Source organism: Billgrantia sp. C5P2 (genome assembly GCF_051062895.2).
On record NZ_CM128542.1, the window covers coordinates 3,692,385 to 3,911,762 of the forward strand.

The 219,378-nt window shown below is 63.7% G+C and carries 232 protein-coding genes (1 of these 232 cut by a window edge); 111 read left to right on the forward strand and 121 right to left on the reverse strand.

Going from position 1 to position 219,378, the window contains the following annotated elements:
- A protein-coding gene (locus ACRWQA_RS17005; RefSeq protein WP_434230728.1) for an FMN-dependent NADH-azoreductase crosses the window boundary here: on the forward strand, nt 1-225 show its 3' portion. 414 nt of this gene lie to the left of the window's left edge; the window shows 225 of its 639 coding nt (coding positions 415-639); its start codon lies beyond the left edge, outside the window; it ends in the stop codon at nt 223-225.
- Nucleotides 226-394: 169 nt separating this feature from the next.
- Nucleotides 395-706, forward strand: coding sequence for a cupin domain-containing protein (locus ACRWQA_RS17010; RefSeq protein WP_263582743.1), 312 nt, complete (start codon nt 395-397; stop codon nt 704-706).
- A gap of 66 nt (nt 707-772) precedes the next feature.
- On the opposite strand, the gene ACRWQA_RS17015 is transcribed toward ACRWQA_RS17010, so the two are convergent.
- Together ACRWQA_RS17015 and ACRWQA_RS17020 are read right to left on the reverse strand one after the other, a co-directional pair.
- Nucleotides 773-1,414 (reverse strand): nitroreductase family protein, encoded by a 642-nt coding sequence (locus tag ACRWQA_RS17015; protein WP_434230731.1) that lies wholly within the window; start codon nt 1,412-1,414, stop codon nt 773-775.
- A gap of 15 nt (nt 1,415-1,429) precedes the next feature.
- The gene (locus tag ACRWQA_RS17020) at nt 1,430-2,368 is read right to left on the reverse strand and encodes an EamA/RhaT family transporter (RefSeq protein ID WP_434230733.1); all 939 of its coding nucleotides are present in this window, start codon (nt 2,366-2,368) and stop codon (nt 1,430-1,432) included.
- Between the two features lie 70 nt (nt 2,369-2,438).
- Here ACRWQA_RS17020 and ACRWQA_RS17025 point away from each other — a divergent pair, with 70 nt between their 5' ends.
- Nucleotides 2,439-2,930, forward strand: a complete 492-nt coding sequence (locus ACRWQA_RS17025; protein ID WP_263582740.1) for a MarR family winged helix-turn-helix transcriptional regulator — start codon at nt 2,439-2,441, stop codon at nt 2,928-2,930.
- Nucleotides 2,931-2,944: 14 nt separating this feature from the next.
- On the opposite strand, the gene ogt is transcribed toward ACRWQA_RS17025, so the two are convergent.
- On the reverse strand, nt 2,945-3,472 hold the full coding sequence (ogt, locus tag ACRWQA_RS17030; RefSeq protein WP_263582739.1) for a methylated-DNA--[protein]-cysteine S-methyltransferase: 528 nt from the start codon (nt 3,470-3,472) through the stop codon (nt 2,945-2,947).
- Nucleotides 3,456-4,955: an AlkA N-terminal domain-containing protein gene (locus ACRWQA_RS17035; RefSeq protein WP_434230737.1), complete on the reverse strand. Its 1,500-nt coding sequence runs from the start codon at nt 4,953-4,955 to the stop codon at nt 3,456-3,458. Before ACRWQA_RS17035 ends, ogt begins: the two co-directional genes overlap by 17 nt.
- Nucleotides 4,956-5,112: 157 nt before the next feature.
- Here ACRWQA_RS17035 and ACRWQA_RS17040 point away from each other — a divergent pair, with 157 nt between their 5' ends.
- From ACRWQA_RS17040 to ACRWQA_RS17050, 3 genes are read left to right on the forward strand one after another with little or no spacing between them, the layout of a single operon-like run.
- Nucleotides 5,113-5,577: a GNAT family N-acetyltransferase gene (locus ACRWQA_RS17040; protein ID WP_434230739.1), complete on the forward strand. Its 465-nt coding sequence runs from the start codon at nt 5,113-5,115 to the stop codon at nt 5,575-5,577.
- Nucleotides 5,578-5,589: 12 nt separating this feature from the next.
- On the forward strand, nt 5,590-6,201 hold the full coding sequence (locus tag ACRWQA_RS17045) for an FMN-binding negative transcriptional regulator (RefSeq protein WP_434230741.1): 612 nt from the start codon (nt 5,590-5,592) through the stop codon (nt 6,199-6,201).
- Complete coding sequence (locus ACRWQA_RS17050) at nt 6,198-6,938, forward strand: GNAT family N-acetyltransferase (protein ID WP_434230744.1); 741 nt, start codon at nt 6,198-6,200, stop codon at nt 6,936-6,938. The genes ACRWQA_RS17045 and ACRWQA_RS17050 overlap by 4 nt, the downstream gene beginning before the upstream one ends.
- Before the next feature lie 4 nt (nt 6,939-6,942).
- On the opposite strand, the gene pdxR is transcribed toward ACRWQA_RS17050, so the two are convergent.
- From pdxR to ACRWQA_RS17070, 4 genes are read right to left on the reverse strand one after another with little or no spacing between them, the layout of a single operon-like run.
- Complete coding sequence (gene pdxR, locus ACRWQA_RS17055) at nt 6,943-8,475, reverse strand: MocR-like pyridoxine biosynthesis transcription factor PdxR (protein ID WP_434230746.1); 1,533 nt, start codon at nt 8,473-8,475, stop codon at nt 6,943-6,945.
- Nucleotides 8,459-9,469: a GGDEF domain-containing protein gene (locus tag ACRWQA_RS17060; RefSeq protein ID WP_434230748.1), complete on the reverse strand. Its 1,011-nt coding sequence runs from the start codon at nt 9,467-9,469 to the stop codon at nt 8,459-8,461. Before ACRWQA_RS17060 ends, pdxR begins: the two co-directional genes overlap by 17 nt.
- A 56-nt stretch (nt 9,470-9,525) precedes the next feature.
- A complete protein-coding gene (locus ACRWQA_RS17065; RefSeq protein ID WP_434230751.1) occupies nt 9,526-10,035 on the reverse strand; it encodes an SRPBCC family protein in 510 nt (169 codons plus the stop codon).
- A 21-nt stretch (nt 10,036-10,056) separates the two neighbouring features.
- Nucleotides 10,057-10,680, reverse strand: coding sequence for a LolA family protein (locus ACRWQA_RS17070; RefSeq protein ID WP_263582731.1), 624 nt, complete (start codon nt 10,678-10,680; stop codon nt 10,057-10,059).
- Nucleotides 10,681-10,774: 94 nt separating this feature from the next.
- Here ACRWQA_RS17070 and nfo point away from each other — a divergent pair, with 94 nt between their 5' ends.
- A complete protein-coding gene (gene nfo, locus ACRWQA_RS17075; protein WP_263582730.1) occupies nt 10,775-11,623 on the forward strand; it encodes a deoxyribonuclease IV in 849 nt (282 codons plus the stop codon).
- Between the two features lie 16 nt (nt 11,624-11,639).
- Here nfo and ACRWQA_RS17080 read toward each other — a convergent pair whose 3' ends face one another.
- From ACRWQA_RS17080 to ACRWQA_RS17105, 6 genes are all read right to left on the reverse strand, one after another.
- A complete protein-coding gene (locus tag ACRWQA_RS17080; RefSeq protein WP_263582729.1) occupies nt 11,640-12,188 on the reverse strand; it encodes an NADPH-dependent FMN reductase in 549 nt (182 codons plus the stop codon).
- Between the two features lie 99 nt (nt 12,189-12,287).
- Nucleotides 12,288-12,911 (reverse strand): response regulator transcription factor, encoded by a 624-nt coding sequence (locus ACRWQA_RS17085; protein ID WP_263582728.1) that lies wholly within the window; start codon nt 12,909-12,911, stop codon nt 12,288-12,290.
- Nucleotides 12,820-14,310 carry a cache domain-containing protein gene (locus tag ACRWQA_RS17090; RefSeq protein WP_263582727.1) on the reverse strand — a complete coding sequence of 497 codons (1,491 nt, stop codon included), beginning with the start codon at nt 14,308-14,310 and terminating at the stop codon, nt 12,820-12,822. The genes ACRWQA_RS17085 and ACRWQA_RS17090 overlap by 92 nt, the downstream gene beginning before the upstream one ends.
- A gap of 125 nt (nt 14,311-14,435) precedes the next feature.
- Nucleotides 14,436-15,761: a TRAP transporter large permease gene (locus tag ACRWQA_RS17095; RefSeq protein WP_263582726.1), complete on the reverse strand. Its 1,326-nt coding sequence runs from the start codon at nt 15,759-15,761 to the stop codon at nt 14,436-14,438.
- Nucleotides 15,762-15,764: 3 nt separating this feature from the next.
- The gene (locus tag ACRWQA_RS17100; protein WP_434230757.1) at nt 15,765-16,289 is read right to left on the reverse strand and encodes a TRAP transporter small permease subunit; all 525 of its coding nucleotides are present in this window, start codon (nt 16,287-16,289) and stop codon (nt 15,765-15,767) included.
- Between the two features lie 122 nt (nt 16,290-16,411).
- Nucleotides 16,412-17,521, reverse strand: coding sequence for a TRAP transporter substrate-binding protein (locus ACRWQA_RS17105; protein ID WP_263582724.1), 1,110 nt, complete (start codon nt 17,519-17,521; stop codon nt 16,412-16,414).
- 615 nt (nt 17,522-18,136) lie between these two features.
- Between ACRWQA_RS17105 and ACRWQA_RS17110 the strand changes: the two genes are divergently transcribed.
- A complete protein-coding gene (locus tag ACRWQA_RS17110; protein ID WP_434232085.1) occupies nt 18,137-18,292 on the forward strand; it encodes a hypothetical protein in 156 nt (51 codons plus the stop codon).
- Nucleotides 18,293-18,295: 3 nt separating this feature from the next.
- Here ACRWQA_RS17110 and ACRWQA_RS17115 read toward each other — a convergent pair whose 3' ends face one another.
- Both ACRWQA_RS17115 and ACRWQA_RS17120 read right to left on the reverse strand, forming a co-directional pair.
- Nucleotides 18,296-22,633, reverse strand: coding sequence for a DEAD/DEAH box helicase (locus tag ACRWQA_RS17115; RefSeq protein ID WP_434232086.1), 4,338 nt, complete (start codon nt 22,631-22,633; stop codon nt 18,296-18,298).
- An 80-nt stretch (nt 22,634-22,713) separates the two neighbouring features.
- Entirely contained in the window at nt 22,714-23,622 is a 909-nt protein-coding gene (locus ACRWQA_RS17120; protein WP_434232088.1) for a LysR family transcriptional regulator, read from the reverse strand.
- Nucleotides 23,623-23,728: 106 nt separating this feature from the next.
- On the opposite strand from ACRWQA_RS17120, the gene trpB reads away from it, so the two are divergent.
- Both trpB and trpA read left to right on the forward strand, forming a co-directional pair.
- On the forward strand, nt 23,729-24,934 hold the full coding sequence (gene trpB / locus ACRWQA_RS17125) for a tryptophan synthase subunit beta (RefSeq protein ID WP_434232091.1): 1,206 nt from the start codon (nt 23,729-23,731) through the stop codon (nt 24,932-24,934).
- A 20-nt stretch (nt 24,935-24,954) separates the two neighbouring features.
- On the forward strand, nt 24,955-25,776 hold the full coding sequence (gene trpA, locus ACRWQA_RS17130) for a tryptophan synthase subunit alpha (protein ID WP_434232094.1): 822 nt from the start codon (nt 24,955-24,957) through the stop codon (nt 25,774-25,776).
- A 98-nt stretch (nt 25,777-25,874) separates the two neighbouring features.
- Here trpA and ACRWQA_RS17135 read toward each other — a convergent pair whose 3' ends face one another.
- The 3 genes from ACRWQA_RS17135 to ACRWQA_RS17145 all read right to left on the reverse strand — a co-directional run bounded on the left by ACRWQA_RS17135 (nt 25,875) and on the right by ACRWQA_RS17145 (nt 28,219).
- Nucleotides 25,875-26,513: a LysE family translocator gene (locus ACRWQA_RS17135; protein WP_263582718.1), complete on the reverse strand. Its 639-nt coding sequence runs from the start codon at nt 26,511-26,513 to the stop codon at nt 25,875-25,877.
- A 51-nt stretch (nt 26,514-26,564) separates the two neighbouring features.
- A complete protein-coding gene (locus ACRWQA_RS17140) occupies nt 26,565-27,191 on the reverse strand; it encodes a LysE family translocator (protein WP_434232096.1) in 627 nt (208 codons plus the stop codon).
- 131 nt (nt 27,192-27,322) lie between these two features.
- Entirely contained in the window at nt 27,323-28,219 is an 897-nt protein-coding gene (locus ACRWQA_RS17145) for a LysR substrate-binding domain-containing protein (RefSeq protein WP_434232099.1), read from the reverse strand.
- 160 nt (nt 28,220-28,379) lie between these two features.
- On the opposite strand from ACRWQA_RS17145, the gene ACRWQA_RS17150 reads away from it, so the two are divergent.
- The 4 genes from ACRWQA_RS17150 to ACRWQA_RS17165 all read left to right on the forward strand — a co-directional run bounded on the left by ACRWQA_RS17150 (nt 28,380) and on the right by ACRWQA_RS17165 (nt 32,241).
- Nucleotides 28,380-29,075 carry an FMN-dependent NADH-azoreductase gene (locus ACRWQA_RS17150; protein WP_434232102.1) on the forward strand — a complete coding sequence of 232 codons (696 nt, stop codon included), beginning with the start codon at nt 28,380-28,382 and terminating at the stop codon, nt 29,073-29,075.
- 132 nt (nt 29,076-29,207) lie between these two features.
- Nucleotides 29,208-30,161, forward strand: a complete 954-nt coding sequence (locus tag ACRWQA_RS17155) for a LysR family transcriptional regulator (protein WP_263582714.1) — start codon at nt 29,208-29,210, stop codon at nt 30,159-30,161.
- Between the two features lie 215 nt (nt 30,162-30,376).
- Nucleotides 30,377-30,955, forward strand: a complete 579-nt coding sequence (locus tag ACRWQA_RS17160) for an NADPH-dependent FMN reductase (RefSeq protein ID WP_263582713.1) — start codon at nt 30,377-30,379, stop codon at nt 30,953-30,955.
- Nucleotides 30,956-31,002: 47 nt separating this feature from the next.
- On the forward strand, nt 31,003-32,241 hold the full coding sequence (locus tag ACRWQA_RS17165; RefSeq protein WP_434232106.1) for an MFS transporter: 1,239 nt from the start codon (nt 31,003-31,005) through the stop codon (nt 32,239-32,241).
- A gap of 74 nt (nt 32,242-32,315) precedes the next feature.
- Here the strand turns inward: ACRWQA_RS17165 and ACRWQA_RS17170 are convergent, their stop codons facing one another.
- Nucleotides 32,316-33,056: an SDR family NAD(P)-dependent oxidoreductase gene (locus ACRWQA_RS17170; protein ID WP_434232109.1), complete on the reverse strand. Its 741-nt coding sequence runs from the start codon at nt 33,054-33,056 to the stop codon at nt 32,316-32,318.
- 114 nt (nt 33,057-33,170) lie between these two features.
- Between ACRWQA_RS17170 and ACRWQA_RS17175 the strand changes: the two genes are divergently transcribed.
- Nucleotides 33,171-33,788: a TetR/AcrR family transcriptional regulator gene (locus ACRWQA_RS17175; protein WP_434232112.1), complete on the forward strand. Its 618-nt coding sequence runs from the start codon at nt 33,171-33,173 to the stop codon at nt 33,786-33,788.
- 17 nt (nt 33,789-33,805) lie between these two features.
- Here ACRWQA_RS17175 and ACRWQA_RS17180 read toward each other — a convergent pair whose 3' ends face one another.
- Complete coding sequence (locus ACRWQA_RS17180) at nt 33,806-34,735, reverse strand: LysR family transcriptional regulator (RefSeq protein ID WP_263582709.1); 930 nt, start codon at nt 34,733-34,735, stop codon at nt 33,806-33,808.
- Between the two features lie 100 nt (nt 34,736-34,835).
- Between ACRWQA_RS17180 and ACRWQA_RS17185 the strand changes: the two genes are divergently transcribed.
- Together ACRWQA_RS17185 and ACRWQA_RS17190 are read left to right on the forward strand one after the other, a co-directional pair.
- Nucleotides 34,836-35,867, forward strand: coding sequence for an aldo/keto reductase (locus ACRWQA_RS17185; protein ID WP_434232114.1), 1,032 nt, complete (start codon nt 34,836-34,838; stop codon nt 35,865-35,867).
- A gap of 111 nt (nt 35,868-35,978) precedes the next feature.
- The gene (locus ACRWQA_RS17190) at nt 35,979-36,536 is read left to right on the forward strand and encodes a putative glycolipid-binding domain-containing protein (protein ID WP_434232117.1); all 558 of its coding nucleotides are present in this window, start codon (nt 35,979-35,981) and stop codon (nt 36,534-36,536) included.
- On the opposite strand, the gene ACRWQA_RS17195 is transcribed toward ACRWQA_RS17190, so the two are convergent.
- The gene (locus ACRWQA_RS17195) at nt 36,533-38,119 is read right to left on the reverse strand and encodes an MFS transporter (protein WP_434232120.1); all 1,587 of its coding nucleotides are present in this window, start codon (nt 38,117-38,119) and stop codon (nt 36,533-36,535) included. The two genes, ACRWQA_RS17190 and ACRWQA_RS17195, sit on opposite strands and share 4 nt — an antisense overlap.
- Nucleotides 38,120-38,227: 108 nt before the next feature.
- Between ACRWQA_RS17195 and ACRWQA_RS17200 the strand changes: the two genes are divergently transcribed.
- Complete coding sequence (locus tag ACRWQA_RS17200) at nt 38,228-39,019, forward strand: helix-turn-helix transcriptional regulator (RefSeq protein ID WP_263582705.1); 792 nt, start codon at nt 38,228-38,230, stop codon at nt 39,017-39,019.
- Between the two features lie 6 nt (nt 39,020-39,025).
- Here ACRWQA_RS17200 and ACRWQA_RS17205 read toward each other — a convergent pair whose 3' ends face one another.
- On the reverse strand, nt 39,026-39,400 hold the full coding sequence (locus ACRWQA_RS17205; RefSeq protein WP_434232022.1) for a LysR substrate-binding domain-containing protein: 375 nt from the start codon (nt 39,398-39,400) through the stop codon (nt 39,026-39,028).
- On the reverse strand, nt 39,330-39,950 hold the full coding sequence (locus ACRWQA_RS17210) for a LysR family transcriptional regulator (protein ID WP_446326202.1): 621 nt from the start codon (nt 39,948-39,950) through the stop codon (nt 39,330-39,332). The genes ACRWQA_RS17205 and ACRWQA_RS17210 overlap by 71 nt, the downstream gene beginning before the upstream one ends.
- A gap of 13 nt (nt 39,951-39,963) precedes the next feature.
- Here ACRWQA_RS17210 and ACRWQA_RS17215 point away from each other — a divergent pair, with 13 nt between their 5' ends.
- Together ACRWQA_RS17215 and ACRWQA_RS17220 are read left to right on the forward strand one after the other, a co-directional pair.
- The gene (locus tag ACRWQA_RS17215) at nt 39,964-40,968 is read left to right on the forward strand and encodes an MBL fold metallo-hydrolase (RefSeq protein ID WP_446326203.1); all 1,005 of its coding nucleotides are present in this window, start codon (nt 39,964-39,966) and stop codon (nt 40,966-40,968) included.
- On the forward strand, nt 40,965-41,984 hold the full coding sequence (locus ACRWQA_RS17220) for an alpha/beta hydrolase (protein WP_263582702.1): 1,020 nt from the start codon (nt 40,965-40,967) through the stop codon (nt 41,982-41,984). The genes ACRWQA_RS17215 and ACRWQA_RS17220 overlap by 4 nt, the downstream gene beginning before the upstream one ends.
- 47 nt (nt 41,985-42,031) lie before the next feature.
- Here the strand turns inward: ACRWQA_RS17220 and ACRWQA_RS17225 are convergent, their stop codons facing one another.
- Complete coding sequence (locus tag ACRWQA_RS17225) at nt 42,032-42,958, reverse strand: DMT family transporter (protein WP_434232030.1); 927 nt, start codon at nt 42,956-42,958, stop codon at nt 42,032-42,034.
- Nucleotides 42,959-43,142: 184 nt separating this feature from the next.
- Between ACRWQA_RS17225 and ACRWQA_RS17230 the strand changes: the two genes are divergently transcribed.
- The gene (locus ACRWQA_RS17230) at nt 43,143-44,042 is read left to right on the forward strand and encodes a helix-turn-helix domain-containing protein (protein ID WP_263582700.1); all 900 of its coding nucleotides are present in this window, start codon (nt 43,143-43,145) and stop codon (nt 44,040-44,042) included.
- A 124-nt stretch (nt 44,043-44,166) separates the two neighbouring features.
- On the opposite strand, the gene ACRWQA_RS17235 is transcribed toward ACRWQA_RS17230, so the two are convergent.
- Nucleotides 44,167-44,562: a VOC family protein gene (locus ACRWQA_RS17235; protein ID WP_434232033.1), complete on the reverse strand. Its 396-nt coding sequence runs from the start codon at nt 44,560-44,562 to the stop codon at nt 44,167-44,169.
- A 30-nt stretch (nt 44,563-44,592) separates the two neighbouring features.
- The gene (locus ACRWQA_RS17240) at nt 44,593-45,852 is read right to left on the reverse strand and encodes an MFS transporter (protein WP_434232036.1); all 1,260 of its coding nucleotides are present in this window, start codon (nt 45,850-45,852) and stop codon (nt 44,593-44,595) included.
- Here ACRWQA_RS17240 and ACRWQA_RS17245 point away from each other — a divergent pair.
- Entirely contained in the window at nt 45,815-46,363 is a 549-nt protein-coding gene (locus ACRWQA_RS17245; protein WP_434232039.1) for an Lrp/AsnC family transcriptional regulator, read from the forward strand. The genes ACRWQA_RS17240 and ACRWQA_RS17245 overlap by 38 nt on opposite strands.
- A gap of 53 nt (nt 46,364-46,416) precedes the next feature.
- Here ACRWQA_RS17245 and ada read toward each other — a convergent pair whose 3' ends face one another.
- The gene (gene ada / locus ACRWQA_RS17250) at nt 46,417-47,526 is read right to left on the reverse strand and encodes a bifunctional DNA-binding transcriptional regulator/O6-methylguanine-DNA methyltransferase Ada (protein WP_434232042.1); all 1,110 of its coding nucleotides are present in this window, start codon (nt 47,524-47,526) and stop codon (nt 46,417-46,419) included.
- Between the two features lie 251 nt (nt 47,527-47,777).
- Here ada and ACRWQA_RS17255 point away from each other — a divergent pair, with 251 nt between their 5' ends.
- On the forward strand, nt 47,778-48,548 hold the full coding sequence (locus ACRWQA_RS17255; RefSeq protein ID WP_434232044.1) for an SDR family oxidoreductase: 771 nt from the start codon (nt 47,778-47,780) through the stop codon (nt 48,546-48,548).
- Nucleotides 48,549-48,581: 33 nt separating this feature from the next.
- Here ACRWQA_RS17255 and ACRWQA_RS17260 read toward each other — a convergent pair whose 3' ends face one another.
- Entirely contained in the window at nt 48,582-49,307 is a 726-nt protein-coding gene (locus ACRWQA_RS17260) for an ArsR/SmtB family transcription factor (RefSeq protein WP_434232047.1), read from the reverse strand.
- 88 nt (nt 49,308-49,395) lie between these two features.
- Between ACRWQA_RS17260 and ACRWQA_RS17265 the strand changes: the two genes are divergently transcribed.
- Nucleotides 49,396-50,019 (forward strand): antibiotic biosynthesis monooxygenase family protein, encoded by a 624-nt coding sequence (locus tag ACRWQA_RS17265; protein WP_434232049.1) that lies wholly within the window; start codon nt 49,396-49,398, stop codon nt 50,017-50,019.
- 33 nt (nt 50,020-50,052) lie between these two features.
- On the opposite strand, the gene ACRWQA_RS17270 is transcribed toward ACRWQA_RS17265, so the two are convergent.
- Entirely contained in the window at nt 50,053-50,925 is an 873-nt protein-coding gene (locus ACRWQA_RS17270) for a DMT family transporter (RefSeq protein WP_434232053.1), read from the reverse strand.
- Nucleotides 50,926-51,035: 110 nt separating this feature from the next.
- On the opposite strand from ACRWQA_RS17270, the gene ACRWQA_RS17275 reads away from it, so the two are divergent.
- On the forward strand, nt 51,036-51,230 hold the full coding sequence (locus ACRWQA_RS17275; protein WP_434232056.1) for a hypothetical protein: 195 nt from the start codon (nt 51,036-51,038) through the stop codon (nt 51,228-51,230).
- A 103-nt stretch (nt 51,231-51,333) separates the two neighbouring features.
- Here ACRWQA_RS17275 and ACRWQA_RS17280 read toward each other — a convergent pair whose 3' ends face one another.
- Together ACRWQA_RS17280 and ACRWQA_RS17285 are read right to left on the reverse strand one after the other, a co-directional pair.
- Nucleotides 51,334-51,792 (reverse strand): cupin domain-containing protein, encoded by a 459-nt coding sequence (locus ACRWQA_RS17280; RefSeq protein WP_434232059.1) that lies wholly within the window; start codon nt 51,790-51,792, stop codon nt 51,334-51,336.
- A 101-nt stretch (nt 51,793-51,893) separates the two neighbouring features.
- Complete coding sequence (locus tag ACRWQA_RS17285) at nt 51,894-52,616, reverse strand: glutathione S-transferase family protein (RefSeq protein ID WP_434232061.1); 723 nt, start codon at nt 52,614-52,616, stop codon at nt 51,894-51,896.
- A 113-nt stretch (nt 52,617-52,729) separates the two neighbouring features.
- On the opposite strand from ACRWQA_RS17285, the gene ACRWQA_RS17290 reads away from it, so the two are divergent.
- The 4 genes from ACRWQA_RS17290 to sigJ all read left to right on the forward strand — a co-directional run bounded on the left by ACRWQA_RS17290 (nt 52,730) and on the right by sigJ (nt 55,889).
- The gene (locus ACRWQA_RS17290; RefSeq protein WP_434232064.1) at nt 52,730-53,683 is read left to right on the forward strand and encodes a helix-turn-helix transcriptional regulator; all 954 of its coding nucleotides are present in this window, start codon (nt 52,730-52,732) and stop codon (nt 53,681-53,683) included.
- Between the two features lie 75 nt (nt 53,684-53,758).
- Nucleotides 53,759-54,196: a VOC family protein gene (locus tag ACRWQA_RS17295; RefSeq protein ID WP_263582686.1), complete on the forward strand. Its 438-nt coding sequence runs from the start codon at nt 53,759-53,761 to the stop codon at nt 54,194-54,196.
- A 488-nt stretch (nt 54,197-54,684) separates the two neighbouring features.
- Nucleotides 54,685-55,017: a putative quinol monooxygenase gene (locus ACRWQA_RS17300; protein WP_434232066.1), complete on the forward strand. Its 333-nt coding sequence runs from the start codon at nt 54,685-54,687 to the stop codon at nt 55,015-55,017.
- Nucleotides 55,017-55,889, forward strand: a complete 873-nt coding sequence (gene sigJ, locus ACRWQA_RS17305; RefSeq protein WP_434232069.1) for an RNA polymerase sigma factor SigJ — start codon at nt 55,017-55,019, stop codon at nt 55,887-55,889. Before ACRWQA_RS17300 ends, sigJ begins: the two co-directional genes overlap by 1 nt.
- On the opposite strand, the gene gcvA is transcribed toward sigJ, so the two are convergent.
- Nucleotides 55,884-56,804 carry a transcriptional regulator GcvA gene (gene gcvA / locus ACRWQA_RS17310; protein WP_434232072.1) on the reverse strand — a complete coding sequence of 307 codons (921 nt, stop codon included), beginning with the start codon at nt 56,802-56,804 and terminating at the stop codon, nt 55,884-55,886. The two genes, sigJ and gcvA, sit on opposite strands and share 6 nt — an antisense overlap.
- Before the next feature lie 130 nt (nt 56,805-56,934).
- On the opposite strand from gcvA, the gene ACRWQA_RS17315 reads away from it, so the two are divergent.
- The gene (locus ACRWQA_RS17315) at nt 56,935-57,654 is read left to right on the forward strand and encodes an FMN-dependent NADH-azoreductase (protein WP_434232075.1); all 720 of its coding nucleotides are present in this window, start codon (nt 56,935-56,937) and stop codon (nt 57,652-57,654) included.
- 59 nt (nt 57,655-57,713) lie between these two features.
- On the opposite strand, the gene arsH is transcribed toward ACRWQA_RS17315, so the two are convergent.
- The 3 genes from arsH to ACRWQA_RS17330 are packed head-to-tail and all read right to left on the reverse strand — an operon-like array spanning nt 57,714 to nt 60,092.
- Nucleotides 57,714-58,460 carry an arsenical resistance protein ArsH gene (gene arsH / locus ACRWQA_RS17320; RefSeq protein WP_434232077.1) on the reverse strand — a complete coding sequence of 249 codons (747 nt, stop codon included), beginning with the start codon at nt 58,458-58,460 and terminating at the stop codon, nt 57,714-57,716.
- The gene (locus tag ACRWQA_RS17325) at nt 58,457-59,617 is read right to left on the reverse strand and encodes an MFS transporter (RefSeq protein ID WP_434232079.1); all 1,161 of its coding nucleotides are present in this window, start codon (nt 59,615-59,617) and stop codon (nt 58,457-58,459) included. Before ACRWQA_RS17325 ends, arsH begins: the two co-directional genes overlap by 4 nt.
- A gap of 52 nt (nt 59,618-59,669) precedes the next feature.
- Nucleotides 59,670-60,092, reverse strand: a complete 423-nt coding sequence (locus tag ACRWQA_RS17330) for a PadR family transcriptional regulator (protein WP_446326204.1) — start codon at nt 60,090-60,092, stop codon at nt 59,670-59,672.
- A gap of 121 nt (nt 60,093-60,213) precedes the next feature.
- On the opposite strand from ACRWQA_RS17330, the gene ACRWQA_RS17335 reads away from it, so the two are divergent.
- Nucleotides 60,214-60,945 carry a DUF899 domain-containing protein gene (locus ACRWQA_RS17335; protein WP_434231966.1) on the forward strand — a complete coding sequence of 244 codons (732 nt, stop codon included), beginning with the start codon at nt 60,214-60,216 and terminating at the stop codon, nt 60,943-60,945.
- Between the two features lie 76 nt (nt 60,946-61,021).
- Nucleotides 61,022-61,753 (forward strand): DUF899 domain-containing protein, encoded by a 732-nt coding sequence (locus tag ACRWQA_RS17340; RefSeq protein WP_434231969.1) that lies wholly within the window; start codon nt 61,022-61,024, stop codon nt 61,751-61,753.
- A gap of 20 nt (nt 61,754-61,773) precedes the next feature.
- On the opposite strand, the gene ACRWQA_RS17345 is transcribed toward ACRWQA_RS17340, so the two are convergent.
- Nucleotides 61,774-62,649, reverse strand: coding sequence for a helix-turn-helix transcriptional regulator (locus ACRWQA_RS17345; RefSeq protein WP_434231972.1), 876 nt, complete (start codon nt 62,647-62,649; stop codon nt 61,774-61,776).
- A gap of 165 nt (nt 62,650-62,814) precedes the next feature.
- Here ACRWQA_RS17345 and ACRWQA_RS17350 point away from each other — a divergent pair, with 165 nt between their 5' ends.
- Nucleotides 62,815-64,113 carry an NAD(P)/FAD-dependent oxidoreductase gene (locus tag ACRWQA_RS17350; RefSeq protein WP_434231975.1) on the forward strand — a complete coding sequence of 433 codons (1,299 nt, stop codon included), beginning with the start codon at nt 62,815-62,817 and terminating at the stop codon, nt 64,111-64,113.
- Nucleotides 64,114-64,194: 81 nt separating this feature from the next.
- The gene (locus ACRWQA_RS17355; RefSeq protein WP_434231977.1) at nt 64,195-64,653 is read left to right on the forward strand and encodes a carboxymuconolactone decarboxylase family protein; all 459 of its coding nucleotides are present in this window, start codon (nt 64,195-64,197) and stop codon (nt 64,651-64,653) included.
- Nucleotides 64,654-64,660: 7 nt separating this feature from the next.
- Here ACRWQA_RS17355 and ACRWQA_RS17360 read toward each other — a convergent pair whose 3' ends face one another.
- Nucleotides 64,661-65,500, reverse strand: a complete 840-nt coding sequence (locus ACRWQA_RS17360; protein ID WP_434231980.1) for a PhzF family phenazine biosynthesis protein — start codon at nt 65,498-65,500, stop codon at nt 64,661-64,663.
- Between the two features lie 158 nt (nt 65,501-65,658).
- Between ACRWQA_RS17360 and ACRWQA_RS17365 the strand changes: the two genes are divergently transcribed.
- Nucleotides 65,659-67,260: an SLC13 family permease gene (locus tag ACRWQA_RS17365; protein WP_446326285.1), complete on the forward strand. Its 1,602-nt coding sequence runs from the start codon at nt 65,659-65,661 to the stop codon at nt 67,258-67,260.
- An 86-nt stretch (nt 67,261-67,346) separates the two neighbouring features.
- Here the strand turns inward: ACRWQA_RS17365 and ACRWQA_RS17370 are convergent, their stop codons facing one another.
- The 3 genes from ACRWQA_RS17370 to ACRWQA_RS17380 form a co-directional block, all read right to left on the reverse strand.
- On the reverse strand, nt 67,347-68,078 hold the full coding sequence (locus tag ACRWQA_RS17370) for a carbonic anhydrase (protein WP_263582661.1): 732 nt from the start codon (nt 68,076-68,078) through the stop codon (nt 67,347-67,349).
- A 65-nt stretch (nt 68,079-68,143) separates the two neighbouring features.
- Nucleotides 68,144-69,403 (reverse strand): sensor histidine kinase, encoded by a 1,260-nt coding sequence (locus ACRWQA_RS17375; protein ID WP_434231985.1) that lies wholly within the window; start codon nt 69,401-69,403, stop codon nt 68,144-68,146.
- Nucleotides 69,393-70,076 (reverse strand): response regulator transcription factor, encoded by a 684-nt coding sequence (locus ACRWQA_RS17380; RefSeq protein WP_434231988.1) that lies wholly within the window; start codon nt 70,074-70,076, stop codon nt 69,393-69,395. Before ACRWQA_RS17380 ends, ACRWQA_RS17375 begins: the two co-directional genes overlap by 11 nt.
- 268 nt (nt 70,077-70,344) lie before the next feature.
- On the opposite strand from ACRWQA_RS17380, the gene ACRWQA_RS17385 reads away from it, so the two are divergent.
- The gene (locus ACRWQA_RS17385) at nt 70,345-70,695 is read left to right on the forward strand and encodes a VOC family protein (RefSeq protein WP_434231990.1); all 351 of its coding nucleotides are present in this window, start codon (nt 70,345-70,347) and stop codon (nt 70,693-70,695) included.
- Nucleotides 70,696-70,779: 84 nt separating this feature from the next.
- On the opposite strand, the gene ACRWQA_RS17390 is transcribed toward ACRWQA_RS17385, so the two are convergent.
- Nucleotides 70,780-71,586, reverse strand: coding sequence for a helix-turn-helix transcriptional regulator (locus ACRWQA_RS17390; RefSeq protein ID WP_434231993.1), 807 nt, complete (start codon nt 71,584-71,586; stop codon nt 70,780-70,782).
- A gap of 232 nt (nt 71,587-71,818) precedes the next feature.
- Between ACRWQA_RS17390 and ACRWQA_RS17395 the strand changes: the two genes are divergently transcribed.
- Together ACRWQA_RS17395 and ACRWQA_RS17400 are read left to right on the forward strand one after the other, a co-directional pair.
- Entirely contained in the window at nt 71,819-73,195 is a 1,377-nt protein-coding gene (locus tag ACRWQA_RS17395) for an APC family permease (protein WP_263582656.1), read from the forward strand.
- A gap of 11 nt (nt 73,196-73,206) precedes the next feature.
- The gene (locus ACRWQA_RS17400; RefSeq protein WP_434231997.1) at nt 73,207-74,094 is read left to right on the forward strand and encodes a carbon-nitrogen hydrolase family protein; all 888 of its coding nucleotides are present in this window, start codon (nt 73,207-73,209) and stop codon (nt 74,092-74,094) included.
- Nucleotides 74,095-74,210: 116 nt separating this feature from the next.
- Here the strand turns inward: ACRWQA_RS17400 and ACRWQA_RS17405 are convergent, their stop codons facing one another.
- Nucleotides 74,211-74,480: an EF-hand domain-containing protein gene (locus ACRWQA_RS17405; RefSeq protein WP_434232000.1), complete on the reverse strand. Its 270-nt coding sequence runs from the start codon at nt 74,478-74,480 to the stop codon at nt 74,211-74,213.
- A gap of 186 nt (nt 74,481-74,666) precedes the next feature.
- On the opposite strand from ACRWQA_RS17405, the gene ACRWQA_RS17410 reads away from it, so the two are divergent.
- Nucleotides 74,667-75,581, forward strand: a complete 915-nt coding sequence (locus ACRWQA_RS17410) for a LysR family transcriptional regulator (protein ID WP_434232001.1) — start codon at nt 74,667-74,669, stop codon at nt 75,579-75,581.
- Nucleotides 75,582-75,617: 36 nt separating this feature from the next.
- Here the strand turns inward: ACRWQA_RS17410 and ACRWQA_RS17415 are convergent, their stop codons facing one another.
- Nucleotides 75,618-76,235 carry a TetR/AcrR family transcriptional regulator gene (locus tag ACRWQA_RS17415; RefSeq protein ID WP_263582652.1) on the reverse strand — a complete coding sequence of 206 codons (618 nt, stop codon included), beginning with the start codon at nt 76,233-76,235 and terminating at the stop codon, nt 75,618-75,620.
- Nucleotides 76,236-76,374: 139 nt separating this feature from the next.
- On the opposite strand from ACRWQA_RS17415, the gene ACRWQA_RS17420 reads away from it, so the two are divergent.
- The 8 genes from ACRWQA_RS17420 to ACRWQA_RS17455 all read left to right on the forward strand — a co-directional run bounded on the left by ACRWQA_RS17420 (nt 76,375) and on the right by ACRWQA_RS17455 (nt 80,833).
- Nucleotides 76,375-76,776, forward strand: coding sequence for a RidA family protein (locus ACRWQA_RS17420; RefSeq protein WP_434232004.1), 402 nt, complete (start codon nt 76,375-76,377; stop codon nt 76,774-76,776).
- 165 nt (nt 76,777-76,941) lie between these two features.
- Nucleotides 76,942-77,268: an antibiotic biosynthesis monooxygenase family protein gene (locus ACRWQA_RS17425; RefSeq protein ID WP_263582650.1), complete on the forward strand. Its 327-nt coding sequence runs from the start codon at nt 76,942-76,944 to the stop codon at nt 77,266-77,268.
- A gap of 85 nt (nt 77,269-77,353) precedes the next feature.
- Nucleotides 77,354-77,623 carry a hypothetical protein gene (locus tag ACRWQA_RS17430; RefSeq protein WP_434232006.1) on the forward strand — a complete coding sequence of 90 codons (270 nt, stop codon included), beginning with the start codon at nt 77,354-77,356 and terminating at the stop codon, nt 77,621-77,623.
- A 65-nt stretch (nt 77,624-77,688) separates the two neighbouring features.
- Nucleotides 77,689-78,216 (forward strand): YdeI/OmpD-associated family protein, encoded by a 528-nt coding sequence (locus ACRWQA_RS17435; protein WP_434232009.1) that lies wholly within the window; start codon nt 77,689-77,691, stop codon nt 78,214-78,216.
- Nucleotide 78,217: 1 nt separating this feature from the next.
- On the forward strand, nt 78,218-78,640 hold the full coding sequence (locus tag ACRWQA_RS17440) for an MAPEG family protein (RefSeq protein ID WP_263582647.1): 423 nt from the start codon (nt 78,218-78,220) through the stop codon (nt 78,638-78,640).
- 156 nt (nt 78,641-78,796) lie between these two features.
- On the forward strand, nt 78,797-79,813 hold the full coding sequence (locus ACRWQA_RS17445; protein ID WP_263582646.1) for a T6SS phospholipase effector Tle1-like catalytic domain-containing protein: 1,017 nt from the start codon (nt 78,797-78,799) through the stop codon (nt 79,811-79,813).
- Nucleotides 79,814-79,958: 145 nt separating this feature from the next.
- A complete protein-coding gene (locus ACRWQA_RS17450; RefSeq protein ID WP_434232016.1) occupies nt 79,959-80,258 on the forward strand; it encodes a TIR domain-containing protein in 300 nt (99 codons plus the stop codon).
- A gap of 356 nt (nt 80,259-80,614) precedes the next feature.
- The gene (locus ACRWQA_RS17455) at nt 80,615-80,833 is read left to right on the forward strand and encodes a hypothetical protein (RefSeq protein WP_263582644.1); all 219 of its coding nucleotides are present in this window, start codon (nt 80,615-80,617) and stop codon (nt 80,831-80,833) included.
- Nucleotides 80,834-81,226: 393 nt separating this feature from the next.
- Here ACRWQA_RS17455 and ACRWQA_RS17460 read toward each other — a convergent pair whose 3' ends face one another.
- Both ACRWQA_RS17460 and ACRWQA_RS17465 read right to left on the reverse strand, forming a co-directional pair.
- Complete coding sequence (locus ACRWQA_RS17460; protein WP_446326205.1) at nt 81,227-82,369, reverse strand: GGDEF domain-containing protein; 1,143 nt, start codon at nt 82,367-82,369, stop codon at nt 81,227-81,229.
- Between the two features lie 511 nt (nt 82,370-82,880).
- Nucleotides 82,881-83,621 carry a dienelactone hydrolase family protein gene (locus ACRWQA_RS17465; protein ID WP_263582642.1) on the reverse strand — a complete coding sequence of 247 codons (741 nt, stop codon included), beginning with the start codon at nt 83,619-83,621 and terminating at the stop codon, nt 82,881-82,883.
- Nucleotides 83,622-83,804: 183 nt separating this feature from the next.
- Between ACRWQA_RS17465 and ACRWQA_RS17470 the strand changes: the two genes are divergently transcribed.
- Both ACRWQA_RS17470 and ACRWQA_RS17475 read left to right on the forward strand, forming a co-directional pair.
- On the forward strand, nt 83,805-84,317 hold the full coding sequence (locus tag ACRWQA_RS17470) for an OsmC family protein (protein ID WP_263582641.1): 513 nt from the start codon (nt 83,805-83,807) through the stop codon (nt 84,315-84,317).
- Between the two features lie 96 nt (nt 84,318-84,413).
- Nucleotides 84,414-85,082 (forward strand): dihydrofolate reductase family protein, encoded by a 669-nt coding sequence (locus ACRWQA_RS17475; RefSeq protein WP_434232129.1) that lies wholly within the window; start codon nt 84,414-84,416, stop codon nt 85,080-85,082.
- On the opposite strand, the gene ACRWQA_RS17480 is transcribed toward ACRWQA_RS17475, so the two are convergent.
- Nucleotides 85,079-86,458, reverse strand: coding sequence for an aminotransferase-like domain-containing protein (locus tag ACRWQA_RS17480; protein WP_434232130.1), 1,380 nt, complete (start codon nt 86,456-86,458; stop codon nt 85,079-85,081). The two genes, ACRWQA_RS17475 and ACRWQA_RS17480, sit on opposite strands and share 4 nt — an antisense overlap.
- 157 nt (nt 86,459-86,615) lie before the next feature.
- On the opposite strand from ACRWQA_RS17480, the gene ACRWQA_RS17485 reads away from it, so the two are divergent.
- The 5 genes from ACRWQA_RS17485 (at nt 86,616) to ACRWQA_RS17505 (ending at nt 91,517) form a co-directional block, all read left to right on the forward strand.
- Nucleotides 86,616-86,849: a hypothetical protein gene (locus tag ACRWQA_RS17485; protein WP_446326206.1), complete on the forward strand. Its 234-nt coding sequence runs from the start codon at nt 86,616-86,618 to the stop codon at nt 86,847-86,849.
- A gap of 2 nt (nt 86,850-86,851) precedes the next feature.
- On the forward strand, nt 86,852-88,204 hold the full coding sequence (locus tag ACRWQA_RS17490) for a tripartite tricarboxylate transporter permease (protein ID WP_434232134.1): 1,353 nt from the start codon (nt 86,852-86,854) through the stop codon (nt 88,202-88,204).
- 51 nt (nt 88,205-88,255) lie between these two features.
- On the forward strand, nt 88,256-89,515 hold the full coding sequence (locus tag ACRWQA_RS17495; protein ID WP_434232135.1) for a hydroxymethylglutaryl-CoA reductase, degradative: 1,260 nt from the start codon (nt 88,256-88,258) through the stop codon (nt 89,513-89,515).
- Nucleotides 89,516-89,639: 124 nt separating this feature from the next.
- Nucleotides 89,640-90,383: a carbon-nitrogen hydrolase family protein gene (locus ACRWQA_RS17500; RefSeq protein WP_434232138.1), complete on the forward strand. Its 744-nt coding sequence runs from the start codon at nt 89,640-89,642 to the stop codon at nt 90,381-90,383.
- A 72-nt stretch (nt 90,384-90,455) separates the two neighbouring features.
- On the forward strand, nt 90,456-91,517 hold the full coding sequence (locus tag ACRWQA_RS17505) for a calcium/sodium antiporter (RefSeq protein WP_263582634.1): 1,062 nt from the start codon (nt 90,456-90,458) through the stop codon (nt 91,515-91,517).
- A 35-nt stretch (nt 91,518-91,552) separates the two neighbouring features.
- Here ACRWQA_RS17505 and ACRWQA_RS17510 read toward each other — a convergent pair whose 3' ends face one another.
- Entirely contained in the window at nt 91,553-92,197 is a 645-nt protein-coding gene (locus ACRWQA_RS17510) for an MBL fold metallo-hydrolase (protein ID WP_263582633.1), read from the reverse strand.
- Between the two features lie 133 nt (nt 92,198-92,330).
- Here ACRWQA_RS17510 and ACRWQA_RS17515 point away from each other — a divergent pair, with 133 nt between their 5' ends.
- The 6 genes from ACRWQA_RS17515 (at nt 92,331) to ACRWQA_RS17540 (ending at nt 96,031) form a co-directional block, all read left to right on the forward strand.
- A complete protein-coding gene (locus ACRWQA_RS17515; RefSeq protein WP_434232140.1) occupies nt 92,331-92,948 on the forward strand; it encodes an NAD(P)H-dependent oxidoreductase in 618 nt (205 codons plus the stop codon).
- 54 nt (nt 92,949-93,002) lie between these two features.
- Nucleotides 93,003-93,209 (forward strand): ParD-like family protein, encoded by a 207-nt coding sequence (locus tag ACRWQA_RS17520; RefSeq protein WP_434232142.1) that lies wholly within the window; start codon nt 93,003-93,005, stop codon nt 93,207-93,209.
- Nucleotides 93,202-93,984 (forward strand): type I methionyl aminopeptidase, encoded by a 783-nt coding sequence (gene map / locus ACRWQA_RS17525; RefSeq protein ID WP_434232144.1) that lies wholly within the window; start codon nt 93,202-93,204, stop codon nt 93,982-93,984. Before ACRWQA_RS17520 ends, map begins: the two co-directional genes overlap by 8 nt.
- 12 nt (nt 93,985-93,996) lie before the next feature.
- Complete coding sequence (locus ACRWQA_RS17530; RefSeq protein ID WP_434232147.1) at nt 93,997-94,956, forward strand: arsenic resistance protein; 960 nt, start codon at nt 93,997-93,999, stop codon at nt 94,954-94,956.
- Nucleotides 94,957-95,088: 132 nt separating this feature from the next.
- Nucleotides 95,089-95,703, forward strand: coding sequence for a cell wall hydrolase (locus tag ACRWQA_RS17535; protein WP_434232150.1), 615 nt, complete (start codon nt 95,089-95,091; stop codon nt 95,701-95,703).
- 130 nt (nt 95,704-95,833) lie between these two features.
- Nucleotides 95,834-96,031, forward strand: a complete 198-nt coding sequence (locus ACRWQA_RS17540; RefSeq protein ID WP_434232153.1) for a hypothetical protein — start codon at nt 95,834-95,836, stop codon at nt 96,029-96,031.
- A 40-nt stretch (nt 96,032-96,071) separates the two neighbouring features.
- On the opposite strand, the gene ACRWQA_RS17545 is transcribed toward ACRWQA_RS17540, so the two are convergent.
- On the reverse strand, nt 96,072-96,986 hold the full coding sequence (locus ACRWQA_RS17545; protein WP_434232155.1) for a LysR substrate-binding domain-containing protein: 915 nt from the start codon (nt 96,984-96,986) through the stop codon (nt 96,072-96,074).
- Between the two features lie 160 nt (nt 96,987-97,146).
- Here ACRWQA_RS17545 and ACRWQA_RS17550 point away from each other — a divergent pair, with 160 nt between their 5' ends.
- A complete protein-coding gene (locus ACRWQA_RS17550; protein ID WP_434232157.1) occupies nt 97,147-97,470 on the forward strand; it encodes a hypothetical protein in 324 nt (107 codons plus the stop codon).
- Between the two features lie 92 nt (nt 97,471-97,562).
- The gene (locus ACRWQA_RS17555) at nt 97,563-98,282 is read left to right on the forward strand and encodes an SDR family oxidoreductase (RefSeq protein ID WP_434232159.1); all 720 of its coding nucleotides are present in this window, start codon (nt 97,563-97,565) and stop codon (nt 98,280-98,282) included.
- A gap of 22 nt (nt 98,283-98,304) precedes the next feature.
- On the opposite strand, the gene ACRWQA_RS17560 is transcribed toward ACRWQA_RS17555, so the two are convergent.
- Nucleotides 98,305-99,204: an arylamine N-acetyltransferase family protein gene (locus ACRWQA_RS17560; RefSeq protein ID WP_434232160.1), complete on the reverse strand. Its 900-nt coding sequence runs from the start codon at nt 99,202-99,204 to the stop codon at nt 98,305-98,307.
- Between the two features lie 175 nt (nt 99,205-99,379).
- On the opposite strand from ACRWQA_RS17560, the gene ACRWQA_RS17565 reads away from it, so the two are divergent.
- From ACRWQA_RS17565 to ACRWQA_RS17590, 6 genes are read left to right on the forward strand one after another with little or no spacing between them, the layout of a single operon-like run.
- The gene (locus ACRWQA_RS17565; protein WP_434232163.1) at nt 99,380-99,751 is read left to right on the forward strand and encodes an ArsR/SmtB family transcription factor; all 372 of its coding nucleotides are present in this window, start codon (nt 99,380-99,382) and stop codon (nt 99,749-99,751) included.
- Nucleotides 99,738-100,289, forward strand: a complete 552-nt coding sequence (locus ACRWQA_RS17570) for an SRPBCC family protein (RefSeq protein ID WP_434232165.1) — start codon at nt 99,738-99,740, stop codon at nt 100,287-100,289. Before ACRWQA_RS17565 ends, ACRWQA_RS17570 begins: the two co-directional genes overlap by 14 nt.
- A complete protein-coding gene (locus tag ACRWQA_RS17575) occupies nt 100,262-100,657 on the forward strand; it encodes a VOC family protein (protein ID WP_434232168.1) in 396 nt (131 codons plus the stop codon). The genes ACRWQA_RS17570 and ACRWQA_RS17575 overlap by 28 nt, the downstream gene beginning before the upstream one ends.
- A gap of 11 nt (nt 100,658-100,668) precedes the next feature.
- Nucleotides 100,669-101,130 (forward strand): SRPBCC family protein, encoded by a 462-nt coding sequence (locus ACRWQA_RS17580; protein WP_434232170.1) that lies wholly within the window; start codon nt 100,669-100,671, stop codon nt 101,128-101,130.
- A gap of 33 nt (nt 101,131-101,163) precedes the next feature.
- Entirely contained in the window at nt 101,164-101,874 is a 711-nt protein-coding gene (locus tag ACRWQA_RS17585) for a DUF899 domain-containing protein (RefSeq protein WP_434232173.1), read from the forward strand.
- A 42-nt stretch (nt 101,875-101,916) separates the two neighbouring features.
- Nucleotides 101,917-102,612: an aspartate/glutamate racemase family protein gene (locus ACRWQA_RS17590; protein WP_434232176.1), complete on the forward strand. Its 696-nt coding sequence runs from the start codon at nt 101,917-101,919 to the stop codon at nt 102,610-102,612.
- 199 nt (nt 102,613-102,811) lie between these two features.
- Here the strand turns inward: ACRWQA_RS17590 and ACRWQA_RS17595 are convergent, their stop codons facing one another.
- Together ACRWQA_RS17595 and ACRWQA_RS17600 are read right to left on the reverse strand one after the other, a co-directional pair.
- A complete protein-coding gene (locus tag ACRWQA_RS17595; protein WP_263582617.1) occupies nt 102,812-103,015 on the reverse strand; it encodes a putative motility protein in 204 nt (67 codons plus the stop codon).
- Nucleotides 103,016-103,125: 110 nt separating this feature from the next.
- Nucleotides 103,126-104,304 (reverse strand): MFS transporter, encoded by a 1,179-nt coding sequence (locus ACRWQA_RS17600; protein WP_263582616.1) that lies wholly within the window; start codon nt 104,302-104,304, stop codon nt 103,126-103,128.
- Nucleotides 104,305-104,446: 142 nt separating this feature from the next.
- On the opposite strand from ACRWQA_RS17600, the gene ACRWQA_RS17605 reads away from it, so the two are divergent.
- Entirely contained in the window at nt 104,447-105,475 is a 1,029-nt protein-coding gene (locus ACRWQA_RS17605) for an AraC family transcriptional regulator (RefSeq protein WP_434230615.1), read from the forward strand.
- Entirely contained in the window at nt 105,441-105,974 is a 534-nt protein-coding gene (locus tag ACRWQA_RS17610; RefSeq protein ID WP_434230618.1) for a GrpB family protein, read from the forward strand. Before ACRWQA_RS17605 ends, ACRWQA_RS17610 begins: the two co-directional genes overlap by 35 nt.
- Here the strand turns inward: ACRWQA_RS17610 and ACRWQA_RS17615 are convergent.
- The 8 genes from ACRWQA_RS17615 to ACRWQA_RS17650 all read right to left on the reverse strand — a co-directional run bounded on the left by ACRWQA_RS17615 (nt 105,968) and on the right by ACRWQA_RS17650 (nt 114,592).
- Nucleotides 105,968-106,405, reverse strand: a complete 438-nt coding sequence (locus ACRWQA_RS17615; protein ID WP_434230620.1) for an META domain-containing protein — start codon at nt 106,403-106,405, stop codon at nt 105,968-105,970. The two genes, ACRWQA_RS17610 and ACRWQA_RS17615, sit on opposite strands and share 7 nt — an antisense overlap.
- A 95-nt stretch (nt 106,406-106,500) precedes the next feature.
- A complete protein-coding gene (locus tag ACRWQA_RS17620; RefSeq protein WP_434230623.1) occupies nt 106,501-107,688 on the reverse strand; it encodes a M20 family metallopeptidase in 1,188 nt (395 codons plus the stop codon).
- The gene (locus ACRWQA_RS17625) at nt 107,673-109,094 is read right to left on the reverse strand and encodes a M20 family metallopeptidase (RefSeq protein ID WP_434230624.1); all 1,422 of its coding nucleotides are present in this window, start codon (nt 109,092-109,094) and stop codon (nt 107,673-107,675) included. The genes ACRWQA_RS17620 and ACRWQA_RS17625 overlap by 16 nt, the downstream gene beginning before the upstream one ends.
- A 35-nt stretch (nt 109,095-109,129) precedes the next feature.
- On the reverse strand, nt 109,130-110,134 hold the full coding sequence (locus tag ACRWQA_RS17630; protein ID WP_434230626.1) for an ABC transporter ATP-binding protein: 1,005 nt from the start codon (nt 110,132-110,134) through the stop codon (nt 109,130-109,132).
- On the reverse strand, nt 110,131-111,138 hold the full coding sequence (locus ACRWQA_RS17635) for an ABC transporter ATP-binding protein (protein WP_434230628.1): 1,008 nt from the start codon (nt 111,136-111,138) through the stop codon (nt 110,131-110,133). The genes ACRWQA_RS17630 and ACRWQA_RS17635 overlap by 4 nt, the downstream gene beginning before the upstream one ends.
- A gap of 37 nt (nt 111,139-111,175) precedes the next feature.
- Nucleotides 111,176-112,075, reverse strand: coding sequence for an ABC transporter permease (locus tag ACRWQA_RS17640; RefSeq protein ID WP_263582608.1), 900 nt, complete (start codon nt 112,073-112,075; stop codon nt 111,176-111,178).
- Nucleotides 112,076-112,085: 10 nt separating this feature from the next.
- Nucleotides 112,086-113,003, reverse strand: a complete 918-nt coding sequence (locus ACRWQA_RS17645) for an ABC transporter permease (protein WP_434230631.1) — start codon at nt 113,001-113,003, stop codon at nt 112,086-112,088.
- 68 nt (nt 113,004-113,071) lie between these two features.
- A complete protein-coding gene (locus tag ACRWQA_RS17650) occupies nt 113,072-114,592 on the reverse strand; it encodes an ABC transporter substrate-binding protein (RefSeq protein ID WP_434230634.1) in 1,521 nt (506 codons plus the stop codon).
- Between the two features lie 203 nt (nt 114,593-114,795).
- Here ACRWQA_RS17650 and ACRWQA_RS17655 point away from each other — a divergent pair, with 203 nt between their 5' ends.
- Entirely contained in the window at nt 114,796-115,737 is a 942-nt protein-coding gene (locus tag ACRWQA_RS17655) for a LysR family transcriptional regulator (RefSeq protein WP_434230637.1), read from the forward strand.
- A 1-nt stretch (nt 115,738) separates the two neighbouring features.
- On the opposite strand, the gene ACRWQA_RS17660 is transcribed toward ACRWQA_RS17655, so the two are convergent.
- Nucleotides 115,739-116,059 (reverse strand): DUF1330 domain-containing protein, encoded by a 321-nt coding sequence (locus tag ACRWQA_RS17660; RefSeq protein ID WP_434230640.1) that lies wholly within the window; start codon nt 116,057-116,059, stop codon nt 115,739-115,741.
- A 109-nt stretch (nt 116,060-116,168) separates the two neighbouring features.
- Here ACRWQA_RS17660 and ACRWQA_RS17665 point away from each other — a divergent pair, with 109 nt between their 5' ends.
- Nucleotides 116,169-116,984, forward strand: a complete 816-nt coding sequence (locus ACRWQA_RS17665) for a helix-turn-helix domain-containing protein (RefSeq protein ID WP_434230642.1) — start codon at nt 116,169-116,171, stop codon at nt 116,982-116,984.
- On the opposite strand, the gene ACRWQA_RS17670 is transcribed toward ACRWQA_RS17665, so the two are convergent.
- Genes ACRWQA_RS17670 through ACRWQA_RS17680 form a run of 3 tightly spaced genes read right to left on the reverse strand, consistent with a single transcriptional unit; the run spans nt 116,981 to nt 120,096 of the window.
- On the reverse strand, nt 116,981-117,988 hold the full coding sequence (locus tag ACRWQA_RS17670; RefSeq protein WP_434230644.1) for a zinc-dependent alcohol dehydrogenase family protein: 1,008 nt from the start codon (nt 117,986-117,988) through the stop codon (nt 116,981-116,983). The genes ACRWQA_RS17665 and ACRWQA_RS17670 overlap by 4 nt on opposite strands.
- 55 nt (nt 117,989-118,043) lie before the next feature.
- A complete protein-coding gene (locus ACRWQA_RS17675; RefSeq protein WP_434230646.1) occupies nt 118,044-118,847 on the reverse strand; it encodes an aminoglycoside adenylyltransferase family protein in 804 nt (267 codons plus the stop codon).
- 49 nt (nt 118,848-118,896) lie between these two features.
- Nucleotides 118,897-120,096 carry an MFS transporter gene (locus ACRWQA_RS17680; protein ID WP_434230648.1) on the reverse strand — a complete coding sequence of 400 codons (1,200 nt, stop codon included), beginning with the start codon at nt 120,094-120,096 and terminating at the stop codon, nt 118,897-118,899.
- A gap of 94 nt (nt 120,097-120,190) precedes the next feature.
- Here ACRWQA_RS17680 and ACRWQA_RS17685 point away from each other — a divergent pair, with 94 nt between their 5' ends.
- Nucleotides 120,191-121,072 (forward strand): AraC family transcriptional regulator, encoded by an 882-nt coding sequence (locus ACRWQA_RS17685; protein ID WP_434230650.1) that lies wholly within the window; start codon nt 120,191-120,193, stop codon nt 121,070-121,072.
- On the opposite strand, the gene ACRWQA_RS17690 is transcribed toward ACRWQA_RS17685, so the two are convergent.
- The 4 genes from ACRWQA_RS17690 to ACRWQA_RS17705 all read right to left on the reverse strand — a co-directional run bounded on the left by ACRWQA_RS17690 (nt 121,026) and on the right by ACRWQA_RS17705 (nt 125,798).
- The gene (locus ACRWQA_RS17690) at nt 121,026-121,880 is read right to left on the reverse strand and encodes a LysR family transcriptional regulator (RefSeq protein ID WP_434230652.1); all 855 of its coding nucleotides are present in this window, start codon (nt 121,878-121,880) and stop codon (nt 121,026-121,028) included. The genes ACRWQA_RS17685 and ACRWQA_RS17690 overlap by 47 nt on opposite strands.
- 39 nt (nt 121,881-121,919) lie before the next feature.
- The gene (locus ACRWQA_RS17695; protein WP_434230654.1) at nt 121,920-122,960 is read right to left on the reverse strand and encodes a zinc-dependent alcohol dehydrogenase family protein; all 1,041 of its coding nucleotides are present in this window, start codon (nt 122,958-122,960) and stop codon (nt 121,920-121,922) included.
- A gap of 190 nt (nt 122,961-123,150) precedes the next feature.
- Nucleotides 123,151-124,194 (reverse strand): LLM class flavin-dependent oxidoreductase, encoded by a 1,044-nt coding sequence (locus tag ACRWQA_RS17700; protein ID WP_446326207.1) that lies wholly within the window; start codon nt 124,192-124,194, stop codon nt 123,151-123,153.
- 23 nt (nt 124,195-124,217) lie between these two features.
- Nucleotides 124,218-125,798, reverse strand: coding sequence for a BCCT family transporter (locus ACRWQA_RS17705; protein WP_434230656.1), 1,581 nt, complete (start codon nt 125,796-125,798; stop codon nt 124,218-124,220).
- Between the two features lie 352 nt (nt 125,799-126,150).
- Between ACRWQA_RS17705 and ACRWQA_RS17710 the strand changes: the two genes are divergently transcribed.
- Genes ACRWQA_RS17710 through ACRWQA_RS17740 form a run of 7 tightly spaced genes read left to right on the forward strand, consistent with a single transcriptional unit; the run spans nt 126,151 to nt 131,365 of the window.
- Nucleotides 126,151-126,753 carry an amino acid synthesis family protein gene (locus ACRWQA_RS17710; protein ID WP_434230658.1) on the forward strand — a complete coding sequence of 201 codons (603 nt, stop codon included), beginning with the start codon at nt 126,151-126,153 and terminating at the stop codon, nt 126,751-126,753.
- A 16-nt stretch (nt 126,754-126,769) separates the two neighbouring features.
- Entirely contained in the window at nt 126,770-127,600 is an 831-nt protein-coding gene (locus ACRWQA_RS17715; protein WP_263582593.1) for an alpha/beta fold hydrolase, read from the forward strand.
- Nucleotides 127,597-129,075 (forward strand): aldehyde dehydrogenase, encoded by a 1,479-nt coding sequence (locus ACRWQA_RS17720; protein WP_434230660.1) that lies wholly within the window; start codon nt 127,597-127,599, stop codon nt 129,073-129,075. Before ACRWQA_RS17715 ends, ACRWQA_RS17720 begins: the two co-directional genes overlap by 4 nt.
- A gap of 14 nt (nt 129,076-129,089) precedes the next feature.
- Nucleotides 129,090-129,596, forward strand: coding sequence for a flavin reductase family protein (locus ACRWQA_RS17725; protein ID WP_263582591.1), 507 nt, complete (start codon nt 129,090-129,092; stop codon nt 129,594-129,596).
- A 23-nt stretch (nt 129,597-129,619) separates the two neighbouring features.
- Entirely contained in the window at nt 129,620-130,012 is a 393-nt protein-coding gene (pcaC, locus tag ACRWQA_RS17730; RefSeq protein WP_263582590.1) for a 4-carboxymuconolactone decarboxylase, read from the forward strand.
- 48 nt (nt 130,013-130,060) lie between these two features.
- Nucleotides 130,061-130,798, forward strand: a complete 738-nt coding sequence (locus ACRWQA_RS17735; protein WP_263582589.1) for a GntR family transcriptional regulator — start codon at nt 130,061-130,063, stop codon at nt 130,796-130,798.
- A 9-nt stretch (nt 130,799-130,807) separates the two neighbouring features.
- Entirely contained in the window at nt 130,808-131,365 is a 558-nt protein-coding gene (locus ACRWQA_RS17740) for an NUDIX hydrolase (protein WP_434230663.1), read from the forward strand.
- On the opposite strand, the gene ribBA is transcribed toward ACRWQA_RS17740, so the two are convergent.
- The gene (gene ribBA, locus ACRWQA_RS17745; protein ID WP_434230665.1) at nt 131,355-132,476 is read right to left on the reverse strand and encodes a bifunctional 3,4-dihydroxy-2-butanone-4-phosphate synthase/GTP cyclohydrolase II; all 1,122 of its coding nucleotides are present in this window, start codon (nt 132,474-132,476) and stop codon (nt 131,355-131,357) included. The two genes, ACRWQA_RS17740 and ribBA, sit on opposite strands and share 11 nt — an antisense overlap.
- 119 nt (nt 132,477-132,595) lie before the next feature.
- On the opposite strand from ribBA, the gene ACRWQA_RS17750 reads away from it, so the two are divergent.
- Both ACRWQA_RS17750 and ACRWQA_RS17755 read left to right on the forward strand, forming a co-directional pair.
- Complete coding sequence (locus tag ACRWQA_RS17750) at nt 132,596-132,886, forward strand: DUF1330 domain-containing protein (RefSeq protein WP_263582586.1); 291 nt, start codon at nt 132,596-132,598, stop codon at nt 132,884-132,886.
- 148 nt (nt 132,887-133,034) lie between these two features.
- Nucleotides 133,035-133,784: an NAD(P)H-dependent oxidoreductase gene (locus ACRWQA_RS17755; RefSeq protein WP_434230668.1), complete on the forward strand. Its 750-nt coding sequence runs from the start codon at nt 133,035-133,037 to the stop codon at nt 133,782-133,784.
- A gap of 16 nt (nt 133,785-133,800) precedes the next feature.
- Here ACRWQA_RS17755 and ACRWQA_RS17760 read toward each other — a convergent pair whose 3' ends face one another.
- Together ACRWQA_RS17760 and ACRWQA_RS17765 are read right to left on the reverse strand one after the other, a co-directional pair.
- Entirely contained in the window at nt 133,801-135,276 is a 1,476-nt protein-coding gene (locus tag ACRWQA_RS17760; RefSeq protein WP_434230670.1) for a sensor histidine kinase, read from the reverse strand.
- Complete coding sequence (locus ACRWQA_RS17765; RefSeq protein WP_263582583.1) at nt 135,273-136,022, reverse strand: response regulator transcription factor; 750 nt, start codon at nt 136,020-136,022, stop codon at nt 135,273-135,275. The genes ACRWQA_RS17760 and ACRWQA_RS17765 overlap by 4 nt, the downstream gene beginning before the upstream one ends.
- Before the next feature lie 192 nt (nt 136,023-136,214).
- On the opposite strand from ACRWQA_RS17765, the gene ACRWQA_RS17770 reads away from it, so the two are divergent.
- The 3 genes from ACRWQA_RS17770 (at nt 136,215) to ACRWQA_RS17780 (ending at nt 138,259) form a co-directional block, all read left to right on the forward strand.
- Nucleotides 136,215-136,523: a hypothetical protein gene (locus tag ACRWQA_RS17770; RefSeq protein ID WP_263582582.1), complete on the forward strand. Its 309-nt coding sequence runs from the start codon at nt 136,215-136,217 to the stop codon at nt 136,521-136,523.
- A gap of 109 nt (nt 136,524-136,632) precedes the next feature.
- Nucleotides 136,633-137,496 (forward strand): cytochrome b/b6 domain-containing protein, encoded by an 864-nt coding sequence (locus ACRWQA_RS17775; RefSeq protein WP_434230687.1) that lies wholly within the window; start codon nt 136,633-136,635, stop codon nt 137,494-137,496.
- Complete coding sequence (locus ACRWQA_RS17780) at nt 137,480-138,259, forward strand: molybdopterin-binding protein (protein ID WP_434230672.1); 780 nt, start codon at nt 137,480-137,482, stop codon at nt 138,257-138,259. The genes ACRWQA_RS17775 and ACRWQA_RS17780 overlap by 17 nt, the downstream gene beginning before the upstream one ends.
- 62 nt (nt 138,260-138,321) lie before the next feature.
- Here the strand turns inward: ACRWQA_RS17780 and putA are convergent, their stop codons facing one another.
- The 7 genes from putA to ACRWQA_RS17815 all read right to left on the reverse strand — a co-directional run bounded on the left by putA (nt 138,322) and on the right by ACRWQA_RS17815 (nt 151,613).
- A complete protein-coding gene (putA, locus tag ACRWQA_RS17785) occupies nt 138,322-141,987 on the reverse strand; it encodes a bifunctional proline dehydrogenase/L-glutamate gamma-semialdehyde dehydrogenase PutA (RefSeq protein WP_434230674.1) in 3,666 nt (1,221 codons plus the stop codon).
- Between the two features lie 421 nt (nt 141,988-142,408).
- Nucleotides 142,409-143,005, reverse strand: coding sequence for a gamma subclass chorismate mutase AroQ (aroQ, locus tag ACRWQA_RS17790; protein ID WP_434230676.1), 597 nt, complete (start codon nt 143,003-143,005; stop codon nt 142,409-142,411).
- Nucleotides 143,006-143,122: 117 nt separating this feature from the next.
- A complete protein-coding gene (locus ACRWQA_RS17795; RefSeq protein ID WP_263582578.1) occupies nt 143,123-144,025 on the reverse strand; it encodes a PA4780 family RIO1-like protein kinase in 903 nt (300 codons plus the stop codon).
- 17 nt (nt 144,026-144,042) lie between these two features.
- Nucleotides 144,043-145,443, reverse strand: a complete 1,401-nt coding sequence (gene dbpA, locus ACRWQA_RS17800; RefSeq protein ID WP_434230678.1) for an ATP-dependent RNA helicase DbpA — start codon at nt 145,441-145,443, stop codon at nt 144,043-144,045.
- A 247-nt stretch (nt 145,444-145,690) separates the two neighbouring features.
- Nucleotides 145,691-147,169 carry an efflux transporter outer membrane subunit gene (locus ACRWQA_RS17805; protein WP_263582576.1) on the reverse strand — a complete coding sequence of 493 codons (1,479 nt, stop codon included), beginning with the start codon at nt 147,167-147,169 and terminating at the stop codon, nt 145,691-145,693.
- Nucleotides 147,162-150,338 carry an efflux RND transporter permease subunit gene (locus tag ACRWQA_RS17810; protein WP_446326208.1) on the reverse strand — a complete coding sequence of 1,059 codons (3,177 nt, stop codon included), beginning with the start codon at nt 150,336-150,338 and terminating at the stop codon, nt 147,162-147,164. The genes ACRWQA_RS17805 and ACRWQA_RS17810 overlap by 8 nt, the downstream gene beginning before the upstream one ends.
- A 105-nt stretch (nt 150,339-150,443) precedes the next feature.
- Nucleotides 150,444-151,613 carry an efflux RND transporter periplasmic adaptor subunit gene (locus ACRWQA_RS17815; protein WP_412031215.1) on the reverse strand — a complete coding sequence of 390 codons (1,170 nt, stop codon included), beginning with the start codon at nt 151,611-151,613 and terminating at the stop codon, nt 150,444-150,446.
- A gap of 342 nt (nt 151,614-151,955) precedes the next feature.
- Here ACRWQA_RS17815 and ACRWQA_RS17820 point away from each other — a divergent pair, with 342 nt between their 5' ends.
- On the forward strand, nt 151,956-152,933 hold the full coding sequence (locus ACRWQA_RS17820) for a LysR family transcriptional regulator (RefSeq protein ID WP_446326209.1): 978 nt from the start codon (nt 151,956-151,958) through the stop codon (nt 152,931-152,933).
- A 34-nt stretch (nt 152,934-152,967) separates the two neighbouring features.
- Here ACRWQA_RS17820 and ACRWQA_RS17825 read toward each other — a convergent pair whose 3' ends face one another.
- Both ACRWQA_RS17825 and ACRWQA_RS17830 read right to left on the reverse strand, forming a co-directional pair.
- Nucleotides 152,968-153,384, reverse strand: a complete 417-nt coding sequence (locus tag ACRWQA_RS17825) for a RidA family protein (RefSeq protein ID WP_263582572.1) — start codon at nt 153,382-153,384, stop codon at nt 152,968-152,970.
- A gap of 35 nt (nt 153,385-153,419) precedes the next feature.
- On the reverse strand, nt 153,420-155,312 hold the full coding sequence (locus ACRWQA_RS17830) for an ABC transporter ATP-binding protein (RefSeq protein ID WP_434228061.1): 1,893 nt from the start codon (nt 155,310-155,312) through the stop codon (nt 153,420-153,422).
- 313 nt (nt 155,313-155,625) lie between these two features.
- Here ACRWQA_RS17830 and soxR point away from each other — a divergent pair, with 313 nt between their 5' ends.
- Nucleotides 155,626-156,075, forward strand: a complete 450-nt coding sequence (gene soxR / locus ACRWQA_RS17835; RefSeq protein WP_263582570.1) for a redox-sensitive transcriptional activator SoxR — start codon at nt 155,626-155,628, stop codon at nt 156,073-156,075.
- A gap of 111 nt (nt 156,076-156,186) precedes the next feature.
- A complete protein-coding gene (locus ACRWQA_RS17840) occupies nt 156,187-156,798 on the forward strand; it encodes a glutathione S-transferase family protein (protein ID WP_434228060.1) in 612 nt (203 codons plus the stop codon).
- Between the two features lie 29 nt (nt 156,799-156,827).
- Here the strand turns inward: ACRWQA_RS17840 and ACRWQA_RS17845 are convergent, their stop codons facing one another.
- The gene (locus ACRWQA_RS17845; RefSeq protein WP_263582568.1) at nt 156,828-157,049 is read right to left on the reverse strand and encodes a hypothetical protein; all 222 of its coding nucleotides are present in this window, start codon (nt 157,047-157,049) and stop codon (nt 156,828-156,830) included.
- A 97-nt stretch (nt 157,050-157,146) separates the two neighbouring features.
- Nucleotides 157,147-158,349, reverse strand: a complete 1,203-nt coding sequence (locus tag ACRWQA_RS17850; protein ID WP_263582567.1) for a M24 family metallopeptidase — start codon at nt 158,347-158,349, stop codon at nt 157,147-157,149.
- A gap of 147 nt (nt 158,350-158,496) precedes the next feature.
- Here ACRWQA_RS17850 and ACRWQA_RS17855 point away from each other — a divergent pair, with 147 nt between their 5' ends.
- Nucleotides 158,497-159,219, forward strand: a complete 723-nt coding sequence (locus tag ACRWQA_RS17855; protein WP_263582566.1) for a YebC/PmpR family DNA-binding transcriptional regulator — start codon at nt 158,497-158,499, stop codon at nt 159,217-159,219.
- A gap of 67 nt (nt 159,220-159,286) precedes the next feature.
- Here the strand turns inward: ACRWQA_RS17855 and ACRWQA_RS17860 are convergent, their stop codons facing one another.
- From ACRWQA_RS17860 to ACRWQA_RS17885, 6 genes are all read right to left on the reverse strand, one after another.
- On the reverse strand, nt 159,287-160,459 hold the full coding sequence (locus tag ACRWQA_RS17860) for a DUF3618 domain-containing protein (RefSeq protein WP_434228057.1): 1,173 nt from the start codon (nt 160,457-160,459) through the stop codon (nt 159,287-159,289).
- On the reverse strand, nt 160,456-160,893 hold the full coding sequence (locus tag ACRWQA_RS17865; protein WP_263582564.1) for a phage holin family protein: 438 nt from the start codon (nt 160,891-160,893) through the stop codon (nt 160,456-160,458). The genes ACRWQA_RS17860 and ACRWQA_RS17865 overlap by 4 nt, the downstream gene beginning before the upstream one ends.
- Nucleotides 160,894-160,956: 63 nt before the next feature.
- The gene (locus ACRWQA_RS17870; protein WP_263582563.1) at nt 160,957-161,436 is read right to left on the reverse strand and encodes a hypothetical protein; all 480 of its coding nucleotides are present in this window, start codon (nt 161,434-161,436) and stop codon (nt 160,957-160,959) included.
- 245 nt (nt 161,437-161,681) lie between these two features.
- Nucleotides 161,682-162,434 carry a creatininase family protein gene (locus ACRWQA_RS17875; RefSeq protein ID WP_434228055.1) on the reverse strand — a complete coding sequence of 251 codons (753 nt, stop codon included), beginning with the start codon at nt 162,432-162,434 and terminating at the stop codon, nt 161,682-161,684.
- 15 nt (nt 162,435-162,449) lie between these two features.
- Entirely contained in the window at nt 162,450-162,647 is a 198-nt protein-coding gene (locus ACRWQA_RS17880) for a tautomerase family protein (RefSeq protein WP_263582561.1), read from the reverse strand.
- 94 nt (nt 162,648-162,741) lie between these two features.
- On the reverse strand, nt 162,742-164,052 hold the full coding sequence (locus ACRWQA_RS17885) for a putative bifunctional diguanylate cyclase/phosphodiesterase (RefSeq protein WP_434228053.1): 1,311 nt from the start codon (nt 164,050-164,052) through the stop codon (nt 162,742-162,744).
- A gap of 354 nt (nt 164,053-164,406) precedes the next feature.
- Here ACRWQA_RS17885 and ACRWQA_RS17890 point away from each other — a divergent pair, with 354 nt between their 5' ends.
- Complete coding sequence (locus tag ACRWQA_RS17890) at nt 164,407-164,595, forward strand: DUF3008 family protein (RefSeq protein WP_159549396.1); 189 nt, start codon at nt 164,407-164,409, stop codon at nt 164,593-164,595.
- Between the two features lie 99 nt (nt 164,596-164,694).
- Nucleotides 164,695-166,164 (forward strand): dihydrolipoyl dehydrogenase, encoded by a 1,470-nt coding sequence (locus ACRWQA_RS17895; RefSeq protein WP_434228051.1) that lies wholly within the window; start codon nt 164,695-164,697, stop codon nt 166,162-166,164.
- Nucleotides 166,165-166,168: 4 nt separating this feature from the next.
- Here the strand turns inward: ACRWQA_RS17895 and ACRWQA_RS17900 are convergent, their stop codons facing one another.
- Nucleotides 166,169-169,453: an AsmA family protein gene (locus tag ACRWQA_RS17900; RefSeq protein WP_434228049.1), complete on the reverse strand. Its 3,285-nt coding sequence runs from the start codon at nt 169,451-169,453 to the stop codon at nt 166,169-166,171.
- A 276-nt stretch (nt 169,454-169,729) separates the two neighbouring features.
- Between ACRWQA_RS17900 and ACRWQA_RS17905 the strand changes: the two genes are divergently transcribed.
- The 6 genes from ACRWQA_RS17905 (at nt 169,730) to ACRWQA_RS17930 (ending at nt 175,023) form a co-directional block, all read left to right on the forward strand.
- Complete coding sequence (locus tag ACRWQA_RS17905) at nt 169,730-170,041, forward strand: hypothetical protein (RefSeq protein ID WP_263582556.1); 312 nt, start codon at nt 169,730-169,732, stop codon at nt 170,039-170,041.
- 38 nt (nt 170,042-170,079) lie between these two features.
- Entirely contained in the window at nt 170,080-171,078 is a 999-nt protein-coding gene (locus ACRWQA_RS17910; RefSeq protein ID WP_434228047.1) for an NADP-dependent oxidoreductase, read from the forward strand.
- 259 nt (nt 171,079-171,337) lie between these two features.
- Nucleotides 171,338-171,649 (forward strand): hypothetical protein, encoded by a 312-nt coding sequence (locus ACRWQA_RS17915; RefSeq protein WP_263582554.1) that lies wholly within the window; start codon nt 171,338-171,340, stop codon nt 171,647-171,649.
- Between the two features lie 468 nt (nt 171,650-172,117).
- Nucleotides 172,118-172,930: an AraC family transcriptional regulator gene (locus ACRWQA_RS17920; protein WP_263582553.1), complete on the forward strand. Its 813-nt coding sequence runs from the start codon at nt 172,118-172,120 to the stop codon at nt 172,928-172,930.
- Nucleotides 172,931-173,005: 75 nt separating this feature from the next.
- Entirely contained in the window at nt 173,006-173,614 is a 609-nt protein-coding gene (locus ACRWQA_RS17925; RefSeq protein ID WP_263582552.1) for a LysE family translocator, read from the forward strand.
- A 92-nt stretch (nt 173,615-173,706) separates the two neighbouring features.
- The gene (locus ACRWQA_RS17930; protein WP_434228044.1) at nt 173,707-175,023 is read left to right on the forward strand and encodes a glycerophosphodiester phosphodiesterase family protein; all 1,317 of its coding nucleotides are present in this window, start codon (nt 173,707-173,709) and stop codon (nt 175,021-175,023) included.
- Nucleotides 175,024-175,080: 57 nt separating this feature from the next.
- Here the strand turns inward: ACRWQA_RS17930 and ACRWQA_RS17935 are convergent, their stop codons facing one another.
- Nucleotides 175,081-175,473 (reverse strand): nuclear transport factor 2 family protein, encoded by a 393-nt coding sequence (locus ACRWQA_RS17935; RefSeq protein ID WP_263582550.1) that lies wholly within the window; start codon nt 175,471-175,473, stop codon nt 175,081-175,083.
- Nucleotides 175,474-175,633: 160 nt separating this feature from the next.
- The gene (locus ACRWQA_RS17940) at nt 175,634-176,032 is read right to left on the reverse strand and encodes an HIT family protein (protein ID WP_263582549.1); all 399 of its coding nucleotides are present in this window, start codon (nt 176,030-176,032) and stop codon (nt 175,634-175,636) included.
- A 694-nt stretch (nt 176,033-176,726) separates the two neighbouring features.
- On the opposite strand from ACRWQA_RS17940, the gene ACRWQA_RS17945 reads away from it, so the two are divergent.
- From ACRWQA_RS17945 to ACRWQA_RS17955, 3 genes are all read left to right on the forward strand, one after another.
- Nucleotides 176,727-177,623 carry a diguanylate cyclase gene (locus ACRWQA_RS17945; protein WP_434228042.1) on the forward strand — a complete coding sequence of 299 codons (897 nt, stop codon included), beginning with the start codon at nt 176,727-176,729 and terminating at the stop codon, nt 177,621-177,623.
- A 294-nt stretch (nt 177,624-177,917) separates the two neighbouring features.
- Entirely contained in the window at nt 177,918-178,292 is a 375-nt protein-coding gene (locus tag ACRWQA_RS17950; protein WP_263582547.1) for a septal ring lytic transglycosylase RlpA family protein, read from the forward strand.
- 153 nt (nt 178,293-178,445) lie between these two features.
- Complete coding sequence (locus ACRWQA_RS17955; protein ID WP_263582546.1) at nt 178,446-178,685, forward strand: hypothetical protein; 240 nt, start codon at nt 178,446-178,448, stop codon at nt 178,683-178,685.
- Nucleotides 178,686-178,995: 310 nt separating this feature from the next.
- Here ACRWQA_RS17955 and ACRWQA_RS17960 read toward each other — a convergent pair whose 3' ends face one another.
- From ACRWQA_RS17960 to ACRWQA_RS17970, 3 genes are read right to left on the reverse strand one after another with little or no spacing between them, the layout of a single operon-like run.
- Nucleotides 178,996-179,745, reverse strand: coding sequence for a DUF72 domain-containing protein (locus ACRWQA_RS17960; RefSeq protein ID WP_263582545.1), 750 nt, complete (start codon nt 179,743-179,745; stop codon nt 178,996-178,998).
- A gap of 38 nt (nt 179,746-179,783) precedes the next feature.
- Nucleotides 179,784-180,269 carry a nucleoside deaminase gene (locus ACRWQA_RS17965; RefSeq protein WP_263582544.1) on the reverse strand — a complete coding sequence of 162 codons (486 nt, stop codon included), beginning with the start codon at nt 180,267-180,269 and terminating at the stop codon, nt 179,784-179,786.
- On the reverse strand, nt 180,263-181,267 hold the full coding sequence (locus tag ACRWQA_RS17970) for an AraC family transcriptional regulator (RefSeq protein ID WP_263582543.1): 1,005 nt from the start codon (nt 181,265-181,267) through the stop codon (nt 180,263-180,265). Before ACRWQA_RS17970 ends, ACRWQA_RS17965 begins: the two co-directional genes overlap by 7 nt.
- A 158-nt stretch (nt 181,268-181,425) precedes the next feature.
- Here ACRWQA_RS17970 and ACRWQA_RS17975 point away from each other — a divergent pair, with 158 nt between their 5' ends.
- On the forward strand, nt 181,426-182,763 hold the full coding sequence (locus ACRWQA_RS17975) for a tetratricopeptide repeat protein (RefSeq protein WP_434228039.1): 1,338 nt from the start codon (nt 181,426-181,428) through the stop codon (nt 182,761-182,763).
- A 60-nt stretch (nt 182,764-182,823) separates the two neighbouring features.
- On the opposite strand, the gene ACRWQA_RS17980 is transcribed toward ACRWQA_RS17975, so the two are convergent.
- From ACRWQA_RS17980 to ACRWQA_RS18015, 8 genes are all read right to left on the reverse strand, one after another.
- Nucleotides 182,824-183,357 carry a histidine phosphatase family protein gene (locus ACRWQA_RS17980; RefSeq protein WP_263582541.1) on the reverse strand — a complete coding sequence of 178 codons (534 nt, stop codon included), beginning with the start codon at nt 183,355-183,357 and terminating at the stop codon, nt 182,824-182,826.
- The gene (locus ACRWQA_RS17985) at nt 183,344-184,384 is read right to left on the reverse strand and encodes an MBL fold metallo-hydrolase (RefSeq protein WP_434228037.1); all 1,041 of its coding nucleotides are present in this window, start codon (nt 184,382-184,384) and stop codon (nt 183,344-183,346) included. Before ACRWQA_RS17985 ends, ACRWQA_RS17980 begins: the two co-directional genes overlap by 14 nt.
- On the reverse strand, nt 184,381-185,427 hold the full coding sequence (locus tag ACRWQA_RS17990; RefSeq protein WP_434228035.1) for an ABC transporter ATP-binding protein: 1,047 nt from the start codon (nt 185,425-185,427) through the stop codon (nt 184,381-184,383). The genes ACRWQA_RS17985 and ACRWQA_RS17990 overlap by 4 nt, the downstream gene beginning before the upstream one ends.
- A complete protein-coding gene (locus tag ACRWQA_RS17995) occupies nt 185,415-187,115 on the reverse strand; it encodes an ABC transporter permease (protein WP_434228033.1) in 1,701 nt (566 codons plus the stop codon). Before ACRWQA_RS17995 ends, ACRWQA_RS17990 begins: the two co-directional genes overlap by 13 nt.
- 2 nt (nt 187,116-187,117) lie before the next feature.
- Nucleotides 187,118-188,101 (reverse strand): ABC transporter substrate-binding protein, encoded by a 984-nt coding sequence (locus ACRWQA_RS18000; protein ID WP_434228031.1) that lies wholly within the window; start codon nt 188,099-188,101, stop codon nt 187,118-187,120.
- Nucleotides 188,102-188,184: 83 nt separating this feature from the next.
- Complete coding sequence (locus ACRWQA_RS18005; protein ID WP_434228029.1) at nt 188,185-188,526, reverse strand: zinc ribbon domain-containing protein YjdM; 342 nt, start codon at nt 188,524-188,526, stop codon at nt 188,185-188,187.
- A gap of 165 nt (nt 188,527-188,691) precedes the next feature.
- Complete coding sequence (yghU, locus tag ACRWQA_RS18010) at nt 188,692-189,555, reverse strand: glutathione-dependent disulfide-bond oxidoreductase (RefSeq protein ID WP_434228027.1); 864 nt, start codon at nt 189,553-189,555, stop codon at nt 188,692-188,694.
- 225 nt (nt 189,556-189,780) lie between these two features.
- Nucleotides 189,781-191,760, reverse strand: a complete 1,980-nt coding sequence (locus ACRWQA_RS18015; protein WP_434228069.1) for a sigma-54-dependent Fis family transcriptional regulator — start codon at nt 191,758-191,760, stop codon at nt 189,781-189,783.
- A gap of 357 nt (nt 191,761-192,117) precedes the next feature.
- On the opposite strand from ACRWQA_RS18015, the gene ACRWQA_RS18020 reads away from it, so the two are divergent.
- A complete protein-coding gene (locus ACRWQA_RS18020) occupies nt 192,118-193,914 on the forward strand; it encodes an NAD(P)/FAD-dependent oxidoreductase (RefSeq protein ID WP_434228025.1) in 1,797 nt (598 codons plus the stop codon).
- Between the two features lie 64 nt (nt 193,915-193,978).
- Nucleotides 193,979-195,049 (forward strand): 2,3-butanediol dehydrogenase, encoded by a 1,071-nt coding sequence (locus ACRWQA_RS18025; protein ID WP_434228023.1) that lies wholly within the window; start codon nt 193,979-193,981, stop codon nt 195,047-195,049.
- Between the two features lie 70 nt (nt 195,050-195,119).
- Here ACRWQA_RS18025 and ACRWQA_RS18030 read toward each other — a convergent pair whose 3' ends face one another.
- The 3 genes from ACRWQA_RS18030 to ACRWQA_RS18040 form a co-directional block, all read right to left on the reverse strand.
- Nucleotides 195,120-195,758: a LysE family translocator gene (locus ACRWQA_RS18030; RefSeq protein ID WP_263582530.1), complete on the reverse strand. Its 639-nt coding sequence runs from the start codon at nt 195,756-195,758 to the stop codon at nt 195,120-195,122.
- Nucleotides 195,759-195,828: 70 nt separating this feature from the next.
- Nucleotides 195,829-196,269: a hypothetical protein gene (locus ACRWQA_RS18035; RefSeq protein ID WP_434228021.1), complete on the reverse strand. Its 441-nt coding sequence runs from the start codon at nt 196,267-196,269 to the stop codon at nt 195,829-195,831.
- A 19-nt stretch (nt 196,270-196,288) separates the two neighbouring features.
- Nucleotides 196,289-196,930, reverse strand: coding sequence for a Vat family streptogramin A O-acetyltransferase (locus ACRWQA_RS18040; protein WP_412031191.1), 642 nt, complete (start codon nt 196,928-196,930; stop codon nt 196,289-196,291).
- A 99-nt stretch (nt 196,931-197,029) separates the two neighbouring features.
- On the opposite strand from ACRWQA_RS18040, the gene ACRWQA_RS18045 reads away from it, so the two are divergent.
- Nucleotides 197,030-197,782 carry a VIT1/CCC1 transporter family protein gene (locus ACRWQA_RS18045; protein WP_434228020.1) on the forward strand — a complete coding sequence of 251 codons (753 nt, stop codon included), beginning with the start codon at nt 197,030-197,032 and terminating at the stop codon, nt 197,780-197,782.
- Between the two features lie 41 nt (nt 197,783-197,823).
- On the opposite strand, the gene ACRWQA_RS18050 is transcribed toward ACRWQA_RS18045, so the two are convergent.
- From ACRWQA_RS18050 to ACRWQA_RS18060, 3 genes are read right to left on the reverse strand one after another with little or no spacing between them, the layout of a single operon-like run.
- Complete coding sequence (locus ACRWQA_RS18050) at nt 197,824-198,342, reverse strand: GDYXXLXY domain-containing protein (protein ID WP_434228019.1); 519 nt, start codon at nt 198,340-198,342, stop codon at nt 197,824-197,826.
- Nucleotides 198,343-198,356: 14 nt separating this feature from the next.
- Complete coding sequence (locus ACRWQA_RS18055) at nt 198,357-199,433, reverse strand: DUF4401 domain-containing protein (RefSeq protein ID WP_434228017.1); 1,077 nt, start codon at nt 199,431-199,433, stop codon at nt 198,357-198,359.
- Nucleotides 199,430-200,374, reverse strand: a complete 945-nt coding sequence (locus ACRWQA_RS18060; RefSeq protein ID WP_263582524.1) for a LysR family transcriptional regulator — start codon at nt 200,372-200,374, stop codon at nt 199,430-199,432. Before ACRWQA_RS18060 ends, ACRWQA_RS18055 begins: the two co-directional genes overlap by 4 nt.
- A 117-nt stretch (nt 200,375-200,491) precedes the next feature.
- Between ACRWQA_RS18060 and ACRWQA_RS18065 the strand changes: the two genes are divergently transcribed.
- Nucleotides 200,492-201,388, forward strand: coding sequence for an MBL fold metallo-hydrolase (locus tag ACRWQA_RS18065; RefSeq protein WP_434228015.1), 897 nt, complete (start codon nt 200,492-200,494; stop codon nt 201,386-201,388).
- Between the two features lie 5 nt (nt 201,389-201,393).
- Nucleotides 201,394-202,074, forward strand: coding sequence for a DsbA family protein (locus ACRWQA_RS18070; RefSeq protein ID WP_434228013.1), 681 nt, complete (start codon nt 201,394-201,396; stop codon nt 202,072-202,074).
- Here ACRWQA_RS18070 and ACRWQA_RS18075 read toward each other — a convergent pair.
- The 4 genes from ACRWQA_RS18075 to ACRWQA_RS18090 are packed head-to-tail and all read right to left on the reverse strand — an operon-like array spanning nt 202,069 to nt 205,313.
- Nucleotides 202,069-203,052 (reverse strand): DUF2157 domain-containing protein, encoded by a 984-nt coding sequence (locus tag ACRWQA_RS18075; protein WP_434228011.1) that lies wholly within the window; start codon nt 203,050-203,052, stop codon nt 202,069-202,071. The genes ACRWQA_RS18070 and ACRWQA_RS18075 overlap by 6 nt on opposite strands.
- Nucleotides 203,053-203,105: 53 nt before the next feature.
- Nucleotides 203,106-203,591, reverse strand: coding sequence for a 2-thiouracil desulfurase family protein (locus ACRWQA_RS18080; protein WP_434228009.1), 486 nt, complete (start codon nt 203,589-203,591; stop codon nt 203,106-203,108).
- 24 nt (nt 203,592-203,615) lie between these two features.
- The gene (locus ACRWQA_RS18085) at nt 203,616-204,389 is read right to left on the reverse strand and encodes an RsiV family protein (protein WP_434228008.1); all 774 of its coding nucleotides are present in this window, start codon (nt 204,387-204,389) and stop codon (nt 203,616-203,618) included.
- Nucleotides 204,390-204,449: 60 nt separating this feature from the next.
- Complete coding sequence (locus ACRWQA_RS18090) at nt 204,450-205,313, reverse strand: helix-turn-helix domain-containing protein (RefSeq protein WP_434228006.1); 864 nt, start codon at nt 205,311-205,313, stop codon at nt 204,450-204,452.
- A 205-nt stretch (nt 205,314-205,518) separates the two neighbouring features.
- Here ACRWQA_RS18090 and ACRWQA_RS18095 point away from each other — a divergent pair, with 205 nt between their 5' ends.
- Nucleotides 205,519-206,562: an aldo/keto reductase gene (locus tag ACRWQA_RS18095; protein WP_263582512.1), complete on the forward strand. Its 1,044-nt coding sequence runs from the start codon at nt 205,519-205,521 to the stop codon at nt 206,560-206,562.
- Nucleotides 206,563-206,807: 245 nt separating this feature from the next.
- Nucleotides 206,808-207,191, forward strand: coding sequence for a hypothetical protein (locus tag ACRWQA_RS18100; RefSeq protein WP_263582511.1), 384 nt, complete (start codon nt 206,808-206,810; stop codon nt 207,189-207,191).
- A 114-nt stretch (nt 207,192-207,305) separates the two neighbouring features.
- Here ACRWQA_RS18100 and ACRWQA_RS18105 read toward each other — a convergent pair whose 3' ends face one another.
- Nucleotides 207,306-209,033, reverse strand: coding sequence for a mechanosensitive ion channel family protein (locus ACRWQA_RS18105; protein WP_434228003.1), 1,728 nt, complete (start codon nt 209,031-209,033; stop codon nt 207,306-207,308).
- Between the two features lie 224 nt (nt 209,034-209,257).
- On the reverse strand, nt 209,258-209,869 hold the full coding sequence (locus tag ACRWQA_RS18110) for an NAD(P)-dependent oxidoreductase (protein ID WP_263582509.1): 612 nt from the start codon (nt 209,867-209,869) through the stop codon (nt 209,258-209,260).
- 149 nt (nt 209,870-210,018) lie between these two features.
- Between ACRWQA_RS18110 and ACRWQA_RS18115 the strand changes: the two genes are divergently transcribed.
- Entirely contained in the window at nt 210,019-210,396 is a 378-nt protein-coding gene (locus ACRWQA_RS18115; RefSeq protein WP_263582508.1) for a winged helix-turn-helix transcriptional regulator, read from the forward strand.
- A 106-nt stretch (nt 210,397-210,502) separates the two neighbouring features.
- Nucleotides 210,503-211,093: an NADPH-dependent FMN reductase gene (locus ACRWQA_RS18120; protein ID WP_434228001.1), complete on the forward strand. Its 591-nt coding sequence runs from the start codon at nt 210,503-210,505 to the stop codon at nt 211,091-211,093.
- A 47-nt stretch (nt 211,094-211,140) separates the two neighbouring features.
- On the opposite strand, the gene ACRWQA_RS18125 is transcribed toward ACRWQA_RS18120, so the two are convergent.
- The 4 genes from ACRWQA_RS18125 to ACRWQA_RS18140 all read right to left on the reverse strand — a co-directional run bounded on the left by ACRWQA_RS18125 (nt 211,141) and on the right by ACRWQA_RS18140 (nt 215,124).
- Nucleotides 211,141-212,457, reverse strand: coding sequence for a TRAP transporter large permease (locus ACRWQA_RS18125; RefSeq protein ID WP_434228000.1), 1,317 nt, complete (start codon nt 212,455-212,457; stop codon nt 211,141-211,143).
- Between the two features lies 1 nt (nt 212,458).
- The gene (locus tag ACRWQA_RS18130; protein ID WP_263582505.1) at nt 212,459-212,995 is read right to left on the reverse strand and encodes a TRAP transporter small permease subunit; all 537 of its coding nucleotides are present in this window, start codon (nt 212,993-212,995) and stop codon (nt 212,459-212,461) included.
- Nucleotides 212,996-213,056: 61 nt separating this feature from the next.
- Nucleotides 213,057-214,118, reverse strand: a complete 1,062-nt coding sequence (dctP, locus tag ACRWQA_RS18135) for a TRAP transporter substrate-binding protein DctP (RefSeq protein WP_263582504.1) — start codon at nt 214,116-214,118, stop codon at nt 213,057-213,059.
- Between the two features lie 91 nt (nt 214,119-214,209).
- Nucleotides 214,210-215,124, reverse strand: a complete 915-nt coding sequence (locus ACRWQA_RS18140; RefSeq protein ID WP_434227997.1) for a dihydrodipicolinate synthase family protein — start codon at nt 215,122-215,124, stop codon at nt 214,210-214,212.
- A gap of 108 nt (nt 215,125-215,232) precedes the next feature.
- On the opposite strand from ACRWQA_RS18140, the gene ACRWQA_RS18145 reads away from it, so the two are divergent.
- Nucleotides 215,233-215,874, forward strand: a complete 642-nt coding sequence (locus ACRWQA_RS18145) for a GntR family transcriptional regulator (protein ID WP_263582502.1) — start codon at nt 215,233-215,235, stop codon at nt 215,872-215,874.
- Between the two features lie 95 nt (nt 215,875-215,969).
- On the opposite strand, the gene ACRWQA_RS18150 is transcribed toward ACRWQA_RS18145, so the two are convergent.
- The 3 genes from ACRWQA_RS18150 to ACRWQA_RS18160 form a co-directional block, all read right to left on the reverse strand.
- Entirely contained in the window at nt 215,970-217,181 is a 1,212-nt protein-coding gene (locus ACRWQA_RS18150) for a DNA glycosylase AlkZ-like family protein (protein ID WP_263582501.1), read from the reverse strand.
- 49 nt (nt 217,182-217,230) lie between these two features.
- Nucleotides 217,231-218,121 (reverse strand): GTP cyclohydrolase FolE2, encoded by an 891-nt coding sequence (gene folE2, locus ACRWQA_RS18155; protein ID WP_434227994.1) that lies wholly within the window; start codon nt 218,119-218,121, stop codon nt 217,231-217,233.
- A gap of 103 nt (nt 218,122-218,224) precedes the next feature.
- On the reverse strand, nt 218,225-219,277 hold the full coding sequence (locus ACRWQA_RS18160; RefSeq protein ID WP_434227992.1) for a CobW family GTP-binding protein: 1,053 nt from the start codon (nt 219,275-219,277) through the stop codon (nt 218,225-218,227).
- Nucleotides 219,278-219,378 lie beyond the last annotated feature (101 nt).

Genomic DNA, 219,378 nt, shown 5'->3' on the forward strand with positions numbered 1-219,378 from the left:
ATCGTCGTTTATGCCAGAGGCTTGAGCTATGCAAGCGACTCCTTTACCCCATCGCGAGAGTTCGACCATCAGAAAGGATATTTCGAGGCGTGGCTTAAGTTCATTGGCGTAACCGATGTACAGTCGATAATCGTGGAAAAGACACTTTTCGGCAGCGAAGTTGATAGTGAAGCTCGGCAACAAGCCTGCCAGCAGGCTTCGCAACTTGCGAGAAGTCTCGGGTAGCCTCTCCCAGCAGCTTCTCCTGACTCATCATGAAGCGGCATGAAATGATGTAGCACAATGGTCACTGCGTTAAGCATAATGCCTCCTTCACCGAACGAGCAGGTTGTCTCGGCTTTTGCTCGAGACCTGGGGACTTGCTCAGGAGATAACACCAGAAGGATAACCGAGCATGGAAATCACCCGTAGCCGGGACTTCACCGCGGAGCGTGCCTGGGGAGCCAAGGACATTGCCAAGATGAACGGCATTACCACCCGCCTGCATTGGACAGACCGGCCCTACCGCTGGCACGTCAACGATGGCGAGGAGGTCTTCGTGGTGCTCGATGGCCAGGTGGAGATGCGTTATCGCAACGAGGGCATCGAGCACTCACGACTGCTCGAGGTGGGCGACATCTTCTTTGCCTCGACAGGTACCGAACATGTCGCCTGTCCTGTAGGCGAAGCCAGGGTGCTGGTTATCGAGAAGGAAGGCAGCGTCTAGGCACCATCCAAAAACTGCCTGCACTCGCCGACTTTCTGGACGGCGCCTGGAAGACCAGCGGGGCCATCAGGCCCCGTCCCATTCCACCAAGAAGCGCTCCCTGGGCCAACGCACCTTGGCTTGGCCAGCCAGGCGATCCTGCTCGGTATCACGATAACCAAGCGCCAGCAGCACTACGCTACGCAGCCCCTGCGCCTCAAGGCCCAACAGTGCATCCAATGCCGGCGGGTCGAAACCTTCCATCGGCGAGGCGTCGACACGCTGTGCAGCCGCGGCGGTCAAGGCCGTGCCCAGGGCGATATAGGCCTGTCGCGCCGCCCATTGGTGGCGCACTTCCGGCGAGGCAAGGCCGGCAACGGCCGCGTGGAGCGACTGCCGATACCCTTCCAACTCCATGGGGTCGAGACCGCGCGCCGCCGCGGTCAGTGCGATCAGCTCATCCACGTGTCGCCCATCCATCTCGTCCCAGGTGGCGAAGATCAGCAGGTGAGAGCATTCGCTGACCTGGGGCTGGTCACACGCAGCGTGCCGGATCCGCTCGCGCAGCACTGGGTCTTCCGCCACCAGTACACTGTATGGCTGGAGACCGTAGGACGACGGCGCCAGCCGTGCGGCCTCGAGAATGTTATCTAGCGTGTCTTGGGGCACTTTCCTGCCATTCATTCGTTTGGCGGCATAGCGCCAATGCAGGGCTTCCATGGGGGTCATGCAACTCTCCTGTGGTCAGGCTTCCGCCGTGGCAGGCGGTGGCGTTTCGCGGCGCACGGCGCCACGGTGGAACAGGACCGCACCGAGGACCACCAGTGCCCCCGCCAGGCCCAGGTAGGGCGGTACCGTCTCGCCCAGCAGCGAGACTGCAATCAACGTGCCGACCAACGCCGCCACCATGCCGATCTGGCTGAGGTAGACGGGGCCGGCGATTTTCTGCAGCACGAAGTAGAAGACGTAGAGCACCGTGAAGACGGCCACTTCGGCGAGCAGCAGCCGAAGCACCCCTGTCGAGCCGAGCAACTGCGCCAATTGCTGCGCCTCGAATGCCAGCACGAAGGGGGCAAGCGCCAGCGCGCCACCCAGCAGCATCAGCGCAGCGAGGTAGACCGGCCCTGCCTCGCCGGGCCAGCGCAGGGTGCGATAGATATTACCCAGCGCGATGATCAGCGGGATCGTCAATACCAACGCGACCCAGCCCTGTGCGCCTTGCATGCCGCCCGCCTTGGCCCACGCCAGCAACACCCCACCTGCCAGCCCCAGCAGCACGCCGAGCAGCCGTAGCGCATTGACGCGCTCCATGCCCATTCCCACTGCTATCACCCAGGTCACCAGAATCGGGAAGGCAAAGCTGAGCGAGACGAACCCGGCCCCCACGTGACGCACCGCCAGGAAGCCCAGCGCATTGGGCAGGGCAAACAGTGCGCCCGAAACCAGCGCGTACTCGACGATGCGCCTGTCGAGCCGCATCGGCTGTCGCTGCTGGGTTGCCAGCGCCAGGAGCAGCACGCCAGCGCCGGTCACCGCCACCATGAGGAAGCTCAGGCGAGGCGCACCGGCTCCGTCGGCGATTTTGGCCACGACCAGAGACAAGGCCAGCAGGCTGCCGACGAGTAGCAGGCAAGCCAGGGCATACCAGCCGGTGCGGTTGCGTGGCTTGGTTGAGTTGGTCATGATCGGCTCCTGTTCAGTACAGCAAAAGATTCTCGACACAAAGTATCTTGATGGAAAGATAAACGCGCCTATGAATCGTGTCAAGCAAGCCATTGCCCAATGGCAACGGGAAATGCCCGAACTCGACCTGCTGCCGATGGAAGTGGTGGGATACATGAAGACGACCCAACTGCTCACCCAGGAGCGACTACAGGCTTTCTTCAAGGAGTACGGCCTGCAGTTGGGAGAGTTCGACGTTCTGGCCACGCTGCGCCGCTCGGGAGCTCCCTACCGCCTGGGGCCGACGCAGCTGTTCGAGACACTGATGGTCTCGTCGGGAGGCATGACCAGTCGGCTGGATCGCCTGGAGAAAGCGGGCCTGATCGTGCGCTCGCCGAATCCCGAGGATCGGCGCGGCACGCTGGTATCGCTGACCGAGGAAGGCTTGGCCCTGATGAATCGAGTCGTGCCTCGCCACGTGGCGAACGAGGCCCGAATGCTTTCCGCTCTCAGCCGCGAGGAACAGCAGGCATTGGGTGAGCTCTTGAGCAAGCTGCTGGAAGGGTTGGTCGACGAGACCTGAGCTGGCACGGGCCGCTACGCGAGCGTGAACAAGTCGCTCTGCAGCTGGCGCCGCTCGTGCTCCACCAGCCAGCGCTTGCGCGGCAGCCCACCGCCATAGCCGGTCAGGGTGCCGTTGGCACCGATCACCCGATGGCACGGTACCACGATGGCCACCGGGTTGGCGCCGTTGGCCAGGCCAACGGCGCGGCTGGCACCGGGGCGTCCGATATTTGCGGCCAGCTCACCGTAGCTGATCGTGGTACCGGCCGGAATCAGGCGCAGCGCTTGCCACACCAGGCGTTGGAACTCAGTACCACCGGTCGCCACAGGCACTGTATCGAGATGGGAAGAGTCACCGTCGAAATATGCCTCCAGCGCCTGGCGTATGGCGTCGGGCGCCGAGCCCTCGACGAGCTCGTAGTGGCGATAGTGACGCCCCAGCAGGCGGTGCAGCCGTTCGTCGTGGCTGTCGAATTCCAGCGCTCGCAGTGCGCCTTGGTCATCGCCAACCAGTCGCAGCTCGCCCACGGGGGACGGCAATCGATCAAGCCAGAGTCGCATTGCACTTCTCCTGTTGCGGTTTTGCTGCCGTCGTGGTGGCCGCATCGGCATGCCACAGGTGCATCACGGCATAGGCACGCCAGGGCCGCCAGGCCTCGGCCCGTGCAAGCAGCTCGCGCGGCGTTGGGCGCCGGCCCTGCTCTGCCAGTACCCGTTGCAGCGCCACGTCCGATGGCAGAAAGGCATCGCTCTCCTGCAGCCCACGCATGGCGATGTAGTGTGCCGTCCACTCGCCGATGCCTGGCAGGGCACAGAGGTGGGCCACAGTGTCATCGAGATCCTGGCGCCGATCGAACAGCCTTGGGCGCTCGCGGTAGGCAGTCGCCAACGCTACCAGGGCCGCGGCCCGTGCGCTGGGCATGCCGAGTGCCTTGATCTCATCGAAAGTGAAGCGCTCGGGAGCGGGGAATAGTCGCTCCAGGCCGATTCCAGCCTGACCCTCCACGCGTTCACCCAGACGCTCGACCAGCCGCCCAGCCAGCCGTGTGGCCGCATCGACGCTGACCTGCTGGCCGAGGATCGCCCGTACGGCGACCTCGAAAGGGTCCCATCCGCCCGGCACGCGCAGCCCGGGGCGACGCTCTACCAGTGGCGCCAGCGCCGGGTCGCGACCGAGCCCATGGCGTATCGCCTCGGGATCGGCCTGCAAATCGAACAGCCGACGCAGCCGTGCAATCACGCTCGGCAGTGCCGAAAGCTCGGGCAGCCGGATCGAGGCGTGCAGTGCATTGTCGGCGGAAACATCCTTCACACTTACGCTGCCGGCCGTTTCGCCGATGCGGAAAACCCGGTGATAGCCCTCTCCATCGATGCGTTCAAGCCCCGGGATGGTCCGCCGAGCCAGGAAGGCCAGTATCGCCGGCCAGTCGTAGGGCGGCCGGTACGGCAGCCGCAGCGTCAACGCCGCTGCCCGGGAAAGGTCGGCTCGGCGACCGCGGAGGGTGCCTGGCGCACGGCCATAGAGATGCAGGAACACTTCGTTGAAGCGGCGCACGCTGCGAAAACCGCTGGCCAGCGCCACATCGGCGAGAGGCAGTTCAGTCTCGTGCAGCAATTGCTTGGCCAGAAGCACGCGCCGGGTTTGGGCCACGGCCAGCGGGGCGGCTCCGACATGGCGCTGGAACAGCCGCCGCAGCTGGCGTGCGCCCACGCCCAGACGATCGCACAGCGTTTCCAACCCGCCTTCGTCCAGCGCGCCCTCGTCGATCAAGCGCAGCGCCCGCTTCACCGTGGTCGAGGTACCGGCCCAGGCAGGGGAGTCCGGCGCGCTTTCCGGGCGACAGCGCAGGCACGGTCGGAAACCCGCCTCCTGCGCTGCCGCCGCGGAAGAAACGAAGCGACAATTATCGAGCTTCGGCGCAGGCGCCGGGCAGATCGGGCGACAGTAGATGCCGGTGCTGGTCACACAGGTGAAGAAGCGTCCGTCGTAACGAGCATCGCGCGCCAGCAGCGCCTGGTAGCAAATATCGGTCGAGAGGTTCATGGCTCCATTCTAGCTTGGGCAAAGCCGATGTCTGGCGGTTTTCGGACCTGAACGTCAACGCCAAGTGGCTCTGTTGAAATCAATCCAACTGGCCCTTAGCAAGGAGCCAGTAAGGCTTCACACTCGGTAAGACCCATGTGAACGCGAGGACTTACCGATGCCCGTACGCCATGCCTCCCTGGACGACCTCGGCCCGCTCAGCGAACTGCTCGACGGCTACAGGCAGTTCTACCGCCAGGCACCCGACCTCGAAGGCGCCCGGCGCTTCCTGCAGGCACGCCTGGAAGGCGGTGACTCGCACATTCTGGTGCATGAAGGACCGGGAGGAGAATTACAGGGCTTCGTTCAGCTCTATCCCCTGCTCTCCACCGTGCGCCTGGCGCCGCTGTGGCTGCTCAACGATCTGTTCGTCTCGCCCGAAGCGCGCCGCGGCGGCGTCGGCTGCGCCTTGATGCAGGCCGCCAGGGAACTGGCCGCAAGCCATGGCGTTGGCCATCTCAAGCTCGCCACCGAAATGAACAACCGCAACGCCCAGGCGCTCTACGAATCGCTCGGCTGGCAGCGCGACACCACCTTCTATTACTACGGCCTGCTGTTCGACACGCAAGCGAGCCAGGACTGACCCGGAGGCACCATGTACGTACCCCCCTCGATGCAACTCGAGCGCGCTCGGGCCTGGGACTTGATAGAACGGCACGGCTTCGCCGTCCTGGTCGGCGCCGACCTGCAGGCCACCCACCTGCCCCTGTTGCTGGAGCGCAGCGAAGGCGAGCAGGGCATGCTCTACGGCCACTTCGCCCGTGCCAACCCGCACTGGCGAACACTCGATGGCAGCCGGGCGCTGGCGATCTTCAGCGGCCCCCACGCCTATATCTCACCGACCTGGTACGCCAGCCAGCCCGCCGTGCCCACCTGGAACTACCTGGCCGTGCACGCCACGGGCACCCTCGAATTGCTGGGGACAGCGGCCACGCGGGAACTGCTCGACCGCAGCCTGGCGCACTTTGAGCCCGCCCTGCTCGACTCACTGCCCCGTGAGCCAGGCTACCTGGAGAAGATGCAGGCCGGCGTGGTCGGCTTTCGCCTGCCCATCGAGACGCTGGCGGGCAAGGCCAAGCTAGGCCGCCAGCGCTCTGAGGCTGACCAGGCCGGCGTCGAGGCAGCCCTGGCCGAGAGCCGCGACCCGCAGGCGCGCCAGTTGTGGCGCTACATGCAACAACTGACCTATGAGGAGAGCACTTCATGACCCTGACCGATGTGAGCCATAACGCCTTTGGCCAACCGGTCGGCGCCGCCCTGCCCGACTGGCAGCCGGCCCGCCGACCGGATCGAATACCGCTGCAGGGCCGCAGGGTTCGCCTTGAGCCGCTAACACCTGAGCGTCACGCCGCTTCGCTGTATGCCGCTTTGCTGGCGCCCGGCGAAGGTACGCACGATGCCCCCGCAGCGCGCTGGACCTACTCCGGCGGTATGCCGTTCGCCGATACCGAACAGTATCGCGCCTGGCTGAAGGCTAGGTCGGAAAGCGACGATCCGCTGTTCTACGCCATCGTCGCGGCGGCTGACGAGCGGGCACTGGGGCTGGCCAGCTACCTCAACATCGTTCCCGAACACGGCAGCATCGAGGTCGGGCATATTCACTTTACTCCAGCGCTGCGGCGCACGCCGGCGGCCACCGAGGCCATGCTGCTGCTGATGCGCCATGCCTTCGAACTGGGTTACCGACGCTACGAGTGGAAGTGCAATGCGCTCAACGCCGCCTCGCGGCGTGCCGCCGAGCGCCTGGGCTTTCGCTTCGAGGGAATCTTCCGTCAGCACCGGGTGGAGAATGGGCATAGTCGCGACACCGCCTGGTTCTCCCTGCTGGACAGCGAATGGCCCGCCGCCGAGGCACGCCTGGAGCGCTGGCTTGCGCCGGAAAACTTCGATGGAGAGGGCAGACAGCTAAGCTCACTGTCGGCGCTGACGCAGACGTGCCGCTGAACGACTAGGCGTCTGCCAATTCACACCACGCCTGAGCCAGCCAGTGCCCTGCCCTTTCGATCTCGGCTTCGACGGTACCGGCATAGCCCAGTACCAGGCCGGGGTGGCCGGGGGCGTTGAGATAGTAGCTCGACAATGGGGACAGCAAGATCCCCTGCCCCGCAGCCCGCTCGAGCAGGATGCGTTCGTGCTCGGGCTCGTCGAGCCAGGCGACCAGGTGCATGCCGGCCTGCCCTTCGGATAGCCGCAGGCCACGCGCCACCGCCGGCGCCAGCGATTCACGCAGCAGAGCCTGACGCCGGCGATAGCAGTCACGCATCCGGCGGATATGGCGCGAGAAATGACCACGGACAATGAACTCCGCCACGGCGGCCTGCACGGCGTACTGGCCTTCGCGATGGAGCCGGGCATTGGCACGGCGGAACGGCGCCACCAACGGCTCGGGCAACACCAAATAACCCAGCCGCATGCCGGGGTACATCACCTTGCTGAAGGTGCCTACATAGATCACCCGCGAGTCATCCACCAGCCCCTGAAGGGCGGCAACGGGCCGCTGGCCATAGCGAAACTCGCTGTCATAGTCGTCTTCCACGATCCAGGCACCGTACCGTTCGGCGGCTTCGAGCAGCGCCAGTCGCCTGGCCAGGCTCATGGTTGTGCCACTGGGATACTGATGCGAAGGCGTGACGTAGATCAGCCGCGGTTGACGGGAGTCGGACATGTCTTCGATGCACATGCCCTCGCCATCCACCGGCACCGGCGTCATATCAAGCCCGGCCGCCATGAAGCAGGCCTGGGCACCGTGGTAGCCCGGCTCCTCGATCCATACCTCGTCGCCGCTGTCGCTCAGTAGCCGCACGATCAGTTCGAAGCCCTGCTGGGCACCCTGAACAATGAGGATCTGCTCGGGGCGGCAGCGCACCGAGCGGGAGAGCTGCAGATAATCGGCCAGCGCCTCGCGCAGTGCCGGCACTCCCCCCTGAGCCTGATAGTCGAGCCAGTCCAACGGCATCCGTTGCAACTGGCGGTGCAACAGCCGCTGCCACTGGGCGTGAGGAAAGCGATCCAGTGCGGGCACGCCTGGAACGAAAGCGGGATGGCGTTCTTGCGGGGAATGACAGAAGGCGAGCAGTGCCGTACCGCGTGAGGAGAGCAGCGATTCGGCAGGCAAAGACGGCTGTGCGGCTGCAACGTTCGCCGTAACCGACTGCGCCTGCTGGAACGCCAAGTCGGCAACGAAGGTACCCGCGCCATGGCGGGTGGTGAGGAAGCCCTCGGCCAACAGCTGGTCGAAGGCGGCCAGCAGCGTGTTGCGCCCCAGGCCCAGCTCTCGAGCCAACTGGCGAGTGGATGGCAGGCGCTGGCCACTGCCAAGTCGCTCCGTCTGAATCCACTCGCGCAGGGTGTGGTAGAGACGCATGGTCAATGGCTGATTCGACGGCTCACCCAGTACCAGGCCCAGCGCATCGGCCAGCCAGTCGGCTCTCTCCAGAAGAGGCGTTGCCCGGGACGACACGCCTTCAGCGATCCGGTTCATCCGCCACGACCCGATTGCGACCGGCTCGCTTGCCTTCATAGAGGTTCTGGTCGGCACGATGCAGAATGGCCTCCACCGTCTCCTCGGTTCCCTGGAAAGCCGACACACCACAGGTAATCGACGCGCCGAAGCGGTGGCCCTGCTCCGACTCGAACTCCTGCTTCTCTACCAGTTGGCGCACCTTCTCCGCCACGCCGACGGCTTCCTCGAGACTGGTTTCGGGCAGTAGAAGAGCAAACTCCTCCCCGCCGAGCCGCGCCGGGATATCGTTCGTACGCAAGTTGCTGCGCAGCAACTTGCCCACGCTCACCAGCGCCTGGTCACCGGCAGGATGGCCATGGGTATCATTGATCCGCTTGAAGTGATCGAAGTCGAACAGCACCACCGACGTCGACCTGCCGTAACGACGGTAACGGGCCAGCTCCTGCACTAGCCGCTGCATGAAATAGCGCCGATTGAACAACGCCGTGAGCTCGTCGGTGCGCGACAATTGGCGCAGGCGCAGTTCCAGCCGCTTCTGCTCGGTGATGTCGCGCACGGTGCCGATCAGGATCTGCTCGTCGCCCTCAGGCATGTAATCGGCCAGTTCGTGCACCCAGCGGATCTCACCGTCGGGCCGCACGATGCGATGCTCCACGTCATGGCTGCCACTTTCCTGTGCGCGCCACATGCTGGCCTCGACGCTCTCCAGGTCCTCCGGATGGACCATGGCCTTGAAGGCCCGAATGCTGGGGGTAAAGGTCTTGGGATCGACGCCGAAGATGTCATAGATCGCCTCGGACCAGAACAGCTCGTTGGCCTGGAGGCTGGCTTTCCAGTAGCCCAACCGGGCGATGTGCTGAATGCGCTGCAGGGTACGGTCGAGGCGTGCGATCTCCTTGCGTGCCTCCTCGAGCTCACGTCGGCCCCGCTGGCAGGGGGAATCGGGAGAGTCGCAGCTACGCGCTCCCGAGGACTGGCGTTGATTGTCGATATTGTTATGCGAGCCCGTCATGGTATCTCTGCGACGATTTCGAGACATGCTGACAGAATACCGTTTGGTTCAAAGGACTACCAACGTTGCTTGAACGGTTCTCGGGCCGGGGCACGCCCACAGGGCGCTGGAACGCACCTCAAGTGATTCGCCAGTCCCGTGGCGCCAGCCCGCATCATGGCCCGGTGATTCCACAGCACCAGCGGACGAGCCATGCGTGAGAGCAGACTCAGCCAGGGCCGCACCGTTCGCACCTGCCAGATATAGCGAACCCGTGTGCCCGATTTTTCTCCGTATAGCTGCCACCTGCCCACACCGGCCACGTCACCATTTGCCACCCCCTCGATCAAGCAGGGTTCGTCAACACGGGTAATGCAGATGTCGAAACACAGGCGATAGCCAAGCCGGCTCTTCCAGATGAAACGCTGGGTACGCCCAATGCCCTGGTCGTCGCCGGCCTCGAGCGGCTGCACATCGACCAGCCCAGGCCACCAACCGGGCCAGTGCAACGAATCGCTCAGGGCGTCGAAGACCGCCTCGACCGGAGCCTTGAAGTGCCAGGTGGTATCGAAATCGAAGCTTGCCATGGGCGCGACCCACCATGAACGTCAGGGCGAGAAATGATCGGGCGGGAAGGCCGGATCTAGCTCGACGTCTTCCAGGTGCACGCTTTCCAGGCGCTCGCCGCGCCGGTCGTAGCTGATCACCCTGAGCGGGAACAGCGTCTCCTCGTCGAGCCAAAGATCGTAGCGCGCCACCTCGTGCACCGTTCGACCGGGCTCGGACTCCACCACCACATGCTGGACAGAATGCCCATCGAGCGTGGCTGGCCCGAGCAGGCGTGCGCTGCCGTGTTGCTGCAACTGCTGCACATTGCGCAGCAGCGTGCCCACGTCCGACTGGTCCACGCGATGCCCGCGTGAGCTGCGTACCATGCGGTTGGTGGGGCGCAGGGAGAGGCCCGGCCGACTGCCGGGGCCGCCGAACGGCCACAGCTGCACCTTGCCCGTATCGGGGCGGTAGATCAGCACCGCCCCGCGGTAGGGCGTTTCCATGTCCATGCGCACGTAGCCCGGCTGCTGATAGCTGTAGCGAATGACCTCCTCTCCCCCGCTGCCCTGGCTTCGCAGCGTCAGGCGATAGCCTTGCAGCGCATCGATGCGAGCCAGCGCCGCTGCGATCGGGTCCTCCTCGATGGAGGCGCTCATCGCCACCAGTACGAGTAGCAACATGTGGCATTTCCTCGTAGTCCTGCCTTTGAGATTAGCAGGGCCATGGCGGGTACATGCTATCGTATTGGCGTTGCTCAACCCACGGAGAGGCCAGATGAAATACCTCGGAGCCCATGTCAGTGCCGCCGGCGGGCCCGACCAGGCCGTACTGCGCGCCGTCGAGATCGGCGCAGACGCCTTTGCCCTGTTCACCAAGAATCAGCGCCAGTGGCAGGCCAAGCCCCTCGACGATGCCACCATCGAGGCCTTCCGCGCCGCCTGCCGGGAGCACGGCTTCGGTCCCGGGCAGATCCTTCCCCATGACAGCTATTTGATCAACCTCGGCCACCCGGACAACGCAGGGCTCGAGAAGTCGCGCGCCGCCTTCCTCGACGAGATGCAGCGCTGCGAGCAGCTCGGCCTGACCCTGCTCAACTTCCACCCCGGCAGCCATCTCAAGAAGATCAGCGAGAGCGAGTGCCTTACCCGCATCGCCGACTCGATCAACCACGCCCTGTCCAAGACCCGTGGCGTTACCGCTGTGATCGAGAACACCGCCGGTCAGGGCACCAACCTGGGTTGGCGCTTCGAGCACCTGGCCGAGATCATCGAACAGGTCGACGACAAGTCGCGCGTCGGCGTCTGCATCGACACCTGCCACGCCTTCGCTGCCGGCTACGACCTGCGTACCCCCGAGGCCTGTACCGCCACGCTCGACGAGTTCGACAAGATAGTGGGTTTCGGGTACCTGCGCGGCATGCACCTCAACGATGCCAAGAGCGCATACGCCAGCCGCGTCGACCGCCACCACAGCCTGGGCCGGGGCAACATCGGGCTCGATGCCTTTACCACCCTGATGCGCGACTCGCGCATCGACGAGATTCCCCTGGTGCTGGAAACCATCGAGCCCGAGATCTGGGCCGAGGAGATCGCCTGGCTGCGCGCCCAGGCCGCGGGGGACTGAACGTACCGCTCGCCGCTCAATCCAGCATCACCGCCTGGGCATAGTCCCGTGCGTCACGGCCTTGGCGCAGGGTCTCGGCCCACCAGGCGAGCCGCGCCAGCAGGGTCTGCATGCCACGCTCGTAGCGCTGGGCCTGCTTCGGCTGGCCATGCTCATCGAACTGCTCCCAGACGCTGGGGAACATCACGCCGTCGCGAATGCCCACCGCATGCAGTTCGGCGAATACATGACGCAGGTGCTCCACCGCTCGCAGCCCGCCCGAAGCGCCACCGTAGGAGACGAAGGCCACGGGCTTGGCCTGCCACTCCGCCTTGTAGCTATCGATCAATGCCTTGAGCGCCGCGGGGTAGGAGTGGTTGTACTCAGGCGTGACCACGACGAAGGCATCCGCTTCGTCGAGGCGTCCGGCGAATGCCGAGTCGGCCTCGGCGGCGGGATCGACCACAATCGGCGCGAACGCCTCCCGGCGCTGGATCTGCTCCAGAACCCAACGACCCACGGTATCGCAGAGCCGCCCTTCTCTCACACTGCCGTAGATCACGGCCACCTTGATCGCATCGCTCATCGCTATTTCTCCTTGCGGGGTGAAGATGCGATGAACGATACGCCCTCAAGAAAGGTTGAGGTCAAAGATCGACGTGCCAATGACTTCGATAGGATCTGGCTATTCCAGCTCGACCAGCCCATGTCGCATCGCGTAGCGAAACAGGCCCGCCAGGGAGTTGGTATTGAGCTTGCGATAGATATTGCTGCGATGCGACTCCACCGTTCGGGCACTGATCGCCAGCGCTTCGCCAATGTCGCGGCTGCTCATGCCTTCGAACATCAGCTTCAAGATGTCGGTTTCGCGCTGGGTCAATCGCCCCTCCTTCTCCTCGAGCAGGACCCGCGAGACGCCAGAGCCGAAATGGTTGCGACCGCTCGCCACCTCGCGCAGCGCGAAGACCATCTCCTCCGCTGAGGCATCCTTGAGTACGTAGCCAGCGGCACCGCAGGCCACCGCACGGCGAATGTACTCCTCGTTGTCGTGCATGGTCAGTACCAGCACACGGATGGCCGGACAGCTCTCCTGCAATACCTTGCAGGCTTCCAGGCCGGAAATGCCAGGCATGGTGATGTCCGTGACCACGACGTCCGGCTGCAACTCGTGCGCGAGTGCCAGCAACTCTTGCCCTGAACTGGCCACCCCGACCAGGTCAATGCCCTGCTGCGCCTCCAGCCGGTACTTCAGCCCTTCCAGCACCAGCGGATGGTCGTCCGCCAAAAGTACGCGTATAGACCTTCCCATCGATTCTCTCCCGACTTGTCATGCTGGAGGCCCGCTGAAACGGCACCTTGAGCCTGATGCGCACACCCTTGCCGGGCGCCGCCTCGATCGTCAGGCGCCCACCCAGCAGGTCGACGCGGTCCTGAATGTTGCGCAACCCCATGCCGGTACCGTCCTGCTCCTGGCGACGCTCGGGACGCCAGACGAAGCCTTGGCCGTCATCCGCAATTTCCAGGTAGACCCAACCCCGGCGGCGCTGCACCTTTACCTTGACCCGACGAGCCATGCCGGCGTGCTTCTCGATGTTGTGCAGGCTCTCCTGGGTGATGCGATACAGGGCCGTAGCCAGCACCGGCTGACACTGCCGGCTGTCGACGTTCGACTCGAAATGTATCTGGACGGGCTTACGCTCCGCCAAACCCGAGCAGAGGCTTTCGAGGGCCGCTACCAGCCCCAGGTCGTCGAGCACGCTCGGGCGCAGGTCGCAGGCCAGCCGCCTGAGATCCTGAATGCCCGTTTCCAGGATGCGGTCGGTAGCCGCCAAGGCGGCGGAAGCGTCGACGTGGTCTCCCCGGCCCAGAGCGTCATCGACACGCTCCAGCTTGAAGCGCGCCGAGACCAGGAGTTGGTTGATACCATCATGCAGTTCGCGCGAGATCCGGCGGCGCTCCTTTTCCAGGAAGCCGAAGGTCTTCTGGGCCATTTTGACCAGCTTGCGATTCGCCACCCGCGCTTCGCTCAAATTGACCGCGAGGCCGATCACGGCGATGACGAGCAGGCAGGAGACGGTGAAGAACGCCATCAGCAGGATGGTCTTGCGCGCGTTCCCCACCATATGCTGCTCCATCTGACCGACGACCTGCTCGATGTCGTCCAGATAGAGGCCGGTGCCAACCATCCAGCCCCAGTCATCCAGCCCGATGGAGTAGCCCAGCTTGAGCACCGACTCCCCGCCGGAGGGCTTGTCCCAGCGGTATTCGGTATAGCCGCCCCCCGCTTGCGCTTGCCGGACGAGCTGCTGAATTAGCAATTTCCCGTCCTCATCGCGGAAGTTCCACAAATCCTGCCCGACGACGTGCTCCAAACGAGGATGGACGATATTCAGTCCTTCGTAGTCATAGACGAAGAAGTAGCCATCGGAGCCATATTCCATACGATGGAAAGCATCCGCGACGCGGCGTTGAGCCACGTCTTTGGGTAAGGAAGGGTCTTCGTATATATCACGGATCGCCGTATAGGCTAGCTCCATGTAGTTCTTCAGTTCCGCCTTCTTGGCTTGCAGCAATCCGTCCTTGAGGATTTCCGACTGCACCCCACTCAACCGCGCACTCTGATGGATAGCAAAGAACGTCACACCGGCGATGAGAACCAACAGAGGAAGCAAGGTAAGCAGTGTCAGTTTGGTTCTGAACGTGAACACTGGCGTATACCTGTTTACTTATTATTGTTGAGCCACAGTTATTGTCGAGCCACGAGCCCCGCCAACCTCACAAGCACGAGAGTTGGCAGGGCCTGATTTCAAACTCAGGTAGTGCTATTTGCGACTCACCATCCTACCATCGCCGGCAACCACAGCACCACATCGGGGAAGACGATGATCAGGGCCAGGGCAAGGAGTTGGATCAGCACGAAGGGAATGGCCCCCTTGTAGATATCGGCCGTGGTGATGCCCGGCGGCGCCACGCCCTTCATGAACAGCAGCGACCAGCCGAAGGGCGGCGTGAGGAACGAAGTCTGAAGGTTCATGGCGATCAGGATGGCGACCCAGACCATGGACATGTCGCCCTGGCTTGCCAGGAAGGGCAGGAACAGCGGCACGGCAATGTAGGAGATCTGAATCCACTCGAGGAAGAAGCCCAGGAAGAAGATCAGCAGCAGCATGAAGATCAACGTGCCGTACATGCCGCCCGGCACCCACTCGAACATCGCTTCGATCAGGAACTCGCCGTCCAGGCCTCTGAAGGCCAAGGCAAACACCTGCGAGGCGATCAGTACGAAAAAGATCATGCAGCTGATGCGCAGGGAGGTCTTCACGGTCTCGGAGAGTACCGGAAGCGACAGGCGGCCGGAAACGATTGTCAGCAGCAATGCGCCCACGGCCCCCACCGATGCCGCCTCCGTGGGAGCGGCCACCCCGCCGATAATCGAGCCGAGCACGGCGAAGATCAGCAACAGCGGTGGCACCACGACCTTGACGAAGTCCTTGCCCAGCTCTTTCTTGCTGACGGCGGCACGCTCCTGCTCGTCGATGGCGGGCACGTCGGCGGAGAAGAAGAAGGCCAGAACCAGCAGATAGGCCAGATACATCCCGGCCAGCAGCAGCCCCGGCACCAGGGCCGCGGCGAACAGGCTGCCCACCGAGAGGTTCATGATATCGGCCAGCACCAGCAGCACCAGGCTGGGCGGGATGATCTGCCCCAGGGTGCCGGCAGCACAGATGGTGCCGCACGCCACCGTCTTCTTGTAGCCGCGGCGCACCAGGGTGGGCAACGCCATCAGGGTCAGTGTGACGATGGCTGCCCCGACGATGCCCGTCGCCGCTCCCAGCAGCACGCCCACGATGATCACCGCCAGGGCCATGCCGCCCGGCAGGCCGCCACAAAGGTGGCCGATCACGTCGAGCATGCGCTCGGCGATCTTCGAGCGCTCCAGCATCACGCCCATGAATACGAACAGCGGTATGGCCAGCAGGGTGTAGTTGGAAACGACACCGTAGATCCGCGAAGGCAGCAGCTCGAACAGCCAGCCATCGAAGCCGATGAAGCCGAACACGAAACCGACGAAAGCCACCACGAAGCCGACCGGGATACCGGTCATAACCAGCACGAAGAAGGCCACGATCATGGCCAACGCGTAATATTCCAAAGGCATGACTCAGGCACTCCGAGCGTAGTGTTGAGCGAGACGCCTGCCGTTCTCCAGCGCCTGGCGAATCGACTCGGTCGCCACGAAGACGAAGCCGACCACGACCAACGACTTGGGAATCCAGCGCCAGGGAAGACCGGAAGAGTTCGGTGAGCGCTCGCCTCGAATGAGGGAGGTCTCGGCGAAGGGCAGGCTGTAGTGGATGATGAGCAGTGCGCAAGGCAACGCTACCAGGAGTGCGGTGACGAGGTTCAACCACATCATGCCGACAGGACTGAAGCGGCTCGACAGGATGTCCACGCGAACATGGTCGTCGAATTTCATGGCATAGGCGATGCCCATCATCGCCATCACCGACAGCAGGTACCACTCCAGTTCCTGGGCCCATACCGCACCCAGGCCGAGGGCATAGCGACTCAGCATATTGCCGAAGATCAGCGCGACCATGATGACCATGGCCACGCAACCGATGAAACCGGCAAGGCCGGTGATACGCCCTAGCAGGCGCTCGAGCGAGGTACAGAAACGCAGCATGCAAACTCCCTCCTCCGGGCTGGCCCCCGGTGGACGTCTGAAGCGAGGTAGAAGTGGCCTTTGCAAGGCAGGTCAGTAAAGCCCCTCGGCTACGGGAGCCGGAGCCGAGGGTCGGGCCGCAATCAGATCATGCCCTGGCCATAACGACTGATGGTGTTGGCGAAGACGCTCTCGCTGTTGGCCTGCCAGCCGTCATGCTTCTTCTTGAACGCCCAGAAGCTGTCGTTGATTCTCTTGACCAGCGGGTCCTTGTCGGCCTCGGTCGCGAGAATGTCGCGGGTAGCCTCGAACAGGGCCCGGATGACGTCGTCGGGCAGGGTCTCGAACGCCACGCCGTGGTTGTTGACCAGATCATCCAGGGCGTCGCCGTTCTGCGCTTCGATCCAGGTGTGGGAAGTGATGTTGCAGGCCGCGGCCGCGTTGTGAAGCACCGCCTGGAGATCGCTGGGCAAGGAGTCGTAGGCGTCCTTGTTGACGATGACTTCGGTGGTGGTGGAAGGCTCGTGCCAGCCCGAGGAGTAGTAGTGCTTGGCCGCGTTGTGCAGGCCCAGCGCGCGGTCGAGGTAGGGTCCCACCCACTCCGCCGCGTCGATGGCACCACGCTCCAGCGCGGAGAAGATTTCGCCGCCGGGCAGCAGGCGGGCATTGGCGCCGATGGCGTTGTAGACGTCCCCGGCCAGCCCCGGCATGCGGATGTTGAGCCCGCGGAAGTCCTCGACGCTGGTGACGGGTTCACGGAACCAGCCCACCGGTTGCGCGCCGGTACAGCCCACGGCGAGCGGGATCAGGTTGTAGGGCTCGTAGGTCTCCTTCCACAGTTCGTAGCCGCCACCGTGTGCCAGCCAGGCATTGAAGCCCTGGAAAGTCATGCCGAAAGGCACGGTCGTGAAGTACTGCGCGGCAAACGATTCGCCGGCCCAGTAGTAGGAGCAAGCATGATTCAACTGCACCTGCTGGCCCCGCGACACGGCATCGAAGCCATCGAAGGCCGGAATGAGTTCGCCGGCGCCGTAGACACGGATCTTGATGCGCCCACCGGACATGTCTTCGACCCGCTTGGCGAAATCCGTGGCGGAGCCCGGACCCGACTGGAAGAACGGAAAGCCCGAAGGCCAACTGGTGGTCATGCGCCAGTTGAAAGTTTCCTGGGCCTTGACGATGCTCGGCGCCATCACGGTACCCACCGCAGCAGCACCACCGTACTTGAGGAAATTACGCCTGTTGACGCTCATGGAAATGTCTTCTCCCGGCGAGCCCGATAATATTGAACGCACTATCAAGCCAGCCCTTGTTTATTTTAATGATGGAATCGTGAGCTGGTCAGAGAACTGACCCGGGGAGAATAAACCGAGGACAAAAGAAATAAATCCGGAGGGTTACGCAAATTTAAATACTGTTATTACTTAGTCATTGCTACGAACAGGGCATCCGTAAAACTACGCAAGAGCAGCCTGGGTATTAGCCAGAAGTATATACTTGGAAATATATTTCACTAAATACGATAAAAAAGCAATATCGCATACGGTGCCAGTACTGCTATTGGCTATAGGTGGCATGGAACAGCCAGGCTACACAGCACCCGTCCCTCTCTCCCGTAACGGAGCTACGCTAGCCAGCCTTCCAGCAGCCCTGGAGCGACTCGACAGCGGGCCATTGGCAAGGTCGTGGTACGCGCCTAGGAGGCTGGCGGCCGGCTTATAGCGAAGCGTTAAAACTTAATCGCCAGTCATGAGTCAAAACATTTGTCGGCCAGCGAGAAAACTGCCACCCTCAGTTTGTCGGCACACTCTCGTAGGGACAGTGAACGTCCCGAGGGTCGCCCCATCCACCCACAGGAGGACATGCACATGGGTTTCATCGAGACACTGACCGTGGGCGTGGCCGCAGTGGCATTGCTGGCCCTGACTCACACCATGGCCAAGCAGCGGCGTCCCATCCGCAAGGAAGCGCGTATCGAGGAGCATGAGCGCAAGCCTGACCGGAATCGCATGCGGCGCGACTGATCGTCAGCGCATCGTGAGCGCAGCCCCTGGCACCTCGGGTGCCGGGGGTTTTTCGTGCCCCGGCCCCCGCCGCAACTGTTGCTGCACCTGCCACTTCTCCTTGGCGGGTAGCGTCTCGAGTAAGTGCACCTCGCCGTTCTGCAGCACCGCCTCCGGCACGCCGTCGCGATAGAGCAGGCGATTGCCCGAGACGGCCGGCAACCGCGTGCCGGGCGTGAGAATGCCCATCAGGTTGAGCGGGTCGGCGGCGGCCACCACGACTCGCGTGGCATCCGGTTCGCGCCGCCGCATGGCCTTGAGCCCTCCCACCGCCTCGGCCAGGGCGAACTGCTCACCGGCAAACTGCTGCACGAAGCGCCCGCCGCGGATCTCGCCGCGCGCCTCCAGGCGACGATAGACATACAAGAGTTCGCGCCACGGCGGCAGCGCCGGCTCCCGCTCGATCACACGGCGGAACACCACGCCGTAGCGCTCCAGCAGCACCCAGGCGATATGCTCCAGGCTATCCATGTCGGTCGTGATGCGCCGCTTCCCGGCGGGCGGCTCACGCTCGGGAGCCGGCAGCCACGACCAGCGCCCGGCGGCATCCACACCCGGCGCATGACGCCGCCGCCGGCGTCCACTCGCTGCAATCGGCGGACGCTTGCTGGCCGGGGCGATCAGTGCACGCAAACCGGTGAAGCTGTCGGAAGTCACCAGGCCCCAGGAAGCCAGCTCGCCCAGCGCCTCTTCGACCTGAGTACGCAACATGCGCGTGGGGCCGAGCAGGTCGGCGAAGAACATTGCACCGCCGCCCTGCAAGGCCTCCAGCACCCGGCGCGCGCCGCCGGAGAGCGGCAGAGTATCGAGTTCAGGGGCCGGCGCGGCCTCGCGCCAGTCGGGCAACGCCTGGCGATCGATCAGGGCAACTGGAGTGTTGCGCAGCGGCCCGGGGCGCTGGCGCTCATCGCCCTCGGCGACTCGGGGCGGCAGCAGGCGCAGCCAGATGAAGCGTCCGCTGGCGAGCAGCTGGTCGAGCATGTGCGGGGTGAAATCGGCCACCCGCGCCGGCAGCACGTCGCTCTCCCAGGCACCCGCAGCGACGGGGAATCCCTCTAGACGCTCTACCGCCCCTGCCAGCGCCTCGGGACCTTCCGGCCGTTCGGTCAGACCGTGCCAGTCGAGCAGGAAACGCAGGTAGTGCTGGATACTCACCGGCTCGATCTCGGCGCGGCGGCGGTCGATGGCATAGCGATGCATGCGCGCCAGCAGGCGCCGTTCGCACCAGGCCACCTCGCTGCTCCCCAGGAAAGCGCCCTGCAACACGAAGCCCTCGACCTCGAGGCGTGCCAGCGCCGCCATGGTGCGCTCGAGGGGGATGCCCAGCGATGCGCCCAGGCTTGCCGCCGTTACCGGCCCCAGCGTTTCCAGGCGCGAGCGCAGCAGCTCGATCAGCGCCTCGTCGGGCGTTTGCGGCGCCTCGCCCACCGCCGCGATGGGCGGATCGAACACGGCCTCGGGATGGATCGCCAGCAGCTCGCCCAGGCGCTCCGCCGCCAGCCATAGCGGCTCGCCGCCAAGCGGAGTGACCAGGGTGGCACGCCACGACTCGGCGAGCGACTCGAACCAGGGCCGCCAATCAGCGTCGGTCTCGCTTGCGGCAATGAAGCCGCTCATGACCAGGGCATCGTGCAGCTCGTCGGCATCGCGCGGCGCGGGCCAGGCCTCCTCGCGCACGCGTGCGACCACCTCGGGGGCGTAGCGCGCCGAGGCGGCAGCATCGGCCACATCCATCGCGTCGCCGGTGCGCACGCTGAGCGTGCGCCGCTCCTCCTGGGCGCCATCGTCGAGGAAAGCATAGGGCCGCGCGTTGACCACCTCCTCCGACAGTGGCGAAGGCACGGCCAAGTCGCGCCCGCTGACGCTTATCTCACCGGCCTCCAGTCGCACCAGCAAGCGCTCCAGCGCGTCGATGTCCATGGCGGCGGTCAGGCAGTCATGCAGGGTCTGGTTGACCAACGGATGGTCGGGTAACTCGCGCGCGCCAGCCAGGTTCTCGGCACAGGCGAGCTGGTCGGGAAAAACCACCGAGAGCAGGTCCTCGGAGTCCTGGCGCTGTAGCTGCGGTGGGCGCCGCTTGCCGTTGCGGGTGCGCGGCACGGCAAGCCCCACCGAAGCGTTCCAGCGCCAGCGCAGGCCGAACATCGGCGCATCGAGCAGCGCCTGGATCAGCACCTCGCGCACCGTCCTGCTGTTGAGGTAGCTCCATACCTCGTCGAGCGGGAAGCTGTGGGTCGGCCCCAGCGACAGCACGATGGAGTCCTCCAGTGCCGCCGCCTGCAGCTCGAAGTTGAACTTGCGACAGAAGCGCTTGCGCAGTGCCAGGCCCCAGGCGCGGTTGAGCTTGGAGCCGAACGGCGCATGCAGCACCAGGTGCATGTCGCCGGCCTCGTCGAAGAAACGCTCCAGCACCAGGTGACGCTGAGAGGGGATCACGCCGAGTGCCGCACGCGCCACGGCGAGGTAACGCACCAACTGCTCGGACGCGGCGGGCGAGAGCCCATACTCGGCTTCCAGCCACTGCTGGGCATCGCTCTCGTCGCCCTCGGCCAATTGCCGGTCGACGCCTTCGCGCAGGCGCGACACCGCCTCGGAGAGCTCCGCGGTGCGCGCCGGGGCCTCGCCGAACCAGAACGGAATGCTCGGCGGCGCACCGCGGGCGTCCTCGACATAGAGTTTGCCGGTGGCGAGCTTCAAGATGCGATAGGCCTGGTTGCCGAGCTGGAAGATGTCGCCCGGCATGCTCTCGAAGGCGAAATCCTCGTTGACGGTGCCGACGCGGATCTCCTCGGGCTGCAGGATCACGTCGTAGTCGAAGTGGTCGGGAATCGCCCCGCCGTTGGTCAGGGCAACGAGCCGCGCGTTGCGCCGCGGACGCAGGCGACCGTTGACCTGGTCGCGATGCAGGTAGGCGCCGCGCCGCCCGCGCCGGGTGGTATAGCCGTCGGCGAGCATCTGCACCACCGCGTCGAAGCCTTCCTGCGTCAGCGCCCAGTAGGGCCAGGCTTGACGGATGCGTTCGAACAGTTCCGCCTCGCCGGTCTCCCCCGCCCCGGCGACCTCGGCGACGATCTGCTGGGCCAGCACGTCGAGCGGCCCTTCGGGGATGTGCAGCCGGTCGAGTTCGCCGGCCTGTACCGCGCCCATCAGTGCCGTGCTCTCCACCAGGTCGTCGCGGGTCAGTGGGAACAGCCGCCCCTTGGGCACGCGCCCCACGCCATGGCCGGAGCGCCCTACCCGCTGCAGGAAGGCCGACATCGAGCGCGGCGAGCCGAGCTGGCAGACCAGATCCACCTCGCCGATATCGATGCCCAGTTCCAGCGAAGCGGTGGCCACCAGCGCGCGCAGCTCGCCCTGCTTCAGGCGCTGCTCGGCATTCAGCCGATGCTCGCGGGCCAGACTGCCGTGATGAGAGGTCACCCACTCCTCGCCCAAGCGGTCGGCCAGGTGCCTGGCCACCCGCTCGCAGACGCGCCGGGTATTGGCGAAGATCAGCGTGGTGCGATGCTCGCGCACCAGCGTCGCCAGGCGGTCGTAGACCTCTTCCCACACCTCGTTGGCCATGATCGCGGTAAGCGGCGAGCCGGATACTTCGATGGCCAGGTCGCGCTCGCGCACGTGGCCAGTGTCGATGATAGTGCAGTCGGCGCCGCCAGTGAGAAATGCCGCCACCGCCTCGACCGGCTTCTGCGTGGCCGAGAGCCCGATGCGCTGCGGCGGCTGCGAGGTCAGCCCCGCCAGACGCTCCAGCGACAGCGCCAGGTGCGAGCCGCGCTTGGTGCCGGCTACCGCATGGATCTCGTCGACGATCACCGAGCGTACGGTCGACAGCATGCGCCGCCCCGACTCGGAAGTAAGCAGCACGTAGAGCGATTCCGGCGTGGTCACCACAATGTGCGGCGGGCGCTTGCGCATGCGCTCGCGCTCCGACGAGGTGGTATCCCCGGTACGCACCCAGGCGCGAATCTCCGGCGCCTCCCGGCCATCTGTCGAGAGCGCCTCGCCAATACCGGCGATGGGCAGCTGCAGGTTGCGCTGGATGTCGTTGGACAGCGCCCGCAGCGGCGAAACGTAGAGCACCACGGTCTCGTCGGGCAGCTCATTCTCGAGCCCGTGGCGCACCAGGGCATCGATAGCGGCGAGAAACGCCGCCAGCGTCTTGCCCGAACCGGTGGGTGCGGCGATCAGCACATGGCCGCCCGCGCCGATGGCCGGCCAGGCGCGCGCCTGCACCTCGGTGGGCACACCGAGATCGCGTTCAAACCACTGGCTGACGGCGGGGTGAAAGACATCGAGCGGCATGGGCGCTCCGGGATATCGCTTTCCTACAACGTAATCGAGGGTTGGGCGAAACGCGACGCCCTTCCCCGGGAAGAAGGCAATTACTGCGGCGAGAGCATGTCGTTCAATTCACGCTTGAGCCACTCGATGAGCCGAATGCTGCTCCGCTGATTGCCGCTGGGTGAAAGCCACAGGCATAGCCGAGCGGGTGTCTCGACGAATCCCCACGGTGCCACGAGGCGTCCCTTACGCAGGTCGTCCTCGACCAGCAGCCGGGGCGCTATCGCCACGCCCAATCCCGCTACCGCCGCTTCTATCAGATAATAGAGATGATCGAAGCCCTGCCCCTCGGCCAGCGCCCGGTCGAGGCGTGCCGGGTCGAGCGCCTGTGCGTGTGCCCACTGCGGCCAGGCCTGCGGCCGCGAGGCGGTATGCAGCAGCTTGGCGTTGAACAGCGTTGCCGGCTGCGCCGGATCGAATTGAGTGGCCAACTGCGGGCTCGCTACCGCGCAGATGTGCTCTGCGGCAAGCTCATGCACCTCTACCTCAGTGGGCCACGGCGGTGCGGAAAAAATCAGCGTCGCGCTAATCTCATCCTGCCCAGGCGTGAACTCACCCTCGCCCGATACGACATGCAGCTTGAGTTCGGGCAGCTCACCATGAAGATGATCGAGCCGGGGAATGAGCCAGCGCGCCAGGAGGCTGCCCGAACAGGCGAGGATGAACGGCGTCCCCTCGACGTCACGCTTCAACTGCGCACAGCTCTCGCGCAGGCGGACGAATGCCTCGCCAACGCCGCGCTGTAGCCGCTCCCCGTGACTCGTGAGCTCCAGGCCTCGACCCGCCTTCTCAAACAGCGCTACGCCGAAGTGTTCTTCCAGGCTACGCAGCTGACGGCTGACCGCACCGTGAGTCACGCTGAGCTCGTGGGCAGCAGCCGTGACGCTACCCAGCCGCGCGGTAGCCTCGAAAGCGCGCAGCGCGCTGAGGGAAGGCATGGAATTAAGCATTGATCTGTGATCCAGGCTCACATGTAGCGGCCATCTTATCGATTTTTAGCCGCCTCTGTCTGCGCTAGCTTCGTTGAATGTTCTCCCATGACCTTCGAGGCAACCCATGAACGAATACTCGATGCAGCCTGACGCCAATGGCTTGTTCGGCCGCTTCGGCGGTCGCTTCGTGCCAGAGACGTTGATGCCGCTGATTGCCGAGCTTCAGGCCGAATACGATGCGGCCCGGCAGGATACCGAGTTCCAGCACCAGCTCGCCTACTTCCAGCGCGACTACGTTGGCCGGCCCAGCCCGCTCTACTTTGCCGAGCGTCTTACCGAGCACTTCGGCGGCGCAAGGATCTATCTCAAGCGCGAAGAGCTCAACCATACCGGCGCGCACAAGATCAACAATTGCATCGGCCAGATCCTGCTCGCCAAGCGCATGGGCAAGACACGCATCATTGCCGAAACGGGCGCCGGCATGCATGGCGTCGCCACCGCCACCGTAGCGGCGCGTTTCGGCATGCCCTGCGTCATCTACATGGGCTCGACCGATATCGAACGCCAGCAGCCAAACGTGTTTCGGATGAAGCTGCTCGGCGCCGAGGTCATTCCGGTGACGACGGGTACCGGCACGCTCAAGGACGCGATGAACGAGGCGCTGCGCGACTGGGTCACCAATGTCGATGACACCTTCTACATCATCGGCACCGTGGCCGGGCCGCACCCCTACCCCGCCATGGTGCGTGACTTCCAGGCGGTGATCGGGCGCGAGACCCGCGCGCAGATCCTCGAGAAGGAGGGGCGTCTACCCGACTCCCTCATCGCCTGCATCGGTGGCGGCTCGAACGCCATGGGGTTGTTCCATCCCTTTCTCGACGACGAGACGGTCGAGATGATCGGGGTCGAGGCCGGCGGCAAGGGTGTCGAGACCGGCATGCACGCGGCGAGCCTCACCGGCGGCGTGCCAGGCGTACTGCACGGCAACCGCACCTACCTGCTGCAGGATGGGGACGGCCAGATCATCGACGCCCACTCGATATCCGCCGGGCTCGATTACCCTGGCATCGGCCCGGAGCATGCCTGGCTGCATGAACGGGGACGCATCGACTACGTCTCGATCACCGACGACGAAGCGCTCGAGGCGTTCCAGAGCTGCTGCCGTCAGGAGGGAATCATTCCAGCGCTCGAATCGGCCCACGCCCTGGCCGAGGTCGCCAAGCGAGCACCGACACTGCCCCGCGACCACATCATGGTGGTCAACCTGAGCGGGCGAGGCGACAAGGACATGATGAGCGTAGCCCACCATCTCGGCGAGAAATTCCAATGAACGCCGCCAAGGAGAGCCCCATGAACGATGCCACTCGCCTCGACCAGTGCTTTGCCGCGCTCAAGGCGGAGGAAAGGCCGGCCCTGGTGACCTACGTCACCGCCGGCGACCCCGACTTCGAGACCTCGCTGGAAATCCTGAAGGGGCTACCTGCAGCAGGCGCCGATGTGATCGAGCTCGGCATGCCATTCAGCGACCCCATGGCCGACGGACCCACGATCCAGAAGGCAGCGCTACGCGCCCTCGAGGGCGGACAAATCATGCCCCGGACGCTCGAGATGGTGCACGCCTTCCGCCAGCAGGATACACAAACGCCGCTGGTGCTGATGGGCTATTACAACCCCATACACCGCTACGGTGTGGCGCGATTCCTGGAGGATGCGGCCCGTGCCGGTGTCGATGGCTTGATCGTGGTCGACCTGCCACCCGAGCATGACGACGAGCTGTGCCTGCCAGCCAAGGAGCACGGCATTGCCTTCATTCGCCTCGCCACCCCGACCACCGACGCCAAGCGGCTCCCACGGGTCTTGGAGAATGCCTCGGGCTTCCTCTATTGCGTCTCGGTGAACGGCATCACGGGCGGCAGCGCCCCGGCGCTACAGGACGTAGAGCTTATGGTGGGCCGGCTGCGCGAGCATAGCCGCCTGCCGATTGCGGTCGGCTTCGGCATTCGCACTGCCGCACAGGCGCAAGCGATTGGCCGATTCAGCGATGCCGTTGTGGTCGGCTCGGCGCTGGTGGAAGGCATCGAGGACGCCGAGACACGGCGCGGCGCCGTCGAGGCAGTTCATGGCCTGGTTCGTGAGCTGGCCGCAGGCGTGCGTCGAGCGGGCAAGACCTAGAGCAGGCCCTAACGCAGAGCATGACCGAGTAGAGCACAGCGCACCGAGGCCAGGCCGGACACCTAAGCGAGCCGCGGCGGCAATGGACTACCCAGCCCCTAGACGCCGTGGCGCGGCTCCGCAGCCAGCTTGGCCGCCATGCCGGCCAGCACGCCGCCCATGACGTAGCGCTGCACGGCCAGCCAGGTCGGGCGCTGCTGGAACCAGGTGGCGATACCCGCCGCCGACAGGGCAATCGCCAGGTTGACCGTGAAGCTCACCCCGATCTGGGTGAAGCCCAGCACCAGGCTCTGGAGAAAGACGGGGCCATGCTCGGGAGAGACGAACTGTGGGAAGATCGCCAGGTAGAACACGGCGATCTTGGGGTTCAGCAGGTTGGTCAGGAACCCCATCAGGAACAGCTTGCGAGGCCGGTCCGCAGGGAGTGAGCGCGCCTCGAAGGGCGAGCGCGCGCCTGGCCTGACGGCCTGCCAGGCCAGGAAGAGCAGGTACAGCGCGCCAAGCCACTTGAGGATCTCGTAGGCCAGCGGTATGGCCAGGAACAGAGCGGTCAGGCCGACGGCCGCCGCCAGCATGTGCACCAGGAAGCCGGCCAGCACGCCGAATAGCGAGATCACGCCCGCGGTCCGCCCCTGGCAGATCGAGCGCGAGATCAGGTAGATCATGTTCGGCCCCGGCGTCAGCACCACGATCAGGGCGGCCATGGCGAAAAGCAGCAGATCGGTCAGCGGTATCACGACGTTCTCCCTCCCCCTGTCGGACGAATGGCATTCAGCACCGGAGATTCCTCAGGCCGGCCGTCTGGCCATTAGCGCCCATACCCCCGCGGCCGAAAGCAGCGAGCCGCCCATCAGATGGAAGCCGCGCTGGGCACGTGGCGTGGAGAGCAAGCGGCGTGCGGTGGCGGCAAAAAGCGCGTAGCAGCTGGCGTTCAGCGTGGCCAGCGTGACGAAGGTGGCGGCCAGCACCCACAGCTGCGGCGTCAACGGAAGCTGCGGGTCGAGGAACTGTGGCAGGAAGGCCACGAAGAACACGATGCCCTTCGGATTGAGCGCTGTGACCAGGTAGGTATTACCGAAAAGCTTCCAGCGCGACACGGACTCCGTCGAGGTAAGCACGACACTGGTGCTCGCCCCGGCACGCAGCAGCTTGATACCCAGGTAGAGCAGGTAGAGTCCACCGACCCACTTGACCGCGGTGAACCAGAACGCCGAGGTGGCCAGCAGAGCACCGAGGCCCAGCAGCGACATCGCCAGGGCCGTGGAATCCCCCAGGGCGACGGCGGCCACCAGCGGCACGTTGGCACGTCGCCGAGAGGCCAGCGAGTAGCTCATCACGGTGAGGATCGTCGGCCCAGGAATTGCCAGCATCACGGCGGAAGCGGCGACGAAGGCCAGCCAGAGCTCGATATTCATCTGCGTGGTCTCTCCATTGGCGGGGGCCGGATCGACGTCACGTGAACTGTCATGCCGGCACATTGCACAAGATGCCCCGTCCTGCCCTACCCGGCAAGTACGAGAATGCGAACTGGCTCCACGGAGGACATTCAGCCCATAGCGCCCTGATGGGCAAAGGCCGCCCGCAGCCACTCGGCCACCCGCTCCAGGGCAACGTGGCCGGCGAAGCGTCCATGCCTAACCAGTTGATAGCGAAGCCCCGGCAGCCGCGGGCCGAAGGGCACCTGCAGAATGCCGCGCTCGAGTTCCGCCTTCACCAGGGTAAGACTCAGCAGCGCCACGCCCTGGCCGGCGATGGCGGCCTGGATCGCATGGCTCTCCTCGGAGAAGGTCAGGCTCGCGCCCAGGTCGGCAGTGGTGCCGCCCGCCGCTTGGCACCAATGATGCCACGAGGGCAACCCCAGCGACGGGCTGTACCAGTCGAAGACGATATGCCGAACGCTCTTCAGGTCCTCATACACGGCCAGCCCCAGCCGCGGGCTGGCGACCAGGGCGAAGGTATCGCTGGCCAGCACCTCGGCCTCGTGCTCCGGGTAGGGCCCCATGCCGTAGCGAATCGCCAGCGACGCACCGCGTGACAGATCCAGGGGAGCTTCGCTGGCGTGAATGCGCAAGTCGATATCGGGGTGCCGGGCATGGAAATCGGCCAGCCGCGGCAACAACCACTGGCTGGCGAAGGCCGGCGTGCAGGAGAGCGTGACGCTGCCGCCGTTGCCCTGCTCACGCAGCGCTTCCAACGCCTCTGCGAAGGCGTCGAAACCACGGCGCAGTACGGGAAACAGATGCTCCGCTGCTGCCGTCGGCACCACCTGGCGGATGCGCCGCTCGAATAGCGCCACGCCCAGCAACGCTTCCAACTCGCGCACCTGGTGGCTGATGGCCGCCGGTGTCACGGCCAGCTCCTCGGCGGCCTGCTTGAAGCTGCGGTGGCGCGCTGCCGCCTCGAAGGCGCGCAGTTGCGATAGTGGCAGCGTGCGTCGATTCACTGGCGTCTCCTCGTTGAGCACTCAGCCATGGCCAAGCCCATCATAGACAAGTTCAGGTATTCCATTTCACAAAAAATGGTCGTTTGTCAGCCACTCATCCTGGGTTGATTCTGACTATCACGCATCAACCAAGTTGAATTCTACTTGTCAGGAGATACCCATGACCACGCTACTTCACATCGATGCCAGCGCCCGCCCCGGCCGTTCCGGGATCGATCCCCACGGCTCCCACTCCCGTCGCCTCAGCGCTCGTTTCGTCGAGCAATGGCAAAAGGCCCGTCCCGGCGATCGCATTCTCTATCGCGACGTGGGTCAGCACCCGCCTCACCCCGTCAGCGGCGAGTGGATCCATGCCGCCTTCACCAAGCCGGAGGCGCGCGAGCCCTGGATGCACGACGTCCTGGCCGAGAGTGACGCGCTGGTCGACGAACTGCTGGAGGCCGATGTGATCGTTGCCGGCGTGCCGATGTACAACTTCGGTGTCCCGGCAGGCTTCAAGGCCTATATCGATAACATCGTGCGGGTCGGACGCACCTTCGGCTTCGATCGCTCGCGCCAAGGGCTGCCTTACTGGCCGATGCTGACCGAGATGCACAAGCGCCTGGTGGTGCTGGGCTCTCGCGGTGATTACGGCTACGCGCCAGGCGAACGCATGGCCCATACCAACCACGTCGAGCCGCATATCCGCACCGTATTCGGCTACCTGGGTGTCGAGGACGTACACGGCATCGCGGTGGAGTACGACGAGTTCGGCGACGAACGTCTGCAGGCCTCGCTGGCCCAGGCCGAGCAGGACATCGACGCGCTGGTCATGGCATGGGCGAAGAATCTCGAGGAGGATCTGGTCGACGCCTGATAGCCGACAGGCCACGCGCTGCGTGGCCTGTAACTCGTCCCGAATGGATCAAGCACTGGACATGGGCGGCCGACGTTGAGCATATACAAGAGAGCGCTATCAATTCGTAGGGAATGATCGGAGGAATCGAACATGCTGGACGGCCTGACGCTCGATCAGATGCGCGTCTTCGTCACCGTCGCCGAGACCGGCAGCTTCCGCGCGGCGGCGATGCGGCTGTCGCGGGTGCAGTCAGCGATCAGCCATGCGATTGGCAATCTCGAAGCGCAGCTTGAAGTGGAGCTCTTCGACCGTTCCGGTCACAGGCCGCGGCTCACCCCCTCCGGGGCGTCACTTCTGGCGGATGTCAGGGCGCTGCTGATCAAGGTCGACGCGGTGCGCGCGCGGGCGCGGGGGCTGGGCCAGGGCGTGGAACTGGAGATCACCGTGGCACTCGACCCACAGTTCCCGTTGCCGGTCCTGGGGCGCGCCCTCAACGCGCTTTGCGAAACCTATCCCACGGTCACCTTCCGTATTCTCTCGACGCCGCTTGGGGCATCGTTTGAAGCGTTGCTGGAAGGTGAATGCGATCTGGCGATCAGCGGAATCGACTTGATCAATCCGGCGATCGAATTGGAAGCGCTGACGACAGTCAGGCGTGCCGCCGTTGTCGCGCGAGGCCATCCGCTCGCGCAGGCGGTCGACGCACCACTCAGCACGACAACGCTCGCCGATCACATCCAGGTGGTTGGCGAAGATCCGTCTGCGCTCACAGGCAAACGCGACTATGGCGTGGTATCTCCGTCGCGCTGGCGGGTGGCGGACAACCTTACGAAGAAGACGCTGATCCTGTCGGGAGTCGGCTGGGGCAGCCTCCCGCTCTGGATGATCGAGCGCGAGCTGCACGAGGGTGATCTCGTTCGGCTTCCGGTCGCAGCCTTCTCCGAGGCCGGAGAATCAACGACGCAGACCTACCTTGCTCGTCGCATCGACCGGCCTCTCGGCCCGGCGGGCGCCGCCTTCCGCAAGGCGCTGCTGGACGCCCTACCGGGCTGCTCGTTGGAGATCGATGCAATAGCTGCGGCCCAGGATCAGTTGATCGACTGACTGCAATAGTCCAATCCGATAGATCAAGATGATCCATCTTTTGTCAGTCCCGTGAATCACAAAGCTGTGGCATAAAACTCCTACGGAAGCACCGCGCAGCTGAGCGCACAGACTCCTTCATCCCGACATCGACCACACGTCCCCCGCCAGAGCTTCGCTTCGGCGGGAACGACACGCCATTGCCCAGCGGCAGGACCAACAAAGGAGAAAAGACCATGAGTGATACGCCCATCCGCCTCGCGATCATCGTCGGCAGCAATCGTGAAGGCCGCTTCGCGCCAATGATCGGCAAGTGGTTCCTGAATCAGGTGAATGACCGGCAGGAGTTCGAGGTCGATTACATCGACCTGGCCGACCTCAACCTCCCTGCGATCCTTCCCGCAGAGCTGGATAACGACCTCAAGGCATACACCGCGCGGCTCGACGCGGCCGACGCCTTCGTGATGGTCGTGCCGGAATACAACCACAGCTATCCGGCTTCGCTGAAGCAGGCGATCGACCTCGGCTACGAAGAGTGGCGGGCCAAGCCGGTCGGCTTCGTAGCCTATGGCGGTTTCGCGGCCGGTGTGCGCGCGGTCGAGCACTTGCGCGGCGTCATGCCCGAGCTTCATGCCGTCACCCTACGCGACACGGTCAGCTTTCAGAACCCGTGGGACCAGTTCGACGAGGACGGCCAGCCACGCAATCCGACCGGCTGTGCCGCAGCGGCGAACACGATGCTGCATCAACTCGAATGGTGGGCCAAGGCGCTGCGCACCGCGCGCAACGCCGTGCCCTACACGGTCTCGGCATAAGCAAGGTGGGGAGAAAGTCACAGCACGAACACACGGAGCGCACGACGATGCCCGCAACGCAATACTCCCAATCGAACTCGCCGCGGGAGGCGGGGTGGAGCACGGTCTTCATCATCGCCGGCGCAGGCGTGGTCTCCGCCTTTCAGGTTGGCAAGGCGCCGATGGCGCTCGGCACCGTCCAGCTCGATCTCGGCCTCAGTCTCGTCGTCGTCTCGTGGCTCATATCGGCCTTCGCGATCGTCGGGGCCATTGTCGGGGCGCCGGTGGGATTGGCGGCCGACCGGATCGACACCAAGCGCATGGTGGTGGGCGGGCTGGTGCTTCAGGCGCTCGGCGCAGGGCTCGGCGGCGTTTCGACCGGCGTCGAACTGCTGATGCTCTCTCGTGTCATCGAGGGGCTGGGCTTCATGGCGGTTTTCGTGGCCGGACCCACGATGATCTTCGCCATCGTCGCCAGGAGGATGCAGGATCGCGCTATCGCGGTCTGGGCCACGGTCATGCCGGTAGGGATGACCGTGGTGATGCTCGCCGCGCCACTCCTGACCCTGCTCGAATGGCGTGGCTTCTGGCTGCTCAACTCGGCGATCCTGTTCGCCTATGCTGTCTTCTTCGTCTTCGCCATCCCGTCGCAGAAGGTGGCGACTGCCAACGTCCAGCGCATCGGCTCGCAACTGAAGCAGGCGCTCGTCGCACCTGGGCCATGGGCGCTCGCCACGATCTTCGCCGCCTTCTCGGCTGCCTTCTTCGTGGTGTTCGGCTTCCTGCCCTCACTGCTCACGGAACGGTTCGATCTCGGCCCTGAACTGGCCAGCACGGTCTCAGCCATCGCCATCGCAGCAAGTGGTATTGGCAATCTCGCCGCCGGCTTCCTGCTCGCTTCGGGCCGCCAACCACTTCATGTGCTGGCGGCGGGCTTTCTCGTGATGACGTTGTTCGGTTTCGGCGTGCTGGCTGCCGATCTTTCCTGGATCGTGATCGCCGTCTTTGCGGTGCTGTTCGCTTTCATGTCCGGCCTGATCCCGGTCGTCCTGATGGATAGCGTGCCCCGCTTCGCGCCGCGCCCTGAGCTTGTGGGAGCGACGCTGGGCCTCGCCATGCAGGGCAACAATATCGGGATGCTGGTCGGCCCGGCCGCCGGGGGCGCGCTGGCCGCAAGTCTCGGCTGGACGAGCGTGGCGGTCGCCATGGCGCTCGTCTCGATCGCCGCCGTCCTGCTGGCGCGCTCGACCTTCACGAAGAGGACAACATCCGAGCGCCAACCCGCAGGGGAAGGTGTTCAGCCATGACCGAGCAAGCGCAGGCTGCGCAATCCCCATGGCGCGAAGGCTGGCGCTTGCGACGATCGCCAACGTGGCCAAATTCAGATATTGGCACCGCCGTCGATGGTGAACTCGGCACCTGTCACCGAACGCCCTTCCGGCCCCGCCAGCCAGGCCACCAGGCCGGCCACATCGTCGGCCTTGTTGTAGCGGGGGATGGCCATGAGCCCGCGCTGGGCGTCAGAGAGTTCGCTGTCGGCGGGGTTCATGTCGGTGTCGGTGGAGCCCGGATGCACGATGTTGACGTTGATGCCGCGGGCACCGAGGTCCCGCGCCAGCCCCTTGGTCAGCCCCACCAGGCCCGCCTTGCTCATGGCATACAGGCTGATGCCGGGCCAGGGCACCCGAATGGCAAGGTTGCTGCCGATAGTAATGATGCGCCCGCCCTCCGGCATATGCCCCACCGCCGCCATGGCGGCCACTACCGGCGCCCGCAGATTGATCGCGATGGTGCGGTCCAACTCTTCAAGCGTCGCCTCCTCGATCGTCCCGGACAGGAAGATGCCCGCATTGTTGACCAGGATATCGAGCCCGCCCAGCTCGGCTACCGTCCGTTCGACGGCGGCCTCGAGCGCTGAGGCGTCACGATTGTCGGCACGAATCGCCACTGCCCGCCCACCCGCCGACACGATCTCGTCCACCACCGACTGCGCCTGGGCCTCGCCGTTGACGTAGGTCACCGCCACGCTTGCCCCTTCCGCCGCCAGGCGCCGGGCAATGGCGGCCCCTATTCCACGGCTGCCACCGCTGACCATTGCTGCCTTTCCGCTGAGTCGCTGCATGTCTCGCCTCCATTCAGGTGATTTGTGTAGTGATCGATACATAAATAACATGGCTAGACATGCGCATCGCTGTCAAGATATTTTGTAGTTATCGATACAAAAAAGGAGCAAGACATGCCCCCGCGTGGCAGACCCCGCGGCTTCGACAGGGAAGAGGCGCTACGCCGTGCCATGGAAGTGTTCTGGGCCCAGGGCTACGACAGCGCCTCGCTTGCCGACCTGACCCGGGCCATGGGCATCAACGCCCCCAGCCTCTATGCCACCTTCGGCAGCAAGGAGGCACTGTTCCAGGAGGCGGTAAAGCTCTACGTACACACGGAAGGCAGCGGTATCTGGGAGGCGGTGGAAACGGCACCTTCGGCGCGTGCCGCCATCGAACATGTGCTGCGGACCACGGCCGAGGCGTTCACTCGCGGTGCGACTCCACGGGGCTGCATGATCGTGCTTGCCGCCCCACAGATGCAGGGCGCCAATGATCAAGTCTGCGATGCCTTGAAGGCGCACCGCCAGGCAAACGGCTGCCTGCTGGAGAGCCGCCTGAAGCGTGCCGTCGAGGAAGGCGAACTGCCTGCATCGACCAACTGCCGGGCAATTGCCAATTATTACGTCACCCTGCAGCACGGCATGTCGATCCAGGCCCGTGACGGCGCCTCGCGGGAAACACTGCTCTCCATTGCCGATTGCGCCATGGCAAGCTGGGATGCGCTCACCAGCGTTTCACACGAAGCCTAGCACCTGGAGCGGCCTGGCTAGCTCCTGACAGCAGTCGCATGGCGCTCCCAGGGCGGCGCCGGCTCCCACCGTTCGACGAGAAAGTCGATGAAGGCCCGCACCCTGGGGGGCACCAGGCGCCGCTGCGGCATGATCGCGTGAATGCCCGTCTCGGGCGGCGCATGGTCCGGCAGAATCCGCAGCAGCCGGCCGGCCCGCAGGTCATCGCATACATGCCAGGTGGAGTGCTGCACGATGCCCAGCCCCGCTACCGCGGCATCCCGCAGGAGTTCGCCCTGGCTGCTGCGGATGCGTCCGCCCACCTTGACGCTCACATTCTCGCCGCTGGCATCACGTAGTCGCCAGATGCCGGATTCCCCCTCGCCGTCGGTCAGCAGCAGGCATTCGTGTCGGGTCAACTCCTCGGGTGTACGCGGAGTGCCGTGGCGTTTCAGATAATCGGGAGAAGCGCACAGCACGCGGCGATTCGCGGCCAGCCGGCGCGCCACCAGGCTGGAATCGGCCAGCGAACCGATGCGAATGGCCAGGTCGAACCCGGAGCCCACGATGTCCCGGCGTTGATCGGACAGATCGAGGTCAAGTCGCAGTTTGGGATGGCGACTCAGGAAATCGGGCAACAACGGCGATACATAGAGGCGGCCAAAGGTGGGAGGCAAGGTCAGGCGCAAGGTCCCGGCGACCTCGTGCGTCGACCGGTGCAGCCCACCCATTAGCGCCTCGAGGTCCTCCACCGCTTCCCGGCCTTGTTCAGCAAGGCTGCGGCCCTCCGCCGTCGGTCTTAGTTGCCGTGTGGTGCGCTGCAGGAGTCGCACGCCGAGCTCCCGCTCGAGGCGCTGCAAGCGCTGGCTGGCGACTGCCGCGGAGAGATCCAGGCTGCGTGCCGCTTCGCTGATAGACCCCAGGTCGAGAATGCGCAGGAACAGGGAAAGATCGTCGATTCGACTCATTTTAAATTCTTTGTTGAAAGTCTTTGCCCTTTTAGCCGGATTATCTTGAAAGCACAACGTTCTATGCTCCGCCTACATTCCAACTGACAGGAGCTGAACCATGGAATATCGCTTTCTCGGCCAATCCGGCTTCAAGGTATCGTCACTCGGGCTGGGCGCGGGCACCTTCGGCGGCAAAGGCCCACTGTTCAGCGCCTGGGGCAACACCGACGTCAAGGAGGCGGCCCGACTCATCGACATCTGCCTCGACGCCGGGGTCAATCTGTTCGATACCGCCGACGTCTACTCCGATGGCGCTTCCGAGTCGATTCTCGGGGCCGCCATCAAGGGCAGGCGCGATCGCGTCGTTCTTTCCACCAAGCTGACGCTGCGCATGGGCGACGAGCCGAATGATGTCGGCGCCTCTCGCCACCATCTGCTCAAGGCGACGGACCAGGCGCTGAAGCGGCTCGATACCGACCATATCGATATCCTGCAGTTGCATCACTTCGACGCCATGACGCCGGTGGAGAGTGTGATGGCAACGCTGGACGAACTGGTCCGCGCCGGCAAGGTGCGCTATCTCGGCGTCTCGAACTTCTCCGGCTGGCAGATCATGAAATCCCAGGCGGTGGCCGAACGCTACGGCTATTCCCGCTTCGTCGCCAACCAGGCCTACTACTCACTGGTCGGACGGGACTACGAGTGGGAGCTGATGCCGCTGGGACAAGATCAGGGCCTGGGGGCGATCGTCTGGAGTCCGCTCGGCTGGGGGCGCTTGACCGGCAAGATTCGACGCGGTCACCCGCTTCCCGGTCATAGCCGACTGCATGAAACCGCCGGCTTCGCACCGCCGGTGGACGACGAACGCCTGTACCGGATCGTCGATGCGCTCGATGGCATCGCCGAGGAAACGGGCAGGTCGATTCCCCAGATTGCCCTCAACTGGTTACTCCGACGACCCACCGTATCCAGCGTGTTGATCGGCGCACGCAACGAGACCCAGCTGCGAGACAACCTGGGGGCTACCGGATGGCAACTCGACGAGGAGCAGACAAGGAGGCTCGATGAAGCCAGCCGCGTGACACCGCCCTATCCCTACTACCCTTACTGGAATGGCCAGTTCGCCGAGCGCAACCCCCCTCTCGTATGAGCGCCGCTCGGCCCTGGCCACCGAGGCTGGAGGATGCGGCTGCAGCGATACGACTGCAGGCCGGGACCGAGGCCCGTGCGATCCGTTGGGAGGCAAGGAGGAGGCACCGTCATGTCAGCGCTATCGATAACCCGCAAGTGGCGGCGGCTGGATGAGCCGGGCCTGGAGGTCCTGCACATGCAGCCCGACACCGACGGCATCCTGGTTCTCTCCTCGGTCGTGCACGCGGGTGCTGAGGCATTCGGCTTGTCCTACCTCTGGCAACTCGACCGCGACTGGCGTACCCACCGCCTGGAGTTGCACCTCGCAAGCCCGACGGTCGAGACCCTGCTGGTCGAGCGAGGGGACGATGGCTGGAGAGTGAACGGTCAACCACGCCCAGACCTCGCCGAGTGTGATGAAATCGACCTGTCGGCGACACCGTTCTGCAACACACTGGCCATGCGCCGGCTCCAGGGTTCCGGCGAGTGGACCACGCTCTACGTGGACCTGCCCTCCCTTCAATTGTTGCCGTCCCGTCAGCGCTATACGGCTCTTGGCAAGAACCGTTGGCGATACACCGACCTGGGCATCGCCAAGGGCTTCGAGGCCGACCTGAATGTCGACGACGATCTTCTCGTCGTCGACTATGAGGGTCTGTTCGAGACCTTGAATGGGACTCAGACCTAGCAGAGCGAGCAGGACTCGCCTTTCTCGTCCGGTTGCTCCTGAGCTTCTCCACCGATAGCGCCTACATGGCGCAGGCTGACGATGGAGATCACCGCCAGTACCAGGATGGCAATACCACCCACGGTGGCGGTCACGTTCAGCCCCGCGGTGAAGGCCTGCTGGGCCTCCAACAACAGGCCTGCAGGAAGGCTTTCGCCAGCCGAAACGGTGGCCCACAGGCTCTCCTCCACGACGCCCGCCACCTCGGCGGCTTCGCCATCGGCCATCGTCGCGCTGACCTGCGCGCGATAGACGAAGGTTGCCAGGCTACCCAGCAGCGCCACGCCCAGCGCAACGCCAAGCTCCTGCACCATCTCCGACATGGCCGAGGCCGAGCCTGCCTTCTCCGCCGGTGCCGCGCCCACGACCAGGTCGGTGCCCAGGGCAGCGATGGTACCCAGGCCGAGATAGACCAGCGAGAACCCGGCTATCGCCATACCCACTCCGCTGGAATTCACTTCGACGCTGGCCAGCAGCCAGTAGCCAAGCGTCGAAAGTGCCAAGGCGGCGCCCACCACGTAACCGGGACGAATACGCCGGGCAATCAGCGGCGCCAGAATGCCTGCCAGCACCATCATCAGCGCCGGCGGCCCCATCCACAGCCCGGCCGCCAGCGGTGTGAGTCCCGCCACCAGCTGCAGGTATTGGGTCACCAGCAACATCACGCCAGAGACGCCGACCAAGCCCACCAGCAGCACCACCAGCGCGGCACTGAACGTACGGCTGCCGAACAGCCGCATATCGAGCAATGGATCGGCCAAGCGCTTTTGACGACGCACGAAGGCAAGCGCCATCAACGCACCCAGCGCCAACGCCAGCAACGGAACGGGTTCGAGCCCCAGCTTGGCCAGTTCCTTCACGCCATAGACCGCCGGCAGCACGGCTGCCAGCGAGAGCGCTACGCTGGCGAGATCCAGCGGGCCACTGCGAGATGCGCGATACTCGGGCAGCAATAGCGGCACCGCAATCAGCAGCACGGCCACCACGGGTACCGCCACCAGAAAGGCCGAGCCCCACCAGAAGCGCTCCAGCAGCACACCGCCCACTACCGGCCCCAGCGCCATGCCCAGGGCGAACATGGTGGCCCATACGCCGATGGCCAGGGCGCGCTGGCGCACATCCCCGAACATGTTGCTGATCAGTGCCAGGGTCGATGGCATCAGCGTGGCGCCGGCCACCCCCAGTACAGCGCGGGCCGCGATCAGCATGGCGGCACTGGTCGAATAGGCGGCGATCACCGACGTGACGCCGAAGGCCACGGCGCCGATCATCAAGAGCCGGCGACGGCCGATGCGGTCGCCCAAGGTTCCCATGGTGATCAGAAAGCCCGCGATCATGAAGCCGTAGGCATCCATGATCCACAGCGCCTGCGTACTGCTCGGCTGCAGATCCGCCGCCAGGGCGGGCAGCGCCAGATAGAGAATGGTGACATCGAGGCCGAGCAGTGCCGTAGGCAGTGCCAATACCGCCAGGCCGGCCCACTCCTTGATACCCGCCTGCTGCCGGGTGAGCCGCGAGCCTGACGCTTCATTGAGGGAAACCATGCCATGCCTCCTGTTCCATAGGGTTGGCATGGTAGTCTTGGCCTATCTCGATAGGGTTACAATATAGCCAGTTATCCTATTACCAGCAGTACTATCTGGGACAAAGCCATGGCCGGACGCAGCCTCGACAGAACCCGCAGCGAACTCACCGACTTCCTGGTCCATCATCGCAACAAGCTGACGCCGGTCGACGTCGGCTTGCCTTCCACCGGCCGCCGGCGTACCCCGGGGCTGCGGCGCGAGGAGGTGGCCACCCTCGCCGGCGTGGGGCTGACCTGGTACACCTGGTTCGAGCAGGGACGCGACATCAACGTCTCGGAGAGCTTCCTACTGAGCGTTTCCAAGGCCCTCAAGCTCGACGACGCTGAATGCTGCCACCTATTCCTGCTCGCCCATCGCCGTCCGCCGCCGGTGGAGGCCTACCAGTGGCAGGAAATTCCGCCCCTGGTACAAACGCTGATGGACGACATGCCGAGGCCCGCCTATGTGATGAACTTGCGCTGGGACGTCATCGCCTGGAATACCGTGGCCGATGGTCTGTTCGGCTTCAGCGACAGGGAGACCGGCGAGCGCAACATGATGCGTCTGTTGTTCGCCGATCCTGCGCTGCGCAGGAAGCTGCCCGACTGGCGCCAGGACGCCCCTCGCCTTCTCGCCCAGTTCCGCTGCGACCTGGCGGCCGCCTCTGAGGACCCGGCAATGGGCGAGTTGATCGAAGCGCTCGCCAAGCTGTCGCCGGATTTTCGCCGCTGGTGGGAGCAACCCAATCATGAAACCTACCGCTACGGCATCGGCACGCTTCTCGACACCGACTCAACCCCGAGGGAGTACGAACACGCCACGCTGCTGGTGGACGAGCATCGGCATCTCAGGATGGTGGTGTACTTCAACTGTCACTGACTGCCTTCATGACGACATCCTGCCCAAGATGTCTTCAATTTCAGCCCTCAGCCACTGCGACGCAGGATGGTTGTCCTCCTGAACCGTCCACACCAGGGAAACGTCGGGCAATGTGAGCGTCATCGGTACCGGGACCACATGCAGGCCGAATGCCTTGCCGTAGCGTCTAGCCATCCGGGTTGGCAACGTGGCAATCAGCGGCGCATTCGCGACCATGCCCAGCACGCCGAGAAATTCCGTCGAAGTCGCGACCACGTTGAGCTCGTCACCTATCGCATCGAGTGCCGATTCGAGACAGCCGTGCAAACTCTCACTGAGACTGACCAAGGCATGTGGCAGGTTCAGGTAATCTTTCAAGGGAATCGACCCTTCGAAGGCCATCTGGTCGGGATGGAAAACGCAACTCAGCGATTGCTCGCAACTGCTGGCGATAACGTCTCGCCTGGCTGTCAAAACAACCGATTGCCAAGTCCAGAATTCGATCGTCCAGCATGCGGTAGACCTCGCGCTGCTGCACCGGACGGCCATGGAGCTTCACCCCTGGGGCCCGCTGACGCAATCGCGAAGCGAGCTCCGGCATCAGCAGCAGCTCCACCTCGCTTGAGAACCCCATTCGGAAGATGCGTTGGTCGGTCGTTGGGTCGAACTCCGACTTGGCATGAATGACCGACTGCATCATACCGAGCGCCTGCGCCACCGGCTCGGCCAGCGTTAGAGCGCGCACAGTCGGTTGCATGACCGTACCTACACGTACGAACAGTTCGTCCTGAAACAACGTCCTCAACAGCGACAGATTGTGGCTCATGGCTGGCTGACGAATCTTCAGCCTCTCTGCCGCCCGGGTCACGCTTCGCTCGCGCATCATCGCGTCAAAGGCAATCAGGAGGTTCAGGTCGAAACTTCGCAGATCGAAATGGTCGATTGACTGCATTCTTTGAATCGATTTGGTTAATGACAAGCCAAGAAGTACGCTGACTTCCGCCACCAGTCAACCGGAAAAAACCATGACGACCCAGGAGACCTTTCTCGTCGGCGATGCGCGAATCATCAAGGTGCCTGAGTTGGCTCTTGATACAGTCGATGCTACCCAGCTCTTCCCCGAGGGCGATATAGGGGCGCTGAACAGCGATGCCACTCATTGGGGCGAACAAAGCTTCGATTTCGAGCGCGGCCTGCTTCGGCAAAGCATCCATGCCTGGGCGGTCCAGACCCCGACTCACACCGTGCTGATCGATACCGCTACCGGAAACGACAAGCAGCGCCCGACAGCACCCTTGTTTCACCAACTTGAAGAGCCCTTCCTGGAGCGCTTGCAGGCGGTCGGCATATCGCCTGAAGCCGTGGACTTCGTCCTGCTCACCCATCTTCACGCCGACCATGTCGGCTGGAACACGAGACTACAGGGTGGGCACTGGGTACCGACCTTTCCCAATGCACGCTACATCTTTTCCGAACATGAGTATGCCTACAATCTGGCGCTTTTCCGTGAGCGGGAGGTAGTGGCATCGATCCAGCAGCAGGCAGGAATGGGCACACCGCGCCACGAGCCGCTCGACGGTGTCTTCGAAGATAGCGTCATGCCCATCGTGGAGGCCGGTCTGGATCAGCGTATCGTGATCGACAATAGCGTGATCGAGGGCTTCTGCTTCCATTCCACACCTGGCCACAGCATCGATCACGCCTCCATCTCCTTGACCTCCCGAGGTGAGACCGCCTTGTTCTGGGGTGACATCATGCATCACCCACTCCAGTTTCGGCGCCCCGAGATCAATTCCATCTACTGCGAATTTCCACAGGCAGCGCAACGGTCCCGTCACAAGGCCATGCAATTGGCTTCCGAACTCGATGCACAGGTCTTTACCACTCACTTCGGCGACAGCTCCGTCGGCAGAGTCAGCCGACATGCCCACGGCTTCGATTGGCAATTCATTCAAGGAGTCCGGCCATGAACGCCAACGCTTCGACTGACGCATTGCTTCACGACACGTACCTGATCGACAGTGACACCGTAGGCATACGTTTGCAGCTACGTCGCAGACGCCGATCCGACATGGGCCGCGCCAATTCGAGCAATACGCTGATGCTGATGCACGGTGCCACTTTCCCCAGCGAGAGCCTGTTTGACGTTTCTGTGGATGGCGCATCGTTCATGGACGTGCTGGCCACGGCCGGGTTCGACGTATGGGCGGTGGATGCACGCGGCTATGGTGGTTCGACCCGCCCGGCCGAAATGGCGGCTCCACCCGATACCGCACCACCGCTGACGTCGGCACGGGTCGCAGCACGCGACCTCGCCTCAGCGGTCGAGCATGTTCTCGCTGAGAATGATGTCGAGCGTCTCAGCATCGTCGCCATGTCCTGGGGCGGTTCGGTCGCCGGCATCTATGCCGAACGGCATGGCAGCCACATCGAAAAGCTGGTGCTGGTGGCACCGCTGTGGCTGTCGAATCACCCACTGCGCATCGATGCAGGACAGCCGCTGGCAGCGTGGCGTCTGATACATGTCGACGCCTTTCGCGAGGCGTGGCTAACAGGCGTACCAAGCGACCGGCACGAGGCCGTGCTGCCACCGGGCTGGTTCGAACAGTGGTCGGCTGTCACCAAGGCCACCGATCCGGATGCTGTCGAGCCAGGCGCCATGCGGGCACCGGGTGGAGCCATCCAGGATGTCCGCGAGCATTGGCTCGCCAACCGCCCGCTCTATGACCCGAGCGCGATCACCGCACCGGTACTGCTCGTTCACGCCGAGTGGGACCAGGACGTACGGATCGACATGATCCAGGACCTGTTCAAGCGCCTCGATAGCGCCGCCTACCGGCGCTGGGTCGAGATCGGCGAGGGCACCCACATGATCCTGATGGAGCCGAGCCGCTGGCAGGCCTTCGATGCCATTATTGCCTTCTTGAAGGAAACCCTTCATCCACTCAGGGAATCATCCGGGAGCACCGCTGGGGCAGTCGGTTAGCTCTGGGCAAAGCACTATTTCGCTGCTCCTCGCCTCGCCGAGGAGCCTCATGGCGTACGAGCACACTGCGCTGCCGCGACTCTCGCCTCTTTCTCCGCTGGCTTGGAGCGCGACTTGTAGAACATCACGCCATTCCCGGCCAGGATCGTAATCAGTCCTACCAAGGCGTGCGGCGTCCACTGATAGCCTTCCACCAGAGTGGAGATACCCAGGGCCACCAGGGGAAACAGCAGGGTCGCATAGGCCGCCGGGCCGGGGCCGATCCGGCCCACCAAGGCGAAATAGACACCGAAGCCGATCACCGAACCAAAGATGGCAAGATAGAGTAAGGCAGCCATATAGGTGAGTGAGGTGTCCACCACGAAAGGCGTACCGCTGATCACGACTAGCGCCAGCATGATCAGGGCTCCATAGCCCATGGCGTAGGCGTTGGTGGAAAGCAGGTCCAGACCGCGCCGCTGATGGCGCAAGCTGAGCATATTGCCAAGGGAGAAACCATAGGTTCCCACCAGCGCACAGCCCAAGCCGAACAGCACGCTGGCATCCAGTCCACCATGGTAGATGTCCGGCCAGAATAGGCAGACCATCCCGGCCAGACCCAAAGAGGTCGCCAGCAGCAGACGCGGCGTGATCGTTTGGCGAAAGAAGAGCACGCCATTGACGGCGTTGAATAGCACTGCCATGGAGAACACCACCGCAATCAGGCCACTGGTGATATAGGCGGAGGCGGTATAGAAGAAATAGAAGTTGAGGCAGAACACACACAGGCCCTGCAAAGCGCAGAACAGATGATCGCTCACACCTAGTCGATGCAGCCGACCGCTGACCGAAAGCCACAGCAGCAGCACGCCGGCGGCCAGGGCGAAGCGATAGAAGACGGAGAGCATCACTGGCACCTCGCCGACTTGCAGGGCAATGGCGATCCAAGTGGTGCCCCAGATCAGCACGGTGGTCGCATAAAGCAACAGGTTCATGATTGCACTCCTCGGTATTCAAGCGACCAAGTGTGCGTCTCTCAGCGGTCTCCGGCATTCAGCTTCTTGCGCCGGGCATTTGATTCTTGCGCTTTTTCGCGATCCTGCCGGTCTTCGCTTGGCCCGCTCCAGGCGGCCAGCTACTATCGAGCCAAGCGGTCAGCGGCCAAGGGAGAAAGGGGCCATGCAGTACCATGTCTTCGAGCGCCTGGGGCAACACCATGCCCAATTGAAGCGCTCCGCCCAACTCGACGACGGCATCGGCCTGGCCCAGTGGAGCAATGACGACGACTATATAGCTCTCGACAAGCCGACCCACCACACCTTGAGCCTCTACGTGGCCGATGGCTACGAGTCCTATCGCAAAACCCCCGTTGGTTGGCGCAACGGCGGCGCCCCCGATCGATTCTGTCTGATGCCCCGCCAGCACGAATCCACTTGGGATCTCCGTGGCCCTCTTGAGTTCGTCCATCTCTATTTCACCGACAAGCACCTGGCGGGGCTGGCCGAACGGGTCTGGGATATGGACGCCTCCAGCCTGCTGTTGGATGAGAAGACCTTCGCCGATGACCCGCTGATTGCGAGCCTGTATCGTCAGTGGCTGCTTGCCCTCGACTGGCAGGAGCGGGCCGACCGCCTGGCTCTGGACAGCGCCGTCACCCTGCTACTCGTACATCTGCTCAGGTCCTACAGCCAGCGCCAACGAGCTCTTCCGTGCCCCCGCGGAGGGCTGGCACCCTACCGCCTGCGGCAGGTGCTCGACTATATCGAGGCCCATCTGGACCAGCCGCTGCCCCTCACCGAGCTGGCCGCCCAAGTCCAGCTCAGCGAGTATCACTTCGCTCGCATGTTCAAGCAGAGCCAGGGACTGTCACCCCACCAGTACGTGCTCCAACGCAGACTGGTGCAGGCCGAGACACTGCTACACGACACAACGTTACCGCTGACCGAGATCGCCCTGGCTTGCGGCTTCAGCTCCTCGAGCCACCTGGCCAGTCGCTTTCGTCAGGCCAAGGGCATCGCCCCGTCGCGACTGAGGGAGTCGACATCTACCCAGGCTCCGGAGCCCCCGGCAGACATATAGACCGTCCAAAAGCGACAATCCTCCCGTTTGGCTCAGCCGTGCGGCGTTCGTTCTTTGGCATAGAGTACGGACATCTGCGCAAGCGAAAGGCTCCAGCGCGAGGGTAATCACCGCTGTCACTGAGTCACTCAGCCTCTCTCGGATAAACAACAAACGCCAATTTATTGCCGTCGCAATCACGAACATAGGCTGCATAGAAACCTTCGCCGTATTGAGGCCGGTAGCCTGGAGCCCCTTCGTCACTGCCTCCATTGTCGATGGCTATTTCGTATAACTTGTCGACCTGCTCAGGGGCAGCGAACTGAAACGCTGTCATGGTGCCATTGCCGACATTGGCTTCCTGACCATCGAAGGGATAACCGACAAAGAACCTGGGAAAGTCGAGATCGGTTTCTTTCCCATAGGAAGCACACGAATCATCTTTCCAGCAGACATCCCAGCCCATTTCGTCGAAAAGAGGGCCATAGAATTTCAGAGCTTTCTCCAGATTTTTCGTTCCTACCATGGTGTAAGCAATCATATTGCAGAGCCTCCTAGGTCACCGATTGAGCTACTCCAGCGCTGCCTGTTTCCTGCGCCGCTGCCCCAGCGCCCAGCCCAAGGCCGGCAGTACGAGCATCGCCGACGCCCAGGCGCAGGCGGCAAATCCATAGTGCGTAAAGATCGGCCGGTAGAGCAGTGCGCCGGCGAAAACGCACAGGTAGGTAATGGCGCTATAGAGCCCCATGATGGCACCGCGCTGCGTCGGGTCCAGCTCGGCCAACTGGCGCATGAGCAGGTTCAGGCCAATGTGGTTGCCCACGCCCCAGCCCAGGCAGAGCGCCAGCAGTACCAGAGGCAGCGCCGCGGTCGCCATCATTCCCAAATACACGAGCATCAAGCCGGCAAAGGTCACACAGGCGGCGGCGCTCGCACCATGCCGGTCGACCAGCCGGCCCAGCGGTGCGGCAACGCCGAAGCCCAGGCCATAGACGGCGATCGTCAGTCCCGCAAAGGAAGCGGGAAGCTGCAAAACCTCGCCCAGATGCGGGCCCAGATAAGTGTACAGACCATAGAACGCGGTCATGAAGGCACCAACGTTCAACAGCACTGCATGGATACCGGGGATACGCAATGCTATCAGCGCGGAACTCGGCTTTTCCCCGCCCGTCCTTGTACCCCAATCGCTGCAGCGGGAAACACCTAGCGCCAATCCTGCTGCAACCATTGCCAGCACCACAAAAACAGCGCGCCAATGCAGCAAGTCGGCCAAGAGCGCTGCAAAACCGACCCCAACCACCAGGCTCAACGTCCACCCGATCAGTACGAAGCTCAGGGTTTCACTCTCGCGTCCCTTCGCGGCCACTTGGGCAGTAAGGGTATAGATCGCCGGCAGCGCCATGCCCGCCGCCAGGCCGGCAAGCGCTTGGGCGGCAACCAGCAACCACAGCGCGGGAGAGAGCGCCGCGAGGCCCAGCGACACGCACAGCACCAATAGCGCCCGCACCAGTGCGCGCTCGGAACCGATGCGATCGGCCATCGGAGCCAAAAGTAGCGCACTACCTGCCGTGGCCAAGCCATAGAAGGCCGCGGCCGTCATCACATCGGCAGCGCTTCGCCCCGGGAGCGATGCCGCCACCGCAGCAGCAATGGGGCTCAGCGCCAGCGAATTGGCACCGATCACGGCAATGGCAGCAGTCAACAGGAGAAGATGACGAGTAATCACGGCTCGCTCCAAATGCAGTTCGACACTAACATTGAAGAAAGGAATGTCATTCGGAGCAATTGCGATAATGCCGAACTCAGAAAAAACAGAAACCGTTCGGGACAAGGGCCAGGAGGCACGCCCCCTGGATGCCTTCGACCGAAAAATATTAGGCGAGCTGGCCGTGGATGCCGGGCTCAGCTATGCCGAGCTGGGTAATCGCGCCGGGCTCTCGGCACCGGCCGTGCATGAACGGGTGAAACGGCTGCGTGCCTCGGGGCGTATACGTGGCACGGTGGCGATGCTGGACGGCCCTGCCACCGGCAAGCCCTTCCTCGCCTTCGTGCATGTCGATTCCACCGGTTGGGGCAAGACCCAGGAACTGCTGGCACTCTCGGCGCTGCCCGAAGTCGAGGAGATCCACTCCGTGGCCGGCGACACCTGCATGCTGCTCAAGGTGCGCTGCGCCAGCAGCCGCGCCTTGGAAGGACTGCTCGCCCGGCTCTATGCCCTGCCGAGCGTCAAGGCCACGCGCAGCTATGTAGTGCTGTCGACCTTTCTCGAGCGCACCTCGCAAGCGGGAATCACCGAAGCCCTGGAAGAAACGATGAACCCGCTCGATACCGCTACAGAATAAAGCGCTTGAAGATACGATCGATAAGGGTCCCGTCCATGATGGCCTCAGTTCTTTCATTCTTGTTCCCTCTCCAGCATTGGGGCATCAGCCCGCTTCGCCTCACGCTCGAGCAAGGCGCGCTTTCGCTCCACGCCCCAACGGTAACCCGAGAGCGCCCCGTCGCTACGCACAACCCGGTGGCAGGGGATGGCAAGCGCAACAGGGTTGGAGGCGCAGGCCCTGGCTACGGCGCGCACCGACTTGGGAGAACCGATCCGCTGCGCCAACTCCGCATAGCTGATCGTGGTGCCCACGGAAATCTCGGTCAGCGCCTGCCAGACCCGCTGCTGGAAGGCAGTGCCGCGAATGTCCAGCGGCAGCGACAGCCCGACGCCAGGCGCTTCGACGAAGCCCACCACTTGGGCCACCCAGGCATCGAAATCCTTCCCTCCGGGAATAAGAGTGGCATTGGCGAAACGATCCTGGAACTCCTGCAGCAGCTGCTCCGGATCGCTGCCCAGGGAAATGGCACAAATGCCCTTCTCGCTGCTCGCCACCAGTATGGTGCCCAATGAACACTCCCCCAGAGCGAAGCGGATCTCCATGTCTTTCCCTCCCGAACGGTAACGCTTGGGCGTCATGCCGAGCATGCGGTCGGTACCGGCATAGAAGCGTCCGCTGGAGTTGAAGCCCGCCTCATAGATCGCCTCGGTGACCGTTTCCCGCTGCGCCAGCGCCTGGCGAGCACGTTCCGCCCGGCAGGCGACCGCATACGCTTTTGGCGTCAGCCCCATGACCGACTTGAAGACACGATGAAAATGGAAGCGGCTCAGCCCGGCGACTTGTGCCAATTCGTCGAGTGAAGGGAGCTCGTCGGATGTTTCGATGAGACGGCAGGCCCTGGCGACGCTTTGGGCATGTCGCTGGGCCAACGGTAGCTCCTTGGGGCGGCAGCGCTGGCACGGCCGGTAGCCGGCCCGCTCGGCCGTGGCCGCATCGGCATGGAACTCGGCGTTCTCGCGGCGCGGCCGACGCGATGGGCACGTCGGGCGGCAATAGACCCCGGTGGTACGCACCGCATAGACGAAGGCGTCTTCCGCCGCGGCGTCGCGGGCCAGTACCGCTGCCCACTTCGCTTCATCGGAATCGAAGGTGGCAAGTGAATGGGTGGATGTCTCGTTCATGGCGGGCCTCCGCTGTGGGTTGGGCGTTCTCCGTGAATTCAGGATGAGTCCCGAGCCCGCCTGACACACTCCGTCCCTTGCTTTCAAAGTAAGCCCGTCTCTTCACAGCATTTCGCAACATTCGCAGCATAGCATCATCGAACCGCCATATTTTTGACGGCAAGAAGCGGAGTGAGGGCTTGCCCCGAGGCCGGCAAGGTAAGCATGGGATCGCCAGTAACCCATACCTACCATCCATGGAGAATACCGCTATGAACCGACTTGCCGGAAAGATCGCCATCGTCACCGGGGCCAGCTCAGGAATCGGTCATGCCGCCGCCCGGTTGTTCGCCAGCGAAGGCGCCAGCGTGATCGTGAGCGCACGCCGCCAGGACAAGCTCGACGCTCTGGTCGAAACCATCGCTCGCGACGGCGGCAGCGCCGTTGCCGTGGCCGGGGACGTATGCGACGCGCACTTGGCCCAGCGCCTTGTCGCTACCGCCCTGGAGCGCTTCGGAGGGCTCGATATTGCCTTCAACAACGCTGGCATAGTCGGGCCGATGGGGCCGCTTCAGGACATGAAGCCGAGTGATTGGCACGACGTAATGCATACCAACCTGAACGGCGCCTTTCTGGGTGCCAAGTACCAGATCCCGGCGCTGCTGCAGCGAGGCGGCGGAAGCCTGCTGTTCACTTCGAGCTTCGTCGGCCATACCGTCGGCATGCCCGGCATGGCGGCCTACGGCGCCAGCAAGGCCGGCATCCTGGGCCTGATGAAGTGCCTGGCTGCGGAGCTGGGGCCCAACGGCATTCGGGTCAACGCGCTGCTGCCGGGAGGCACCGACACGCCAGCCAGCATCACCAACGCCCCCGACGCCGGGCCGGAAGTCCTGGCGTTCGTCGAGAACCTGCACGCGCTCAAGCGCATGGCTACGCCAGAAGAGATCGCCCGAGCGGCGCTCTATCTGGCTTGCGACGATGCCAGCTTCGTCACCGGCACGGCGATGCTGGCCGATGGCGGGGTCTCCATCTGCCGAACCTGATTGCCAGGGAATGGCGCCCCGGTAAGCACTTACTTACCGGGCAGCGCCAATCACCTCCTCAACTGCGGTATTGAGGGGTACAAGTACGAGTCCGAACTCACGCACCAGTGCTAGATGACCCTGCTCGCTGATACTCACCACCCGCGAGTGCTTCTGCCGGCTGATCCAGCCGAGTTCCAGCAGGCGCTCGGCCAGGGCGGCGCCCAGCGCCCCGCCGAGATGGTCGCGCCGCTCGCTCCAGTCGAGGCAAGTATAGGCGAAACGCCGGCGGCGCTTGCGCAGGGAAGCGATATCGATGCCGAAGTTCGAGAACCAGTCCTCGCCCCGCTCCGTCACGTCCATGGCTTCGCCATCTGCCACCAAGAACTCCCTATCGAGCAGTACCGCCGTCATCCGCGTGCCCAGTTCACCCGCCAGGTGGTCGTAGCAGAATCGCGCAGCTCCTAGGGCACCGGCCGGCCGCCTGCACGGCGATACCACCTTTATCGGTTTGGCCACCACCATCAGCGCCTCGACGGCATGCGCCACCTCGGCGGTCGCCAGCCGGTAGTACTTGTGCCGCCCTTGTGCTGTCGATTCGATCAGTCCGTCGCGCTGGAGCCGCTTGAGATGCTCCGTCGCTGTGCCCGGCTGCACACCACAGCCGTAGGCAAGCTCCTTGGCGGTCAATGCTCGTCCCTCCATCAGCAGCGCCAACATGCCCATCCGGGTCGGCTCGCCAATGGTACGGGCGAGGCGTGGCAGGTCCGGCTCATCCATAGTTAGCTCCACACCTAACGGTTTATGTCTGACAAGCATAGGCCAACGGAACACAATTGAGCGACCAAACAACGGCCCGGAACCACCCATGACTACGCCAGACAATCCACCGACGGCCGTCACACAGCACGGCCCTTACCCACTACGTACTGCCCGTCGCCTGCTCCTTGCCGTACGCAACTACTACGCCAATCGACAGCGCGATGCCCTGCTGCGCGACTGCGATCCTCGCATGCTCAGGGACATCGGCTTGCGCTGGGAACGCGGCAAGCTGGTGCCGATCAACCCGGAACGTTTCGCCTCCAAGAATGAAGCCGTTGTAGCTTCCAGATGCCTCAAACTGTCTGAATCAGGAGTTCATATGATCGCCGTTATCTTCGAAGTCATCCCCAAATCCGGCCGCCGCGACCAATACCTCGATATCGCCGCCAGCCTGCGTCCGTTGCTCGATGAGATCGACGGATTCATTTCCATCGAACGCTTCGAGAGCCTGACCCAGCCGGGCAAGGTGCTCTCGCTCTCCTTCTGGCGCGACGAGCAGGCCGTCGCCCAGTGGCGCCAGCTAGAGCGCCACCGCAGCGCCCAGACCCAAGGTCGTGAAATAGTGTTCGACGACTACCGCCTCCGCGTGGCCGGGGTAATGCGCGACTATGGCATGCACAAACGCGAACAGGCGCCTGCCGACAGCCGCGAGCGCCACGATGCTCCGTGAATGCTCGCGGCCAACAGGCGCCACTTTTTCTCCCTATTGCCGAGATGCCGTTACCGGCTGACGGAATACCAGAGCCAGGCCCAGCAGGATAAGCGCCATCCCCACCAGGCTGAGCATGGGCAAGGCATTGCCGAGGAACAGGTAGTCCATCACGGCAGTGGCCGCCGGCACCAGATAGAACAGGCTGGTGACGTTGACCAGATTACCGGCCTGAATCAATCGATAAAGCAGCAACTGCGCCACCACTGAAATGACCAAAGCCAGCCAGAGCAACGGCACCAGGAATTCCCAGCTCGGCTCGAAAGTCACCGGCTGGAACGCGGCGAAAGGCAGGCACAGCAGCAGGCTGGCCACGTACTGCAGCGGCAGGACCTCGGCGGGAGATTGTCGGAGACGCTTCTGCATGATGGCACCTACCGTCATGCAGCCAAGCGCACCCAGTGCGAAGCCCACCCCTGCCAGGGAAAAGCGCACCAGGACGACGCTCTGATATACCACCAGTACCAACCCCATCAGCGCCACGCAGAGCCCCGCCATTCTCATCGGCGCAAAGCGTCGCTCCAGCAGCATCAGGGTGAGGATCGGCTGTATTCCCAGCAGGGTAGCCAACACCCCGGGCGTGATGCCTTGCTCCATGGCCAGAAAATAGCAGATCGAGTAGGCACCTATCAGCAGCAGGCCGGTGCCGGCGACGCGCAGGCGTGTGCCAGGCACGGGCAGCCAGCGTCGTCGGTAAAGCCCGATGGCCATCAGTACGGCCAGCGCCAGGCCAAAGCGCAGCAGCAGAAATGCAAAGGCTGGGGCATGGTCCAGCCCCCATTTGGTGAAAATGGCGCCACTGCCCCACAGCAGCACGAAGAGCGCCGTGGACGCATGAGCGGCCCAGGCAACGGAAGGAGTTGTCATGATGACTTTCACCTGTCTAAAGACACACAGGCCTCAGCCGGCACTGGAACCAATGCCGAACGATGGAAAGCTGAGGAGCTTGGTGGGCTCGAGGTCAGCCCAGAGTGCACATGGGCGGCGGTGAAACGCCGGCCATGTCGAGCCCCGCTGGCGGCGAAACGCCGAGCGGCGGAGCGACAGGTGGAACGGGAGGTGGCGATGCCGCACGCACCACCGCCATGGCCAGAACGGTCATCGGTGCGGAAAGCGAAGTGCGTATCGGCAAGGTCATGTCAGAGCAGTCTCATTGCGGTTGCCAGACCTGACGAACATAGCACGACGAACGCAAAGGTCAATTCTGCCACGAATCGAATAGCGCCCCGGTAAGCCCTTACTTACCGGGAAGCTTTGAATATTAGAGCCACGCGGCTACCGGGGTACATGCTCGATGGCATCGTGATCGACCAGGTTCCATTCGCCACTGTTGCGATACAGCCGCTTGCCCTGTCGCGGGTAGTCGCAAACGTCCTGGGCCAGCCGCTGCCCGACCACCAGGCATACCAGTGGCTCGTCGCCGTCGTTATACATCTCGTGGGCTACGCCGTTGATGGGGCAGCCGATGAAGTCGCCGGGGCCGATCGGCTGTTTCCGCTCGCCCAGGGTGGCCACGCCATGTCCCGACAACACGTAGATGGCCTCCTCTTCATAAAGATGGAAGTGGTACTCGGTCGAGAAATGACCGGGTGGTACGCTGATGTGGTGGATCCCGAGCTGGGTCATGCCCACGGCATCCCCCAGCGACTTGTCGATGCGCACGGCCTCGGCGTTGAGGAGGTGCACCTTCCTCACGCCCTCGAGGGCTTCGATATCCAGTGCCGATAGGTACATGCCGGTTCTCCTTGGTGTCGAGTCGCCGCCAGGGCATCGCCTGATCATAGCGTGCCCGGCGGCACTCGACTGCCTTGGCTCTAGCCAGCCAGTGGCAATACTCAGACAGAGAGTGCTTCGGCGGCCAGGCGCGGTTCGAGCTCTTTCAGGGTGACATGCCCCTTGAAGTGCCCCTGCCCCTTCGGCTGCTCGCCGCGCTCAATGGCCTCGGCGAACTGCACGGCCGGGTCACTCCTGAGTCTTGCCAGGTGCCGGGCCAGGTTCGGGTATTCCTGTTTCAGGTCGAATAGCCGATGGTATTCGGCCCAGCGGGCGATACCGACAAAGTAGGCATCCGCCATGCTGCGCGCATCGCCCAGCAGCCACTCGCGCTCGGCCAGCAAGCCGTTGAGGTAGGCGCAGCCCTCGGCGACCTCCTCACGTCCCAACCGGCGCAGCAGCGTCTGCTCCACGCCGCTCATCCCCTGGGTGTCGTACAGCGTCCAAAGTGGACCGAAGGCGGCGAAGAAATCAGTATTGAGATAGGCCAGCATCTGGTTGAGGCGATCGAACTCCCGGCTGCCCTGCACGAAGCCCAGCGGCGCTTCGAGGTCGCGAGCCGCCAGATGCTGCAGAATCGCCTGGCTCTCGCTGAGAGCTTCGCCGTCTTCGAGCAGCAGCGCCGGAGTCTTGAACAGAGGATTGACCTTGGCATAAAGCGCATCCCAGGGTTGCTCCAGCATCTCGATGCGGCACAGGCGATAGGGCTGGCCCAGCCACTCGAGCGCTACGATAGAGCCGAACGAGCAGCCTTGCGGTACGCCATAGAAGAGAACGGGTTCCATTGTCTTGCTCCTTGCTGAGTGAACAAAGCCAGCGCCCTCTGCGCCTGGCCATGTCAGCAAGGTAATGGCTAAATAGGACAGATTACGCCCTATTTACGACGAGGAAATTCAGCGTGGCCAGTCCCACCATTCGCGTGCTGACACTCCTCGAGCTGCTGCAGGCCCACCGGCACATGAGCGGCCGGGAGCTGGCCGAGCGATTGGACGTCGACCGCCGTACGCTGCGGCGCTACATCCAGGCCTTGGAAGATCTCGGCATCCCCGTCACCACCGAGCGGGGGCGGCATGGTGGCTACCGCCTGATGCCGGGCTTCAAGCTGCCTCCGTTGATGTTCAACAGCGAAGAGGCGCTGGCCGTCTCACTGGGGCTGCTCGCCGCCCAGGGGCTGGGCATCGCTGAAACGGCTCCGGCGCTGGACACCGCGCGCGCCAAGCTGGAGCGGGTCATGCCCGCCAGGTTGAAGCAACAGGCGCAGGCGCTAAGCGAGAGCGCGCGGCTGGAATTGCCCTCGGCCAGGGCGCCGGGCGACGAGCGCCTGCTGCTATTGTTCGCCACCGCCACCCAGGCACGCCAGCGGGTCCGGCTCGACTACCGGGACGACCGCAACCAAGCCACCCGGCGCGTGCTCAACCCCTACGGCCTGGTCTTCCGCGGCGGGCGCTGGTACGTCAGCGGCTGGTGCCATCTGCGTCGCGACCTGCGCAGCTTCCGCTTGGACCGTATCGCCGAGGCCACACCGCTCGAGGCCAGCTTCGACAGACCGGACGACTTCGATCCGGCCGAGCATCTGGCCCGCAGCATCGCCAGCCTGCCCCGCGCCACCGCCGTCAGCGTGCGCTTGCACACCGACCTTACCCATGCCGTTGAAGAGCTGGGGCGCAATATCGGCGTGTTCACCCCCGACGAAAGCGGGGTGATGCTGCATGCCCGTACCGACAGCCTGAGCTGGTTCGCTCGCCAGCTCGCCCATCAGCCCTACGACTTCGAAATCCTCGCCCCATCCGAGCTTTGCGACGCTCTTGCCCAGCAGGCCGCGCGCCTCCAGCGGTTGGCAGAAAGAAAATGAGCGATCGAGTCGAAATCGACTACGGTGAATCGATGAAGGGAAGTAGCACCTACAACAACCCCTGGAGACCCACCCATGCAGCTTTCCACCTACCTGATGTTCAACGATAACTGCCGCGAAGCCTTCGAGTTCTACCAGCGCTGCTTCGACGCCAAGCTCGAGGCCATGGCAACTTACGGCGAAATGCCCGCCAGCGAAGGGATGGAAATTCCTCCGGAAGCCCGCAACCTGGTCATGCACGCCCGGCTGCGTATCGGTGACCAGTTGCTGATGGCATCGGACAACTCCCCCTGCAGCCCTGCACCCTACGAAGGCATCAAGGGTGCGAGCATTGCGATCGGCGTCGACTCGATAGAAGAGGCCGAACGCCTCTTCAATGCGCTGGCCGACAACGGCACCGTGCAGATGCCGCTCGAGGAGACCTTCTGGGCGCATCGCTTCGGCATGTTGGTGGACCGTTTCGGCGTTGCCTGGATGATCAACTACGAGAAGGAAGAGCAGGCCGCCGCCTAAGGCTTTGCCCTTAAGTCGGAGCACCAACTCCCCCTAGCCGCTCAGTGAACCGGTCGAAAGCGCAGACTTTACTACCGAGCGGCTCCCTTCCCGGTGCATATATTCGGCTGTCCATCTCTCCTTCACCAGCAAACGCCTTTGGCAGCAATAAACGGAGTGTGGCCTCTCACCGGGAGCGAGAAAGTGGCAGAAAGACAGCGCTTTCAGAAGGAGGAAGCATGATTCTGTACAGACTCGCGTCATGGCTGAAGCGAGGCCGCCGAGGCATTGCCAGCTATCGGGACCATGCCGAATTGAGAGAGTGCGACGCGCGAATACTGCGCGATATCGGGCTATATCGTGAGCGTGGCCGCCTCAGGCCTCTCCATCCGCAGCCGCAGGAAACGATGGATTAGTCTGCCCTGTCACAAGTCCCACTCCTGAATCGTCATCACAGTGACGGCCGCAGGCCTTCATCGATTTTCCCCCCAACGATCCAGGAGCCACACATGAGCCAGAGCACACTTTTCATCACCCACAAGGCACTGCCCGGCAAGCGCGACGAAGTACGGCATGCCTGGGAAACTTACCTGGCTCCCAGTATCGAGTCGCGTCAGGTCCACGACGCCTACTTCTACTGCTACGATGACAGCGACCCCGATACGATCCGCGTCTTCCAGCGCTATGCCGACGGCGCGGATCCGCAGGCATTCATGCAGGGGCCGGCCTACGACGCCTATATCGCCGCGGTGTCGCCCTTGCTTGCCCACCCGCCCGTGATCCATGCCGCCACGGTGGCCTGGGCCAAGAGCATGGCGGCTCCGGTAACCGAGACAGCCTGATGTCTTCTGCCGACTTGCTTCGCTTCGAAGAGGCTCGCCCCATGCTGTTGGGGCTGGCCTATCGCATCCTCGGTTCGCGCGCCGACGCCGAGGATGCGGTACAGGACACCTTTCTCAAGTGGCAGGCAGCGGATCATGAGGCTATCGATACGCCTCACGCCTGGCTGACCACAGCCTGCACGCGACGCTGCCTCGATCTGCTGGGCAACGCCCACCGGGCTCGGGTCGAGTACGTCGGCGCCTGGCTGCCCGAGCCCATCCCGACCACCGTCGTCTCCGATGCGGAACGCAGCATGCAGCTGGCAGACTCGCTCTCCACCGCCTTCCTGCTGCTGCTGGAACGCCTGTCGCCCAAGGAGCGAGCGGCCTATCTGCTGCACGAGATCTTCGACACGTCCTACGCAGAGATCGCCGCCATGCTCGAGCTCAAGGAGCCGGCCTGCCGCAAGCTGGTGTCCCGGGCACGAAGCAACCTCCAAACCGCCGAGGAACGGCACACCCCACCGCGGGAACGCCAGCAGGCTCTGCTGGAAGCGTTCAGGCTCGCCATCACCGAAGGCGCCACGGCACGGCTCGCGAACCTGCTCTCGGCCGAGGTTCGCCTGAGTGCCGACGGCGGCGGCAAGGTGCCCACCCTGCTCGAGCCGCTGCACGGCAAGTCGACTGTACTCGACTTCCTGGCCAGCCGGTTGAGCCAGTACTGGGCCAACTATGAATGGCGTGAAGCCGATATCAACGGGGGCTGCGGCTTCGTGATGCGCAGAGAGGGAGATGTCGTCGCGACGGTGACCTTCGGCTACGACCGCTCAGGGCAGGCGAGCGACATCTTCATCGTGCGCAACCCCGACAAGCTGGCGCGGCTGTCGTCATGACTGGCGCTCGACGATAGCGCGGCAGGCGTTCTCTCTGGACGGTGAGTCCAACAACCCCATGATCCACTCGCGCACGGCGGCGATGGCCGGCTCCTCGAGCCTCTCAGGCGGGTAGACGAGCTGGAAGGGAGCGGCCTTAACCTCGGGACCGAATGGCTGTACCAGGCGCCCTTGGCGCAGCTCCTCCTCGATCAGGTACCGGCTCATCAGGGCTATGCCCTGGCCGTCCAGTGCGGCGGTGATGCCATGAGTCTCGTCGGAGAACATCAGCCCGGCGCTGACGTCGAGCCCCGGGACCTGGACCTGGCGCTGCCAAGCCGCCCAGTCCAACGGCGCGGGCGAAGAGAAGTGGAGCAGCGTGTGATGCACCAGTTCGGCCGGTTCACGCAGTTTCAGCATGGGGCTGCAGACGGGCACGAAGACATTGTCGAACAGCTTCTCCGCGGCCAGCCCGGGCCAGGGGCCCTCGCCATAGCGAATCGCCATGTCGGCAACGACCCCGTCCAGAGCAACCGCTTGGTGGGAAACCTGAATGCTCAGGTCGATCTGCGGGTGGGCATCGCGCAGCAGGCAGACCCAGGGTAGCAGCCAGCGTGCGGCAACGGCCGGTGTGGTGGAAAGCGTTACCGCCTGTCGCGCCGGCGGACGGCGCAGCTTGGCCACCGTCTCGGCGATGGCATCGAAGGAGCCGCTCAGCACGGTGAGCAGCGACTGGCCCTGGGCCGTCAGCACCAGCTGCCGCGGCCGCCGCACGAACAGGGCCACCCCCAGGCTCTCCTCGAGCTGGCGTATCTGATGGCTGATCGCCGTCGGCGTGACCGAAAGCTCCTCGGCGGCGCGCTTGGCGCTGAGGTGACGCGCCGCCGCCTCGAAGGCGCGCAGGGCAGAGAGAGAAGGCAATCGACGCGGCGTCATGGCTGAGTTTTATTTTCCAATAGCGAAAAAGAATTGTCGTTTGTCGTCCATCAATGCTTGGCACAAGCTACCAAACACAGCTGAAACAGATTCACTCAAAAGATCCTACACCCAACAAAGGAGAAATCCCATGACACGTCTACTTCACCTCGATGCCAGCCCGCGCCCCGGCCGCGCCGGCACCCACAACCACGGCTCGCATACCCGCCGACTGACCCACCACTTCGTTTCCCGCTGGCGCACTCTGGAGCCGGATGCCGAGATCGTCTATCGCGATATCGGCTCGTCCTCGCCACAGCTGACCAGCGTCGAATGGATCGAAGCCGCCTTCACTCCCATCGAGCAGCAAACCGAACCGATGAGAGAACTGCTCACCGAGAGCGATGCGCTGGTCGACGAGGTCAAACGAGCCGACATCCTGGTGCTCGGCGTGCCCATGTACAACTTCGGGCCACCGGCCGCATTCAAGGCCTGGATCGACAATATCATCCGCATAAATCGCACCGTCGACTTCGATCCACAGTACGGCGCCCACCCGCACCTGCCTCTGGAGGGCTATGAACCGTTGCTGGCCGACCGGTCGCGCCACGCGGTGCTGCTCTCCTCCCGCGGCGGTTTCGACTTCGACCCAGGGCGCCCCCTGGCCGCGCTCAACCACCTGGAACCAAGCGTGCGCACCGCGCTGCAGTTCATCGGCATCGCTGGCTTTCACAGCATCGCCATCGAGCACCAGGAGGAAGGCGGCGAGGCGTTGGCGGCCTCGACCCAAAGCGCCCTGGAGCGCATCGATCGGCTGGTCGAGCAATTGCATCATGAGTTTGCCACGCCTCGCCTGACGCAGCCGGCGTGACGACTGCTCTCAGACGACCGAACACTGGGGCGCCTGGCGCCCCATTATGCATGTCACCGCTATGAGGCCTGGCTCACCGCTGCCTTGTCCGTTACCGGGTCGGCCTTGGCGCCGGCCGCTTCGCGGCGCTCCGAGTAGCGGTCCACCAGCGTCTCACTATGGGGACGCAGCAGCAGGGTGAAGCGCACCAGCTCTTCCATCACGTCGACGATGCGGTCGTAGAGCGGCGAGGGCCGCATACGGCCGGCTTCGTCGAACTCCTGGTAGGCCTTGGGCACGCTGGATTGGTTGGGGATGGTGAACATGCGCATCCAGCGCCCCAGCAGGCGCAGGGTGTTCACCGCGTTGAACGACTGCGAGCCACCGCTGACCTGCATTACCGCCAGGGTACGCCCCTGGGTGGGGCGTACCGCCCCCATGCTCAGCGGCAAGTGGTCGATCTGTGTCTTCATCACGCCGGTGATCTGACCATGGCGCTCGGGGCTGCACCACACCTGCCCCTCCGACCAGATGGCCAGCTCGCGAAGTTCGCGCACGGCGGGATGGTCGTCGCCGGCCACCTGGTCCGGCAGCGGCAGGTCGGAAGGATCGAAGATTCGCGTCTCGGCACCGAAGTGACGCAGCAATCGTGCCGCCTCCTCCACTGCCAGGCGCGAGAAGGAGCGCTCGCGCAGCGAACCGTAGAGCAGCAGAATGCGAGGCGGATGCCCCAGCGGGTCGGGCAGGCCCTGGCCGGGCCTTTGTCGGGCGAAACGCTCGTCGAGGGCCGGCAAATAGTCGGGGTCGGACAACGTGCGAAGCCTCATGTCGCCTCCTTCATGGCGTGGGTTTGCAAAACGAGCAGCGCCACCAGGGCGGCAAGCCCCAGGGCAGAGGAGAACAGCAGCGCCTGGGTGCCGAAGCGCTCGATCAGCAGGGCGAAGGCCAGCGGCGCCAGCGCCTGGCCGAAACGTGCCGGCACCATCAGCACGCCCTGGCGCAGGCCATAACCTTGGGGGCCGAAGATGGCCAGCGGCAGCGTACCCTTGGCAATGGTGAGAATGCCGTTGCCGGCGCCGTGCAGCAGCACGAACACGAACGCCAACGGTGCCCCAAGCGTCATCACGCCGAGCGCCCCGAGCGGATGCGCCACCACCGCCAGCTTTGCCGAGAGCAGCGGATGAAAACGCTGCAGCAGCGAGAACTCGAGCAGGCGCGCCGCCACCTGCGCCGGCCCCACCATCGCCGCGGCGGCAATGGCACCAGCAGGCGACAGGCCTGCGATCTGCAGCAACCATGGCAGGTGCGCCGCCATGCCGGTACTGACGAACCAGGTCACGGCGAAGACGAAGGCCAGCAGCGCCATGGGCAGCCAGGTCGTCTCCCCTTCGGCCGCTGACGCCTCGGCACGGGGAGCGGGCGGCTGGATGCCGAAAGGAATCAGCAGGCGGTTGAGCGGCAGGCCCAGCATCAGGTGCACCGCCGCCCAGGTAAAGCAGGCGTTCTGCCAGCCGAATTCAGCATTGAGCCAGCCGGTGATCGGCCAGCATACGGTGCTGGCGAAGCCCGCCAGCAGGGTAATGCCGGTAATGGGACCGCGCGCCTCGCGGCCATAGAGCCCCGCCAGGGTGGAGAAGGCCGATTCATAAAGCCCCATGCCCATGCCGACGCCGATCACCAGCCACCCCGCCCACAGGATCATGGGCCCGGCGGCCAGCCCCAACAGCACCAGGCCCAGGGCAAACACCAGGCTGGAAACCGTCAGCACGTCGCGCCCGCCGAAGCCGTCGATGCGCCGCCCTACCGCAGGCCCCAGCACCGCCGAAACCACCAGCGCCGAGGAGAACGCCGCGAATACCGTGCCGGTGGAAAGGCCGAGATCCCGTGCCATGGGCACGGCAAGGATTGCCGGCAGGTAGTAGGTCGAGCCCCAGGCCAGGGTCTGGGAAACACCTAGGGCGATCACCACTCGGGAGCGGCTCATGCACCACCTACCTCGATCATCGAGGTATCAACACCTGAAAAAAGACTCGCCTTCACGTCTCGCCTCCCTCCCGGTCGCTATTCGCCCCGCCCGCCATGCGGCGGCTCTCAAGGATGCAGTCCGTGGCTTCCAGCCAGGCATCCACCGCCACCTGGAAGGCATCCCGTCCTTTGTCGGTCAACGCATAGACCTTGCGCGTTCGCCCCTGTACCACCTCGGCGGTCGCGCTGAGATACCCGCCCGCCTCGAACTCGTTGAGCATCGGGTAGACCGTACCCTCCGAGGGGCTGCAACAGCCCTTGGTGCTCTTCTCCACCGCCTGCACCACCTCGTAGCCGTGCATCGGCTTGCGGTGCAGCACGCTGAGCACGAAGAACTTCGACAGCGACATCTTGATGGTGCCGCGCCAGTACGAAGGATCGCTGTAATCCGGGATTCGGCGGCCGATGGCCGGTTCGCTCTTTGCCTGGGTCATGGATGGAACTTATACCTCGATGATCGAGGCGTCAATATTCATGTCGCCGAACGCCCACCTGTCGAATCTGACCCCGCCAGGACGATGAACTCGTGCAACGTCAGCAAAAGGAGAACTCCTCATGTCAGCGCACGATGAAATATCCCACCCCGTCGTATCCCGTGAAGAATGGGTCGCCGCCCGCAAGGAGCTATTGAGAAGGGAAAAGGAGCTCACCCGCCTGCGCGACGACCTGAACGCCAAGCGCCGCGCCTTGCCCTGGGTGAAGGTCGAGAAAGAATATGTCTTCGAGACGCCAGAAGGCCGCAAGACGCTCGCCGAGTTGTTCGATGGGCGCAGCCAGTTGATCGTCCACCATTTCATGTTCGGCCCCGGCTGGGGAGCGGGCTGCATCGGTTGCTCCTTCGCGGCCGACCACATCGAAGGCACACGGGTGCACCTCGAGCATCATGACGTCAGCCTGGTTCGGGTCTCCCGCGCCCCGCTCGACGAGATCGAGGCCTACCGGCAGCGCATGGGCTGGCAGGTGAAGTGGGTCTCCTCGCACGGCAGCGACTTCAACTACGACTACCAGGTCTCGTTCACCCCCGAGGATATCGCCCAGGGCGCGGTCACCTACAACTACGCCACGGCCAACGTCTCGATCGAGGATTTGTCCGGTCTCAGCGTGTTCTACCGGAACGACAAGGGTGATGTGTTCCACACCTACTCGACCTACGGGCGCGGTGACGAACTCGTCGACAGCACCTATATGTTGCTCGACATGACGCCCAAGGGCCGTAACGAAACGGGCCCCAATCACAACCTGACGGACTGGGTGAAACGCCACGACGAGTACGAATCGGCGAGATAGACGAGCCGCACCTATGTCGATTCCGTGACCGGCCGAACGATTAGCTCCTGAAACAATGGCAACAGGAGATAGCCTCATGGCACACAATACGGCGGCACACCCGGAAATCGTCTCCCGAGAGGCGTGGCTCGACGCTCGCAAGCAATTGCTCGAAGAAGAGAAGGCCCTGACTCGTCAGATGGACCGCGTCAACGCCCGGCGGCGACGCCTGCCGATGGTGCGGATCGACAAGCCGTATGTCTTCGACGCGCCGAGCGGCAAGACAAGCCTGCTCGACCTGTTCGAAGGCCGGCAGCAATTGATCGTCTACCACTTCATGTTCGACCCGGAGTGGGAAAAGGGCTGCGGCGGCTGCACCGGGTTCGTGAATGCGCTGGGCGATCTCTCGATGCTCGACGAACGCAGCACCGGCTTCGTGCTGGTCTCTCGGGCGCCGTTGGCCAAGCTCGACGCCTACAAGGCCGCCCAGGGCTGGCACTTGCCCTGGGTGTCGTCCCATGGCAGCGACTTCAACTACGACTTTCACGTCACCCTGGACGAAGCCGTCGCCCCAGCCGAATACAACTACCGCAGCCAGGCGGAACTCATGGCGCGCAGCGACGAGCCGCATTTCATGCAGGGCGAATGCCACGGGCTGAGCGTGTTCTTTCGCCTGGGCGAGGAGATCTACCACACCTACTCGACCTACGCCCGCGGCTGCGAGAGCCTCACCGACGCCTACGCCCTGCTCGACAGGACGCCCTACGGTCGCCAGGAGGATTTCGAGGATTCGCCGCCGGGATGGCCGCAGCGGCCGACATACGGTTGAGTACCGCGCAGGAGCCGCCGCTAGCCATACCGCCGCTGCACATGGTCGAGATAATCGCCCGGGGTGACGCCGGTGACGGCCTTGAAGTCGTGGATGAAGTGCGACTGGTCGAAGTAACCGGCAGCGAAGGCGGTGTCGGTCAGCGAGGCGGCGGCGCCGCCCTGCTTGATCAGCTCGCGGCTGTGGGCGACGCGTAGCAGCCGCGCGTAACGCTTGGGCGAAAGCCCCACGTGGCGCTGGAACAACCGCTCCAGGCGGCGTTGGCCGAACGGCAGCTCGCCCACCAGCGCAGCGATGCTGCCCTGGCCATGATGCTGCTGCAGCCAGCCAAGCGATGCCATCAATCCCGACGGCACTCGTTCCGAGTGGTGAAGCCGGGCCAGCAGGTAATCTTCCAGCAGTGCCAGACGACCGGCCAGGTCGGGTGTATGCCGCAGCCGCTCATGCAGCGCTTCGAGTTCGAGCCGGCGCAGGGCATCCCCCGGCGTGAGTCCTTCACCGGCCAGGGTCGATAGCGTTTCACCAATGAATGGAAACGCCATGCCCGGCAGGAAGCGCACGCCAAGCAAGTCGAGCGTTTCCCCTACTGCCAATCGTGCCGTGCACCGCTTGGGTCCGTCGACCCAGCAGTCGCCACGCACCCGCTCGCCATTGCGCTCGAGCGCACCGCCGAAGTTGAACAGCAGCCCGGTGGCGCCATCCGGATGCAGCAATTCCATGCCCGCCGGCTCTCCGCCACCCCACCAACTTGCCTGCCAGTAGCACTGCACGTAGGGGCGCAGCGCCGCACCGGGCGCGTGGCGCTCGAGCGTCAGGCCGGCGGCTACCGCCTGCGCAGGCCGCAAATTTCCAATGCCGGTGCTACCAGCCAGGTCAGGCTGGGCAACTCCACTCATTTTCGAAGCCTCTTCCGCTATGGATAGAGCACCCGAGACGACCATTCACAGCATGCCTGAGCGCAAATGTAGATAAGCAAAAAGTCCAACTCTTCTCATCGTCCAGTTGTAGAGTAGGGGGACCATTTCTCAATTGCCTAATCTTTGATCTTAGCGGAGCCATATATGAACAGAACGCGTATCGTAGTCGTCGGCGGCGGTGCCGGCGGGCTAGAGCTGGTCACACGCCTCGGGCGGCGTCTGGGGCGACGCGGCAAGGCCGACATCACCCTGATAGATCGTAATACGACCCACATCTGGAAGCCCCTGCTGCACGAGGTCGCCACCGGAGCACTCGATTCCAGCATCGATGAGATCTCCTACCAGAGCCATGCCCAGCTCAATGGTTACCGCTTCCAACGTGGCACGCTCGAGGGCCTGGATCGCGAGACACGTCAGTTGCGCCTGGCCCCGGTGCTCGACGACTACGGCCAGGAAGTGCTGCCGGCTCGTACGCTGGACTACGACCTGCTGGTACTGGCACTGGGCAGCGTGAGCAACGACTTCGGCACGCCCGGCGTCGCCGAGCACTGCCACTTCCTCGATAGCCCGGCCCAGGCGGAAGCGTTCCGACACGATATGCTCAACACCTTCCTGCGCTACAGCGACCCCGAGCGACGCCAGCACCCTCGGCTCACCGTGGGTATCGTCGGCGCCGGCGCCACTGGTGTGGAGCTTTCAGCGGAACTCTACGATGCCTCGCGCATGCTGCACAGCTACGGCTTCACCGAGATGGATAGCCGCAACCTTGAAGTTCACCTGATCGAGGCGGCGCCGGATGTGCTGCCGGCCTTGCCCGAACGCATACGCGGTGCGGTACGTACCGAGCTGGAACGCCTGGGCGTGCAGGTGCATACCGGCACCCGGGTGGTGTGCGTCGAGGAGGGTGCCATCGTGACCGCCGACGAGCAGCGCATCGAAACGGACCTGAACGTATGGGCCGCAGGCATCAAGGCACCCGACATGCTGCGCGAACTCGGGCTCACGCTGGACCGTAACCAGCGCATCAAGGTCGAGCCGACGCTGCAGAGCGTCGACGACCCCAACATCTTCGTCTTCGGTGACTGTGCCAGCTGCCCGCAGCCGGATGGCTCCGTGGTACCGCCACGGGCCCAGGCCGCCCACCAGCAGGCGCAGCGGCTCTACAAGAACCTGCTCGCCCGGCTCGATAACGGCACGCTCAAGCCGTTCCGCTATCGCGACCGCGGCTCGCTCATCTCCTTGGCCCACTTCGAGGCGATCGGCAGCCTGATGCGCGGCGCTTCGGCGCGCAGCCTGTTCATCGAAGGGCGGCTGGCCAAGTTCTTCTACGCCTCGCTCTACCGCATGCACCAGCGCGCCATTCACGGTACGGCCAAGACGGCGCTCATCCTGCTCTCGGACGGGCTCAACCGCTTCATTCGCCCGCGCATGAAGCTGCACTGATTCATCGGGTCGAAAATCTACAATTCCACCCATGTTTCACCGGCTAGGGTGGGGCTTCCAACTTCTTACGGAGCTCCACCCATGCGCATGAACTACTTCTCCGCCAGCCCTGCCGGCCTCAAGGCAATGCTCGAACTGCAGAGTCACGTTCACAAGGCAGCCCAAGAGGGCGAACTGGGCGACGGCCTGCTGGGTTTGATCTACACCCGCGTGTCGCAGATCAACGGTTGTGCCTACTGCATCGACATGCATACCAAGGACGCGCGCAAGGCCGGCGAAACCGAACAGCGCCTCTACGCCCTGAGTGCCTGGCGCGAAACGCCCTTCTACACCGATCGCGAGCGTGCCGCCCTGGCCTGGACCGAGGCCAATACCCTGATTGCGGGGAACGGCATCGACGATGCCTTGTATGAGGCCACTCGCGAACACTTCTCGGAGAAGGGGCTGACCGACCTCACCCTGGCAATTTGCACCATCAACGCCTGGAATCGCCTGTCGATCAGCTTCGCCGCCGACGCCGGCAGTTACCAGCCCGCGTAAGCGCAGCTCAGGCGTCCAGCGACACAGCCTGCCCGGTGACGACGATGCCGCCTGATAGCGGAATGTCCACCTGCAGGCGGCTGGGCCGGCCCATCGCCTCGCCCTGCCGGATGGTCAACTTGGCTGGCGCCTGGAGCAGGCCGGCATCGCGCAGATAGCCCCCCAGCGCCGCGGCGGCCGCGCCGGTGGCGGGGTCTTCCACCACGCCCCCCACCGGGAACGGGTCGCGGGCGTGAAAGCACTCTTCGCTCTCACGCCACACCAGTTGCAGCGTGGTCAGGTCCTCACGCAGCATCAGCGCCTTGAGTCGTTCGAAGTCGTATTCGAGCCGATCAAGGCGCGCCTTCTCCTGGCATGCCAGTACCAAATGCCAGGCCCCGGCATAGGCCAGTGCGGGCGCAATCTCGAGATCGAGTTCCCTTGCCTGCCAGCCGAGCAGCTCACGCACCTCCTCGACCAGCTCTGGTGCGGCAGGGCGAAACTCCGGCGTAACCGATACCAGCGATGCCTGCCACTCCCCTTCCACCTGGTTGACCGTGACCATCACCTCGCCCACCGCCGTATCGAGCATGTAACTGCCCGCCCCGCTCAGTTGCCCCATCAGCACGCCGCTGGCCACCGTGGCATGGCCGCAGAAGCTCACCTCCGCCTCAGGGCTGTAGTAGCGCACCGTGCGCCGCTCACCCGTGGCCGGTGCAATGAAGGCGGTTTCGGAGTAGCCAACTTCGGCAGCGATGCGCTGCATCTCGGCCGGCTCGGGCAACGCCTCGCCCAGCCACACCCCGGCGGGGTTGCCGCCGTTGGGGTCGTCGGTAAAGGCAGCAAGGCGATACAGGGAACCGCTCATGGGGAGTCTCCTTGGGTGCGATACGTTCTTCCCCATCTTGGGGCGAGCCGTCGGGAACGCAATGGTGGATCCTGGGTTTTGCTCATGCCGGTTTCGGCATAGTCTTTGAGCTACGCTCCACAAAGGGAATCAGTATTAGTGAAGAAGGGAGACCGGATATGACCGAGCAGCATCGACCGCACGCTGAGAACGAGGGCACACCCGGGGGACAAGGAGCTGGTGGACGATCGGCCAGGCTGATATGGGGATTACGCGCCTTCGGGTTGCTCTTGGCACTGCTGGTCTGGATCGCCATGGGCTATGCCGAGGGGCTGTCATCGGATGCACGCTGGGTCGCGACGATAGGCACCCTGATGGCGGTCTGGTGGATGACGGAGGCGATCCCCCTCTCGGCCACCGCCCTGCTGCCGATCGTACTGATTCCGATGCTGACGGAGCGGACCGTCAACCAGGCCACGGCGCCCTATGCCAGCCCCATTGTCTTTCTTTTCCTCGGCGGCTTCTTGATCGCCATCGCCATGGAAAAGTGGAACCTCCACCGCCGCATCGCCCTTTTGACGTTGATCCGGGTCGGGGTCGAGCCGAAGCGGATCGTGCTCGGCATGATGCTCGCGACCGGGTTTCTGTCGATGTGGGTTTCCAACACCGCGACGACACTGATGATGCTGCCGATCGGGCTCTCCGTGCTTCGCCTGGTGGCGGACCGCAGCGGCGAGTCCATGGAAACAACCACCTCCGGCCACGACCATCATCGGGCCGGTCACGTCGACTTCATTTTCGACGAGAATATCAAGCGCTTTGGCGTCTGCCTGCTTCTCGCGATCGCCTGGTCAGCAAGCATGGGCGGCCTCGGCACCCTGCTCGGCAGCCCGCCGAACGCCATCGTTGCCGGCTATGCCGCCGACGAACTGGGCCGTAACATCGGCTTTCTCGAATGGATGATGCTCGGCGTGCCGCTGGCCTTCACCTTTATCCTGGTAGGCTGGGTACTGATGACCCGGGTCCTCTATCGCTTCGACGTCGCCGAGATTCCCGGCGGCAAGGAAATGATCGAAGGCGAAATCCATAAGCTCGGTCCGCTCAGCCAGGGCGAGAAAATGGTGATGGCCGTCTTCGGCTCGGCAGCGTTCCTGTGGGTCGTACCCGGTGTTCTCGGCAATATCCCGGGGGTGGGCGAGAGGCTGGGGCCGCTCGGTGCGCTCGATGATACCGCCATCGCTATCGCTGCCGGCATCGCGTTGTTCATCCTGCCCGCGAGAGGCCGCAGCGAGATGGTGCTGAATTGGCATGATGCCGAGGACGGGCTTCCCTGGGGCGTTCTGCTGCTGTTCGGCGGCGGCCTGAGCCTCGCCGGCGCGGTCGCAGGAACCGGGCTGGATAGTTGGTTCGGCGAGCAGATCACCGGGCTGGAGGTACTCCCGATCCTGCTGCTGGTCGCCGCCATCGCCACGATCGTCCTCTTTCTGACCGAAGTGACCAGCAACACGGCGACGGCCGCGACTTTCATTCCCGTGCTCGGGGGCGTGGCGGTCGGTATCGGCGCCGACGCGATGACGCTACTCATTCCGGCTGCCTTCGCCGCCACCTGTGCCTTCATGCTACCTGTCGGCACGCCACCCAACGCCATCGTCTTCGGCACCGGCGCGGTCACCATCGCCCAGATGGCGCGTGGCGGGGTCGTTCTCAACATCATCGGGATCGTGCTGATCACCGCCTTCTGCTATATGCTCGGCGGCTTTGCGCTGGGGCTGCAATTCTGATCGTGTGGCACGCGAACTCAGCGCGATAAGAGGAAGCTGAACGGCCGGAGCCCTATGGTGACAGGGCTCCGGCTGGCATACGCCGATCATTGCAATACAGGACGCGCGTTGACCTCTTGCACCGGGCGGTTGTTGTGATGGTGGTCGATGGCCGCCAGGAACTGCTCGATCTGCTCCTTGGACGCGGTAATCGGCTGCTTCAGCACCAACCAGCGCACGCCCTCGGTGCAGGGGGGCGTCGTCAGCGAACCATTGAAGCGATAGTAATCGTGGTCGGCAGGCAGAATGCCCAGCGGTGAGATGGCTGACGTCAGCGCCAGCGTTTCGCCCTCTTGCGGCATTTGTGCCCACGCTGTTGCCAGAGCATCGTTGGCTTCTCCCTCCGTCACCATCACTGCCACCACGGCCAGGTTGCCCTCCTCGTCGGCATGTACGAGGTGCCCTTCCATGGGAAACGACTCGCCATGGATGAGGTTCTCGCTCGGCACATGAAAGTGGAACTGCTTCAGCTCGAACTCGATACCGTCAACGGTAATGGTGTCGCCCGGATGCACATTAATCTGGACGGTATGGCCGTTGTTGAGGATTTCCGCACCACCATTTTCGTAATGAAAGTCGATTGGCTCGAGTTCGGCATCAATGAACCCTGTCAGGTCGATGGGTGACTGGTTACTTCCCGCACAGGCGCCATACTCCGGGGTCAGCTGTGCCCAATTCTCAGGGCCGGTGTCGCCGGAATAGCTCCAGGAGTGGCCATCGCCGGCATAAGCAAATCCTGAAAGCAATGACATGGCGACGACAATTGCAGTTCTCTTCATGGTGTCCTCTATGGGGTCTTGTCAGGGAGAGTCGACAAGGTAACCCGGCGGACGTCAAGAACGCGTTAAGAGGGCAAGGTGGCCACGACAGGAGGAAACGTCAGGACGAAGCGGGTTCCCCCGGCTTGAGGAATCTCCAGGCGCACCTCCCAGCCGATATGCTCGACCACGCGCTTGACGATCGACAGGCCCAGCCCCGTCCCTTCGTCCCCCGCCCCTTCACCACCATGAACGAATCGTTCGAACAGCCGCTCGCGAACCTCTCGGGGAATCCCCGTGCCGGTGTCTTCGATCACCACTTGGCCTGCGGTTAGCTGCACGAGGATCAATCCCTGGTCGGTATGCTGGCAGGCATTACGCAGCAAATTGCCGATCATGATCCCGGCCAGTTCAGGGCGTACGTCGGCCCATACCCGTTCCGTCCACTCCAGCCTGCATTCGACCGGCTTTCCACTCAACAGGGGCCGGCAGCGCTCCATCTCCGACTCGATGATGGCGTTGAGGACGATGCGCGGCGAATCCAGCGAATCGGGAGCTCGCGAGAGCAGGAGCAGCGCACTGACCCGCTGCGAGGCTTCGGCAGCCACGCGCCGGATGCGCTCCGCCGCGGCATATTCCTTGGAATCTTGCGCCACCTGCGTGGCCAGCACTTCCGCCGCGCCGAGCACGATGGTCAGCGGTGTGCGCAGCTCGTGGCTGACGTCGCCGGTGAACAATCGCTCGCGCTGCAGGAACTGCTGCAATTTGTCGGTGCGCTTGGCAAAGGCACGCGCCAGGGAGCCGATTTCATCCTGCGCCGAGAGCGAAGGCAGCTCAGTCGGGCCAGCATTGCGGCCGACCGCCTCGGCAAGCGCTGCGACCGGTGCAATCACGCGCCGGGCACTCAGCACGCCGAGCACGGCGGCGAGCAGAACACTGACGACGAAGCCGACTGCCAGCGCGAGGAGGATGACCAGCTCCGTATGCTCGATTTCACCCATTTCCTGCACCACGGCATAACGACTATCGCCTTGGTCACGTAACAGGACATGCACCTGTCGGCCGCCGAGCATCAACTCGTGGTCGCCGGCGGGTAATTGCCGCAGCTCGGCTGGAATGCCGTTATCGACCAGGAAGCGCACGTCGGGTGGCGCATTCGGCACAGCACCCAAGTGATGGAGAGCGATCAATGTGTCCGCCATCTTGGCGAGTCGTGCGTCGATTACCTGTTCTTCGATAACCGTTACGGCAATGTAGGTCACCGCGCTAAAGGCGCCGGCCACCGCGACGGTAAGCAGAACGTAGGTGAGCGCGATGCGCTTCTTGAGCGAAAGCCTAGGCTTCATTGGGCACCATCAAGCGATAACCGGTGCCTGGCAAGGTCAGCAGCATAGGGTAGGAAAAAGGCTTGTCGAGCGACTGACGCAGCGTATGGATATGCGTTCGCAAGGCATCGCTATCGGGAGGGTTGTCGCCCCATATCTCGCGCTCGATCGCTTCGCGGGTTATCAACTGCGGGGCGGCATGCATCAGCGCCGTGAGAATCTTGTAGCCCGTCGGCGTCAGCTCGAGTGGCTGTCCGGCGCGGGTGGCATGGCCGGTACCCAGATCGAGCCGAAGTTCGCCGAAGACCAGGACCGATTGCACATGCTCGTTACGCGCTCGGCGAACCAATGCCTTCAGGCGCGCATCCAGTTCGGGAAGGGAATAAGGCTTGACCAGGTAATCGTCGGCACCCACCTCGAAGCCGGTCAACTTGTCGTGCACCGAATCGCGTGCCGTCAGCATCAGTATCGGCGTTGCCAGCCGGTGCTGCTGACGCAGCGTCCTGCATACCTCCACGCCATCCATGCCCGGTAGCGAAAGGTCGAGGATGATCGCGTCGTGAAAGGATCCCGTAGCGCAGGAGATACCCGCATCACCATTGCGCGCCACGTCCAGCATATAGCCGAGCGGTTCCAGATATCCGTACAGGTTCGCGATGATATCCGGATTGTCCTCGATGATCAGAACATGCATGAGCTGCCCACCCCGCACGACATCATGACCCCGCCATCTTCCAGCGGTGGTTCGTTCGCGCCCATGCGCTTTCGCTGCCTTCCCCGCGACCCCGGAAGACAAGAGTAAGTAGAAGTCACGTTGGATGCAAAACAGTGCGATGGCAGGTCGGCAATATCCAAGGGAAAACGCAACGACTTGCGCTCACGCAAGTGGCACGACCCAGGCGAGGCCACTAGCTTTAGTGCGAAACAAGCTTCAAGCATGCCAACAAGAATCGAGGTGACACATGAAGGTCAAACGCATCATGTCCAACACGGCGACGTCGGATTTCGACAAGGCGGCCGCCTTCTATGGTGAGATTCTGGGCCTCGACCTGTTCATGGACCACGGCTGGTTTCGAACGTACGGCTCGGATGAAAGGATGATGGTTCAGGTGAGCTTCGGTACAGAGGGCGGCTCGGGCACACCCGTGCCGGATCTCTCCATCGAAGTCGACGATATCGAAGCGGCGCTGTCACGCTTCGAGAAGGCAAGCGTACCCATCGAGTACGGGCCCGCCAGCGAACCTTGGGGCGTGAGGCGGTTCTATGTCCGCGACCCGTTCGGCAAGCTCATCAATATTCTGCAGCATGAATGAACGACTTCGTTTCATGTGAGAGTCCGCCGGTAGATTGACGGTGAGCGCGGCAAGACGTTCGAGATTGGCGTCCAGGTATTTGGCTCAGTCATGTGCGGTCAGCCGCGCAAACAGTGGCATCAGCAAAGCGAACAGCTCCGCCTGAGAGGAAATATTGCACTTGGCATAGAGCTGGCGACGGAAGACCTTCACCGTCTGGGCGCTGACATTCAGGTGCAAACCAATGGACAAGGAGGAGTGGCCTCGCAGGATAAACAGGGCCACCTCGGCCTGGCGCGGGCTCAACCGGATGCCATGCTCCTGCTCCAGAGCATCGCGCAGGCGCTTTCCCAGAGGTGCAGGGGTCGTTCCGGCATCACCCTCGGGACGATAATGTCGCCAATGCGTCTCCATCAGGGCGCTGAGGATCATCTCGTTCCGCCGCAAGGCCTCGATCTCGCGCTTGCCGAAAGGCTTGCCGCTGGAACGATCCCTGCCGAAGCAGGCGGTTAGCGTAATGGCATCGCTGATGCTGGCAAAAACCGCCACCTCATCGAGCAAGGTGGTCTGCTTGTAATAGTTGTTGTAGTAATGCGTTCGACGGAAGTGGTCCGGCGCCACTTCCATCAGCCGGCGCACGCCCACGACGTTGCCTTTGAGATGTTCGCGGTAGAACGGATCGAGCAGATAGGCTCCGCCCAGGTATTGGCTGTCCATCGGCAGGTAGACCACCGGATCGGTGTACTCCCGGTAGAGCACCGCCGGGCGCTGTTCGCCGTGGTAGGCAATGATGATCAAGTTGTCGAATGCGGCCAGCCCTCTCGCCAGTGCAGAGAACCGATAGGGCAGTTCGGGCGTTGCCAAGTCCTTGATGGCATTGGCAAGAAGCTCGTCACGTTCACTGTGTTTCACCGATAGCACACCCGCAAAGCCATACCACGCTGGGGTTATGTACCTCCCGATAGCCGGCCAATACCGTTGTAACAGGGCAGTGACTACGTAGCGCAGTCTAGCCGGGCCCAATCGGCACCGGCAACTGCGGGGCGAAGCCACTCGCTCGTGGAGGACCATGCCTCACCACACAATCGCGTCGCACCGGCCCGGCAAGGTCTCGGCGCGGCCCAACGTGCCCTGGAGACGGATCATGTCGGACAACAATATCAAACTCGAGAGAACCTTATCCCTGAAGGCCGTCGTGCTCTTCGGCCTGGCGTACATGACGCCGCTTATCGTGCTCGGTACCTTTGGCATAATCGCCAGCGCCAGCGAAGGTGCCGTGCCCACGGCCTACCTCATCACCACCGTGGCCATGCTGTTCACGGCCTATAGCTACGGCATCATGGCGCGAGCCTATCCGGTTTCCGGCTCGGCCTATACCTACGCACGCAAGGCCATCGATTCACGAGTGGGCTTCATGGTGGGCTGGAGCGTGCTGCTGGACTATTTCTTCCTGCCCATGGTGATCTGGCTGATCGGTGCCGCCTATCTGAACGCGCGCTTTCCCGAAGTGCCGACCTGGATTTTTTTGCTGGGCTTCATCGGCATCACCACTCTGCTCAACGTCTACGGCATCAAGCTGGCGGCCAAGGTGAACTCGCTGCTGATGGTGTTCCAGATCCTGGTCATCGGCTTCTTCGTGCTGCTGTCGATTCGCCACGTGTTCGCTACTGGCGGTAGCGATGCCCTGTTCAGCCTGGCCCCGTTCATCGGCAACGATGCCGGTTTTACCACCATCGCCACAGGGGCTGCGGTGGCAGCCTACGCCTTCCTCGGCTTCGATGCCGTTACCACCCTGACGGAAGAGACCATCGAGCCCAGGCACAACATCCCCCGGGCAATCATGCTCACCGCACTCATTGGCGGCGGCATCTACGTGCTGGTGGGCTACACCACCCAACTGGCGCATCCGGGCAGCGATTTCATCGATGCCGATTCCGCCGCCTTCGAGATCGCCAGGATGATCGGCGCGGACCTTTTCGGTGCTGTCTTTCTGGCCGGCATGGTACTGGCGCAGTTCACCTCCGGCATCGCCGCCCAGGCCAGTGCCTCACGACTGCTGTTCGCCATGGGCCGCGATGCGGTACTGCCGCGCAAGCTGTTCGGGGCGCTGCACCCACATTTTCGCACCCCGGTCTTCAGCATCGTGCTGACCGGCGCTATCGGTATCATCGCCCTGTTCCTGGACGTGCTGTCCGCCGCCTCGTTCATCAACTTCGGGGCATTCATCGCTTTCACCATGGTCAACCTTTCGGTCATCTTCCTTGTCAGCAAGGATGCCGACGCCAAGCGCCGCTATGGCGTTCTCAAGGGCATGGTGGTGCCGCTGATCGGTGCGATTATCAACCTCTGGCTGATGAGCAAGCTCGACATCAACGCGGTCATCCTGGGCTCGATCTGGCTCACGCTCGGACTGGTGCAGCTGATCTACCTGACCCGCTTCTTCCATCGCGAACCGCCGGAAGTGGACTTCGACGAATCGGAACCCGAGCCGGCACCTGCCCCCGCTGAAGCAAACCTGTAACGGAGACATTCATGCCAAGATACTTGCCCATCCTGGTCATTCAGGAAGCCTCTCGCGAGCCCGGCACGGATGCCGAGCTTCGGGACTTCGAGGCCGAATTGGCGGTTTACCTGAGCGACTTCGGGGCCGGGTTCGAGCAGCCAAGAATGGTGATCTATCCGGAGTTTCATCTGTGTGGGGCCAGTGGCACACCAGAGCAGCGCACTGCGCAACTGGAAGCCGCCGCCGAGCCGATCGACGGCCCTCGCGACCGGCACCTGACGCGCATCGCCCGTGACCTCGGCATCTGGTTACTGCCGGGCACGGTCTGCGAACGGGACGAGGACGGCCATCTGTACAACGCCGCCCCGGTGTACTCGCCCCAAGGAGAGCGTGTAGCGGCCTATCGCAAGTGCTTTCCCTGGCGCCCCTACGAGCCCTTCCGCCCAGGCAATCGCTTCGAGGTGTTTGACGTTCCCGGCGTGGGCCGGGTCGGACTGGCGGTCTGCTACGACATCTGGTTTCCCGAAGTGGTGCGGCAACTGGCCTGGTTGGGGGCCGACGTGATCGTCAACCAGGCCGCCACTTCCACCTGCGACCGCGCCCAGGAACAGGTACTTGTCCAGGCCAACGCCATTTTCAATCAAGTCTTCATGGTCAGCGCCAACGCGGCCGCGCCCTCCGGTGAGGGCCAGAGCCTGATCGTCGACCCCGAGGGCCATATCCGCGCGCAGATGCCGGGGGCGACCCCTGGCATCCTCACCGATGTCTTGAACCTGGACGAAGTGGCGCGAGTACGTACTTTCGGCACCGCGGGTGTGAACCGTATGTGGTCCCAGTTCCAGGAGAACGACCCCATACTGGAATTGCCAATGTATGAGGGCCGGATAAATCCGCGCCAATGGCAACGGGGGCCATGAGAGGCTGGCCCAGCATTTTCTGCGAGTAACGAAAGAGGGAGGCAATATGCCTCCCTCTTTTACTGTGCGGCTGGGAATTCCAACTCGCAGCTACTTCAGCTCATCATGCCGAGCAATCAACGTGGGCGGAAGTTGAACTCCTGGCGGGAGATCGCGCCGTTATGGTCGCGGTCCAGGATGACGAAGACTTCAGGCAGGTTGCCCGCCTTGGCCTCTTCACGGGAAATACGGCCGTCGCCATCCTGGTCCAGTTGCTCGAAGCCATTCTGGCCGGAGGCGTTCGAGGAAGCAGTAGGCGGAACCAGCTCTTCTGCGCCCATTTCGGCAAGGGCGACACCAGAGGACAGGGCCAGAGCAAGGAACAGTGCGGTTTTTTGAGCTTTCATGATATCTCTCTCGTTTCTAATACGGGGTTGAGGTCCGGCACTCTCGTAACGACTGGATTCCTGAATGCCGACCGATGGTTGTATTCTATAGACCACCAATCATTGCACTAGACCCTGTTTTTCTAACGTTGCGTTTCCTCTGGGAAACGCATAACGTACCGCTACTACCTCACCGGTACCGATGCGATGCACGACCTCAATGACCTGTACTACTTCCATGCCGTGGTCACGTACCAGGGCTTCTCGGCGGCCTCGCGCCACATCGGCGTGCCCAAGGGAACGCTCAGCAAGCGCGTCGCACGCCTCGAAGAACGGCTCAAGGTGCGCCTGCTGGAGCGTTCGACCCGCAAGATCCGCACCACGGACGTAGGGCATTCGTTCTTCGAACACTGCCAGACCATGCTCGCCGGCGCCGAAGCGGCGGAAACGGTAGTGGCGCAGGCCCACGCGGAGCCCAACGGCATCGTGCGGCTCAGTTGCCCGCAAGGACTGATCCAGAACCTCATCGAGGAGGTCCTGCCGGCGTTCATGAAGACCTACCCCAAGGTCCGCGTGCACATGATGGTTTTCGATCGCCGCGCTGACCTGATCGAGGATCGTCTCGACATTGCCATTCGCGTGCGCACCAAGACGGACCTGTCCGATGCTTCGCTGATCATGCGCCCGCTGGGGCAGAATCATCTGGTGATGGCAGTCAGTCCGGCAGTGCATGCCGCCTGCAAGCGGGGGCTAACCATCGACGAACTCGCAGAGGTGCCGACGCTTTCGATGGGAGGCGAGACGGACGAGGTTCGCTGGGAGTTGACGGGGCCGAACGACGAGACCCGCGTGATCGAACTGCGCCCCCGGCTGATGTGCAGCAATTTCGACATGCTGCTCGCGGCAGCGTGCCAGGGGCTAGGCGTGGCGCTGCTGCCCATTCACATTTGCCGCGTGAGCTTCGCCAAGGGGGAGCTTGTACATGTGCTGCCGGAGTGGCGCTCACCCTACGGCACGATCCAGGCGGTCTTCTCCAACCGCAAGGGGCTCGTGCCCTCCGTCAGAGCGCTGATCGACTTCCTCGCCCAGGCCATCCCTTGCAAGCTCTCGGTGGAAGCCTGACTTTGGCCAGCGCCCCCGCCTAAAGCGCGGACTTGGCTATGAGACCGAACGTCTCACAAGCCTCTCCTCGGTTTGCAGCAAGCCGGCAGCGAGCTGTCGGAACGCCTCGACGGCCTTCGGCAGAACGGCGCGGGGGTCGTCGGCGGCAGCAATCCATAAAGCCGCGTTGAGCGCCGCCCCGTTGATCAACCGGGCAGCGGCCTCGGCATCCACCGGCTTGACCGTGCCCTCATCGATGAGCGCCTGGAGGGTCTGTGTCGTGCGCAGCAGGCACGCATTCTGGTTGGGCCATTGCGAGGGGTCACCGAGTACGGCCGGCCCGTCCAGCAGCATGATGCGCTGGACTTCCGGTTCCAGCGCCATTTCGATATAGGCCACTCCCTCCTCAAGAAGGCCGTCCCAGCGGCTTGCCGCCTCATCCTGGGCAGCCAGCATCCGCTCCACCATCTCCCGGTCGATCTGGTCGACCACAGCCTGCAGCAGCCCCTGCTTGCCACCGAAGTTATGGTAGAGCGCCCCCCGCGTCAGCCCGGCTTCGGCGGTTAGCTCGTCCATGGATGCTGCCGCATAGCCCTTGGTCGCAAAGGCCTTGCGAGCGGCTCGAATGAGCTTGGCCCTGGTCTCTTCCATCATCTGCGCACGTTTCGTGGCCACGACACACTCCTCAAACCTGCCTACGCCTAGCTGGCCAACTTTAACATACAATGCGTATGCGTATTGACATACGAAGCGTATGTGTCCAGCATGCCACATACGGGGCGTATATCAACTCCCCTTCAACCGGAGCAGAACGATGGCCAAACGCGATGCAGTCTTCCCTGCCGGCCGGCAGGCGCTATACGAGATCAACCGCTACTCGGCGGCGATCCGCTCGGGCGACTTCCTGTTCGTCTCGGGCCAGGTCGGTAGCCGCGAGGATGGCTCCCCCGAGCCGGATTTCGAAAAGCAGGTCGAGCTCGCCTTCGATAACCTTACGGCCGTTCTCGAGGCAGCCGGTTGCACCTTCGACGACATCGTCGACGTGACCACCTTCCACACCGATCCCGCCGCTCAGTGGGAAGCGATCGACAGGGTTCGAACGAAAGCGATTGGCGAACCGCCCTACCCCAACTGGACCGCGGTGGGCGTGAACTGGCTGGCGGGCTTCGATTTCGAGATCAAGGTCATCGCGCGGATTCCGCAACCGGCGGCGTAACCCCTCAATAACGCACCGCCGCTTGATCAACGGCGGTGTGCACCAACTAACGTTGACCTCAACTTACCTTCAGGTTCTATGCTTCCTGCATGCGGAGCGATGGCAGGCCCCGACCTTTCACTTGCTACGCAAAAAGTACTTTCAATCGTCAGCAAGGAGGCGCCCGTGGCAAAGAGTCTTCCCATCTTTCGCGTCGACAAGTTTTCTGTACCTGAAGCCGCTCGCGAAACATTCCTTAAAAGGGTCCGCGACACGCATCAAGTGCTAAGACGCCAGCCAGGATTTATTACAGACTCGATTCTAGAGCAGGTAGCGGGCTCTGGAAGGTTCAACATCGTGACGATAGCGGAATGGGAGAGCCAAGAGGCAATCGATGCTGCTCGCATGGCAGTCACCAAGGCTCACAGAGAAAATGGTTTTGACCCGCAAGAAACCATGGCTCGACTTGGAATCGAGGCCGACATCGCGAATTATCAACCTATTGAGCCCTAGCCCTGAAACAGCACGCTACCGGTAGCTAAGCCATACTGCAGCGTATGGTGCGGTCAAGCCAGACGAGAAAACCAGGGAGCGCCTCATGGACGAAGATCTAGAGAGGATGACCCGCGAAGAGCTTGTCGAAGAAGCCAAGCGGCTACGCCAGGGTATTCGTGAACATCGCGACTGCAGCCGGCACGATCTCTGCTGGCACCATCCCGCCCTGTGGGGGCTACTGCCCGACAAGACCGACCCGATTCCCGTGGTACCGGAATGGCCCGAATTCATCAGGGGCTGCATCAAGTACCGGCAGTCGCTCGATGAACAGATGCCAAACGCCCCGCGCACCGATAAGCCGTATGAGGATTAACCTTGGTATGCTCACATGATGCAGCTGCCAGCTTACTGACACGCACCTTTGAGAGCCATGACCCGATGAGCCTCCTGCGCTTTCGCACCACTATCGAAATCAACAACATCAATCCCTATGTGCTCGTCGCGGCAGCGCAAGCCGAGCAGCTCAGGCCGGGGTGGCGCAAGCCCATGCCGGTGTGTGTCCGAATCAAGGGGGAGCCCGACGCGACATGCCGAATCAACATGATGCCAGTGGGTGACGGCAGCTTTTACCTCTACCTGAATGGCGAGGCGCGCAAGGCCTCGAACACCAAGGTGGGTGACACAGTCAGCCTGGGGATAGAGTTCGACGAGGCGTACCAGAGCGGCCCTGTGAACCCGATGCCACCCTGGTTCAGCGAAGCCCTGGAGCAAAACCCGCATGCCACGCAGGCCTGGAACGACCTGATACCCAGCTTGAAGAAAGAATTCCTGCGCTATTTCGCCAGGCTGAAATCGCCGGAAGCTCAGGCTCGCAATGCTCAGCAAGCCTTGTATGTTCTCTCGGGAAACAGGGGCAGGTTCCTGGCCCGGTCATGGCACGAAGGGCGAGTTCAAGAAGGTAGATGACATGAATGAAGTCGTGCACTGGTACGCCTTGTCTACGGTGCTACTGTTCGTGAAAATGTTCGCCATTTCCCTGTTTCAGGGGTATCACCGAATCGGCAAGCGAACCTTCAAGACACCTGAAGATGCAGCCCTCGTTGGGCGGCAAGCCGCCGCGGAGGAATTACCCCAGGTTCAGCGCGCCGCCAATGCCTGGCGCAACGACCTCGAGAACATTCCGATATTCCTCGCCCTTGGCGTTGCCTATGTTTGGGTGGAAGCCTCACCGGGCCTGGCGCCTTGGCTGTTCCTCCTGTTCACGGCAGCGCGATACCTGCACACTGTGTTTTTTCTGTCGGCACTGCAGCCTTGGCGTACGGTCGCCTATGGCGCAGGCATCGTCTGCCTCTTTGCCATGTGCACAATGATTATCGCAGCGCTATTCTGACACCCCGCCTTAACCCAACGTTGTAAGCGATTTACCACATGCGTGTAAGCCATGACCTCAATCAAAGCGTTGAGGGTCTTTTTTGGATTATATGATGTAGCACGTTCATAGCATTGGGTTTACGTTAAGTAAAAAAATGCGGGGAGAAGTGGCGGGATGAAACGCATCGTCATCTGCGCCGATGGCACCTGGCAATGCCCGGAAAGCGACACCGCCACGCATGTGTTGCGCCTGGCACGCGGCATCGCGCCCTGTTGCGACAACGGTATCAAGCAGATCGTGTACTACGACTGGGGCGTGGGCACTGAGGGTGACAGCATTCGCGGTGGTGCCACCGGCGCCGGTATCGACAAGAACATCATGGATTGCTATCGCTTCATCGTGCACAACTACGAGCCTGGCGATCAGCTCTTCCTGTTCGGCTTCAGCCGCGGGGCCTACACCGTGCGCTCACTGGCCGGGCTCATCCGCAACTGTGGTGTGCTGCTCCGGCTCTACGCCGACCGCATCCCGGAAGCCTATCAGCTCTACCGACAGCGCTCACGGAGCTCGGCGCCCAGTGCCGAAAGATCCACTGACTTCCGCCGCGCCTACGCCGTCGCGGATATCACCCCAATTGAGTTCCTTGGCGTGTGGGATACTGTGGGTGCCCTCGGCATTCCCGCTCCCTTCCTCGGCACCCTGGGTACCGAGCGCTACCTGTTCCACGACACCGAGCCCAGCAGCATCATCTGCCATGCCCGGCATGCCGTCTCCATCGACGAAAACCGCCAGGACTTCGAGCCCACGCTGTGGTCGGCCAAGCCCGGCATCGACCTGAAGCAGGTGTGGTTCGCCGGCGTGCACACCGATATCGGCGGCGGCTACCCGCAGCGCGAACTCGGCGATTACGCAGGCCAATGGATGGTGACCGAAGCCGAACGGTGCGGTCTTGCCCTCGAGCCTCACTTCGTTGCCTCGATGAACCCGCGACATAGCGGCCGGCAACACGACGAGTACAAGGGCTTCTACAAGATCATGCGCCGCTCGCAACACCGCACCCCGGAACCTTGCCTGCACCAGAGCGTGCGCCTGCGTTGGGAAGACCCGCATGTGACCTACCAGAGCCCGGCGTTGAAACAAATGCTCGATTCGGTAGGTGGGGATTGGGGTAAGGTGGAGCTGGTGGGGTAAGTGTTGGTTAGATCAAGAGAATGGCAGTTTACGATCCACAGAAGAACTGCCGGGCGAAGCAGAAAATCCAATGCTTGATAACGAGGAAAATCCATAACAAGTCACGCAAAGCGGACGGGGAGGCGCGTCGCTTCGATAAACCAGTGTGCTTGCTGGTTGCGTAAGTTTTCATGGCAAAAATTATTCGAAACAAGGATGTGCCAATTTGAGCATCGAGTTTTTAGAAAGTGATTATGACAAGGCAAGTTGCCTGGTAAACTTGCTTAGCGTAAGAGCTAGCGGCCTTGCCGCAGATGACTTTGTAATCGTTCTCTATACGGCGTGTGATCATGGCCGTGGGGCACATGAATCACAAGTTCGACAAAAAAATAGGGCTCGCCAGAATGGCGTCTTTGAGCATGGCTATCTTATGGCTAAGCTGGGAAGGGAAATGTTTGCTCGCTAGTCAAAGGCGACATTGAAACACCCAATGACATTAGTGGTGTTGTTTATGTTATGCTAGATACATTTGGGGCATGAAAAAATGAGGTTGTAAAAGATCTTAAAGCTTGCGGATAAACTGTTAAAAGCTTTTTATAGCTACTCGTTTAATCCTAACGGGCGCAGTAGATCAGACAGCTTTTCCGTTGCAGTTTCGCCTTTCACTACAGAACCGCGCATATAGGCCGCATTATATCAGAATAGACTTAACGTCCGCTCCTGGCCGAATGTAGAACGTTAGTCTATCCTGATGATATAGATATAGCAGTTTTTTATGCTTACAGTTGATAATTCAGTTTTCCTTGACATTAGGAGAGGTCCATGCAAGATATAAGACGACTTGAGGTTGGCATGACCACAAAGATTGGCACGGATCAGGTGAAGGAGCCTGAGGTGGGCAGGGAGTATGTCCGGGCGCTCGATTCCAATACTTGGCTTCTGTTTACCGAAGACCCGGCCGAGGATCGACCAGTTGTTGTTCGCATTGATAGCATCGACGGTGATGTGTGTCACTGCACGGTGACTCGAAAATTAAGTTGATAGCTGCTCTAATCTTTATTTTCGCTCTCGACTTAGCTGACTAGGCCATCGTGCAATGACGTCAGTTTTTTGGCGGTGATACAGTCTGCGCTCAGACCAATGACTGGCCGCCCGTCATATGCAAGCGGACGGCGCTTAAACGCGGCTCGCTTCATGCTCTCGTCCCTTCAAGACCGTTCAGTCTTTGCTGTGTTTGATAGGTCAATCAAGCAGAACGTCTTACCCCGGCGCGCCAAGGAACGAATAGTAGCGGCTTATATTAACGATATTCGATTGATGGATCCTGGCCGTTAGCTGCCAAAAAACGTCCGGATCAGTGCCAGCGAGAAGCTAGAAGGGACGCTCGAGCGGCGAACGACGCGATGTACCGGGAATCCAACTCCCCCTTCCCATTCATCCCTCTTCCCTCCCCTCGCGACACATCACTACCCGGTTCCTGCCGTCGCGCTTGCCAACGTATAGTGACTGATCCGCTCGCGTGATCAAGGAGTCAAGGTCGGCCTCTTCCGTGTGCGCCAAAGCGATACCTATGGTGACGCTTAGGCGCATCTCGCTCATATCTTCCTGTAACGGAAGCTCGGCGACCCTCTTCTTCAAGCGCTCCGCCACGATTTGAGCATCTTCGGGGCCGGTGTCCGGCAGGGCCACCATGAATTCTTCGCCTCCGAAACGCCCTATCACGTCAGTGGGGCGTAGAGACTGCGCACAAGCCTCCGCAATCTTGGCCAGCACCCTGTCCCCATGCGTGTGGCCCCAAGTATCATTGATACTCTTGAAATGATCGACATCGATCATGAAAAGGCTGAATGGTTTCTTTTCCATTCGCGAGCGCTGCAACAGAGCCTTGGCCCGCTTCATGAAATGGCTTCGGCTATCCAATCCCGTCAGAGCATCCCGTTCGGCGACCATGCGCAACTGAGCTTCCAGGTCCTTTCGAAGAGCGATTTCCTTGAGCAGATGATGATTTTGGTCACGCTCTTCTTGAAGCAATGCAAATTGCTTGCGCTGAAGGTTTTCCAAACGCAGCAAGGCACAGAAGCCCACTGCATTGGTCATAATCAACAACAGCGACAAGCGAAGCGCCGCCACTGGTGAAATATCCGCGAACAGCACTGCAGCGGCCAGAAAACCAACACTCAAATAGAGGCTCGCAAACGCCACCACCGTCAGAAGATTAGGAATCAGGAGATAGAAGGCCATGGTGGCTACCACCACCGCTGTTATCTGGGTCAAGAGGCTCTCGGGGCGCAAGGGAACGATCAAAATGATCCCCGTCGCAAGTATCCAGAGCGGCAAAGCGTGCAACCAGATTTTACGGAAGTAGTTCCCCCAACGTCCGATAATGAATGCCAGGAGAAGGCAGAGGCTCACCACCACGACACGCATAGTGATCAGCAAATAATATTCTCTGGTAAAGCCAAGAAGGTTGTAGTCAGAAATAGCAAACATGCCGAAGATGAAGGACACCAGAATCAACGAGAGACGTGTTTCAAACCGCGCCCTCGTCTTGATAAGCCTGCGATACATCGACTCCATGCGATATTCGCAAAATTGTCCAGTCAACCAATGCACGGCATATTTTGTATTTAGCGATGACAAAGCCCATGCTCCCCGTAGCAATCGACGTTTTATGCGATTTGATCAGCGAAGCGCCGAGAAAGCAGCTGGCTGACCAAAGAAAGACAAGACGGTAATGACCATGCTTGTTGGTCCTGAGCACAGGCTTGTCCTAAGCAGAATTATCGGCACCTGACCGAACATCTTTAGCAGAAACGACTTTGGGGCAGCCGTAAAAAACATGCACGATGTCCTATCATGCTACGCTTCCAGTGTGCTTGCGACAGCGGAGGAGACGATGGCTTTCCACAATCCGGATCCTAAAATGCGGGCAATTGAGCAGCGCAATGCCCGAGTGAAGGCCGATCTGTTTGCCAGGCTGTTGGGTCGGGCGTGGCGTAAACTTCGCAAGGGTGCCCAGAGACTGTCGAGGGGGAGATAACGTCGCGGCCCCACTCCACCGAACCGCGGAGAAACGACGCTGCTTTCGCTACAACGTCTCTTCCAGAAGCATGGCCAACCGCTTGTGATGCAAGGCATCGGCAGCCGCACTGTATGAAGGGGCATCCTTGGCCGTGAAGCCGTGGGCGGCCCCCTTGTAGAGTTCGGTGGTGAAGTGCACGCCGGCTGTGGCCAGCGCCTCGTCCATGCGGGCGATCTGCTCGGGGGGCAGCAACTCGTCCTTGTCGGCGTGGCCGAAATAGATGCGCGCCTTGATGGTGCCGACTATATGCACGGGACTGTTCGGATCATTGGCTTCCGCCAGCCGGGCCGAGTGGAAACCCGCCGCGGCAGCGACGCGGTCGGGATGTTCGGCCGCCATGCGCAGCGCAAAGGCGCTGGTCATGCAGTAGCCGACCACGCCCATCTTGCTGTCAGCGAACTCAGCCTCGTTATCGATGCAGTCCAACAGGGCGACGAAGTCGCGGGATTGCGCCTCGGGCGTCAGATGATCGGCATACTCGACCAGCGTCGGACGCACGTCCGGGTCGCGGAAGGACTTTCCCTCCGGCACGATGGTGCCGCTCGCATCGCGGTAGTAGACGTTTGGCATCAACACGGCATAGCCATTGTCCGCGATCTGCTGGGCCTTCTCGTGGTAGCAGGGGCGCAGGCCACCGATATCGGTGAACAGCACCACGGCTGGAAGGGGACGGTCGGCGCTCCCGGGCGTGAAGACATGAGCGTCGATGGTGCCGTCGGCAGCGGGGATTTCAATAGCACGAGACATGAGCGGGCTCCGGGTTGTCGATGCGTTTTGTCGTCGAGGGTGAATGTAGCAAAGATCCTGCTGGTGAACTTTTCGCCTATCCTCATGAGATGCTCGAGACAGCTTACGGCTTAACGCGGCCTTACCGCTGAAAGCACGTCATGGGCCAAGACAATTATCCATGGCAATCATGAGGAGAGTGACATGAAGGCTGAAGAGTTGCGGTCCGTCCAGACGCCACTGAAAGAGCGTTATCGCGAGGCACCGGATGCCGCGCTGATCACTCTTCGCGCGCAAGGCCGCCTCGGTGAGGGTGTCAGCTGCAGGATCGAGACGGGCAAAGCGCTGGTTGAAGCCGGGCTGCATCCCGCCACGGGCGGGAGTGGCCAGAGCGCGTGTTCGGGCGACATGCTGCTCGAAGCCCTGGTGGCCTGCGCGGGGGTGACACTGAACGCCGTGGCCACCTCACTCGGCATTGAGTTGCGAGATGCCTCGCTCCAGGCGGAAGGTGATCTCGATTTCCGCGGAACGCTTGGCGTATCAAAGGAAGTGCCCGTCGGCTTCCAGAACATTCGGCTGCAATTCACCCTCGACACCGATGCCACGGAAGAGCAGCTCGACACTCTCTTGCGCCTGACGGAGCGCTACTGCGTCGTTTACCAAACGCTGGCACACCCGCCTGCGCTGTCGGTTGCTCGCAAACCCGCAACGGGCTGAGCTCTACTTCTCCCCCACTGAGTACACCCACCTGTCGATTCCTCGACGCCTCGTTCGATGACTGGATACGAAAAAGCAAACCAGGAGGATGAACTCATGCGAAAAGTGATCGTTGGCGCCATGGTCTCAATGGACGGCGTCATGCAGGCACCCGGCGGGCCGCAGGAAGACCCGACCGGCGGTTTCCGCTACGGCGGTTGGGTCGCACCGCTGGTGGACGAGGTGTTCGGAGAAGAGATCGACAAGTTGTTTGGCCAACCGTTCGACCTGCTGCTCGGGCGCAAGACGTATGAGATCTTCGCCGCGCACTGGCCTTATGCCGAGGGAGGGCCGGACGATTTCATTGCCAAAACCTTCAACTCGATCAAGAAGTACGTGGCGACCCGCAAGGGCCTGGAACTGACCTGGGAGGGTTCGGTGGCTCTCCGCGATGCGGCGGCCGATGTCGCCAGGCTGAAGCAGGAAGATGGGCCGGCGCTGGTCACCCAAGGCAGCACCGAGCTGGTCCACTCGCTGCTGGCGAACGATCTCGTCGATGAAATCACCATGTTCATCTGCCCCGTCGTGCTGGGGAAAGGCAAGAAGCTGTTCGACGATGGCGCAGCGCCGGCGGCTTTCAAGCTCGCCGCCAATCGCGTGTCGCCCAACGGCATCGTGATAGCCAAATACGAGCGCGACGGCGCGGTGAAAACCGACGACTTCGCCATGGACCCACCCACCGCGGCGGAAGTGGCAAGGCGCGAGAAGATGCAGCGGGAAGGTTAGGGTGAAGTCTGATCCAGCGTTTTTCTCAGGAACTCCAGGAAGCGATAGTCGTTGGCATAAGCGACGTTGATGCGCATGGTGGTGCCATCGATGCCGTCGGGGCGCAGAGAGAAGATGGCACCGGGGGCGATGAAGATGCCCTCCTCCGTGGCGCGCTTGGCCAGCTCCAGTGTATCGATGCCGGCGGGTAGCCTGGCCCACAGGTAGTAGCCACCGCCGGGGCCGCTGATATCGTCGATGCCCACTTCGCGCAGGGCGCGCCGGGCGCTGGCGCTGGCCTTGGCCACCCGCTCGCGAAGCTGTACCAGATGGCGGCGGTAACGGCCCTTCACCACCAGTTCATGGATCACCGATTCGATGAAGGTGGAAGAGTTGACCACCGTGAGCATCTTGATGTCGGTAAGGGAGCGGATCAGTTCGCGGCTGCCGGCGATATAGCCCGAACGCAGCCCGGTGGAGAGCGTCTTGGAGAAGGTGCCCACGTAGATGACGTTCTCCAGCCCATCCAGCGCCGCCAGGTGTGCACTCCCCTGGGGCAACAGGTCGGCGAATACATCGTCCTCCACCAGCACCACCCCGTACTGTTCGGCGATCTTCAGCAGCTGGTGCATGTTGCTCAGCGACATGCTGGTTCCGGTGGGGTTGTGGGCGTTGGGCTGCAGGAAGAACAGCCGCGGCCGGTACTGGCGTACCTTGCGTTCGAACTCCTCCAGGTCCGGCCCCTCCGGCGTGCGCGACACCCCTACCAGCTTGGCCCGCGCCAGTCGCAGCTTGCCGAATAGCGGATAGTAGCCCGGCGTTTCCACCATCACGCTGTCACCGGCATCGACGAAGTGGCGCACGATCAGGTCGAAGGCATGGTTGGCGCCGAAGGTGAGCAGTACCTGTTCCTGGGCGGCGTGGATGGAGCGGCCGGCCAGCGCCCGGGCGATGGCATCACGCAGCGGCTCGAAGCCTTGCGGCATGCCGTATTCGAAGTGTGCCTCTTCCTGCTCCGGCCCACGCCGTCTCAGCGCGCGGGTGAGGTCGAGCCCGCCCATCCATGAGGCCGGGGCGCGGCCGTCACCGGCGCGCACGGCAAAGCTTCCCACCAACTGCTCGCGCAGCAGCGAGACGCTGTCGATCGCCTCGGTCAGGCTCTCGCGCTCCTCCACCGTGGCCTGGGGCCGCGCATGGGAGACGAAGAAACCGGAGCCATGGCGGGCCTGCAGACGCCCCATGGCGACGAGCTGGTCGTAGGCATCAATGATGGTGTTCTTGGCCACGCCGAACTGCCGGGCCGCCTCGCGAATGGAGGCCACCTTGCCGCCCGGTGCCAGCCGGCCCTCGTCCATGGCCTTGAGCAGGGCTTCTGCAATCTGGCCGGATTTGGTCATGCCTACCCTCTCGCAACGAACTGTACCCTTGATCGAGACGGTACAGTACTTGGGACAATCTCACCAACTGTACCTTATGCTGCCGGACGGTTTTCCCGAAGCTGGCAATGCCGGCAACGGCTTACAACACAATAACGACACACACTTGGAGTTTCGCATGCCAGCCAAAGACAGGGCTTACCTGAATGTCTGGGACGACACCGTCTCGGGCAAGGATCTGCTCATCTCGCTTTCGCTCGCCACGCTGCTGAGCCTGGGTGGCTTCCTGCTCGCGCCGTGGCCGGCGCCCGGCCCGCTGGTGCTGGGCCTTGCCGGCGCCATCGTCGGCTTCTTCATCAGCGCGCTGCTGTTCCGTCCCAAGCGCCGCCTCGACATCGAAGGGGAGGCGTGAGCATGGACCCGATGCTGCTGTTGCAGATGCTCATCGCCGCACTCATCGCGGTGGTGGTCTATACCGCCATCGGTGTGGCGCCCGGCACCGATGAAACCGCCGTGCTGGCGCCCGTTACACTGGCGCTGGTGGTGGCGGGCATCCCGCTGCCCGTGGTCCTGGCCTTCTTCATGGCGGCGATCGTGGCCAAGAAGCTCACCGACTCGATTCCAGTCTCGGTAGCGGGTATTCCCGGCGGCGTGATGTCGGCGCCCATGGTGGAACACGCCTTGACGCTGAAGCGGGAGGGCCAGGCCACCCTGGCGATTCGCAAGATGGCCTCCGGCTCGGTGATTGGCACCCTCGTCGCGGTGCCGATCAGCCTGTTTCTCGCCTTCCTGCTCACACCGCTGGCCGACGTGCTGGGCCATTACGCCAGCCAGATCTTCTTCGGCGGCGCGGTGTTCCTGGCACTGATGAGCCGCGAGAAGGTCATCAGCCTGGTCAGCATCCTGGTGCTGGCGGCGCTGATCCAGGCGCTGCGCCACTTCTACTGGGGCATGGGGGTGATTCCCGAGGGCCGGGTGGTGTTCATCTCGTTCTTCCTGGGTATCACCATCGGCCCGATGATGTTCAACCTGGCGCAACTGCTGGTGAAGCGTGAACGCCAGGCTATGGCAGTGGCCGAGCCCAAGACCATCCAGATCTACAAGACCGAGGACGACCACAAGCTGCCCAACCCCTTCCGCATCCTCACGCGGCAGGAGACGGCCTCGGCCGCCGCCAGCTCGGTGCTGGGCTCGGTCACCTTCTTCATGAGCCCGGTAGGTATCACCATCTTTCTCGGCGAGGTGATGTCAAGCTGGGTAAAGGGCACCGTCGAGAAGGCCAGCCGGGCACTCTCCTCCATGGACGCCGTCACCAATGCCGCCTACATCGCCGGCATCCTGATCCCGCTGGCGGCGCTGGGCATCCCCATGAGCCCCATGGCCATCGGCCCCGGCAACGCCTTCTTCAACGCCCCGCCGGTGCTGACCCTGGAGCAGAACGCTCACCACCTGATGAGTTTCTCGGAGATCGCCATTGCCAGCATTCTCGGCTCTGCCGTCGCGCTGCTGATCACCTACCCCATCGCGGTGCGCTACGCACGCCAGATCTGCGTCTTCGTGTTCCGCCACATTCCCCACGAGGCCTTCCTCGCCATGTTCTTCGCCCTGGTGATGCTGCTGGCGTACATGGATGCCGGGGTAATGGGCATTCTTGGCGTGATGGTGCTGGCCCTGGTGGCGGGTCTGCTGAACCGCTGGGGCGTGAACTACGGCGTGCAGTTCATGACGCTCTACGCCGCTCCGTGGCTGATGGGACTGCTGGCCTGAGGCTCAGTTTTCTTTTCAGATCGTTTTTCATTGCTTTTGACAGGTATCGACATGGCTCACAGCACTTCCCGAATCGCCGGCTTCTATCAGCTCTCGCCCCAGGAGCGGCTCGCCAAGATAGCCGAGATCGCCGGCCTTGACGACGCAGGCGTGGCGCATCTCGGCGACATGGGCAACCTCGTGCCGGAAACCGCCGACTCGATGATCGAGAACGTGATCGGCACCCTGAACATTCCGTTGGGTATCGCCACCAACCTGATCATCGACGGCGAGGAGCAGCTGGTACCGATGGCCACGGAGGAGTCCTCCGTGGTGGCGGCGGTGTGCAACGCGGCGCGCCAGTGCCGCGATTCCGGCGGCTTTGTCACCGATGCCGCCGCGCCGCTGATGATCGCCCAGGTGCAGCTCGTCGAGGTGCCCAATCCGGAGTTCGCGCGCCTCAAGGTGCTGGAGGCGCGCGAGCAGATCCGCCAGATCTGCGATGCCACCGACCCCGTACTGGTCAAGCACGGCGGCGGCTTCCGCGATCTCGAGGTGAGGGTGCTGGACGACATGCTGATCGTTCACCTGCTGGTGGACGTACGTGACGCCATGGGTGCCAACGCGGTGAACTCCATGGCCGAGGCGGCGGCACCCTCGCTGGCGGAGTGGAGCGGCGGCAAGAGCCGGCTGCGCATTCTCTCCAACCTGGCGGACCGACGGCTGGTGCGGGCGCGGGCCACCTGGCGTCTGGATCAGATCGGCGGCGAGGAGGTACGCGACGGCATGCTCTCGGCCTACCGCTTCGCCGACCTGGATCCGTACCGAGCAGCCACCCACAACAAGGGCATCATGAACGGGGTCAGCGCCGTGGTACTGGCCACCGGCAACGATACCCGCGCCGTGGAAGCCGGCGCCCACGCCTACGCCGCCCGCACGGGACGCTACCGCTCGCTGACCCACTGGGAGAAAGACCGCGAAGGCAACCTCACAGGTACGCTGGAAATGCCGATGCCGGTCGGGCTGATCGGCGGGGCCACCCGCGCCCACCCCACCGCGCGCTACTGCCTTGAGATCCTCGGCGTGACCCAGGCCGAACGCCTGGGCCGAATCATCGTGGCGGTGGGCCTGGCGCAGAACTTTGCCGCCATGAAGGCGCTGGCCACCACCGGCATCCAGAAGGGACACATGGCGCTACATGCCAAGAACATCGCCCTGATGGCCGGTGCTCAGGGCGATGAGGTGGCCGTCATCGCCGATCTGCTGGTACAGAAAGGCACCGTGAGAGTCGACGTTGCCGAGAGCGAGCTGGCCAGGCTGCGAAAACACTGAGCCGGTCGCTTCGCCGACCCCGAGACGCCTGAGGCCCTGCCCGTTGGGCGTCTCGTATACCATCACTCTCCCAACGGCAAAATGTCGTACGCTTACCCGAGGGCCAGCGAGAGGGAGCGAGCCGATGAAGCTGTGTGCCGTGCAGTACGCCTCGGTAACGGGCGATGTCGAGGGCAACGTGGAACGCCATGTCGAGCTCGTCGAGCTGGCGGCATCGCATGGCGCCGAGCTGATCTTCTTCCCCGAGCTTTCGCTGACCGGCTACGAGCCGACGCTGGCCAAGGGCCTGGCCACCCACGAGGAAGACCCGCGGCTGGATGTGTTCCAGCGCCTGAGCAATGCCCACGACATCGTGATTGGCGTCGGGCTGCCGCTGGTCACCTCACGGAAACCGCGGATCGGCATGGTGGTGTTCCAGCCCCATACGGGGCGTCAGGCCTACGCCAAGCAGCGGCTCCACGACGACGAACTGCCCTACTTCTCTCCCGGTGAGCGGCCGATGCTCATCGAAACCCGCGAGCACCGCCTGGCGCTGGCAATCTGCTATGAGTCGCTGCTACCCGAGCATGTCGCCACGGCGGCAAGCCTGGGTGCGGACGTGTACTTGGCCAGCGTGGCCAAGTTCGCACCGGGAATGGACGAAGCCTATGCCTACTACGCCACCTTCGCCCGCGAACACGCCATGACGATCCTGATAGCCAACTGCGTGGGGCCCTGCGATGGCGAAGCAGGCGGAGGCCGCTCTGCGGCGTGGAACGATCGCGGCAGGTACGTTGCCGCACTCGACGGCTTGCAGGAAGCGATCCTCATGCTCGACACTGCCACGTTGAGCACGCAAGTGCTGGCCCCGGCTTCACCCGCGGCGTAGCCGGCTCAACCAGGCCGCAGCCGGCCCATCTGAATGAAACTCCCTCCTCCCTGGTGAATGGAAAATCTCTATATGCTGACAATGCTGCTGCTGTTGGTCGGTCTTGTGTTCTTGATCGTCGGCGCGGAGGGCCTCGTTCGGGGCGCGTCGCGCCTGGCTGCGCAGGTGGGAATCTCACCGTTGATCATCGGGCTTACCGTAGTGGCCTTCGGTACCAGCGCCCCGGAGCTCGTCGTCAGCATCAAGGCTTCCCTCGACGATCAAGCGGGTATTGCCATCGGCAACGTGGTGGGCAGCAATATTTTCAACGTGCTGTTCATCCTGGGCATTTCGGCGCTGATCGTGCCGCTGGCGGTCGCCCAGCAACTGATCCGTCTGGATATTCCGCTGATGATCGGCATCTCACTGCTCGTGCTGCTGTTGGCACTGGACGGAAGCATCGGCCGGCTCGACGGTGGGCTGTTGTTCCTGGGGCTGATCACCTACACCGGCTTTCTGCTGTGGCAGGGTCGGCGACAGTCAGCGCTCGACGAGCCGGAGACCAGCGAGGAGAAAAGCCACCATTGGGGGCGAGACGTACTGTTCGTCGCGGGCGGGCTCGCCATGCTGGTGGCCGGCTCACGCCTGTTCGTCGACGCGGCGGTGGTGCTGGCCACCTGGCTCGGCGTCAGCGAACAGGTAATCGGCCTGACCGTGGTCGCTGCCGGTACGTCGCTGCCGGAGGTCGTCACGTCGATCGTCGCAGCCATGCGCGGGCAGCGCGACATCGCCGTGGGCAACGTGGTCGGCAGCAATATCTTCAATCTCTTGGGAGTCCTCGGCCTGGCCGGCCTGATCGCCCCAGCCGGCATTGCCGTGACCGATGCCATGCTCAGCCTCGACCTGCCGGTAATGCTGGCCGTGGCCGTTGCCTGCCTGCCGATCTGCTTCACCGCCAGCGCCATCAACCGCTGGGAGGGAGCCGTCCTCATGGGGTACTACGTAGCCTATACCGCCTACCTGATCCTGGCCGCCACCCACCACGACGCCTTGGCCGGGTTCAGCGCGCTGATGCTCTATTTCGTGCTACCGATCACCGCCCTGACCCTCGCCGTGCTGGTCGTTCCTGAGTTGCGCCGAAGATCGTTCAGGTAAGAGCAAGGGGCCTGCGAAGTGCCCCTTGCCAAGGCTCAGCCCAGCAGGCGCTCCAGAGCACCATCCACATGGTCCGGCCAGTCGCCCGGCGCCATTTCCTCGTAACCAATGTCGCCGAGGAAGGCGCTACCGAACACCACGTCCGGTTCGAGTTCGCGTAGGAGCCTGAGGCTCTCGGCCAATTGCTCGCGATCCTTTTCATCGTTGTGGCCGGGAATGAAGCCGGCGTGCCAATCGCCCTTCTCGCCGCGATAGAGGGTATCCCCGGTGAACAAGTAGCGCTTGCCGTGGGGCGAGTGCACCAGGAAGCAGGTGCTTCCCGGGCTGTGCCCCGGGGTGGGGATCACTTCGATGTTGCCCAGGTGCATTTCGCGCCGCTCGAATAGAATTTCGGGCGTGCGGTAGCGGGCGAAATCGTCAAGCTCGGCGCGGTGGCCGCCCAGCTTGGCTCCGAATCGCCGGTGGATCGTCTCGAGCGTTGCCCCCAACTCGTCCCGGTGGCTCAGGTACTGGTAGGCCAGGCCGCCCAGCTCCGCCATCCTGTCGATCTCGTGTTGGTGGCCGGTGTTGTAGAAGAGCACGTTGCCCTCGTCCCGAGTCAGCAGGTAGGCGTGGACGGTCAGCCCGGCGAAAGGGCGCTCCACTTCGGTTTCCCAGAGGTCCGGTTGAACGCGTCGCATGGTTTTCCTCCTTTGTGTGGCTACACAGCAGGAGCGTAAAACCTCAAGTAAAATTGAGGTCAAGGGATGACCCACCAGACCGCGAGCATTCTGTTACTCTCGGCATTCCAGTCTGTTGCCCGCGAGGAAGCCCATGCACTGCCTGGTGGTCAAAGCGCACCCTCTGCCTGAAAGCCTTTGCTCGTCGCTGACCTCTCACATCGTCGGTCGTCTCGAACGTGCGGGACACACGGTCGAAGTCGAAGATCTCTATGCCCGTGGTTTTGCCCCCGCCCTGACGGCCGGAGAGCGCCAGAGCTACTTCGATCACTATGCTGGGCAGCAGGTAGCCGCCGAGATCGAACGGCTACTCTCGGCCGAGGCTGTCGTTCTTGTCTTTCCAACTTGGTGGTTCGGCTTCCCCGCCATCCTCAAGGGCTGGTTCGATCGCGTCTGGGCGCCTGGTGTGGCCTACGATCATGCCGACGATTACGGCCCTATCACGCCTCGCCTGCATCGGTTGCGCCATATGCTGGTCGTCACTTCACTGGGTTCGCCCTGGTGGGTCGACAGGCTGGTGTTGTGGCAGCCCGTGAAACGGGTGCTGAAAACAGCCATCGTGCGAACCTGCGCCCCTGCCTGCCGCCTGCAGATGCTGTCGCTCTACAAGAGTGAGCGCCTCTCCCCCGCACAGGTTGACCGATTCATGGCCCGTATCGAGCGGGCGATTGAGCGCTGGCCGCCTCCTTCGGATGCCGTAGCTGCGGCTTGAAACTCACCATCCACCTATATACGCTTCATATATCAATCGTATATAGGTGACCCCATGGGAATCGTGAAGATCAGTGATGCCTTGCATGATGAGATCCGCAAGGCGAGTGGCCCCATGCTCCGCTCCATCAACGCCCAGGCCGAGTATTGGATAAAGATTGGCATGCTCGCTGAAACCCATCCTGAGATGACATTCCACGACATCATGAAGGAACAGTTGAGGACAGCCTCGGTGAATGTGCGGCAGGCCATCCATGAGTGAGGTCGTCATAAAGGGCCCCGAGGAGCTCGACCTGATGCGTCAAGCGGGGCGATTACTCGCTTCGGTATTCACCTATCTCGATGACCATATCGAGGCCGGCATGTCGACCATGCAGATCAATGATCTGGCGGAAGAGTACATAACCCAAACCCTGCAGGCCCGCCCCTCCAGCAAGGGGCAGTACGGCTTCCCCTTCGTTCTCAATTCCTCCTTGAATCACGTTGTCTGCCATGGCATGCCATCGGCAACGAAGCTTCTCAAGTCCGGTGATATCGTCAATGTCGACATCACCCTCGAGAGGGATGGCTTCATCGCCGACTCCAGCAAGATGTACATGATCGGTGCCGTTTCACCGGCCGCGAAACGCCTGGTGGATGCCACTTACGAGGCCATGTGGCAGGGCATCAAAGCCGTGAAACCTGGAACGACTCTCGGCGATGTCGGCTATGCGATCCAGCGGCATGCCACCGCATATGGCTATTCCGTGGTCCGAGACTACTGTGGACACGGCATCGGCAGAGAGATGCACGAGGAACCCCAGGTCCTGCATTACGGTCGGCCTGGGCAAGGCCTGGTACTGCAAGAGGGCATGACCTTCACCATCGAGCCGATGATCAATCAAGGCAAGGCCAAGGTTAAAACGAAGCGCGACGGCTGGACCGTGGTAACCAGCGACAAGCTGCTATCTGCCCAGTGGGAGCATACGATCGCCGTGACCGCAGATGGCTATGAGGTTTTGACTCTGCGTGAAGGTGAACGTGTTCCCAGCCCCTGAGAGTTCGCTGCCTTGACACGCCAAACGCTCGAGAAATACCAGGTGCTGGTCTATCTGGCGGCCATCGCCATGGGCCTGGCCTTTGGCACGGCCCTGCCGGGGCGGGTTGGCGTGTTGGAAGCGCTGCTGTGGCCGCTATTGGGGGCGCTGCTCTACGTTACCTTCACTCAGGTACCGCTGACGCAGCTGCGCAGTGCATGGCGTGATGCGCGGTTCATGACGGCAGCGATAGTGGGCAACTTCCTGCTGCTGCCGCTAGTCGTCTGGGGGCTGGCGAGCCTGTTCGCCGAGCCGGCGGTTCGCCTGGGCATTCTGCTGGTACTGCTGGTGCCGTGCACGGACTGGTTCATCACATTTTCCCACCTGGGCGGTGGCAGGGCGCAGTATGCTATTGCCTTCTCGCCGATCAGCCTGCTGCTCCAGCTCTTGCTGCTGCCCTTCTACCTATGGTTGTTCTTGGATCAGAGTCTGCTGGTCGCCGTGGTACAGCGCGAGCTGCTGATGGCCTTTATGGGACTGATTCTGCTGCCCTTGCTGCTGGCTTTCGCCACCCAGAACTGGGCGCAGCGCAGCCGCACCCGAGCGCGATATGTCGAACGGTTGGCCTGGCTGCCGGTGCCGCTATTGGCTCTAGTGGTGTTCTCCATCTCCGCCACGCAGGTCGGTGTCGTCACCGGTTCGCTGCCCGTGCTCGGCGGGCTGCTGCTGGCCTTCTCCGGTTTTCTGATCGCCGCCGCACTGCTGGCTCGCCTGCTGGCCCGCGTGTTCAAACTTCCCGCTACCCAAGGGCGCGTGCTGGCTTTCAGTCTGGCGACGCGCAACTCCTTCGTCGTTCTGCCTCTGGCGCTTTCTCTCCCCGCTTCCTACGAGCTGGCGGTGGTCGCCATCGTGTTCCAGTCACTGGTCGAGTTGATTGGCATGGCGCTCTTCTTGTGGTGGGTACCGCAGCGGCTCTTTCCCATACATGCCTGATGCCTGCTGACAGCCGAATATACTGCCGCATTGGTACCATGCAAGGACTCACGGGAAACTATACTCGCTACGTTACGCACCGCTTCGATACGAAAAAGAACCAAACCATAACGATACAAGAAAGGTTCACCTATGCCCTCTTCCCGGCTTATCGGCTGGTTCCTCCTTGCCCTGCCCGTGGTCGCGCTGGCAGTCGTCAATCCCTCTCCCCAGGCGGACGAAGCTGAGCGCAAGGCCGAGGTGCTGGAGCAGGTGGTAGCCCCCGATGTAGAGGTCACCGAGCCCGTGGAGCCGCTCAGCAAGGAAGAAGCGCGGGTCGTCGACCCGGAAGGCAGCGACCCGCTGCAGGAACCGATCACCTGCCTGGCGCGCTCCATTTACTGGGAAGCGAAAGGCGTACCGGGCCGCGACATGGAATCGGTGGCCAACGTGGTGATGAACCGTCTAGCCAGCGAGGAGTTCCCCAACACCATCTGCGAAGTGGTGAAGCAGGGCTCCGAACAGAGCCCCTGCCAGTTCTCCTGGTGGTGCGACGGCCGACCCGACGAAGTGGTGGAGGACGATGCCTACGAAGTGGCCAAGGAGGTGGCACGCCAAGCCCTCAACCAGGAGCTGCCCGACCACACCGACGGGGCGCTCTATTTCCATGACCGCACCGTTCATCCGTCTTGGGCGAACGAGTTCCTGCTGACCGCCGAGACCGACACCTTCTTCTTCTACCGCCCCGACATCGCCTCTGCGGAATGACCTGTTTCCGGATTCGGTTTGACGGGGCTTGCCGCGAGGAACCACCATGACGTTACAACAATGAAAATTTCACCGTGACAACGACAAGAAAGCGCCCGCCGGGGCCTGTGTGAATTGGAGGTACGCTCCCATGATCGTCTCACTGATCCCCCGCACCACCGCCGTTCCCGAGACCCAGCATGAAACGGATATCGAGGCCTTGCTCGACGGCTTGATGAGCGATGAAGGCTTGAGCCGGGAAGAGCGGGACCAATTGCTCGACCTGTTGATTCTGGAGCGGGCCGAAATCAAGCGCCAGATCAACCGTATGCGCGCCGAACGCAGCTGATCGGCTCGACAAGCAGGGTGGCAGACGCTCCCGCCCCTGTTCAGTAGCTACGAAAAGCTGCCGTCACGTGCCCCACCAGCGTCTCGCAGGCCTGGCCGACGCCGGGGCGCTTGACCAGCGTCAGCTGATATTCTCCCAATGGCGGCAGCAGGTGGGGGTCGATACGCCGCAGCGGTGGCCGCACCAGGCTCTGCGGAAACGGCGATACCGCCAGGTCGGCGATCATGGCGGCCTCCTGGCCGGCACAGTGCTCGCAGGAATAGGCGATGCGAAAGCTCAGGCCGGCCCGATTCAGCGCTTCCAGCGCCATGCCTCGCCAGGCACAGCCCTGATGGGCCAAGGCTACCGGTAGCGGCGAGCGCTGGGCGGCTACGCCACCTTCCCGTCCCGCCCATACCAACGGCTCGCTGTGCACGATCTCGCCGCGTACCTCCTGCCCCGGATTGCCGGCCGTGACCAACACCAGATCGAGTTCGCCGGCATCCAGCCGGGCGAGCATCTCCCGGCTGCTACCCACCACCACATCGACCTGAACCGCCGGGTGCGAGCGGGCGAACTGCGCCAGCACGCCCGGCAGGATACGCGTGCCCACGTCGTCGGTGGTACCGAAGCCCAGCCGCCCCACCACCGAGGGCGCCAGGAACTGCGTCACTGCCTCTTCGTTGAGCTTGAGCAGACGCCGCCCATAGCCGAGCAGCACCTCCCCTTCCGGGGTCAGCCGCACCTGGCGCGCCTCGCGCACGAATAGCGCCTGTCCGAGCGTTTCCTCCAGACGCTTGATCTGCATGCTGAGCGCCGATGGCGTACGGAACACCTGGCGAGCGGCCCGGGTAAAGCTGCCGCACTCGGCGATGGCAACGAAGGTGCGCAGCACGTCGGTATCGAGCAGCGGCACGCTGGCTTGGGAGAGAGCGGCTTGAGAGAGAACAGCTTCGGGGAGAGTCGCTTCGGTCATAACACCACCTTTCAATTTTTCTTAAAGGACAATGTAGACCTTTTCGTTGGATTGATCCATCAGACCGAGCCAGACTCCCCTTCAAGAGGTCGCGACCCTCCCTTCAACCGAAAGAAATGACGGCATCCGCCCTTGGCGAATGCCCGCCAGGAGGTGCGACATGAGCCAGTACGAACCGCTACGCCAGCCTCGCACGGACACCGCCAAGCGTCCTACCCCACCGCCCCAGCCGGACTTCTTCATGCCGGCCATGCCCCCGCTGGGGTTGATCCATAAGCTCGAGACCAAGTGGTGGGAATACCAGCGCCGGCGGCAGTTCCGGCAACGCTTCCTGCACCTGCTGGCCTACGACGACCATATGCTCGAAGACATGAACCACCGTCGCGATGACATTCTATGGGCCTCGCGCCTGCCGCTGAGGGAAGATGCCGAACAGGCGCTGGAGCAGCGTCGGGCGATACGCAAGGCAGCGCAACAGGGTTAGCGGCCAGGAAATAGGGAACATTGCGGCTGCTTGACCTGAACTGCACTTGAGGTCGTACGTTGCTGCAACGTTCACTACAGCGAGAAGAAGTCATGCGCATCATGATCGTGGGAGCGAGCCAGGGCCTGGGCCGGGCCTTCATCGAAGGGCTCGGCGATAGAGGCGATCACTTGATCGGCGTGTCGCGCAGCGTACCGACGACGCTGCCCGAGCGCGCAAGCATCGAGATCGGCTGGATCGAGGCCGACCTGGCCTTGCCAGTGCAGGCGTCCAGAAGCGTGGCCGAGGCCGTCAAAGAAGGCGGACTCGACGTGCTCATCTACAACCTGGGCCTGTGGGAAGCCCGAGCCTTCGAGCCCGATTATTGTTTTCTCAATGACAGCCCGGCGGAGATCCAGCGCATCGTCACGGTCAACGTCAGCGGCGCCATCCTGCTGATCCAGGCGCTGCTTCCTGCGCTGCTGCGCTCACGCGCACCAAGAATCATCCTTACCGGTTCGACCTCCGCCCTCCTCGGCCATGGCCGGCCGGAGGTCGCCTTCGGTGCCACCAAGTTCGCCCTGCGCGGCATTGCGGAGGCACTACGCGAGGGCTTCCGCGAGCATCGCCTGGCGGTGACCTGCTTGCAGCTCGGCTATCTGAACACCGAGGACAAGCTGGCCGTGCCTGTCGAACGTGCGGCCCGGCGCGGCGACGGTGAACTCATCCCCGTGCACGACGTGGTGCAACTGGTGCGCACCCTGCTGGCGCTATCGCCAAGTGCCTATGTGAAAGAGGTGATCATGCCGGCAATTGGCGATGCGCGCTTCTAGCGATTCATCTCTAGCCACTTCCTCAGGTACCAAGCTGTTCACCTTCGGAGGTGGTGTCGGCGAGCGCCTCGGCTCGCCGCAGCAGCATGCGCTCCTGTTCCGCTGTCAGCGCCAGGCCGAACCGCTCGCGCAGCACGATGGGCAGCTCACCGGCTGCGATCCGCTGCAGCTCCGGCGCCTTGCCCGGGCGGAAGATTTTCAGCTCCAGGTCGGTGAGCGCAAGCCGTACCTCAGCGCCGTTGTGCTGAGCCACGATCCGCCGCACGAAGGGCGATGCCGGATGATGAGAAGCCAGATAGTTATACTCGCCAGAGTCGGCGCGGTAGCAGGGTTCGTCACTGAACTGGTAGATGTTGAACCACTCACCGTTGCGCTTGTGGCGAAGCAGCCAGAACCCCATCGGCGTTCGCTCCAGGCGATACTCCCAAGGGCCATGACTCACCTCGCTGCCTTCCTCGAGCCGAATCGGCTCGCGCGGCCCGATATTGCCGACGCCGACATCGACCAGCCAGTCACCGCCCGCCACTTTCACCACCAGCATCGTATGGCCAAGCGGGGTGACGACACGCTCGTCATCGCCCATCAGCATTCTCGCGTTGCGCCCGGCGACCTCGAAGCCAAGCCGGTCAAGTACCGTGGCAAACAGTACGTTCTGCTCATGGCAATAGCCGCCACGCCGACGCCGTACCAGCTTGTCCTGAAGGCTTACCAGATCGATGCGGATCTCGCCGCCAGTGACGATTTCCAGGTTCTCGAACGGCACCGCGGCGAGGTGCGCCTGCTGCAGGGCCTTGAGTGTCTCCAAGCTGGGCGTAATGGGCCCCTGGTAGTCGATACGGGCCAGATAGGCCTCGAGATCGAGCGCCGCCGTCTCCCAGCGAGTCGATTCATGAAAGGGTTGAGTGATCGTTTCAGCCTGCATGTCGTTCTCCTTTTTTTCTCAAGGGCATTCGTTAAGCGCAGGCTAATACCTCAATTTAACTTCAGGTAAAGAGAACAAATTTCTATCGTGCTTATAGCCTGCGCAATGGCTGCCCTCTAGCCCTTTATTCAACCTTATGGTTGACAATTAGCTGTACCCCAACTATCTAAACCCTATGGTTGAACATAGCGAAACGCATCTGGACCGGGTCTTCCACGCCCTGGCCGACCCCACCCGTCGTCAATTGCTCGAGCGGCTGGCGGCCGGTGAACGCAAGGTCGGTGAGCTGGCCGAGCCGTTCTCCATGTCGCTGGCCGCCGTTTCCAAGCACCTGCGCGTGCTGGAGCAGGCCGGGCTGGTGGAGCGGCGCATCGAAGGGCGCGCTCACTTCTGCCGGCTGCAGCCGGAGCCACTGGCTGCCGCTGAGCAGTGGCTAAGCTTCTACGAAGGCTTCTGGAGCCAGCGCCTGAATGCGCTGGAAGCGGCGCTGCAGGCAGCCCCCGGAGACCAGCCACCTGAGGAGGGAAAAGCGGATGGACGACGCTGATTACGGCCGGTCAATCGCCGAGGACAGCATCCGCTTCGAGCGCCTGCTGCCGGGGCCCATCGAGCGGGTCTGGGCCTTCCTGACCGAATCCGACAAGCGTGGCCTGTGGCTCGCCCCCGGTGCCATGGAAATCCGCCAGGGTGCTTCCTTCGCCCTGCACTTCCAAAACACCGAGCTGACGCCCGACAGGACACCACCAAGCGAGCGGTTTCGCCAATACGACCGCAGCTTCACGACGCGTCACCAGGTGCTGCGCTGCGACCCGCCCCATTTGCTCACCTGGACCTGGGGCGGAGGCAGCGAAGCCCCATCGGAGGTCACCTTCGAACTCAGCGAGGCCGGTGATCAGGTACGCCTGGTCGTAACGCACCGTCGTCTCGCCGATGACGATACCCGGGTCACCGTGGCCAGCGGCTGGCATACCCATCTCACCATTCTCGTGGACGTGCTGCAGGGCCACCGCCCTGCCACCTTCTGGCCCACGTTCGAACGCCTGGAGGGAGAGTATCGATGCCGCATCACATCGCCCCGCAACTGATGTTCGAAGGCAATGCCGAACAGGCCATGCGCTTCTATGTCTCGCTGTTCGACAATTCCGACATCGTCCGGATCGAGCGTTACGGCCCCGAGGAACCGGGCCGGGAAGGCAGCATCAAGCAGGCCGAGTTCACCCTGGCCGGACGACGCTATACCTGCATCGACAGCCACATAGCACATTCCTTCACGTTTACGCCGTCGATATCGCTGTTCGTCGATTGCGAGAGCCGCGATGAGTTCGAACGCCTGCTCGAGCAGCTGTCGGCACAGGGTGAGACGCTGATGCCCCCTGACGACTACGGCTTCAGCACGCGTTTCACCTGGCTCAGCGACCGTTTCGGCGTGTCGTGGCAGTTGAACTTGGCTTAAGGAGGTACGCCATGGCGACTCTGCATCACCAGGTATGGATAGATGCCCCGAGAGAGAAGGTATACGAGGCATTGGCCAGTGCCGAAGGCCTCGGACAGTGGTGGGCGCCTCATACTGCCAGAGAGACGAATGAGGGTTTGGTGCTGGCCCATAGCCCGGGGCCGGCTCATGGCGACGTGCAGATGAAGGTCCTGGAACGTACACCCCATCGGCGTATCGAGTGGGAGATCATCAGCAAGCACCCCGAGCGCAGCCCGGCATCGGCATGGACGGGTACCCACATCATTTTCGAGATCCGTGAAATGGAAAGCCCCGGTCACTGGTTGGGAATGAGCAATGAAGGACAGTCCATGACGGTTCTGGACTTCCACCAAGTGGGCTGGGACGAAGGCAGCGAGTTCCTGGGCTTTTGCAACTACGCCTGGGGGATCACCCTGGACATGCTGAGACAGTGGTGTGAATCGCAGGATTGAGCGAGACCTGCCACGTCGCGAGAGGAGCCATCAGTGAACGATTTCAGCACTCCCCTGCCCCCCATCGTCTCGATGGATGAGTGGCAGGCAGCACTCGAACGCCAGACCGCCAAGGAAAAGGAGTTCACTCGCGCGCGTGACAAGTTGAACGCCGCCCGCCGCCGCCTGCCGATGGTCGAGGTGCGGTCCGACTACATCTTCGACGGGCCACGAGGAAAGGCCACCCTGCTTGATCTGTTCGAGGGGCGCCGGCAGTTGATCGCCTACCATTTCATGTTCGGCCCCGACTGGGAAGCCGGCTGCGACGGCTGTTCGTGGGTGGTGGACGCCATGACCCACCCAGCCCACCTGAATGCCCGCGACACCACCCTGGTGCTGGTCTCCCGGGCGCCGCGGGAGAAACTGCTACGCTATCAGGCGCGCATGGGCTGGCAGCACCCGACGTGGTATTCATCACTAGGAAGCGATTTCAACCAGGACATGGGCGTGACGAGCTGCAACTGCCATGCTCCCGACACCGACCGTGGCGAACGCCACGGCATCAGCGTCTTCCTGCGCGACGGCGAGCGGATCTTCCGCACCTACTTCAGCGGCAAGCGCGGCGTGGAATACCTCGGCAGCCTGTGGTCCTACCTGGACCTGACGCCCTACGGCCGCCAGGAGAACTGGGAAGACTCACCGCCGGGCTGGCCACAAACGCCGCCCTACGTGTGGAACCGCCGTCACGACGAGTACGAGACATAGCGGCGCTGCGGAATGAACGACAACAAGAGGGAACGCATGAACATGAAGACCATCGGCCTGCTCGGCGGCATGAGTTGGGAATCCACCGTCAGCTACTACCGTGCACTCAACGAAGGCGTGAAGGTCGCCCTGGGCGGACTACACTCGGCCAAGCTGTGTCTGTACAGCGTCGACTTCGCCGAGATCGAGAAGCTGCAGCACGCCGGCGACTGGGACGCCACCGCCGAGATCCTGTGCCGAGCCGCTCGCCGCGTGGAAGCCGGCGGCGCGGACTTCCTGCTGATCGGCACCAACACCATGCACAAGGTCGCCCCGCAGGTGGCCGAAGCGGTCTCGATCCCGCTGCTGCACATCGCCGATGCCACGGCGCAGCGCCTGGCCGATGACGGCATTCGTCGCGTCGGCCTGCTCGGCACCCGCTTCACCATGGAGCAGGAATTCTACAAGGGGCGTATCGCCGAAGGCTACGGCATCGAGGTGATGGTACCCGACGAGACTCAGCGCGACCTCGTGCACGAGGTGATCTATACCGAGCTGTGCCTGGGCCAGGTGAAAGAGACCTCGCGGCAGCGCTACCTGGAAATCATCGCATCGCTTCGCGAGAGGGGCGCCGAGGCGGTGATCCTCGGCTGTACCGAAATCGCCCTGCTGGTGCAGCAGAGCCATACCGCGGTGCCGCTCTACGACACCACGGCCATTCATGCCGAGGAGGCTGTGAAGTGGGCGTTGGAAAGGTAGGCTCAAGCTGAAGTTAACGCCGTATGGCCAAGCACAGAAACTTTTCGGCCAAGGGAACACTGCACAAATCGACGAGCGAGATGAAGCGCAAGGCGCACGGAGCACAGGAACCGGAGCATATGGGGTATATGTGAGGATTCTGAGCACCGCGCAACGCAGCGATTCGCTCGTGCAGGCATTTGTGCAGTGATTGCCAAGCTCAGGCGTAGGTATTGATCTGAGTTCCCACCATTCCTTCGTTGGCCAGCTGCGGCGCTACCGAAGCCGAGGCCATCAGGGCGGCGACCTGGTCCTTCTGCATGTCCAAGGCTTCCTTGTAGACCTCCAGTTGCACCTGCTGCGCGGCCTGGGCCTGCTGCATGATCATCGACTGGCCCACGATGGCGTTGACGGCTGAATCCATGTCCGTTTCTCCTGTTCTTGGTTCTTCTAGACTTCCACGCTAACAGCGAATGGAAGCAATGGCAAAAAAGCGCAGCCCGCCGAAGCGGGCCGCACTGTTTCTTGCACTGTTCAGGCAGTGGCCAGCGGCCGCGTTCTCACGCCCATCACGATCATCAGCGCGGCCAGCAGCAGTACGGCACCGCTGGCGGCAAAGACGTTCAGCGCGCCGCCCAGGTCGAAGATGAGGCCACCCACGGCGGCGCCGGTGGCGATCGCAAAGTTGATGGCTGCTACCAGCAGGCCGCTGGCGCTTTCGGCCTCGTCGGGCACCGTGCGGGTGAGCCAGGTCGACCACGCCACCGGAATGGCACCGAAGGCCAATCCCCACATCGCCACCAGCGCGGCATCGGTAGCCGGTGTGCTTTCCAGCACCACCAGTGACACCCCGAGCGTACCCATCAATAGCGGCATCGCAATCATGGTCAGGCGCAGGCTGCGTTCGACCATCCAGCCGCCCAGGTAGTTACCCAGAAAGTTGGCTACGCCGAAGCCCAGCAGGATAGTGGCCACGCCGTTCACGCCGACCCCGGTCACGGTCTCGAGGAACGGCCGAATGTAGGTGAAGAAGGCAAAGTGGCCGGTGAAGACCAGGGCCGCGGCCAGCATGCCCAGACCGACACGCGGACGCATCAGCACATCGAACAGGGTGCGCAAGCGGGTCAGGCCGGTCGGCGCCATGCGCGGCAGGGTCGTGAACTGTACCGCCAGCGCCAGCACCCCCAGCAGCGCCGCCATGCGGAACACGTCGCGCCAGCCGAGCAGGTCGCCGAAGTAGCTGCCCAGTGGCGCGGCGGCAATGGTCGCCGCGGAAACGCCGCTGAACATGATCGACAGCCCCCGCGGCACCAGGTCCTCGGGTACCAGGCGCATCATGGTCGCAATCGACATGGTCCAGAACCCGCCCAGGGCCAGCCCCAGCAGCACGCGCCCGAGCAGCAGGACCGCCAGGTTGGGGGCGAACGCCACCAGCAGGTTAGAAGCCACCAACAGCGTAGAGAAACCCAGCAGAACATGGCGCCGGTCGATGCGCCGCGTGGCAGTGGAGATCAGCAGACTGGTCAGCAGCGCCACCGCCGCGGTAACCGTCACCGCCTGGCCTGCCATGCCTTCGGTCACGCCCAGGTCTGCCGCCATGGGCGTGAGCAGGCTGGCAGGCAGGAATTCCGCCGTTACCAGCCCGAACACGCCGAGGGCCATCGAGATGACCGCCCCCCAAGCGGGCTTGGCCCGCTGTGACAACTCGTTCATCGTTCGTTCTCCTTTCCTAGAGAAGCGTTCGTCAAGAACGAGAAGACTAGAGCGACCAGCCCGGACGATCTATGCTAGAAGCTCTCGAATGCTTGATCATTCATCCGAAACTGATGAATACCGACAGGAACAGGAGCACAGGATGCCAAAGCCGGAACTGCCCAGCGACCTGGTAAGCGAGCTGCTGCTCGGCATGCGGCTGCGCGGTATCGCCTACCGCCGCATTCAGCTCTCGCCCCCATTGGGCGTCGAGTTCGGCAAGGTGGAGGGCTGGGCCCAGTTCCACTTCGTGGCGCGCGGCCCCGTCTACCTGCGCAGCCCCAGCGGCAGCGTACACACCCTCTCGACGGGGGATGCCCTGTTGCTGCCGCGAGGTGGCCCTCATGCCCTGCTCTCCTCCCCCGATCAGCCGGCCCAGGACATTGCCGCTTTCGAGAGCGCCACGCTGTGCGAGGCGGTCAGCGCGATCCGTGCCTGCCCGCAGGGCTGCACCCAGGAGGGTGCCCTGACCTTCAGCGGCTGCATGGAATTCGACCTGGGCAGCATGCACGCGCTGGTCTCGTTGATGCCCGAGGTGATGTACGTCGGCACCCTGCTGGAACGTCAGCCCGAGATCCTGCCCATGCTTGAGGCCATGGAGCGCGAGGCGAGAAGCGAACGGGCAGGCTACGCCGCCATCCTGGCGCGGCTCGCCGACGTCATGGCCGCCTTCATCGTGCGCGGCTGGGTGGAGTGCGGCTGCGGCGATGCCAGCGGCTGGATAGAGGCGCTGCGCGACCCGCGCCTGGGGCGCGTCATCGCCGCCCTGCATCGCGAGCCGGGGCGCAACTGGACGGTGGCCGAACTCGCCGCCGAGATGGGCAGCTCACGCTCGGTGTTCGCCGAACGCTTCCTGGCAGTCACGGGCATGACACCGCACCGCTACGTGACCGAGCTGCGCATGCGCCTGGCGGCCCAGTGGATCGGCCGGGAACGACAGCCGATCGAAACCGTGGCCTACCGCCTGGGCTACGGCAGTGCGGCCGCCTTCAGCCGCGCCTTCAAGCGCATCCACGGCTACCCGCCCGGGGTATTGCGCCAGCAGCGAGAGCCCGATACGGCTAGCGTCTCGCATACCTCTGCTACAGGAAGTGTCCATGAACGACGCCCAGTCGCTGCAGCGGGCCATTGAGGAACCGGTGCGCCTGGTAGACTACGATTCCGCCTGGCCGGCATGTTTCGAGGCCGAGCGAGGCCGCCTGCTGAAGCGATTTTCCGCCGAGCTGATCGACGTGCAGCACATCGGCAGCACCGCCATTCCCGGCATGCCGGCCAAGCCCATCATCGACGTCATGGCGGGGGTCGCTTCCATGGCCATGGCCGATGCCCTGTTCGAGCCAATTCTCGATTACGGCTACGTGACCTCGATTGAGTTCAACGCCAGCCTGACCGACCGCCGCTGGTTCATGCGCCACGCCAATGGCCGACGCACCCACCACCTTCATGTGGTGGTGCACGACGGCGAGCTGTGGCACCAGCGGCTGGCCTTTCGTGATGCCTTGCGCGCCGATCCGATCCAGGCCACTCGCTACGCCGCGCTCAAGCGCGAGCTGGCTTCCCGCCACCAAGCGGACCGCGAGGCCTATACCCAGGCCAAGGGGGAGTTCGTGCGTTTAGTCATCGCTCAATAGAGATGCACCGCCTCGAACTGAGCCACGACTGCGCCTGACTCGTCGCGCAAGGTCAGCGCCTGACCGTCGATCTGCCAGGTGGCCGTCGCTTCGAGTGCGCCAAGAAAAGCCGGCTCGGTATCGCCTTCCTCCAGGCAGGCCATGCGCGTGGTGACCAGCGGGCCAAAGCTCAGTGCATCGTTCTCCAGCCGGTAGCTGCCTGCCAGGCGGTTGCATCCAGTGGAGCCCGCCACGCGGTTCTCCTCGGTGTGCAGTACGAAATGCGCCTCGCGCTGGTTGTCCACCGCGACGGGCGTGACATCGCCGACTCGAGTCAGCTTCCAGTAGGTGTTCTCCAGCGGCTCGTTGTGGGTCATCGGACGCTCCATACCGGTACAGCCCATCAGCACGATGGCCAGCGATCCCAACAAGATGGCAAAGCGCTTTTTCATTCTCATTCCCTCGACCAACAGTCTCGCCCCCCGCCAGCACGGCGGGCTTCCTGTGCCGTACTGTCGGAGAAGCGATGGCGAATAGCCAGCCGCAATTACGCAGAAACCGGGGATTTCGCGCCCTCGCCTGCCAGATCGTCGAGATCGAGCAGCGTGGCCGCCACCGCCTGGGCGCGGGGCACCAAGGTGTCGAGGCGGCAGACCTCCTCTTCGGTGTGCATCTTGGCCCCCACCGGCCCGACGCCGCACAGCGTCGGCACGCCCAGGCTGGCAGTGAAGCCCGCATCCGAGCAGCCGCCGGTGAACTCCCCCTTCACTGCAAAGCCCAGCCTGGCGGCATGGCCCTGGTAGCGGGTAAACAGTGCCTCGCTCATGCGCTCCTCCAGCGGCAGGAAGGCGGAGGACAGGGTCAGGGAAGCACTCGTGCCTGGCAACTCCTGCTCGGCGACGATGGCCTCGATATCGGCATAGAGCCGGTCGCGCTGCGCCCCGCTGACGAAGCGCACGTCGAGCTGGGCGCGCGCCCAGGGCGCCACGATATTGCGTGACATGCCGCCCTCGATCACGCCGACGTTGGTCGTGACGCCAGCGGCATGATCGGTCAAGGCGTGCAGCTTGACGATCTTGCGTGCCAGCACCTCGATGGCGCTGGCGCCGTCGGCGTGATTCACCCCGGAGTGCGCCGCCCGGCCCTCGACCTCGATGAGAAAGCCCGCCCCACCCTTGCGAGCGGTGACCACGTTGCCGCTGACCCGCCCGGGCTCTGCATTGAAGACTGCTCGTGCTCCCTGAACCGCGGCTTCGATGAAGGCGCGGCCATCCGGTGAGCCGACCTCCTCGTCGGCGGTGAACAGCGCACGCACGGGATACGGCAGCGACGGCAGGCGGCACAGGGCGCGTAGCACGAAGCAGTTCAGCACCAGCCCGGCCTTCATGTCGGCCACGCCGGGGCCGAAAGCCAGATCGTCGCGCTGGGTGTAGCCGCGGCGGGCCACGGTACCGGTGGGAAACACCGTATCGCGGTGCCCCATCAGCAGCACGTGCGCAGCATCGCGACCTTCCAGGCGCGCTTCGAGAATGTCGCCGGAGTGCGGACGCGGCGTTCGCTTCAGCGCGATGCCGTCGGCCTCGAGCCAGCCGGCGATCGCATCGGCCACGGCATCGTTTCCGGCTTTGTCGTGGCTATGGGAATCGATCTCGACCAGGGTCTGCAGGCACTCGACCATGGCCTCGCGCTGATCGGCGAGCCAGGCGCAGGCCCGCTCCATCAGAGCCTCTGCCATGACGACCTCTCCTTGACGATCTCTTGCCCCTGGGCGCCCAGATCCCACCAAAGCCCCGTCATGAGCATCAGTCCCTCCCGTGCGACGCTGCCCAGCAGGTGCTCATCCGGGGCGTGCTGCGAACAGGCCGGATAGGAGTGCGGCACCCACAGCGTGGGCAGTTGCAGCGTCTCGGCGAAGACGTCATTGGGTAGCGACCCGCCCAGGTTCGGCAACAAGGTCGGTGCCTTGCCACAGGTCGCCTGCATAGATGCCAATGCCCAACCGACCCAAGGGTCTTCCGGGTCGAGGCGCGTCGCCGCCATCTGCGATACGCGCGCCGGGGTCACTTCGATATCCTCGAAGCCGTTACGGTCGAGATGCTGGCGCAGATGTTCGAGAAAACGGCTGTGGTCGCTGCCCACGACATAGCGCAACTGGCAATGCGCTTGCGCACGCTCGGGGATGGCATTGAGCGGCGCGGCGGGATTGCCGGCCTCGAACGCCAGGATCTCCAACGTGTTCCAGGCAAACAGCCGCTCCGCCGGCGACAAGCCCGGTTCTCCCCAGTCGGGGTCGATGGCCGGGGCATTCTCGCCAATGCCAACCTCAAGTGAAGCGAGTGCCGCACGGACTGCTTGGGGAATGGATGCCGGCCGCAGGCCCGCCACCTGGATCACGCCATTGGCATCGACCAGCGTCGCCAGGGCGTTGGCCAGGCGCACGGCAGGATTCTTCAGCACCCCGCCCCAGTTGCCCGAGTGGTGGGCACCCTCTCTGGCGCACAGCCGCAGGTCGAAATTGAACGAGCCCCGCGAGCCCAGGAACAGCGTCGGCGACTCGGCGTTCAGCCGCGGCCCATCGGAGGCAATGAAGAGATCGGCGGCGAGCCGCTCGCGGTGGCGCTGGCAGATTTCCTTCAGGCCTGGCGAGCCTGTCTCCTCACCCATCTCGATCACCAGCTTGACGTTGTAGCCGAGCCGCCCATCGCACGCCTCGAGCGCGCATGCCAGCGCCGCCAGGTTGATGCTGTGCTGGCCCTTGTTGTCCGCCGTGCCGCGGCCGTACCAGCGGTCACCCTCCTGGACGGTGCGCCACGGCGACAGCCCCTCGCGCCAGCGGTCGTCGTAACCGCGTACCACATCGCCATGACCATAGGTCAGCACGCTCAGGGTGGCATCTGGCTCGATGCGCTCGGCGAGCAGGAAGGGACCGAACCCGGCCACCGGGTTGTCGACGACCTCCCAGCCGAAACCGAGGGCCTCGATGTCGGGCACAATCTGCTCGTCGAGGTAACGGTGCAGTTCGTCGAGACGTCCCGTTGCCTGGCTCTCGCTGGGCACCGCCACCCGCGCCTCCAGCCGTCGGTACAGCGCACCGCTATCGAAGTGGTCGCGGGCGTTATCCAGCGCTCGTTCGCGCGTCATGGGCAAGCTCCTCGTTGTCGATCAGATTGGCGCACTTACGCCAAGTGGCAAGCGATGCGGCTACCGCCATTGCCATCGGCGTCATTCAAGAGCGGCCGCTGCCGGGCGCAGCGCGATTCGGCCACCGGGCAGCGTGGATGGAAGGCACAGCCGGACGGCGGTGCGCTGGGGTCGGGCTGTGCGCTTCCCAGGCCGATGTCCGGCACGCCGAGGCCGGGCTCGGGGGTCAGCGCCGAGGCCAGCAGCGCCCGGGTGTAGGGATGACGAGGGGCGTTGAAGATCTGCTCACGGCTGCCCTCCTCGACGATGCGCCCGAGGTACATCACCGCCAGCCGGTCGGCGAGATGCTCGACTACCGCGAGGTCGTGGCTGATGAACAGATAGGTGAGGCCGAACGCCTCCTTCAGGTCGAGCAGCAGGTTGAGGATCTGCGCCTGTACCGAGACGTCCAGCGCCGAGGTGGGCTCGTCGCAGATCACCAGGGCGGGGCGCATGATCAAGGCCCTGGCGATGGCTACCCGCTGCCGTTGGCCACCCGAGAGTTGCCCGGGATACTGCCGCGCGGCGCGTCCCGGCAGGCCGACCAGGTCGAGCATCTCGGCCACCCTGGCGGCCTGCTCGCCGGGGCTGCCGATGCCATGGATGCGCAGCGGCAAGCCGACGATCTGGGCGATCCGCTGGCGCGGGTTGAGCGATGAATAAGGGTCCTGGAAGATCGGCTGGACGTGGCGCGCCAACGCCTTCTGGTTGGCACCCACGATCGGCCGACCGTCGATCAACACCTCACCGGCACTGGGCGGCGTCAGCCCCAGCAGCATCTTGGCCAGCGTGCTCTTGCCGCACCCCGACTCCCCCACCAGGCCCATGACTTGGCCACGGGGCACGCGCAGCGACACCTCGCTGACGGCCTGCAGCGTACGCCCCTGGCGCAGGAAGCCACTCCCCAGGGTGAAGGTCCTGGACAAGCCACGGAGCTCCAGAGCATAGGCCTCCCCCGGTTCCGCCTGAGGCACCTGGGTGGGCTCGGTCGCGGGCATCATGGCATCACCTCACGCTGCGGCTGGTGGGAAGGATCGGCCAGGCGCGCGGCGAAATGGCAGCGTGCGACATGCCCGGCGGCGACGCGGGTAGGCGGCGGAGGCGTCTCGCATACCGCCTCGGCCAGAGGGCAGCGATTGCGAAAGACGCAGCCCTCGACCGCGCCGACCAGGCTCGGCACTACCCCGGGTATCGCCTGCAGGCGGCTGCCCGGCGGCGTCTTGCCAGGGGCCGGGATGCAGTTCAACAGCCCTTGGGTGTAGGGGTGGCCCGGGGCCGCGAAGAGCGCCTCGGCGGTCGCCGTTTCGATCACCTCGCCGGCATACATCACCGCCACCCTGTCGGCGATGCGTGCCACTACCCCCAGGTCGTGAGTGATGAAGATCACCGCGGTGCCGAACTCGCGCTGCAGATCGCGCAGCAGCCGCAGGATCTGCGCCTGGATGGTGACATCCAGCGCCGTGGTCGGTTCGTCGGCAATGATCAGGTCGGGTTCGCACATCAGCGCCATGGCGATCATCACCCGTTGGCGCAGGCCGCCCGAAAGCTGGTGCGGGTACTGTTCCATGCGTTCGGCGGCGGCGCTGATGCCGACCCGCTCCAGCAGGTATACGGCCCGCTCGCGGGCTTCGCGGCGGCTCACCCGGCGGTGGCGACGCAGCGCTTCGCAGAGCTGGTTGCCCAGCGTATACGCCGGGTTGAGGGCGGTCATCGGCTCCTGGAAGATCATCGCCATGCGCGCGCCGCGCAGGTCGCTGCGGGCACGCTCCGTCAGGCCCAACAGCTCGATGTCGTCGAAGCGCAAGCTCGCAGCACTGACCCGCGCCCGACGCGGCAGCAGCCCCATCAGCGCCAGCGAGGTCATCGACTTGCCGCAGCCCGATTCGCCGACCAGGCACAGCATCTCGCCGCGCTCGACATGGAAGTCGATGCCGCGCACGGCATGCAGCGTCCCGGCATCGACCGGCAGGTCGACGCGCAGCTCCTTGACCGTCAGCAGTGGCATGGCGGGCTCTCCTGTGGCGGGGGAAACGAGGCTCGGCTCACTCATTCCGGCCTCCCGGCGCGCTGATGTCGCGCAGGCCATCGCCCAGCAGGTTGATCGCCAGTACCAGCACGAACAGCGCACTGCCCGGAATGGCGATTACCCAGGGCTGGAAGAACATGTAGGACTTGCCCTCGGCGATCATCAGCCCCCAGGAGGGCAGCGGCGGCTGCACCCCCATGCCCAGGAACGACAGGGTCGCCTCGAGCAGGATGGCGTTGGCCACCTCCAGGGTCGCGACCACGATCAGTGCTGCGGCGATATTGGGCAGCACCTCGCGCAGCAGGATGTGGTGCAGGGGGCAGCCCAGCGCTCGCGCCGCCTGGATGTACTCGGCGTCGCGCAGTTGGAGAGTGGCGGAGCGCGCCACCACCGCGAAGCGGTCCCACAGCAGCAGCCCCAGCAGCAGGGTCACCGTGATCAAGGAACCGCCGATCAGCGAGGCCATGGCCAGCGCCACCAGCACCACCGGCATGGCCAGGCGGGTGGTGAGCAGGTAGCTGATCACGGCATCGACGCGGCCGCCGAAATAGCCCGCCAGCACACCCAGGGTGGAGCCGATCAGCCCCGAGATCAGCGCGGCCACCAGGCCGATGAACAGCGAGATGCGGGTGCCGTGGATCAAGCGGCTGAGGTAGTCGCGCCCCAGTCTGTCGGTCCCCAAGGGGTGTTCCCAACGGCCCGCTTCGTGCCACACCGGTGGCACCATGCGATTGGCTGTGTTCTGCAGATAGGGGTCATGGGGGGCCAGCCAGGGCGCCAGCAAGGCGGCGAGTACCAGCAGCGCAACGATGACGGCACCCAGTGCCAGCCCTCGATGCCCCAGCACGGCGCGCGAACAGCGCGCCCATGTGCCGTCCGTCGTGGCGCCGGGCGTCGATATCAGGGAATCGTTCATGATGCTCTCCTCAGCGGGCACGTAGCCGCGGATCCAGGACGGCATTGAGGATGTCCGCCAGCAGGGTCAGCACGATGTAGAACAGCGCGATGATCAGCACCACTGCCTGTACCACCGGGTAGTCGTTGCGCGAGATGGAGTTCCAGGCCAGTTGCCCGAGCCCCCGCAGCGAGAACACCGTCTCGATCACTACCGAGCCGCCGAGCATGAACCCCAGCTCCACCGCCGCCAGGGCCACCACCGGAATCACCGCGTTGCGCAACGCGTGCTTGAAGACCACCTTGCCGGTACGCAGCCCCTTGGCCCGCGCCGTGCGCACGTAATCCGACGCCAGCACCTCGAGCATGCCGCTGCGCGTCAGACGCATCATCGCCGGAGTGGCGTAGTAGCCCAGGGCAATGGCCGGCAGCACGAAGCCTTGCCAGCTTTCGCTGCCGGCCGCCGGCAGCCACTGCAGGTTGACCGCGAAGAGAATGATCAGGGTCAGGCCGAACCAGAAGTTCGGCATCGCCTGGCCGGTCACGGCGATGGCCATCGCCAGGCGGTCGACCCAGCTACCCCGCCTGAGGGCCGCTGCCACGCCCAGCGGAATCGAGACGCCGATGGCGATGGCCAACGACAGGACCCCGAGTGTCATGGTCACGGGCAAGCGCTCGACGACCAACTCCATCACCGAGCTCTGGTAGTAATAGGAGCGCCCGAAATCGAGCTGTATCGCCCCCCACAACCAGGTGGCGAACTGCTCGACCAGGGGGCGGTCGAGCCCATACTCGACGCGGATCCGTTCGACCTGCTCGGCTGTGGCCTCCGGCCCGCCGATGGATGCCGCCAGGTCGCCGGAGAGCTGCAGCAAGCCGAAGCTGAGCACCGAAATGGTCAGCGCCACGCAGAGCGCCACCAGGGTGCGCTTGAAAATGAATGGCCACATGAGGTCTCACTCCCCGGGCCGCAGCGGCACTGCGGCCCGTTGGTCATGGCGGGAAACCGTCACCGCCCTTACTTCCAACTGGCCTCGTAGAAGCGCGGCAGCTCGTCGGGATAGGCGGTGAAGTCGAGATCGGCGGTATGCGCGTAGTAGCTCGAGTAGGAGAACAGCGGTGCCCAGTAGGCCTGCTCGGAGATGCGCGTCAGGGCCCGGCGGTAGTGCTCCAGGCGCACGTCGGGATCGACGGAGTTGTCGGCGACGCTCAACCACTCCTGCACCTGGGGGTCCTGCCACAGGTCGTCGACGCCACCGTTGAAGAAGACGCCGGTGAAGGCGGAGACGTCGTTGATCGAGAACGAGCCCCAGGCCTTGAACGCCATGTCGGTACGCCCGCTGCGCTGCAGCTCGAGCAGCGCCGGCGCGGTCATGAAGCTCAGGTTGGCGTTGATGCCCACCGCGCGCAGGTCGCCGATCATCGCCTCGGCGTAGTCGCGTTCGCGATAGGCGTGAAGATCGATCTCGAAGCCATCGGCATAACCCGCTTCGGCCAGCAGCGCGCGCGCCTTGTCGGGATCGTAGTCGTACTCGATGACGTCCTGTGTCTCGCAGCCAAACTGGGTCGGGAAACAGGGCGCATAGAGCGGTTGGCTGCCACCCCGCACCAGGTCGTTGGCCAGGCCCTCCCGGTTGAGGGCATGATTGATGGCCCGGCGCACGCGCAGGTCATTCAGCGGGGAGTCTTCGCGGCTCGCCGCATCCAGCCCAACGTAGCCGACGCGCATGGTCTCGTCGCCCAATACGGTGAGCTGAGGCATCTGCTGCAGAGACTCGGCCTGATCCGCCGGCACCCGCCAGATCCAGTCGACCTGCCCCGACATCAACTGCGCCATGCGCGAGTCCTCATCGGCAATCGCCTTGAACTCGATGTTGGCGATCTGCGGCTGGCCGATGGGGCTCTCCTCGAAGTACTCCTCGAAGCGGGTCAGGCTGACGCCATCTCCCGGGCGCACGGCGGTAATGCGATAGGGGCCGGTGCCTACCGGCTGGCGGCTGAACCCCTCTAGCCCGACTTCCTGGAAATAGTCGGAGGGGTAGATCGGCATGGGGCCGGAGAGATACTCCAGTGCCGCCGGAAACGGCTCTTTGAGATGGATACGAACCCGATGGTCGTCGAGCTTCTCGACGCGCTCGATCCAGTCGACGTTCTGCCGCGTCACCACCCGAGACTCGGGCGAGACGGCGTAGTTGAAGGTGAACGCCACGTCGTCGGCGTCGAACGCCTCGCCGTTGTGGAAATTCACCCCCTGGCGCAGCTCGAGCTCCAGGGTGGTGTCATCCACCCATTCCCAGCGAGTCGCCAGCCGGGGCTCGTGCTCCTGGGTGGCAGGGTTGCGGTAGATCAGAGTGTCCCAGGCCAGGTGGGCGAGGATCACCCCCTCGCGCACATTGTTGTGGTAGGGGCTGACGTTTTCCGGCTCGCTGTCGGAGGCATAGACCAGCGTGTCGTTGGCCTTGCCGGCCAGCGCCGGAGACGCCAGGCCGCCCAGCAGGGCTGCGGAAATCGCGTAACGGAGTGGACGATACAGCGGCATTGTCATACCTCGGTTGTTATTGGTTTTTTATTGGCTTGAGGCGGATAGGAGCCTCGGGCGCACCAAGGAGGCATTGCGATGCCGGTGCCGCCTCACCTCGCCTCCAAGCTAGGACCGGGCAAGACATGCCACAAGTACAATGTTTAGAATGTATCGTTGCCTTTTCGGCAAACCTTGCCCACACCTAGCTTGGAGCCAGCGCCATGAATACCCGCGCCTTGCAGGAAACCTCCCTGCGCTATTTCCTCGAAGTGGTGCGCTGCGGCTCCATCAGTGAAGCCTCCGAGCGACTCAAGGTGGCGCCTTCGGCCATCAGTCGCCAGATCGCCCGGCTGGAGAGCGAGCTCGATACCCTGCTTTTCGAGCGCCGCGCCCGCGGCATGGTACCGAGTGCCGCCGGTGAGTTGCTGGCCGTTCATGCCCGCCGCATGCAGCTCGAGGCGGATCGGGTCGGCAGCGAGATCCAGGCACTGCGCGGCCTGCAGCGAGGCAAGGTGCGGCTAGCCAGCTCGGAGGGTTTTGCAGTGGATTTTCTGCCCAGCGCCGTGGCGGCGTTCCGCAAGCGCTACGAAGGCATTCACTTTCAGCTCGCGGTGGGCCCGCCGGCCGAGGCGACTCGGCGCGTAAGGGAGGGGGAAGCGGACATCGGGCTCACTTTCAGCCTGAAGCCCGAGCCCGATGTGCAGATCGAATATCGCCAGCCGGCCCCGATCATGGCGGTGGTGGCACCCAGTCATGAACTGGCCGGCAAGCGCCAGGTATCCATGTCGCAGCTGCAGCGCTATGACCTGGCCCTGCCCACGCCCGATACCACCCTGCGCCAGCTGTTCGATATCTGCAGCAGTCGCCAGAACCTGGCCTTTGAATCGATCTTCAGCAGCCATTACACCGAGGCGCTGATCAACTTCGCCATGCTGGGAGGAGGCGTGGCCCTTGCCGGCGAGATCTCGATTCGCCACCGCGTACAGCAGCGGCGTGTCGTCGCCATTCCCATTCGCGACCGGGGTATGGATTCACGCTTCATCGAGATACAGACGCTCGCCAAGCGCACCCTGCCAAGCGCCACCCAGACGTTTCTCGAGTTTCTGAAAGCTCACATCGCAACGGGGCGGCTACCATTGGCAACGCCATCGGCAAGGCCGTAGCTCAACCAAGGATATCGATGCCCCGATGCCCTTCCGGCACGCCTTCCACCAGGATGACGTCGCCAACGGCATTGGCGGTACGCAGCGGCATGATGCGCCGGTAGGCCTCGGAGCGATACCACGCGCGGGCCTGCTCCAGGTTGGGAAAGCCGAGCATGATGGTGTCGCCCTGCCAGCCACCTTCCAGCACCTCGGTGGTACCGCCGTGGATCAGATAGCGGCCACCATAGGGGGCCAGGGTGGCATCGATCTTCTCCAGGTATTCGACGATCTCCGGGCCCATGGTGACGTCCTGCAGGCAGGCGATGGCGTAGGCGGTCATGGCAATGCTCCTGTGGTGGGTTTCGCCACCAGCTTCACCCACCGCGCACAGCCTGGCGATTACCTGCGAGGTAATAGCCAGTCATATCGCTTGACGCTAATCTTGAGCCATGACCACAACCACCCACACCCCCGGGCAGCTGTTGAAGATGTGGCGCCAGCGGCGGCGGCTGAGCCAGCTCGCGCTCGCCACCGAGGCCGACGTCTCCCAGCGCCACCTTAGCTTCGTCGAATCCGGACGCGCCGTGCCGAGCCGGGAAATGCTGCTGCGCCTGACGGAACAGTTGGACGTTCCCCTGCGCGAGCGCAACCAGCTGTTGCTCGCCGCCGGTTTCGCCCCGGCATACGGAGAACGCCCTATCGACGCGCCCGAATTCGAGACGGTCCGCGGCGTTATCGAGCGGCTGCTCGCCAGCCACGCCCCCTACCCGGCGCTGGCCGTCGATCGCCACTGGCACCTGCTGATGGGCAACCGTCCGCTCGAGCGGCTGCTAGGCGGCATCGAGCCCGCACTGCTGAGGCCTCCGGTCAACGTGCTGCGGCTCACCCTGCATCCCCAGGGGCTTGCACCGCGCATTCGCAACTTTCGCGAATGGCGCACCCACATTCTCGAACGCCTGGCCCGCCAGGCCGACACGACGGCCGACCCGGCGCTTGCCTCGCTCAGCGAAGAACTGAAGGGCTATCCGGTGCCGGCCGGGGCTCGTCCTCATCTGGCCTCGAAATCGAGTCATGCCGGCATCGTCGTGCCGCTGGAGCTGGCCATGCCGGATGGCCGCGTACTATCGCTGCTGAGCACCACCACGGTGTTCGGCACTCCGCTCGACATCACCCTGGAAGAACTCGCCATCGAATCGTTCTTCCCAGCAGACGCGGCCACCCAGGAGGCGCTGCAACAGCTGGCCGCGTCTGCGCCGACCGGCTAGAACGACAGGCAGATCTTGCCGAAGTGACGTCCCGCTTCCTCGTGGCGGAAGGCGTCGGCGATATCTTCCAGAGAAAAGCGGCTGTCGATGATCGGGCGTACACCGCTGGCCTCGATGCCACGCACCATCTCCTGCTGGTGGATGCGACTGCCGACGATCAAGCCCTGCAGGCGCGCCTGCTTGGCCATCAGCTTGGCCGTGGGAATCTCACCGCCGCGACCGGTCAGCACACCGATCAGCGAGATGTGGCCGCCGATGCGCACGGCATCGATGGATTGCGGCAGGGTGCCGGGGCCGCCGACCTCGATGACATGGTCGACGCCCTGGCCATCGGTCAGCGACTTCACCCGCTTACCCCATTCCGGCTCGGCCTTGTAATTGAGGGTGTGGTCGGCGCCGAGCTGCTGCAGGCGCTCGATCTTCTCATCCGAAGACGAGGTGGAAATCACTCGTGCGCCCATTGCCTTGGCAAACTGCAAGGCGAAGATGGAAACCCCGCCGGTACCCAAGGTGAGAATGGTGTCGCCGGCCTTGAGGTTGCCGTCCACCACCAGCGCGCGCCAGGCGGTCAGCCCCGCGGTGGTCAGGGTCGCAGCCTCTTCGTGGCTATACCCCTTCGGCGCATGTGTGAACCAGGTAGCCGGGCGAATGACCTGCTCGCGAGCGTAGCCGTCGACGCCGTCGCCAGGCGTGGTCTTGAAATCGCCGACCCGCGCCGGGCCGTCCAGCCAGTAGGGGAAGAAGGTAGAGACCACCGAATCGCCCACGGCGAACTCCTCGACCCCCTTGCCCACTGCCTCGACCACACCCGCCCCATCGGACATGGGAATGCGGCCGTCCTCGGTCGGCATCTTGCCGGACACCACGCCGTAGTCGTGGAAGTTGAGCGAGCTGGCATGAATGCGTACGCGGATCTCGCCCGGCCCCGGCTCGCCGGGCGCCTCTCGCTCGACGACTTGCAACTGGTCCAGCCCACCAGGGCTCTTCAGGGTAATGACTTTCATCACGGCACTCCTCTATCCTTCATTGCCTTCAGCTTTCATTGAGAGTGCCAAGAGACTAGTCCATCACGCCGGTGGAAGCGCAAGAAATGGCCCGCCGCAGGAAGCCTGCCAGCGCTTCCACCTGAGGCATGCGCTGTGGCCAGTCGTCACCGTCCCCATCAAGATAAGCGTGCCGCGCCAGTGCCATTTCGGTCTGAAGCTCTGCGGGCAGGCGCTCCAGGGCCCAGGCAGCGGCAACGTCCTTGGGCGCGATCTCTCCCGTTTCGACGGTCATCCACATTCGGGCCAGGGTCAGCAGCACATTGCGCTCATCGCCATGCAGGCCATCGATCAGGCCAGGCAGCGAGTCGACGATCGCCCGCCGCAGGTCCGCCTCGGGAATCGGCGCGACCAGCTCCGCGAGCTCTGGCCCACACAGGGCAAGGCTCGCCTGCCTGGCGGTGGCCAGCACCAGCGCCAGGTCGGGATCGGTGGCCCCAGGCGGAACGCGGCCCTGCGCGAACTCATCCCGCAACCATTCGCCGTAGACCAGCTCGCTTCTCGGCGGGTAGCGCCACTGCACCAGCGACTCTCGGCAGAGCAGCGTCACTTCCAATGGCCTGGGCGAGCCGTCGTTCGCAGGGCTACCGGAGACCGCCATCAGCGCCTCGACCAGGCGCCGGCGCACCGGGTCGTCGGGCGGCTGGCTGATGACCGCCAGCACGTCCACGTCGCTATTGGGACGCAAACCGCCCCGGAGTGCCGAGCCGAACAGATAGACGCCGACCACGCTCTCGCCCAGCTCGCGGGCGATGATGTCGCAAGCGGCCTTGGCTTCCTCGGGTAGCGACTGTCCGGTCGCTTGGAATGAGTGCTTCATCACGTTTCTCCACGTTGTCGGCGCACGGAAGCCGGCCGGCGGAACCTACCTAGCGGCTCTCGTTGAGCGCCGCCTGCCGATAGCGCTGGCTTGGCAACAGCAGTGCGGCCACCGCCACACCGACAGCGCAGGCGGCCAACAGCAGATAGAGCCGGACGAAGCCGCTGACCGGGTCGTAGCCCCAGGCCACGATCGGCACGGCCAAGGCACCGACACCCAGCGACAGCACGTACTTCACGGCATAGACACGCGCCCGCCAGCCGCTTGCGGCATGACGCGCCACGATGGCGTCCTGCACGGGAATGATACCGAACACCGTCAGCATCAGTCCTAGCGACAGCACGACGAGCCACCATTGCTCGGCCTGCCCCATCAGCAGGAACAGGGGTACCTGCACCAGCGCCAGTAACAGCATCAACTGACGTGGCGAGACCCGATCCACCGCCCTGCCGGTTACCAACTGCGCCATGGAGGCGAGTGCAAAGACCACCGAGGCCAGGCTGGCGGCGCTGGCCAAACCACTCCCGCCATTAGTGAAGGCGTCTTCCATGACCTTGGGCAGCACCACGGTCACGACCGCGAAAACCAGCCCGCCCATCAATGCCGTGATGACCAGGTAGGCGAGGATCCTGCCGGGCAATGCCGTCGAGGCTGGCGTCGGCATGGGATCGGCGGTCACAGGAGCCGCCTCACGCTGATGGCGTTCGGCCGGTACCAGCGCCAGATAGGCCACCCCGCTCGCCAGGCACAGTGCACCGGGAACCAGGAAGGCCGCCTGCCAGCCGAGCATGCCGATGAACAAACCGGTCAGCAGTGGCGCCGCCGCGACGCCCATGTTGCCCCATACGCCGTTGACGCCCAGCGCTTGGCCGACGCTCGCGCCACTCTCCGCCACCAGGGCGATGCCGACAGGATGGTAAATCGCTGCAAAGCTTCCCATCAGAAACAGGCCGGCCGCCATCTGGTAGGGGCCGCTTGCCAAACCGGTCAGCAGGGACGCCATACCGAGCCCCAGGAACATCACGGCCATCATGCCGTGTCGGCTCCAGCGGTCGCCCAGCCAGCCCGCCGGCAACGTAAAGGCGGCAAAGGCAACGAAACCCGCCGTGGCCGGCAGCAGCAGCGCACCGTAATCACCCTGGCCGCGACGCTCGAGCACCACCGCCACCGTGGGATGAATCAGCATGAAATAGTGGGCGTAAGCGTGCCCAACATTGAGGAACAGTAGCCGAGCGCGATTGCCGTTCATGACCAGACTCCAGGATGGACGGTCTTTCAGGCTAAACTGCAACCGGCACGTCTTCTCTCGCCATTCTGACAAGGTATATCGCCAAACGGACAACATGCCCCACACTCTGGCTCACACCCGGCCCCTGCCACGCGAAGTGCTGCAACGGCGCATCAAGAGCGCTCCGGGCCCCGTGCAACCTTACGCCTGCGACTACCCTGCCGGCTGGGACACCGGCCGCCATCGTCACATTCGCACTCAACTCGTCTTCGCCACTCGCGGCGTGATGACGGTATCCACCCCGGCGGGATGGTGGGTAGTGCCGCCCCAGCTAGCGGTATGGATACCGGCTCGCCTGGAGCACGCCCTGCTGATGCACCGGGCCGTGAAGCTACGTACGCTCTATCTCGACGAACGGCTGCCGAGGCTACCGACCGAGCCGCGCGTGGTGAACGTCTCGCCGTTGCTGCGCGAGCTGATACTGCGCTTGATGGAACTGCCGGCCGAGGCCACCGCCTACGGTGCCGGAGCGCGTTTGGTCGCGGTGCTGCTGGATGAGCTGCACGAAGAGCGCACGATGCCGCTGCACCTCCCCGAGCCAGACGATCCCGCGCTGCGGCGGATCTGTACCGCCCTGCGCGACGACCCGGCAAACCGGGACGACCTGGCTGCCTGGGGCCAGGCCGTCGGCGCCTCACCACGCACCCTGGCACGGCGCTTCCAGGCACAGACGGGGATGGGCTTCGCCGCCTGGCGACAGCAGGCCCGCCTGCTAGCCGCCTTGCCCATGCTGGCCGCAGGTCGCCCTGTCACGGTCGTATCCCAGGAGGTCGGTTACGAGTCGCCGAGCGCCTTCATCGCCGCCTTTCGCCGCAGCCTGGGGGTCAGCCCCGGGCGCTATTTTTCTCCCCGGCCAGCGGCGATTGAGATCGACACTTCGTCGGAGTGGTCTACAGCCGATCGCTATCGGCCAGCGCCTCGGCCAGGAAGGCCATAAAGGCGCGAATGCGCGTCACCCTGCGCAGGTCGGGGTGGGTCAGCAGCCACAGGTCAGTGGCGAGTTCGGGGATCGGCTCGCCGATTCGCGTGAGCGCCGGTTCGGCGTCGGCCAGGTAACAGGGCAACACGGCAGAGCCGAGGCCGTCACGGGCGGCGGCCAGCATGCCGAGCATGGTATCGACGCGATAGCGGCAGCGCTCGTTCGCGCCGTTTGCGGCCATCCAAGCATCGAGAGCCGCATAGCCCAGGTGACGGTCCGGCCCGACCCAGGCATCGGCGGCGCTATCGGCGCGGGCATAGGCCGCCTGAGCGATGCGGCCGGCCCGCCGCCCCACCAGGTGTTCGGGTGGCGACAGCGAAGGCCGCACCGCCACGTCGGCGTCGCGCTGGGAGAGGTTGAACAGCTGGTTGGAGACCGCCACCTCGAGGACGATCTCGGGATGTGTGCGCTGTAAATCGGCGAAGATCGGCGACAGCAGCCCCATCAGCAGCGTATCGGTGGTGGTCACGCGGATGCTGCCGGAGAGCTTCAGATCCCGCCCCACCACACGCCGCTCGGCGCCAAGCACCTCGGCCTCGACCCGCGCCGCGACGGCGGCCAGGTCCTCCCCCGCCGGCGTCGGCGCGTAGCCCGTGCGCGAACGCTCGAACAGCGCCACGCCAAGGCGGGCTTCGATGGCATTCAGCCGCCGAAAGACCGTGGCATGACTGGTTCCCAACCGTCGCCCGGCGCCGGACAGCGAGCCCGTCTCGGCGATGGCCTGCACTACGCGCAGGTCGTCCCAGTGCAGCGATTGTTCATTCACGATCCGCCCCCATCCGCATGACGTGGCACTTTTCGCCTCTCAGAATTCGGTCACCACGGTCACGCCCACGCCCTGGAATCTATCCATGGCCATCAGCGCCTCGATCGACTGTTCCAGGTTGATCCTCTGACCAACCAGCTTCTCGGGCGTCAGCTTCCCGGTCTGGACCATGTCGAGCATGGCGCCGTAGCGATAGGCCTGCATGCCGTGGCTGCCCAGTATCTCGAGTTCATGGGCAATGACCTTGCTCATCGGAATGGCAGGCGTACTGTTCTCGGCCAGCATGAGCCCGACCTGTACGTGCTTGCCGCGCTTGCGCAAATTGCTGATCGAGTTGAAACAGGTGATGGGGTGCCCCAACGCATCCAGCGACACGTGGGCACCACCGCGCGTCACTTCGATGACAGCCTCGGGGACGTTCGCCACCTCGGCTGCGTTTACGGTGGCAATAGCACCCAGCTCGCGAGCCAACCGGAGCTTTTCCTGGGAAATATCGATGGCGACGACATTGGCGCCCACCGCATTGGCGATCATGATCGCGGACAGGCCAACGCCACCACAGCCGTGGACCGCCACCCACTGCCCCGCGGATGCCTTGCCCTGGTCGACCACGGCGCGAAACGACGTCACGAAACGGCATCCCAGGCTGGCCGCCGTGGCGAAGTCCAGCGTCTCCGGCAAGGCCACCAGATTGATGTCCGCCTGATGGATCGCCACATACTGGGCAAAGGAGCCCCAGTGGGTGAAGCCGGGTTGGAATTGGCTATCGCAGACCTGGTGATTCCCCGAGTAGCACTCGGGGCAGGTGCCGCAGCCACCGACGAACGGCACCGTGACACGATCCCCGACGCGCCATTTCTGCACGTCCTTGCCGACAGCCTCGACGATTCCCGCCAGTTCGTGTCCAGGGACATGGGGAAGCGCAATGTCGGGGTCGTGCCCCATCCAGCCGTGCCAGTCGCTGCGGCACACTCCCGTTGCCATCACCTTGACGACGACGCCATGCGCTTCCGGCGTCGGGTCGGGAACCTGCCTGATTTGCGGCGGAGCGGAAAAGGCCTCATACACCACGGCTTTCATGAAATGCCCTCACTTACGGCCTGTTCATTTACGCAAGTCTCATTGCCGTTTTTTTCAATAACGGATCGCGAGCGTACAACATAGCCTGAACACACGCATCATGCAGGCCAACGAACAGGCACTCTGAGCCCACCTCCCATGCCGCGCTCGCTGACCAGCGGTCCCATGGTCAGGTTTTCGTCACTCACGATCAACGAAAGTGCGGCATGACCTCATTGATGAACAGCTCGAGCGAACGCTTCTTCTCGTCGAAGGGCAACGTATTGTCGGTCCAGAAGCTATACTCCGTGATACCCAGCCGCTCATAGTTCTTGAGCCGATCGACCAACTCACCCGGCGTGCCGATCATCATGTTGCGACGCAAGCTTTCCAACGCGAACTCTGGATTATCAGCCAAGGCTTCCTCAGGCACAGGTTCGAAGAACCCATCGACCGCCTGCTGGTCGTTCTTGAACCAGGCCAGGAAGTAGCGATAGAAGAGGTTGAGAGCTTCGGCACCTTTTCGCCAGCCCTCCGGGTCGCTTTCTTCATGCACGAAAGTGTGGCGCAGCAGCATCAAATCGGGGCGCGGCATATCGGGATGGTTGGCACAAGCGGCATCGAACTTGTGCGCCAGGTCCGCCACTTCCTCATCGCCTTTCATCAAGGCCGTCACCATGACATTGCAGCCGTTCTTGACCGCAAAGTCGTGAGAGTTAGGATCGCGAGCGGCGATCCATATCGGCGGCAATGTGGCCTGGAGCGGCTTGGGGACGCTGGTCGTGACAGGGAAACGATATACATCGCCCTGGTGAGCATAGTCGCCCTGCCACAGGCTACGAATTGCCGGCACCATCTCGCGCAGTGCCTGGCCACCATCCGCCGCCGACATGCCATCGGCAAGGCGGTCGAACTCAAACTGGTAGGCTCCGCGGGCGATGCCGAACTCGAGCCGGCCGTCACTGATCACATCGAGCATGGCGGCTTCACCCGCCAGTCGGATCGGATCCCAGAACGGCGCCACGAAGGTACCCGCCCCAAGGCGGATACGTTCGGTCTTGGCGGCAAGATACGCCAGTTGAGCGGTCGGGCTCGGTGACGAAGTGAATTGCATGCCATGGTGCTCGCCGATCCAGGCAGTGCGGAAGCCTCCTGCCTCGGCGATCCTCACCAACTCGCAGAGTTCCGCGAACAGCTGCCGGTGACTCTCATGCTCGTGGTAGCGTTCCATATGCAGAAAGAGGGAAAACTGCATCTCGATTCTCCTGACGAATGTCGTTAGGACGCCTCGGTCCGTTTTCTTGTGACCAGCTTGCCTTCGCGTCCCTCTTCGCTCAGCGCCTTGATCATGCAGTACGCCATGATCAGCAAGGCCAGCGAGAAGGGAAACGCCGCAGCAATGGCAGCCGTTTGCAGTGCCTCCAGGCCACCAGCCAGCAGCAGTACGGCGGAAGTGGCCCCGAGGCCCAGGCCCCAGATCACACGGTAGAACTGCGGGGGATGCGGGTTGCCCTTGGCCAGAATGGTGCAGATGACCAGCGTGCCCGAGTCGGCGGACGTCACGAACCAGGTAACGATCATCACCGTCGCCATGCCGATCATGAAGGTGGTGGCCCACGGCACGTCCAAGGCGGCAATGGTCTCGAACAGCACCTTCGTCACGTCCGTGTTGGCTACCGCAGCCAGGTCGACACCACCAAACAGCTGCAGGTGCAGCGCCGTGCCACCGAAGATGACGATCCAGACCCCGGCGCCCAGGGTGGCGGCCAACATGCCACCGAGCAGTACTTCACGAAGGGTGCGTCCACGCGATATGCGAGCGATGAAAATGCCGACATACGGACCCCAGGAGAGCCACCAGCCCCAGTAGAATAGCGTCCACCAGCCCTGCCACTGGCTTTCGGGATCAGAATTCGTCCAGAAGCCCATGGCGACGACATTGCTCAAGTAATCTCCCAGGCTAGTGGTGAAGGTAGCTAGCAGGAAAATGGTCGGTCCGGCCAGAACGAAGAAGGCGAAGAGGATCATGCTGAGATAGATGTTCCATTCACTGAGCAGCCGAATGCCTTTCTTGAGCCCCGACACCGCCGATACGGTCGCCATCACGGTGACGCCCAGCACCAGCAGGACCTGATTGGTGCTACTGATTTCCATGCCGAACAGGCTATTCAGCCCCGCATTCATCTGCGAGACCCCGAGCCCCAGGGTGGTGGCGGTACCGAACAGGGTGGCGAAGATCGCCAGCAGGTCGATGGCATGGCCGATCGGCCCGTGAATGCGCTCACCAAGCACAGGGTAGAACGCCGAGCGGATGGTCAGCGGCAGCCCTTTGCGATAGGCGAAATAGGCCAGGATGGCGCCGACCAAAATATAGATCGCCCAGCCGTGCAGCCCCCAGTGGAAGATAGTGATGCTAAGGGCCGTCTGGGCCGCTTCCATCGAGTAGGGCTCTACGCCGCTCATGGCGATGAACGGGTTGCCCTGCAAGTGACTCAGGGGCTCGGCGATGCTCCAGAACAGCAGCCCTGTCCCCACTGCTGCGCTGAACAACATCGCGAACCAGGTGAAGTTGGAGAACTCGGGACGCTCATCATCGTTCCCCAGGCGTAGCTTGCCATAGGGGCTGAAAATGATCCCGATGGTGACGATCAGCACCACATTCACCGTCAGGATGTAATACCAGCCGAGCTCCTGTTCGATGAACTGCTTCACGCCCTGATAAATGCTGTTGGCCAGCGCAGGCTGCAGCACGGTGAAGAGGACGAAGGCGACCACCATCGCTGTCGAAGCGATCGCCATGGTCCTGTCCACGCCGGCAAACACACCGCGCCTTGGGGTGGCCTGTCGAGAGTCTGGCATGGGGAGTCTCTCCCTATAGGTTGTCTTGTAGTTGTGGCCATGCCTGAAGGGCATATGAGCCTAGCGACGCATCGAGCCACGCACCCAAGGGCTGCAACGGCTCGGAAATATTTTGGTATGCCATAATACAATTCGCAAGCACTTATTCCCCGCCGATCCTTCACCCTTCACAAAACAATCATTATAACCTTTATATTTCAGTAATTTACCTAGATTCATCATAAGCAACCCCATTGCCCTGATGGCTTTACGTCAGGGCATTCGTTTGTCAGTTTTTGATTTACGTATTATGGTATGCCAAGATACCTGAGGCAGTGCGCCACCTGAACGGGGCAGAACAACGGAGACGACGATGGGCTTTGAGATTCGCAAGATAGCGACCTACCGCGAGACGACCTACATCGAGGGTGGCAAGCGAGGAGAGCGCCCCGTGACCATGCTTGGCGTGGCAGCGGTGATCGCCAACCCCTGGCATGGCCGTGGCTTTGTCGAAGACTTGGCTCCGGAAATCCGCAGTGGCTGCTCTGCGCTCGGCCAGCAGCTCGTCGAGCGGGTACTGAAGGAGATCGATGGCGAGGCCATCGAGGCGTATGGCAAGGCAGCGGTGGTCGGCGCCGATGGTGAGATCGAACACGCCTCGGCCATCATTCACACCCTGCGCTTCGGCAACCACTATCGCGATGCCGTGGGTGCCAAGAGCTACCTGAGCTTCACCAACAAGCGTGGCGGGCCGGGCAGCTCAATCCAGATCCCCATGATGCACAAGCATGACGAGGGCTTCCGCTCGCACTACGTCACCCTGGAAATGCGCATCGAAGACGCTCCACGCCATGACGAGATCGTCGTCGCCCTGGCTGCCGCCGATGGCGGTCGCCTGCACCCGCGTATCGGCAACCGCTATCAGGACCTGCAAGAGCTGGCCGACGAGGCCGAGCAGGCCGGCACCAACGACTGAGCATCGAGGAGGCAGCATGGAGCTCACCAAGGCGCGCAAGACGCCCGATGGCACCCGTTTCTGGCGCCAGGGCCAGGGCTCACCAGTCATCCTCATCCATGGCGTGGGCCTCGATGCCACCATGTGGCAGTGGCAAGTCGAGGCATTGGCACAACGCCATGAGGTCATCGTCTACGACATGCTCGGACATGGAGGCAGTGCCCTGCCTCGGGAAAATGCCGAGTTGAATGACTACGCGGACCAATTGGCGACACTGCTCGACCACCTGGGACTCGAGCGTGTTGCCGTGGTGGGCTTCTCGATGGGCGGACTGGTGGCGCGTGCTTTTGCCCTGCGCCACTCCGAACGCCTGGCTGCAATGGTGGTACTGTCCAGCGTCTTCGATCGTGACGCGAACGAGCGCTCAGGGGTCCGTCAACGCCTGGCCCAGACCCGAGAACGGGGTCCCGCAGCCAATGTCGGCGCGGCATTGAAGCGCTGGTTCAGCCCGGCCTTCCATCGGGCCCATCCCGAACGGATCGCCGAGATCCATGAGATCGTCAGCCGCAACCATCCCCAAGGGTATTACCGCAGCTATGCCCTGTTCGGTAGCGAGGACCGCTTCGGTACCGAGCGTCTGCAGACGATCCGTGTGCCGGCCCTGGTCGCCACCGGTGAGCTGGATCCGGGATCCACGCCTCGCATGGCGCGCGCCCTGGCAGAACACCTCCCCAATGCCGAGGTACATATCTTCCCCGGTCAGCGGCATATGGTGCCGATGGAGGATCATGAAGCCGTCAACGCCGTGCTGCTGCGCTTTCTTGCCAAGGCATTGGCCCACGCCCCATCCAAGGAGGCATTCCAATGAGTCTTGATACGCTATCCATGTACATCGATGGAGAATGGGTCGCTGCTCGTACCGGCACCACCTTCGACAGTTACGACCCTGCGACCGGCCAGGCCTGGTGTCGCGTGCCGGATGCCGGCATCGACGATGTCGATGCCGCCGTACGGGCCGCACAGCGTGCCTTCGAGACCCCGCCCTGGGCCGGGCTGACGGCCACCACGCGTGGCAAGCTGCTGTACCGGCTCGGCGAGCTGATTGCCGAACATGGCGAGGAACTCGCCCAGTTGGAGAGCCGCGATAACGGCAAGCTGATTCGCGAAACGCGAGGTCAGGTCGGCTACCTTCCCGAGTTCTTCTTTTACAACGCCGGCCTAGCGGACAAGGTCGGCGGCGAAACCCTGCCGCTGGACAAGGCGGACATGTTCGGTGCCACCGTGCGGGTTCCGCTCGGCGTGGTGGCCGCTATCGTGCCATGGAACAGTCCGCTGTATCTGACTGCCATCAAGCTCGCCCCGGCGCTGGCGGCCGGCAACACCGTGGTCATCAAGCCCTCGGAGCATGCCTCGGCTAGCCTGATCATGCTGATGCGCCTGGTCGAACAGGCCGGCTTCCCCCCCGGCGTGGTTAATCTGGTCACCGGCTTCGGTCCAACCTCGGGAGCGGCGCTCACCAGCCACCCATTGGTGCGCAAGATCGCCTTTACCGGCGGCGCCAATGCAGCCCGCCACGTCGTTCGCAGTAGCGCCGAGAACTTTGCCAAGCTGTCGCTGGAGTTGGGTGGCAAATCGCCCAATATCCTGTTCGAAGATGCCGATCTGGACAGTGCCATCAATGGCGTAGTGGCCGGGGTGTTTGCCGCCTCCGGGCAGAGTTGTGTGGCGGGATCGCGCCTGCTGGTTCAGCGCAGCATCTATGACGAGGTGATCGAGCGCCTTCGCGAGCGGGCGCGAACCATCCGCATCGGCGACCCCTCGGATGCCGAGACCGAAATGGGACCCATGGCCACTCAGGCCCAACTCGAGACCGTCGAGCGCATGGTCGCCCAGGCGCAAGCCGATGGCGCGCAACTGATCTACGGCGGCATGCGCCCCGACACTGCGGAAGGTTGGTATTACACCCCAACGATCCTGGCCTGCACGGCGCACGACATGCCCATCATGCAGGAAGAAGTGTTCGGTCCAGTGGTGGCGGCCATCCCCTTCGATGACGAGGCCGAAGCGCTGAAATTGGCCAATGACAGCCAGTTCGGTTTGGCCGCCGGTATCTGGACCCAGGATGTCGGACGCGCTCATCGCCTGAGCCGCGACATTCGCGCCGGCATCCTGTGGGTCAACACCTATCGCGCCGTCTCCGCCATGGCACCGATCGGCGGCTTCGGTGCCAGCGGCTACGGTCGCGAGGGCGGTATCAATGCCGTACACGATTACACCGAACTCAAGACCCTGTGGATCAACTTGTCCACCCAGCCCATGCCCGATCCCTTTATCATGCGTTGAGTACGGAGCGAACCATGATCGATACCCAACATTACAAGCAAGTTCTCGGCGCCTTCCCGACCGGGGTCACCATCGTTACGGCCCTCGACGAAGATGGCAGCTTGGTAGGGTTCACCGCCAGCGCCTTCTCGGCGGTTTCCATGGCCCCTCCCTTGATCCTGATCTGCCCCAGTCTGGGATCCGACTCCTATCCCGTCATCAAGCGAACTGGCCGTTTTGCCGTGCACATTCTCGGCCATGACCAGCAGGCCGTCGCCTACCGTTTCGCCGGCAAGGGACGGGACAAGGTCGAGGGAGTCGCCTGGCATCGCTCCGAACATGGCAACGCCATTCTTGACGGCGCCACGGCCTACCTGGAATGCCGGCTGTGGCAAGATTACCCAGGTGGCGATCACGCCATCGTCGTGGGAGAGGTACAGACATTATGGCTCGGTGACGAGGATCTCGACCCTCTCCTGTACTGTCGGGGAAAGATGGACAAGTTGCCCGAAACCTTCCGCTTTACAACGGCGCCAGCCTGAAACAATCGCGAGGTATTTCCCCTATGTCTCAAGAACAGTCTCAAGAACGTTTCGAGAAGGGTCTGGAGAAACGACGCCGTGTACTCGGCGCCGAGTATGTCGACCAGTCGATACGCAATGCCGACGATTTCACTCGGCCACTGCAGCAGTTGGTCACCGAGTACTGCTGGGGTGAAGTGTGGCAGCGCCAAGGACTCAGTGACCGCGATCGTAGCGTGATAAACTTGGCCATGATCACCGCCCTGAACCGCCCTCACGAACTGCGCCTGCACGTCCGCGGAGCGATCAACAACGGTCTCAGCGTTGAAGAGATCCGCGAGATTCTGCTGCAAACGGCGGTCTACTGCGGGGTGCCGGCGGCCATCGATGCCTTCCGTAACGCTCGTGAGGTATTGAGCGAAATGGGCGAGCTATAGCCTGGGAGTCCGGCAATAGCGCGACTCTCTGGAACAGGAGATGTAACGATGCGAAGAGCGCTACGGGATGACAGCCTCAGGGTCACGCGAAATCAGCCCACCCTCCGCGAGATCGTGGTCGACAAGCTTCGTCAGGCCATCATGACCTTCCAGTTGCTGCCTGGCGACCGTCTGGTGGAACGCGATCTATGCGAACGCCTGGGAGTCAGTCGCACCTCGGTGCGCGAGGCCTTGCGCCAGCTCGAGGCCGAGGGTCTGGTGGAGCATTCTGGTACCCGTGGGCCGCGCGTCGCCGTGATCACGCTGGAGGACGCTCGCGATATCTACGAACTGCGCTGTATGCTGGAAAGCACAGTGGTGCAGCTGTTTACCCAGAAGGCCACTCGTCGCCAGATGGCGGAACTGGAGCACGCCTGGGAGATCCTCAAGGAAACGCTTCGCGAAGGCGATACCAACGAGATCGTCGAGGCTGTCAGCGACTTCTATGGCGTGCTCTACGAAGGTGCGGGCAACCGTATCGCCGGCCAGATCCTCAGCCAACTGCAGGCACGCGTCAACTACCTGCGGGCGACCTCGGTATCCCAGAAGGAGCGTTCCCTCGACAGCTTCCGTGAAATGACACGCATCGTGGAAGCGATCAAAGCACGGGATCCAGTCGCCGCTCACGAAGCATGCGTAGCGCACATCCAGGCGGCCGCCAAGGTCGCCCTGGCGGTTCTGGCGGCCAAGAGTGGCCAGTCACCGGAACCGATCACACCGCCTCTGCGCGTAGCTCCTCATTTGTAGCGAGGCACCATGCACCTCTATTGCTGCCGTTGCGGTCACCATCCCCTTGCCCGCGGTATCCCCGAAGACGATACCCATGAACGTCTCTACTGCGGTGCCTGTGGCTTTGTCTCTTATGACAATCCAAAGGTGATTGCCGGAGCCATCATTGAACGCGAAGGGCGCCTGTTGCTATGTCAGCGCGGCATCCCGCCGCGTGTGGGCACCTGGACCCTGCCGGCAGGCTTCATGGAGCGGGGGGAAAGTGTCGAGGAAGCTGCACAACGCGAAGTGATGGAGGAAACCGGGATCCAGGCCGAGATACTGACCCCCTACTCGATCTTCAGCGTTCCGCCAACCAACGAACTCTATATCATCTACCGGGCACGTCTGCAGGAATGGCGTACCTCTCCAGGTCACGAGACACTGGATGTGAAGTGGTTCCACCCGGAAGAGATTCCCTGGGAAGAGATCTTCTACCCTGCCATTCGCCAGATCCTGGAGCGCTATATCGACGAGCAAGCCGGTGGTGTCTACGGTATCTACAGCGGCAGTATGGAAAGCGGCGCCATACACTTCATGCGCTAGCGCCTCCCGACAGGGGCGGCGAGACGATCTCCACCACTTCCAACTCGAAGCCCGCCAGGCCCTTGTAGTTCAAGGGAGCACCCATGAGCCGCAGCTTGCCGACACCAAGATCGGCGAGAATCTGCGAGCCGGTCCCCGTGGAGGAGTAGTGCCGGGGAGAGGGGCTGTCACTCGGCGGCTTGTTGAGCCGGGTGGCCCGTGACAAAAGGCTCTGCGGCGATTCGTGGCTGGCAAGTATCACCACCACGCCATGGCGCTCCGCTGCCACCGCTTCCAGGGACGACCACAACGACCACGCCCGGGGGCCCTGATACTCGGCCCCCACCAGGTCGCGTAGCGGATCCATCACATGCACCCGCACCAATGTCGGCCTGTCGGCCTCCATCTCGCCCATGGTCAGTGCCAGATGCGCCTCACCGCTGATGGTGTCTTCGTAGGTATGCAGGGCGAACTCACCATGTACGGTCTGCAGGGGTTCCTGCCCCGTCGGCAGCACCGTCTTCTCGGTGGCCAGGCGATACTGGATGAGGTCGGCGATGGTGCCGATGCGCAATCCGTGTCGTCGCGCAAAGGCCTCCAGTTCGGGACGCCGCGCCATGCTGCCGTCATCATTCATGATCTCGACGATCACTGCCGCCGGTTCCAGCCCGGCCAGGCGCGCCAGATCGCATCCGGCCTCGGTGTGGCCGGCACGGCTCAGCACGCCACCGTCGTGAGCACGCAACGGAAAGACATGACCGGGTTGAACCAGATCTCGGGGCTGGGCGCTCGGTGCCACCGCCGCCTTCACCGTGGTCGCCCGGTCCGCCGCGGAGATGCCGGTGGTCACACCCTCGCGTGCCTCGATGGAAACCGTAAAGGCAGTGGCGAAACCGGAACCGTTGTTCTCGACCATGGGCGCCAGCCCCAACTGGTCGCAGCGTGCGCCACTCAGCGTCAGACAGATCAGACCGCGGGCATGCGTCGCCATGAAATTGATGGCGTCAGGGGTGACGTGGCCGGCGGCCATGACGAGATCCCCCTCGTTCTCACGATCCTCATCGTCGAGCAGGATCACCATGCGCCCCTGGCGGATATCCTCGATGATGTCTTCGACTCGATCGAATGCCATAACGGTTCCGGTCCACTTGGTAGGTATTGATTGATAGGTGTTGATAGGTGGCGAGCATAGGACTCGTCATCATTTTGGCATACCATAATACAAACAGTCACTACCCAGCGGAGGACGTCATGCCCAAAGGCTACTGGATCGCCAATGTCACCGTGATTCATCCCCACCATTACGCCCACTACCAGGCCCTGGCCCCGGAGGCCTTCGCTCGCTTCGGTGCCAGGTTTCTTGCTCGTGGGGGCCAATGTACCGCCATGGAGGGGCGCGACACTCCTCAGCGGAGCGTGATCATCGAGTTTCCCAGTTACCAGCAGGCGCTCGATTGCTATCACTCCGAGGAGTATCGGAAGGCCAAGTCTGCGCGGGAGGGTGCTGCCGAAGTGGACATTATCATTCTGGAAGGCGTATGAACCTGGGTACGCACCCAGACGCTCTCTCAGTCAATGCCATCCCTGTTCATTTATGCAATATCCGTTGTCAAGATCAGGTAATTTCGGTTTGGAAACGCACAGCATAGCCTAAGGGCATGCACCGTTTGCTTTCCGACCGGAGATCCCCATGCATGCCCTGATCGTGTTCTGCCACCCCGAACCGCATTCGTTCAACGGCGCCCTGAAGGACGTCGCCGTCGAGACGTTGCAGCAGCAAGGCTACAGCGTCGAAGTCTCGGATCTCTATGCCGAGGGCTTCGACCCGGTGGAGGGCACGGTGCACTATCCCGCGCGCGCCGAGCCCGATATCTTCCTGCCGCTCACCGAGCAGCGCCATGCTTTCGATCGAGGCAGGCTGCCCGGCGACGTGCAGCGCGAGATCGAACGGCTCGAACGCGCCGACCTGGTGATCCTGCAGTTCCCGCTGTGGTGGCATGCCCAGCCGGCCATGCTCAAGGGCTGGTTCGACCGGGTGTTCGTCTACGGCGGGCTCTACTCCGGCCGGATGCGCTACGACCGCGGTCGCTTCCCTGGCAAGCGGGCAATGCTCTCGGTGACCACCGGTGCCCCGGCGCCGACCTTCACCCGACATGGCCGCAGCGGCCATATCGTGGCGCTGCTATGGCCGATCCACTACTCGCTCTACTACCTAGGCGTCAGCGTGCTGCCGCCCCAGGTCACCTACGGTGTGCAGGGCGGTGGGCTGAGCTACCAGGACGAGGCGACGTTTCGCCAGCGTCTGGAAGCCGAGAAGAGAACTTGGGCACAGCGGCTCGAAGGTCTCGACAATGAGGCGCCGATCCCTTTTGCCGGCTGGGACGACTGGGACGAGCAGGGCATGCTCAAGGCGGGGCACCCCGAGACCTGGCGGCTGTGAATGCCTGGGTGGGCCATCACGCGCGGGGCAGGATGACGCTCACCTCGGTGCCCTCTCCCGGCGAGCTGACGAGCTTCCATGCCGCCCCGTGGCGCTCGCAGATCTCGCGTACGATCGACAATCCCAGCCCCGAGCCCTCTCCCCTGGCGAGGCTCGCCCGAGTGCGGTAGAAGCGCTGGGACACCAGCGGTAACTCCTCCGTCGCGATACCGATGCCATTGTCGATGACCGTCAGCCGCACCCCCTCCGGCAGCACTTCGCCGTCGAGACGCACCCACCCCCCGGCGGGCGTGGCGCGCAGCGCATTGTCGATCAGATTGGATAGCAGTCGGTCGATCAGCCCCAAGTCGGCCTCGACCCGCGGTAGCGCGGGATCGCAAGCCACCGTCAGCGAGATGCCAGCCTCGCGGGCCTGATGCTGGAACTTGCCGACGATGTCATGGGCCAACTCGGCCAGCGAGAACGGCTCGCACTGTAGCGGCCTGTCATCGGCATCCAGCCGTGCCAGGGTCGAGAGCTGCTGGGCGAGACGGGTCAGACGATCGGCATTGTCGAGGATCGCTGTCAACATGCGTCGGCGGCCCTCGTCGGCGGTTTCCGTGGCCAGTAGCTGTTCGGTATAACCGCGCAGTGAGGTCAGCGGTGTGCGGAAGTCATGCGAGAGATTGGCGACCAGCTCACGGCGCTGGCGATCGGTCTCGCGCAGCGCCGCGAGCTGTGCCTCGATGGTCCCGGCCATGTCGTTGAAGGCCCGGGCCAGGCGCCCCAGCTCATCGTCGCGGGGCGTGGCGATGCGTTGCCCGTAGTCGCCGTCGGCGAATCGCTGCACCGCCGTGGTCAAGCGCGAGAAGCGCCGGGTCAACAGCGCAAACCAGACCAGGCCGAAGATTCCGGATACCAGCAGCGCCATCAGCCCGGCGGCCACCAGGGTGCGGGTGATGGAACTGGTACGCAGCATGGCGAACATCGACGCCTGACCGGCATTGTCGAGATCGGCGTAAAGAAAGCCCAGGCTGCGCGACTCGCCATGCTGGATGGGAGCGACGGAAAAGATACCCGGTTCGTTACCGCAGGGCGCCGTTGCCAGCACCGGCAGCATCGGATCTTCACTCAGCAGGGTCTCCAGCGCCAGGACATCTACCCGCCGCCCCAGCCCGCAAGCCGGCTCGGCGTAGTCGGCAACTACCCTTCCCTGCGCGTCGAGCACATACAATGACAGCGAGGGGTTGATCGACAGGATATGACGGGCCATGTCACGTGCGGCGTCGCTGTCGGCGCCTTGCCCCAATGCCGGCTGCATGACCTGGGCAAGGTTCCTGGCGAGATCGATCTCCATTCTCTGCTGCAGTTCCCGGGTGAGCTGGTTGAACTGGCTGATGGCGATCCAGGCGGTGGCCACCGACAGCAATAACAAGCTGGTCAGGTATACCAGCGCGATGCGCGCATAGAGACTGCGACCCAGCCGCCCGCAGCGGCGCAGCAGGCCCCTCATGGGCACTCGACGCCAGGCGCGGACGGCGCTGCTGTCTCGGCGAAGCGATAGCCCACCCCCCAGACGGTCTGGATGAAGCGCGGCCTGGCCGGGTCGGCCTCGATCTTGTTGCGCAGCCGGTTGATATGGGTGTTCACGGTGTGATCATAGCCATCGAATTCCTCGCCCCAGACATGGTCGAGCAGCTCGCCGCGGCTGAAGCTGCGCCCGGGATGGCGAGCGAAGAGCGAGAGCAACGCAAACTCCTTGCCGGTAAGTTGGAGCGCCTTGCCATCGAGGTGTACCCGATGCCGGTCGGCATCGATGACCAGGGGACCGCAGACCAGCGGCGGCGTGGCGACGATGCCGTCGTCGCTGGGCGCCTGGCGCAGGCCGCGGCGCAACAGGGCCTGGATCCGGGCCAGCAGGATCGGCATGGCGAAGGGTTTGGTGACGTAGTCGTCGGCACCGATCTCCAGCCCCACCACCACGTCACGGATAGCCGCCTTGGCAGTGACCATCAGCACCGGGGTCAGGCTGTCGAGACGACGCAATCGACGGCACACCTCCAGGCCGTCCATCCCGGGCAGCATCAGGTCCAAGGTCACCAGATCATAGCGTACTCCCGCGGCTTCGGCGCCCAGCAGCGCCAGCGCCGCCTCGCCGTCACGGACCCAGTCACAGGCATACCCCGCCGCCGTCAACGATTCGGTGAGCAGCCTGCCGATCTCGGCATTGTCCTCGACACAGAGGATTCGATAGCTCATCGCCAGACTCCCACCCGTTGCCTGCGCCCACTCTAGAACGGCACTCGGTCCCCTACATCACGAAATCATCACGGAAAAAGATACCACGCCGTGATGGTTCCGTGATGAACCGCCGATGTCGCCTGACTAGTGTGGCTCTTGCCGCATCGGCATCTCGTCGACGGCCAATCCACGAAGAAGAGGTACAAGCCAATGAACGTGTCGAACCGTCCCAAGACCGCGCTGTTTGCCACCCTGCTCGCCACGGCACTGCTGCTGCCGACCGCCGCTCTGGCCGACGAGCCCATGGAAAACGACAGCATGGAACACGAGACCATGACCGGCGATGAAATGGGCAGTGATGCCATGGACAGTGACGCCATGAAAGAGAAAGGCACGATGATGGAAGAAGATGCCATGCATGGCGATGGGGCGATGATGGAAGAAGACCCAATGATGGAGGAGGACGATCACATGATGGAGGAAGAGGACGACATGATGTCGGATGACGACGCCATGTGAAGTTCGGCTCGCGGCATCGGCCGGTGTCCCGTCTTTACTTTCCAGTCACCGGCCGACCTTGGCTCGCTCTTCACTTTCAGGAGGGTCCACGATGCGTGTCTTCGACGCGATGTTTGGCACGAACAGGGACCGAACCCCAACGGTCATCCATCGACACGGCGCCTTCACCCGGATCTGGCATTGGATAAATGCCGCCTGTCTGTTGGTGTTGTTGATGAGTGGCCTGCAGATCTTCAACGCCCACCCGGCCCTGTACTGGGGCAAGGATTCCAGTTTCGACAGCCCGGCACTATCGATTCTCGCCGTCAGTGATAACGACGGCGAGTGGCACGGCATCACCCAGATCGGCGCCTACCGCCTCGATACCACCGGAGTGCTGGGCGTCTCCGGTCCCCCTGATGCGCGTGAGCGACGCGCCTTTCCAGCCTGGATCACCCTGCCCGGCCCGCGCTGGCTGTCCGCAGGTCGCCAGTGGCACTTCCTGGCCGGCTGGCTATTCGCTCCCATGCTGATTGCCTACCTGATGTATCTGGTCATCAGTGGCCAATTGCGCCGTCGCCTGCTGCCGCGCCGACAGGAGTGGAGAACCTTCGGCCATGTCGTGACCGAGCACCTGCGGCTGCGCTTTCCGCGGGGTGAGGAAGCACGCCACTACAACCTGCTGCAGAAGCTCGCCTATCTGCTGGTGCTGTTCGTCGTCATGCCGCTGGTCGTGCTGACCGGCTTGACCATGTCACCGACCATGGATGCCGCCTGGCCCTGGCTGCTGGATATCTTCGGCGGCCGCCAGAGCGCACGCACGATCCATTTCCTCTGCGCCCTGGCGCTGGTGGGTTTCTTCCTGCTCCATATCGCACTGGTGCTGGTCTCCGGCGTCGCCAACAACTTGCGCTCGATGATCACCGGGCGCTATCGCTTACCCCCGGCCCTGCCCTCGAACGAGGAGGCTCACCCCGATGAACAGGACAGATAGCCCCACCGATCCTCGGCGCCGGCGTTTTCTGACCCGCTCGCTGCTGGCCGCGTCCGCCGTCCTGCTGACGGGCTGCGACCGGCTGTCGCGTAGCGACACCATGGGACGGCTGTTCGATGCCAGCAGTGCCCTGACGCAGAAAACCCAGCGCCTGCTGGCCTCGCGCGAATCCCTCGCCCGTGAATACTCAGCCGAGGACATCGCGCCGACCTTTCGCGCCAACGGCACCACCAACCCTCAGGACGCAGCCTACCGACGCCTGGCGGCCAACGGCTTCCGCGACTGGCGCCTGACGATCGACGGTCTGGTAGAGCGTCCGCAAAGCTTCTCGCTCGACGACCTCAAGGCCCTGCCCGCGCGCACCCAAATCACCCGCCACGACTGCGTCGAGGGATGGAGCTGCATCGGCCAATGGACCGGGGTGGTACTCGGTGACCTGCTGGACCAGGTCGGTGTGCGTGACGAGGCGCGCTTTGTGGTCTTCCACTGTGCCGATCACTACCGCGGTGGGGACGCCTACTACGAAAGCCTGGACATGATCGAGGCCTACCATCCACAAACGCTGATGGCCTATGACCTGAACGGCAGCGATCTGCCCATCGCCAACGGCGCCCCTCTGCGGCTGCGAGCCGAGCGCCAGCTCGGCTACAAGATGGCCAAGTACGTGATGCGCGTCGAACTGGTGGAGAGCTTCGCTCACCTCGGCCGCGGCCGGGGCGGCTATTGGGAAGATCGCGGCTATGAATGGTGGGCGGGAATCTAAGCCCTGCAGGAAACCTGGGAGCCGGGCGACAGTTCCCTTGCCGCCCGGCAACATCGGCGAGCCTACTCGGCCGTCGCCAGCAGGCTGGCATTGCCCCCAGCGGCGGTAGTATCGATGCAGAGGTGACGTTCCAGCACGTAGCGCTCCGGCGAGATGGACTGGGTCTCGAGCGAGACGATGGGGCCGCCGCGCTGGGCGAGGGCGAGGCGCAGGTCGCGGGTCCAGTCGCTGGCGCCGGCAGCGGCCACCGCCGCGATGCCCCTGATCTCGGTCAGCGTCTCGGCTGCCACGCTGCCATTGAGCGCGGCGACGGGTGCGCCGGCATCGATCAGCGGCCGCACGGCCTGCGCCGCGCCAGGTGCGACGATCACCGCCGGGCAGCCCGCACCGAGCGCCTGCGCCGCCTGGGCGATGGCGATCTCGAGCGTCGGCCCGAGGCAGAGCACCGGGCCCTTGGGATAGAACGACAACCGATTGCTCTCTCCCGTCGGTCCCGGCAGCGTATGCGGCGTCATGTCCAGGGCCGCGGTCTCGGCAAGCGCCTTGCGGATCACCCCGCGCTTGCCGGAAAGCGCCTTGCGCAACACCTCGACCCGATCGGGTCGCGCCGCCCAGTTGCGTGCATCCAGGCCATCGATGGCCGACTGCAGCTCGCCGAGCGCCACGGCGTCGCCCTGGGGCGTTTCGTGGCGCTCCGCGGCAGCGGTGCGGCGAAAACGATTGACGTAGAGGGGACCGCCGGCCTTGGGCCCGGTGCCCGAAAGGCCCTCGCCGCCGAAGGGCTGGGAGCCGACGATGGCACCGATCTGGTTGCGGTTGACGTAGATATTGCCGACATGGATGCGTTCGACGATCTGCTGCACGCGGTCGTCGATGCGGGTGTGCAGGCCGAAGGTCAGCCCGTAGCCCCTGTCGTTGATCGCGTCGACCACCCTGTCGATGTCCCGCGCCTTGAAGGTGGCCATGTGCAGGACCGGGCCGAAGATCTCGCGCTCGAGGTCCTCGATGCCGCCGACCTCGACCACCGCCGGGCTGACGAAGGTACCGCTATTCGGCGCGGGCAGCTTCTTCAGTACCGTGCCGGCCTCCTCCTGTACCGCCAGGTAGGCGCCGATGCCTTCCTGCGCCTCGGCGTCGATTACCGGTGAGACGTCGGTGTCGGTGTTCCACGGGTCGCCGATGACGAGCGCATCCATCGCCCCGTCGAGCATCGTCAGCAGCCGGTCGCGCGCCTCCTCCTGGACATACAGCATCCTGAGCGCGGAACAGCGCTGGCCGGCCGACTGGAAGGACGAGATCAGGATGTCGCGCACCGCCTGCTCGGTCAGTGCCGTCGAGTCCACGATCATGGCGTTCAGCCCCCCGGTCTCGGCGATCAGCACCGCATCCGGGCCCGCGTTCTGCGCCAGGGCCTTGTGGATGATCTGCGCCACCTCGGTCGAGCCGGTGAAGCAGACACCGGCGATCCGCGGATCACTGGTCAGCGGCCCGCCCACCGTCGGCCCATCGCCGGGCAGCAATTGCAGCGCCGCCTCCGGCAGGCCGGCTTCGCGCATCAGTTCCACGGCACGCGCGGCAATCAGTGGCGTCTGCTCGGCGGGCTTGGCAATGACCGCGTTGCCGGCCGCCAGCGCCGCGGCGACCTGGCCGGTGAAGATGGCGAGCGGGAAGTTCCACGGGCTGATGCAGACGAAGATGCCGCGGGCGTCGCCGGGCTCCTCCATCTCCAGCCGCTCTATCTCGCAGGCATAGTAGCGCAGGAAATCCACCGCCTCGCGCACCTCGGCGATGCCGTCGAACATCATCTTGCCGGCTTCGCGCGTGGCGATCACGGTCAGCTCGGCAATATGTTCCTCGTAGAGGTCGGCGGTGCGGCGCAGCACCTCGGCGCGCTCGGCCACCGGCCGTGCCGACCAGTCGCGGAAGCCCTCGTGCGCGGCGTCGAGCGCGGCGGCCACCTCGGCCGGGGTCGCCTCATGCACCTGGCCGACCACGCGCGAGCCGTCGGCCGGGGACACGGCATCGCGAGCAGGTCCCTGCGGCGGCGGGTTTCCGGCGAGCATGGGCCCGGCGCTCCAGTTCTTGTCGGCGAATGCCTCGCGCGCCGCCAGCAGCGGCAGGATCGAGGCTGGCTCGTTGATCCGGAAACCGCGGGAGTTCTTGCGCTCGGGCGCGAAGAGCTCGCCGGGCGGGACGATCGACGGGCTGGCGATGGCGTCGCCCAGTCGCTGCATCTCCGTGACCGGGTCGCACGCGACCTCGCTCGAGGGAATCGAGCTGTCCACCACCTGGTTGACGAACGAGGAGTTCGCCCCGTTCTCCAGCAGGCGGCGCACCAGGTAGGCCAGCAGGTCGCGGTGTGCGCCGACCGGCGCGTAGATACGGCAGCGTGTGCCCTCGGTCTGCTTGACGATGTGGTGCAGCGACTCGCCCATGCCGTGCAGGCGCTGGAACTCGAAGCTCTCCTTGTCGTCGCCTGCCATGGCGACGACGGCGGCGCAGGTGTGGGCGTTATGGGTAGCGAACTGCGGGTAGATGCGGTCGCGCCGATCGAGCAGCAGCTGGGCGCAGGCCATGTAGCTGACATCGGTATTGACCTTGCGGGTGAAGACCGGGAAGGTCGCGACGCCCATCTCCTGGGCCAGCTTGATCTCGGTGTCCCAGTAGGCGCCCTTCACCAGCCGCACCATGATCCTGCGGTCGAGCCGTTCGGCGAGGTCGTAGAGCGTCTCGATCACCGGCGCGGCGCGGCGCCCGTAGGCCTGCACCACGACCCCGAAGCCGTCCCAGCCGGCGAGGCTGGGGTCGGACAACAGCGCCTCGATCACGTCGAGCGACAGCTCCAGCCGGTCCTGTTCCTCGGCATCGATGTTGAAACCGATATTGGCCTTGGCCGCCTGACGGGCCAGTTCCAGCGCGCGCGGCACGAGTTCATTCATCACCGTGTCGCGGTGGGTGTATTCATAGCGCGGGTGCAGCGCCGAGAGTTTCACCGAGATGCCAGGGCTCGAACGCACGTCGCCCTTGGCCTGCTCGGCAATGGCGGCAATCGCCCTGGCGTAGGCCTGGTGATAGCGCACGGCATCGGCGTCGGTACGCGCCGCCTCGCCCAGCATGTCGTAGGAGTAGGTGTAGCCCTGCTTCTCGAGTTCGCGGGCATTCTTCATGCCCTCCTCGATGGTCTGGCCAAGTACGAACTGGCGTCCGAGGATCTTCATCGACTGGCCGACCGCGGTGCGCACCACCGGTTCGCCCATGCGACGCACCAGGCCACGCAGCGCCCGCACCGGGCCCTTGGGGTCATCCTCCAGCACCTTGCCGGTCAGCATCAAGGCCCAGGTCGAGGCGTTGACCAGCGACGACGAGGACTTGCCCAGGTGCGCGCCCCAGTCGGACGGCTCGATCTTGTCGTGGATGAGGTCGTCGATGGTCTCCGCGTCGGGCACACGCAGCAGCGCCTCGGCCAGGCACATGAGCCCCACGCCCTCGGCGGTCGAGAGCCCGTATTCGGCCAGGAACGCCTCCATCATCGTGGGCGACGTCTCCTTGCGCACACGTTCCACATAGTTGGCGCCGACGGCGGCCACCTTGCGGCGGTCGTCCTCCGACAGCCTGATGCGCTCGGCAAGCCCATGCAGCACTTCTGCTTCGTCGGCCGCATAGTTGGCGCGCACACGCGAACGTGACTCGCTCACGGCGCTCTGGTGGCGCATGCTGACTTCACTCATGGTCGACCCCCTTGTCACCCGCGGCACGGCGCCGGAGCGCCGGTTCGGATGCTATCGTTCTGTTCGGCTATTGACGCTTGATGGACTGGTCGGCACCGACATTCGATTCAACCTCGTTTCAACCACACTGACATATCAGTCTAGGAGACGTGGCGACGTTCACCTTGCTCCTGGCCATCGAGCCGCCGGAAGCGCCACATGCAGAACGCAAAAAGCCGAGATAGACTCGGCTCTCACTGGTATGGCGCAGAACCTGCGCCTTCATCACCCGAGCGCTAAGGAAACGCTGAACAAATCGACGAGCGAGATGAAGCGCAAGGCGCACGGAGCACAGGAACCGGAGCCTATGGGTTATAGGTGAGGATTCCGCGCACCGCGCAACGCAGCGATTCACTCGTGCAGACATTTGTTCAGTGTTTACCTAACGCGCCAGGCGCTCCACCAAAGGCTGAATGGAGACATCACGCGGCTCGCCGTCGAAATCGTCCTGGATCAGCTCCGCCGCGCGTCGCTCGAGATAGCGACCTGAGCCTTCGACCCCGGCGATGCGCTCGATGTCGGCCAGTGATTCGATCAGTTGCGGAGTCAGGCGGTCGAGCACCGGGCGCACCTCCTCGGCGAGATCGGGCGGATCGGCAAAGGTCGAGCGTCCCTCTTGCAGCCATTGATGGTGCAGGCGCCGCTGGATCTGCTTGCTGGCCTCGAACTGCTTCTCGAAGAAGCGCCGGGCGAAGTCCTCGTCGACACCGGCCGCTTCGGCATCCTCCGATACCTGATCGAGAATCTGCGCCTCACGCTCGGGGGCCTCGATGGGCGCGCCGCTGTTCCACTTGGCTTGGGCCACCAGCGGTGCCACGTCGAGTCGCTCGTCGATCATCACCAACATACGGTCGATGGCCGCCTTGTCCTCGTCGGGTGGTTCCGGCGGCTGCATCTGGCAACCTGCCAGCAGTAGCAGAGCCAAGGCAATGACGAGAAAGCGTGCGGGGTAAAGGAGGGGCACCTTACGCAACGACATGACGATCCTCACCTGGTTGTTGAAGATGGCTGCTGAAGACGATAGTCGGGAAATCCGAGCTAGAGTGTGGCAGGAAAAACCCAACTTGGCCCAACCGCATGGCCGCGGCGCTTTGGATCAACGCTCTCGCTGGGATTCCTGCCACTCCTCGGCGGCCTCTTCCACGCCGGGTTCATCACCGCGGTTACGCGCCCCCTGGCGGTAGGCTTCCTCCTCGCGTACGTCATCGATCACGGTCATCAGTTCGTCCACGTCCACGGTGCTGGTGTCATGCTCGAAGCAACCCGTCAGTTGGCTTTCCGGGTGCAGCTCACCGGCCTCATAGAGCGCCCAGATCTCCTTACCGTAGTCGGTGGCCAACAATTCGGGGGCGAAGCGACCGAAATAGCGGCGCATGTTGTCGACGTCGCGCTCGAACATCATCTCGGCGCTGTTGTTGCCGGCGGCGTCCACCGCCTGGGGCAGGTCGATGATCACCGGGCCATCGGCTGCGAGCAGTACGTTGAATTCGGAAAGGTCGCCGTGGATCAGGCCTGCACACAGCATCTTCACCACGTCGCGAATGACCTTGGCGTAGTATTCACGCGCCTGCTCGAGACTCAGGGTCACGTCGTCCAGGCGTGGGGCGGTCAGGCCCTCGGCGTCGCTGATCATCTCCATCAGCAGCACACCGTCGATGAACCCGTAGGGCTGCGGCACCCGGACATCCGCCGCCGCCAGTCGGTAGAGGGCATCGACCTCGGCGTTGAGCCAGGCCTGCTCCTGCTCCTTCTGGCCATAGCGGGTCTTCTTGGCCATGGCTCGGGAGCGGCGGCTGTTGCGCTCGCGGCGCCCTTCCTGGTACTGCACCGCCTGCTTGAAACTGCGCTGCTTCGCCTCCTTGAAGACCTTGGCGCAGCGACGCTCTCCGTGGGAGCGAACCACGTAGACCTGGGCCTCCTTGCCGCTCATCAACTGACTCTCGACCGCCTCGATCAGACCGTCGTCGACCAATGGCTGCAATCGCTTGGGTACCTTCACCTATCCCCCTTCTGTTCTCAGCGGCTGACACGCCGGGCGCGGAACGAGCGCCCCTTGAGTTTCCCTGCGCCAAGCTGGGCAAGCGCCGCCTTGGCGACCTCGCGCTGCACGGCCACGTAGGCGCTGCGCTCCAGCACCTTGATCTTGCCCACCTGGGCACCGTCGATGCCACCATCGCCGGTCAGGGCGCCGAGGATATCGCCGGGGCGCACCTTCTGTTTCTTGCCGCCATCGAGTTGCAACGTCGCCATTTCCGGCACGAAAGGCTCCTGTGCCAACACGTTGCGTGGCGGCAGCGGCGCCTCCTCGAGCGGTTCACCGAGGAACTCGGCCAACCGCTCGAGGCGATAAGCCTCGTGCTCGGCGACCAGGGTGCAGGCAATGCCCGAGCCGCCGGCGCGGCCGGTACGTCCGACGCGATGCACATGCACCTCGAGTTCACGCGCAATCTGGTAGTTGAATACCGCATCCAGTGCTTCGATATCCAGTCCGCGTGCCGCCACGTCGGTCGCCACCAGGATGGAAGCGCTGTGGTTGGCGAACAGCACCAGGATGCGGTCGCGGTCGCGTTGCTCCAGATCGCCATGCAGCGCCAAGGCACTGAAGCCCGCTTCACAGAGGGCATCGGCGACCTGCTGGGTCTCGCGCCGGGTGTTGCAGAACACCACGCTTGCGCGTGGCCGATGCTGCAACAGGAGCCCACGAAGGGCCGAAAAGCGCTCCGCTTCGTCCGCCACCCGGTAGACGCGCTGGCGAATGGTGCTCTCGTCATGGGTCTCGGTTACCGCCACCTCGGCCGGGTCACGCATCAGTTTCTCGGCGATGCGCCGGATCTCGTCACTGTAGGTCGCGCTGAACAGCAGGGTCTGACGCTCGACGGGCGTCTCGGCGACGATCGCCTCCATGGTGGCCTGGAAGCCCATGTCGAGCATGCGGTCGGCCTCGTCCAGCACCAGGATCTCCAGCGAAGCGAGGTCGAGCGAGCCCTTGCGCAGGTGATCCTCCACCCGGCCGGGGGTACCCACCACCACATGCGCACCATGCGCCAGCGAGGAAAGTTGTGGGCCCATAGGAGCCCCACCACACAGGGTCAGGACCTTGACGTTGGGTAATGTGCGCGCAAGCCGCCTAATCTCGCCGGCCACCTGGTCGGCCAGTTCGCGGGTGGGACAGAGCACCAGCGCCTGCACCCGGAAGCGCGAGACAACAAGCCGCGACAGCAGCCCCAGGCCGAACGCCGCGGTCTTGCCCGAACCGGTCTTCGCCTGGCCAATCACGTCCTGGCCCGCGAGCATCGGTGGCAGGCTTCGGGCCTGGATAGGCGTCATGGCCTGGTACCCGAGCGAATCGAGATTGGCCAGCAACTCTGGCGCCAGCGGCAGCGAGGCAAAGGCCCCGTCGTTGGGAGAATCGGACACGGAATGGACCTGCGAGAAATTGAGCGGTGCCGAGGCGGCAAGCAAGCGAAGCGGGAGTGCGGAAGGCACGAGCCGAGGGTAAAGGAAGGCGGGCAGGATAGCAGAAAAATTCGGGCGATGTCGCACTATCGGCAGCCGGGGGTCAGCAAGTGCTCACTGGGGGACGTAGCGGCAGGTTGAGCCGGCACCGCGCATGGCGCCATGCCGGCTCGAAGAGGCGAACGAGAGTGGCTCCTGCCAGGCTCGACTAGGTTGATGACAAGGCGGGCTCAGCCGTCGCCTGCCGCGGCGCTTCCATGCGCTCCTCCCAGCCGCCGGCCAGCGCTCGGTAGAGCGCCACCAGGGCGGTAGCGGCACGCACGTTGCTCTGGGCCAGGCCGTCCTCGGCCTCCAGCCGCGAACGCTCGGCGTCGATCACCTCGAGGAAGTCGACCACGCCGACCTCGAAGCGCACTCGCGCCTGGCGGGCCGCCTCGGCACTGGCTTCGGCGGCCGCCTCCAGATGCTCGCGCTCGCGCAGCGACTGGGTGTAGCGGGCGAGCGCCGTCTCGGCCTCCTCCAGCGCCTGCAGCACGGCCTGCTCGTAACGCGCCAGGTTGGCCTCGGCGTCGGCATCGGCGGCGGCCATGCGCGCGCGCACCCGGCCACTGTCGAGGAACGACCAGTCGACGCCCAGCGCCACCAACCGCGTCTCGCTGTCGCGGCCGAACAGATCGCCGGTACTGGCGGCCTGGGTACCCAGCAGGCCGGTCAAGGTGAAGCGCGGATAGAGGTCGGCGGTGGCCACGCCGATGCTGGCGGTAGCGGCATGCAGGCGCCGCTCCGCCGCGGCAACGTCGGGTCGTCGGCGCAGCAGCTCGCCGGGCAGCCCGACCGCCACCCGCTCGTGCAGTGCCGGCAACGGCGCTGGCGCCTCCAGTCGGGCAATCAGCGCGCCGGGTTCACGGCCAGTCAGCACTGCCAGGCGATGGATGATGGCGGCGATCTCGCCTTCCAACGCCGGAAGGCGCGAGAGCGTGCTCTCCAATTGCGCCCGGGCACGCACGCTATCGAACTCGGTGCCACGCCCCGCCTCCAGACGCGCGTCCACCAAAGCCAGCGACTCGCGTTGGTTGTCAGCGTTGGCCCGTGCCACGCGCAGCTGCTCCTGCAGGCCGCGCAGGCGTACGTACTGGTCGACCAGTTCGCCGACCACGACCACCTGCATGGCGCGCAGATCGGCGGCCGAGGCCTCCGCTTCGGCCTGCTGGGCCTCTACGGCGCGCCGTACGCGGCCGAAGAAATCGAGCTCCCACAGCGCGGCGATGCCGGCGTCATAACTTTCGTAATCCCGCTGCGAGCGTGTCGCCTGCGGCATCTGGTCGGCGCTGGCGCGCTGGTGGGCGGCGCCGGCCTCGGCGGTGATGCTGGGCGCCAGGTCGCGGCGCGACTGGCGCAGCAGTGCCAGGCTGCGGTCATGGCGGGCCAGGGCGATGCGCAGGTCGTGGTTGGCGTCGAAGGCCTCCTCGACCAGTTCGCTCAACAACGGGTCGTCGAAGCTGCGCCAGAAGTTGCGCTCGACGGCCTCAGGCGTCACGAGCCCCGGCTCGGCACGCACCAAGCCGGCAGGCTCAGGCAGGGCCGGAGTGCGGTAGTCGGGCCCCACTGCGCAAGCGGCCAGCGCCAGGGTCAACGGCAACAGCAGCAGGTTACGCATGCCACGTTTATGCACGCCAAGCTTATGCATGATAGGAGCCCTCCATGGGCTGCGCGGGTTCGGCCTGCTCGGGCTGCCCGCGGGTGACCAGCTTGCGCAATGCAACGTAGAACACCGGCGTCAGGAACAGGCCGAACAGTGTCACGCCGAGCATGCCGGCGAACACTGCCGTACCCAGCGCCTGGCGCACCTCGGCGCCGGCACCGCCGGCCAGCATCAGCGGCACCACTGCCGCGGTGAAGGTGATCGAGGTCATGATGATCGGGCGCAGGCGCAGGCGGCACGCTTCCAGCGCCGCCTCGACGATGCCGCGCCCCTGCATCTCGAGCTCGCGGGCGAACTCGACGATCAGGATGGCGTTCTTGCACGCCAGGCCGATCAGCACCACCAGGCCCACCTGGACGAAGATGTTGTTGTCGCCGCCGGTGAGCTTCACGCCGATCAATGCCGAGAGCATGCACATCGGCACGATCAGGATCACCGCCAGCGGCAGCGTCCAGCTTTCGTAGAGCGCGGCGAGCGCCAGGAACACCAGCAGGATGGCGAGCGGGAACACCACCAGCGCGGCCCCGCCCTGGTTGACCTGCTGGTAGCTCAGGTCGGTCCACTCGAAGGACATGCCGGCGGGCAGCACCGCCGGAGCGAGCTGCTCGACCACCTCGATCGCCTGGCTCGACGACAGCACCCGCGGGTCGGCCTCGCCCATCAGGTCGGCCGCCGGGTAGCCGTTGTAGCGAATCACCGGGTCGGGGCCGAAGGTCTGGTCGACCCGGATCATGCTGCCGATCGGCACCATCTCGCCGAAGGCGTTGCGGGTGCGCAGACGATCGATGTTCTCCACGTCCATGCGGTAGTCGCCGTCGGCCTGGGCCATGACCTGCCAGGTGCGCCCGAAACGGTTGAAGTCGTTGACGTAGACCGAGCCGAGGTAGACCTGCAGGGTCTCGAACAGATCGGTCAACGCCACACCCTGGGTCTTGGCCTTGACCCGGTCGACGTGCAGGTCGAGCTGCGGCACGTTGGACTGGTACGAGGTGATCGGATAGCCCATGCCGGGCGCCTGCATCAGCGCGCCACTGAAGCCGTCGACGGCCTGCTGCAGTTCGCCGTAGCCCAGCCCGGCGCGGTCCTGGATGAACAGCGAGAAACCCGACCCCGAGCCGATGCCGAGAATTGCCGGAGGGGTGAAGGCGAAGCTGAACGCCTCCTGCAGGCCGCCGAACTTGCCGTTCAGCTCGGCGACGATCTCCTCGGCGCTGCGCGAGCGCGCTTCGAACGGGTCTAGGCCGAAGAACACCGTGCCGGTGTTGGGCGTGTTGGTGAACTGCAGCGGATTGAGCCCGGGGAAGGCCACCGCCGAGCTGACGCCGTCGGTTTCCAGCGCCAGGTCGGTCATGCGCCGGATCACCGCCTCGGTACGGTCCAGCGACGCCCCTTCCGGCAGCTTGGCACCGCCGATCAGGTACATCTTGTCCTGGGTGGGAATGAAGCCGCCGGGTACCAGTTGGAACATCGTCCCGGTACCGACCAGCAGTAGCGCATAGACGGCGAACACCACACCGCGTCGACGCAGGCTGCGCGTCACGCCGCGCTGGTAACGCTCGGAGCTGGCGCCGAAGAAGCGATTGAATGGCCGGAACAGCCAGCCGAAGAGGAAATCGATCAGGCGCGACAGGCGGTCCTTCGGCGCGTCGTGGGGCTTGAGCAGCATCGCCGCCAGCGCCGGCGACAGCGTCAGCGAATTGATCGCCGAGATCACCGTTGAGATGGCAATGGTCACCGCGAACTGGCGGTAGAATTGCCCGGTGACACCCTCGAGGAAGGCCATCGGCACGAACACCGCGCACAGCACCACCGAGATGGCGATGATCGGCCCGCTCACCTCGCGCATGGCCTGGTGGGCCGCCGCCAGCGGGGCGAGCCCCTCCTCGATGTTACGCTCGACGTTCTCCACCACCACGATGGCGTCGTCGACCACGATGCCGATCGCCAGCACCAGCCCGAACAGGGTCAGCGTATTGATCGAGAACCCCAGCAGGTAGAGCACGGCGAAGGTACCGACGATCGACACCGGCACCGCCAACAGCGGGATCACCGAGGCGCGCCAGGTCTGCAGGAACAGCGTCACCACCAGCACCACCAGCAGCACCGCCTCGAGCAGGGTCTTGATCACCGACTTGATCGAGTCGCGCACGAACACGGTGGGGTCGTAGACGATGGTGTGCTCCACGCCGTCGGGGAAGCGCTCGGCCAGCTCGTCCATCTTCTCGCGTACCGCATCCGACAACGCGATGGCGTTGGAGCCCGGCGCCTGGAAGATGCCGATGGCCACCGCCTGCTGATTGTCCAGCAGCGAGCGCAGCGAGTACTCCGCGGCGCCGAGTTCGATGCGCGCCACGTCGGAGAGATAGGTGATCTGGCCGTCGCCTCCGGCCTTGACCACGATTTCACCGAACTCCTCCTCGGTGGTCAGGCGCCCCTGGGCATTGATCGAGATGAGAAAGTCCGATGTGGTCGGGGTCGGCGGCGCGCCGAGCTGGCCGGCCGACACCTGCACGTTCTGCTCACGGATCGCCGCGATCACGTCGCCGGCCGTCAGCCCCCGGGCGGCGGCACGGTCCGGGTCGATCCACACCCGCATGGCGTAGTCGCCGGCGCCGAACAGCATCGCCTGACCCACCCCGGGCAACCGCGCCAGCTCGTCACGGACGTGCAGCGCCGCGTAGTTGCGCAGGTAAGTGCTGTCGTAGCGGCCGTCGGGCGAGATCAACTGCGGCACCATGGTCAGGTCGGGCGACTGCTTGTCGGTGGTCACGCCTTGGCGGCGCACCGCCTCGGGCAACCGCGCCAGCGCCTGGCTGACCCGGTTCTGCACCTGGACCTGGGCCTCGTCCGGGTCGGCACCGGGGCGGAAGGTCAGCGTCATCGCCAACACCCCGTCGGAACCGGCCACCGACTTCATGTACATCAGGTTCTCGACCCCGGTGATCGCCTCCTCGAGCGGCGTGGCCACCGTCTCGGCGATCTCCTTGGGGTTGGCACCGGGATAGACCGCGCGCACCTGCACGGTCGGCGGCACCACGTCGGGGTATTCGCTAACCGGCAGCAGCGGTATGGTGATCGCCCCGGCGATGAATATCAGGATCGACAGCACCGCGGCGAAGATCGGCCGGTCGACGAAGAACTTGGCGAAATCCATGACAAGACTCCCTCCCGGCGCGGACAGCCACGTCCGCGCCGAAGATGTCGTTCAGGGGTTTATGACGTTTGTTATGTCACATCGGTGATGAGGAGCCTGGTGCGGTCAGCGTGTGGCGGCCAGTTCGTTGCCGCCCTCGGTCTGGCCGCGCATGTCGACGCTCTCCGCCGCCACCGGCATGCCGGGGAAGAAGATCCGCTGGGCGCCATTCACGACCACTTGGTCACCGGGTTCGAGACCGGCGGCAACGACACGCAGTCCATCGGCCATGCGCCCCAGCTGCACGTCGCGACGCATGGCGCGGCCCTCCCCGTCGACCACGTAGACGTACTTGCGGTCCTGATCGGTGAGCACCGCCTTGTCGTCGATCAGCAGGGAGCCCTCCGCCTCCCCCGCGAGCAGCTGCACGCGGGCGTACATGCCCGGGGCGAAGCGGCCTTCGCTGTTGTCTAGCACGGCGCGGGTCAGGATGGTGCCGGCCTCGGCATCCAGGTGGTTGTCGACGAAATCGACCTCGCCGCGGTAGGGAAAGCCCTCATCGGACGCCAGCCCCACCCGCACCGGTATGCCTCCCTCGCGAAAACTGGCCTGGCTACCGCTACGCGCCATGGCGTCGTAGTGCAGGTAGGCCTGCTCGTTGCTGTGGAAATGCACGTGGACCTGGTCCAGGGCGACGATACGGGTCAGCGGGGTGGCTTCGGATACCAGGTTACCCGGCGTCACCAGGGCGCGGCCGGTGCGGCCGGCGATGGGCGCGCGCACCTCGGTGAACTCCATGTTGAGCCGGGCCGTCTCGGCGATGGCCCGGGCAGCCAGGATGTCGGCCTCGGCCGTGGCCGCGGCAGAGCGCCGCTGGTCCAGTTCCTCGCGAGAGATCGAGCGGCTCTGGGCCAGCGCCTCGGCCCTGGCGGCCTCGCTGCGGGCCAGCTCGGCCCGGGCCTGGGCCCGCTGAAGCTCGGCCTCGGCACGCTCCAGCTCGGCGCGATAGGGACGCGGATCGATCGTGAACAACACGTCGCCCTTCTCGACCTCCTGGCCTTCGGTGTAGTGGATGCTATCGATGTAGCCCGAGACGCGAGGACGCAGGTCCACCGTCTCCACCGCCTCGATGCGACCGGTGAAGGCATCCCACAGCTCGACGTCCTCGACCAGCACTTGCGCGACACTGACCTGGGGCGGCGGCGGGCCCTGCTGGGCTCCTTCCTCCTGGCCTCCATCCGCCAGGCTATCGCACCCCGTCAGAACGATGAGTCCGGCAGCCATGGCGGTGACCATGAGGATTCGCCGACTCCCTTGATTCACGAACATCTTGTGGACGTTCATTATTTCTTCTCTCCCAATACCAAGTAGCAGTTCGCTGTGTCGTTATTCATCCCGGCCGGCAACTCATTTGCCGCAACTTTATTAATGTCGTTTGTTGGTGTGATTAATCGACAGCAAACTTCGCCGAAGGCCACCATATAGTGTTACCGGGCACTTGATTAGTCGGGCCGACAGGGAAATACTGTCCCGTTGGCGGGACAGTCACCGTGCAGCCTGCTCGTCTTCATCTCGCAGTATTTTTCCCCTGGCGCAGTGTTTTCCCTGACATTGCATGCACGGCACAGGACAATAACCATGCTGCAGGATCTCAACGACGCCCTGATCTTCGCCAAGGTCGTGGAACAAGGCAGCTTCAGCGCCGCCGCCAAACAACTTCGTCTCGGCAAGACAACGGTCAGCCGCAAGGTGCAGGACCTGGAGCGGCGCCTGGGTGCCCGGTTGCTCCACCGCACCACTCGCAACCTGAGCCTGACCGAGGCCGGCGCCATCTACTTCGACTACTGCAACCGCATCGTCCGCGACCTGAGCGAGGCGGAAAAAGCCGTGCACCACCTCGAGGAGAGCCCCCGAGGCTGGCTCAGGGTCACCGCCCCCTTCACCATGTGCACCGAGTTCACCTCGGTCCTGATACGGGATTTCCGCCAGTTGCACCCCCAGGTACGCATCGAACTGGTGCTCTCCAACGAGCGCCTGGACCTGGTGGCCAATCAGATCGACGTGGCGCTGCGGGTCGGCCCGCTGCCGGACTCCAGCCTGGTGGCACGCCCCCTGGCGCGCTTCCGCTCGTTCGTCTATGCCAGCGAGACCTACCTCGCTCGACATGGCGAACCCCGCACGCCATCGGACCTGGCTTCTCATGCGGTGCTGGCCAAGGCCATGGACCAACGCGGCCAGCGCTACGTCTGGCAACTGCGCAACAGCGCGAGTCAGGAGACCGTCGAGGTGGAAGTCGATCCGGTGGCCATTGCCAACGACCCCTTCGCCCTGCGTGGCATGCTCGAGGACGGGCAGGGCATCATGCTCGCCAACGAGTTCGTCGTCTGTCTCAGCGCGGAAGCCACGCGTCCACGGCGCATCCTGGAAGGCTGGGAGGGCCCCGAGGTCGAAATGAACGCCGTCTTTCCCGGCGGCAGCCTGGTCTCGCCCAAGGTGCGCACCTTCGTCGACTTCGTCGTCGAGAGCATGCGGATCGAGAGCCTGTCGGCACCCGAGCCGTGGCAGCCCCTGACTTACACCGGCACCCCGGCCGAGGCCGTCGACGAGCCGGCTTGAGCCGGCTGCCGGGGCGCCGCATGCCGCTGCCTCATCACCCGATGTCAGGCAATACCGCCTCGGCCTCGATCTCGATCAGCCATTCCGGCTCGGAAAGGCCACTGACGATCACCCAGGAAGTCGCCGGGGGCGACTTGGGAAAGCGCGAGCGCAGCGCTTGCACCACTCCCTCCTGGTCGTAGCGGGCAGGCTCGGCGATATAGATGCGCATCATCACCACATGCGACAGGTCGCCTCCCAGCGTGCCGAGTATCGCTTCGATGTTGTCCAGCGCGGTGTAGGCCTGGCCCTCGAGGTCGGGGCCGACCAGGCACTCGTGGGCATCGACGCCGACCTGCCCCGACAGATGCACGCGATAGCCTCCCTTCACCATCACGGCCTGGCTGAAACCGTACTGCAGCGTATTCGGCAGTCCACGCGGATTGATGGCTTCCCGTTCCACACCTTTCATGCCTCCCCCTCCTTTTGCCAAGGCTCATGATCGATTCAGGGCTCAATGCCCAGCGGCTTTCCCTGCCGAGGCTCGGATGCCTCGTCGGTATCCAGCCCCAGGAAGCCACCGGACTGGCGGCGCCACAGCGAAGCGTAGAGCCCGTCGCGCGCCAGCAATTCGCGGTGGGTACCGCTCTCGACGATTTCTCCCTCGTCGATGACTACCAGTCGGTCGAGCATGGCAATGGTCGACAGCCGGTGGGCAATGGCGATCACCGTCTTGCCCACCATCAGCGTGTCGAGTTGCTCCTGAATGGCGGCCTCGACTTCGGAGTCGAGCGCCGAGGTGGCCTCGTCGAGCACCAGGATCGGCGCGTTCTTGAGCAGCACCCGGGCGATGGCGATACGCTGGCGCTGCCCCCCGGAAAGCTTGACGCCGCGCTCGCCGACGTGGGCATCCAGGCCGCGACGGCCTTTGAGGTCCACCAACTCGTCGATGAAGGTATCGGCGTGGGCACGGCGAACCGCTTCCCAGATCTCCTCTTCGCTGGCATCGGGGCTGCCGTAGCGGATGTTCTCGCGCACCGAGCGATGCAGCAGCGAGGTGTCCTGGGTCACCATGCCGATCTTCCGGCGCAGCGACTCCTGGGTGACATGGGAGATATCCTGGTCATCGATCAGGATGCGCCCGCCCTCGAGGTCGTAGAAGCGCAGCAGCAGGTTGGCCAGGGTCGACTTGCCGGCCCCCGAACGTCCGATCAGCCCGACCTTCTCGCCCGGCGCGATGTTCAGCGTGAGGCCATCGAACACCCGGATCGCCTCGCCGTCCGGGCGGGCGTAGCCGAAGCGCAGTGCTTCGAAGCGGATCTCGCCGCGAGGAACCGTGAGCTCTGCGGCATCGGGCGCGTCCTTGATCGTCGGCTCCTGGGCAATGGTGTTGATGCCGTCCTGCACCGTGCCGATGTTCTCGAACAGCCCCGCCACCTCCCACAGGATCCAGTTGGACATGAAGCGAATGCGCATCACCAGGGCGATGGCCACGGCGATGATGCCGAGCGATACGGCCCCGAGGTACCAGGCGCCGATGGCCACCGCCGCCACCCCGGCCAACAGCAGCGAGTTGAGCAGGGTCAGGCTCACGGTGAGCCCGGTGGCCAGACGCATCTGGCGATGCACGGTGACCATGAACTGCTCCATGGAGTCGCGGGCATAGGCCTGCTCGCGCCGGGTATCGGCAAACAGCTTGATGGTCTGGATGTTGCTGTAGCTATCGACGATCCGCCCGGTCATCACCGCACGGGCATCGGCCTGGGCCATGGAAACCCGCCGCAAGCGCGGTACGAAGTACCACAGTATCGCCACGTAGCCGGCCAGCCACACCAGCAGCGGCAGCATCAGCCAGGGTTCGGCCTGGCCCATCAGCAGCATGGCGCCGGCGAAATAGACCAGTACGTAGACCATCAGGTCGAGCATCTTGGTGACCGTCTCGCGGATCGCCAAGGCCGTCTGCATCACCTTCTGCGAAACGCGCCCGGCAAACTCGTCCTGGTAGAACGCCAGGCTCTGGCTGAGCATGTGGCGGTGCGCCATCCAGCGGCCGAGCATGGGATAGTTGCCGAAGATGCCCTGGTGCATCACCAGCGACTGAAACAGAGTCAGCAGCGGCAGCCCGACCGCCACCAGTGCCGCCATGCCGGCCAGGCGCCAGCCGTACTCGTTGAAGAAACCCTCGCGCTCGGCATCCGAGAGCCAGTCCACCAAGTCGCCCATGTAGCTGAAGAACATCACCTCGGCAGCCGAGACCAGCGCCGTCAGCAACGCCAGCGCGGCCAGCAGCGGCAACAGTGGACGCGAGAAATGCAGGATGAAAGCGGCGAGCCCCCGCGGCGGTGTTTCGGTCTGCCCCGAGGGATAGGGGTCCACCAGCGTCTCGAAGTAACGAAACATGACAACTCCATCGTCAAGAAAACTTAGGAAACAGCAAATCGGGAACTGCCGTATGTGCTCACTATTTGCTGACAGAGTGCAGGCTAAAACCTAAACTTAAATTGAGGTCAAGAAGGCCGGTGGGAAAATTTGAAAAAAAGAAGCTGAAAACCATACGAGCCCTCCCGATGAAAGCAAAATCAAACTTCGTGATTCTATTCATCAAAAAGTTTTATATATGAACCCCAGCTAGAGGGAGTTGATGATCATGTCTTGTCAGACGTCCGGCGAAGCGCTAAAAACGTCTCCCCAGCCGAAGCCAAGGAGACGCAAGATGCCGGCTCACCTCCAACGTGACCTCAGCGTCGGCGAAGTCGCGAAGCGCAGCGGCCTGGCAGTTTCCGCCATTCACTTCTACGAGGCCAAGGGGCTGATCAAGAGCCGCCGCAACGCTGGCAATCAGCGCCGTTTCACTCGCGACGTACTGCGTCGCGTAGCGATCATCAAGGTCGCCCAGCGTACCGGCATCAGCCTGGCCGAGATTCGTAGCGCCTTCGATACCTTGCCGGATTTTCGCGCTCCCACCGCCGCCGACTGGCAGCGCCTCTCGGCGAACTGGCGACACACCCTGGACGAGCGGATCGCCCGCCTCGTCCAGTTGCGCGACCAACTGGACCACTGCATCGGCTGCGGCTGCCTGTCGATGGGGGATTGCCCGCTGCGCAATCCCGAGGACGAATTGGCCGCCGAGGGCTCGGGGCCGCGCTTGCTCGACCCCGATTGACGCGTCGCCACAGGCCTCACCAACTGGGCACCGTTTAACCGTTCATTTACCGTTCGGATACGTTTTCATTGGGAGCTGCTATCTTGGTGAGAGCCCAAGGAGAGAGCTGCCATGCACGATTCACTCGTTCTCTATACCCACCCGGTGTCTCGCGGGCGCATCGCCCGCTGGATGCTGGAGGAAACAGGTGCGTCTTACCGCACCGAGGTCGTCGCATTCGGCCCCGCCATGAAATCGCCGCAATATCTTGCCATCAACCCGATGGGCAAGGTGCCGGCAATACGCCACGGCGAGACGATCGTGACCGAGTGCGCCGCCATCTGCGCCTACCTGGCCGATGCCTTTCCCGAAGCCGGCCTGGCCCCGCCACTGGCCGAGCGCGGCGCCTACTATCGCTGGCTGTTCTTCGCCGCCGGTCCGTTGGAGGCTGCTATCACGGACCGCGACCTGGGTATGGAACCCAACATCACCCAGCAGGGCAGAGTGGGTTACGGCAGCATCGAGGCGGTGCTGGAAACCCTCGAGATCGCCGTCAGCGCTCACGAGTTCATTGCCGGCCCCCGCTTCACCGCCGCCGACGTCTACCTCGGCTCCCATATCGGCTGGGGTCTGCAGTTCGGCAGCCTGGAGTCCTGCCCTGCCTTTGCCGATTACTGGGCACGGGTCAGCGATCGCGAAGCCTATCGGCGCGCCACTTCACTCGACGACCAGGCGATGAGCTAGGCTTCCTCCACAAACCCTCCCGACGCCGATCAATGTGCCTCGTAGGGCGTGGCCCAGAGATCGTCCGGCTGATGCCGACTGAGAATTTTTTCCGCTCCGGACTTTGCAGTGTCCGGCACAATCACCTTGACTTGGAACGCCTCCTTGTCGAAGTGGAGTTTTTCACGCGGAAAGCCTTCCGAAATCAGCTCATCGTAGGCGTTGGTGGCCTTCATCAGGTCGTGATAGGTCGCCGTTACGGTCAGGGTCATGGCGCCCTCCTTCCTTTGGTTGTCCCTTCTGAACACAAAGGATTTCCCATGAGGGAGATCCTTTTGCCTTTCTCAGTATAGTGAAAGCGCGCCTCCTTCATTTCGCTCGGGAAACGGCGCTTTCGTGAAGCTGCCAGTCATTGTCGGTGAGCGGCTCAGCACCCTTGGGCGTGACCCGTACGGTATCGCTGAGCCCTATGCCCCAAACGCCCGGCACACGCAGGCAGAGCGGGAGGTGGAAGACCATGTCGGCTTCGAATCGGCGCTGCTGCCCGCGGGCGATGTAGCCGCTGCCCTCGACCCAACTGGGCGGAAACTGGGCGCCCACGGCGTAGCCGAACACGCCCGAGAAAAACACCCGCTCGGCATGGGGTTCGAGCACGGCCTCGGCGGCCCGGGCGGCATCCTCGAAGGTGTTGCCGGGTCGCATGGTGATACGGATGGCCTCGAACAGATCGTGGCATACGTCGCGCAGTACCAGCATCTCGCGGCTGGCCCGGCCCGCTACGACGGTCTTCATCATCGGTGCGGTGTAACGCCGGTAGGCGGAGCCGAACTCCAGGAATACCGGCTCATCGGGTGCGATGCGATGCCGCTGATGGTTCAGGTGGATCACGCTGATGCGCCGGCCGCTGGTGACGATGGGCTGCATGCTCATGAATTCGCTGCCGGCGGCCAGCATCGCCCGTGCGCCTTCGGCGGCCACGTCGCCGTCGCTCATGCCCGCCGCGATGACGCGCGTGGCGGCCTTGAGCCCCAGCGAAGTGATCCGGGCACTCTCGCGCAGGCAGGCGAGCTCCGCCTCGCTCTTGACGATGCGGATGCGATCGAGCAGCTCGCCGCCATCGTCGCGAAACCGCTCGCTCCCCAGGCGCGCCTGCAGCTCTCGCAGCACGCCATGACGCAGACCGGCTCCATAGAGGTCCAGGCCAATCGCGCGAAAGGGAGCCAGGGTGTCGGCCAAGGGCTCGATCACCTCGTCGACGCCCTCCCAGCGATAGCCCAGCAACTCATCGACTCGTGCAGTGACCACCGCCGGTCCGGTCTCGATGGAAGGCACCTGAAGAAACAGTCGCCCGGCCGAGCAGACGAGGCAGGTATGCACCGACACCTCGAAAGTGTTGTAGCCGGTCAGATAGTAGATGTCGGAAGGGTCTGTCAGCAGCAGGGCATCCAGCCCCGCGTCCTGCATGGCACCGCGGACTCGGGTCAGGCGGGTATCGAACTCGCTCTCGGGAAAGGCCAGTTCGCTGGCCTCGAGCTGTGCCGCCAGGGCGTGGCGGTACTGGTGATGATCCATGGCGCGGCTCCGTCAATCGCGGGAATCTCAGAGCAGTGTAGTCATGACCCGCATCAGGTCCGCTACCACCGAGGAGAAATAGGACTGTTCCAGGACAGGCCGGTTTCGTAGAATCCAGCCTCGTACCCGAAGCAACAGGACAACGTTATGGGCAGGGCCTTTCAGAACCGCAAGGAATCCATGGCCAAGACGGCCGCCGCCAAGACCAAGGTGTACAGCAAGTACGGGCGCGAGATCTACGTCTGCGCCAAGCAGGGCGGCACCGACCCCAACGGCAACCTGACGCTGCGCGGCCTGATGGAACGCGCCAAGAAGGACCAGGTACCGAGCCACGTGATCGAGAAGGCGCTGGACAAGGCCAGCGGCGTCGGCGGCGAGGACTACTCAGTTGCCCGCTACGAGGGCTTCGGCCCGGGCAACTGCATGGTCATCGTCGACTGCCTGACCGACAACCCCAACCGCACCTTCGGCGACGTGCGCGCCTGCTTCAACAAGGCCAAGAGCAAGCTCGGCACGCCGGGCAGCGTCAGCCACATGTTCGATCACTGCGTCATTCTCTCCTTCGTCGGCAGCGACGAGGAAGCGGTGCTGGAAGCACTGATGGAGGCCGATGTCGACGTCACCGACATCGAGAACGAAGAGGGGCACATCACCGTCTTCGCGCCGCATACCGAATACGCGAAGGCCAAACAGGCGCTGATCGACGCCTTCGGCGAGATCGAATTCGAAGTCGACGAAATCCAGTTCGTGCCGCAGACCACGACTACGCTCGAGGGCGACGATGTCGCCATGTTCGAGAAACTACTCGACGCTCTCAACGACCTGGACGACGTGCAGAACGTCTTCCATAACGCTGAAATCGACGCCTAGCACGACAGCGCCGGCCCGATCGGGCCGGCGCTGTCACGACTTTTCTGCTTCTCCAAATGGGCTTTACTCAAGCACCTCGTGTCGGTGGTGTGGTACCGCTGCCGCCGGGCTTCGTGCTCGATGAGTCCGAGGCATTGGCACCCGGAGTACTGGTACCCGGGGTAGTAGTACCTGGTGTACTAGTTCCCGAAGTATTACCCGAGGTGGGGGAGCCGCTAGCGCCAGTTCCGCCTTTGTTTGCCGCCGACTCTCGTCCGGTATTCGCGCCGGCCCCTGTGGGAGTTGAACCGGCCTTGGCGAAACGCTCCTCGCTCGAGGAGTTCTCCACATAGCCCGGTGCGTTCGACGGCCGTGCCGAACGGGCGTCATCCTTCCACCGCTCCGCGGTTTCGTGGATCTTCTCCTCGGCTCGCTCTAACTGCTCCCGCCCCGCTTCCTCGGCACGATGCATGGCCCGATCGCGCAATTCCCCCAGATGACGATTCTCGGTGCGAGTCGGTGAGAACAGGCTACCGAGCACGGCACCCACCGCTACTCCGATGGCACCGGCCACCAGCGGGTGATCCTGGATGAAGTGGCTGGTCTGTGCGCCGGCATCGCGTGCGCGATGGGTAACGGCCTGCATGGCCGAGTGCTGGCGATCTCGCAGCTGCCCGCTCATGTGCTGCGCGCGCTCTCGCATCTGATCGCTGACATGTTGGGCGCGGCCTCGCACCTCACTGCCCATGTGCTGGGCGCGCTCCTTCATGCTACCGGCCATCTGCTGCGCCTTCCGCGTCATGCCACCTCCATGGCCATGCTCATCCGAGCCATGTTGCGGCATGGCCCCCAGAGCAGCGGGATCGTGCCCCATGGTCGTGGTGCCGGCACCGCTGAACGTGCTGTCCGGCATATCGTCGCCGTCGGGCATTCGCGTGACAGGCATCGTGGAGCCGGGATAGCCCCCCGAGTAATACTCCTGGTCGTCGTAGTCATGACTGGAACGGCGCTGTGCCAGCAACAGCCAGCCCAGGCCGATACCGGTCACCATGACAGGCAACGGGTTCTCTCGGATCGCTCTACCGAGCGAGGAGACGGCGCTTTCTGCACCGCCGTGACGTAGATAATCGTAGGTCGTATTCATAAGCTTTTGGGGAGAGAATCTCTCTTCGATTTCGTGAAGGGTCTCATCCAGACGCGCCCGCGTCTGATGAATCTCGTGTTCAATTTCATCCGAGGTGCGCCGGCCATCCTGGCTCATCTCAACTCCTCCTTGACCGCCTCTTCATGCTCCCGGGTCAATGCCTTGTCGCGACGCAGGCTAGCCATGGTGCGCGTCGGCATCAGGTTTTCCTGCTTTAGCTTCTTGCGCCCCGCCTGCAGCATGATGAGGCCGATCACAACGACGATGCCGCCGACGATAAGGGCGGAAAGCCAAGGGGTGGTTTCGGGAGGAAGTACGGTATTGAGGCCGAAGACCGCTGCGGCAAGCAGCACCAGAAAGCCGCACATCAATATCGCGCCGGCAATGGCGATCGATGCCAGAGCACCCATCGCCTGGCTGGTTTTCTCGCCCATCTCGACTTTGGCAAGCTCGGTTTCCTTGCGCACCAGCGAGGAGACTTCCCGTGCCAGATTGGTGAAGAGAGTCCCTATCGAGGACTCTCCCGTGCGAACTTTGTTTTCCGCTTCCATGAGGTGTCGCCTCCATTGCAACTATCGGCAAAGCATCGCTCGACAAGAGCCAACGCTTTCGTCTCACATGCTGCGACTGTTCGGTACGTCACTCTGGCTGGAACTACGCATGAAGCGGGATAGCATGAAGCCGGCGGCGATTGCGCCGCCCATGAACAGCGCCGGATGTTGGCGACTGTAGTTGCGAGTCTGCTCCATAAGCGCGTCCAGGTCGCGTTCGCGCAAGTTGCGTGAAAAGGCATCGGAACGCTTGGCCAGCTCATTGATGCAACCGGAAAAATAGGGCTGCTCCTGGCGCTCGAACTCGTCAGCCATCTTGTGCAGCACTGTGGTTACCCTCTCCGCCTGATCGGCTGCCGCCGCCTTCTGTCGGTCAAGCAGACTCTCGGCCTGCACGCGTGCGACATCGCGTAGCTCATCCTTGGTTTCGGTTGCCTTCTGCTTGAACTCCTCGCGGCTAAGCTCGTGTTCTCCAGCGTTACGGGTACCGGGGCTGGCACCGCTAGCGGCTCCTGAATTGTCACGGCTATGGGTATCGCTCATTACGCCACCTCCTTGTCTCGCCATGCTCACCAAGCCATTCCAAATCGGCGTGGTTTATCCTTTCGAGAAATTCCGACTGACACTCGAAAAATAGCCTCCCTATACCCGCTGTCAATGCATGCCGGACATTGCGAGAAAAAAAGAGACAAAATGGGCGAAGGAAAGGCAATAAAAAGAAAAATTAGGTAACGTTATATTCAAGACGACTAACAGAGGGATACGCATCCGTGCGTACGAACTCTGAATTAAGTGCGACCGACAAAAGTGCGATAACTCTCCCACACATCGGCCACGCTTGCCTCGAAGAAGCGCTCGCCATGCTCCACACTGGCAAGACTCGGGTCCGAGCCCATGCGGCCATCGGGGAAGCGACGGCGGAACTCGTCGGCATCGCACTGGGCACTGCCGCGAGGAGCGATACGCGGCGACATGTGCACTTGCTTTTGAGCCTCCGGCCGCGCAAACCAGGAGAGCGATACTTCCGAAGCGGTGGCGTGGGTGCCCTCGGCATCGCCATAGAGAGACTCGGCCAGCTCACGTACCCGGGGGCCGGCAAACCAGTTGTTGGTGGCCAGGTAAAGTTCGGCAGCGGGCCGCGGTCCCAAGCCCATACTGCGCTCTGTATAGATTTCGGCGAAAGCCGCGCTCAGGCTAGCGATGTTGCCGCCATGGCCGTTGAGGAAGAACACATGGGTGAAGCCGTGACCCGACAGCGAAGTCACAGTGTCGCGCAGCACGGCGATCAACGTGCTGGGGCGCAGGCTGATGGTGCCGGGAAACCCCAGGTGGTGCTGGGCCATGCCCAGGTTCTGGGTGGGAGCCACCAGCACCCCATGGCGCTCACCGATTTCCCAGGCGACCGTCTCTGGACAGATGGCGTCGGTACCCACCAGGCCGTTGGGACCGTGCTGCTCGGTGGAGCCGATCGGCACGATGATGCCGGTTTCGCGCTGCAGGTATGTCTCGACCTCCTGCCAGGTAGCGTGCTGTAGCCGCATGTTGCCTCCTCGAGATCAGCCTTGCCCGGCGCTGCGGTCGCAACCCATCATCCCGGCCTTGGCCCAGTTCTCGCCGTCCACTTCGCTGAAGAAGACCTGCACGCTCTGCTCGGGGACGCCGTAGACCTCGATGAAGGCATCGGTGATACGGCGTGCCAGCTCGCGCTTCTGCGCCAACTCACGCGGGAACTGCTGAATGGTCACGATGGGCATGTCGGCTCCTGTCATGGCGGTTCTGGAAAGGCTTCATGGTCGACCCAAAGAAACTTTCCCGCAACCTCATGCCTGCCAGTAGCCAGTACGATCGTTACTCCGAGGAGGAATCGCTGTATTCCATGCGCGACCACAGGCTGCCCTGCAGCAGGTCGCAGCCCTGTTCGCGTAGGAAGTCGGCCAGCTGGCGCGAACCGACCCCGCTTGCCGCCACGCGCACACCCAACTCGTGTGCCATGCCGATGACCGAGCGGATGATCGCCTGACGACGCGGATTGTCGAGACAGTCATCGATGAACAGCGCATCGAGCTTAAGCGTGTCGATGGGGAACAGGCTCAGATGGCCAAGGCTGGAGTGGCCTTTGCCGAACCCATCGATGGAAAGCCCCACGCCGGTCGCCTTGAGCCGCTCGAGCAGCGCACAGACATGCTCGGGATCCTGCATCAACCCACCTTCGGTCAACTCGATCTCGAGCAGTCCCGCCGGCAGGCCGCTCTCCTCGAGAGCGAAGCGAACGCATTCAACCAGCACATTGTCCATCAGCCCTTCCGACGGTACGCCGACCACCACCCGTAGCCCCGAACCGGCCTCGTACCAGGACCGGGCATGCCGGCAAGCGCTCGCCAGAACCCAAGGGCAGATTTCATGCAACTGGTCGTTGTCGCGAGCAGCAGGCAACCACTGTGCCGTCTCCAGCACACCGAAACGCGGCGAGCACCAGCGCGGCTGGGCCGACACCGCCACGACCTGGCCGCTGCGTGCGCACAGCACGGGGCGATAGCGCAGCTCCATTTCACCGCGCGCAAAGGCATCGCGCAGCTCACAGCGCAACGCGATGCGGTCGGGGCCATCGTCGAGCAGCTCGGGCGAGAAGGCCCAATACTGCATGCTCCCCCGGGCCTGTGCCCGGCGCCGAGCCAAGTTGGCGTGACGCATCAACTCGGTAACCGTACTGCCATGATCGGGATACAGCGCAAGCCCGATGCAACAGCTGGCGAACAAGGTTCGCCCGGAGAGGTCGATGGGCTGACGAGTACGCTCCAGCAGCCGTTCGACGATGGGAAGGACGCCCTCCAGGGTTGTAACGTCGGGCAGTACCGCCATGATTTCATCGCTGTCGAGCCGGCTGGCGCTGCCCTTGAGATCGATGACGTCGACAATCCGCTGTGCCACCAGGCGCAGGCAAGCATCGCCTACGGACCTGCCCAGCGAATGATTGATCTCCTTCAAGCGGTCGATGTCGACGTGCAGCACGGCAACCTTCGTGCCCTGCTCGGCGGCACTTGCCAGCAAGGACGCCAACTGATGCTCGGCGTGGCGACGTGTCGCCAGGCCGGTAACGTCATCATGACGGGATTGACTGGCCGGATCCTGAGATCGGCTCTGGATGGCAAGCTGGCGCATGAGACTCCCTTCCCCGCGAATACAACGCATTTATTCGTAAAGATTGAATCAAGTGATCCCGATTAACTCACTGAACTCACGCCAGATCGTTGTCGTTATTCATCTTGCCTTGTCCCAAATATCATGCAGAACGCTTACAGTCAAAAGGGATTTTGTAAGTGCCTTTAGAACGTATTTCAGTTATTTCTGCAACGCTCTCAACCACCTGTATTTCAGAACAGCGTTTCTGCCATTACCTAACCACGCTCCCTGTAACACACTGAAACGGAAGCCCTATTAACCACAGGCTAGCTTCTACGACAGGAGGACGGAATATCGGTAAAGCCTCTTTGTGTCGAAAGAAGGAGACAGTCCATGCCAGCCAAATCAGAAGCCCAGCAAATGGCAGCCGGAGCCGCCCTAGCCGCCAAGCGTGGTGAGAAAAAGGTCAGCGAACTCGAAGGTGCCTCGAAGCAGATGTATGAATCGATGGACGAGAAGGAACTCGAGAAAATGGCTTCCACCAGTCAGAAGGACAAGCCTACCCACAACCGCAAGTCATGAGTACGCCGTCCTGCACCGATCGCTCTCGGCAAATGGCGTCTAGGCTTTAACCATGTCGAGCCATTCGAACCCATGCTAATGGGTCAAGGGAGGCGAGTGATGCAGGAACGTGACGTGGATGTTGCCGTGATCGGGGCCGGCACGGCCGGCCTGAGTGCCTGGCACGCGGCCAGGCAGTACCGTGACCGGGTAGTACTCATCGAAGGCGGCGAGCCCGGCACCACCTGCGCGCGGGTGGGTTGCATGCCTTCCAAGCTCCTGATCGCTGCTGCCGAATCGGCCCACCAGGCCCGCGAAGCCGCCGGTTTCGGCATCGAGGTCGGGAGCATCAAGGTCAACGGCCAGGACGTCATGGCCCGTGTCAGACGTCAGCGCGATGCCTTCGTCGCGAGCGTGCTCGACTCCATGCAGCGCATCGCGCCCGACAATCGCATCCTCGGCCACGCCCGCTTCGAGGATCCCCATACGCTGCGCGTCGGCGACGATCTGCGCCTGCGCGCCAGGACCATCGTCCTCGCGACCGGCTCACGTCCCCACTGCCCCAAGGCCCTCGCTCCGGCTGGCGACCGACTGGTCGATAGCGACGCCCTCTTCGAATGGGAAGAGCTGCCCGAATCGGTGGCCGTATTCGGCCCCGGCGTCGTCGGATTGGAACTCGGCCAGGCACTCGGACGCCTGGGCGTGCGTATTCGCATGTTCGGCAAAAGCGGCTCGCTGGGCCCCTTTCAGGACCCGGCGCTGCGCGACTATGCCGAGCGCACCTTCAACGGCGAGTTCTACCTCGACCCGGCGGCTCAGGTCGAGGCCATCGAGCGCGACGGGAATCAGGTGGCGATCCGTTTCCTCGAGCGCGACAGCGGCCGTCGCCTGACCGAACGCTTCGACTACCTGCTGGCCGCCACCGGACGCCGCCCCAACCTCGACCGCCTCGACCTGCAGAACGCCGGCCTGCGGCTGGATGACAAGGGCGTTCCCGACTACAACCGCTTCACCATGCAGTGTCGCCAGGGCGACGACGAGGGTGCCGGCAGTCATGTCTTCATCGCCGGGGACGCCAACCAGGAGCTGCCGCTACTGCATGAAGCGAACCAGCAGGGGCGCATCGCCGGGCAGAACGCCGGGCGCTACCCCGAGCGTCGCGCTGGCCATCGCAGTACACGGCTCGCGATCGCTTTCACCGACCCGCAGATGGCCACGGTGGGGCTGAGCCGCGACGAAGCGGCAAAGCGCTTCGGTTGCGACGTTGTCGCCGAGGGCGAAGCCACCTTCGAGGATCAGGGTCGCGCGGTGGTGATGCGCCAGAACTGCGGCCTGATGCGTCTGTACGCCGAGCACGGTTCCGGCCTGTTTCTCGGCGCCGAGCTGTTCGGCCCTCGCGTGGAGCATATCGCCCACCTGCTTGCCTGGGCGCTTGAGCAGAAGATGGGCGTCGAGCGCATGCTGGAGATGCCCTTCTACCACCCGGTACTGGAGGAGGGCCTGCGCAGCGCTTTACGCGACCTCAATAGCGCGCTGCTGCAGGGTCCGGCCATGACCGAGCGCTGCCTCGAGTATGGCCCGGGGGGCTAGGCCGTTACTCCTCGAACGCCGAGAGCGCCTGCTCGCAGCCCATGCCGACCTGCTCGCCACCACCCGGATCGACCCACGGTAGAATCGCCAGGGGCGGCGCGACGATGGCGCCCAGTAGCGACAGGGCACCACGCGCTACCAGTTCCTCGGTGATGACGTTCACCTCCGGGTCGCGCAGCGAGCCCTTCAGCTCCACCGGCGAATTCCCGGTGAACAGAGTGGGATTCACATTGTGTCCCTGGAAGGCCATGTCCATCCTTTCGGTGGCCAGGTTGATGGCCCCGGCCCCCTCGAAGTGGGCGATCTCCGTGGCCATGAAGAACTCATCCAGATCGGCCAGGCCATCATCGGCCACGAAGCGCACGTAGCTACACTCCAGCTCTACCTGCCCCTCCCCGGCGAGCGCCGCCACCAAGGCATTGGCCACGTTGAGCGGCAGCAGCTCGGCGGCAATGATGTCCAGCCAGCCCTGGGACATGGCCAGCTCCAGCTCGCCATCGAGCCCGGCCATGACCTCATGCATGGAGCGCCCGCGGTAGCGGAAGTCGCCGCGACCGCCGATCAGCCCCAGGGTGTCACGAGCCACCTCGGGCAGGCCAGCCTCATCCAGCAGCGCACTGAGATTGACCTGATCGAGCGCCAGTTGCAGAGCGCCCTCGATGGCGGCCTGACGTGCATCCAGGGTCCAGGAGGCGCTGACCTGCCCGCCGCCGAGCCCTACCCGCAAGGGCTCGACCGTCATCACCCCCTGTTCCAGTACCAGCGCCAGTGACAGGCTCTCGAACGGCACGTGCTTTGCCTGCACGTTGGCCGCCTCGTAATCCAGCACGATGTCGGTGTTTCTCAACGCCTCCAGGTTCCATTCACGGTCGGGAAACAATATCCCGGCGCGCTTCTCCTCCGCCTCCCACTGCCGCTGCTCGGACGAGACCGTCTCGCCCGAGCCCGTCTCCGGCGACATGCCCAGCATCGGCAGCAGGTCGTCCGCCTCGAGCTGTTGCGATTTGAGGGTTGCCCATAGCGTGGGCTGCTCGCCGAAGCGCATGCGCACGTCACCGGCCACGTCGCTGTCGCCGAAGCCACCTTCGAGGCCGTCGATCTCGAGCTGGCCATCCCGGTAGCGCAGGTAGCCGCTGACCCGATAAGGCGGCAGTTCGGGCAGGCCGATACCGGTCAGATTGGTGAGCTCGGCCGGGCTGGGCCCCTCGAGGCGGGCGTTACCCTCCAGAGATTCAAGGGCGAAGGGCTGCACCGCGCTGCCATCGATCCACAGCCGGGTATCGCCACTGGCCAGTTCGCCGGCGACCGGATAAGGCCTATCGGGATTGGTGAGATCCAACAGCGGCCCCACCAGCAAGTCGAAGGCAAAGGGTTCCTGCTCGTAGCTACCCTCACCGACCAGTTGCACCCGCTGCCCCTCCACGCCCTCGGTGCGGGTATCGGCGGTGAACGAAAGCGCCAGGCCCCAGTGCGGGGCGCGATAGTCCAGCGCGGTATTCTCGAACAGCAGTCCACCGTCGACCACGCGGGTATTGAGGTTGCCGTCCAGCGTGCCCAACGGACCGAACCCGAGCGGTGCAAGTGCCGCGGTCAGGTCGATGCGGTCAAGCTGCGCCTGCAGCTCGGCCACCAGGCGTTGTTCATCGACTTCAAGCCAGCCCTGGAGGCTCAACGAGCGTGGCGACTCGTCATCGAGCTGTTGGTGCGTCTGCACGCGGGCGATGGTGAGCCGCCCCTCTTCGAGGGTCGCCTCGAGGGCCAGGTCATGCAGGGTCTGGCCGGCATAATGCAACTCCCCGAGTGTCAGGTCGAACTCGCCTTCGAACGTCTCCAGGCCTTGCAACACCTGAACCACGTGCCGGTCCCACTCCCCTTCCTGCTGCGCTTCTTCCTGCCCCGGTGCTCCGCTTGCCTGCTCCTCTTCGAACAACCCCCAGCGGTCGAGGTCGAGCGCATCGCCCTCGAACTCGACGGCGAGCCAGGGGGAATCGCGCCCCAGGTCGAATTCCAGGTTACCTGCCAGGCGGCTTTCGCCGATGCTCGCCTCGAGTCCATCGATACCGCCTCGCCACGCCTTCATGTCGAGGCGCAACAGCCCTTCGAACGCCACGCGGTCATCCTGTAGCCGACCCTCGCCCTGCATTTTCATGCGCTGGCCTTCCGCAGGCCCGCCTGAATCCTCGGGGGCTTCGAAACTCGCCTCGAGCGAGATCTGCCGCGCCGTGTCACGGTAGATCAGTCGCCCCTGCTCGACGCTTGCAGACTCGTTCTCATCAGACGACGCATCCAACCGCCCCTGCAGTTGAAACAGTCGCTCCTCCCCTTCGCCCAGCACCTCCTTGGCCTGCAGTCGATCGAGCGCCAGCTCTCCTTCTCGCAGCGCTCCTTGCACCACGACGTCGTGCAGCGTTCGCTCGGCGGCATATAGCAGGCCAATGGAGAGGTCTACTTCGGCCTCGAAGGAGTGCAGCACCTCCAGCCTCTCCATGAGCGGACGCTCCTGGGCGGTAGCCTGGGGTTCATCCTGCGCAAAGAGTTCGCTCCAGCGATCCAGGTCAAGCACGTCGGCTTCGAGCTCGGCTTGCATCCGCGGTACGTCACGTCCGATATCCAGCGCGAGATTGCCATGCAGACGGCTTACTCCGATGCGCCCCAGGAACGCCTCGATGGCGCCACGACGCTCTTCAATTTCCAGATGCAGCAGGCCTTGGAATTGAATGGTCTCGCCTTGTGCACTCCCCTCCCCGCGAACGTCCACGCTCAGTTCTTCGACACTCTCTCCGGGGGTAGAGAACGCGATGTCGAGTTCGACATCCTGACCTGCATCGCGAACAACCAGCCGCCCGCGGTCGATGTTGAACGCCTGGGGCCAGAGAGGAATCTCCTGCTCCTCGGTCGGCTCGTCCTCAAGCAGGTCATCGATATTGGTGGTGCCATCCTCGCGGCGCAGCAACACCACCTCCGGGCGACGGATGCCGACCCGCTCCAGCTCGATTTCGCCTTGAAGCAGGGCGCCGACGTCCAGGGTTACCGACAGCTCCTCGAGGTGGGCCATGGGCTCGTCGGCCCAGCTCGCATTGGCGACGCGCACCTCATCGAGCCGCAGGGTCAGCGGCAGGCCCCAGTCGATACCGTGATTGGCGATCTCCACCTCGCGCCCCAGCTGTTCGCTGGCCTGATCTTCCAACCAGCCGCGAAACCAGGAGGATTCCAGGAACAGCGCCACCGCCACCAGTACCAGCAGCAGCGCCCCCAGCGTCATGGCGATTCGACGAGCGACCTTGTTCACCGTTCCATCCATGGGTTGTGAGTTGACCCGTTCCCTAACCATGGACAGAGACGCGGGTTCGGTCCAATCCTACCTCCTGTCCGCATCTCCAAAGGCACTCCCATCTGGTGGCATGCCGGACTTGGGGCATGCAGCGCTTCCTTAGCAAGCCTTCACACTCGCTAACCTGCCCCAAGCCGATAAAGCTTCTATGCTGGGAGCATGGACGTCTCGACCGTTAACCGCGGTAAACAAGGAGAGACAGCGGGATGTTCCCAGTCGGAACGGGAGGTTCGTATGAAAATCTACAAGCCGGAATGGCACTGCACATTCACCGTGAACGAAGCTGCCGGAGCATCGGCCAGTTGGCGTACGAGGCTGGCCTGGCGCATTCGCCACTGGGCCGACAGACTCGATGACGGGGGCCGCACGGTAACGATCGAGTGCAACGTCGAGCCCGCCGTGACAGCCGAGGAGATCGATACCTGCCTGGTCAAGGGCTTCGAAGTCACCCACTCGCTGCTCAATCAGCTGGCGCAGCAGGCTGCCTGCGAAGACGTGATGCGGGATGCCAAGGCCGAGCTCTTCGAGCAGGGGCCGCCACGCTGAGTGATCGCAGCAGGATGCAAGCAAGTCAAGGAGCCGACATGCAGTCACGTTATTTCACAATTCGCGACTACCCGAAGGGTACGCCGTCGAGAGAGCTGTTCGAATTACACAGCCGGGCGCTGCCGGGGCTGGACGAAGGAGAGGTACGCATTCGCAATACCTGGCTGTCGGTCGACCCCTATATGCGGGGCCGCATGAGCGGTGTCAGGACCTATGTGGCACCGTTCGAGCTGGGAGCCCCGCTGGAGGGTGCCGCCATCGGCGAGGTGATCGAGTCGCGTCATGCCCATTTCAAGGTCGGGGACAAGGTGCGCCACATGGGCGGATGGCGTGACGTCGCCCAGCTCAAAGGGGACGTGCTTGACCTCCTGCCCGACATGCAGGTTCCCGAACAGGCCTATCTCGGCGTGCTCGGCATGCCGGGCATGACCGCCTGGACGGGACTCAACCGCATTGCCAACCTGCGCGAAGGCGACAACGTGCTGGTCAGCGCCGCCAGCGGCGCCGTGGGCTCGCTCGCCGTGCAGCTGGCCAAGGCCAGGGGCGGCACCGTCGTCGGCATTGCCGGTGCCGCAGACAAGCTCGAATGGCTGGAGCAGCACGATATTCGCGCCGTGAGCTACAAGGGCAAGGATGCCCGGCAATTGAGCGCCGACCTCAAGGAGGCCTGCCCCGAAGGCTTCGATGTGTACTACGAGAACGTGGGTGGCGCCTGCCTTGAAGCGGCGTTGAACAATCTCAAGGTCGGCGCCCGCATCGCCATCTGTGGGCTGATCTCAAGTTACAACGATGAAACCCAGGATCGCGGCCCAAGCAACCTGGCGAACCTGCTGGTCCAGCGCGCCCGCATGCAGGGCTTCATCATCTTCGACCACTGGACCGAATACCCTCACTTCCTCGAAGAGGTCGGGCCGCGCGTCGCCCAAGGTGAGATCGATTACGAGGAAACTATCGAGTCTGGCCTGGAGCGCACCCCGGATGCCTTTCTCAAGCTGTTCGAAGGAGCCAACCGGGGCAAGATGCTGGTACGGCTCTGACTGAGTAATTCCTGTTCCACCGCTCAGGTTTTCTCCCCTTGTGCCGATATGAGAAGCAAGTGCTTTTTACCATCGGCCGGGGGCTCTCATGCCTCTTGCGCGACAAGCATGATAACTGTCACCCTGTCAGGCGTAGCGAAGCAGCACAGCTCGTGAAAGATCGGTACAAGTTTGTTATGTTGAAAGTATTATTTGTCGAGAAAGTGGAGCCCAACATCACGATCGATCATTCCTAACCAAGCCAGTGCAGGAGGTACTCATGCGAGTCTTCAAACCTGAGTGGCGGTGCACGTTCAGCGTGAGTGAAGGCAGGGAAGAGACGAGCGGCTGGCGTGATCGCCTTGCCTGGTTCATCCGTAACCTCGCCGATAAGCTGGACGGTAGTGGCAGAACGATCAAGATCGACTATCTCGTAACACCTCATTTGAGCCGTGAAGACGTGGATACCTGTCTCGGCAAGGGCTTTGCCGTGACCCAGAGCCTGCTGACCCAACTCGCCCACCAAGCTGCCTGCGAGAACGTCATGCGCGAGGCCAAGGCCGAACTTTTCGAGGAACATCCGCAGCGCTGAAGTCTTACGCTCGAAGCGATCCACGCCCCATCCGGCTACCACCGGATGGGGCGTCTTGCTTGGAGGGCACATGCAGGCTGTTACAAATCCTATGCTGCGGCGCAGCAAAAAACGTCTATGCTGGTGGTGTAGTCCTACAGGAGGACCGCTCCATGACACAGCCCCATTTCCCATTTGCACATCATGACGATGAAGTACTCCGCTTCTGGGCACTCCAGGCCAGCCAGCTGCTGGCCGCGTACGAGGCCCTTTGGCATCACCTCGAAAGCTCGCCATCCAACCCATCACCCCAAGGGCAGCATGAGCTAAGCTAATCGAAAGCACATGGCATTGCTCTAGCAGATAAAAAACCTGGACAACCTTTAAAACAACATACGTATGGTGCTGGACATGAGGCCTGCCAGAACCGCCGATCGTTGGCTGGGCCTCAGCCAGCCTTTGCTACGATACCCGATTCAGGAAGGCAGCATGCCGGAAGAGCATCACCATGTAGCCGCGCACGCCATGGGGGTCGATGGCCTGATGGCAATGAGCCTGGCTTCGGACCGGACCTTTCCTCGTCACTCCCACGATCAGTATGGCATCGGTCTCATCGTCGCCGGGGGGCAGCGCTCCTGGAGCGGGGTCGGTCGCGTGGAGGCCGTGGCCGGCGACATCATCACGGTGAACCCGGGCGAGGTGCACGACGGCGCGCCTCTCGGCGGCACTCGGCGGACCTGGCACATGCTCTACTTCGACACCGACCTGGTCCGGCAGGTCATCGACGGCCCCGACGCCCCCATCGAGATGTCCCGCCCCGCACTCAACGATCCCCTGCTCCTCGAACTCATGGAACAACTGTTCCGTCGGCTTGCCGTAACGCCAGATGATCTTCTGGGCCTGGAGGAGCACTGCTGCCAGCTGCTTGGCGCGGCCTTTTCTCGCCATGGCTCGCGCCGCCTCGACACCCTGCATGGCGCCACGGGCAACGTCGCCAGGGTGCGCCAGCGCCTCGACGACGCACCTCAGCAAGCCGTCACTCTGAGTGAACTGGCCGAAATGGCGAGTCTGAGCCGCTACCAACTGCTGCGCAGCTTCTCCCGTACGTTGGGTATCACGCCACACGCCTACCAGTTGCAGCGACGGGTATTGATGGCCAGGCACCTGATCGCCAACGGTCATTCGCTGAGCCAGGCGGCCCTGGAGGCGGGGTTCTCCGACCAGAGCCATATGAGCCGAGCCTTCAGCCGCCAGCTCGGACTCTCCCCGGGACGCTATCGCCGAGCGCTCCGGCCCCACTGAGAGGCTGCAATTTCGTACAAGAACCGGTCGGCCGATAGCGACACACTGGCGGGGTTTCGTTACCGGAGCCCGCCCATGACCCTCGAATATCTCCTGACCTCGCTGGTCGTCGCCGCCGCACCCGGCACCGGGGTGCTCTACACGCTTGCCACCGGCCTTGCGCGCGGCGTGCGGGCCGGCATACTGGCGGCCTTCGGCTGTACCCTCGGCATCGTGCCGCATATGCTCGCCGCCATCACCGGGCTTGCCTCCCTGCTGCATACCAGCGCCACGGCTTTTCAACTGCTCAAACTGCTGGGCGTCGCCTACCTGCTCTACATTGCCTGGAGTGTGCTGAAATCGCGCGACACCGCACTCCCCGCCACCGACCAGGCGCCCCTGCCGGCCAGACAACTGATCGGCAGCGGCGTACTGCTGAACCTGCTCAATCCCAAGCTGACCCTATTCTTCCTCGCCTTCCTGCCGCAATTCGTCGATGCCGGCGAGGCCCCGCTGGTTCAGATGTTCGAGTTGAGCCTCGCCTTCATGCTAATGACATTTGCGGTGTTTATCGTCTATGGCGTCAGCGCGGCAGTTGCACGCCAGCGCGTCCTGGCACGCCCCCGGACAATTGCCTGGCTGCGGCGCTCCTTCGCGGCGGGCTTCCTCGCCCTGGCAGTGCGCCTGGCGATGACGGAGCGTTAGCCTGGCCGGTACTGCTGCGTATGGCTACGCTCAAGTCTGGCCTCAGGCGTCAACTGTGGCCCATGCCAACAAGGAAGAAAGCGAGACACGCCATGAACAAGACACTCCCCACCCTGGCCTGCCTGGGCCTGCTGGCCACCGGCCCGGCATTGGCCCAGGAGACGACTGCCAATGCTCCCGAGTGGAACGATGCCCTGCTGGATGCCGTCGGCCAGGTGACGCTCGGCCCGCGCCCGCTATTCCTGGTCAATGACATGAGCGAGGAGACCGAGCGTGAGCGCGAACTCAAGGCCGAACTGCTCGAATGCGCTGCCCAGCACACCGACTGGCAGCCTTCGGAGCTTGTCATCGCCCATCGCGGTGCACCGCTGCAGTTTCCCGAACACACCCTTGAGTCCTACCTGGCCGGCGTTCAGGGCGGTGCAGGCATCATGGAGTGCGACGTGACCTTCACCAGCGACAACGAACTGGTGTGCCGGCACTCCCAATGCGACCTGCACTACACCACCAACATCGTCGAAACCGAGCTGGCCCAGAAGTGCAGCGTACCGCCGGAGATCGATCCCGAGAGCGGCGAGCTGACCAATGCCGCCGAGATACGCTGCTGTACCAGCGACATCTCCCTGTCCGAGTTCCGCACCCTGCGTGGCACCATGGAAGGCGCCAACCAGGAAGCGCGCAGCATAGAGGAGTATGTGGCCGGCACGCCCGGCTGGCGCACCGACCTCTACGCCAGTCGTGGCACCCTGATGAGCCATGCCGAGACCATCGCCCTGTTCAAGGAACTCGGCGTGAAGATGACACCCGAGCTCAAGGCGCCCGAAGTGGAGATGCCCTTCAACGGCATGAGCCAGGAGGACTACGCGCAGAAACTCGTCGATGAGTACAAGCAGGCCGACGTGCCGCCGGGCGATGTCTTCGCCCAGTCGTTCAATCTCGACGACGTGCTTTATTGGATCGAGAACGAACCCGAGTTCGGCGAACAGGCCGTCTATCTGGATGGACGCTACGATGATGAGGACTTCGACCATAGCGACCCGAATACCTGGTCGCCAAGCATGGAAGAGCTGGCGGAACAGGGCGTGCGAATCCTTGCTCCACCGACCTGGATGCTGCTGGCTGCCAATCCCGACTTCGGCGAGGGCGACAGCCGCATCGTACCTTCGGAATACGCCGAGCGCGCCAGGGAGGCGGGGCTCGAGCTGATCACCTGGACGCTGGAGCGCTCGGGCCCATTGGCCGAAGGGGGGCAGTGGTACCACCAGACGACGGAAGAAGTGATTCGCCGGGATGGCGACAAGCTGATCACCCTCGACGCGCTGGTGCAGGATGTCGGCGTCATCGGCGTGTTCAGCGATTGGCCGGCGACCGTGAGCCTCTATGCCAACTGCATCGAACGGCGTGACTGAAAGCCGTGGCCTGCCGACAGCCCAGCTTGTCGGCGGGCCTTCCGGCCAGCCTAATCGTCAGTGCGATGGGGCCGCGGCCAACGAGAAGTGCAACGACAGCACCCGCCACTCACCGCTTACCTTCTGCCACAACTCACTGAAATACAGGCTGGGCCGAATCCGAACGTCGTCTACGACCCGGCCTTGCCCATGGATCGATACGACATCGCCCAGCGGCACCAACTTCAGTATGGAGTCCACGGCGTGACTACCGCGGGCAAACCAACGGTCCGCCGCCACGGCGTCGGCAATACCCCCGAGTTGGTCCAACTTGCCCTGCAAGCCCGTTTCATCGATCAGGACGAAATCGTCCAACTCGATATGATCCAATTGACCGACGTTTCCCTCGACATAGGCGGCGTACCACTGACGCCGTGTCTCCAGCAGTTTTTCGTGCACCGTGTCCTCCATAAGCCCAGCTCTTGGACGGGTACCGCCTGCCGTGACCACAGCAGGCTTAGGAAGATACCCATACTAGACCAGAGCCACAGAAGTACTATCAGACATCGGCGCCAAAACGTGTAAGCCATGGCGTACGTGGAGACAGGCCACTGTCATTCCTGAATCAAGGCTAGCCCTCCTGCAGCGCACCCCGGATACGATCGGCATTCTCTGCCAACTCCTCCGGCCGCGCCTGGGGCAACCCTTCGAAGCGGATATCCTGCATCGCATCGATCGGCACCAGGTGCAGATGCACATGAGGAACTTCGAGACCGACGATCATCATTCCCACGCGCTCACAGGGAAAGGCTCGCTTGAGTCCTTTCGCCAGCTTTTGCGACACCGCCATGAGATGAGCGCTCAGTTCGGCCGGCAGGTCATCCCAATGGTCGATCTCATCGCGCGGGATCACCAGCAGGTGACCGGGCTTCATGGGGTTGAGGGTCATGATGGCCACGCACTGCTCGTCGGACCAGACGAACTCGCCAGGTAGCTCGCCGTGGATGATACGGCTGAAGATACTCGCCATTTCGGTTCTCCCTGTCAGGCAAGGTCGATGGGTTACGGAGGCAGTCTCGCCTGAGAGGCGCCGCCGGTCCACCCTCCTTCTTCCAACTGGGCTTCGCCGAGGGAGATCCGGAGTATCCTGCCCATTCGGCGCAAGGAAGCATGACTCCATCCCCGCTAAGTGTCTCCACAAGGCGACACGCAAGTCTTTGTTTTAAAGCCATAATCTCGAACGGCCCAATATGCGTCTCCGAATAGCTACACTTTTCCACTCCAGACTAAGCCATTGTCATGTACTACCTCCTATTCGTCGCACAGAGCTATTTCCAAAACGCTGTTTTTTAAAAGAATCATGCAAACATGGCACTCTTTTCGCTTACATCAAGGCAATGGCAAGGTACGACGAGCCGGACCTTGTGAAAGGCCACCGCTCGTCACTCCAGGCACTTGCAGCGTCACGAACTGGCGCTATGCGGGCTGCCCCCGGCAAGCAAGCCTTAACTGCTTCTACCGGCCTAAGGCACGCTCATGCAATGAGTTAGCACTATCCTTTAGTTCCCTGCGTACTTGGGCCGCTCTGCGGCCCTTTTTTTAGCCGAAATTTTAACAGCGAAGCTTTAACAACAGCGAAGCGCAAGGATGCCGCGAGCGCTAGCTGGCCAGAGTCGAACCCTGTCACGGGCACAGCCCGAACGGCCCAGGAATGAGACGACGCCATGCATACGAAACCCAAGTCTCCGCTGAACAATAGCCTCTGTCTTGCCAGCTGCGTGCTGGCCATTGCCCTGCTGCTCGACGCCGCACTCTCTCTCAACGGCCTAGTACCCGAGCAGACCGCCCTCTTTCCCAACGCTGCCGCTTCCCTGAAAACGCTGGCAGCGGATGCGCTGCCCCCCGGTATGGCGCTTGCTGGCTTCGCCAGCGGCATAGCCCTCGCTCTCACCTTGATCATGCTGCCGATGCACCGCGTCTATCGCTCCCGCGAAGCCCGGCTACTGCAGGAACGTGAGCGCCTTGCCGCCCGGAATGCGGAACTCGTTCATCAGGCCGCCAGCGATGGACTGCTGGGCATCGCCAACCGCCGTGAATTCGAACGCGTATTGAAATTGGAGTGGCGCCGGGCGGCGCGCGAGCGCCAGCCACTCAGCCTGCTGATGATCGACATCGACTGCTTCAAGCTCTTCAACGACACCTACGGTCACCAGGCCGGCGACACTTGCCTGCGTGGCGTTGCCGACGTACTTCGCACCGCCGCCGCACGCCCGGGAGACATGGTGGCACGCTATGGCGGTGAAGAAATGGTGGTGCTGATGCCGCATACCAGCCTGGAGGGCGCCGTGCGCATGGCAGAACGTATCCATGCCATGCTCGCAGAACGCGACCTCGCGTTCTGCGTCTCGCCCGTGGCGAAGCATGTCACCGTCAGCATCGGCGTCTCCTCGATGCTACCGGTGCGCAACGCCAACCGCTCGGTGCTGGTGCAGCAGGCCGATGAAGGCCTCTATGCGGCAAAGGAGAGCGGACGCAACCGCACGGCAACCGTACCGAATCTGCGGCTCATCGCCCCGGAGGAAGAACCGGAGAACTGGACCCACCGCGCCCAGGGCACCTGAAAGCCTGGCGTCCGCCAACAGCACTTCACGACTCGTATAAAACCGAACTGAGCCCCTTGCTCGACATGCCCCGTCGAGCAAGGTCCATGCACGGCTACCGTTCAGCCGGCAGCGAAAACTCCTTGAACGATCAGCGCCCAACGCCGCCCAACGCGACGTCTTCTCCTGCAAACGCGAGGCAAAGCGTACGCCTTGGGTTGCCCAATGCAGCCATGCCGGGTACTATCCCTAACGCTCACCCGGCACCTCATCGATGAAAGCGATAACCGCCAAACGATAACCTGAGGTAATACCATGGGAGCTCTACCAAGAAAATTGCTCGCTTGTTGCCTGGCAGGATTGTTCGCGGTATCCACCGCCAATGCTCTGGCCCACGAGGCCGATCAGGAAGAAGGCATCGCATCCTTCTATAGCGACCGATTCCAGGGCGCCACCACTGCCAGCGGCGACTCCTTCGATCAGCAAGCCATGACCGCCGCCCACCCCAGCCTTCCTCTCGGCACCAAGGTGCTCGTGACACGGGCGGACACGGGCCAGGAAGTGGAAGTGATGATCAATGACCGCGGCCCCTTCGTCGAAGGACGCATCATCGACCTCTCCAAGCGCGCGGCACGCGAGCTCGGCATGTTGAGGCGCGGCACCGCACCGGTCATGGTGACCGTGCAGTAAGCCACTCGAGCTGTGGCGTGGCGTGCCAACAGGCCACGCACTTTGCCTTCGTGAGGGGACTACAGTTTCTTCCGCCTTGACCGATAATGCTATTTAAGCGTCCTGCGAGGGGCATCGCGACGCTTGTTCGGTTCGATTCGTAAGGGGGGAGCGATGAACATGCTGAGTATGCCGGGGGATTCCCCGAATGCTTTGATAGAACCACGCGCCAACGAGGCGCTGTGCAAGCGACTGGTCATGGCCAAGATACAGCTCGATCGCCTGGAGCGTGACGCTTCCTGCAAGGATCTGAGCGCCCTCAGCGCGGCTCGCATAGAGTTCGCCCTTGCCTCGCGGGCACTGGCCGACGCCTTGATCACACAGGAAGCCGCGGAAGCATATAACCTCTGCTGACCCCAATGGGAGGCGCAGGGCCGGGCGGTCTCCCTCCCGGCCTTGATATACCTTGCCACCTCTCGAAAACGAGGCTTCGGCAGCGCGCCAGCGCCCGCTGGATTCCCCTGCCAACCCGTCCCCGCCAGGCCTGCTTCTCGGTGGCCCTGCGGTCAATCGGGAATTTCCGCCTCGACCAATTTCGCCAGCAGCGTCAGCGACTCCTGCCAGCCCATATAGCATTCTCGGCCTCCTTGTGACGACATTTACCGGAATGGCGTAATGTCACCCAATGGCCGGGCGTTCTTTCGACACCCGCTAAACGCCCGCGTCATTGCCTGTCGTTCACGAAGCGTCTCAGATCCAGCGCATTGCGCGGTGCATGAGCTTTCTGGTCGTTATTGAAATAGGCATAGACATCGCAGCCCTCGCGCAGCAGCTCGGCGATACGCTTTGCCTCGGCCACGAGATACTGGCGTGAGTAGCTGCCGGCATACCGCTTGCCATGAAAGCGCAGGTAGGTCCAGCCGGCGGTAAACACTCGTGGGTGGCGCTCCAGCATGTCATGCAGGCACAGCGCCACGTCATGGCGGCGCAACACGTCGTACACCTCATCGTTCAGCCAGTCCGGGTCGCGCAGCTCGACGGTCCAGCGATGCTGCTTCGGCGCCTCGGCGAGAAAGGCGTCCAGCCGCTCCGGCCGGGCCTTCCAGTTGGGCGGCAATTGCACCAGGATCGGGCCCAGGCGCTTGCCGAGCCGCTGTGCCACCTCGAGGAAGGCGTCAAGGCTCTGCTCGGGATCCTTGAGACGCTTCATGTGACTGCCGTAGCGGCTGAATTTCAACGCATACTCGAAGCCGGCCGGTGCCGCCTTCTTCCACTTGTCGAAGGTTTCGGCCGGGGGCAGGTTATAGAAAGTGTTGTTGATCTCCACCGTATCGAACTGCCCGGCGTAATGGCCGAACCACTCATCCTGGGTCAGTTCGCTCGGATAGAAGCGTCCCTTCCAGTGGCGATACTGATAGCCGGACGTACCGATGCGCAGCCGCCCCTGGCGCTTTTGCCGTGTAGCTTCGCTCATGGTTCCCTCCGCTGTCGCTTCGTCGCTGGGATATGCCTTCAGTGTGGCCCAGCCCCATAAAAGCGACAGTGCAGCTCGCGCACCTGCTCCGCCAGCTCAGGTACCGGCCCCTCCACGATAATGCCTGGAGCAACTTGCTGGATCGGCAAAGGGTGTACAGGAGCCGGCGGAACCCCCAGCTCGCCAAGCCAAGCGGACAGCTGCTCCGAGGAGCTGGCATAGACGATACGCCCAAGCCCAACCCAGGCATGCGCAGCGGCACACATGGGACAGTGTTCGCCCGAGGTGTAGACGGTGGCCGTTCGGCGCGCTTCCGGGCTCATGTGAGCAGCCGCCCAGCGTGCCAAGGCAAATTCGGGATGGCGGGTCCTGTCACCGGAGGCCACGCGATTGTGATCCTCGCCCAGCACGCGGCCGCCACCATCGACAAGGACGGAGCCGAATGGCTCATCGCCTTTCTCGAGCGCTTCAGTGGCCAGCTCCACGCAGCGGCGGAGATGACGCAAATCATCAGGACTCAGCATTCCTCGCTCTCCTCATCATGCCTATCACTTGGGGTGGCCAGCCCTCCCTCCTGCCCCCGTCGCCATGTTGCCGGCGGCGTCCCGAAGGTGCGCTTGAACGCCTTGGTGAAGGAGACCTCCGATTCGTATCCGACCTCCTCGGCAATCAGCGCTATGGGATCGCGCGACTCCCGCAGGCGGCGTGCCGCCAGTTGCATGCGCAGCCCGCTGAGATAACGCATCGGCGGTGCACCCACCAGTTCGGTGAAACGTTCGGCGAAAGCGGAGCGCGAGAGCCCCACTTCCCGAGCCAGCGCTTCGGTCGTCCAGTGGTGGGACGGGCGGTCATGCATCAGTGCCAGGCCGCGGCTGACGAAGGGGTTGCGCAGCCCGCCCAGCCAACCGAGCTGCTCCGGCGGCAGGCCGGCGAAGTAACATTGCACGGCTTCGATGAAGAGCAGCTCCGCCAACCGCGACAGCAGTACCGGCGAACGCACCTCTCCCGTCGCGAACTCGCTGGCGGCCAGGCGAAAGGAGCTCTCGATCCATGGCCCCGCAACGCCCTGCGTCACGTCCAGTGTCATCACGCTCGGTAGCATGCCAACCAGAGGATCGGTCGTCGTATCGCTGAGCAGAAAGCCGCACCAGAGCCGTGTCGCCTCGCCCTCGCCGCCATGCACGATTCTTGCGATACCGCTCTCGACGGTCGCCTGCATGAGTCCTTCGGCACTCACGGGCGGGCAGTCCAGGCTGCTGCCGAGCACGTGCGGATCGTTGCGCGGCAGCACCACCAGGTGCCCTGCCGGAATCTCCAGCGGTACGCCCTCGCCTACGCGCAACAGTAGCCGGCCAGCGCTGACGTAATGGTAGGCAATGATGCCCTTGGGCAGGGGCGTGAACGGGTGGCAGTCTTCCGGGGCGACTTGGGCGGCCACGCACCAGGGCGCAGTGAATTCCGCATCGAGGAAGATGCCCCCGGTCAGGCGGATCGTGCGCAGCACATCGAGAGAAGCCTCCATCGAGCAACGCTCCCGTGATGGCGGCGGCTCGGACAAGAAGTCCGGCGTCTCGCTCATTATCGTCCGCCGCGCCTGCCAGTAGTTTAGCAGCATGGCGTCAGGCAAAGGCCGGCGCCATTTCCCCCGACTAAACGACGGAATGTGGAGCAATAACGACAATGCTGACCGACCTGCAAGGAAACACCCTGTCCGGCGCCACCACAGAAGCCCTGGACCTCTATTCCCGCTCTGCCGAGGCCTTCAACCTCTATCGCGGCGATCCCGTGACACCGCTGGACCAGGCCATCGAGGTGGCTCCCGACTTCGCCATGGCGCGAATCCTCCGCGCCTACCTGTTTGCGCTGGCCACCGAGCCCGACGCCGCCGAAGCGGCCAGGGCCGATGTCGCGGCCGTGAAGTCGTACCGCCTGAATGATCGCGAAGCCTCCCACGTCGCCGCCCTCGATCACCTGCTGGCCGGGGAGTGGACCGCGGGCGCCTGCTCACTGGACCGGCACAACATGCGCTACCCGCACGACCTGCTGGCACTGCAGGCCGGGCACCTGACCGACTTCTACCGTGCCAATGCCCGCGACCTGCGAGACCGCATCGCCCGGGTGCTGCCCAAGTGGTCACCCGATATCCCGGGCTACTCGATCGTCCTTGGCCTTTACGCCTTCGGGCTGGAGGAGACCGGCGCCTACGCCCGGGCCGAGGCGACCGGCCGAGACGCCCTGGACAGGCAGCCGCTCGACTGCTGGGCGCACCATGCCGTTGCCCATGTGATGGAGATGCAGGGCCGCGCCGAGGATGGCATCGGCTGGATGACGGTGCGTGAACCGCACTGGGCGGGCGAGGACAATCTGTTCAAGGTACACAACTGGTGGCACCTGGCCCTGTGCCATCTCGACCTGGGCCAGACCGAGCGGGCACTGGCGCTGTATGACGGCCCGATCCGCCAGGAGCGCAGCCCCGTAGTACTCGACATGGTCGATGCCTCCGCCCTGCTCTGGCGGCTGCATCTCACCGGCCAGGATGTCGGCAACCGCTGGCAGGAACTGGCGGAAGCCTGGGACAGCCATGCCGATGGCAACCTCTACCCGTTCAACGACTGGCATGCCGTCATGGCCTATCTGGGCGCCGGCCGTGGCGACCGGATCGACCGGCTGCTGTCGGCGCTTCGAGACAACGGCGCAAGTCGGGAGGCGAGCGTCTGGGCCAGGCAGACGGGCCTGCCACTGGTGGAAGGATTCATCGCGTTCTGGCGGGGCGACTATGGCACTGCCGTCGAGCGCCTGCATCCGGCGCGCTTCATCGCCAACGGCTTCGGCGGCAGCCACGCCCAGCGCGACATCATCGACTGGACGCTGACCGAAGCCGCCCTGCGCGGCGGTTATCGCGACGTGGCCGAGGGGTTGGCGCATGAGCGCCTGGCCATCAAGCCGTTCAGCCCCTTGAATCGCGCCTTCCTGAATCGGGCAATCACCCTTGGCGACCGGCCGCGACAGGTTGCCTGAACGAAGACCGGGGGCTCCGCTGAACCCGCAGGGCACCCGGCTCACCCCCACTTCAGAAATTCAACCCGCATAGCGCTGAACCTGCCAGTCCAGCAGGCCAGGGCGGACCAGGTATGGCGTGGCATTGGCCAGCCGCGGGCCGTTCGGGGTGCCGACCAACTGGGCACGAATGACGCGAAAGACGCCGGAGTGAGCCACCACCAGCGGCATCTCCGCACTTGCCAGCACGCCGTTCAGCGCCGCCAGCACGCGAGCCTGGAAGCTCGCCCAGCTCTCGCCGCCGGCCGGGGTGGCCTCATAGGGAGGCTGCTGCGTCAGCGGCAACTGGTCCAGACGCCCCCAATCGCGCTCGTCGAGCCCGCTCAGGCGCATCGCCTCCTGGCCAGGAACCGCCAGCTCCGCGGTGCGCCAGGCGCGCTGCAGCGTGCTGGTGACGACCCGACTCCATGGCCGGTCGAGCCATGCAGCCGCCTGCCGCGCCTGGGCCTCGCCCTGTGCCGTCAGCGGCACGTCACTGCGCCCGCAAATGCGATGTTCGCGGTTGAGCTGCGTTTCACCGTGACGAATGAAGACGAATGACCTAGCCAGCAGCATCGCTGCCCTCCTCCGATAAAGCTGGCTCGACTGCCGTCAACGACTCGCTCACTTCGCGCACCTCGGTGGTAAAGAGGGGAATCACCTGCCTAGCTCCCAGTTGCCGTACCAGTGCCCGCATATGGGACAGCCGCAGGTGGACGTTCCAGCGCTGCCAGTCGACCTCGCCTTCCGCTCGCTGGCGCCGACGCCGGGGCGTGAGATAGCCCGTGTGCAGCAGCCGGTGCGCCGGCCAGTCCTGCGGGTCGTCGTCGCGGTCCTCCACCAGCCATAGCATGGGCGAATCCGTACGGGAAGCATCGAGTAGCCGCCGGATGGCAGCGTCATGCCCTTCCCGGCGCAGCGCACGCGGCAAGCGCAGCAGCGCCTCGAGCCCAGCGCGGCAAGAGTGATCCAGGTTCCAGCTCGCATCCCGCCGCCCGGCCTCGGCGTCGAGCCACAGCGCCATTTCCAGGGCGCGACCCGAGGCGGGCACCGGCAGCACCCGGGGCTCGGACAGCCGCTGCGCAATGGCCTCGCGGCACTGCACCTGGGGCGTGTCGTAGCGGCCATAGGAGGCGTCCAGCAGCGCGATACGCGCCGGCGGCGGTTCGTCGAAGGGGAAGAGCAGCGACTCACGGCAGGCGTCGCCGCTATAGAACACGCCGTCATCGACGCCGAGATGCAGCCATACGCCACCAAGCGAATGCCCCGCCTGACCGGTGGTCACAGGAATACCCGCGATTCGACACTGGCCACGCTCGGGCAGCGCTAGCCATTCGCGGCCGCCGGGCAGCGCCGTCGCCACCGAGGGAGTGCAGTAGAGCGGCAGTTCGGCGGGCAACGCCGATACACCGCCGATGTGATCGAAATGATCGTGGCTGATCAGCACGGCGTCGACGTCCAACCCTTCGGCCCATGCCATCGACTGGCCCGGGTGCAAGGCGCCACCGGCGTCGAGCAGCAGGCGCCTGCCCTCGGCCTCGACCAGGATGGCGGCGGGAGCCTTCTCCCCCAACCCGCTGAGCACCTCGATGCGCAGGCTCATGTCTCGGGCTCCAGGCACCAGCCCTCGCGCAGGGTCACGGCCACCTGCCGCCCTTCATCGAGCGCCGCGTGGTGGTAAGCCAGCAGCACTTCACCACTTTCGAGGCGCAGGTGCAGCTCATAGCGCTCGCCGCGGAAGGTCACGCTCTCCACTCGTCCACGCAAATCCTGTGGAGCAGGGGCATCGGACAGCACCGTTACGTGCTCCGGGCGCACCAGCACCGGCTGGGTTCGCTCGGCAGGAGCGGCGGCAAGCCCACGCATCAGCGCGGCCTCCTCCAGGCGTTGGCCCGGCCGTCCGGCCGCCACGTTCAACAGGCTGCCCTGGCCGATGAAGCTCGCCACCCAGGCGGTTCGCGGCTGGCGATAGAGCGTTTCCGGCGTGGCCCACTGCGCCAGCCTGCCGTCGCGCATGACCGCGATGCGGTCCGCCAGCGCCATGGCCTCGCTCTGGTCATGGGTGACGTAGACCAGGGTGGCCTGGGTGCGGCGGTGGAAATCGCGAAAGCTCTGCTCCATGGCCGCACGCAGGTGGCGGTCGAGGTTGGCCAGCGGCTCATCCAGCAGCACGACGTCGGGGTCGGTGACCAGGCAGCGCGCCAGCGCCACGCGCTGACGCTGGCCGCCGCTGAGTTCCTGCGGCGAGCGCTCGGCATACGGCGCGAGACCCACCAGCGCCAGCGCCTGGGCCACCCGGCGCCGGTACGTCTCGCCATCCAGGCGGCGCAGCTTGAGCGGGTAACCGACGTTGTCGGCCACGCTCATGTGCGGCCACAGGGCGTAGGACTGGAACACCATCGCCATGTTGCGCTGTTCCGGCGGCACGTGATGCTCGCGGCTGGCCAGGGTCCGCCCGCCCAGGCGAATCTCCCCTTCACTGAGCGACTCGAAGCCGGCCAGCATGCGCAGCATGGTGGTCTTGCCGCAGCCGCTGGGGCCGAGCAGCGCGACGAACTCTCCCGGGGCGATGTCCAGGGAGAGCGCCTCGACGGCAGGGTGATCACCGAAGCGCTTGGTGACACTATCTATCGTCAACCCTGCCATGGCACGACCCCCTTGGGCAGGCGCGGTGCCAGCAGGCTCAGGCAGAGCATCAACGTGGCGACCATCAACACCACCAGCACGGAAACCGCGGCGGCCAGCACGCTCTCGCCGCCTTCGTCGAGGTTGAAGATCAGCACGCCCAGGGTCTCGTTCCCCGCGCTCCACAGCAGCGCCGAGACGGTCAGCTCGTTCACCGCCAGCAGGAATACCAGCAGACCACCGGCAAATAGCGCCGGGGCCACCAGCGGCAACACGATGCCACCCAGGCGCCGCCAGGGGCCGGCGCCTGCGAGCTGGGCCGCCTCCTCCAGCGAGGGGTCTAGCTGGGCGAGACCGGCGGCCACCGGCTTGAGGCACACCACCAGGAAGCGCGCCAGGTAGGCGACGAAGATCAACCCCAGGGTGCCGTAAAGCGCCACGTTCACAACAGGGATGGGGCGCACGAAGAGCAGGATGCAAGCCACCGCCAGCACCACGCCGGGCAGCGCATAGGGCAGCTCGATGGCGCTCAGCGCCAGGCCCTGCCAACGTCGCGGCAGGCGCTGCAGGCGATAGGCCAGCGGCAGGCTACACAGCATCAGCACAATGGCGGCGCAACCCGCCAGCCACAGGCTGTTGCGCACCGCGCGCCAGGTCGCCCCCTGGCGGCCGATCACCTCGTGATAAGCGCTCAGGGTGGCGGTTTCCCAACTCAGCGGCACGCCCATGGCGGGCACCAGCGAACTCACCACCAATGCCGCCAAGGGTGCGACCAGAATCGTCAGCAATACCGCCACCAGCAGGGCGGTTACCCCGCCTCGCCAGCGCCCCAGCGAAAAGTCGTGAGCGCGGCCACCGTGCCCCACCAGGCCGAAACGGCTGCGCTTCATCCACGCCTGCTGCAGTGCCACCCCGGCCAGCGCCAGCACGCCGATCAGCAGCGAGAGGGAGGCCATCTCCGCCAGCACGCCGGTGCCGAAACTGGCCATGCGCTGGTAGATCAGGGTCGGCAGCACGTAGTAGCCGGCGGGAATACCCAGCATCGCGGGTATGCCGAAGTTGCCCAGGCTCGAGATGAAGGCCATGGCGGCGCCTGCGATCAGGCCGCTGCGGGTCACCGGGAGGATGATCTGCCCCCACACCTGAGCCTGGCGGGCGCCGCTGATGCGGGCCGCCTCGACCAGCTCGCGGGGGAGAGAAAGCAGCGAAGTGCGCAGCGCCAGAAACACCAGCGGTGCGCTCTGGATGCCCAGCAGCAGGGCGATGCCCTCGGCCGAGTAGAGCGGCTGCGGGCTGCCCAGCGGCGGCGCCATGCCGATGCTTTTCAGCAGCGGGCTGGCGGGGCCGAACAGCTGCAGCCAGCTCAGCGCGGTGACCTGGGGCGGGATCATCATCGGCAGCATGAAGCAGAACACCAGCCAGGCCTTGCCGCGAATGTCAGTGAGGGTGATCACGAAGGCAAACAGGCTGCCCAGCACCAGCGCAATCACCATGCCCAGCCCCGAGGTATAGAGGCTGCGCCACAGCGCCCGCCAGGTACTCTCGGCCTGCAGTACCCGCCACAGCGGCGATTCACTACCCTGGGCCAGGTCGCCCAGCGCTTCCATCAGCAGCCGCAGGCTGGGCACAAGGCTGAGCGCCACGATGACGAGCATGAGCAGGGTGAGCAGCCAGCGATGCTGGCTGCTGTCGATAAGACCCGGTGCCATGGTCAGCTTCCGAACAGGTCGCCGAAGCGCTGCTTGAGTTCGGCTTCCCTGGTCAGGGCGCTTTCGACGTCCAGCGGCATCAGCGCGATATCGTCACGGACGGGGAAGCCTGCCGGTGGGGCGACCTCGGGATGTGCCGGAAGATAGCCCTGCTCACTGACCAGCTCCTGGCCTTCACGCGAGAGAACGAAGTCGACGAACTTCTGCGCCGCGTCGAGGTTCCTGGCGCCCTGCATGATGGCCACCGGCTCGGTCACGGCGCTCACGCCCTCCTCGGGGAACACGAACGCCACCGGCGAGCCCTTGGCCGCTTCGCGGATCGGCAGGAAGTCGACCACGATGCCGTAGGGTTTGGTGCCCGACGCCACGGCGTTGAACACGCCGCCGTTGCCGCCCTGGGCCTCGACACGATTGGCGTGCAGTGCCTCGTAATAGCCCTCGCCCAGCTCGGGATTCGCCTCGACCGCCGCCATGTGGATCAGCGCGGCGCCGGAATAGAGCGGGCTTGGCATGGTCACCTGCCCTTCGTACTCGGGCTGGGTGAGCTCCTGCCAACTCTGCGGCTGGCGCTCGGCACCGGTGTTGTAGACGATGCCGGTGGTGATCAGCTTGGTGCCGTAGTAGTAGCCTTCCGGATCGTAGAGCTCGGCGGCGTAGGCCTCGCGTTCCGGGCTCAGGTAGGGCTGCAGATACCCTTCCTGCTTGAGCGACTCCAGGGTCATGCTGTCGGCGATCAGCAGTACATCGGGGTTGCTGACGCCGGCGGAGAGTTCGGAGCGCAGCCGGGTCATCAGCTGCGTGGTGCCATCCCGCACCCACTCCACCTCGATCTCGGGGTAGGCCGCCTGGAAGGCATCGACGGTCTGCTGGGCGTCGCTGTTGGGCTGGCTGGTGTAGAGCACCAGCTTCTCGTTGCCGAGAGCCGGGAGGGCCAGGCCGGCAAGAACCACGGCGGCAAGGGCCGCTGACAGGGGGCGCTTCGACATAGGGGAAAACCTCCGATGAGTGAGCCCCATCGACATTACTGCCATTGGCTTACAGCTCCGTGACAGTCGATTTTCCCCGGTGCTTATGCCTTCTTGACGAACTCCGACTTCAGCTTCATCGGCCCGAAGCCGTCGATCTTGCAGTCGATGTCATGGTCGCCCTCCACCAGGCGAATGCCCTTCACCTTGGTGCCCACCTTGACCACCGACGAGGTGCCCTTGACCTTGAGGTCCTTGATCACGGTGACGCTGTCGCCATCCTGCAACTCGTTGCCGTTGGCATCGCGCACCACCTTCTCGCCCCCGGCCTCGCCGACTTCCGCCAGGCTCGACCACTCATGGCCGCACTCGGGGCAGGCGTACATATCGGCCACTTCGTAGGTGTACTCGGATTGACAGGCGGGGCAGTTCGGCAAGGCGCTCATGGGCTTCTCTTGGGCGGATTTCGAAGGCGCGAAGCATGCCAGAGCTCCAAAAGGGTGTCCAACGAGGCGTCTCCTCCCCCTAGCCCCGCAGGCCCTTGGCATGGAACGCCATGCTCTCGCTGCAGCGAAAGCCCAGCCCTTGGTAGAAACGGGCCGCGGGGTCACCTAGCGCTTGTCCTGCGTCTGCGTCTCGAAGTCGCTGGCGTCGTGGCGCTCGTGCAGCTGCTGCTCCGGTGGGCCGAAGGTGCGGTTGACCATGCGTCCGCGCTGCACCGCCGGGCGGGCATCGATCTCCCTGGCCCAGCGCTGCACATTCTCATACTCCTGCACCTGCAGGAATTCGCCGGCATCGTAGACGCGGTCGAGCGCCAGTTGACCGTACCAGCACCAGTTGGCGATATCGGCGATGGTGTATTCGTCACCGCCGAGGTAGCGGCTCTCGGCCAGGCGCCGGTCCAGCACGTCGAGCTGGCGCTTGGCCTCCATGGCAAAGCGGTCGATGGCGTACTCGATCTTGGTCGGGGCGTAGGCGTAGAAGTGGCCGAAGCCGCCGCCGAGATACGGCGCGCTGCCCATCTGCCAGAACAGCCAGTTCAGGGTCTCGGTACGCCCGGCCGGGTCGCGGGGCAACAGCTCGCCGAACTTCTCGGCCAGGTAGAGCAGGATCGAGCCCGATTCGAACACCCGGGTAGGCGGCGTGGTGCTGTGGTCCATCAGCGCCGGGATCTTCGAGTTGGGGTTGACCTCGACGAAGCCACTGCCGAACTGCTCCCCCTCGCCGATACGGATCAGCCAGGCATCGTATTCGGCGCCTGAGTGACCCAGCGCCAGCAGCTCCTCAAGCATGATGCCGGCCTTCACCCCGTTGGGCGTGGCCAGCGAGTAGAGCTGCAGCGGATGCTTGCCGACCGGAAGCGCCTTGTCCTGGGTAGGGCCGGCGATGGGCCGGTTGATATTGGCGAACTCGCCACCGTTGGCCTTTTCCCATTTCCAGACCTTCGGCGGTACGTACTCGTTGTCTTGACTCATAAAAGCTCCAATACGCTAGGCTCTGTCCGAAAACTGGTTGCGCTCGACCATACGGCGTTAAAAACCGGCTCAAAGTACTCATTTACATCCCGTAAACTCCGTCTTTTCACCGATTTTCGCCTTGTCTGGCCTTCGCTCACCGACTTTTCAGACAAAGCCTGTGACGACGCATCCCGCCCCGATCCTGGGCAACGGGAGGCATGCAATAGCCACAAAGATAGCGTGTTAACGTTCGAGCTTCGAGTCGGTCTCGCGCCAGTTGGGCGGCACCAGGCCATGGCGGCGCATGCGCCGGTAGATCGTGGGTCGTGAAACGCCGATCTTGCGCGCGACGAGGCTGACGTTCCAGCCGCTCGCACGCAGCAGTTCATGCAGCACCTCGCCTTCGTCCGCTGCTTCTGTCTGCGTCACCGCGAACGTCTGCGGTGCGGCGCCGAGGTGCCCCTGGCACTCTTCCGGCAGGTCGTGGAGGGTGATCTCGTCCCCTTCGGCCGTGGCCAGGGCGAAGGCCAGGGCATTCTTGAGCTGGCGGATATTGCCCGGCCAGGCATGGGTCAGCAGTGCGCTCATGGCGTCGGCACGCAGGCGCACCTCCCGTTCACGCTCGTCGAGAAGCGCCTGGTAGACGCTGCGGATCACGTAGTGTTTGTCGGCCCGCTCGCGCAGTGCCGGTAGCCGCAGTTGGGCGCCGTTCAGGCGGTAGTAGAGGTCTTCCCGGAAACCACCCCGGGCGATCAGCTCGCTCATGTCGCGGTGGGTGGCGGTGATCACGCGAATATCGACATGCACCGCCTTCTCGGCCCCCAGCGGCATCACCTCGCGCTCGGCCAACACACGCAGCAGCCGGGTCTGCAGCGTCAGTGGCATGTCGCCGATCTCGTCCAGGAACAGGGTGCCGCCGTCGGCTTGCTGGATCAGCCCGCGCATGCCCTTGCTGCGCCCGCCGGTGAAGGCGCCGGGCAAGTAGCCGAACAGTTCGCTCTCGATCAGCGACTCAGGAATCGCCGCGCAGTTCACCGCCACGAAGGGTCCCTTGGCGCGCGTGCCGCTATCGTGCAGCGCCCGGGCCAGCACCTCCTTGCCGGTGCCGGTCTCGCCGGTGATCAATACGCCGACCTCCTCGTTGCGCAGCCGCCGCGCCAGCTTGAGTACGCGATGCATGGCGGGGTCGTCCGAGGCGAGCCGATCCAGCGCCGGCACCGGTGTAAGCGTAGGAGAAGGCGGCAAGCCTCGCGGGGGGAGGCGTCGACCGCGCGGCTCGACCAGGGTGATGAAACAGGTGGTGTCATTGGCACGCGCCCGGAAGGCGCGAATGCCGTCGTCGCTGGCAGTCGGTATGCCCAGCAGCTCACCCAGCTCACCGTCGAACAGCTGGGTGATCGAAGGCTGCCAGCCTGGCGACCACGGTGGCCAGCGCCGCAGGTGGGCGTCGATCAGCGCGCGGCCGGCGCCATTGGCGGCGATCACGCTGCCGTCCTCCTCGATGGCGATCAGCCCACGACCATTGAGATGAACGAACTCGCGGGCGGTATCGAAGCGCAGCATCAGGCAGTGGCGATAGCGGTGCAGGAAATAGGCGTCCTCGATCATACGGGCGTAGAGCGTGACCAGCGGCAGACCGAAGTTCTGGCTCTCCTGGGCGCGCGGCGACTGCAGTGCGGAGATGTCCAGCACCGCGATGACCTGCCCCTGCGGGTTGGTGATCGGTGCCGCCGTGCAGGTCAGGCTGATATGTGTGGCGTCGAAGTGTTCGCTCTGGTGGCAGGTTATCGCCTGAGCGTCGTGCACGCAGGTGCCGACCGCACAGGTTCCCGCGTAGCGCTCGTCCCAATCGGCGCCGAGGTAGAGGCCGGCCCGGCGCAGGTCCGGCTCCCGGTCGCGCTGGCCACGGAAATCGACGGTGATGCCCTGCCGGTCGGTAAGCAGCAGCACATAGCCCAGCGGGGCGATCTGGGTGAAGAGCTGATCGACACCCGCCCGGGCGACGTGCAGCAGTTCATCCACCGGTTCGCGGTGCTCCTTGAGCGCTTGCTGGGTCAGCACCCGCACGGGACGAGGGCGGCCGGGGTCGAGTCGGTACTCGCCGACGCAGCGCTCCCAGGAGCGCCGGATCACTTCCCGGCAGCCACCCAGGTCGGCCGGCTGGCCTTCGCTGAGCCGGATCAGGGTCTCGATATGCTGGCGTTGCTCGTTACGCAATGGCATCGCTGCCTCCGGTGCCATCTTGCCACGCTCCTGTAGCAGAGGCCCTTGTTGTTGTGTGGCAGTGTTGTGTGGCAGAGCTGACTTCAAGCCTATGCCGTACCGGGCAGGAGTCAATCGGCTCCGCCTGCGCCCTTGGTCGGGGGTTTACAGGTGTAACGCCGGGCCACCCCGGCAACGTGACAGCTGTCACGCGCGTTACAGGTGGGCAGAACAGCGCCCCGCACTATCGCCGTTAACATCCCGCTCAAAAAAATAAATCTTTTCAATCACCTGAAAGAGCTTCTCGCACAACCTCCGCGGCTGGCACGGTTTCTGCCAGAACACAGGGCGTCCCCCAACAACAAGCGGAGAACAACGATGACGACACCCACGCCGACTCAACACGCCCAGCAATGGCTGCGCGACTTCGAGATCGCGCTGGAGCAGCGCGACATTGAACGGGTCATGGCCCTGTTCCATGACGAGTGCTACTGGCGCGACCTGGTCGCCTTCACCTGGAACCTCAAGACGCTGGAAGGCAAGGACGAGATCCAGTCGATGCTCAACGCCACCCTGGGCGAAGCGCGCCCCGCGAACTGGCAGATCGACGGGGAAGCCACCGAAGCCAACGGCGTGACCGAAGCCTGGTTCACCTTCGAGACCGGCGTGGCCCTCGGCAAGGGCCTCCTGCGCCTGAAGGACGGCAAATGCTGGACCCTGCTGACCACCATGCAGGAGCTCAAGGACCACCCCGAGCCGCGCGGCGCCAGACGCCCCATGGGAGCCGAGCACGGCGCCAGCAAGACCCGCGAGACCTGGCTCGAATCGCGCCAGCGGGAAGCGCGTGAGCTCGGCTACACGCGCCAACCCTACTGTGTGATCATCGGCGGCGGCCAGGGTGGCATCGGGCTCGCCGCGCGGCTGCGCCAGCTCGACGTGCCCACCATCGTGCTCGACAAGCACCCCCGCCCCGGCGACGCCTGGCGCAACCGCTACAAGTCGCTGTGCCTGCACGACCCGGTATGGTACGACCACCTGCCCTACATCCCCTTCCCCGAGAACTGGCCGGTGTTCGCGCCCAAGGACAAGATCGGCGACTGGCTGGAGATGTACACCAGGGTGATGGAGCTCAACTACTGGAGCTCCACCGAGTGCGAGGGCGCCAGCTTCGACGAGGCCAGCGGCGAGTGGACGGTGCGAGTCAACCGCGACGGCGAGCAGGTCACTCTCAGGCCCAAGCAGCTGATCCTGGCCACCGGCATGTCGGGCGTGCCCAACGTGCCGCACTTTCCCGGCGCCGAGACCTTCGAAGGCGAGCAGCAGCACTCCAGCCAGCACCCGGGGCCGGACGCCTATCGTGGCAAGAAAGTGGTCGTGGTGGGCTCCAACAACTCGGCCCATGACATCTGCGCGGCGCTGTGGGAGAACGATGCCGACGTGACCATGATCCAGCGCTCCTCGACCCATATCGTGAAGTCCGACTCGCTGATGGAACACGCCCTCGGCCCGCTCTATTCCGAGGAGGCAGTGAAGAACGGCATCACCCACGACAAGGCCGACCTGATCTTCGCCTCGATCCCCTACAAGCTGCTGCCCGACTTCCAACGGCCCGCCTTCGACCGGATCCGCGAACGTGATGCCGAGTTCTACCAGAGACTCGAAGAGGCCGGTTTCCTGCTCGACTTCGGCGACGACGACTCCGGCCTGTTCCTCAAGTACCTGCGGCGCGGCTCCGGCTACTACATCGACGTGGGCGCCTGCGACCTGGTGGCCAATGGCGACATCAAGCTGCGCAGCGGCGTGGGCATCGAACGCATCAACCCACGTTCGGTGACGCTCAGCGACGGCTCCGAGCTGCCCGCCGACCTGATCGTCTATGCCACCGGCTACGGCTCCATGAACGGCTGGGCGGCGCGCATCATCTCCCAGGAGGTGGCCGACAAGGTCGGCAAGTGCTGGGGGCTCGGCTCCGATACGACCAAGGACCCCGGCCCCTGGGAGGGCGAGCTGCGCAACATGTGGAAGCCCACCCAGCAGCAGGCGCTGTGGTTCCACGGCGGCAACCTGCACCAGTCGCGCCACTACTCCCACTACCTGGCGCTGCAGCTCAAGGCACGCATGGAAGACATCCCCACGCCGGTGTATGGCCAGCAGGAAGTGCACCATCTCGCCTGAATCCACCTGACAAAGCGGGCCGGCACCTTGCCGGCCCGCGTCACAAGAACAACGAGGCCATTCCATGAACGACGACAAACACATCATGCAAGCGGCCGTCTGGTATCGCGCCCGCGACCTGCGCGTGGAAACGGTCACAACACCCCGAATCGAGGAGCCGCACCAGGTCAAGGTGAAGGTCGCCGCCTGCGGCATCTGCGGCAGCGACCTGCACGAGTACAGCGCCGGCCCCATCTTTATTCCGGTGGACGAACCGCACCCGCTCAGCCAGCAGTGCGCCCCCATCATCATGGGCCACGAGTTCGCCGGTGAAGTGGTGGAGGTGGGTGAACGCGTTACTCGGGTCAAGCCCGGGGACCGCGTCGCCATCGAGCCGATCCTGTCGCCCCATCGAGACGGCAGCTACCTGATGGAGCGCTACAACCTTACGCCCCTGCTGGGCTTCCATGGCCTATCGGGAGGCGGCGGCGGTTTCTCGGAGTACACCGTGGTCGGCGAGCACATGGTCCACCGCATGCCCGAGGCGCTCTCCTACGAGCAAGGCGCCCTGGTGGAGCCCGCCGCCGTGGGCCTGCATGCCGTTCGCCAGAGTTCGCTGAAAGCTGGTGACAGCGCCGTGGTGTTCGGCGCGGGCCCCATCGGGCTGATGGTGATCGAGTCCCTCAAGGCCGCCGGCGCCGCCGAGATCTACGCCGTCGAGCTTTCCGAAGTGCGACGGCAGAAGGCCACCGACCTGGGCGCCACGGCCCTGGCCCCACAACAGGGCGACGTGGTGGCACGGATCCACGACCTCACCCGCGGCGGCGTGGACTTCGCCTTCGAGGTGACCGGCATCCCCGCGGTACTCAACCAGGCCATCAACAGTACCCACGCCGGCGGAGAGACGGTGGTCGTGAGCATCTGGGAAACGGAAGCTGCCTTCCAGCCCAACGACCTGGTGATCAAGGAGCGCACCATGAAGGGCATCATCGCCTACCGGCACGTCTATCCCGCCGTCATGGCGTTGATGGAGCAGGGCTACTACCGCGCGGAGGACCTGATTACTGCGCGCATCCCCCTTGCGGACGTTGTCGAGAAAGGCTTCGAAACGCTGCTCAACGACAAATCTCACGTAAAGATCATCGTGGAGCCGTAGGTCGCCCCAGCCGAAAGCGGCGCAGCCATGATGATGGCTGCGCCGCTTTTTACAGCTCACCTCTTGGCGCTCACCTATTAGCGCTGGAGGCAATCAGCGTGCCTCCCGCGCCCAGGAAAAGCCCGCCGGTGGTGCGGTGAAAGGCGCGCATCCTGCCGGGGCTATCGAACCAGCGGCCCAGACCCGAGCCCAGGGTGGCGTAGAGCGTCATCAGGGTGGTGTCGATGACCAGCCAGGTCAGTGCCAGGATGACGAACTGCAACACTTGCGGTTCGCCGATGGTGATGAAGTTGGGGAACAGAGCAGCGAAGAACAGCAGGTCCTTGGGATTGCCGATCCCCACCAGGAAGCCTTGGCGGAACAGGGCGGGGACGGATTGCCGCATTGCCGGCCCCGCCTGGGGCACCTCGTCCATCGGCGAGCGGGGCACTGTCAGCCAAGCCTGCAGCCCCAGGTAGATCAGGTAGGCGCCACCAACCAGCTTGAGTACGAAGAAGGCCGTTTCCGAGGTGGCCAGAACGGCGCCGAGGCCCAATGCAGAGAGCGCCATCAGAACCAACGACGCTATGCCGCCACCCAGCACGGTCGCAAAGGCACGATGTCGACCGAAGCGTAGGCCATGGCTGGTGCATAGCAGAGCCACCGGCCCGGGGAAGATGATCAGGGCCGTAATCACGCCCACGTAGGTTATCCAGGTCCACCACTCCACGGTCCATCTCCTTGTAGATCACCATGTCGCCTGCTGCAGCCGACAGCAAAGTTCGAGCTTACCGCAAAGGTTATTGCTGCGCCTGAGTAGACAGAGACTCCCGGGGCGTTCGCAGCAGGTAGGCGAGGTGGAGAAAAGGTATCAACAACGGGCTGGCAAACACCCCCAGGGCAATGATGACCACCCACTCCGGCCGCTCCCAGCCAAAGGCGATCAGGCAGAACAGTATCAAGGAGACGCTCACCAATCCGGCGCCCATGCAGGCGGCCCGCCACCACCAGAGGAACCGAGTCCGCCGGGCCAGGTAAGTGATGGCGGCACACCACAGCCCGACGATACCCAGCGTGCCGACCAGCACGAAGAGCATGATCGCGATTTCTTCCAGCCCCCAGGAAAACCCCACCGTCATTAGCAGAGTCAAACCGAAAAACAGGCAGAACACGCTAACTGGCAATGCCAGCAAGAGCATCTCGGCAACGATCAGAATCCTGTGGCACAACTCCCCGTTCATACTCCTGCCTGCCATACGCTCATTCGTTAAATCCGCTCTGCCGTAGCGCCTCGACATCGCCAGCCACGATCAGCGGCAGATGCCGGGTGATCTTCTCCACCGGCCAGTCCCACCAGGCAATGGCCTGCAGGGTTTCGACCACCTCCGGCGAGAAGCGCTGCTTGATTGGCCGGGCCGGGTTGCCGCCGACCACCGTATAGGGCGGTACGTCACTTACCACCACTGAACGCGATGACACGATAGCGCCATTGCCGATCTTCACGCCGGGCATGATGAGGGCGTCATAACCGATCCACACGTCGTGCCCAACGACCGTGTCGCCCTTGTAGGGCAGTTCGCTTGGCTCCGGCATGACCTTCTCCCAGCCATTGCCGAAGATCTGGAACGGGTAGGTGGAGATGCCGGAAAGCTTGTGATTCGCCCCGTTCATGATGAACTTGGCGCCCCGCGCAATGGCGCAGAACTTGCCGATGATCAGTTTGTCGCCAATGAACGGGTAATGGTAGAGCACATTGCGCTCGAAGTTCTCCGAATCCTCCGGATCGTCGTAGTAGGTGTAGTCGCCTACGATGATATTCGGGCCCTTGATCACGTTCTTGATGAAGCACACCTGGGGAAACCCTTCCATGGGGTGCTTATTGGTCGGGTCTGGTCCATGCACTGCTGCTCTCCTAATGTCATCTGCTAACGTTTACCGATGCCCTCTTCTATTCTCCTTGGATAGAGGAGAGACGCATAATACCCACTCCGGATGGGCGCCATGGCACAAGACCGCGAAGATCTCGAGCCCGAGCACCGCCCCGAGGCAGTGAAGGAGCGCCTGTCCCAACCGCCGCAAGCGAACTCCATGCCCGATGCGATACTCGGGGGCATCGATGGGTGCGTAACCACATTCGCCGTCGTTTCTGGCGCTTTCGGCGCAGGCTTTTCCCCTACGGTCGCCCTGGTACTCGGTTTCGCCAACCTTCTTGCCGACGGCTTCAGCATGGCCGTCAGCAACTACGAGGCTTCCCAAGCGCAGCAGGAACATATCGACAGTGTCGCTCGTCGCGAATATCACCATATCCAGCTCATCCCCGAAGGAGAGAGAGAAGAAATACGCCAGATTTTCCGTGCAAAAGGCTTCGAGGGGGAATTGCTGGAAAGAGTGGTGGAAACCCTGACTGACGATCACGATATCTGGGTGGACACCATGCTCAAGGAAGAGTATTCCCTGCAGCCTGTCGGATTGAGCCCCCTGCGCGCCGCGCTGACGACCTTCTTCGCTTTTATCATCGTAGGCGCCATGCCGCTACTGCCCTATGCGCTACCGGGCCTGGATGCCACCACCCAATTCCTGGCGAGTCTTCTTATCGCCGGTGCAATGTTCTTCGGCATCGGCATGCTCAAGAGTCTGGTCTATCATCGCCCGATGCTGCGTTCCGGGTTTCGTACCCTGTTGATGGGTGGCGCTGCCGCCAGCCTCGCCTTCCTCAGCGGACACCTGGCCCATGCGCTGTTCGGTTTGAGCTAGCTCGTGAGCAACCCCGGCGCCATAGAAACTACGAAGCCATATCACCGCTCCATTTCCCCCAGCAGCTCCAGCTCGGCATCGTGCAGGGAAACGAGCAGGGGTTCGCCGCGGTCGTTGACGCGGAACTGGCCATAACGAGCGGGCTCGTAGCGCTCGGCATGGCCCTCCTGGAAGAAGAAGGCATCGGTGGCGAACCGGACCCGGCCGTTGCGCACCCGGTAGCGCAGGCGCATTTCATCGGCGTTCAGCGCACTCTCCACGGATTCCAAACGCTCGAAGTGCGCGACCCGCTGCGCGTCCAGACGAACGACCACGTGCCCATCGACGGCATCCATATCGCCACTCTCCAAGCGCTTTTCGTACAGTGCGTCCTGTATACGGTTGCCGATATCGAAATTCAGCGCCATGTAGTCGCCCTGCATCAGCGAGCGCGGGTCCACCGGCGCCAGCTCCAGATACACCACCTCGCCTTCGGCCAAATGGCGCTCCTTGGCCCAGATGCTCCAGTTGACCAGGGCCAGGATCAGCACCAGGGCCGCCGCCACGATGATCCTGTTCAACTTGGCTGTCGCTCTCATTGGCCCGAACCCTCCGCTTCACCGGTCCGCCAGCCACGACGCATGGCCCAACGTATCGCCAGCAATACCACGCCCATGGCGAACAGCGTCATTGCCTTGGTCAGCAGCGTCACCTCGAGCCAGTAGTAGTAATTCGTGATGGAGAGCAGCAGCAGTAGCCCCCCAAACCCCATGACCAGGCGATTGGCGATGGCGAAGCCCAGCACGACCACCACCGCGCCCTGGCTCAAGCCATGGGCCTGGAGCGAGAGCAGCATCAGTACCGCCACGGCACCATAGGCGGCCGCACGCAGACCCGGCGCGACTGCGCCGGCATGGTGCTGAAAGACGTTTCGAATCAGCAGCAACAGCGCCAGCATGCCCAAGGCATCCCCCGCCCAGGGTTCCAGCCAGGCTAGACCAGTGCCGTCATAATATCGCCCTATGAGAAGCGATTGGCCGAAGTGCTCCATGGCCTGGATGGCCAGCAATCCCAGCAACAGGCCATAGCCCAGCGCCTGCACCGCCCGCAGACGGGCCGGCCAGCGAAACTCGTTGAGCCAGATGGCAGTCAGCCCCAGCACCACCAGCCCGCCGGCCAAGGATGGCGCTGAAACGCCTTCGGCTAACGCCAGGTAGAGCGCCAGGCTCGCAGCGAAGGCGGAGAAAGCGCGATGTGTGAGGCTCGGCATGACCACAGCCAGGATGACCTGCAGCACCAGCAGCGACCACCACAGGCTCGCATTCATGTCGCCCACGGCATCGGCCAGCGCCCAGGCCACCAGCAATTGCCCGGTGAGGCTTCCCGCCAGCGCCAGGTGTTCGAGGAAGTCGCCGGGCGCCGCCTTGAGCAGTGCGAAGGCACCAACAATCATCACCAGCCCCAGCATGGCGGCAGCGGCGCTGCTCTCGACCACAAAGGCCACGCCCATGGCGATGAAGCCCAGCAGGAACAGGGCGGCCAGCCAGCCAGAAAACGCCTGCAGCGCCCGCACGAACCAGGGCGTCTCGAGTGTCGGCTCGCCTTCGCCTTCGGTCATCGTAATGCCGGCTCGGCCAAGTCGCTCTCTGAGGGGCGTGATGGAGCGGCTCATGAAGATGTCTCCGTATGAGTAACCCAAGCAGTATCGATATCACGATCCCAAAGCGCTACATCGCCGCCGAGCCGTTCAGCCAAAAAGTCGATCATCGCTCGCAGCAGCAGCGGCTGGTAGCGACGCGACAGGTACAGCGCATGTATGCCCAGTGGCTCCGGCTCCCAGGCGGGCAGCACGAGCACCAGCCGGCCTTGGCGTAGGTCGTCGGCAACGAAATAGGTGGGCAGCATCGCAATGCCGGCGCTGGCCAGCGTGGCCATGCGCACAACACCCGTCTCGTTGCTGGAAAGTTTTCCTGTCACCGGCACGCTCACGCTGCGGCCCTCCCGGCGCAGTCGGATCTCGCTACGGCTGACATAGGAGTGTGCCACACAATCATGTTCAGCCAGCTCCTCGGGCGTTTGCGGCATGCCGTGCCGCTCGATATAGCCAGGAGACGCGCACAGCACCGAGCGACAGGTACACAGCCGCCGCGCCACCAGCGACTCCTCGAGCTGATTGGTGATGCGCACCGCCAGGTCCACCCGCTCCTCCACCAAGTTGACGGCCCGCTCCAGCACCAGTAGTTCGACTTGCGCCTGTGGATGGCCGGCCAGGAACTCCGCCACCGCCTCGGCAAGCCAGGCCTGGGCAAATGATTGGCTGGTGGCGATGCGCAATCGGCCTTTTGGCTCGACACCGCGCGCACCGGCCGCAAGCTGAACTTCATCGGCAAGGTCCAGCATTTGGCGGCAGCGCGAAAGAGCCTCGTGACCGGCATCCGTCAGCGCAATGCGGCGCGTCGTGCGATGCAGCAGCCGCGCGCCCAGCCAGCTCTCCAGGCTCTCGAGATAACGACTGGCCATTGCCCGCGACATATCCAGCGCCTCGGCGGCCGCGGTCACGCTGCCGCGCTCGGTCACTGCGACGAACACCTTCATGGCGGTAAAACGATCCATCTATTTGCTCGATCTAGTTGACAAACTGTCGTCAAGAATAGCGTATATCTCACTAATTCGAACCAATATCCTGTGCACAACCCACCCAATCGTTTACTCAACTTGCAGGATAATTCGATGAAAAAGCTTCTTTCCCCAGCCCGCTGGCTCACTCTCGCCATGGCGTCGCTGGGCTTTACCACCGCCAACGCGCAAACCGACGAGCCCGCGGCGGCACCGCTGACGCTGCAGGTCTATAACGCCGATGCCGGCAGCTTCCACGTCAATGCCGTACTGGTGTCCGGTGAGAACGACGCCGTGCTGCTGGATACCGGCTTTACTCGCGCCGACGCACTGCGCATCGCGGCCATGGTGCTGGACAGTGGGAAAAATCTGCAAACGATCTACATCAGCCAGGCCGACCCGGATTACTACTTCGGTATCGACGTACTCAAGCAGTTCTTCCCCGACGCGGAGGTAGTCGCTACCGAGCCGACGGTGGAGAAGATCGAGGCCACCCTGCCGACCAAGCTGCAGGTCTGGGGCCCGCGGATGGGTATCAACGCACCGCAGCAGGTGCCGCTGCCCGAGGTGCTGCCCAGCAACACAATCATGCTCGAGGACCAGGTACTGGAAATCCGCGGCCTGGGCGACAGCCTGCCGCACCGGAGCTATGTGTGGATCCCGTCGATCGAAGCGGTGGCCGGGGGCGTAAACGTATACGCCGGTCTGCATGCATGGACCGCCGATGCCCAAACAGCGGCGGAGCGCTCAACCTGGGTAGAGAAACTGGACGACATCGCCGCGCTGAATCCGGCCATCGTAGTGCCGGGCCATTCTCTTCCCGACCTGCCGCAGGATGCGTCCCAGCTGGCTTACACCAAGGACTACTTGCAGCGCTTCGAGACCGAATTGGCCCAAGCTGAGGATAGCGCAGCGCTGATCGAGGCGATGCAGGACGCCTACCCGCAAGCGGGTCTCGGCATCGCGCTGGAGATCGGCGCCAAGGTCAACACGGGAGAGATGGAGTGGTAATTCCCATGAGCGAACAGGCAACCTCTTTCCGCCCCGGCAACGCCGGGGCGGTGACCCTGCACTACATTCTCGACCCGCTGTGCGGCTGGTGCTACGCCGTCGCACCGCTGGTCCAGGCGGCTCACCAGGTGCTGCCGATACAGCTACACGCCGGCGGCATGATGGCCGGTCCCAACCGGCGCCCCGTGACGCCGCAGCTGCGCCAGATGGTGGAACCGCACGACCGGCGGATTGCACAGCTCAGCGGGCAAACGTTTGGTGAAGCCTATCGTAACGGCCTGCTCTGCGACCAAAGTGCCCTCTTCGACTCCGAGCCGCCGATCACCGCCATCCTGGCGGCCGACGAGATCGCTGGCCGCGGGCTGGATCTGCTGGCACGCATGCAGACAGCCCACTATGTCGAGGGGCGGCGCATCGCCGACCCAGCGGTGCTGCGCGCGTTGGCGCTGGATATCGGCCTCGACGAGGCCGCCTTCGACGCGGCCTACGCCACACAGCAGGGCGAGCCGACCCAGGCACATATCCACGCCAGCCGGGAGCTGCTGGCCCGCGTGGGTGGGGCGGGGTTTCCGACACTGGTACTTGAGAGTGAAGGCTGCCACGAGGTCGTGGACATCATGGGGTATCTTGGTCAGCCGTCGGCTTGGCTGGATCGCCTCACAGAGCTATCACGCAGCGGCTCATGACGGCATCTCGGCATGCAGCCGCTTGAGCCAGAACACTGCCGCTGCACCCAGCGCCAGCACTGACATAGCCAGGAACAGGAAGCCACCCGCCCCGCCCTGCCACAGCAGATGTCGCCCAAAGAAGGTGGTGACGACCACGATGACCGACAGGCAGCCGCCCGCCAGCATGAAAAGATCCGGCCGCCAGTGGCGGTAGACGACGTAGAGCGCTACCAGCCACAGCGGGTAAACCAGCACGGCAGCCGAGACATCGGCCCGCTCATCCAGGATGAACATGAGCAACAGCAGTGTCAGGGGAATGCCGCTGCCCAGCGCCAGCAGGCGTGTGGCCCATCCCACCGATAACCAGCGCCAGCGCCGCGCACCCAGCTCCCACAACCCCAGCGCTACCGTATTGAGTATGAACACTCCCCACAGCACCGCAGTCTCGCCCGAGAACAGGATGCCGAACGCCCAGCCCCAGGTTCGCAAGTAGAGCGACAGCGAAAGGTTGAGCAGCCCCAGCCACAGGATCCAGAGCGCATCGAAGCGCGCCACCACCGCCCAGGGCAGCATCAGCACGGCCCAGAAGAAGAACAGTTGCCAGGGATCGGCACCGGTCTGGTAGGCCTGGCCGAACAGCGCTAACAGCACGCCCAGCAGCAGCGAAGCTGCCATGAGTGCCGCCCGAGCCACCATGTTTTGCACGACGCCGCGCCCTTCGGCCCACCAGTAGACGCCGATGGCCACCACCAGCGCCACCTGCACCAGCCCGAAACGCAGCCAGCGGCCCATCTCGGCCCAGTTGTAGGCGATCAGAAACATTACCGCGCCGGCCAACGCCAGCGTGCCCAGCCACAGCAGCAATCGATCAAGGAATATACCCCAGGCCCGCCCTGAAGGGTGGAGTCCGGAAAGCGCGACCGCTCGCGCCACCTCTTCACGCGGAATCGTGCCGCGCTCGATCAATGCCACCAGCTCACGGCGAATGGAGGCCATGTCGTTTCCTTACGTAGTGTTTCGCAGCGTGGTATTTCGGCTCTTATTAAGCTTTATAGCGACTGTATGACCCGCTGCGCCTCGACGATTTCGTGCTGGCCGTACACCCGCACGCCGTGTTGACGAAGCAGCGTCGCGGTAACACCGGCACCGGGTCTCTTGGTGCCCGAGAAACTGCCATCATAAATGTGCGAGCTGCCACACGAGGGACTGTGTTCGGTCAGGACCGCCACTTTGATTCCATGCCGCCGGCATAGCTGTAGCGCGAGCGAGGCTCCTTTCAAGAAGGCCTCAGTGAGATTTTTACCGTGATGATCGACGACCCGTGCCGAACCGGCCAGTACGTCGCTTCCGTCGCCGGCAATGATCTCGGCCGGCGCGCGCGGCGTGGGCAGGCCAGCATCGACCTCGGGACACACCGGTACTACTCGACCCTCGGCTTGCCACTGCGAGAGTATCTCCGACGACAGCATTTTGGCGCCGCCATCGTAGCGAACCCGCTTGCCCAGCAGGCAGGCGCTGACCAATATTTTCTCCATGCCCTTCCTCTTCCAACCGAGGCCCTATTCTCGACCTAGATAGCGCGGCTTGGCGATACCCTCAAGCTCATCGAGGGGAATGTGGAGTTCCGGCTGGCCAACGGCGTAGGGAGCGATCTCGTAGACGTTGTACCTGACCGCCCAGGCCGACTCCAAAGGCGCCACGTTGCGGCTTTCGTGCAGCGGCCAGTTGGCGGCGAAGCCATCGTCCTGCTCCAACTCCCGGAGCCAGCGCTCATGGGCACGGATCAGGGCCTCGTAGAATGCCGCCTCCTGGTCGTCGAGCAGCATGTCGTCGAGCGTGACCACCTGCCTCAGGCGCTCATCGATGACCATGAACTCGGTCAACGGCATACCATGAGCCTGCCCCGCATGATAGACGTAGCCATCAAGCTCGATGATCAGCAGCTCGTCATGCCGAGCCATCGCCTCTGCCTCGAGCCGGACATGGCTGGCGGAGTGTGTGGCGTACTGGCGTGTTTCCCTGGCCTGCTCGAAGAAGGCCTCGGCGAAGGCTTCCCAGGAATCGGTCGGCCACTCGGTCTCGCCATCGGTGATCCCCTGCCCCATGAGGAGCAGCCGCGTGCGCACATGGGCACTCAATTCCGGCGAATCAGGAAAATGGATCGCACTCACTTCCACCGTCGCACAACGCTCCTCCGGGCAATCGGTTTCCACGAAACTTGTCTCGAAAGGCTCGTAGGCGATCTCGCTCGCCTGGAGCTGCGTCTCCTCGGCCTGGCACCCGGCCAGCAGCATCACCCCCGCGGCCAGCACGGCTACATTGCGACACGACATTCTGCACTTCTCCCTGTTATGCGACCCATGTCGCCTCGCTGCTCCGCTCGCCCCGCCGCCTCAGGCGTGAAGCACTGCCTCCGAGCGCTCCACGAAGGCCTTCATTTTTTCCTCGGTATCCGTATCGCCGGTCGGCACATAGGTGATCAAGTGCAGCGGCACGTCATTGCTACCGGCCACTTGCAGGATGGCGTAATCGAAGGAGAGCCGGCCTGCGCCGGGATGCTCGTAGACCTTCACACCGTCATGGGGCAAGCAGACATCATGTTCGTCCCACCATTGGGAAAACGCTGGGCTGCGTGACAGCAACAGCTCGACGAGTTCGTTGAACCAGGGATCGTCGAGGTAGCGGGCCTGGGTCAGGCGCAGCTTGGCGACACAGTCCCGGGCATGTTCCTCCCAGTCCACCAGCATGCGGCGCATCCGCGGGTTCAGAAAGAGTTGATGGATGCCGTTCCGCTCGATCCCGCGCATGCCGTGAAGATCGCCATGAATGACAGTCGCCGCCCGGTTCCAGGCCAGGATGTCCGAGCGGGCTCCCATGATCCAGGCCGGGCAGCACGCCAGTTGATCCATCAGTCGCTGGAGCTGCGCGCCCACCACCGCCTCGCGCGCCAGCCCGGCGCCGCCGTTCTCCAGGCCATAGCCTCCCAGGGTGAGGAGGTGCTGCTGTTCGGCAGGCTCCAGCTTTAGCGCGCCGGCGATGCGTTGCAGGGTATCCATCGACGGATGCACGTCGCGCATCTGTTCCAGCCAGGCATACCACTCGGTACTGATCCCGGCCAGTTCGGCCACCTCTTCTCGGCGCAGGCCGGGCGTGCGCCGCCGCGCGCCCCGCGGCAGGCCGACCTGCTCGGGCTGCAGCCGGGCACGCCGGATCCTGAGGAAGGTAGCGATCTCGCTGCGACGGATGTTGCTGAGCACGTTGCGTTTCCTTGGGGGGAAGTACGAATACCAGAATAGCGCGTCCCTGAACGATGTCTCACGGCTTGCGTATCGTCTCATCGTACACCGCAGTCAACCGTGAGTGGCAGCGGTACCGACCATCCTCGACAGGAGATGAACCGAACCATCACTACGCTGGACAACTGCCACACTATACCTCTGCAAGAAAAGTAAGGAGCACCGCATGCAATATCGCAAACTCGGCAATACCGGCCTCTTCGTTTCCCAGTTCTGCCTGGGCACCATGACCTTCGGTGGCGAAGGCGAACTCTGGAGCAAGATCGGCAACCTGCAACAGAGCGATGCCGAGGGGCTGATCGCCCGCGCGCTGGAGGCCGGCATCAACTTCATCGACACCGCCGATGTCTATTCCGAGGGGCTTTCGGAGCGCATGACCGGCCAGGCCCTGAAGAACCTCGGCGTACCGCGCGACGAAGTGGTCGTCGCCACCAAGGTATTCGGCGAAACCGGCCGGGGCGTCAACGCCAGAGGGCTGTCCCGCTATCACATCATGGAAGGCGTGAAGGCGAGCCTGAAACGCCTGCAGCTCGACCACGTCGACCTCTACCAGGTGCACGGCTTCGACCCCGCCACGCCCATCGAAGAGACCCTGAGCGCGCTGGACACCCTGGTCCAGCATGGCCATGTGCGCTATGTCGGCGTCTCCAACTGGGCGGCCTGGCAGATCGTCAAGGCGCTCGGTATCGCCGAACGCAAGGGGCTGAACCGCTTCCAGTCACTGCAGGCCTACTACACCCTTGCCGGTCGCGACCTGGAACGCGAGATCGTTCCCATGCTGGAGAGCGAGGGCCTCGGGCTGATGGTGTGGAGCCCGCTCGCCGGCGGCCTGCTCAGCGGCAAGTACGCGCGCGACGGCCAAGCCGTTGGCGAAGGCCGCCGCGCCAACTTCGACTTTCCACCGGTGGAAAAAGATCGCGCCCATGACTGCGTCGACGCGATGCGCGGCATCGCCGAGGCCAAGGGCGTCAGCGTCGCCCAGATTGCGCTCGCCTGGCTGCTGCACCAGCCGGCGGTCACCAGCGTGATCGTCGGGGCCAAGCGCATCGACCAGCTCGACGACAACATTGCCGCCGCCCAGGTAGCGCTCAGCGATGAAGAACTCGCCGTACTCGATCGCGTCAGCCAGTTACCGCCCGAGTACCCGGGCTGGATGCTGGAACGCCAAGGTGAGTTCCGCCGTGAGCAGCTCGGTGCCCACAGCCGCTGAGAGAAAATGAAGAATGCCACCACCGCTACTTCTGTAGGCGAACTATGCTTAAGGAGCTGTCCAGCTCGCCCGCTCCAATGCCATTGCCCTTACGATGGCTGCCCTTGTGAGCAAGGCGAGGTGAACTCAGGAAAGGGACGGCGGTGGCCGTGGCGCTGGTATGCAGCGCCACGGTATTACAAGGAGCGGAGCGGCCGCCGACAGGGGCTGCTCGCATAGGGACACGATGTCCAAGGAGTCATGCCATGTTGTCTCGCGATATTCTCAAGCGAATCGGTGTGCTGGGAGTGACGATGGGCCTGGTTGCCAGCCCCCTCGCCTGGTCGGCCGGTAGTGACAAGGAAACGGATGCCGCCGGCGGGCAAGGCGGTACCTCCACCATGACGGAAGGCACCTCCGGCACCGCAGGCTCTTCCGGGGCGGTTGGAACGGAGGCCGAGAAAAAGCCCCAATGGGAAGAGGAAGAAAATGGCGAGATGGAGCCGGAAGGCACCGGTGACGGCTCCGGCGAAGTGAGTAGTGACCCGGGGGCGCCAGGCGTGGACGGAGGTGAAGGTACGCAGGGAGGTGAGGCACCCGACCCGAGCGATACCGACAATACCCAAGACGCAGAAGAGGATGAGACCTGATTAAGGAGGGAATCAACGTGGTTCCGACAGGGCCCGGCAATGCCGGGCCCTGTCGTATCTGTCCTCAAAGGGTGTCAAAGCTGCACGATGTCTTCGGGCCGGCCCCCGGAGGCATCAGCCTTCCTCGTCGCCCCCCGGAGCTGACTCATGAGGGGATCGGCGAGAGCCTGGATGCTCGCCCTTGGCGATATCGCGATGGCTGATGACCACCACCTCCCTCGGCCACCACTCGGGATGGTTGTCCCTGATGAAAGTCATCAGCTTCTCGCGGATGTTCATCTCCGCTATCCAGCCGGCAAAGGGATCGGAGGCCATGAGGTAGCAGGAGATGGTCTGCGCTCTCTCGGTCTGCCCCGTCACGTAACACGACAGCTTGTGGTGCTCGACGACGTTCTCCTCCTCCTTGGCGTACTCCAGGAACTTCTCCCTGATGACCTGGGTATCGGCACTAAGATGGACGACAAGCTCCAGCGTCCGGTACATCTTGGCACTCTTGACGGAGAGGTTCTCGAAGGGCTGGGAGACGAAGTACGTCACCGGTACGATCAGGCGCCGCTCATCCCAGCTCCTCAACCGGATAAAGGTGTAGAAGATGCCTTCCACATAGCACCACTGCCCCTCGAACATCACCAGGTCGCCGATGCGTATGGGCTTCGCCAGGGAGACCTGAAAAGAGGAAAGGATATTGCCGAGCACTGCCTGGCCCGCGATACCCACCAGCACAGCCAAGACACTGGCCGACGCCAGAAGCGACATACCCAGCGTCTCGAACAGCTGGATCTGGCTCAGTACGTAGACGGAAACGGCAACCACCGTGATCAGGATGATGACCCGGCGCAGCGCGTAGAGCGTGGTGAGCAGCTTGCGCTCGTCCTTGGGCTTGGTGTCGTCGATCTCCCCCACGATGCGCCGCGTCACCTTGAGCAGGAGAGTGTCGACCAGGCGCAGCGCAATCGTACCGACGCCCCAGGCCACAATGATGATGAGCATTACACGAATGAATGAGGTGGCCATGGCCGTAAAAGAGACCACGTAGTCGAGCAGTAGCTGGGCAACGAATGACATGACCAGAAGTGCCATGGGCCCCCTGATCCGGCCTGCAAAGATGCTCGGCGCCCCGTTGGGGAACCAGTGCGCCAGCAAGCCGACCAGGCCGTAGACCCCCCAACCCACCAGACCGATCACAAGCAGGAACACCGGTATGGCGATCCACTCCCAGATCTCCAGCACTCCGAGCGACGCCTTGAATCGCTCCGGAATGTACTCCTCCAACATCGAGGGCCCGAACTCTTCATAAAGCCGGGGGATCGACGAAAGGCTGTCTGGTGTGATCAGCCAGACCGGCGCCTCGTCACCCATTCGATATCGGCCCAGGCGGATGTCATAGGTCTGGCCCTGGGCCTCGAGCGATGCCAGCGCGAGATTGCGACGCGGCTCGCCGGTCTGTGGGTGTTGGCCCGACGGGTCTTCGATGGCTGCATCCTGACGCCCGGAAAGGTTGGAGGCTTCGATCCACTCGCCACGCCGAAACACGGTCGCCAGTTGCTTGGCCAACTGCGCCCCCCTCTCTGGTTGCTCCGCGGGGCTCAGGTCGGAGAGATTGAGGACATGCGCCGCTGCGGAGAATTCCTCCTGTTCGGTAAGTTCGAGAAAGCTACGGATCGATTCGCGCGGTGTCTCTCGCTTGACCTCCTCGGGCGCCTCGCCAAGCCCTTCGTTCAACGAGTCGACGGTGAACCATTGATTCTCTTCGCTCTCGTCCTCCTGCGCTTGCGCCATGCACAGGCCGGAAAAGAGTAGCGCCAACGCCAACGCCAGCAGCCACGAGCCGTTTGCTTTCATATACCTCGTTCCCATAGATGCAAAGCCGCTGTCGACTCCTTGTGACAGCGCCGTTCAGACCTGACAAATCAGCGCCAGGTACCAGGCTACCCCGCTCAGGGGCTGGTCGCAGTACAGCTTACCGACTACCGCTTCGTCCAGTCTGGTACCGGCGCCGAGTCTTCAGGGCGAAGCGGTCGATGACGTCTCCAATCTTGATTGGTGCGGTGTGTGGGACACCAGCATCAGTAGCCCACGGTAAAGCGCTGACGCACGTGGGCGGGGCGCTCGAGCTCGTCGATCAGGGCAATGGCGTAGTCTTCGAACGAGATGCTGGAGCCTTGCTCGTTGCTCAGCAACGTATCCTTGCCGAGGCGGAAATCGCCGGTACGTTCGCCCGGCACGAACAGCGCCGAGGGTGACAGGAAGGTCCAGTCAAGATCCTCGACGGCCCTCAGGCGCTCCAGGAAGGCCACGCCTGCGCTCGCTTCACCCTTGTATTCGGCCGGAAAGTCCGGCTGGTCGATCAGGCGCTGGCCAGGGGCGACCTCCAGGCTGCCGGCGCCGCCCACCACCAGGTAGCGCTTTACGCCCGAGTCGCGCACCGCGCCGATCAGCGTATCGGCATCGCTGGCGGTAAAGTGCACCGAGCTGATCACCGCATCGTGGCCGCGCAGCATTTCGGTCAGCCCCGCGCGGTCGTAAACATCTCCTTGGCGGGCCATGACCCCAGGCAGCTTGGCGATTCTTTCGGGATGACGGGCGATGGCAGTCACCAGATGACTGCGCTCGGAGAGTTCCGTGAGGATACGCGAGCCCGCGTTGCCTGAGGCGCCGATGAGAGCGACGTTTGCCATGATCAAGTTCTCCTTGGTTTGAATTACAGACCTGGTCTAACAAATAGACCTAAGCGGCAAACTATGGTACTTCTCATTCATCCGCAAGAAGTCACCGCGGTGGGACCCGGTCACACCGCGATGACTCATGAGTGCCCAAGGAGCCCGCCATGACTCAACAACAATCCGAGATCGTCGCATTCGACCATCCCTGCCCCATCCGCGACGTACTCGACCGCATCGGCGATCAATGGAGCGTTCTCGTACTGCTGACCCTGCAGCCCGGCACCAGGCGCTTCAACGAGCTGATGCGCGAGATCGGCGACATTTCCAAGCAGATGCTCTCGCGCACCCTCAAGCACCTGGAACAGGATGGCTTCATCACCCGCACGGTCTATCCGGAAGTACCACCGCGAGTGGAGTACGACCTCACCGAACTCGGCCGCTCCTTCCTCGCACCGATGCAGGCCCTGGTGACCTGGGCCGATGCCAATCACCGTACCATTGCCGAGTCTCGGAAGCGTTATCGGGGCGGAGAAGGTAAGTGAATCGCTGTGGCTGGACTATCTTCACTTCAGGTAGCGATGGCCAGTCTTCGATAGCAACGCCGACCGTCCATCGCGTTTCATCCGCCCTTCAAGCAAGGTTCGTGAAATGGCCGACCGCATTCTCGTGCTCTATGGTTCCTATCGTTCCGACCGCGCCGGCATTCGCCTGGCCGACTATACCGTGCGAACCCTGAACGCACGCGGCTTCGAGGCAGAGCTGATCGACGCCAAGCAGGTCGATCTGCCGATGCTGGATCGCATGTACAAGGAGTACCCCGCCGGTGAAGCGCCGGAGGCAATGGAAACCCTGGCGGGCAAGATTCGCGAGGCAGATGGCTTCGTGTTCGTGACCGGGGAATACAATTGGGGCATGCAGCCCGGCCTCAAGAACCTGACCGATCACTTCCTGGATGAGTGGTTCTGGCGGCCGGCGGGCATCGTAAGTTATTCGGCGGGCCGCCTGGGCGGCGCACGCTCCGCCCTGGTCTGGCACGGCACTCTCGCCGAAATGGGCATGGTGGTTATCTCCAGCTCGGTGACCGTCGGTCCCATCGCGAAGACCCTGGACGAAAACGGCAACCCCACCGGCGATGCCGGCCAGTCGTTGGAGCGCTCCTTTTCACGCTTCGCCGACGACCTAAGTTGGTGGATGGAAGCGGCGAAAAGGCAGAAAGAGCGTAAGGCACCGCCGTTTTGATGCCCGTCCGGTCATCCAAGACCCAAGCGCTTGGGTAGGTCGACCCACTACAGCCCCACCAGAATCGAGGGCAGGTAGGTGGCTGCGCTCGGGAACAGCAGTACCGCGATCAATACTGCCAGTTGTGCCAGCACGAAGGGCATCACCCCTCGGTACATGTGCCCGTAAGTCATGGAGGGAGGGGCGATCGATTTCAGGTAGAAGATCGAAGGCGCCATGGGCGGAGTGAGATAGGAAGTCTGGATCACGATCATCACCAGCACGGCGAACCAGATCGGGTCGATCCCGAGTGCCCTGATCACCGGCGTGAAGATGGGCACACAAATCAGGACGATGGAAATCCAGTCGAGCACGAAGCCGGCAACGAAGACGATGGCGAGGAACAGGGCTACTACGCCCGTAGGCCCAAGGCCGAGGGTGTCGACCAATCCGCGCACCAGGCCACCGCCGCCAGTAACGGCAAAGATGGAAGTAAACATGGTGCCGCCCACCACGATCAGCATGATCATGCAGGAAATGCGTATGGAGACTGCAAAGGCCTGACGCAGCATGGTGCGGTTCAGGTCCCCCATGACGGCTGCCAGCAGAAGCGTGCCGAGCGCCCCCACCGCAGCCGCCTCAGTGGGAGAGGCCATCCCCGACAGTAGCGAGCCCAGCACCGCGACGATCAGCGCCAGCGGAGGCACCAGCGCCTTGCCGGTAATGAAGAGTTTGTCACGTAAGGGCATGGCGATTTCTTCCGCCGATACTGGCGGGCCATCAGCGGGCCTAAGGATACAGCGCCCTACCACGTAGACGAGGAAGAACAGCACCATCAATGCACCGGGGATCATGATGGCCGCAAATAACTTGCCGATGGAAAGCTGGGCGATGGAGGCATAGATCACCACCACGATGGAGGGCGGGATGATGGTGCCAAGCGAGCCTCCGGCACAGATTGTACCCGCCGTCAGGCCGTTATCGTAGCCGTAGCGCTGCATAGCGGGGATGGCCATCATGCCCACCACGATCTCTACCGCGCCCACCACACCGGAAGCGGCGGCGAATATCGCGCACATGGCAATAGTGGCCACTCCCAGCCCGCCCGGCATCCGGCCAAACCAGAGCTGCAGCGCCTGGAAGAGTCTTAGTGCAATACCGGTACGCTCCAGCACTGCCCCCATCAGCACGAACAGGGGAATTGCCGCCAGGGTGAAGTTGGACGCAGTAGTCAGGACAGCCCCGTAAAGTTGCAAGAACAGGACATCGCCGAACGCGAAGAAACCAAAGCCGGCAGCCACGATAATGAGGCACAGCGAAACGGGAATACCGGCAAAGACCAGGACGAACAAAGCCGGAAACATGAGAACGGGGGTGATAGGCACGTTACAGGGCCTCCGTATCGGCGAGTTCATGACCGGTAGCGCCGGGGGCTTTATCTGCCAGTGCAAAGCGTGCGGCTTCCGCCAGGAGCTGCAGTGTCATGAACAGGAGACCTAGTGCCAGAACGGTGTAAAAGGGCCACATCAGCGGCGCCCAAGGGCTGACCATCTCCACTTGGCCACGCTCGAAGGCGCGCAGAGCCTTGCGCAAGGCAAACCAGGTAAGTGCACCGAAGATGGGAGCCAGAACCAGGGCATAGATAACGGCGTTGAGAAGCTGCTGGAACCGCAGGGGCAGGCGTGTCGACAGGAAGTCGATGCGCACATGAGCATCCTCCTTGAGCGCATAGGCTGCGCCCATGAGGAAGATGGTACCGTTGAGCATATAGGAGATATCGAAGGCCCAGATGGTCGGCGTACCAAACACATAGCGGGCGATGACTTCGAACATCATGGAGCCGACTAGAGCGGCCAGCATGAGCATGGCGAGAAAGCCGGAAAAGTCGGCAACCCTGTCGATGGCATCCAATGTCTTGCGCATTTTCCCTTTCCCCCGGAATAACACGGGCCGATCCTGACAGGCACCGGCCCAGGCGTTCTGGCTACTTGCCGTCGCGAACCAGGTATTTCGAACCTTCCGTCCAACGCTGCTGATAGTTGAGATAGTCTTCCAGCACCTCCCCCATCAGCGGCTTGCCGTTTGCGGCTTGTGACTCGGCTTGGGCGCGTGCCCAGTTGCGGCCTGCCTCGCGCAGGGTCTGGATGGTGTCAGGCTCGAGCTCTATGATCTCGACGTTGGTGTTTGCGTAGTCCTCCATGGCTTGCATGTCGGCGTCCAAGAAATAAGTGAAGCCCTCATAAGTCGTAAGCTTGGCGGCCATCTCGATCTTTTCCTGCAACTCCTCCGGCAGTTCGTTCCAGGTTTCCTGCTGCAGTACGACCTCCCAGACGAACGTTGGCTGGTGCACGCCCGGCAGAACCAGATAGGGCGCTACTTCGTGAAACCCCTCGGTCATGTTGGAGCCGGGAGTGGCCCATTCGACCGCATCGACGCCCCGGCGCTGAAGAAGCGTATAGATCTCGCCCGGCGGCACCACGGTGGGCACACCATTCAGATCGTTCTCCAGCACCGCCGCCCAGGCGCCGGCCGTCCGGTATTTAAGGTTTTCAAAATCCTCCACGGTGCGCAGCTCCACATTCGAATGAGCCAACACTTCCGTGGTCCCTACCCCCACGATCATGGATTTCAGTCCCATGTCCTCGGCGCGAAATTCGTACAGCCTTTCGGCACCGCCGCCCTCATAAAGCCAGGTCAAGGTGGCTTCCGCCGACATACCGCCTGGGAAACTGGCAAAAATGGCGTTGGTGGCATCCTGATTGGTCAGGTAAGTGGGGGTCGAATGGCCGGCTTCCACGACACCATCCTGCACCGCTTCGTAGACCTCGAGCGCAGGCACGATCACGCCGGCACCAAACGGCTGGATTTCCACGCGGCCATCGGTGAGCTTGTCCACGTTGTCGGCGAAGCGCACGAGGAAATTCTCGTAGAAGAAGCTGCCTTCGGGCACCGAGGTAGGGACGCGCCACGTCACCTCCTGAGCGTTGGCTTGCAGGCTGGCAACCACCGAACAGGCAGCGGCAGCGATCAGGGTTCTCTTGAGCATGGGATGGTTCCTTGTTGTTGGAGACCGCTTCGGTTGTCAGACGGGGCTGGTGCGGCTGGCAGCCCCGCCTTGTCGGCAAGTGTCAAGCGCTTCAGGTCGTCCCGCTGTCCAGCGAGAAGCGGGAAAGATCGGGCCGGCAGGCAAGTTGCGTTTCGATAATCTTCGTGACCCGCTCACGCTCGGCTCCCTGCAGGGGCAGACGAGGGCCGCGCACGCGGTCGTTGGAATTGTTGGCAAGGACTTCGGCCAGCTTGATGTTCTGCACGAGATTGGTCGAGACATCGAGATCGAGCAGCGGACGAAACCACCGGTAGATCTCGCGCGCTTCGCCGATACGGCCAGCCTTGATGAGTCGATGGATGGCCACGGTTTCATGGGGGAAGGCGACGACTAAGCCGGCGACCCAGCCGTGCGCGCCCATCACCAGACTTTCCATGGACAGATTGTCCACCCCGGTAAAGACATCGAAGCGTTCGCCGAAACGGCTGAGCACTTCCGTAACACGCCGGATGTCGTCGGTGGATTCCTTCATGGCGACGATCAGCTCTTCCGCGGCGAGTTCCTCGAACATGTCGAGGCTCACATCCACGCCATAGGCAACGGGGTTGTTGTAGACCATCACCGGCAGGCCGCCGGCGCGGGTCACGGACTTCAGGTGGGCCACGGTTTCATGGGGAGCGGATTTGTACGGCACACCCGGCAGCACCATGAAACCGTCGGCTCCGGCGATGGCAGCCGCTTGTGCCGCCTGTTCAGCCCGGTGCGTGGAGCTTTCGCAAACGGTCATCAGGACGGGGCGACTGCCGGCAACGGCTTTCGCGATACCCAGTAGTTCAAGTTTCTCTTCTGGCTCCAGGGTCATGGCCTCGCCCAGCGAGCCGCAGACGATGATCCCGTCCACGCCCGCATCGATCTGGTAGGCAAAGCAGCGCTCGTTTTCGGCCCGGTCGAGAGACCCGTCCGCCCTGAATTTGGTGGTGACCGCGGGGAAAACTCCTTGCCACATGATTGTGCCCTCTGGATTTTTGATATACCAAAGATATATCAACGAGGGTTGCAAGTTGTCAAGGGTTGATATATCAATCGCGGTTCGATTCGATCAAGCGAGACAGACGTGCTGGAAAACACTACCTCTCAGGCCCACGCCGCCTACCGAATTCTCGAGAGCATGATCGTGACGCTCAAGCTGCGCCCGGGCAGTGTCGTGACGGAGAAGAAGCTGATCGACATCGTCGGGCTGGGGCGCACCCCCGTGCGTGAGGCACTGCAGAAACTCTCCTGGGAGGGGCTGATCGAGATCAAGCCTCGCGCGGGTGTGATGGTGGCTGACATTCGGCCCGAGGATTATCTACGGGTGATGGAGCCTCGCCTGGTGCTGGAGCCGCTGCTGGCGCGGTCAGCGGCCCGGTATGGAGACGCCACCCACAGGGCTCGGCTGGCCGAATGCGCCCAGGCCATGCAGGAAAGTGCGCGACAGCAGGATATCGAGGGCTTCCTGCAGGCGGATAAGGAGTTCGATGAAACGCTGGACCAGGCATGCGATAACCGCTACCTCTCCAAGGTGCTGGCGCCGCTGCAGACTCATTCGCGTCGCTTCTGGTTCCGCTTCGGCTCGTCACAAGGCCCCGACATCTCGGCTGGCTACCATGTCAAGGTAATGGAGGCGATCGAGCGTGCGGAGGAGGACTTGGCGGAGCAGACCATGCGGGAACTGATGCAGTATCTACGGCAAGTGGCCATCGACCTGGTGGCCTGAGCAAGAAAGGATCGAAGACAGGCTGCCATGCGCGGTGGGGTCGTCCAGGCTGACGCTTGCCGAGTCGCGGAGGCGTTATCAGGCTTAAAGCAGAGTCATTTGAGCGCCCGCTGCCAGGCGCGCCGAGCTTCGCGACCGAGGCCCCTGGGCAGGACGAGACGAGTAGCGCCGAGGTAGGCAAGAAACTCACGGGCGGTTTGCTGAAGGGCCTCGGGCAGGCCCTCGGGAAGTCTGGTCGGAGGGATGTCGGGCTCCCAGTGCCAGGCGAGGAGGGTCACGGTGCCCTGCTCGCACCTGGCGTCGAAACGGGCAACGAAACGCTCGCCCCACAGCACCGGCAACACATAGTACCCCCAGCGCCGCTGGGCCTGAGGCTTGTAGACCTCCCAGACGTAATCGAAACCGAAAACGCGGGCGACACCGCCGCGGTCCCACATCAGCGGATCCAGCGGAGCGAGAAAACGCATTTCCCGGTTCGCGGAACCGGCCGAGTCGGGGGCCTCCTCCAAGGCCGAGAGCGCCTCGGGCGTGGTCCAATAGCCCGAGCCCTCCACGTCGAGTGCGACCAACTCTCCCCTGGCTATGGCCCGTGCGGCGATGCGGTTGCGCTCCGCACGCGAACAGGGCAGCAACCACACGGCGGCATCGGCAGTGGGACGCAGCAATCCAGCGGCCTGCACGCGACGGACCACCAGCCGTTGCAAGGCATCATCTTGCGTGGCGTCCGGCCCGCTCGCCCCCTGGGGCAGCACACGTTCTGGCAAGTCATAGGCATGGCGACCGCTGACCCGGTGGTGCGTCATCAAGCGTCCGGCGTCCCATAGCGCCTTGAGCAGGTGTCGCGAGCGTTTGGGGCCGTACCAACTGCCGCGCAATGCGGGGTCGGCCCGTTGATCGCCGAGCTCGAGGCTGGTGGCGGGGCCATGGCGCTCGACCTGTTCGACCAGGGCGAGGGCCTCCGGGGAATCGACATCCACGCCATGCTGCCGCCAGCGCCGTTCGAACCAGCGATGGAACGGCGCCTGGGCCCACCACTCTCCGGGCTGGATCAGGCTGGCCTGCTTGTCCCATCCATCGACCAGCAATCGCTGACGATAAGCCGCATGCAGCCAGTCACCCCGCCGGTATTCGGGCACCCGGGAGTGCAACACCAGGTCCGGGTTGGTACCGACCGGCGCCAGGGGATCGAACTGAATGGTCCCTAGCCGACGGATGACGCTCCCCAGAGGCGCTTGTTGAAAGTGATAGCGCACCAGCAGGCGGCGGGCATCAGCATGCGTCAGGGTCAAGCGTTGTTGAGCGGTCATCGGCAATCCTTTTACTGCGGCATACCCCATCTTAGGCGAACAGCCTACCTTAGCCCCAGTTCCACTCGCTGCGTGCCACGGCGTCGTGGGCATGCAGGCTTTCGCCATGCACCACACGCAGGGTGAAGCCCTCGATGCCGGTCTGGTCGCGCAGGGCATGGTGTAAGCGGCGCGCGGCGTCCTCGCAGAACATCAGGTTCTGGCCGTTGGCCAGGGCGAAGGCCTGCTCATCGATCCGCTTCACCGCCGTTTGCAGCGCAGTGCCCAGTGCTCGCTCAGCGCGTCCCACCAAGCGCAACAGCGGCAGCTCGTCCTGCCCGTCAGCCAGCCGCACCGAGAGGTGAGCCTGGCTGCGCTGGCTATGGGGCGTGGCCAGGATGCCCTGCTCGCTGCCCAGCCAGGCCCGCACCGCCTCACGGCTAACCGGCATGTCGGTGAAGTCCTCGTCGAAGGCCTGCTGGATCAACTGGCGCGAGAGTGCAGCCGAACAGGGGCAGGTGGAGGAGTAGCCCACCGTGAACTCGAGGGTCGCCTCGAAGCCTTGTTCGTCGCGGCGGCAGCGCAAGGTGAAGGGGTAGCGCTTCCAGCCTGATAGCGGGCTGATCAGGGCCGGGCGCTTGAGCATCGCCTCGCCGCTCAGGTCGAGGAAGGCCGTGCTGGAAAGCCCCGCATGGCTGTCGAGAAAAGTCTCCAGCACCGACGCCACTCGCACCAGCGAGATCTCCCGCTCCTCGAGTTCGACCAGTGCCAGGTAGAGGCGCGACATGTGGATGCCACGCGCGGTGGGGTCGTCCAGGCTGACGCCCGCCGAAGCGTAGCCGGTCACTCCCTGACCGGCTACCTGCAGCGGCAGGGCGATCTGCTCCATGCCGACCCAGCTCAAGGTGCCGAGGCGCGAGGCTGGCGCCAGGGCAATGTCTTCCAGCGGTAACCTGTTCATCGAAAGGGACTCTTTAGCTGTGCATGAGGTTTAGTAGTACGACATGGCTAAGCTGCCATGCTGATGAAGGCCCGGCCTGCCACTGGACCCGCTGCCACCCCGGTCAGATCACCCGCTCCGGCTGAAAATAGTCGAACAGCTGCGTGACCGCTGCGGGCGCCACCCCGTTGGTGATGAACACGAAACGCGAGATACCGTCGCTGCAGGCCTCGGCCGGCAATGGCTCCGGTGGGTGAAAGATGTGCTGCACGCCGTGCAGGGCCAGCGGTTCTTCCCGACCGGCAATCTTCACGATGGCCTTAACCCGCAGGATCTTTTCGCCAAGCAGCGACATCAGCAGGTCCAGCCAATCCTCGAGCACTTCCGCAGCGATGGGCTGCACGACGGTGAAGCAGAACGAGCGGATTTGTTCACCATGCCGGGTGAGATCAGGGTCTGATTGAGGTGCCAGCATCGAGACCAATGAACCGGCAGCGGGAGCCACCATACCCACCGCGGGCGACACCTGTGCATAGGAGGCCGCGCTCAGCCATTGCTCAGCATGGCGCTGCCGAACAGGCAGGCTGGCGCCGGTCAACTGCTCGGCCAAAACCTCACCGTGTCGCACCTGCAACTGCTCGGCAGCCGGGTTGATCCTGCTCAGGTGTTCGGCCAGCCGCGACAGCCGCGCTTCGTCAACCAGATCCGTCTTGGTGATCAACAACCGATCGGCGACGGCGACCTGGCGCTGCGATTCGCGATGAGCGTTCAGGGTCGAAATACCGCTGGCGGCATCCACCAGGCAGATCACGCCATCCAGGCGAAGTCGGTGAGCCAACCAGTAATCGGTTATCAGGGTTTGCAGGATGGGGGCCGGGTCGGCAAGCCCCGTGGTCTCGATGATCACCCGGGAGAAGGGCTCGCCACCCGCCCGCTCGATCGCATCGAAGGTCTGCTGCACGGTGTGGCTCAAGTCACCGCGAATGGTGCAGCACAGGCAACCGCTGCTCATTTCCACCACCGTTTGTTCGTCGCCCTCAACGACCAGCCGGTGGTCCAAACCTATATCGCCGAACTCGTTGATCACCACCAGCGCCTCTTTCATGGCGGGCTGGCGCACCAGTCGATTGAGCAGCGTGGTCTTGCCGCTACCGAGAAAGCCGGTCAATACGGTCACAGGAATCAGGTTTCTTGCATCAGGGCTCATACGCACCGTCACGGATCATGGACATGCCAACCGGGAGAGGCTTCGCCCCGTCGCCGGACACACCTTCCGAG

Bases quoted from the DNA above. Each gene is read 5' to 3' on its own strand.
- ACRWQA_RS17010 (WP_263582743.1), top strand. From the start codon at position 395: ATGGAAATCACCCGTAGCCGGGACTTCACCGCGGAGCGTGCCTGGGGA.
- ACRWQA_RS17015 (WP_434230731.1), bottom strand. From the start codon at position 1,414: ATGACCCCCATGGAAGCCCTGCATTGGCGCTATGCCGCCAAACGAATG.
- ACRWQA_RS17020 (WP_434230733.1), bottom strand. From the start codon at position 2,368: ATGACCAACTCAACCAAGCCACGCAACCGCACCGGCTGGTATGCCCTG.
- ACRWQA_RS17025 (WP_263582740.1), top strand. From the start codon at position 2,439: ATGAATCGTGTCAAGCAAGCCATTGCCCAATGGCAACGGGAAATGCCC.
- ogt (WP_263582739.1), bottom strand. From the start codon at position 3,472: ATGCGACTCTGGCTTGATCGATTGCCGTCCCCCGTGGGCGAGCTGCGA.
- ACRWQA_RS17035 (WP_434230737.1), bottom strand. From the start codon at position 4,955: ATGAACCTCTCGACCGATATTTGCTACCAGGCGCTGCTGGCGCGCGAT.
- ACRWQA_RS17040 (WP_434230739.1), top strand. From the start codon at position 5,113: ATGCCCGTACGCCATGCCTCCCTGGACGACCTCGGCCCGCTCAGCGAA.
- ACRWQA_RS17045 (WP_434230741.1), top strand. From the start codon at position 5,590: ATGTACGTACCCCCCTCGATGCAACTCGAGCGCGCTCGGGCCTGGGAC.
- ACRWQA_RS17050 (WP_434230744.1), top strand. From the start codon at position 6,198: ATGACCCTGACCGATGTGAGCCATAACGCCTTTGGCCAACCGGTCGGC.
- pdxR (WP_434230746.1), bottom strand. From the start codon at position 8,475: ATGAACCGGATCGCTGAAGGCGTGTCGTCCCGGGCAACGCCTCTTCTG.
- ACRWQA_RS17060 (WP_434230748.1), bottom strand. From the start codon at position 9,469: ATGACGGGCTCGCATAACAATATCGACAATCAACGCCAGTCCTCGGGA.
- ACRWQA_RS17065 (WP_434230751.1), bottom strand. From the start codon at position 10,035: ATGGCAAGCTTCGATTTCGATACCACCTGGCACTTCAAGGCTCCGGTC.
- ACRWQA_RS17070 (WP_263582731.1), bottom strand. From the start codon at position 10,680: ATGTTGCTACTCGTACTGGTGGCGATGAGCGCCTCCATCGAGGAGGAC.
- nfo (WP_263582730.1), top strand. From the start codon at position 10,775: ATGAAATACCTCGGAGCCCATGTCAGTGCCGCCGGCGGGCCCGACCAG.
- ACRWQA_RS17080 (WP_263582729.1), bottom strand. From the start codon at position 12,188: ATGAGCGATGCGATCAAGGTGGCCGTGATCTACGGCAGTGTGAGAGAA.
- ACRWQA_RS17085 (WP_263582728.1), bottom strand. From the start codon at position 12,911: ATGGGAAGGTCTATACGCGTACTTTTGGCGGACGACCATCCGCTGGTG.
- ACRWQA_RS17095 (WP_263582726.1), bottom strand. From the start codon at position 15,761: ATGCCTTTGGAATATTACGCGTTGGCCATGATCGTGGCCTTCTTCGTG.
- ACRWQA_RS17100 (WP_434230757.1), bottom strand. From the start codon at position 16,289: ATGCTGCGTTTCTGTACCTCGCTCGAGCGCCTGCTAGGGCGTATCACC.
- ACRWQA_RS17105 (WP_263582724.1), bottom strand. From the start codon at position 17,521: ATGAGCGTCAACAGGCGTAATTTCCTCAAGTACGGTGGTGCTGCTGCG.
- ACRWQA_RS17110 (WP_434232085.1), top strand. From the start codon at position 18,137: ATGGGTTTCATCGAGACACTGACCGTGGGCGTGGCCGCAGTGGCATTG.
- ACRWQA_RS17115 (WP_434232086.1), bottom strand. From the start codon at position 22,633: ATGCCGCTCGATGTCTTTCACCCCGCCGTCAGCCAGTGGTTTGAACGC.
- ACRWQA_RS17120 (WP_434232088.1), bottom strand. From the start codon at position 23,622: ATGCTTAATTCCATGCCTTCCCTCAGCGCGCTGCGCGCTTTCGAGGCT.
- trpB (WP_434232091.1), top strand. From the start codon at position 23,729: ATGAACGAATACTCGATGCAGCCTGACGCCAATGGCTTGTTCGGCCGC.
- trpA (WP_434232094.1), top strand. From the start codon at position 24,955: ATGAACGATGCCACTCGCCTCGACCAGTGCTTTGCCGCGCTCAAGGCG.
- ACRWQA_RS17140 (WP_434232096.1), bottom strand. From the start codon at position 27,191: ATGAATATCGAGCTCTGGCTGGCCTTCGTCGCCGCTTCCGCCGTGATG.
- ACRWQA_RS17150 (WP_434232102.1), top strand. From the start codon at position 28,380: ATGACCACGCTACTTCACATCGATGCCAGCGCCCGCCCCGGCCGTTCC.
- ACRWQA_RS17155 (WP_263582714.1), top strand. From the start codon at position 29,208: ATGCTGGACGGCCTGACGCTCGATCAGATGCGCGTCTTCGTCACCGTC.
- ACRWQA_RS17160 (WP_263582713.1), top strand. From the start codon at position 30,377: ATGAGTGATACGCCCATCCGCCTCGCGATCATCGTCGGCAGCAATCGT.
- ACRWQA_RS17165 (WP_434232106.1), top strand. From the start codon at position 31,003: ATGCCCGCAACGCAATACTCCCAATCGAACTCGCCGCGGGAGGCGGGG.
- ACRWQA_RS17170 (WP_434232109.1), bottom strand. From the start codon at position 33,056: ATGCAGCGACTCAGCGGAAAGGCAGCAATGGTCAGCGGTGGCAGCCGT.
- ACRWQA_RS17175 (WP_434232112.1), top strand. From the start codon at position 33,171: ATGCCCCCGCGTGGCAGACCCCGCGGCTTCGACAGGGAAGAGGCGCTA.
- ACRWQA_RS17180 (WP_263582709.1), bottom strand. From the start codon at position 34,735: ATGAGTCGAATCGACGATCTTTCCCTGTTCCTGCGCATTCTCGACCTG.
- ACRWQA_RS17185 (WP_434232114.1), top strand. From the start codon at position 34,836: ATGGAATATCGCTTTCTCGGCCAATCCGGCTTCAAGGTATCGTCACTC.
- ACRWQA_RS17190 (WP_434232117.1), top strand. From the start codon at position 35,979: ATGTCAGCGCTATCGATAACCCGCAAGTGGCGGCGGCTGGATGAGCCG.
- ACRWQA_RS17195 (WP_434232120.1), bottom strand. From the start codon at position 38,119: ATGGTTTCCCTCAATGAAGCGTCAGGCTCGCGGCTCACCCGGCAGCAG.
- ACRWQA_RS17200 (WP_263582705.1), top strand. From the start codon at position 38,228: ATGGCCGGACGCAGCCTCGACAGAACCCGCAGCGAACTCACCGACTTC.
- ACRWQA_RS17205 (WP_434232022.1), bottom strand. From the start codon at position 39,400: ATGGCCTTCGAAGGGTCGATTCCCTTGAAAGATTACCTGAACCTGCCA.
- ACRWQA_RS17210 (WP_446326202.1), bottom strand. From the start codon at position 39,950: ATGCAGTCAATCGACCATTTCGATCTGCGAAGTTTCGACCTGAACCTC.
- ACRWQA_RS17220 (WP_263582702.1), top strand. From the start codon at position 40,965: ATGAACGCCAACGCTTCGACTGACGCATTGCTTCACGACACGTACCTG.
- ACRWQA_RS17225 (WP_434232030.1), bottom strand. From the start codon at position 42,958: ATGAACCTGTTGCTTTATGCGACCACCGTGCTGATCTGGGGCACCACT.
- ACRWQA_RS17230 (WP_263582700.1), top strand. From the start codon at position 43,143: ATGCAGTACCATGTCTTCGAGCGCCTGGGGCAACACCATGCCCAATTG.
- ACRWQA_RS17235 (WP_434232033.1), bottom strand. From the start codon at position 44,562: ATGATTGCTTACACCATGGTAGGAACGAAAAATCTGGAGAAAGCTCTG.
- ACRWQA_RS17245 (WP_434232039.1), top strand. From the start codon at position 45,815: ATGCCGAACTCAGAAAAAACAGAAACCGTTCGGGACAAGGGCCAGGAG.
- ada (WP_434232042.1), bottom strand. From the start codon at position 47,526: ATGAACGAGACATCCACCCATTCACTTGCCACCTTCGATTCCGATGAA.
- ACRWQA_RS17255 (WP_434232044.1), top strand. From the start codon at position 47,778: ATGAACCGACTTGCCGGAAAGATCGCCATCGTCACCGGGGCCAGCTCA.
- ACRWQA_RS17260 (WP_434232047.1), bottom strand. From the start codon at position 49,307: ATGGATGAGCCGGACCTGCCACGCCTCGCCCGTACCATTGGCGAGCCG.
- ACRWQA_RS17265 (WP_434232049.1), top strand. From the start codon at position 49,396: ATGACTACGCCAGACAATCCACCGACGGCCGTCACACAGCACGGCCCT.
- ACRWQA_RS17270 (WP_434232053.1), bottom strand. From the start codon at position 50,925: ATGACAACTCCTTCCGTTGCCTGGGCCGCTCATGCGTCCACGGCGCTC.
- ACRWQA_RS17275 (WP_434232056.1), top strand. From the start codon at position 51,036: ATGGGCGGCGGTGAAACGCCGGCCATGTCGAGCCCCGCTGGCGGCGAA.
- ACRWQA_RS17280 (WP_434232059.1), bottom strand. From the start codon at position 51,792: ATGTACCTATCGGCACTGGATATCGAAGCCCTCGAGGGCGTGAGGAAG.
- ACRWQA_RS17285 (WP_434232061.1), bottom strand. From the start codon at position 52,616: ATGGAACCCGTTCTCTTCTATGGCGTACCGCAAGGCTGCTCGTTCGGC.
- ACRWQA_RS17295 (WP_263582686.1), top strand. From the start codon at position 53,759: ATGCAGCTTTCCACCTACCTGATGTTCAACGATAACTGCCGCGAAGCC.
- ACRWQA_RS17300 (WP_434232066.1), top strand. From the start codon at position 54,685: ATGAGCCAGAGCACACTTTTCATCACCCACAAGGCACTGCCCGGCAAG.
- sigJ (WP_434232069.1), top strand. From the start codon at position 55,017: ATGTCTTCTGCCGACTTGCTTCGCTTCGAAGAGGCTCGCCCCATGCTG.
- gcvA (WP_434232072.1), bottom strand. From the start codon at position 56,804: ATGACGCCGCGTCGATTGCCTTCTCTCTCTGCCCTGCGCGCCTTCGAG.
- ACRWQA_RS17315 (WP_434232075.1), top strand. From the start codon at position 56,935: ATGACACGTCTACTTCACCTCGATGCCAGCCCGCGCCCCGGCCGCGCC.
- arsH (WP_434232077.1), bottom strand. From the start codon at position 58,460: ATGAGGCTTCGCACGTTGTCCGACCCCGACTATTTGCCGGCCCTCGAC.
- ACRWQA_RS17325 (WP_434232079.1), bottom strand. From the start codon at position 59,617: ATGAGCCGCTCCCGAGTGGTGATCGCCCTAGGTGTTTCCCAGACCCTG.
- ACRWQA_RS17330 (WP_446326204.1), bottom strand. From the start codon at position 60,092: ATGACCCAGGCAAAGAGCGAACCGGCCATCGGCCGCCGAATCCCGGAT.
- ACRWQA_RS17335 (WP_434231966.1), top strand. From the start codon at position 60,214: ATGTCAGCGCACGATGAAATATCCCACCCCGTCGTATCCCGTGAAGAA.
- ACRWQA_RS17340 (WP_434231969.1), top strand. From the start codon at position 61,022: ATGGCACACAATACGGCGGCACACCCGGAAATCGTCTCCCGAGAGGCG.
- ACRWQA_RS17345 (WP_434231972.1), bottom strand. From the start codon at position 62,649: ATGAGTGGAGTTGCCCAGCCTGACCTGGCTGGTAGCACCGGCATTGGA.
- ACRWQA_RS17350 (WP_434231975.1), top strand. From the start codon at position 62,815: ATGAACAGAACGCGTATCGTAGTCGTCGGCGGCGGTGCCGGCGGGCTA.
- ACRWQA_RS17355 (WP_434231977.1), top strand. From the start codon at position 64,195: ATGCGCATGAACTACTTCTCCGCCAGCCCTGCCGGCCTCAAGGCAATG.
- ACRWQA_RS17360 (WP_434231980.1), bottom strand. From the start codon at position 65,500: ATGAGCGGTTCCCTGTATCGCCTTGCTGCCTTTACCGACGACCCCAAC.
- ACRWQA_RS17365 (WP_446326285.1), top strand. From the start codon at position 65,659: ATGACCGAGCAGCATCGACCGCACGCTGAGAACGAGGGCACACCCGGG.
- ACRWQA_RS17370 (WP_263582661.1), bottom strand. From the start codon at position 68,078: ATGAAGAGAACTGCAATTGTCGTCGCCATGTCATTGCTTTCAGGATTT.
- ACRWQA_RS17375 (WP_434231985.1), bottom strand. From the start codon at position 69,403: ATGAAGCCTAGGCTTTCGCTCAAGAAGCGCATCGCGCTCACCTACGTT.
- ACRWQA_RS17380 (WP_434231988.1), bottom strand. From the start codon at position 70,076: ATGCATGTTCTGATCATCGAGGACAATCCGGATATCATCGCGAACCTG.
- ACRWQA_RS17385 (WP_434231990.1), top strand. From the start codon at position 70,345: ATGAAGGTCAAACGCATCATGTCCAACACGGCGACGTCGGATTTCGAC.
- ACRWQA_RS17395 (WP_263582656.1), top strand. From the start codon at position 71,819: ATGTCGGACAACAATATCAAACTCGAGAGAACCTTATCCCTGAAGGCC.
- ACRWQA_RS17400 (WP_434231997.1), top strand. From the start codon at position 73,207: ATGCCAAGATACTTGCCCATCCTGGTCATTCAGGAAGCCTCTCGCGAG.
- ACRWQA_RS17405 (WP_434232000.1), bottom strand. From the start codon at position 74,480: ATGAAAGCTCAAAAAACCGCACTGTTCCTTGCTCTGGCCCTGTCCTCT.
- ACRWQA_RS17410 (WP_434232001.1), top strand. From the start codon at position 74,667: ATGCACGACCTCAATGACCTGTACTACTTCCATGCCGTGGTCACGTAC.
- ACRWQA_RS17420 (WP_434232004.1), top strand. From the start codon at position 76,375: ATGGCCAAACGCGATGCAGTCTTCCCTGCCGGCCGGCAGGCGCTATAC.
- ACRWQA_RS17430 (WP_434232006.1), top strand. From the start codon at position 77,354: ATGGACGAAGATCTAGAGAGGATGACCCGCGAAGAGCTTGTCGAAGAA.
- ACRWQA_RS17435 (WP_434232009.1), top strand. From the start codon at position 77,689: ATGAGCCTCCTGCGCTTTCGCACCACTATCGAAATCAACAACATCAAT.
- ACRWQA_RS17440 (WP_263582647.1), top strand. From the start codon at position 78,218: ATGAATGAAGTCGTGCACTGGTACGCCTTGTCTACGGTGCTACTGTTC.
- ACRWQA_RS17445 (WP_263582646.1), top strand. From the start codon at position 78,797: ATGAAACGCATCGTCATCTGCGCCGATGGCACCTGGCAATGCCCGGAA.
- ACRWQA_RS17455 (WP_263582644.1), top strand. From the start codon at position 80,615: ATGCAAGATATAAGACGACTTGAGGTTGGCATGACCACAAAGATTGGC.
- ACRWQA_RS17460 (WP_446326205.1), bottom strand. From the start codon at position 82,369: ATGGAGTCGATGTATCGCAGGCTTATCAAGACGAGGGCGCGGTTTGAA.
- ACRWQA_RS17465 (WP_263582642.1), bottom strand. From the start codon at position 83,621: ATGTCTCGTGCTATTGAAATCCCCGCTGCCGACGGCACCATCGACGCT.
- ACRWQA_RS17470 (WP_263582641.1), top strand. From the start codon at position 83,805: ATGAAGGCTGAAGAGTTGCGGTCCGTCCAGACGCCACTGAAAGAGCGT.
- ACRWQA_RS17475 (WP_434232129.1), top strand. From the start codon at position 84,414: ATGCGAAAAGTGATCGTTGGCGCCATGGTCTCAATGGACGGCGTCATG.
- ACRWQA_RS17480 (WP_434232130.1), bottom strand. From the start codon at position 86,458: ATGACCAAATCCGGCCAGATTGCAGAAGCCCTGCTCAAGGCCATGGAC.
- ACRWQA_RS17485 (WP_446326206.1), top strand. From the start codon at position 86,616: ATGCCAGCCAAAGACAGGGCTTACCTGAATGTCTGGGACGACACCGTC.
- ACRWQA_RS17490 (WP_434232134.1), top strand. From the start codon at position 86,852: ATGGACCCGATGCTGCTGTTGCAGATGCTCATCGCCGCACTCATCGCG.
- ACRWQA_RS17495 (WP_434232135.1), top strand. From the start codon at position 88,256: ATGGCTCACAGCACTTCCCGAATCGCCGGCTTCTATCAGCTCTCGCCC.
- ACRWQA_RS17500 (WP_434232138.1), top strand. From the start codon at position 89,640: ATGAAGCTGTGTGCCGTGCAGTACGCCTCGGTAACGGGCGATGTCGAG.
- ACRWQA_RS17505 (WP_263582634.1), top strand. From the start codon at position 90,456: ATGCTGACAATGCTGCTGCTGTTGGTCGGTCTTGTGTTCTTGATCGTC.
- ACRWQA_RS17510 (WP_263582633.1), bottom strand. From the start codon at position 92,197: ATGCGACGCGTTCAACCGGACCTCTGGGAAACCGAAGTGGAGCGCCCT.
- ACRWQA_RS17515 (WP_434232140.1), top strand. From the start codon at position 92,331: ATGCACTGCCTGGTGGTCAAAGCGCACCCTCTGCCTGAAAGCCTTTGC.
- ACRWQA_RS17520 (WP_434232142.1), top strand. From the start codon at position 93,003: ATGGGAATCGTGAAGATCAGTGATGCCTTGCATGATGAGATCCGCAAG.
- map (WP_434232144.1), top strand. From the start codon at position 93,202: ATGAGTGAGGTCGTCATAAAGGGCCCCGAGGAGCTCGACCTGATGCGT.
- ACRWQA_RS17535 (WP_434232150.1), top strand. From the start codon at position 95,089: ATGCCCTCTTCCCGGCTTATCGGCTGGTTCCTCCTTGCCCTGCCCGTG.
- ACRWQA_RS17540 (WP_434232153.1), top strand. From the start codon at position 95,834: ATGATCGTCTCACTGATCCCCCGCACCACCGCCGTTCCCGAGACCCAG.
- ACRWQA_RS17545 (WP_434232155.1), bottom strand. From the start codon at position 96,986: ATGACCGAAGCGACTCTCCCCGAAGCTGTTCTCTCTCAAGCCGCTCTC.
- ACRWQA_RS17550 (WP_434232157.1), top strand. From the start codon at position 97,147: ATGAGCCAGTACGAACCGCTACGCCAGCCTCGCACGGACACCGCCAAG.
- ACRWQA_RS17555 (WP_434232159.1), top strand. From the start codon at position 97,563: ATGCGCATCATGATCGTGGGAGCGAGCCAGGGCCTGGGCCGGGCCTTC.
- ACRWQA_RS17560 (WP_434232160.1), bottom strand. From the start codon at position 99,204: ATGCAGGCTGAAACGATCACTCAACCCTTTCATGAATCGACTCGCTGG.
- ACRWQA_RS17565 (WP_434232163.1), top strand. From the start codon at position 99,380: ATGGTTGAACATAGCGAAACGCATCTGGACCGGGTCTTCCACGCCCTG.
- ACRWQA_RS17570 (WP_434232165.1), top strand. From the start codon at position 99,738: ATGGACGACGCTGATTACGGCCGGTCAATCGCCGAGGACAGCATCCGC.
- ACRWQA_RS17575 (WP_434232168.1), top strand. From the start codon at position 100,262: ATGCCGCATCACATCGCCCCGCAACTGATGTTCGAAGGCAATGCCGAA.
- ACRWQA_RS17580 (WP_434232170.1), top strand. From the start codon at position 100,669: ATGGCGACTCTGCATCACCAGGTATGGATAGATGCCCCGAGAGAGAAG.
- ACRWQA_RS17590 (WP_434232176.1), top strand. From the start codon at position 101,917: ATGAAGACCATCGGCCTGCTCGGCGGCATGAGTTGGGAATCCACCGTC.
- ACRWQA_RS17595 (WP_263582617.1), bottom strand. From the start codon at position 103,015: ATGGATTCAGCCGTCAACGCCATCGTGGGCCAGTCGATGATCATGCAG.
- ACRWQA_RS17600 (WP_263582616.1), bottom strand. From the start codon at position 104,304: ATGAACGAGTTGTCACAGCGGGCCAAGCCCGCTTGGGGGGCGGTCATC.
- ACRWQA_RS17605 (WP_434230615.1), top strand. From the start codon at position 104,447: ATGCCAAAGCCGGAACTGCCCAGCGACCTGGTAAGCGAGCTGCTGCTC.
- ACRWQA_RS17610 (WP_434230618.1), top strand. From the start codon at position 105,441: ATGAACGACGCCCAGTCGCTGCAGCGGGCCATTGAGGAACCGGTGCGC.
- ACRWQA_RS17615 (WP_434230620.1), bottom strand. From the start codon at position 106,405: ATGAAAAAGCGCTTTGCCATCTTGTTGGGATCGCTGGCCATCGTGCTG.
- ACRWQA_RS17620 (WP_434230623.1), bottom strand. From the start codon at position 107,688: ATGGCAGAGGCTCTGATGGAGCGGGCCTGCGCCTGGCTCGCCGATCAG.
- ACRWQA_RS17625 (WP_434230624.1), bottom strand. From the start codon at position 109,094: ATGACGCGCGAACGAGCGCTGGATAACGCCCGCGACCACTTCGATAGC.
- ACRWQA_RS17630 (WP_434230626.1), bottom strand. From the start codon at position 110,134: ATGATGCCCGCGACCGAGCCCACCCAGGTGCCTCAGGCGGAACCGGGG.
- ACRWQA_RS17635 (WP_434230628.1), bottom strand. From the start codon at position 111,138: ATGCCACTGCTGACGGTCAAGGAGCTGCGCGTCGACCTGCCGGTCGAT.
- ACRWQA_RS17640 (WP_263582608.1), bottom strand. From the start codon at position 112,075: ATGAACGATTCCCTGATATCGACGCCCGGCGCCACGACGGACGGCACA.
- ACRWQA_RS17645 (WP_434230631.1), bottom strand. From the start codon at position 113,003: ATGTGGCCATTCATTTTCAAGCGCACCCTGGTGGCGCTCTGCGTGGCG.
- ACRWQA_RS17650 (WP_434230634.1), bottom strand. From the start codon at position 114,592: ATGCCGCTGTATCGTCCACTCCGTTACGCGATTTCCGCAGCCCTGCTG.
- ACRWQA_RS17655 (WP_434230637.1), top strand. From the start codon at position 114,796: ATGAATACCCGCGCCTTGCAGGAAACCTCCCTGCGCTATTTCCTCGAA.
- ACRWQA_RS17660 (WP_434230640.1), bottom strand. From the start codon at position 116,059: ATGACCGCCTACGCCATCGCCTGCCTGCAGGACGTCACCATGGGCCCG.
- ACRWQA_RS17665 (WP_434230642.1), top strand. From the start codon at position 116,169: ATGACCACAACCACCCACACCCCCGGGCAGCTGTTGAAGATGTGGCGC.
- ACRWQA_RS17670 (WP_434230644.1), bottom strand. From the start codon at position 117,988: ATGAAAGTCATTACCCTGAAGAGCCCTGGTGGGCTGGACCAGTTGCAA.
- ACRWQA_RS17675 (WP_434230646.1), bottom strand. From the start codon at position 118,847: ATGAAGCACTCATTCCAAGCGACCGGACAGTCGCTACCCGAGGAAGCC.
- ACRWQA_RS17680 (WP_434230648.1), bottom strand. From the start codon at position 120,096: ATGAACGGCAATCGCGCTCGGCTACTGTTCCTCAATGTTGGGCACGCT.
- ACRWQA_RS17685 (WP_434230650.1), top strand. From the start codon at position 120,191: ATGCCCCACACTCTGGCTCACACCCGGCCCCTGCCACGCGAAGTGCTG.
- ACRWQA_RS17695 (WP_434230654.1), bottom strand. From the start codon at position 122,960: ATGAAAGCCGTGGTGTATGAGGCCTTTTCCGCTCCGCCGCAAATCAGG.
- ACRWQA_RS17700 (WP_446326207.1), bottom strand. From the start codon at position 124,194: ATGCAGTTTTCCCTCTTTCTGCATATGGAACGCTACCACGAGCATGAG.
- ACRWQA_RS17705 (WP_434230656.1), bottom strand. From the start codon at position 125,798: ATGCCAGACTCTCGACAGGCCACCCCAAGGCGCGGTGTGTTTGCCGGC.
- ACRWQA_RS17710 (WP_434230658.1), top strand. From the start codon at position 126,151: ATGGGCTTTGAGATTCGCAAGATAGCGACCTACCGCGAGACGACCTAC.
- ACRWQA_RS17715 (WP_263582593.1), top strand. From the start codon at position 126,770: ATGGAGCTCACCAAGGCGCGCAAGACGCCCGATGGCACCCGTTTCTGG.
- ACRWQA_RS17720 (WP_434230660.1), top strand. From the start codon at position 127,597: ATGAGTCTTGATACGCTATCCATGTACATCGATGGAGAATGGGTCGCT.
- ACRWQA_RS17725 (WP_263582591.1), top strand. From the start codon at position 129,090: ATGATCGATACCCAACATTACAAGCAAGTTCTCGGCGCCTTCCCGACC.
- pcaC (WP_263582590.1), top strand. From the start codon at position 129,620: ATGTCTCAAGAACAGTCTCAAGAACGTTTCGAGAAGGGTCTGGAGAAA.
- ACRWQA_RS17735 (WP_263582589.1), top strand. From the start codon at position 130,061: ATGCGAAGAGCGCTACGGGATGACAGCCTCAGGGTCACGCGAAATCAG.
- ACRWQA_RS17740 (WP_434230663.1), top strand. From the start codon at position 130,808: ATGCACCTCTATTGCTGCCGTTGCGGTCACCATCCCCTTGCCCGCGGT.
- ribBA (WP_434230665.1), bottom strand. From the start codon at position 132,476: ATGGCATTCGATCGAGTCGAAGACATCATCGAGGATATCCGCCAGGGG.
- ACRWQA_RS17750 (WP_263582586.1), top strand. From the start codon at position 132,596: ATGCCCAAAGGCTACTGGATCGCCAATGTCACCGTGATTCATCCCCAC.
- ACRWQA_RS17755 (WP_434230668.1), top strand. From the start codon at position 133,035: ATGCATGCCCTGATCGTGTTCTGCCACCCCGAACCGCATTCGTTCAAC.
- ACRWQA_RS17760 (WP_434230670.1), bottom strand. From the start codon at position 135,276: ATGAGGGGCCTGCTGCGCCGCTGCGGGCGGCTGGGTCGCAGTCTCTAT.
- ACRWQA_RS17765 (WP_263582583.1), bottom strand. From the start codon at position 136,022: ATGAGCTATCGAATCCTCTGTGTCGAGGACAATGCCGAGATCGGCAGG.
- ACRWQA_RS17770 (WP_263582582.1), top strand. From the start codon at position 136,215: ATGAACGTGTCGAACCGTCCCAAGACCGCGCTGTTTGCCACCCTGCTC.
- ACRWQA_RS17775 (WP_434230687.1), top strand. From the start codon at position 136,633: ATGTTTGGCACGAACAGGGACCGAACCCCAACGGTCATCCATCGACAC.
- ACRWQA_RS17780 (WP_434230672.1), top strand. From the start codon at position 137,480: ATGAACAGGACAGATAGCCCCACCGATCCTCGGCGCCGGCGTTTTCTG.
- putA (WP_434230674.1), bottom strand. From the start codon at position 141,987: ATGAGTGAAGTCAGCATGCGCCACCAGAGCGCCGTGAGCGAGTCACGT.
- aroQ (WP_434230676.1), bottom strand. From the start codon at position 143,005: ATGTCGTTGCGTAAGGTGCCCCTCCTTTACCCCGCACGCTTTCTCGTC.
- ACRWQA_RS17805 (WP_263582576.1), bottom strand. From the start codon at position 147,169: ATGCATAAGCTTGGCGTGCATAAACGTGGCATGCGTAACCTGCTGCTG.
- ACRWQA_RS17810 (WP_446326208.1), bottom strand. From the start codon at position 150,338: ATGGATTTCGCCAAGTTCTTCGTCGACCGGCCGATCTTCGCCGCGGTG.
- ACRWQA_RS17815 (WP_412031215.1), bottom strand. From the start codon at position 151,613: ATGGTCACCGCCATGGCTGCCGGACTCATCGTTCTGACGGGGTGCGAT.
- ACRWQA_RS17820 (WP_446326209.1), top strand. From the start codon at position 151,956: ATGCTGCAGGATCTCAACGACGCCCTGATCTTCGCCAAGGTCGTGGAA.
- ACRWQA_RS17825 (WP_263582572.1), bottom strand. From the start codon at position 153,384: ATGAAAGGTGTGGAACGGGAAGCCATCAATCCGCGTGGACTGCCGAAT.
- ACRWQA_RS17830 (WP_434228061.1), bottom strand. From the start codon at position 155,312: ATGTTTCGTTACTTCGAGACGCTGGTGGACCCCTATCCCTCGGGGCAG.
- soxR (WP_263582570.1), top strand. From the start codon at position 155,626: ATGCCGGCTCACCTCCAACGTGACCTCAGCGTCGGCGAAGTCGCGAAG.
- ACRWQA_RS17840 (WP_434228060.1), top strand. From the start codon at position 156,187: ATGCACGATTCACTCGTTCTCTATACCCACCCGGTGTCTCGCGGGCGC.
- ACRWQA_RS17845 (WP_263582568.1), bottom strand. From the start codon at position 157,049: ATGACCCTGACCGTAACGGCGACCTATCACGACCTGATGAAGGCCACC.
- ACRWQA_RS17850 (WP_263582567.1), bottom strand. From the start codon at position 158,349: ATGGATCATCACCAGTACCGCCACGCCCTGGCGGCACAGCTCGAGGCC.
- ACRWQA_RS17855 (WP_263582566.1), top strand. From the start codon at position 158,497: ATGGGCAGGGCCTTTCAGAACCGCAAGGAATCCATGGCCAAGACGGCC.
- ACRWQA_RS17860 (WP_434228057.1), bottom strand. From the start codon at position 160,459: ATGAGCCAGGATGGCCGGCGCACCTCGGATGAAATTGAACACGAGATT.
- ACRWQA_RS17865 (WP_263582564.1), bottom strand. From the start codon at position 160,893: ATGGAAGCGGAAAACAAAGTTCGCACGGGAGAGTCCTCGATAGGGACT.
- ACRWQA_RS17870 (WP_263582563.1), bottom strand. From the start codon at position 161,436: ATGAGCGATACCCATAGCCGTGACAATTCAGGAGCCGCTAGCGGTGCC.
- ACRWQA_RS17875 (WP_434228055.1), bottom strand. From the start codon at position 162,434: ATGCGGCTACAGCACGCTACCTGGCAGGAGGTCGAGACATACCTGCAG.
- ACRWQA_RS17880 (WP_263582561.1), bottom strand. From the start codon at position 162,647: ATGCCCATCGTGACCATTCAGCAGTTCCCGCGTGAGTTGGCGCAGAAG.
- ACRWQA_RS17885 (WP_434228053.1), bottom strand. From the start codon at position 164,052: ATGCGCCAGCTTGCCATCCAGAGCCGATCTCAGGATCCGGCCAGTCAA.
- ACRWQA_RS17890 (WP_159549396.1), top strand. From the start codon at position 164,407: ATGCCAGCCAAATCAGAAGCCCAGCAAATGGCAGCCGGAGCCGCCCTA.
- ACRWQA_RS17895 (WP_434228051.1), top strand. From the start codon at position 164,695: ATGCAGGAACGTGACGTGGATGTTGCCGTGATCGGGGCCGGCACGGCC.
- ACRWQA_RS17905 (WP_263582556.1), top strand. From the start codon at position 169,730: ATGAAAATCTACAAGCCGGAATGGCACTGCACATTCACCGTGAACGAA.
- ACRWQA_RS17910 (WP_434228047.1), top strand. From the start codon at position 170,080: ATGCAGTCACGTTATTTCACAATTCGCGACTACCCGAAGGGTACGCCG.
- ACRWQA_RS17915 (WP_263582554.1), top strand. From the start codon at position 171,338: ATGCGAGTCTTCAAACCTGAGTGGCGGTGCACGTTCAGCGTGAGTGAA.
- ACRWQA_RS17920 (WP_263582553.1), top strand. From the start codon at position 172,118: ATGCCGGAAGAGCATCACCATGTAGCCGCGCACGCCATGGGGGTCGAT.
- ACRWQA_RS17925 (WP_263582552.1), top strand. From the start codon at position 173,006: ATGACCCTCGAATATCTCCTGACCTCGCTGGTCGTCGCCGCCGCACCC.
- ACRWQA_RS17930 (WP_434228044.1), top strand. From the start codon at position 173,707: ATGAACAAGACACTCCCCACCCTGGCCTGCCTGGGCCTGCTGGCCACC.
- ACRWQA_RS17935 (WP_263582550.1), bottom strand. From the start codon at position 175,473: ATGGAGGACACGGTGCACGAAAAACTGCTGGAGACACGGCGTCAGTGG.
- ACRWQA_RS17940 (WP_263582549.1), bottom strand. From the start codon at position 176,032: ATGGCGAGTATCTTCAGCCGTATCATCCACGGCGAGCTACCTGGCGAG.
- ACRWQA_RS17945 (WP_434228042.1), top strand. From the start codon at position 176,727: ATGCATACGAAACCCAAGTCTCCGCTGAACAATAGCCTCTGTCTTGCC.
- ACRWQA_RS17950 (WP_263582547.1), top strand. From the start codon at position 177,918: ATGGGAGCTCTACCAAGAAAATTGCTCGCTTGTTGCCTGGCAGGATTG.
- ACRWQA_RS17955 (WP_263582546.1), top strand. From the start codon at position 178,446: ATGAACATGCTGAGTATGCCGGGGGATTCCCCGAATGCTTTGATAGAA.
- ACRWQA_RS17960 (WP_263582545.1), bottom strand. From the start codon at position 179,745: ATGAGCGAAGCTACACGGCAAAAGCGCCAGGGGCGGCTGCGCATCGGT.
- ACRWQA_RS17965 (WP_263582544.1), bottom strand. From the start codon at position 180,269: ATGCTGAGTCCTGATGATTTGCGTCATCTCCGCCGCTGCGTGGAGCTG.
- ACRWQA_RS17970 (WP_263582543.1), bottom strand. From the start codon at position 181,267: ATGGAGGCTTCTCTCGATGTGCTGCGCACGATCCGCCTGACCGGGGGC.
- ACRWQA_RS17975 (WP_434228039.1), top strand. From the start codon at position 181,426: ATGCTGACCGACCTGCAAGGAAACACCCTGTCCGGCGCCACCACAGAA.
- ACRWQA_RS17980 (WP_263582541.1), bottom strand. From the start codon at position 183,357: ATGCTGCTGGCTAGGTCATTCGTCTTCATTCGTCACGGTGAAACGCAG.
- ACRWQA_RS17985 (WP_434228037.1), bottom strand. From the start codon at position 184,384: ATGAGCCTGCGCATCGAGGTGCTCAGCGGGTTGGGGGAGAAGGCTCCC.
- ACRWQA_RS17990 (WP_434228035.1), bottom strand. From the start codon at position 185,427: ATGGCAGGGTTGACGATAGATAGTGTCACCAAGCGCTTCGGTGATCAC.
- ACRWQA_RS17995 (WP_434228033.1), bottom strand. From the start codon at position 187,115: ATGGCACCGGGTCTTATCGACAGCAGCCAGCATCGCTGGCTGCTCACC.
- ACRWQA_RS18000 (WP_434228031.1), bottom strand. From the start codon at position 188,101: ATGTCGAAGCGCCCCCTGTCAGCGGCCCTTGCCGCCGTGGTTCTTGCC.
- ACRWQA_RS18005 (WP_434228029.1), bottom strand. From the start codon at position 188,526: ATGAGCGCCTTGCCGAACTGCCCCGCCTGTCAATCCGAGTACACCTAC.
- yghU (WP_434228027.1), bottom strand. From the start codon at position 189,555: ATGAGTCAAGACAACGAGTACGTACCGCCGAAGGTCTGGAAATGGGAA.
- ACRWQA_RS18015 (WP_434228069.1), bottom strand. From the start codon at position 191,760: ATGCCATTGCGTAACGAGCAACGCCAGCATATCGAGACCCTGATCCGG.
- ACRWQA_RS18020 (WP_434228025.1), top strand. From the start codon at position 192,118: ATGACGACACCCACGCCGACTCAACACGCCCAGCAATGGCTGCGCGAC.
- ACRWQA_RS18025 (WP_434228023.1), top strand. From the start codon at position 193,979: ATGAACGACGACAAACACATCATGCAAGCGGCCGTCTGGTATCGCGCC.
- ACRWQA_RS18035 (WP_434228021.1), bottom strand. From the start codon at position 196,269: ATGAACGGGGAGTTGTGCCACAGGATTCTGATCGTTGCCGAGATGCTC.
- ACRWQA_RS18045 (WP_434228020.1), top strand. From the start codon at position 197,030: ATGGCACAAGACCGCGAAGATCTCGAGCCCGAGCACCGCCCCGAGGCA.
- ACRWQA_RS18055 (WP_434228017.1), bottom strand. From the start codon at position 199,433: ATGAGCCGCTCCATCACGCCCCTCAGAGAGCGACTTGGCCGAGCCGGC.
- ACRWQA_RS18060 (WP_263582524.1), bottom strand. From the start codon at position 200,374: ATGGATCGTTTTACCGCCATGAAGGTGTTCGTCGCAGTGACCGAGCGC.
- ACRWQA_RS18065 (WP_434228015.1), top strand. From the start codon at position 200,492: ATGAAAAAGCTTCTTTCCCCAGCCCGCTGGCTCACTCTCGCCATGGCG.
- ACRWQA_RS18070 (WP_434228013.1), top strand. From the start codon at position 201,394: ATGAGCGAACAGGCAACCTCTTTCCGCCCCGGCAACGCCGGGGCGGTG.
- ACRWQA_RS18075 (WP_434228011.1), bottom strand. From the start codon at position 203,052: ATGGCCTCCATTCGCCGTGAGCTGGTGGCATTGATCGAGCGCGGCACG.
- ACRWQA_RS18080 (WP_434228009.1), bottom strand. From the start codon at position 203,591: ATGGAGAAAATATTGGTCAGCGCCTGCCTGCTGGGCAAGCGGGTTCGC.
- ACRWQA_RS18085 (WP_434228008.1), bottom strand. From the start codon at position 204,389: ATGTCGTGTCGCAATGTAGCCGTGCTGGCCGCGGGGGTGATGCTGCTG.
- ACRWQA_RS18095 (WP_263582512.1), top strand. From the start codon at position 205,519: ATGCAATATCGCAAACTCGGCAATACCGGCCTCTTCGTTTCCCAGTTC.
- ACRWQA_RS18100 (WP_263582511.1), top strand. From the start codon at position 206,808: ATGTTGTCTCGCGATATTCTCAAGCGAATCGGTGTGCTGGGAGTGACG.
- ACRWQA_RS18105 (WP_434228003.1), bottom strand. From the start codon at position 209,033: ATGAAAGCAAACGGCTCGTGGCTGCTGGCGTTGGCGTTGGCGCTACTC.
- ACRWQA_RS18110 (WP_263582509.1), bottom strand. From the start codon at position 209,869: ATGGCAAACGTCGCTCTCATCGGCGCCTCAGGCAACGCGGGCTCGCGT.
- ACRWQA_RS18115 (WP_263582508.1), top strand. From the start codon at position 210,019: ATGACTCAACAACAATCCGAGATCGTCGCATTCGACCATCCCTGCCCC.
- ACRWQA_RS18120 (WP_434228001.1), top strand. From the start codon at position 210,503: ATGGCCGACCGCATTCTCGTGCTCTATGGTTCCTATCGTTCCGACCGC.
- ACRWQA_RS18130 (WP_263582505.1), bottom strand. From the start codon at position 212,995: ATGCGCAAGACATTGGATGCCATCGACAGGGTTGCCGACTTTTCCGGC.
- dctP (WP_263582504.1), bottom strand. From the start codon at position 214,118: ATGCTCAAGAGAACCCTGATCGCTGCCGCTGCCTGTTCGGTGGTTGCC.
- ACRWQA_RS18140 (WP_434227997.1), bottom strand. From the start codon at position 215,124: ATGTGGCAAGGAGTTTTCCCCGCGGTCACCACCAAATTCAGGGCGGAC.
- ACRWQA_RS18150 (WP_263582501.1), bottom strand. From the start codon at position 217,181: ATGACCGCTCAACAACGCTTGACCCTGACGCATGCTGATGCCCGCCGC.
- folE2 (WP_434227994.1), bottom strand. From the start codon at position 218,121: ATGAACAGGTTACCGCTGGAAGACATTGCCCTGGCGCCAGCCTCGCGC.